This window comes from Mesobacillus maritimus (genome assembly GCF_044803185.1).
Lineage (GTDB): Bacteria > Bacillota > Bacilli > Bacillales > Cytobacillaceae > Mesobacillus_B > Mesobacillus_B maritimus_B.
The window spans coordinates 5016623-5247308 of the sequence record NZ_CP085225.1; the positions used below are offsets into that span (position 1 = coordinate 5016623).

The window sequence follows — 230686 nt, forward strand, 5'->3', positions numbered from 1 at the left end:
CGAATGATTTCCATTGCGATATGAAGCGGTCCTTTATGATAAAGCTTCGGAAAAAGGTTCGTATCCTGCCCAAGTGAAAGCGCATAATATTCTCGCTCACAATCCTCCGTATTCCCAAACACTTTCACGCAGATGTCATCGGTAACTTGAAAAACAGCTCCTTGACGCCCCTTACCAATCATCGACAACGGCGATTCATTCTCGACCTCGACATCTTCATTCACTAAATTCCGGACCTTAATCTTGGCGACACATTGTTCCAAATAATTAGTATCCATAATCAAACTCCCTTCACTAATTTTCACCTTTTACATATTTGGTCAAATAACTTTCTAGACCCCATTAATATAGTTAATTCAAAGAGGAACAAAAAGGTACGGACGAGTATCCTATATGGTGAAAAATATACTCTCCCTAGTCGTAAAACGGAAACCGTATGTTACCTTCGAAATCAGAACGCTAGGATTTTATAATAAAGATGGCTGTGCTTAAGTATATTGTCGATTTTCACACCGTTGATTGGAGCGGAAGGCACGAAGACTCCTCGAAAATGAACTACACATTTTCTCGTGCGTGGGCCTATTCAAGGATGTAATTCAGTGTCCTGCGGGAGTACGGGGCAGTGGAGACCTGGGTTGAAATGGTCCACGTGAGGGGCCAATTAACCCCACAGGCGCTAAGGCGCCGGGGAGATAGGAAAGCGGAAGGACCTTGGTCAGCCCCGACAAGCTCTGGAGGGCCGACAGATGAAGTCGTTCTTTGACTTCAACTGTCGGACCATGAAAAGCGGAGGCGACTGCCCAGGTTTTTTTTACCTTCTAACAGGGAGTGGCTTATGACTCGAGTCCCTAGGAGCCGGAGCTAGACAAGAAGCGACTCGAGGGGCTAGGCGTGGAAGCTCGCCGGCACGCCCGCGAACCGCTCGTGCCTGGAGCGGAAATCAACAGCCAACGTTATCACAACAAAAAAGAGAGAAGTGTTGGTAGCACTCCTCTCCATGCACCCTACTTAAAGTAGGGGTGTGATATGATTTTTTGTGAGATCACCCTTTTGCTTCCGACGGCGTGGGGTGGTTTTCTTTATTAGTGGGATTATAAAAACCTCTCACAAAGTTCATCCCTTTCTTCTTTGCAATTCAGCCAACACAGTTGGATACACCTTGTCGAGTTTGAACATGAGCATGATAACCAATTGTAATACCCCTAAAGCAATTGGAATGTAAATGTTTAGGGCCAAAATCATTTGCAGTGTTAAACCTGATTGTTCAGCTGCTCCACCAACATATCCCCCAAATCCTAGCAACCAACCGATTAACGCAAGGCCAAGACCTGTTCCAACTTTTATCCCAAAGCTCGCGCCACTGTTGACAAGTCCCTCTGTACGAATACCAGTCTTGTACTCACCATATTCCACAGTGTCATTAATCATCGCAAACAATAAGGCGATTGGAGGAATCGCACCAATTCCAGCCAAACCAGAGCTTCCCAAGAATAAGACAACATTGGTTGGGTCAATCAATTTTAACGATTGCGCAACAACGTAAATAATCGCACCCACAACAGCAATATTGCGCTTTCCATATCTTTTTACAAGCGGCGTTAAGAAGAACATCCCGAGTAGCATCGGCACGGAAACAGCTAGTCCATAGAATGGAAAGTAGCCTATATTCCCTAAAATATATTGAGCATAATACAACGCTGCCCCTTGTGTAAGCGCCGTTGTCGCGTAGAAAACCAAACAATAGGCTGTAATCATGATCCAGTATTTATTTTTTGTTAACGCTTTAAATCCGTCTTTCGTGGATACCTTCTCAGCATGATTCACATAGGAGGAACTTCTTTCTTTTACAACACGGAAGGTCACATAAAGCGAAGCAAACGTAACAACACCGTAAATGACAGCTAACATCGTCCAACCAATCGCACCCACCAAAGGCTGTGTTAACGTCATAACGACTAAAGTTCCTGTCATAATAAAAATACCAGCATAAACGTTTGCCGTTGAACGGCTGTTCTGATCCTGGGTCATAACACCTAATAAAGTTTTATAAGGAATCGAGACCGCGGTATAAAGCAAGATAAACAATAGATAAGTTGCATATGCATAGACAATCTTACCGGTATCACTAATGTTTGGAACTGAGAATAATAGGACCGTTGTGATAGCGAGTGGAAAAGACATCCAAAGCAACCAAGGCCGTGCTTTCCCGTGTTTAGATTTTGTGGCATCAACAATGGTGCCCATTCCAAAATCAGTCACTCCGTCGAAAAGCCTTGAAATCAGCATCAAGGTTCCTACTGTTGCTGCCCCAATCCCCGCTACGTCCGTGTAATAATAAGTTAAGAATGCCCCAATTAATGTCCAAACCGTAAAAATGCCAAAGCTTCCTAGCCCATACGTCCACATTTCCTTCTGGCCAGGCTTTTCTACTTGTGTTTTCACTTTAGTGCTCAATAAGTCATGTTTCAACTGTTTAGCTAGCATTTTCTTTGCTCCTTTTATTAAAAAATAGAAAGATTAATTCATAGAAAGTGAATAGAAAACACGGTTGATCGCTGTAAAAATTATTATTCAAAAACCAACACACAAGCTCATATTTTCACTAATTTCCCTACTAAATAACCGGTTAGTATCTTGGGATAATACTAGTAAAAATAGCTTTAGAGTTATCCCCTCCTACACCATCCTATCGCTTAAAACCCTCATTAGACGGGGTTTCGACACCTTTTTTAATTTCCAAATTTATGTACTCCTTAAATATATTGGATGACCATTTACTTGTCAAACATAATTTCAAAATTATTTAAATATTAACTCTTAACTATATTAATATAATGAATTTGTGTGAGTTACACCTGAACACTAATCCCCTATAAAGAAATCCTCCCTACACCGATATAAATAAAAACTAATATTATAGGAAGAAACAAGGATAACTCTTTGGACAGGTTGGATTTTTATATCACTCAATCCAATGAACAAAAGACAAAATCCACCACTCCATTTTCTTCACGACGTTTTTTCAAAATAATGTACTACCTCTTCCTCTTAAAACTCTATTGTTAAATTGAATAGTATTCCTACTGTGAATTCACTAGTTTCCCTAATGAAAATTGGCAGGTATAACACCCGATACTGGTTGATCCTGGCGACCAGCTGATTTCTGTTAAAAAGAAGAACTGTAACACAATAACATCTTTTTCACCATATTTCCCGTATTTGCCTCTGAATTGTTAAAAATTATTGAACATTCTAAAACTTTACGACAAATTTCGATAAGATTCACATGTTGACTAACGGGAAAAACCGCAAAAACTAAGGAATCCTAAAAAGGAAGTTCGATTTATTGGAGGATTATGTCGACAATCAAGCGTTTACAAATTTTCATTTTATTTCAATAATTGTGGATGAGTACTCCCTATATTTATCCAAATATAACAATTCTAATTCACTTTCTAGGAGGTTAATAGTATGGTCTATCGTTCGAAACCTTGGTTAAAATGGTATGAGTCAAAGATTGATGAACATGTAAGTGTCAAATATGAGTCTCTTTATGATTTCTTAGAGGATGCTGTTGGTAGATTCGGCAACAAGCCTGCATTTACTTTTTATGGAAAACAGTTTAGTTTTAATGAAACAAAAGCAATTGTTGATCGACTTTCCGTTCATTTACATAATCAAGGCTTTCAAAAGGGCGACCGCGTAGCTGTTATGCTTCCTAATACTCCACATTATATTTTCGCCCTATTCGCTATCTTCCGTTTGGGTGGAATTGCTGTCCAAGTAAATCCAATGTATGTTGAGAGAGAGATTGCTTTTGTATTAGAAGATTCTGGTGCGAAGTATATGTTTGCTTTCGATGCTTTTTACCCAAAAATCAAGAAGGTACAAGCTGACACATACTTAAAGCATATTGTAGCAATCGGGCTTGGCGAAAAAGCAGAGCTTGCTAGTGGCGATGTTTATTTCGAACAAGCTGTCCAAGCCGTTGGGGAAATCGATGAATGCTCCATTAACCCTTTTGAGGATGTAGCGATTTTACAATACACAGGTGGAACAACTGGTGTGCCTAAAGGCGTTATGCTAACACACAACAACCTCCTTGCAAACTTCAACCAAGTTTGTGATGCAATTTATAAGCCACTTGAAAATAAACCTGAGGACTTCAAAATGATTACGGTCCTTCCAATGTTCCATGTATATGGACTTTCAAGTGTTGCCCTTTGCGGAATTAGAGAAGGTGCGAACCAAATTGTGTTACCTAGATTTGATGTCCAAGAAGTAATCGAGACTGTAAAACGTGAAAAGCCATTCCTATTTGCGGCTGTTCCTACGATGTATTTCGGACTTAACAGCCAACCAGAATTATTAAAAGATGCTGGCTTTGATCAACTTCATTTTGTAGGAAGCGGCGGAGCTCCACTACCGGTTGAGCAAGCGAAGGCATTCAAAAAAATTACTGGTGCTCAAATAAATGATGGATACGGCCTATCCGAGGCAGCACCAACCGTTATTTTTACCCCTCCATTCCTTCCAGCTAAAGAAGGAAGTATCGGAATTCCAGTTCAAAGCACCATCGTGCGCATCGTTCGTGAGGAAAATGGCGAGTATGTTGATGTTCCTGTTGGTGAAGCAGGTGAACTGATTGTGAAAGGTCCACAAGTCATGAAAGGCTACTGGAACCGTCCGAAGGATACAGAACAAGCTCTTAAAGATGGTTGGTTGCATACAGGTGACATTGCAAAAATGGACGAGGATGGATACTTCTACATTCTTGACCGTAGCAAAGATATGATTATTGCAAGCGGCTACAATGTTTACCCACGTGAAGTCGAAGAAGTTCTTTACGGCCTAGAAGGGGTCGAAGAAGCAATTGTCATCGGCCTTCCAGATGAGTATCGTGGGGAAACTGTTAAAGCATTTGTAAAGTTAAAAGCAGGTTCTACCCTTACTGTAGAAGAGATTCTTGCGTTTGGGAAAGAGAATCTTGCTCCTTACAAAGCGCCAAAAGCAGTCGAAATCTTGGACGAGCTTCCAAAATCTGCAGTTGGTAAACTGCTAAGAAGAGAGCTTCGTGACCTGGAATTAAAGAAAGTTCAAGCTTAATATAGTTAGTCTTGACCACCCCTTCGGTTCGAATGGGTGGTTTTTTCTTTTACCGTTTTTTCCGAAAACAAATATCTCACCATAAAAAGCTGCCCATTTTCCATGGCAGCCTTTTATGGTTATCTTAATAGCTATAATGCTGTTCTGGTAAATTGTCGTACACTCCAGGGTCTACTGTCTTAATCGATCCGTCGGCAATTGCGTTCGCAGTTGCATCCATCGCTTGGAAGGCTTGTTTAATAATATAGCCATTTGATTTTTGACCAAGTACATAGGGTTCATATGAATGGTCCGCCATTCCACGCATTTCAAAGAGAATAACTGGAATGTCATATTGGAGCGCCATCGCATTTGAAGCGACTGCAGCATTGGTCGTTGGCTCATCAAATTTTAGAATAAACGCCCATCCAAAAGAATCGACTCCCTGATGTAATACCGAAGCAAGCTTTCGTGAATTCAGCTGCACTTCAGGGTCCACCCCCGGACTCTGGGGCGTTAATAGAGCTCCCGTTGTCAGCTTGCCGAAATAATCCTCCTGCGTTCCTTGATGATGGAAGTCAATCATATAGTCGATTTTATACTTTTGTAATACATTTTCGTGCAAGGCCTGTGTTTCTGGAGCTACTTTATTGACATGATCACGATTCAAATCGATTCTGTCCGCATTATAGCGCGTGAGATGACGTCCACTCGCCATATAATTATCCAGCGAGAAGTTTACATCTCCCATCGCCCCATCCACATTAAGCATCGGCACAATCAAGATGTTTACATTTTTGAGCATTTCCTGCGTCTTCTTGCTGTTTGCACCAAGGTGACGGATATAATCCAGTGCCCCTTCTGTTGTCATTGCCTCATTCCCATGCTGCTGGGTTAAAAATAAAATCGTTGGATTATCTGGATTTGTTATGTACTTGGCAAGAAAGAGGTCCCTTCCCTTTACGCTTTGGCCAATAACCTCTAGCTCCATATGCTCCTGGTTCGCTGCTTGCTTTTGCAGAAAATCCGCCATTTCTTCGTAAGTCGTTAGCATGGAAGTTTGTACATTCTGATTCCCATTAACATCCGGACCATTCCCCGCTGCTAGTACTGGTGTAAAAGCAAACCCTGAGGTCGCAATAGCAGCTGACAATGATAGTGTTAGCAATTTTTTCTTCATTCCATTCCCTCCCTAATTATCAGAAAAATGTAAAAAGTACCTCCATTATAATTTGGAAGTACTTAGCAGTTCCACTGAATACTAGAGTTCAAGATGATTTTGAAACAATATACCTACGAAATGAAGAATGATTGGGCCATAAGGCTTCTGATAAAAGACCCACAATTTATTGGAGAGTGCTAAATACTAGAAAAGTCTAGCCTCTTTAATTCACGTCCGCAGTCTCTGATTTATTTTTAATAGAAAGGTAGCACAGTATAATAAAAACAAATACCATTAGGGCTGTGATAAACAGCCACCCTGTAGCAAAACTTCCAGTTTGATCGACCAATAAGCCGTAAATAGGTGGAATCAACACCACGCCAATCGAGCCAAATGTCAGACTCACTCCGCTAGAGACTCCAGATTGTTCGCGCGGAACGATTTCAGTAGCAAGGTTCATCCAGATTCCGTTAAAGCCAGAGATTGAAAAACCAAATACGACAACAATCGGAACCATCACCCAGAACGACGCATTCGAGGTGAAGGCAACGGTCAAGCTCGAGATGGCTGTTAGGATCGAAATCATAATTAAAATAATGATTCGGTTACTATTAAACAAAAAGTCACTGACCATCCCCCACGCGATCCTCCCCAATGAACCACTTACTTCGGAGATAACTAGGAGAATTCCCGAAAGAAATAATGAGATTCCTAGCTTTTCATGTGCATATAAAACAATATAGGTATTCAAGCACATTTGTGAACCACTGAGACCAAACGCACTTAAGCTTACTAACATGAGGGATTTATTCTTCATCAGCTTAAACATTGATTTATAGAAGGAAGCAAGATTCTCCTGACTGGCTGCTAGTGTTTGTTCTGGTGGGTCGCGATATAGGAAATACGAAAGAACCCCGCTTAGGATTAAGAGCACACAGGCTCCTAGTAAAACTGGGCGCCACCCATATTCCGCTCCTAACGGCAGCAAGATTAAACCTGCCAGTGCTGCACCGGCCGTTACTCCGGTCTGCTTAATCCCCATGGCTGTCCCTCGCTGTTTCGTTGAAAACCAATAGAGAATCCCCTTATTCGTAATCGGATGCATGCTTCCATAACCGAGACCCCCTAAGGCTACAAAGAACAGCACTGCCCCGAAATGGGTAATAAAGGTCATAACTAGAAAACCGGCGCCAAGACAAAAGGCTGCTATCATCAACAATTTCCGTGAACCATATTTATCGGTTAACATCCCTGCCGGAACAGCTGCGACCATTTGCCCCAAAAATAGCGCTGCAGGCAGCATCCCAATTTGGGATTTTGTTAATGCTAAATCTTCACCAATCAGGACGCCAAGCGGCCCCACACTCCGGCCAACAAACGCCACCAATAGTTGAGCCAACAGTAAAAACAACAACATCCGCCAAGGCTCAGCAACAGAGCCAAACCGATGTTTTGTAATTGAATCACTCATTCTTATTCGCCTCTTTTTCGGCCATTATTGTTGATAACCTAAAATAGAAATACGATGATTTAATAATTTCCATCATATCACAAATTGGTTGAGGATATGGGGGAAGACCAGCTCCGCCCTATGGGAGGTTAAAGCTTTTTAATCAATCGTTTGATTAAATTTGTCTTGATAGATCAAGGGTGAGTGGGGTTTAGGTCGAAGTAAACGTTGATTTGGCAAGAGTGGGGTTCTATTTTACCGTTCTGCCACTTTTTAGCTTCGTTTGGGTAATTAGAGGGCTTCTATTTTACCGTTTTTCTACTTCCTAGCTTCGTTCGGGTAATTAGAGGGCTTCTATTTTACCGATTGACTACTTTTCAGCCCCGTTCGGGTAATTAGAAGGCTTCTATTTTACCGTTTGGCTACTTTTCAGCCCCGTTCGGGTAATTAGAAGGCTTCTATTTTACCGTTCTGCCACTTTTAGCTTCGTTTGGGTAATTAGAGGGCTTCTATTTTACCGATCAGTTCCCATACTGCCCCCTATCTCTTGAGTTTGGGCACTGAAACACCTCCTCCGTTCCCATACTGCCTCCTATCTCTTGAGTTTGGGCACTGAAACACCTCCTCCGTTCCCATACTGCCCCATGTCTCTTGAGTTTGGGCACTGAAACACTTCCTCCGTTCCCATACCTGCCCCCTATCTCTTGAGTTTGGGCACTGAAACACCTCCTCCGTTCCCATACTGCCCCCTATCTCTTGAGTTTGGGCATTGAGACGGCTTCTCGGTTCTCATACTGCCTCCTGTCTCTTCAGTTTTAGCACGAGACGGCTTCTGGTTCGTGTAATTTGGGAACTTCTTTTACCTTAGGCAGTTTCGGCTGAAATTGGGGTAAATAATACCCTAGCATGAACAAAAAAGAGAGATGTGCTGATTTGCACGTCTCCCTCACAACACTAGCCTTTAAACAAAAGCGATAAGCTCTACTTCTCTGCTAACACATTAATGAATTCCCTTAAGTAATCCGGCAAATCAGGTGGGCGGCGGCTTGATACTAGATGTCCATCCGTGACAACTGGCTCATCAAACCAAACAGCTCCCGCATTTTCCATATCATCTCGAATGCCCGGAGTGCTTGTCACCTTTTTCCCTTGAAGGATTTTCGCTGAAATCAGCACCCAGCCTGCATGACAAATCTCCCCAATAGGCTTCTTGTCTTGATCCATTTTTCGAAGTAAAGCTAGTACCTCTGGAAAACGACGAATTTTGTCTGGTGCCCATCCTCCTGGAACAAGAATGGCATCATAGTCCTCTGCTTTTACCTCGGAGTAAGCCATATCAGACTCAGCTGGAACACCATACTTTCCAATATATTTTACCCTCGCTTCTTCCCCAGCAAGGTCGACAATAGCTCCTTCTTCCCGGAGGCGTAAAATTGGATACCAAAGCTCCAAATCCTCAAAGTCATGATGAACAAGGCTAAGAACCTTTTTACCTGTTAAACGCAAAACCTTCACTTCCCTTCATTCGTTTAAATAAGTATACTGCCACGATTATAACCTGAAGGAATTGGTTTCCCAAATCATACGATTTACCGGCGGTGGATCTTAGATTTTTAAGAGTAGTCGCTGGCCTTTACAACCGTTTCTCTATCCATTCTGCAATATCCTGATAGACTTCCGCTTTGTTCGTCTCATTTAAAATCTCATGCCTGGCGCCTGGATAGAATTTGTAAGAAACATCTTCCAAGCCAACAGATTCGAGCTGACGGTAATTTTGTAGCACACCTTTTGTATTTTTCCCTACAGGGTCCTTGTCCCCCGAAAAAAATGTAACCGGTAAATCCTTAGGGATACGAGCATCCTCTTCATAAAGAGATAGCAACCCTTTTAAAAAGTCTTCAAAGAAGCCTGCAGTAAACACACCCCCACAGAGAGGATCTGTGATATAAGTATCCACTTCTTTCTCGTCTCTTGTAAGCCAATCAAACTCGGTTCTAGTCGGGCTAAATGCCTTATTATAGCTACCGAATGTTAAACTGTTCATCCGTGGGCTTGGCGCGCGCCTCCCGAGTTTCCGAGCTTCTCGTGCAGCTAAATAATGGCCAATTTTCCCTACAAGACCTGGATGGCTGCCCGTGCCGGTAAAAATCGTTCCATCAAGCTGCTCGCCATATTGTTGAATATATCCTCTCGCAAGGAAGGACCCCATACTATGCCCTAGCATAAAAACAGGTACTGCCGGGTAGTCATCCTTGATGACATCCGTCAGCAGCTTCATATCCGCTACGACTGTTTCATAGCCATTTTCATCAGCATAATATCCACGGTCTTCATCCAGCTCTTCCGTATGCCCGTGACCTCGATGGTCATTTCCATACACATAGATCCCTTGTTGAACTAGGAAATAAGCAAAGTCCTCATAGCGACCAATATGCTCTGCCATCCCATGTGCTATTTGCAGAATTGCCTTTGGCTCGCCATCCGCAAACCACTTTCTCGCAAAAATACGTTTCCCATCATGACTATGAAAATAAAAAGTATTAGTTTCCACTTTTTATTCCTCCCTTGGTTTGATTTTTATTTTATTCGTTGAACCTTTCAAGTAAGTCTACTTTTCTACAAGTCTAGAATCTATAAGTTCTACATCATTTCGACAGTCTCTTCTGCTTCGGTTATCGAGGGATGTCGCAATTTGTAATATAACCGTAATTTTTCTGTTACCTATCTGTAAACGCTTACAGAGTATACTAGATTTATCAAATTAGGAACTGGGGGCAACTACCTTGTTTAAGAGAATACTAGCCGTACTATTATTACTTCTATTAATAGCAACCGTTGTGCCATCAATCGATCAAGCATCTGCATCAGGTACCCCATATTATGTAAAAATTAATAACGGAACTTTAAATATGCGTAAAACAGCGTCTACCAAATCTGGCATCGTTACGAAGCTTGCAAATGGAACAACAGTGACTGTCCACAGCCAAGCAAACGGTTGGGCAAAGGTAACTGCAAATAAAAAACAAGGATTTGTCAGTTCAAACTATATCGCTCCTAAAAAAGCGGTAACTACTAAGCCAACTGCTACTAAAAATACAGCAACCGTCCAACCCACAGACTATCGTACAAAAGCCATTTCAGTTGCTAAAAGCAATAAAGGCGTAAAATATAAATGGGGCGGAACAACACCAGCAGGCTTTGACTGCTCTGGCTTGGTCTCCTACGCCTACAAACAAGCTGGCATCACACTTCCGCGAACAGCCGCGGAAATGTACAAAAAAGGCACCTCTGTTAAAGCGTTAGCACCTGGAGACTTAGTGTTCTATGCAACCAGTGGTGGCAATAAGGTCTCCCACGTGGCCATTTACATTGGCGATGGACAAGTCATCCACTCGACAACCTCCGTTGGTGTTAGCATTACTAGTATGAATAACTCTTATTGGAAAGCAAGATATGTTGGAGCAAAACGCATCTAAAAAGTGGCCGAATAGGCCGCTTTTTTTTATCTAAAAGCGGATAAATTCCCCTATTTGGCATCACCTTAAGGGACAAGGGGACAGGTTCATTGTCCCACCCTTAAGATAGAGGTGAAACGATGAAAAAATATACAGAAGTCGGAACAGATATTGAAAAGGTCAAACAGCAAAATGCTAATTCTGGGATGTCCTACAATGAAGTGAAGGAGTACTTAGCAAAGACGATGGCCCAATATCCCCCTTCCCCAGATAGTATGGAAAAACACAGAAAATAATGCTGATAGCTACTCGTAAAAGACGGTCAACCATTCAAAATGTGGTTGACCACTTTTCTTTATTGTGCCGCATTATCTTAATCCCCCCATGTTCTCTGTCTTTTTTTACAATCCTTGTCTACACTTTCTTCAAAAAAAGGTCGATTCCTCCTAGAGAAATGACCTTTTAGTTAGAGGTTTATAACCTTAAATGGAACGGCTGGTTCAACTAGAAAGAGCTCCTCTTACGGCAACTCATGATCAAGCCGGTCAAAGTCAGCTAATAAAGCGGAAACAGGAACAAGGTCTGCTTGTTTTTTATATTCTGGAATGTAGGTTTTAAGTGCATCAACCATCTTTTCACCCGTTATTCCCACATGCCCAATCGCAATCAGTTGGTCGCTGTCCTCTAACTGTTTTGCTAGTAAGGAGGCCTTTCGCTGAATATGACTTGCAGAATACACATGATCAAAAAACAAATTATTTTCTAAGTACGGAACCCCTAATTCCTTTGCTATCTTTGGAATCACACTGTTCCCGGTGGTTTTACTATCTAGATAAAAAAAGCCCTTCTCTCGACAAACCTCTAAAATAATTCTCATGACACGCTCATCTTCAGTCACCTTGGACCCCATGTGATGATTCATCCCGACTGCAAAAGGAACTTCAGCGATTGCCTGCTCCACCCTTTTTCTAATTTCCTCATCAGTTAAATCCGTTGTAATCGCTCCTGGTCCCAGCCAGCTTTTCTTTCCCCTTTTTGGTTCCATCGGCAAATGGACGATGACCTCATGGCCCTTTTCATGGGCATGCTTCGCATCCTTTGCTGTTGTCGACAAAAAGGGCATGACGGCTACCGTAAGGGGTACTGGGAGATTAAGCATTTCTTCAGTCCCCTTCATTCCGTTTCCAAAATCATCAATGACAATTGCCAATTCTTTAATAGGGGTAGGCTGTTCTTCAGCATGAACTCGTATGGTTGCTGACATACAGGTTAAGCTAAGCAGCATCGCAGCTAAAAACATTCTCATCGCCATCACTCCTTTTTTCTTTAAGATGCACAGAAATGGAGGATTCATCCAAGTATATTTGTGTTTTTAACAGAGAAAAGAGCCCGTCTAAATTGTCGGACTCGATTACTTCCTCACAATAGAAAACTTAAAACTAAAATAACAACCAACGGGCCTAGCACAATCAAATAGCCTTTTGGATTGGCAAAATTCAATGTCATGCCGACACCAAAGCGTTTTTCAACGAAGATTGATGGGTCATTTTTATTAAAATAAAACAAGCCACCCTTCCAGTATTGATCCTCATCTAAATCAGTCACTCCTACCACAGGGTCGGGACTGACATCCTCTCCGGCTCTTCCTACCCTGATGGCAAACACCATCGTTCCCCCTAATACAACTAACAGGAATAATAATGGAATCGCCAACATCATGCTTTCCCCAAACATCCCTTCATGAATTACGGATAGCTGCAAAAAGGCGAACAGCATCGTAATGAGGATACTCGTTAAAAACATAAACCAGCTTGTATACTTTCTTAAAGTTAACTGACGAATCCGTGAGGCAGCTGTACTTGTTATACTTAATTTAATACCAGAACGCTTAGTGCTTTCGTTGATTATCAGAAACATTCCTTGCATCACCAATAAAATGAGTGGTAACGAGATGACCGAAGCTGGGCTTTTTGTTGTAAAGGCATCCGGCTGACCACTTGGTCCCCAATGCGTTGGAATCTGTTCTGGCAGTGATGGATAATGAAGTACAGTATAAATGATCACACCTAGGGTCACGAGCATCGGAAAGAGGTACATATACCACGGAAGCATTTCATCCTGTGAACGCACCGACAAATCAGTGATTTTCACTTGTTTGACATCTTCTCCCCATTTTTCCGCTCTTTTTAACTGAATGGTTCTTGCATGAAAATAAACATAACTAGCTAAACTTATGAACATAATCGCAAATGGAATGGCCATTCCCACTAAAAAGAGTTGCTCTTCGGCAGGACTTCCTTGAGTTCCCCACACTAAAAAGCCAAATAGAACCACTAGTGAAAAACAGAAAACAATTATAGAATATCGTTTCTTAAAGCCAGATAACCTTGGGTCCTTCGTATATCCTTCGGGTATCGTGACACCAAAAACGACTGTACGTTTGATTAAATATGGAATGGCCGTTTCCATAATTGCCAAAAACAAACTCACAATAAAAAGGATCATCATCGCCATAAAAACCCCTCCAATCTTAAACTAACGACTTTATTTTGAATGCAACCATAAATGCGCATTTTACCTAAACTTAATTGCTCCCCGAACTTCCTTTTAAATCCTGAATGATGGAGGTTACAAGATCTTCTAGCTGTTCGGCCTCAATTCCTAATACAAGTGCTTCAGCAATGACTGTTTTCAGGTCCCCGCTAATATGCTCATATTGTGGACTATCTTTGGTTACTCGCACCGGTGATTGAATCACCGCCCCTGATTTAGGAATTATTCGAATGATGCCTCGTTTCTCTAGTTCATGGTAACTTTTATTAACGGTATGCATATTGACCCCAAGGTCTCCCGCTAATGCTCTCACCGAAGGGAGTGAATCCCCCGGACGCATGGCCCCTCGCGCGATTCCCTCAATGATTTGGTTGGTCAACTGTGTATAGATTGGCGTATCAGCTTGAGGCTCAATGTGAATAATCATTTTACCCCCTCCATTCTGTTATACTTTTATTATAACAAAATTGTTCTATAATGTGTATAACAATTAGAATATTTCCTAGTTATTTAGCCAATCAAACTTCTGTACTGACTCAGAACCATTTGTTTTCCTACTCAACAAACAGCCAATTTCCTCCTAAAAACATGCGAATACAAGCGTGACCAGGCACGGTTATAGTTGTCCAATTCATAATAATAATTAAAACTGAGGAGGTTTATCCAATATGCATTATAATCCCTATCATTATCACTATCAGAACCCCTACCCGCACCAATATTTCTATCCATCATTCCCGCAACCCTATGCCTATCGGCAATACCCAGAAGTAAATGACACGATGTTTCTCAAATCAGTTGAGGCCTTTCAGACGATTACTAAAGAAGCAAGTGTAATCCTTAATACATTATCCCACTCTGACTTTGCCCACAAATTAATGACGGCTGCCCAACAAGGGAATCAACAGGAAGTAGACAGATTAATGAAGTCAATTGGAATTAACACCCCTATTTCCACAAATTACACGCCTTCAGGATTAGAATTAAAAATCCACGCAGATGTCCAAGGATCCCAATGCTGTACGTTAACGATGTACCTTAAATGGGGAAATTAACGAGCAGTGGGCAAATAAAAAGCGGCTTGACCCAGTTAAGGTCAAACCGCTTTTTTATATTGAATCTATACAAACTGGGACATGGTGCCTGTCCCCTATGTCCCTATTCGACAAGTACCACCTTTATTTCCCAGGAAACGACTCCTTTGGTGTTATTTCAAATGCACACACCTTACATCCACCCGAAACCTTTTTCCACTTTATCCGTATTAGAAAGGGATAGTAGTTTGGCCACTAGAGCTTGAAGTTAGAAAGATTTATATTAAATCTATTAAAGGTGTGTGCGTATGAGAAAATTGAAGGCTTTGCTAGTAGTTTCGTTGTTCATGTTATTAAGTGGTTGTTCTTTTTTAGGGGAAATAAATGAGTCCATTGACTACGTCAATGAAGCTACCACCCATATCAATACGTTAAATACCTTTGCGGAGGATGCTCCACAATTAGTACAGGAAGCGATTAGTGATCCTGTGGCAAAGGAGAATCTAGAAGCACAACTTGTTTCACTTAAACAGGATATCGAAGAATTTATTAGCCTGAATGAGGTGCCTGCAATCGCGGAGAACATTCATCAAGAACTAGTCGATAAAAACGAGCTTCTCCTTACCGAGATTAATAAGGTATTGGAAGACGGGCAGGTAGCCGTGGAAAAACTGGAAAGCTCACAGCTATTTCAGACTGTAAATGAAATAACCGATTTAATGAATCAAATTGAGAACCTTGGCCAATAAGAGTCGCTTTGACAGGGCTCTTTTTTTTGGCATAAAATAAAGCCCGTAATGACGGGCTTTACATCTTTTATTTCATATTTTGAGTCTAAAACCACCTTAATTCGGACCAAAGTTCTTATATTTCACCTCAAACAAGTCCCTGCGGCGGTCATACAGTTGTCTCACCGTTCCAGACCTTCTCTGCCTTCTGAGAATTTCTAGGTCGACATCCCCAACCACAACGGTTTCAATATTTGGCGGACACTCGCCGACAATGCCATCACGGGCAAATTCAAAATCAGAAGGGGTAAATATACCTGATTGCGCATATTGAATATCCATGTTTTCCACTTGTGTTAAGTTGCCCACTGTCCCAGCAATTACAGTGTACACTTGGTTTTCAACCGCACGAGCCTGCGCACAGTAACGGACACGAAGATAACCTTGGCGGTCGTCTGTACAGAACGGAACAAAAATGATATTCGCGCCTTGGTCAACTGCATACCTCGATAGCTCTGGGAACTGAATATCATAGCAAATCTGAATGGCAATTTTCCCACAATCGGTATCAAATACTTTAACGGAGTCACCTGGTTGGATTCCCCACCACCTTTTTTCATTAGGGGTGACGTGAATTTTATATTGCTTTTCAATCGTCCCATCTCTGCGGAAGAGATAAGCAATATTGTAAATATGGTCATCTTCTTCAACGAAATGCGAGCCGCCAATGATATTGACATTGTAGCGGACGGCTAATTTTGTAAACAGTTCGATATATTCCTCGGTATACTCGGACAATTTTCTTATGGCTTTAGCTGGTACCTTTTCCTCTAAAAAGGACATCAATTGGGTAGTGAAAATCTCCGGAAATACGGCAAAATCACTTCCGAAATCATAAGCGACATCCACATAATACTCGACTTGCTTCGCAAATTCCTCAAAGGATTCAATGTTTTTCATCATATACTGAATGACCGTAATCCGTACAGGATACGCCGTTTTAAAGTGACGCTTCGTCTTCGGATGGTAATCAATATTATTCCATTCCATTAATGTCGCATATTTTAACGACTGCCGATCATCCGGTAAATAGCCAGGATTGATTCGCATCAGATTAAACCCATTCATAATCTGGAACGTTAACACAGGGTCATAAATGTTTTGACTGCTAACCTCCTCGACATATTCACGAGGTGAATATTGATCTTTATATTTATGGTAATTGGGGATTCGGCCGCCAATAATAATGCTCTTTAAATTAAGCTCTCTTGCCAGTTCCTTACGAGCCTCGTACAATCTTTTCCCAATTTTCATTCCTCGAAAGTTCGGGTCGACCATAACCTCAATGCCATAAAGGTTAAAACCTTCAGGGTTATGGTTGGTGATATAGCCACCATCGGTAATGTCATCCCAAGTATGCTTGTCATCGTACTCATCAAAATTGACAATCAAACTCGAGCAACTCCCAATAATCTCGCCATCGTACTCGACGCAAAACTGTCCTTCAGGGAAGATTTTTAAATGACTTTCCAACTGCTCCCGCTTCCATGGCACCATATTAGGGAAGCAAACCTTCTGCATTTCTAAAATTTGATCGATATCGTGCTTCGTTATATTTCGAACCTCAAGCTTTTTTTCAAAGTTTGATAAATCCAGCTTCTTCGACATACTGTGTTCCGTCCTTTCAATATTCATTCAAGTATAGATTAGTGTTACCAAAAACTGGTGATAGCTTGCAGCATCTAAGCGGCAAACTAATATTATCTTTGAACAAAAAGGGGTCCAATCGCCGGTACTTGGACCAGACCCCTCTCAGTGAGACGACCGTCCAGGATAAATACCTTTATCCTCATCTTAGAGAATTCAAACTTTTTTCACAAATAAAAACGTTTCTTACCTAAGTAAGAAACGAGAAATTATTTGTATTCATTATAATAAAGTGTGATTCCTTATTTCTTTTTATCAAACCGGTAAAAAGTACCGGATGTCCTGCATAGTAACTCGCCTTCTTCGTTTTTCACTTCTGCTTCCATGAAACAGATTTTGTAGCCTTCCTTGACGTAACGGGCGGTCGCGATTAGAGTTCCGGCTGTTGTCGCTTTGAAGAATGAGGTTTTTAGCTCGAGCGATACATACGGCGCATCCTTCAAGCGGAAATTTAAATGCCCCATCGCCGTGTCGGCAATAAAGGTGAAAATCCCACCATGCACAATGCCCGCTGGGTTATACATAATATCCGTAACCGGACAGGTAATTGTGCACGTCTTCGCTTCTTCATCATAATCAAAATTGAAGTCTAGCATTTTGAACATAAAAATACTTTCAGGTTTCATCTCAAACGTATCATAGGCCTCTTCCACCCTGGCCATAAACTCTTGCTTGTCCATGAAAAATCCCCCTACATATGTAATAATTCTCTCACTATCATAACATAGTATTTGGAATTTTAAGATAATAAAATATATGGAACAAGAGAAATCGCCCAATAATAGGCAAAATGGCTTTATGAAGGTTTTTTAGGATCTTTTATGTGGAGGTCAAGTCATAAGACCTTTTTATGGGGAAATCTAACAAAAAAGCGCTCCATGAAAGAAAGCATTCCTCCCTTTTTGATGAACTGAGCTATAGTTTGGGGGCGCGCTGGGATTTCCAACGTGCCCTTTCCCATTGACTATTTCATTTTCAGTCACAACAAAGCCTTCACTAAACTCCATTATATTATCTTCTTAACGGCCTGTTGCTTTTACCCTAATTCCCATTTGTATAGGTGTTTTAACTTTATGGAACTATCTGCAAAGAATTTAATTCCATTTGCTTGTTCAGTAGGAAAGATCCGGGCGCTCATGACCTTTTCTCCACCGTTTATGAACACCTCTACAGATGATTTGTCGATGAATATCTGTAGGTGAAGGTTGTCCATGCTTTTAAGTTCGGCTTGACGAGTTCCGCCTGGCCCTTGACCCGACTGGTTTCGATCAAGAGTTACGACGTTTGCTTGTTTAATAAAGTGCAAGACGGTCTCTTGATTAGTAGCTTCGTCTACTCTAAACTTCAAGCCAAATTGCGTGGCTTCTTGGCTATCGATGACCATCTCCAATTCGAGACAATCACCTGAAACATCTTTTATAGATATTTCACCGTCAATTGTGAAGTCCTTGTAATGAACTTCATTTTGACGAAGCTCCTTCAACTCTGGTACCGGTGTTGTGTATAGTCGGTCGTTCTTCATTGTCACAAGCCTCGGTATCGTCATCGCCCCTGCATAACCAAACTTCTGTGTTGGCATCTCACTTTCCCACATATCCATCCATGCGACTAATATTCGCCTACCTTGTTCGTCTTCCATCGTTTGCGGAGCATAAAAATCAAAGCCAAAATCTAATAAGTGTAAAGGACCATGCTTAAAATTACCCGTTTTATAATCTACCTCCCCCATCACATAGCCTGATTGATGGAGATTATGGTAGAGGATACCTTCAGGCTTGACTCCTTGAGGAGACATCACCAAGACATCCTTCCCACTTAGCTCAAACAAATCCGGACACTCCCACATGTAGCCGAGGTTTCCCTCCCCCTTCGCTATGACAGAAATAAACTGCCAGTCAAAAAGATCTTCTGAGGAATAAAGCAGCACCTGACCAACATTGTCCTTCGTCTTTGAGCCCAAAACCATATAATAGCTGTTCCCACGTTTCCAAACCTTTGGGTCACGAAAGTGAAAAGTATTAATATCCCCCCCGGGGATTTCACTAATAACAGGATTGCCTACTACCTTTTCAAAATGGATTCCATCTTCACTCACCGCGAGGGCTTGTACCTGTTTTAAGTCTTCATCCAGCGGACCATCAACCCAAACGTTACCTGTATAAACAAGATAGAGCTTTCCGTCTTTTTCAATCGCACTACCTGAAAAACAGCCATCTTTGTCAAAGTTTTCACTAGGCGCCAAAGCAATCGGCAGCTCCTCCCAGTGGACAAGGTCCTTACTTTTCACATGACCCCAGTACATCGGTCCCCACTCAGGGCTAAACGGATGATGCTGGTAAAACAAATGATACTCTCCATTAAAGAACGAAAAACCATTCGGGTCATTCATCCAACCCGCCGGCGGCATCACATGATACTTCAAACGCCATTGGTGGTGACTTATTTTATCCTTTAGTTGAGAAACAACTTGATTCGCTTTTTTGAGATTCTTTTTGTGGATTACCATATGGATTACACTCCTTTCATTAATAATAAAAAAACGGCTCCCTTGCGTTCCCAGTGGGAGTTAAGCAAAGAAACCGTCGAAATTACTTCACTCCAAAACGATACACTCTCGCCTCATAAGGACGTAATGTAATCGTCGTAATGTCTTCGTCCGATTGTAGTGGGTAGTTGCTGCTGCAAAGTTCTGCTTCTTCAGCTTTTAAACTTGTTGGGAATGTAAATTCTGCTTCTTCTGGGAACAAGTTTGTGATGATAAGGAATGTTTCATCCTGTAAAGTCCGAGTGTACGCATAAATCTGATCATGGTCTTTTAGAACAATGTCATAGTTTCCATAAACGAGTGTTTCATTTTCTTTTCGAAGTTCAATTAATTTTTTGTAAAAATGATAGATGGAATCAGGGTCTTTCAAAGCATTTTCGACATTGATTTCTTTATGGTTCGGGTTTACTTTTAACCAAGGGCTACCTGTCGTGAAACCTGCTTGAACCCCATCGTTCCACTGCATTGGCGTTCTTGAGTTATCACGGCCATTCTTCCAAATGATTTCCATGACTTCCTCATGAGACTTGCCTTCTTCTCGTTCAATTTTATAAAGATTTTTAATGGAGACATCGTTATAATCCTCGATGGAGTCAAATTGAACATTTGTCATCCCAATTTCCTGCCCTTGATAGATAAACGGAGTGCCTTGCATTAAAAAGTACATCGTCGCTAAGCACTTGGCGGATTTGTCTCGCAATTCTTCATCATTGCCCCAAGTCGAAACCGAGCGTGGTTGATCATGGTTTTCAAGGAATAGTGCATTCCAACCCATGCCTTCCAGCCCTTTTTGCCATTTGGTTAGAGTTTTCTTTAAAGCGTGGATGTCGAGGCCACCTTCCGTGCTTTTCCCCCAGAGATCCAAATGCTCAAACTGGAAAATCATATTGAACTTACCGTTTTCCTCGCCTACCCATTCATCTGCTTGTTCAATCGTCACACCATTGGCCTCTCCGACCGTCATGATATCGTATTTCGCGAAGGTTTCACGCTTTAACTCTTCAAGATACACTTGAATTCCATCGCGATTCATATGTCCTTTCATAGAAGGAACATATTTTTTCTTATCAGGATTCGGTAAATCAGGGAACCCTGGAACTTTTTTAATATGAGAAATCGCATCAACACGGAAGCCGTCGATTCCCTTGTCTAGCCACCAATTGACCATTTCATATAACTCCCCGCGAACCTTTGGGTTTTCCCAGTTCAAGTCCGGTTGCTTGCGTGAGAAAACATGCATGAAGTATTCCTTCGTGTTCTCATCATACTCCCAAGCAGAGCCTCCAAAAATAGATTCCCAGTTATTCGGCTCTTTGCCTTTCTTTCCAGAATGCCAAATATAATAATCTCGGTATGGGTTATTCTTAGAAGAACGTGATTCGATAAACCATGGATGCTCATCTGACGTATGATTGATCACCAAATCCATGATGAGCTTCATCCCACGCCCGTGGACTTCTGCTAACAGCTGATCAAAGTCCTCCATCGTTCCGAACTCATCCATAATTCCTTTATAATCACTGATATCATAGCCGTTATCATCATTTGGTGATGAGTAAATCGGACTCATCCAAATGACATCGATTCCGAGGTCCTTTAAGTAATCTAATTTAGAGATGACGCCTTGAATATCACCAATTCCGTCTCCGTTAGAATCCATAAAACTACGCGGGTAGACCTGATACGCTACCGCTTCTTTCCACCATATCTTATTCACAAAACTAACCTCCTAAATTTTAAAATGGCACCTGACATCTGCCAAAATTCTCCTACCTGTGTATGAAGAAATCTATTCCCTATGTATATAGAGATTCATGATGATTTATATTTCTTATTTTGTTACTTTTAATTAGGCTCTTTTCTCAAACTTTGTCACTTTAGGCTGATGAAGTTTGATTGGTTAAGCTATGTTTTCAGTTCTAAATACCGTAATTTGCGAGAAAAGAGCTTGTAAACTATATTTTAACGCACAAAATAACTTCACCTACGTTAAAATCGGCATTAGGTAGTAAAAATCGGTTTTAAGATTTTTACAATTTTAACAACAATCTTTACGAAAGCAGCCTTAAGTATAGTCGGTAAAAGGCCGAAAAGGACAAAAAGGCAATCAAGGATCCGGAGAAAAACAACAGAAGAAACAATGGTCCCTTGATGCTTGCATATAACAAGACTATTCCACTAAATAAAACAGCGAACAGAAGCACCGGACTCCCTACCGTGATAAAAAATGCATTCTTCAGCAATCCGCGTAGCTTCATATCATAATGGGCATTGACTGAGAAAAAGTTCATTGTAATGACGTATAAAATCAGTCCAAATACGATAAAAACAAAGGCTAGTATCATACTGAAATCTTTTAAAAAGATAAAATCCACGATTAAAATGACCCATAACCCAGTAATAATGAAGCCGCCGAGAAGGCTTTTTTTATAATTCTGTTTGTAGTAATTCACATATGAAACGAAAATGGAAGGTCCCTCGTATTCAATGATCCAGTCTCTTGCCGAAGCAAACATCGCCGCCGTTGCTGGGAAGAAGACAAACGGTGCGAACACAGCCGTCATGGTGGCGAATAAAATCATTTCACCTTGCCCTCCAGCTAACAGGAGATTCCCCGTAGAAAAGACGATTGGAAGATTAAACAATAGCCACAACAAATTGATGACCGCAAACCTCATAACCCACTCACTCACCGTATACAAGCCACCCATGATGTTGTTCATGACTTTACCTCCTAATCGTCTTATTCATCAAAAAAACTATTCAACGGGATTCTCAAAAGCTTATCACTATACGCTGCACCATGATGCGCTCTCAGTTCTACTAGTACAACTCTCTTTAACCACTCATTGTGCACCACGAGAGAAATCGTTTGCGCAATCCTCCAAAAAAAATTGCATTGGCCCTTAAACTGCCTTCGCAACGTTTTTTTATTTAGGCTCTTTTCTCAAACTTTGTTGCTTTTCAGCACAAAATAGGATGGATGAAGCTTTTTTTTACTGCAAAATAGCTTTTATTATGAGAAAAGTGCTTACAAACTTACTATAACGTACAAAATCTCTTACCTTACGTTAAAATCGGCTTTAGGTAGTAAAAATCGGTTTTATGATTTTTACAATTTTAACAACAATCTTTACGAAAACAGCCTTTATTTAACTAACAAGGATTTACAGGATTCTCGCTCAACAATAATCGTTGGGATGATGACACTCTTTTTAAACATGGAAGGATTCTTAATCTCCTCTATTAAGCATTTAGCCGACTCGTACCCCAACTGATAAATCTGTGTATCAATCGATGTTAACGGCGGCGTTGCTAGCTGGGCAATAAAGGTATTATTGAAACTGATGATACTTACATCGTCAGGAACTTTAATGTTTTTTTCACGCAAACATAACAATAAATTTAAACCGGTAATATCATCTGTGACCACAAATCCTGTTGGCGAATTAGGTAGGTCCATGACCTCGTCAACGGTTTCCTTCATCAGCACCGTTTTATCTAAACTCTTGGTATAAGCGGGCTCAATCTCAATATCATTCAGGCGAAGAGCCTCCATATACCCTGTTCTTCTCGCTGCTGCCACCTCAAACTGCGGTTGTTCACCGATAAAAGCAATTTTTTTATGACCTAGCTGAATTAAAAACTCTGTTGCCTCTCTTGCTGCGCGAACGTTATCATTATCCACACTCATGATTTCATTGGCTTTGCCAATTGGTTTCCCCACAACCACAAAGGGAATACCGCTTTTCACTAGGAAAGGAACGACTTTATCGTCCTTTTTTGAGTATGACACGATCAGCCCATCCACTCGTTTTCCCTGAACCATTTTTACGACATCTTGAAAAATAGCTTCCTCTGACTCACCAGTCGTGATGCTAATATTAAACTCTTGTTGATGGCAGAGTGCGCTAATTCCTCTTAGAACTTCCGGGAAAAAGGGATCATGTAACGAAGCACTTGTCGAGTTCTTCATGACGATGCCAATCGTTTGCGTGGTTTTCTGGACGAGAACACGAGCATTATGATTAAGATAATAGCCCATTTCTTCCATTACCTTGCGCACTTTTCGTTTCGTTTTCTCGCTGATTCTCGGACTGTCCGAAATGACACGTGAAACGGTAGAGGGTGCAACATTTGCCTCACGCGCAACATCTTTAATTGTGACTGCCATTTTTTCCACCTTCTTTCCCTTTCAGGAGTCATAGCCAGACTCTTTTCCTTCATTTTAAAATAAAACAGCCGAAAGCTCTATAGCTTTTTATGAACGTTATTTAACGGCCCCTTCAGAAACACCTTCAATAATTTGCTTTTGCGCAAAGAAGTACGCCACAATAACCGGGATAATCGCAATTGTTAATCCAGCAAGTGCTAAATGCCATTGCTTTGTGTATTGTCCAAAGAAGTAAAACATTTTCAACGGAATCGTTGCATTGTTTTCACTTAAAATTAACGATGGCAATAGATAGTCATTCCAAATCCAAATTACATTTAGTATCGCAACTGTCACGGAAATTGGTTTTAGCAATGGGAAAATGATACGCGTAAACGTCTGGAAGCGGTTCGCTCCGTCAATCGTTGCTGCCTCATCCAGTGATTGTGAAATTCCTGTCATCGCACCGTGATACAAGAAGATGGATAAACTGCTACCAAACCCTAAGTACATAAAAATCAAACCTGCTTGATTCAGCATATCCGCTTTTCCAAATAGGGAAACAAGTGGAATCATCACAGATTGGAAAGGAATCAACATCGCGGCAACAAACAGCAAGAGAATTCCACCACTTAATTTGCTTTTATTTCGTGATAGAGCGTAACCTGCCATTGAGGAAAACAGGATAATAACCACGACACTGACAACTGTGATCAAGACTGAATTCCAAAGAGAGTTAACAAAGTCTAAGTCAATAAACGCTTCGACAAAGTTGTCAAACGACCATGCTTCTGGAAGTCCGAGAACGCCCATAAAAATTTCTTTCTTTGATTTAAACGCGTTGACAATCATCAAATAAAACGGAGATAACCATAATAGCCCGAGCAAAATGCCAAAGCCTCCGATTAGATAATTTTTCAATTTGCTCTCCATTATAGGTCAACCTCCCGCTTCTTGTTGTAATAAACTTGTGTTAAGGCAATTGCCGCAACCATGATGAAGAACACAACGGCCTTTGCCTGTCCATAAGCCATTTCATTGGCGCTGAACGCCGTTTTAACAATTTCCATTGCGACCATTTGCGTCGATTCGTACGGTCCACCATTTGTTAATGATAAGTTTTGATCGTAAATTTTAAAGGAATTGGACAATGTTAAAAACATACTAACTGTAAACGCTGGTGCCACAAGTGGAAACGTAATATTTTTAAAACGTTGGAAGCTATTCGCTCCATCCATTTTCGCCGCTTCGACGAGCTCTCCGGGAATATTCTGTAGGTAGGCAATATAGATGATCATGATATAACCAGCCATCTGCCAGCAAGTCAGAATGACAAGACCCCAGAAACCGGTAGTAGTTGTCGATAACCAGCCTTGTAGTCCTGCAAAGCCCAGCGCTTCGCCAACATCACTAAACACATTGATAAAAATAAACTGCCAGATGAAACCTAAAATCAAGCCACCAATCATGTTTGGCATGAAGAAAACCGTTCTTAATAGATTGCTCGTTTTCAACTTTTGCGTAACAAGCAGGGCAAAACCTAACCCAATCACGTTGAGTAGGATAATCGTGACAAACGAGAACTTAATCGTAAACCAAATTGAATTTAAAAATGCTTTATCTTGGAATAGTTTTATATAATGCTCAAATCCTACAAACTGCGATGCAGTTAGTCCATTCCAATCAGTGAATGAATAGTAGGTACCGTAGATTAATGGAACAATGACGACGAGTCCTAAAGCGACTAAAACTGGTGTGAGAAAAAGCCAGAATGATAGACTTCGATTTCCCATGATGTGACCCCCTATATATCTTTGAAAAATAAAGCTAACAAATCAGCTTAGTAGCTGCTTTGTTAGCTTATTAGTTTTGTCAATTATTTACGCTTTTCTTCCCATTGCTTGATGGAGTCTGCCTCAACTTCATCCCAAGTCATTTTACCGTCAATGTATTGTTGCATATTCGGACCAGCTACGCCTGTTCCCCATGGGTTGCTAGGGTAACCAGCGAAGATCCAACCAATGGTCTTTCCTTCTGAAGCATAACGATAAACATCTTGTGAAAGTGGGTCAGAAATTTTATCTGTATCATAGCCATCATAAGCAGGAATAAATTTGAATTCAGTTAAAACGGCTTCTTTACCAGTTTCAGATGTGTACATCCAGTCTAAGAAGTCTTTAGCAGCTTGTACTTCTGCATCATCTGATTTCGAATTGACAGCCCAGTAACTTGATACACCAACAGGAATGCTACCTTCATAGCCTTCTACAGGAATCGGTAGAATTCCAATGTTTTCAGCTAATTCAGGATCCATTTGCTCAACAGAAGCATAAACCCAGTTCCCTTGTTGAATCATCGCGACTCTTCCTAATGAGAAGTACTCTTCAACTTGTTGGGAGTAATCAAGGCTTAGAACTGGTTGAATAGAGTAATCATTCTGTAAATCTAGGAATCTTTGCATTTCCTTCCCTTTTTCAAACTTTACTGTATCCGCATTAAATGATTCAGTAACAGAGTGGTTGAATTCATCTGCTAAATACGCATTCGCTAAGTGGTCACCAAGAACCCAAGCTTCTTTCCCTGGAAGAGCAAATACTGCTTCTAGTTCTAGCTCATCCTTCTTGCTATCTAGAGTTTTAACCGCATTTTCTAAATCCTCGTAAGAAAGGATTGTGCTTGGATCAATACCTGCTTTTTCAAAAACCGCTTTGTTGTAAACCAAACCGTAGCCTTCTTGGTTAACTGGTAATCCAAGAATTTCTTCGCCTTGTTGTACGGTAGCTAATGTACCGTCTAATGCCGCCTCAGCAGCTGCAGTATCCGAAAGGTCTGTTAAATAATCTTTATAGTCAAGAACGTCTTGTGGTCCAACAAGGTTGAAGATATCAATGTTTTCCCCTGATGAAAATGAAGACTTAAGGACTGGTGCATAATCCGTACCGCCACCAACTGTTTTCACATTAATTTTAACTTCTGGATGTTCTTCTTCATATTGAGCAACCAATTCTTCAAATTGGGTCTTAAACTCTACTTTATTTTGGAAAATATCGATAGTTACTTTATCTTTGGATGCTGTTTCTTGACTGCCTTCATCTGCTGATCCACAACCTGCTAGTAACAAACCTGATAACGCTAAAGCTGAAGCTGCTTTTACATAAAACTTCATCTAAATACACTCTCCCTATCCATCATTAATGATTTCTTGTGAATTCGTTTGCACAAAAGATTAAAATAAAAAAGTGTCCTTTTTACTCAATATAAGCGCTTCCAAACTTATCCATAAAAAAATTCACTTGAAGATGATTATGTAATCTAGCATCGTTTTCTGTAATGAAGGAAAACGTTTGCACTGATTAACTAAGTTGATAGTATCATAGACAAATCAGGAGAGCAAGTAAAAAAGTTTTATTTTTATATTCCAAGGGTCGGTCCTTACACTTTTCCTCCACCTAAAAATGTAACTGCTTTCATTTTTGTAGTATACTATAATCTAGCCAAGTAATCTAGGAGCAAGCTGTGGGGACAATTTTTAAAAAGATCGTCCACCTGCTTACTGAAAGGATGTTCTTAAATGACAAAAATAATGAATCCAGTCTTGCCAGGATACCACCCTGATCCATCTATTCTTAGGGTTGAGGATGATTATTATATTGCTGTCTCGACGTTTGAATGGTTTCCAGGCGTACAAATCTACCATTCGAGGGATATGGTGAATTGGCAACTTTTTACCTATCCATTAACGCGTTCATCGCAACTCGATATGATTGGAAACCCGAACTCTGGCGGTATTTGGGCGCCTTGCTTGAGCCATTCAGACGGTCTTTTTTATCTAATCTATACAGATGTAAAAAGTAGAATGGGTGCGTTTAAGGATACGCATAACTACTTGGTCACAGCCAAAAACATTGAAGGTCCTTGGTCGGAACCGATTTATTTAAATAGCAGCGGGTTTGACCCTTCCCTTTTCCATGATGATGATGGGAAGAAATGGTTAGTGAATATGATTTGGGATTTCCGTAAAGGAACCAACTCGTTTGCGGGGATTGCACTCCAGGAATATTCCGTGGAGGAAAAGAAACTTGTTGGTCCGATTCGCAATATTTTTAAGGGCTCTGAGCTTGGGCTAACTGAAGCACCGCATCTCTATAAATGGAATGGCTATTATTATTTGCTGACGGCTGAGGGTGGTACTTGGTACACACATGCCGCAACAATGGCTCGTTCTCAATCGCTTTTTGGACCATATGAGATCGACCCAACCAATCCTATCCTTACTTCCGACCAAACCGATCTAAGCCAACTACAAAAGGCCGGTCATGGAAGTTTGGTAGAAACACAAAGCGGGGAATGGTATATGGCGCACTTATGCGGACGTCCCGTGGTTGATAAAAAATGTATCCTCGGACGGGAAACTGCGATCCAAAAAGTTTACTGGACCGAAGACGGGTGGCTCCGTGTTGAGGGTGGAAATCATCCACAGTTAGAAGTCGATGCGCCAGAATTGCCAGCTTATCCTTTTGAACACGAAAGTAATTTTGATGATTTTAAGGAAACGAGCTATAAAAAATATTGGAACTCACTAAGAAGACCGTTTACGGAGGATTGGATTTCGCTCACTGAGCGACCAGGCTATCTCACCCTCAAGGGGGGAGAATCGATGAGCTCCCTACACCGTCAAAGTCTAGTAGCCAGAAGGCTGGAAAGCTTCCGTACGGAGGTTGAAACTGAAATAGAGTTCACTCCGGACACCTTCCAACAAATGGCGGGGTTGATAGTTTACTACGATACCGATGATCATGTATATTTACGCGTCACTCATCATGAGGAGCTAGGAACCTGCCTAGGAATCATTGAAACAAAGCATGGAAAATACGATGAATTATTAGCATGCGATGTTTCACTCCCAGAAGGTTCTAGTTGCAAATTGAAAGCAACCATTGAAAATCAATGGCTACAATTCGCCTATTCTCTTGATGGCGATACATGGTTTGAGATTGGTGATAGAATTGACTTTAGTCACCTTTCCGATGACGATGCTGATTATATTCGTTTCACAGGTACATTTGTTGGCTTATGTGCCCAAGATTTAAGCGGACAAGCAAAGCCAAGTTATTTTAAGTACTTTGATTACAAAGAGCTTTAATAAAGCTCGATGTAGTTTGTGCCAGACACAGTGTCTGGCACTTTTTTTTTGAATAAGGGGCGGTTCTTTTCCCCCTCCATACGTGTAGAAGCAGGAAAAACGTCCCCTTGTTTCAACCAACTAGGTAGTTAGAATCATATTCTGCAATAATATTAACATCCTGTTATATTCGTAAATGAATTAATATCTCCCTGTTCTTTTTCTGTAAGACTACTATGTTAAGCTAGTCCACAAGATAAAAGAGCCATGGGAGGCAAATGAGAATGAAAAAAAAATTCGTATCATTAGTGGCAACAGCGGCAATCATTACGTCAGCCGCAACGACTGTACAAGCAGAAGAAGTCACTGTTCAGAAGGGTGACACACTTTGGGGGTTTTCACAGGATTATGGTGTATCAGTGGAATCTATAAAAAAATGGAACAATCTTTCTAGTGATTTAATTCATCCCGAGGATGTGCTAACTGTTTCCCCTTATATTACAGTAACGGTAAAAAAGGGCGACACACTTTGGGAGATTGCGCAAGCAAATAAAGTTTCCGTCGAGAATCTAAAGAATTGGAACAACCTAACATCAGATCTTATTCATCCTGGTTTGAATGTCAAAGTTTATACAAATAAAGGACATGTGACAAAGGGTCAAACGAAAAAAACAAAGGTTCAAGGAACCGTAACAAATAAGGGACAAGCCATCCAGAACACCAAAACTGAGCCCGCAACCACTACACCACCAAAAGAAGAGGGTTCACAAGCTGTCTCAGTCAAAACAGAGGCTAAAACCGTTGAAGAACCAAAGCAGGTGGCCGAAGCTAGCAAAGCCCCTGAAGTAAAAGAAGAAGCAAGCAAGGTGATTACAGTAGAAGCAACGGCATACACAGCTAGTTGCGAAGGCTGTTCAGGTATTACCAGCACAGGGATCAACCTAAAAGAAAACCCAGATGCAAAAGTCATCTCCGTTGACCCATCCGTGATTCCGCTTGGTTCAAAGGTTCATGTAGAAGGATACGGCTACGCAACCGCAGGAGATACAGGCGGAGCGATCAAGGGCAACAAAATTGATGTATTCATTCCAGATTATGATGACGCAGTGCAGTATGGTAGACAGCAAGTGAAAGTGGAAATTATTGAGTAATGGAAGCGCAAGCGGCTCGTTCAGCGACTTATAGACTGGAGTCGTTCCAACTAAGATAAAAAAGGAACGCTTATCAGCTGATAGGCGTTCCTACGTATGCTCAAACTTTCATGACGCGCTTGTCATGGACACTTCTGCCGTTTCTGAACTGGTTTTTGTCCTTGAGAGCCCCTGTCATGGACACTTTTGCGGTTTCTGAACCGGTTTTTGTCCTTGAGAGTCCCTGTCATGGACACTTTTGCCGTTTCTGAACTGGTTTTTGTCCTTGAGAGCCCCTGTCATGGACACTTTTGCGGTTTCTGAACTGGTTTTTGTCCTTGAGAGCCCCTGTCATGGACACTTTTGCGGTTTCTGAACTGGTTTTTGTCCTTGAGAGCCCCTGTCATGGACACTTTTGCGGTTTCTGAACTGGTTTTTGTCCTTGAGAGCCCCTGTCATGGACACTTTTGCGGTTTCTGAAGTGGTTTTTGTCCTTTAGAGCGCTTGTCACGGACAAAAGTTCCCTTCACAAGGCTAAAACTGTCCTTGATCGCTGGTCATGACCAAAAATCTCCTGATTAAAACGTTTATTAAAAGAGGAACCCGTTATTATCGTAATAAGGGTTCCTTTTTTATTTTCTAAAAGCCTTTAAAAGTTCTTCCGCCGTCAATTCAAGTATAGACTGATATCATATATCCCGAAGAAAATGCCTTTCCTATTATTAGGAGTTAGAGCCTACTGTTGCAAAGTGGTATCCATTCCCATCAACAACTGCCTCAATTTCTTCGATAACAGTGTAATTGCGGAACCAAGAACTAGATACTTCAGGCAGTTGCTTATATTCGGTAAGAGCTTCCTCATACTCTTCTTCTGAAATCACGCGAATCCCGACTTGGAAAGTTGTCTTTAACCCTGCCTGATAAACAGCTTTTAGAGCCTCCTCAAATTGCTCACCTGTTACATTCGCATTTTCTTTCACAATCATATGGGCTGAGAAATAACCAGGTTTGTAGGTTGTAACATATTCTTCTAACGAAATGTCTGGGTTGGTCTCTGTAGAGCTATCTGCCTTCATCACGAATGTGGATGTTTCACTCTCAATCCCTACTGTTTGTAATTCCTTTTTTAAAATTTGATTGAAGGATTGGCTAATGAGTGTAGGAATATAACTATCCGAGACTAAGCTGCCATCCTTAGCCGTGATCGCTTTAAATACCAACTCCTCTTGATTTGCAGGATGAATAAATGTCGTAACGGTATCATTAGTGGCCGTTCCGTATCGACCGCCAATATGGGTAACCTTAAATTCCTGATTGTATTTTTTCTGCAATTCTTTTTCAACATCTGCTGTTTGCTTCTTATCAATAGCACTACAACCCAGTATGCTAAAAGTTGATATTAATATGAAGGTTATAATACTTTTAAATAATCTCATCACCATATAACCCCCTGTTTTCCTTGAACAGAAAATTACAGCCAACAACCAAGTTAACTGTATTTTCGATAATTTTTCGATCTGAGGTGATGAACACGAAAGCCTTGTACGAGTTCAGCTTGAAAGCCGCTTCAGTAAGCCTAATGAACCTTCGTACTATTCGTTAGCGCCTGCTTGTAAAATATGATAGCCCTTATCATCGATATATACCTTCATTTCATCTACCACGTTATAATTGGTAAACCACGAGTCCGAAACCTCGGCAAGCTGTTGAAATTCTGCCGACACCGTTTCATACTCCTCTACTGCAATCACATGAATATGCACTTGGAAGTTTGTATGTAAACCTGCTTGATACACGGATTGTAATGCTTGTTCAAACTGCTCTGCTGTGAAGTTCGGCGTTTCCTTCACAATCATATCAGCAGAAAAATATCCTGGTTTGTAGGTTTTCACATACTTCTCTAACGTAATATCTGGATTTTTCTCTGCAGAACTATCGGCTTTCATTATGACAGCCATCGTTTTACTCTCTATCCCCTCACTCTGTAATTCCTGCCTTAAGACCTGGTTCAATGAATCGCTAATGATACGAGGAATATAACTATCAGCCATAAGCTCACCATCCTTAGTCATCACTGCTTTAAACGATATGCCTTCATTTTCGGCAGGATGTACATAGGTTGTCACCGTATCATTACTAGCCGTTCCATAGCGACCACCAATGCTTCTGACTGTAAATTCTTGACCATACTTTTCTTCTAGTAATTGCTCAACTTCCACCGCTTGATTTTTATCGCTAATAGTACAACCTAGTAAACTAATCATTAGTATAACAATGAAGGTCCAGCTGATATTTTTAAGTATATTCCTAACCATATTAACCCCTACTTTCATCGAGACAAACTACACCAACCATCACTTTAGCGTACTTTTCTCCCATTTGTCGATATGAAATTTGGAGGAATTTAGTAATTCTCAATGGCTCTATTCTCAAACATTGGTACTTTTCTTGGTCTTAAATGAACTTTAATGAATTGTTTAAATAAGGGGAGTTTTTCCCTTTAAGGCAAAATAAAATGGTCCATTTTCATGTTTTTTGAGTAAATAGGGGGGATTTTTCCCTCTTTTTACTCTATTTTTCGTATTATTTCCTCGATAAGGGGAATTTCTCCCCTTATTTTAGTAGCTTATTTGCTGGCAATTCTTGTCGAATTGGAAATCACTAACCGGTGCTGATCTTGGAATAAAAAATGCTTGGAGCATATATATGACTCCAAGCATTTTTCTTTTCTGATTTACTTGCCAAATTGCTTATAAATATTGGTGCGAATTACTATACGAAAAGCAATGTTAATTCATATTTTGTACTTCAAAACAGAACCCGTTACCTGCTTAGGGAACTTTTCTTTACCTTTCAATTACAACTTCATCGCCTTCTACTTCTCTTTCGTAAGAAAGCTGGAATATCAAGAGAATCCTCTTGCAAACCTTGTTGTTGGACATATTCTCCTGTTTCAGGGTAGCCACTGGTTTCACGTTGGTATTGGTTTTGGTTTTGATTTACCTGTACTTGCTGACTCCGATTTTGCGCTACCCCTTCATTTAATGGGCTCTGTACTGTTTTTAACGATGGTTCTTCTCCATTATTGAATCCAGTCGCTATCACCGTAACCATAATTTCTTTGGTTAATTTTTCATTGATGACAGATCCAAAGATCATATTTAACTGATCGTCCGTCGCGGATGCAACAATATCTGCTGCCTCCTGTACCTCAAATAGACTTAGGTTCGTGCCACCCGTGATATTCATTAATACCCCTTGAGCTCCATCGATAGATGTTTCAAGTAACGGACTGGAAATCGCCATCTTTGCCGCTGCAACAGCGCGACCTTCACCTGAAGCAACTCCTATGCCCATTAACGCCGTTCCTTTATTAGACATAATGGTTTTCACGTCAGCAAAATCAAGGTTAATCAACCCTGGTACGGCAATTAAATCGGAAATACCCTGAACCCCCTGGCGAAGCACACTATCAGCCTCACGGAAAGCTTCGAGCATTGGTGTTCTCTTGTCCACGATTTGCAATAAACGCTCGTTAGGGATAATGATTAGCGTGTTAACAGCCTTTTTCATCTCCTCAATTCCCGAAGCAGCGTTGACCGCACGCTTCCGTCCTTCGAATGCGAATGGCCGCGTGACCACCCCAATGGTCAGAGCACCAAGTTCACGAGCGATATGAGCGATCGCAGGTGCAGCCCCCGTTCCCGTACCACCGCCCATTCCAGCGGTCACGAACACCATGTCTGCGCCTTGTAATAATTCTTGGAGCTGTGACCTGCTTTCCTCGACAGCCTTCCGACCAATCTCAGGATTTGCACCTGCTCCTAGTCCTCTTGTTAAGGTTTCACCAATCTGCATCGTCACATCTGCCTTTGATAGATTTAGCGCTTGGGCGTCTGTGTTGACCGCAATAAATTCGACCCCCTGAACCCCATCATCAATCATTCGGTTAACGGCATTGTTCCCACCGCCACCAACTCCAATTACCTTTATCTTTGCAAACTGATCTATGTTCGTTTCGAATTCTAGCATATTAGTTCCTCCCCCATTCATTTCTATCCCTGAAACTCTCTCATTTTATCTACGTGTCTATTATATAAACCAATTCGCCATAAAAAGGAGATTTTCTCTTATTCCAATTGATTTTTAATTTTTGTAATATTGTTGTAATAAAATGCTCTCTAATCAGAAGGGAGTTTTCCCTTTCCTCTGATTTTTCATAAAAGGGATGAAGTAATTTGTTTAAAAAGTACTTAAGATTTAAATGGATCCTATCACCATTATACATGTTTTTAGGGCTTGGTTTTATCATTGGGTTTATGCTAACTGCTGAAAAAGATGCTAGGCTTTCTTCTTTTAATGGACATATTACCTAAGTAAATGGGCATCTGGGCATAAAAAAAGCAAAGGAGCATCCCCTTGCTTTCTGAGCACTATTTATTTTCTGAATCAGAGGAACCATCCTTTTGGCTTTCTTCCGGTGCGTCTGGAGCAGACGGACTGTCCACATGCTTCACTTCTGGAAAATTGACATGGATGTTGTCGCCTCTGGTTTTGGTAGCATAAGACTTTAGCAGTTCTCCAATATCAATCCCCGTCATTTCTTTCAATGGTTCTTGCATATCGACCATCGTTTTGGTAATACTTCTTCCGTAAGAAGGGATCCCTTGGCCATTGCCAGAATCAATGATTTTGACAGAGTCGATATTATTAAGCGGCTGGGCAATCTTTTCAGCAAAGACAGGCAGCATTTCGATTAGCTTCTCGGTGATGATGACATCGCCATGTTTTTCCATCGCTTCTGCTAATAGTTTACGAGCTTCTGCTTCGGCTTTACCGCGCTCACGAATAACATCGGCTTCCGCAGAACCTTCCTCTCTGCGAATTTTCGCTTTTGCTTCCCCATCGATTTGCGCTTTCCGAGCTTCTGCCTCCGCTTTACGTGTCGTTTCATAATATTCGGCGTCCGCTTTGGTTTTACGAACCTTGCTTTCCTCTTCCTCTAACTTAACCGCACGTTCGCGTTCTAAGAATTTAAGACGTAATTCCTCTTCTTTTACTTCCTTTGCAAGCTTTGCTCTTTCTAGCTCATAAGACTGCTCTGATTTCGCGCGAGCACGTTCTGTTTCTTCCATAAAAGCAGCATCCTGTAGATCCTTTTCTTTTTTAGATTCGGCGACAGAAATTTGACGCTTATATTCTTCCTCTTTTGCTTCTTGCTCATTTTTAGCTCGGTGAATACGAGTTTCACGCTCACTATTGGCTTCAGCGATTTCCGCTTGCTTGCGAACTTCAGCAATCCTTGGACGACCAAGGTTCTCTAAGTAACCATTTTCTTCATCAGCATCACGAATATCCGTAAGACCTAAGGACGTAATTTTAAAGCCCATTAAATCTAATTGCTTTTGCGCAATTTCCGAGACATCATGATTAAATTTCTCACGATCACTATTTATATCCTCAACCGTCATCTTTGAAAGAATTGCACGAAGGTTACTTCCGAGGACTTCAATGATTTCATCTTCAATCTCATTTTGTTTTTTCCCTAAAAACTGTTCAGCGTAGTTAGCAATTCCATTTAATGTATCGGCAACCTTGACCATTGCCACCGCATCCGCGACAATCGGCACTCCACCGTTTGTATAAACTCTTGGCGTCGATAACTTCAATTGAAACGAGGTAAGATTAACAGGCGTTGAGGTTTGAAATCGTCTTAGAAGATATCCGCCACCTCGGATGATTTTCATTGAACGTCCCTCTGAATCTGTAAAGATATTAGTCTCTTTTTCAGGATCACCTAACTTAGGACCAGTGATAATCAACGCTTCATTTGACTTCGCAGTCCGATAACGAATACGCACCCAAAAGAAATACCCGATACCCGCAAGCGCAGCAACAATTAAAATCGGAATTAAAATAAAAATAACACTAAGAAATCCTGCCATTCTCTCTATTCCCCCTAAGTATTTTGGGACAGAGGGACAGGTTCATCGTCCCACTAGTGGCCGAGAAGCGACATGGTTTCCCGTCCCTCTGCCCCACTAAATATTTTCTTACTTTCGTTACTATATAACTAGTTATAATAGTTAATACGATTACAGTAACATAAAGTTCCATAAAATTCTAATTAGTGTAAATTTGTTAATCAATTGGGGCTGGCACCTTGTCCCAAATTACGTGTTGTGAAGGAAACCCACCACGAATGGCGAATAAATATTATAGGAGAAAATTTAATTTGATTCTTATTTGGAATTAGACAGAGAATTTCTAAGGGGTGATATAAAAATGGGCTCATCAACTAGTAGTTTTCTCTACCTTCCATATGCCGAAAAATTGGCAGACATCAAAAAAGCAGGCATAGACTTGGATGTTGTTGAAAGAATTGTGGTAAAAAAGAAAACTAATGAAGAAGTAGCGTTTAAACAAACAATGAATTTTATTGAAGATACTTCATGTCGCGGATGTGGGGGAAAAGTAGAATCTCTGGACGTAGTCGTCCTCGATTCAGTCTTCTATCTATGGCATAATCGCTGTTATCAAGAAACCGGGGAACACGCAAAAGAAGTCGGTACCTACAACGAGGTGTCCAGTAGGTTTGGAGTTTTCAGAAGAGGGACAGAGGGACAGGTACATTGTCTCACTGCAACCAAACGGGACATGGTGCCTGTCCCTCTGTCCCACTCACCTTAGATGGCTTTCAAGCAGCTCCTTAATAATGGCATTTAAATCCCGGGCTTTCTGGTTTTTTAGCCATTCTACTTGATTAATAGGGAGATTTAATTTCAATGTGACTTTTTCATTTGGCATTTCTACTTTTCTAATGTCTTCTAATGTAATACCTGTTTCAATATCGGGAAATTCGGAGTCGCTTTCGCTGACAATATCGAGACCCGAATACTCGTCTGGGTCTTCGATATCACAGAATAAATTGAGTTGGGGAAGCCCACCTGGCACTGTTTTTAGATGCATGATGGAGCTTATAATTCTACCATCTTCCAATTCCACCTCAATGATAAGTTGCTCCTCAGTTTTATACCGGTTGACCACCACTTCGCTCACGATGACATCCAGCTGCAAAGTGTAACACATACTAGATTCAAAGATATAAATCGCGCTATTAAAAATATAAATGCTCTCGCCGTCGACTTTTACTGATCTAACGCTAACCAAGTTCCTTCCCCCCTTCGCTGTCTCTTTTATAGGTAAGTTGCTCAGTTCCATTTCTCTTTCCGAAACTTATTCTTTCTATTTATTATAAAGATTTCCCCATTTTAGTAAAACATTTTTGAAACGATTGCCCTCCACACACTTTTTACTATTTAAACACATAAAAAAACATAGGGAAGCTCCAAGATACTAGAACTGCCCTATGTTCTTTTACTATTCTAAAGGGAGGCTAGTTTCCACTCCACTTTGAACGATGACGACGTTGTCCACTTCTTGGGATCCTGCTTTATCAAGTTCAAAGACAAATGTTCTTGGTGTTGCATCATCAGTGCATGCACCTTTTGGTTCCGACAAACGTACTGTTAAAGTCTTTTTATCGGCGCTTATGTCACTAGATTGTACCTCGTAGGGACAACTACCAGATTCTTGAACTCCTATGAACAAAACTTCCTTCTCATTCAAGTTTACTTTCGGCAATCGACTTGTAAATTCAAAAAGGCTCCAGGTTTCTTCAAATGCGGACTGACTGCTGGCCTTCTTCACCAAATACTGAAAGAAGGGAGCTGTTTCCCTCTCGAATGCAATTTCATGAAAATTAGCTGGTAAACTTTTTTCACTAGCGATCAATTTTGACTCAGTTTCATCTTTGTCATAATTGCAACCGAAAAGGAATAAGGACGAGAATATAAACAGTGGAAGGAATGAGTGAAGTATTTTCATTCCATATCCCTCCTTTCTATATAGATTAGTAGTACTCTTTTAAAATCTAACCTAGTTTTTTATCCCAGCTAGGAAGCGTTTGCCAACAATGGAAATAACCTAGTAAAACCGGACTAGCGATGATAAAATGAAGCTTTTAAGCCATTAACACCATTGGAGGAATCCATCATGACAACTGTCCAAAACTTACCCGAATACGCTATGGTTGATTCAAATCTGCTTAGCGGAGCAGACAAAGGAATGACCGCTGACCTTGAACATGCACTGAAAACCTTTGTTGAAAAAAGAGACATCGTTGTTCCATTTTTAACTCCTGAAAACATTTCAAAATTGAAAGCGCTTGATTTAAATATTCTCTTCGACTACACAGCCATACGCGCTGCGGGAAGAGAATCCAAGTACATTCATAAAGAATATAAAGTGTTTCTTATCCAGTTACCTATCAACTAGGTTTCTTATATAAAGAGCTTTTTCCAAATGAATTTATGGGAAATGTGATAATGAAGAAAATGAGCCAAATTAGAACAAAAGACCTTCAATTCGAAACGAAAGTATTAGATAGCTTTGTAAAAGAGGCCATTAAACAGGTCAAGATTCCTATAGTAAATACAGAAGAAAGCGACCGCGTTTATCCTTGGAATCCTGCCGTCATCGAGCTGTTCCTCCAAGACTTGGTCTATCTAGGTAACTTGTATTCTAAGACCTTCGATTAGTTAGCAAAATAAACTAGCGGGACGGTTCTTTTGCTTGCCTAAAAAGGAAGCGGAGAATCGTCCCTTTGTTTGTTCGAGCCTAGTCTCTTGCCTATGAACATTTTGGGCTTCATGGCGACTGGTTTTCCTTGATTCCCATCATTTTGGGCTTCATGAACTCTTCATGGTGACCGTTCTGACTTGTTACTCATCATTTTGGGCTTCATGAAGGCTTCATGGTGACCATTCTTCCTTGCTTTCCATCATTTTGGGCTTCATGAAAGTTTCATGGTGACCGTTCTTCCTTGCTTTCCATCATTTTGGGCTTCATGAACTCTTCATGGTGACCGTTCTTCCTTGCTTCCCATCATTTTGGGCTTCATGAAAGTTTCATGGTGACCGTTCTTCCTTGCTTTCCATCATTTTGGGCTTCATGAACTCTTCATGGTGACCGTTCTTCCTTGCTTCCCATCATTTTGGGCTTCATGAAGGCTTCATGGTGACCGTTCTTCCTTGCTTCCCATCATTTTGGGCTTCATGAAGGCTTCATGGTGACCGTTTTTCCTTACTTTCCATCATTTTGGGCTTCATGAAGGCTTCATGGTGACCGTTCTTCCTTGCTTCCCATCATTTTGGGCTTCATGAAGGCTTCATGGTGACCGTTCTTCCTTGCTTCCCATCATTTTGGGCTTCATGAAAGTTTCATAGCGATCGATTGTTTTTCCTGCCGCGTCTTCAGTCAGGTAACTTTGATTTTTACCAATGTTTGCTTTCGAAAGAAATCACTAGAATACATCCCTTAATTTCTATTCCACCGTAAACTCCTTTGTTGCCTTATACTTTTGCCCATCCATTGGTGTCAACCAGGCAGACAGCACATAGTCGCCCTTTTGCAATTCTAGGTCATGAAGGTCTATTTCGTAGGTTAATGATTCTCCTTGCTTAACGTTCTCCTCCCCAATAACCTGTAGGAATGACGCAACACTGGAAAATAGGAAAATCTCCTTGCCATCCTTAGTTTGGACAGAATAATCAAATCTCTGGGAGCTTGAGAACTCAAGCTTCATTTCCTCCTCGGTTTGATTTTTCACTTCATACTGAAACACAAACGGACTTTTCTCTGTTAAACTAGCTTCCATTTCTCCTGCCACAATCCCACTTCCTTCTGCTTCTACCTTAGTGTCTGGTTCATTGCTTAGTGACTCACCCTTAGTCCCACAGCCCGCAACCAAAATACCTAGGAGCAAAACCAACCAAAGTTTTCTCATTATTTAACCCCATTTCTGGTAATATTATTTTTTATTTATATCTTTCATTATATATGTCGTGATTGGCTCGTAAACGTTTCATCCAAAACATGGAGATTACTCAAAATCCTTCCCATGCCCTGCGGATTGCTGCCCAAATAAAAAAGAGGACCCATCCTAAAATATAACGGGTTCTCTTTGAGGTGCGAAAGGCCAAAAAGCAGGGCAACCATAATGGAATTTGCCCTGCTCTTATCGTTATTTCAGTTTTCCTTCTTTGACACTTAACAATAATAGCGGGAAAAATTACGCTTAATTAGCAAATAGCATGAAAAATAGCCTAAATAAGGGGAGAGATTCCCTTTACTAACCCGAAAAACGGGGGAATGAGGGCTTTTTACTTTGTATAACGGGAAAATCTCCCCTTATCGTGATATGTGTTAAAGAGAACCCGTTCATCCTAAAATAAAATGAATCCTCTAAGTTTTTATCCCAAGTGCTTGCGTTGATACTCCGCAATGCTTTCATACTCAGTTTGGAATAATCTTGAAAGCCTAATATAAATCGGTAACAACTCTTCATAAATTTTCGCATGGTCTTCATTTGGTTCATGCTTATGTGTTGCTCCGACCATCTCAGAAACAACCGTTAAATCGTCAATTTCTCCCAATGCATATAATCCGAGAATAACAGCACCGAGACAAGAGCTTTCATAGCTTTCAGGAACAATTACTTCTTGATTAAAAATATCCGCCATTAGCTGTCGCCATAATTCCGAACGCGCGAAGCCGCCTGTTGCTTGAATACGCTTCGGTTCGCCAGTTAATTCCTCTAGCGCCAATAAAACCGTATATAAATTATAAACGACACCCTCTAAAACGGACCGAATCATATGCTCTTTTTTATGATGCATCCCTAGACCAAAGAACGATCCACGAGCATTTGCATCCCAAAGCGGCGCGCGCTCCCCAGCCATATAAGGATGGAAAATCAGGCCGTCCGCACCAGGGTTCACTCCTGAAGCAATTCGCGTTAACACATCATAAGGATCAATTCCTAGACGTTTCGCTGTTTCGACTTCAGAGGCAGCAAACTCATCTCGTACCCAACGGAAAATCATTCCGCCATTATTGACCGGTCCCCCGACGACCCAATGATTTTCAGTTAAGGCATAGCAGAAAATCCGACCTTTAGGATCAGTGACCGGTTTATCCGTAACGGTTCTAATCGCACCACTTGTTCCAATCGTGACCGCGACAACACCTGGCTCAATAGCATTCACGCCAAGATTCGAAAGCACGCCATCACTAGCACCCACGACAAATGGAGTATTTTCATCAAGTCCTGTTAAACGATGGAACTCTTCTTTTAGACCTTTTAGCATAAAAGTAGTCGGTACTGGCTTTGAAAGTTTATCTTCTGTTATTCCCGCAAGCTCCAATGCTGGAGTGTCCCATGCTAAGTCATGTATGTTAAACATCCCGGTTGCTGAGGCAATCGAATGATCGATAACATACTCGCCAAATAACTTAAAGAAAACATACTCCTTAATAGAAATAAACTTTGCTGTTTGCTCAAACAAATCGCTTTGCTCATTTTTTAACCAAACCAATTTGGAAAGCGGGGACATTGGATGAATCGGCGTACCTGTACGCAAATAAATCTCATGACCATTCCACTCATGCTTAATTTTCTCTGCCCATTTCGCACTGCGGTTATCCGCCCAGGTGATGCTGTTTGTCAGTGGATTTCCCTCTGTATCCACCGCAATCACACTGTGCATCGCTGAGCTGAAAGAAACACATGCAATATCCGTGGATTGCAACCCACTCTTTTTCATACAACCATCAATACTGTTCAAAACCGCCTGAAAGATTTCCTCTGGATCTTGTTCGGCCGTCGAAGGGTTCGGGGTGTGTAAAGGATATCCAACCGAATGGTGGGCAACCACTTTCCCTTTTTTCGTAAACAGAACTGCTTTGGTACTTGTTGTACCAATATCGACACCAATTAAATGACTCATGATAATACCTCCTGAAACATGACGAGAGGAAGCGGCTATAACCTCGCCCCCTCCGTCTATCTGTAACTTTTTTTTTAAAATAAGTGTTAGCTAATAAAGAATCCGATTACAAAGACTACCGCGAATCCGACCAAGGCAATCAACGTCTCCATGACTGTCCAGGATTTTAACGTATCCTTCACATCTAAACCGAAGTAACGGTTCACTAACCAGAATCCGGAATCATTCACGTGAGAGAAGATGGTCGCACCGGCAGCAATCGAGATAACAATCAGTCCCAATACCGGACCTTCCATTCCTAGTGTTTCAATTAATGGCGTAATTAATCCAGCGGCTGTCACCATCGCAACCGTTGCCGAACCTTGAGCAACACGAACAACTGTTGAAATTAAGAAAGCTAAAAGGATTGGTGGCAGTGCAGAAGAGGCCATCATTTCTCCTAAAACTTCCCCAACACCAGAATCAATCAATACTTGCTTGAATACACCACCGGCACCTGTTACTAAAATAATAATCCCAGCAGGCTCTAAAGCTTTTGTTGCAATTTCTTGGACTTCCTGACGTGTATATCCTCGTCTTGTTCCAAGGAAATAGAACGTAAGCAAAGTAGCCAATGTTAATGCTACGAATGGATGTCCCATAAAGGTGAAAAACGAACGAATTCCATTTCCTTCTTCTAAAACCGCACCTGAAACCGTATTTAAAAGAATCAAGACAAGTGGAACGAAAATGATGCTCGCAATCATCGCAAAGCTTGGCAATTCTCGATCATACTCTTTTTCTTCAACGAGCATATAGTCTGGAGTCGTTACATGAATCTTTTTCGCAATATACTTACCAAAGATTGGTCCTGCGACAATCGCAGCTGGAATACCTGCCGCGAAACCGAATAAAATAACCCAACCTAGCTCCGCTCCAATTAATTCTGCTACAGCCATTGGTCCTGGAGTTGGCGGAATAAAGCTGTGCGTAACCGCTAGACCAGCCAATAACGGAATTCCGTAGTAAAGCAAAGACTTCCCTGTTTTCTTAGCCAAACCGTAAACAATCGGGACAAGTATAATAAAACCAACATCAAAGAATACTGGAATCGCAACAATAAAACCTGTAATCACAAGTGCCCACTGCGCACGTTCCTGACCAAATTTCTTCACTAATGTTTGCGCCAATCGCTCGGCTCCACCGGAAACCTCAAGCATGCGACCAAACATTGCCCCTAAACCAACAACAACCGCCACGAACCCGAGGGTTCCTCCCATTCCGTTTTGCATCGATGTAATAACGCCATTGAGCGGCATCCCCGCTGCAATTCCGACAAGCAAACTGACTAGCAACAAAGCTACAAAAGCATGAAGTTTTGTACGAATAACCAAGAATAATAATAAGAAGATACCCGCTAATGCTACTAAAATTAATGTCGAAGCTGACATGTTATTTCCCCCTTGTTTCTAAACGCTTTCATTTTTTTACTTTTATAGGGACCTAGACAGGTCCTTATAAAAGATCTATAAACTATTTCTTTTCAACAGCATGGCCGCCGAATTCATTTCTCAATGCGGCAACTACTTTTCCAGAGAACGTATCCTGTTCAAGTGAACGGTAGCGCATCATTAAGGACATCGTGATAACAGGTGCAGCCGCTTGAAGGTCAAGAGCTGTTTCAACTGTCCATTTCCCTTCTCCTGATGAATGCATAACACCTTTTAACTCATCAAGTTTTGCATCTTTAGAGAATGCACTCTCCGTTAGCTCCATTAACCATGAGCGAATAACAGAGCCATTGTTCCATACTCTCGCTACTTTTTCGTAATCAAAATCAAATGAGCTTTTCTCGAGGATATCAAATCCCTCTGCAATTGCTTGCATCATTCCGTATTCGACGCCGTTATGTACCATTTTCAAGAAATGGCCACTTCCACTTTTACCAGCATACAAATACCCATTATCAACGGTAATGTCTTTAAAGAGGGGCTCAATCACTTTAAATACTTCCTCGTCGCCACCAATCATGGTGCAGGCGCCATTGCGTGCCCCTTCCATTCCACCGCTTGTCCCGCAGTCAAAGAAATAAATTCCTTTTTCCGCTAACTGTTCTGCGCGGCGGACCGATTCTTTATAGTTGGAATTTCCCCCATCTATTAAAATATCGCCAGCTTCAAGTAGCCCTGCAGTTTCATTGATGACACCTTCAGTAATCTCTCCAGCTGGGACCATCAACCAGATAACTCGTGGTTTCGGTAGAGTCTGAACAAGTGCTTCAATCGAAGAAACACCGTTAATGCCTTCAGCCTGAATTTTTTCGACTGAGGTATTGTCCTTATCAAAAGCCGTAACTGTATGGTTATGTTCTTTGAGATTAAGAGCTAAATTGAAGCCCATTTTTCCCAAACCTATCATTCCAATATGCATGAATATCCTCCTTGGAGAAGAATTTTTTTTCTTAGCAAGTCTTATTATACAAAATATTTTTCTTTACGCAACCGTTTTCAAAAAAATTATTTTCATTTATACTATATTTATATAAAATTATTTTCATAGGGAGGGTTGAATCATGAGCCATGATAACCTTTATTGTTTAGCTCGTATTAAAACCCATTACGCCAAGTTTAGTGATAAAGAAAAAATGATTGCTGATTATATAGTAGAAAATCCTGATAAGATTGTTCATACCTCGATTAACCAGTTTGCTGAAGATCTAGGCATTGCTGATTCAACCGTTTTTCGTTTCTGCAAGCGAATAGGTTTTAAAGGCTATCAAGCAATGAAAATCGCTTTAGCTTCCGAAATTGTCACGCCAATCAAAGATATTCACGAAACTATTAATGAAGAAGACGATATTCGGACCGTTTCAGAAAAGGTTTTCCGGACCAATATCAAAACACTGGAAGATACCTTGCAACTCCTAGGTGGCGGCGGGTTTGAAAAAGCAGTCGATGCCCTTATTAAGGCAAACCGAGTGGAGTTTTTCGGAAGTGGTGGCTCTGGAATCATTGCCATGGATGCGTATCATAAATTTATTCGTACTGGGATTCCGGTTCTTTTTAATAGTGATTCCCATATCCAGCTCATGTCGGCTTCCCAACTTACTGAGAATGACGTCGCAGTCCTTATCTCTCATTCAGGCACGACAAAGGATATCATCCATGTGCTTAGAATTTTAAAAGAAAATGGTGTCAAAACAATCGGGATTACGAACTTTGCGAAATCACCATTAAGTGAAAAAGTCGACATCGCCCTTTATACCGTAGCCGAGGAAACCGACTATCGTTCCGAAGCCCTTTCCTCCCGGATTGCGCAACTAAGCATCATCGACTCTCTTTATGTCAATGTTATGATTGCCAGAAAAGAAGCAAGCAAGGAAAGCCTGCATAAAATGCGAAACGCTATTTCGGTCAAGAGGATTTAGGAGCAACAAAAGTCTTCTTAAAACAAAAAAAGGAAGCAGAGAACCGTCCGTCCTCTGCTTCCTTTTAATCACTAGCCTTTATGATACCCCTCAGGATTGTTCTCCTGCCATCTCCAAGAATCCTGACACATTTCTTGAATTCCTCTTTTCGCAGTCCAGCCTAGTTCAGACTTTGCTTTCGTTGGGTCTGCGTAACAAACCCCTATATCTCCTGGCCTTCTAGCTGCGATGCGATGTGGAACCTTTTTGCCGGAGGCTTGTTCGAACGCTGAGACTGTTTCTAAAACACTATACCCTGTTCCAGTTCCTAGGTTATAGGCATCTACGCCTTTTGAAGACATGACTTTTTCTAGTGCTTTTAAATGACCTTGAGCCAAGTCAACAACATGGATATAATCTCGAACCCCTGTCCCATCATTGGTTTCGTAGTCATTGCCAAACACCTGGAGCTCTTTCAGTTTTCCAACTGCAACCTGCGTGATATACGGCATTAGGTTATTTGGAATTCCATTTGGATCCTCTCCGATTCGGCCACTCTCATGTGCTCCGATTGGATTAAAATAACGCAATAGCGCGATGCTCCAGTTTTCATCTGAAACGTGAACATCTCTTAAAATTTCCTCAATCATCAATTTTGTCCGACCATAAGGATTTGTCGCACTTAGAGGGAAGTCCTCAGAAATCGGCACCCGATCTGGCATCCCATAAACCGTTGCAGATGAACTGAAAACAAGATTTTTCACACCATATTTTTGCATCACTTCACACAATACCAAGGTTCCAGTGATATTATTGTGATAATAATGAAGAGGGATCGATACAGATTCTCCGACCGCTTTTAAACCGGCAAAATGAATAACAGCCTCAATTTGATTCGATGCAAACACTTCATCCAATGCAGCACGGTCAAGCAGGTCCACCTCGTAAAACTTAAAATCCTTCCCTGTAATCTCTTTTACTCGCTTTAATGATTCAGGTTTACTATTCGATAAATTATCCACGATGATAATCTCATAACCAGCATTCAATAATTCAACACTTGTGTGGCTACCGATATAACCAGCACCACCTGTTACTAAGATTGACATATGTAAGAGACACCCCTACCTAGTTAAATTTCATATCATTTGTAACCATTGTCCATTATACCCTACTATTTTAACCCACTTTCTAACATTTTTAAATCCAACGATTCTGTGAAGACCAATTTCTTAAACACTCCCAAATTGTCGCGGCTACAGATACATGCTATCTTGAAGATGGAAGCAGAAGAAATCCCTCTGCTTCCGCTAGAGAGGAGATTAAACTAAATGGTGATTTCGAATGCTTATAGATTAAATCTTGATTCAGTTACAGGGAAGACAGCCATTATTACTGGTGCTAATAGTGGAATTGGATTGGAAGCAGCGAAAGTTCTTGCTCAAAAAGGGGCACGTGTGGTTATGGCCGTTCGCAACGAAGAGAAAGGCAAAGCTGCCCGCAATGAGATTTTAAAGGACCATAAGAATGCTGAAATTCAGGTAATGAAGCTTGATTTAGCAGACTTAGAAAGTGTCCGAGCGTTCGCTAACGACTTTTCAAGTCAGTATGCTTCACTCGACTTATTACTAAACAACGCTGGCGTAATGACGCCACCTTATTCTAAAACAAAAGATGGATTTGAGCTTCAGTTCGGAAGCAATCATCTTGGACATTTTGCCTTAACCGGGCTTCTATTGCCTCTATTAAAAGCAACCCCAAACTCGCGAGTGGTCACAGTCAGCAGTATAGCCCATAGAGGTGCTGCGATTTTATTCGATAATCTCGACGCTTCAAAAGGATACAGAGCTATGAAGTTTTATGGGCAAAGCAAGCTAGCCAATTTACTATTTGCGAAGGAATTGGATAAAAGGCTGAAGGAGCATGGCATCCAAACCATCAGCCTAGCCTGCCACCCTGGTGTTTCTGCGACCAACCTATTTAAATTTGGCAGAAGTGAAACCCCTAGATTACTCAAAGGAGTTATGAACCATTTTCTCCAACCTGCTGAAATGGGCGCTCTTCCTACCCTCTACGCGGCAACGGAACCATCCCTAACAGGTGGTGAATACATCGGCCCGAATAGTCCTGGGCGTTTTAGAGGCTACCCTGCCTTAGAAACACCCCATTTCGTCGCGAATGACGAAGCAACCATGAAAAAACTCTGGGAACTAAGCGAAAAACTTACAGGAGTGGAGTTTGATTTTACAAGATAGTAAAGCTAGGGGACAGTCCGATACCACTGAAAAACGTTCACTTTGAGACCTTCAAAGTGACCGTTTTTCTGATTTCGCTTGCAGTTTGGGCACTATGAGAGCCTCAATGTAACCGTTTTTCTGATTTCGCTTGCAGTTTGGGCACTATGAACTCTTCAATGTGACCATTTTTCTGATTTCGCTTGCAGTTTGGGCACTATGAGAGCCTCAATGTGACCGTTTTTCTGATTTCACTTGAAGTTTGGGCACTATGAACCCTTCAATGTGACCGTTTTTCTGATTTCACTTGCAGTTTGGGCACTATGAACTCTTCAATGTGACCGTTTTTCTGATTTCGCTTGCAGTTTGGGCACTATGAACCCTTCAATGTGACCGTTTTTCTGATTTTACTTGCAGTTGGTCACTTTGAGAGCTTCAATGTGACCGTTTTCTCTGAATTCGCTTATAGTTTGGGCACTTTGAAACAGGAAACGCCAGAACCCCGCTTCATAGGGGTGATGATACCAAAATTAAGCAGGGAATCACCCGAAAACCGCTACGCCAGACCGTTATTGTATTTTGGATAAGACCCTATTTTCACTGGAAGTCGAACTGTTCTTTCGCTTCCTTAACCATAGAAACGCAAATAAGGGGGCATTTAATATTTGCCCCCTCCAATCTTGGTTTACTAGAGTCCTACCCTCTCAACAATCAATTGAAATTTTACAAATATCATTAATCTACAAGTGCCACAACTGGTGGCTTATTTAAAAATTCCATAATATTTCTTAAATCACCCTGAACTGCTTGAAACTCAGGTGTTGCTAGTGACTTGGTTAAGATCTCGGGGGTTTCGAACTCAAGCTCCGCAATTAAATAAAGGGCTTGCTCGCTGTTCATTGTTTGCAAAACACGATGTACTCCAGCACTCTTCAAATTCGGAACCTTCTCCGCTAACGGAATATGTACTTCATGATAATACTTATCAAATCCCTCTTTATCTTTAGGATGGTCGTACATTACGATCATTTTCGCCATTTTTCTTCCCCCTTAATAAATTTTCAGAATTCTCCCTTCATTATAAAAGACAGGTTGTCATTAAAGTAGGAAAATCCTTCGACAAAAATCGTGGAGGAGTTTAGCTGTGGAGTTCATACTAGGGTTTTCCTCAAACATCTATCAGCTTACGTTTTATCCATTTTTACCATCACCGCTATCATGCCTTTTTGCAACCAAATGATTAGTGAAACTCACAGATAACAGATATACTATTGAGAGACTTAATCACTGGAGGGATACAAATGCACATTGAAATGTGGACCGACTTTGCTTGACCATTTTGCTATATTGGCAAGAGGCGTCTGGAGGACGCTCTTAAGAAAATAGATCATCCTATTGAAGTAACATATCGCTGTTTTGAACTGGATCCAAACAAACCTCGTGATGTGAACAAAAATATCTATGAATCCTTAGCTCAAAAGTATGGCATGAGCATCGAGCAAGCGAAAGCCAACACGCAAAATATGGTGAAGATGGCGGAGGAATCTGGCTTAGAGTACAACATGGATACCCTTATTCAAACCAACACCTTTGACGCTCACCGTTTGACGATGTTTGCGAAGAAGCACGGCTTAATGAAGGAAATGACTGAGCGAATTTTACACGCTTATTTTACCGAGTCAAAGCATATTGGCGACCACGAAACTTTGACGGAGTTGGCGGTTGAAGTTGGGTTGGACAGTGAAGCAGTTGCAAATATGCTCGCAAGCGATGAAATGAGTGACGAAGTTCGTGCCGATGAACAAACGGCAAAACAGTATAATATAACAGGAGTTCCCTTCTACCTGATCAATAAAAAATACGCCCTAACTGGAGCGCAACCTACAGAAACATTTGTCCAAGCATTGCAGAAGGTGATTGCGGAGGATGAAATCAAAGTTTTAAACGTGGAGCAAGATGGCGTGGTTTGTGATGACGATGGTTGTGAAATTCCGAAGAAATAAAACGAAATGGTCTAGTAAATAACACAGATGAAAAAGAACCTGTCTAGTCCCAGTTACGGGACATTGGACAGGTTTTTTTTCATAAATGCAATTTATTTTTAGTTGCAAATAACTTTTCGGAAGTTTGTTCAACCAATGTACAAAGTATTTTGCATCTGTTATACTAAGTGTGTTATTTTCACGAGAAAGCGTTACCATAACATACTACATTAAATGGAGAATCGATATGACAAATACACCAAAACAAAATGAACCAATTGTAAAGCATATTTACACGGCAGACCCGTCTGCTCATGTTTTTGAAGGAAAACTTTATATTTACCCGTCACATGATCTTGAACATGATGGCCCTGACAATGACAATGGCGATCAGTATGCTATGGAAGATTACCATGTTCTTTCAATGGATGATTTTAATTCACCAGTTGTGGACCATGGGGAAGCTCTTCACGTAAAAGATGTTCCTTGGGCTAGCAAGCAAATGTGGGCACCGGATGCGGCATATAAAAACGACACATACTATTTATTCTTCCCTGCTAGAGATCATGACGGTATTTTTAGAATTGGGGTTGCTACAAGCAAGAGGCCAGAAGGTCCGTTCACAGCAAAAGAAAGCTATATCCCTGGAAGCTTCAGTATTGACCCAGCTGTGTTAGTGGATGACGATAATAAAGCATATTGCTACTTTGGCGGCCTTTGGGGCGGACAATTGGAAAAGTGGCAAACAGGCACGTTTGTTGAGGATGCAGAAGGTCCTGCTGAAACAGCACCAGCTCTAGGTCCAGTCATAGCCGAACTAAGTGACGACATGCTTACTTTTAAGAGCGAACCACAGGATATTTCAATTGTTGATGAGAATGGGAATCCCCTTCTTGCTGGTGACGAGGAGCGCAGATTCTTCGAGGGTGCTTGGGTTCACAAATACAATGGTTTATACTACCTTTCCTATTCAACAGGAACAACCCATAGCCTAGTCTATGCGGTGAGCGAAAATCCTCAAGGACCGTTTGAATATAAAGGGAAAATTCTTACCCCTGTTCTTGGTTGGACAACCCATCATTCCATTGTTCAGTTCCAAGACAAATGGTATTTATTCTATCATGACGCATCTCTGTCTGGTGGCGTCAATCACAAGCGCAGCGTTAAATTCACTGAGTTAACATACAATGAAGATGGTACAATTCAGACAATTGAATATCAGGAATAGAAAAAAGGCTGACGCTCATCGTCAGCCTTTTCTCTATTATTCATTCAGTTGTGAAACCTTACCTAGCACATATCATCTTACAATAGGAAGCAAAGAACCTTCCCCTTGCCTCCCGAAATCCAGCCTGGAAGCAAAGGTTTGTTCCCTAGCTTACGAAAACAATTCCTTCAATCGTGCCCAGAATCCTTTTGATTCTTCTTCTGGCTTCTCAGGAGTTTCTTGTTCTTCTAGTAAGATGCTTTCTGTTTTGATGACGAATTGGACGGAGTTGATCTTTTCATTTTTATCCGAGACGAAGGATACGGCTTCGAAGTCAGATTTGTCGTATTCGGATATCATACGGTCTATTTCGTCTTTCATTTGGTCAGGTAAATTGTTCGTAGAATCATATAAGGTTTGAGTACCATTATTAAGCTGCCCCACTCCATCTTCTAGCTCATTCGTACCGCCAGACAAGTCAACGATTCCAGAATGTAGCTTATTGTAAGAGCTAGATAATTTGCCCACACCTTGTGTGTAGCCTACTAATCCTGAATGAAAGGCTTGGTAACTAGCTGAAAATTCATCCATTCCTTCTTGTAATTGAGTGATGGAATCCACCACATTTACATTCTCAAGCGCAGAAATGACTTGTTGAACGGTACCAAGCGTCTTTTCTATTTCTACAATCGCGCCATTCACTTCTGCTAATCTTCCATCTACAGCTTGAAAGGCTTCCTTGGCAGAGTCGAAGATGTCTTTTGCCTGATGGGCTGCCGAATAGGTCGCAAACAATTGGTCGACCACTTCCCGGTCTGCACCGCTCGCATACAATTGTTCGATATCAGCATTTGTAATTTCATATTCAGGGATATTCTTCATGGCCTCTTCGATTTTACCATAGGCATCAGAGTAGTTCTCACGCAAGTAGGCGAAACCCTCCGCCGCTTCATCGAGACCAGCTGCAATTTCCGGTAATCTTGCTTGTAACTTTTCGAGTTCGCCTAGATCAATTTGTTCAAAGTTTCCTTTAATACTAGAACTTACCGTAGCGAGGCCATTATTAATCGCACTAGAGCCTTCTACAAGTTGAGAGGATGCTTGATTTACATCGTTCATCCCTTTTTTGAATTGTGCGGAACCATCGCGTAGGCTTGCCACACCGTTGTTCAACTCAGAAACACCGTTCTTTAAGTCGCCAACACCATTGTTGATTTGGGCAATCGCATCCGTTAACGATTCCATGTCTCCAGTCATCCCATCGATATCTGGCGCATCAATGCTCATAGACGATGGGACTGCGGCAATTTCAATGCCTTGAAGCTCAAAATTAACGACATCGGCTTCGAGACTCAGTTCACCATCTTTCTCAGGCATGACGGTATACGTGATTTGCTTGTTTTTACCCGCATTTGCCACCATACCGTCCTCCGACGCCTTGATATTGCTATAAATATCAGGGTCAAGGGTAAGGGTAACCTGCAATAGATAGTTTTCATAAAAGGTAGGGTCAACCTTTTCGTTGGCAGACGTGTAAATATCTAATTGAAAATGACCCTCTTTTCCCGCAAGTTCCGCGGGAGAGATTCGCTTTCCGTCTAGTCGATACGCAATTCTAATATTCCAAGGTAACGCTTCGTCTTTCATATTCCCTTGATAATAAAATTTCCCTTTTGGTGCAGCGAACTCCACCTTTTTATTTTTAAATTGAATGTCCGATAGGTCGGTTAAGTTTTTCAAACTAGTATACGGACCATAATCAACAAGCTTTCCTTCTTTCAACACTTCGAAAATGTTCACCACATAGATTTCTTGCTGAACACCGGCAGGACTTAATGTCGCATACACGACCTCATCCTTTGAACGATATTGTCCGGGATTCTTTACTGTTTCTTCCTCTTTTGTGTTCTCATTGGAGGAAGCGTGCACTAGAAATGACGGCAAGATCAGGACAAAGGTCATCAGTAAAAGAAAAATTCGTTTTCTCATCATCATTTCTCCTTATAGAAATTTGCTTTCCAGCTTGTTTTATCAATGAATTTATCGAAGACAAGTAGCAATGCTGGAAGGAAACAAACGACCAAGATAAAGGCCAGCAAGGCTCCCCTTCCGAGTAGCAACCCGATAGATGAAACGATTGGGTTGGAGGATGTAATCCATAAAATAAACCCGACGCTTGATAAAATCGAAGCCGAAATCGCAATCGAAAAGATTTTTTCATCAATGGTTTTCTTAATAGCATTCAATGCTGACATTTCCTTACGATTCTCCTTATAATCTTCCGTGAAAAGAATCGCATAATCGACTGTCGCGGCAAGCTGGACGGTACTAATAATCAGGTATCCAACGTACACCAACGAGGAATCGGTAAAGTACGGAACCGATAAATTGATCCAAACCGCTGCCTGAATGGTCAGGAGCAGCACGACTGGAATCGAAATTGATTTAAAAGTGAACAGCAGAACAATTGCAATCGCGATAACCGTAAGCAGATTCACCATCACATTATCCTTTTCGACTGTTGTTTTAATATCATATAAGGTCACGCTTTCCCCAAGAACGTGGACGTCCTTCTCATAATAAGTGTGTGCCTTATTCTCGACAGTTTCCACTAAAGCAAACGCCTCATTGCCCTCGTTTCCAGTGTTGGTATGGAGAATAATCCGACTATAATGCTCCGAGTAAAATTGTTTTGTGACTGATTCCTCAAGATACTCTGGGGGAATCACCGGGCTGACAAGATTGGTATAAGCCAGAACACTTGTCACCGGAGCAAGCTTTTCTAATTCCTGAACCAACTTTTCTTCCTTAACAACATCCCCTCTTGGGACGAGTAACACCATCGGAGTATATCCACCGAAGGTCTCTTCAATTTTCGCCACATCCTGACCAGCACGTGTGGTCTCTGGATGCTCCCCAATTCCATAGGTAAAATCGGTTTTACCCTGACCTAGAAAAGCAGGGATAATCAATAGAAAGACAAGTAATAAGCTAGGGAATCTAATTTTAACCACTCTGCTGCCTATTTTCTTAAAGTTCCCGATTAGCGGTTTATGCTGAGTTTTATCAATCCATTTATAAAACAAAAGCGTTAACGCTGGTAAAAAGACGATTACACTGATAAAGCTTAATAAAATTCCTTTTACGAGATTAAGACCTAAATCGGAGCCAATCTCGAATTTCATAAAGGATAAGGCAATAAAACCAAAGAAAGTCGTTGCTGCGCTCGCTGCAATTGCCGGGAAAGATTTTTTAATCGCGAGTCGCATTGCCTCTTCGGGATCCTCGATCGTCTTGCGATAATCCGAAAAGCTGTGTAGGAGGAATATCGCGTAATCCAACGAAACTGCCAGCTGCAATATCGGTGCAACCGACTGCGTCACAAAGGATACTTCTCCAATAAATATGTTCGTGCCCAGGTTGATAAGGACCGAAACACCAATCGCTGTCAGGAAAAACACCGGCTCCATCCAGGAATTGGTCGAAAGAACTAAAATCAAAATGATCATTGGGACCAATAATGCCGCGGCATACATGGATTCCGTGCCCGCCATTTTTTGTGAGGTTGCGGTATCAAGCGCCTCTCCTGACATCGCATTTTCTTCGCCAATTAGTTCATAAATCTCATCTGTGATGGCAACCTCTTCCCCGTCGCGGATGGTAAAGGAAAACAAGGCTTTATTATCCTTGTAGTAAGATTCCACCGTGTCCTGATCCGCTATTTCCACAGGTGTTTTGATGTCAATAGCATCATCTAACCATGTTACATCTGAGACACCATCGATACTAGCAAGCTGTTCCTTGAAAATCAGTGCTTCCTGTATCGAAACATCATTGATCATGACTCGTGTATTTTGAACAGAGCCGTCAAACTCTTGCTCCATAATTTCCATTGCTTTGGTCGATTGTGCGTCCTCTGGCAGATAATCCACCATATTGTAATTAACAGACACAAAAAACTGTGCAATCGTACCGATGGCAGCGATGATGCCAAATATAATGACAATGGATTTCTTATGCTTTAAAATTCGTGCTGCGATGTCGATTGAAACCATCTCCTTCTTGCATCTGTTTCCCTGTAACATTATAATGGACATTGTGTTGGTTTATCAACAAACAGTTTATTATTTTATGTTAGATACACAACATATCACTTTTATGTGTTGGATATGTGCAAGAAAGGTGTGTTTTTTTTATGAGTTCTAAAATAGACAGACGAATCAAGTATACGAGATTGATGCTAAAAGAAAGCTTAATGAAATTGTTAAAGGAAAAGTCAATTTCTAGTATAACGGTCAAAGAACTTTGTGCGCTTGCTGATATCAATCGCTCCACCTTCTACTCCCACTATTCAGATCAATATGACCTTCTCACGCAAGTAGAAGAAGAAATCATTCAAGATATGAATGAAACCTTGATGAGTTACAATCTCGGACAAGATGACGAAGCCTTACAAATGATTGAGAAAATTGTGGAGTACGTGGCAGCAAACAGCGACATTTGCGAAACACTTTTCAGCGAGCATGGCGACCCAAGCTTTAAAAAGCGAGTCATGATGGTCGCACATGACTATACCGTAAAAAACTGGATGGACACTTACCCAGTCGATGATCCGAAAATCTCCGAGTATGTCAGCCTTTTTGCGATAAGCGGCAGCATCCATATCCTCGAAATCTGGCTCAAAAACGGAATGGACAAAACCCCAAAAGAAATGGCTGAAATCATCAACAATCTCACCAATAAAGGACTTTCTTCATTACGCTAGGAACTGTCCCCTTGCCTCAAAGGTGCCTGACCCCCAACGCTTTAAAGCGCTGGGGGTCAGGCACCTTTTTTTACTTTTTCCATTGTGAAAAAATTATTTTTGAAGTTTTCACAAAGTTGTCATTGACAAATGATACTGAAAATCATTATCATTTAGTTATCAAATAACATTCCTGAGGTGGAAAATAAATGAAGAAAAAATGGCAAGCAATTATCCTTATTTTAATAGTGGCACTCTTTGCCACTGCGTGTGGTACAGATTCAGCAAGCAATGCAAGTGAGACAGAAAAAGAAAAAGAAGCGGAAACAATGACCATAACCCATCAGCTAGGTGAAACGACGGTCGAGAAAAATCCACAATCTGTGGTTGTTTTTGATTATGGGGTTCTTGATTCCTTAGATAAGCTCGGAGTAGAAATTACTGGTACACCGAAACAAACTCTACCTGCTTATCTTGAAAAATACAATGACGAGAAATACCTTGATGCTGGTGGACTGAAAGAGCCTGATTTTGAAGCGATTAATGACATGGCTCCAGATTTAATTATCATTTCTGGAAGACAACAAGATTCATATGAAGAATTAAGTGAGATTGCTCCAACCATCTTTATGGGCCTTGATACCACAAAATACATGGATTCTTACAAAGAGAATGCTAAATTACTTGGAGAAATTTTCGGCAAGGAATCAGAAGTAGAAACAGAGATTGCGAAGGTAGAAGAAGCGATTTCTGCATTAAATGAAAAAGCATCAGCTAGCAGCGAAAATGGTTTAATCATCCTTGCAAATGAAGGAAACATCAGTGCTTATGGTTCGGGTTCTAGATTTGGTCTGCTTCATGATGTCTTTGGAGTAAAACCGGTAGACGAAAATATCGAAGTTTCGACTCATGGACAGAATATTTCATTTGAATATTTAGTCGAGAAAGATCCAGATTACCTATTTATCGTTGACCGCGGATCCGTTGTCGAAGGCGGAAAATCGTCAGCAACCTCCATTGTTGAAAACAAGCTTGTAGAAAATATTAAAGCAGTGAAAAACGACAATGTCGTTTACCTTAACGCAGATTTCTGGTATCTATCTGGCGGTGGACTTACATCCGTTGCGGAAATGGTCAAAGAAGTAGAAGCTGCCCTCAAATAATTAGAAGTAATGGCCGTGACTCCCCCCTGTCACGGTCATTTTTTATTTTGGAGGTAAGGGGACCAGTGAAAATAAGTGCTTATGAAAGATTTATAGAACCTTTTTTGGAGCAAAATTGTGTTGAATGTGCTCCATGAACTCTTCATAGAGCACTTTTTGGTGATATCCTGGCGAAAATGCGCTCCATTAAAGCTTCATTGCAAATTAATTCGGGACGGTCTCTCTGCCTCTTCCTCGGATGGTAGATACACACAGTCTCCTATTGCTGTAAAGTGCCACATTATTCATTTATCTTTCCATGAATAATGTGCCGCTTAGTACATTTCTCCTAAAATTTGTTAATTTTTACAATATCCCACTATACCTTTTAAAAAAGTAGTTTAATAGAGTAGAGAACCTTATAAAATTCTTCCTGAAGGTGGATACCATGAGACAAAAACAAGTTTACAAAAGCCCCATTGCAGCCATGCTGTGGTCCATTGCACTCCCAGGTCTAGGTCAACTCTATAATAGAGATTATATCACCGCTTTCCTTCTATTATCCTTAGAATTTCTTATCAATCTTTACTCAAATCTAAATCTCGCCATTATTTATTCTTTTAATGGCGACTATCGACTAGCCCATGAAATAATCAACTATGAATGGGGGCTATGGGCTATTCTATCCCGCTATTTATGGTTTTGCGGTTTGGCAAGCTTATAACCACGCTAAAATGGTAAATCACCGATCAGACGGGAATAGAGCACCTAAAAAGACCTACTTTACTGGCTGGTTCTTCGGCATGGTCATCGGAATGGACCTCGGTCTCTTTTGGCACAATCTGGAGGTTTTTGAGAAGGTACAATTTCTAGCCTATCTACACTTCCCTGTGCAAAACGGTCTAGTCTTCGGATTAGTAGGAGCCCTATTTGGAACTGTAATCGAAAATATATATAAAAGAAAACAGCCTAAAAAAGAAGTAAGAGGACGCTAATTCCATTTCAACAGCACTCCCGCTTGCTCCTCTCCATAAAAAAAGAAGCTGGCCAAATGGCCAGCTTTTCAATAGGAGGTTTTAAAAAATTCTTGTTCCAAAACTAAAATTCATCAGCTTACTTCTTGTGTTTCCGTTTTAGAAAATCGAGGTCCCTTAATTTTTCGACCTTCTAGAGTTAGGGTTTTCCGGCCCTGATTATATAAAACTAATAGTTTATTAGGTTACGAAGAGTGATGTTTGAGCTTGCAATACCTTTTGTTCTTCTTGAATACATCATACTAATTACATATGTAGTTCTTATGGAGAACTTATGTGAAAGTTGTGAGGGTTATAAGCGGAACCCTTTTCAAAGGATAGTTTTTCTCCTTCTCCCCCCCCCCTCCTAGCTAGAATTAGTTACCAACTATATCTAGATAACAATCATGTTACAATAACTAAGTTCCTACTATAATAATTAGGGGGATTCTATTCTATGAAAAAGGTCTTAATTATTTTTATAACCTTATGCTTGTTTTCGATGTTTTCCCCACCGTTGTAAGTATTAGAATACCTCAATAATCGGAAGCAAGAAAACCCTTTCTTTGCTGCTATGCCTTGCAGATCTTTTCTGCAAGGCTTTTTTGTTTTTTGCTCGTTTAAATATTTTCAAAAATTCCCAACATTTAGCTTTACAAGTAATCTAGTTAGAACGTATAATCAGGTTTATAGTTTTCGATTATTCTATTTAGGTATAATATTTAGAATTTAAAAAAACAAACATATTTAGGGGGAAACAGAATTGAAGCTTAAAAATTGGTTATTATTTTTAGCATTGAGTTTGGTGCTAAGTGTTGGCTTAGTGGCTTGCTCCGGCGATGAGCCTGCTAGTAATGAAGGCTCAGAGGATGAAGGAAAAACAGAAGAAACTGCAGGAGAAAAGGTTCTTAGCTTTACAAACCCTGAAGAGATTCCTAGCATGGATCCTTCATTAGCTACAGATGAATCTTCATTTGTCTATCTTGCTGCAACAACGGAAGGTCTATACCGTTTAGACGAAGATACACAACCAGCTGACGGAATTGCGACTGACCATGAAGTGAGTGAAGATGGTCTTACTTGGACTTTTACATTACGTGAAGATGCTGTTTGGTCCAATGGTGACCCAGTTACCGCTCATGACTTTGTCTATTCATGGCAACGTGCCGTGAATCCTGATACAGGATCAGAATATGGCCCGTACATGATGAATGGCGTAATCAAAAACGCAACAGCAGTAAGCTCTGGTGATGCGCCAGTTGAAGAACTTGGAGTAAAAGCAGACGGTGACTTCAAACTAGTAGTAGAATTAGAAAATCCAACACCATATTTTGAAACATTAACGACTTTCGGTACATTCCTTCCATTGAATCAAAAGTTTGTGGAAGAACAAGGCGATCAATTCGCACTTAGCGCAGACAGCCTTTTAGCGAATGGACCATATAAAATGGCAAATTGGGACAGCACAAGCAACTCTTGGGATCTTGTGAAGAACGAAGATTATTGGGATGCAGAAACTGTTCAAATGGACAAACTGAACTTCCAAGTTGTAAAAGACCCACAAACAGCTCTAGCATTATATGAAGAAGGTACCGTTCAACGAATTGATTTAACTTCTGACCTTGTCGATCAATATTCTACAGATGATGACTACCTAGTATCAGCAGATACATTCGTGTATTTCTTGAAATTTAACCAAGAATCTTCTGATGCTTTAGCAAATAAAAATGTTCGTGCTGCCCTCAGTCGCGCATTTGACAAAGAAGCTTTAGTAGGTGAAATCTTAAACAACGGATCCATCGCGGCAAACGGACTAGTACCAAAAGACTTTACACCAATGCCAGAAACTGGTGAAGATTTCCGTGAAGTGAGTGGTGACCTTTCCGCTTATGACCTTGAAGCGGCAAAAGAATTCTGGGCTAAAGGCCTTGAAGAGCTAGGTACAGATGCAGTTGAACTAGAGTTCCTTGCAGATGATGACGAAACAACAGCAACACTCGTTCAATATGTAGCAAACCAGCTTTCAACGAATCTAGAAGGTTTAACTGTAAACATCAAACAAGTACCGAAAAAGCAACGTCTTGATTTAGACGACAGCATGGAATATGAGCTTCAGCTTACAAGATGGGGCCCTGACTTCCTTGATCCATTCACTTATATGAACCTATTTACAACAGATAGTGGTAACAACTGGACTGGTTATTCTAGTGAAACATATGACAAATTAGTCTTTGACACAGCTTCCACTCTTGCATCAGACAATGTAGCTCGTTACAACAACTTCCTAGAGGCTGAAAAAGTACTATTTGAAGATGCAGTAATTGCTCCTGTTTACCAGGCTTCAAGAGCACAATTAGTTTCACCAACAGTCGAAGGAGTATTTGTAAACCCATTCGGTGCAACATACGAGTACAAATGGGCGAATGTAGCAGAATAAAGAAATCAAATATAGTAAAAAGAGAGGGAGAAACGCCAATAGGGCGTTCTCCCTCTCTTTTGTCATCTAATCCAAAAAATCTTCCCGTTTCGGGGTGAAAACGTCTAAAATGATGGAGTTATCTTCAAGTGCGATTGTTCCGTGGAGAGTATTGGGCGGGATGTAAATACTATCTCCCCTACTCACCCTTTTGATTTCACCATTCAAATTGAATTCAAAACTACCTTGGACGATATAACTAATCTGTTCATGGGGATGCGAATGGCTTTTTCCTGCTGCACCTTTCTCGAAGGTTACTTCTGCCATCATTAAGCTTCCACCAAATCCTAATAATTTTCGTTCCACACCTTTATCAGCTAATACCGGCTCTACTTGATTTCCAAAAGAAAACATTCTCTTCACTCCTTATTGTCATTATTTCGGAACTTCGATTAAATATAGATTACAGGTTCCCTCTCGGTCAGATGTAAATAAAACCATCTCGTTGCTCCAGCTGAAGGTTGGATGACAATGCGTTTGCTGGGTATTCCAGCTCGTATTATGTGTACAGAGGGTCTTCATTGTTGCTTTTTCACCACTTATATCTATTAATAGGAGGTCTTCCACTTCATCCCCAACCAATACGGTATTTTCTTTATTGCTATGATAGTGATTGCAGTAAAATGGAAGGTCAATCTTCCTAATCAATTCTCCATTTTCATCTGCTAAACCGACAAACGGGATTTGTCCTGATTCACTTGGCTGTTGGATTGTTGCTTGAGTTTTATCAACGGTAATCGTCCCGTCATGTCCTTTTCGGCGATTATCGAAAAAGACCTTGCCGTCATTTGTCCAGAACTCATGGCCGATGCAATCGTCTTCTCCTTGTCTAAATAACGGTTGAGGAGAACGTGAGCGAATATCAAGAAGCCACATGCGTTGATGAACTAAATTCCACGGGCCTTCATGACAGTAAGTGGCCAAGCTGCTGTTCGTTGGTGAAAACTGAAAATGCCCTAACCAATGGGTGTCTTCAACCACATCGAACACTTCTCGACCATCGAGACTAATTAGCGTAATCCAGCCTTTTTTCGTCGCATACATCGTTTCTTTAAATCCTCTATAATTGGCACCTCGTTCAATCGGAACATGTTCATTTCTCGCCATGCCGATATATTTTTTATCTGCTGAAATATGAGGGTGTCCAAGCTGAACCCCTGATTTTTCTTCATATAATACGGTCGTATCCAGTGTGGCGACATCTAATTTTTTCAGTTGATTTCCCGCTACATACACAACCACATCGCTCTCAGGTGTTTTCGTATGAAAGCTAGGCGCGATGCCTTCTCGTTCATCCGTCAATTGAACGAATCTCCCTGTTTCCAAATTCATCTTGAAGAGATTGTAAATAGTAGAGGCGTTAGAGGAACGATCAGATAAAAAGTAAATTTCTTTGTCATCAAGTGAAAATGAATTATCGGTAAAATAAAAATGGTAATTATTCGAGCCATCAGAGGTTAATTGTTTAACGACGTTACCCGTTTTTGAGTCTATATATTCCCTCATTTCTGAGGCAAACTCCCTTCCAATCATCCACATCCCCTGCCTTTTCCTAAAAATTAGATAGCCTGTCTAACCCGCCTCTTTGCCTACCGTAAAACAAACCTGCCATCATAAAATCTTATTCAGTGTTGTTTCGGTACATGCCTTTAAGTTTGGATTGTGGGGATAACAATGGACATAAAAGTGGATAGACGAGGGAATAGGAACAAAAAAAACGGTAGGCACTAACGCAGTGCCTACCGTTTTTACGATTATTCTATAAGGCTCTTTTCTCAAACTTTGTTGCTCTTGAATAAATAGGTTGGTTGAAGATTTGTTTCACTACGGAATAGCCTTTAAATTATGAGAAAAGAGCGTGCAAACTTCCTATAACGTACAAAATTGCTTATCTTGCGTTAAAATCGGATTTGAGATTTTAACAACAATCTTTATGAATACAGCCTTCTATAAAGTTACTCCTGTTTTAAAGATGGCAATTTCTCTAAAATCATTCTTCTCATTGTTCACCAATTCGCCGCTGGCAACCTTAATGATATACTCCGTGAAATCACCTAAAACCACTTCTGGCTCCTGCTCCAATAAAACGCCTGCATTGTAGTCAATCCAATGCGGTTTCGCTTCATAAAGAGGCGTATTGGTGGAGACTTTCATGGTTGGCACGAAGGCTCCAAACGGAGTTCCACGCCCCGTTGTAAACAACACCAATTGACAGCCTGCCGCCGCTAGTGCAGAGGAAGCGACTAAGTCATTTCCTGGCGAACTTAATAGATTTAACCCTTTATGTTCTAGTCGTTCGCCATATTTCAAGACATCAACAACCGTTGAGGTACCTGCTTTTTGTGTACAGCCAAGCGACTTATCTTCTAAAGTGGTAATTCCGCCATCTTTGTTTCCAGGAGACGGATTTTCATAGACTGGTTGTTTATTGTCAATAAAGTATTCTTTGAATTCATTGATCAAACTAACGGTTTTGCCGAATACTTCGCCATCGGCTGCGCGCTCCATCAGGATGGTTTCTGCGCCAAACATTTCTGGTACTTCTGTTAAAACAGTTGTTCCACCTTGAGCGACTAGGAAATCAGAGAATCTTCCTAATAATGGGTTGGCGGTAATTCCAGAGAATCCGTCAGAGCCTCCGCATTTTAAACCAATCTTTAACTCCGCAAGTGGCACGGTTTCACGCTTGTCATTTTTCGCATTTTCATAGATTTCTTTTAATAATTGTACGCCCGCCTCAATTTCATCTGTTACTTCTTGAGAGACAAGGAACTTGATGCGGTCTTCATCGTACTCGCCTAAGCTTTCCTTAAATTCATATAGATTGTTATTTTCACAGCCTAGCCCTAGAACCAGTACGCCACCTGCATTTGGGTGTAACGCTGCATCTTTTAATATTTTACGGGTGTTTTCATGGTCGTCACCAAGCTGTGAGCAGCCATAATTATGCTTAAGCACAAGAATATTTTCAAACGGGCTAATATCGCCTACTTCTTTTTCAAATAGCTTAATCATTCTTTCGGCAACGCCGTTGACACAGCCGACTGTTGGCACAATCCACAGCTCATTGCGGATGCCAACGTCGCCGTTTTTCCTGCGGTAGCCTTGGAAAGTTAGATCCTCTTGCTGATAGGGGTTGGACGTAAGCTTTTGATTAAATTGGTACTCTTGGATTCCATCCAAGTTCGTTTTCGTATTGTGGGTATGAACATGCTCGCCCATGGCCACTTCTTTGATGGCGTGCCCGATAGGATAGCCGTATTTTACGACATTTTCATTTTCACGAATATCTGTAATCGCCACTTTATGTCCTCTTTTAACTCCGTCTGTAAGCTGGATGTCTTTGCCTTGAACCGTAATCGTGTGTCCTGGTGGTAAATCTTTTAATGCAACGACGACATTATCATTTTCATTTAGTTGAATGGTATCTAACATGAAAATCCCCCTTAATTTGCTGCCTTTTGGCCTAAAATCGCTTCAACCGCTTGCTTCATTCCCTTTGTTTCGATTTCATAAAGATCGTTTGTAACAGCTTCTGTTAAGCCTGGAACTTCGTTTAAATTCATTTCCCAGTTCTTTTCGTAGCCTAATACGTTTGTAACGATCCCTCTTACACTTTCAACGCTGCCATCAAACTGGCTCCATTGCTGGTTGAACAGTTCAAGAATATCTTGATCGTCTGAAAGCTTGATTTCCTCTTCGCCACGCTTTCCTTTATAAAAAGCAATTAGAGCTGCTAGCGAGAAAACAAGTTTTCTTGGCAATTCTTGTTTACGGTTGTAGTACTCAAGTAAAGACGGCAAATCTCTCGTCTTAAATTTGGACATTGAATTCAACGAGATGCTTAGTAAGAAATGCTGAATAAATGGATTTTGGAATCGTTCTAGTACCGCATGTGCAAAAGATTGCAGTTCATCAAGCGGTAGATCAAGAGTTGGAATGATCTCATCGTAAATCAGTTCTTTTACAAACGGTCCCATAACGTCATGCTCCACCGTTTCAGCCACCGTATCTAAGCCATATAAGTAGGAAACAGGCGTTAGAGCTGTATGAGCACCGTTTAAGATTCGTACTTTTCTTGTTCTGTAAGGAGTCATATCCTCGACAAACAAAGTATTGAGTCCTGCCTTATGCGCTGGGAATTCCTCGCGGATCCATTGTGGGCCTTCAATCACCCATAGATGGAATTGCTCGCCAACGACCACTAAATTATCTTTATAGCCAAGCTCTTCCGTGATTTCGTCAATATTGTCGCGCGGATAGCCAGGAACAATTCGGTCAACAAGGCTACAACAGAACGTATTTGCTTCTTCCAGCCAATGAACAAACTCCTCTTCAAGCTTCCAAAGTGCCGCGTACTGAAGAACAATTTCCTTTAACTTTTCACCATTACGATCAATCAGTTCACAAGGGACAATGATGAACCCTTTATCTTTAGCACCATTAAACGCTTGAAAGCGATGATATAAGAATGCCGTTAACTTACCAGGGAAACTGCGCTGTGGACGGTCGGATAAGCGGTCATTTTCATCAAAGGCAATTCCTGCTTCGGTTGTATTCGAAAAGATAAAGCGCATCTCAGGATTTTCTGCTAGTTTCTTGTATTCGTCATATTGTGTGTAAAGATTGATGCCTCGGCTGACAGAATCAATAATGGTATGCTCTTTAACAGCTTTTCCTTCCTTCATCCCCTGCATATAGAGTGTGTACAACGCATCTTGCTCGTTTAACATATCAACCATTCCTTGCTCAAGTGGCTGAACTACAACAACACTGCCATTAAAATCAGTTGTTTTATTCATGACATCAATTTGCCAATCTACAAACGCTCGCATAAAATTTCCTTCGCCAAACTGCAGCACTTTCTCTGGGTATTGCTTCGCATCTTTCGCTACGTTTCTCGATAACTTTTCCATGAGGAATCCTCCTATATTTGGTTTGTGCACACGTTTACATTTTTACAAATTATATTGTTCGAGGAGTCTTCGTGCCTTCCGCTCCAATCAACGATGTGAGAATGAAAGTACCTTAACGACGCCAATAGTTAAATGACATAACCAACTTTTCACAAACCGCTGTTTAACGAACAGCTAGTTCGCTTTCTTGAAACTTGAAGTACTCTTTGGCGTTGGTATAGGAGATGCCTTGAACGATTTCGCCTAAGAACTCAAGGTCATTGGGCACTTCGCCATTTTCTACCCAATCAGCGACGAACGAACATACTAGTCTTCTAAAATACTCATGTCTTGTGTAGGAAAGGAAGCTCCGAGAGTCTGTTAGCATCCCAATAAAGCGAGTGAACAAGCCTAAATTGGCTAAGGATTGCATTTGCTCAAGCATGCCGCTTTTATTATCGTTAAACCACCAAGCTGTTCCAAACTGAATCTTCCCTGGTACTCCGCCACCCTGGAACGAACCGATCATGGTACCAATGACGTTGTTGTCGCTCGGGTTCAAGGAATAAATAATGGTTTTCGGTAGGCTGCTTTCTTGGTCAATACTATCTAGTAAACGAGCGAGTGGTTTTGCAATTTTGTCATCATTCATTGAATCATAACCAGTGTCTGGTCCAAGTGTGTTGAACATTCTCGTGTTATTATTTCGGAGCGCATTGATGTGGAACTGCATCGCCCAATTCAACTCCGAGTACAAGCTTCCTAAAAATCTCAGTGTATAGGTTTTGTATTTGGCCTCTTCTTCACGGGAAACCTTCTTTCCTGCTAACGCTTGTTGGAAAATCTCAGCCGCTTCCTCTTTCGTTGTGTCTGCATACATCATGGTATCGATTGCGTGGTCGGAAACTCTTCCGCCAACGGAATGGAAGAAGCGTACTCTTGCTTCAAGTGCGGTTAACAAGTGATCGTAGGCTGTAATTTCAGTACCGGAAACTTCTTGAAGCTTTTGAATCCAGTCCAGATAGCCATCACGATTGATTTCCAAGCCTTTATCAGGACGGAAGCTAGGTAGGACTTGAACATCAAAGTCGCCTTCTGCTTTTAACTTGATATGGTACTCAAGGGAATCCACCGGGTCATCGGTTGTACAAACCACTTGAACATTTGATTTCTTAATTAAATCTCTAGCGCCAAAACCTTCACTGTTAAGCTGGGCATTCACCTTTTCCCAAATTTCCGGAGCGGTTTTTTTATTTAAAATTTCATTGATGCCAAAGAAACGTTGTAGCTCAAGGTGTGTCCAGTTATATAACGGGTTCCCCATTGTCATTGGTACAGTTTGCGCCCAAGCAAGGAATTTATCATAATCACTCGCGTTCCCAGTAATCTTTTCCTCTTCTATTCCATTGCTTCTCATTGCGCGCCACTTGTAATGATCGCCATACAGCCAGATTTCCGTGATATTTTTAAACGATTTATTTTCATAAATTTCCTGCGGGCTCAAATGGCAATGATAATCGATAATTGGCATTTCCTTCGCATAATCGTGGTACAATTTGATGGCTGTTTCGCTTGTTAAAAGAAAATTTTCATCCATAAAATTTCGCACAGTAGCACCAGCTTTCTTTTAAGATTGGTTATGGTTGTTATCGCACGATGTTCACGTGAACATCCCAGTATAAAAAAAATCGATTGATTGTTATATCTATTACTATTTGTGATTATGCCTTTTCATACTTTTCCTGCAAGAAGGCAATGCTGTTGGTGATATGTGGCTCCTTGGTGCTCTCTAATAAAATATTTACAAACGGTTTTTGTTTTTTTATATAACTGAAAACCGCATCATAATTTAATAGACCGGTACCCACTGGCACCATCTTGATCCAGTTATCCTCAATTACGATGTCTTTCGCATGTAAAATGACGATGCGATCGCCGAACAATTCAAAAGCCTCGGCAAAAACCTGCTCTTGTTCTAGATAGTTATCAGGTGTTAGGTAGTTGGCTGGGTCAAAAATAACTTGAAGATTGTTGGAGTTAATGTCATCCAACAAGCGTTTCATGCGCTGCGGCGTGTGAATTGGGTGGTTAATGCCCCCTTCAATGCCAACAATGACACCATGCTTCTCCGCTTCCTCAACAAGTTCACGTACACTTTCAACCACTTCCTGATACGGTTTTTCAGTGAAGTTTTCTTCGGTGTACACAATATCCGCGTTTACATTTCCTGTTTCAGTTCCAACGATGCCGCAGCCAAAATCGCGGGCAAAGCGAATATGCTCTTTGAAACGATCTAATGACTTTCGGCGTTCTTTTTGATCAGGATGAATCATGTTGATATAACAGCCTAATAAGGCAATTTGAAGGTTTTCATTGCGGAATGCTCTTCCGATATGATGGGCCAATCCCGGACTTAAGCTACCCAAACCTGTTTGAAACTGGTCACCAAATGACTTTGCTAGCGCCAACTGAACCGACGATAACCCTTTACTTGAGATTTCTTTTACCAACTGCTCCAATGGAAGAGGTTCAATGTCATGTGCTCGAATCCCAATATTTGCTTTCATCGCTTTCCTCCGGTGATTTTAAGTTTTGTTGTGTTTATAGGAAAAAATAGCCGTATCACTTTCCCTTCATGATACGGCTAACCGAGACTACCTTATCTTGCTAACCATCCGCCATCAACTGCTAGGATATGGCCGTTCATGTAATCAGAAGCACGGCTTGATAAGAACACAACTGCTCCCATTAAATCGGCCGGGCTCGCCCAGCGTGCAGCTGGGATACGAGAAAGAATTTCTTTGTTGCGCTGTTCATCAGCACGAATTGGCGCCGTATTCGCAGTTGCAACATAGCCAGGTGCAATTGCATTGATTTGCAGGCCATACTCCGCTAATTCGTTCGCGAAAGATTTTGTCACTCCAGCTACGGCATGCTTACTTGCTGTGTACGGAGGTACGAACTTTCCACCTTGGTATGAAAGCATCGATGCAATGTTGATAATTTTTCCACTCTTTTGTTCAACCATTACTTTTGCTACCTCTTGGCTCAGGAAGTAAACAGCGTTTAAGTTAATTTCCATAACCGCATCCCAATCTTCTTGCTTATACTCAAGAAGTGGAGCACGGCGAATTGTACCGGCATTGTTCACGAGGATGTCAATATGCCCATAAGCCTCTTTACATACTGTAACGACATTTTTAATCGCTTCTCTATTTGTTAAGTCAGCCTGGAAGAATTCAACACGGCGTCCTTCTTGCTCAATTAGTTCACGAGTTTCATTCCAATTATCATCATGCGTTACAACGAAAAGATCCGCTCCCGCTTTCGCAAGTGCTACTGCATAGCCTTGACCTAATCCAGTGTTTCCACCTGTAACCATCGCTACTTTTCCTGCTAATGAAAAGAAATCTAATGAAAAGTCATTTAGTTGAGTTGTCATATTATTTACCCCCATAGGTATAATTTTTGTTTTATTTAGGCTCTTTTCTCAAACTTTGTTGCTTTGGATATAAAATAAGATAGATGCAGCTATGTTTCACTGCAAAATAGCTTTTTATTTATGAGAAAAGAGCTTGCAAACTTACTATAACGTACAAAATAGTTTACCTTGCGTTAAAATCGGCTTTAGGTAGTAAAAATCGGCTTTAAGATTTTTACAATTTTAACAACAACCTTTACGAAAAGAGCCTTAATTTAAGAGCAGGGAACCTTTATTTCTACAAGGTTCCCTGATAATTTTTTCTAGAATGGCCCCGAGAGCATATTCTTTTATTGCTATAAAAGTTTATTTTTAACGTAATTCTTCCATTTTCACATGATCCATGTCATGGTACGTAATGTTCTCTCCGCACATTCCCCAAATGAATGTGTAGTTGCTTGTTGCTGTTCCTGTGTGGATGGACCAGCTTGGGGAAATCGCTGCTTGTTCGTTTTTCATCACCAAATGTCTTGTTTCATCTGGTTTGCCCATGAAATGGAATACGCGTGTTTCCGGCTCCATATCAAAGTACAAGTACACTTCCATACGACGCTCATGCGTATGACAAGGCATTGTGTTCCAGACGCTTCCTGGTGACAGCATAGTTAAGCCCATTTGTAGCTGGCAGCTTTCACATACGTTTGGATGTACATATTGGTAGATTTTACGTTCATTTAACGTTCCAGGCTCACCAGCTTCAAGAGGTGTAATCTTGTTAATATCAATTTTCACCGTTGGGTACGTGTGGTGCGCTGGCGTAGAATTGATATAGAATTTCGCTGGATTGCTTGGATCAACCGAGCGGAAGTACACTTCCTTTGTGCCTTTTCCAACATATAGACCATCACGGCGCTGCATATCATATTCAACACCGTCTAAAATAACCGCACCGTCGCCACCGATATTGATGATACCAAGTTCACGACGCTCTAAGAAATATTCAACCCCAAGCTCTTTATCAAGCTTAATGGTTAACTGCTCTTCTGCTGGAGTCACTCCACCGAAAATCATCCGATCCACATGTGTATAAGTTAAATGAACCTTTCCTGTTTCAAAAAGAGTCTCAACGAGGAAATGCTCCCGTAATTCGTCCGTATTGTACCGTTTAATTTCTTCTGGGTGATTCGCATAACGAGTTTCCATGTTTTATAAATTCCTCCTTCAAATCTATGTGAATAGTTACCTAACAATCTTGCCAGGAGCACTGCTTGCAAATTGTTCGATCTCTTCTTCGGTGAAAACATTACAATCTCCGTAGACTGTATGTTTTAGCACCGATGCGGCTGTTGCAAAGGAAGCAATGTCGTCTGGATTCCATCCTTTTAGTATTCCGTGAAGGATACCAGCTGCAAAGGCATCACCGCCACCTACACGGTCAACGATTTGGTCAATGTTGTAGACTTTTGACTGGTACAACACGCCACCCTGATAAACGTTTCCTTGCAAGGTGTTTGTTGAAGCCGACACTACACCGCGGAACGTTGAGCTCATCCAACGAATATTTGGGTACATTTGCTGGATTTTATCGTAGTAGTATTGGAGCTTCTCACTAGGTTCTAAAGCATCATCAGCCTTCTGAATTCCTAATAAATAAAGCGCATCCAATTCTCCGCAAGAGCAAATATCAACATATGAAAGATACAATTTAATAGCTTCAGCCGCTTCCTGCTGACTCCACAGCTTTGCTCGATAGTTAAAATCAAAGCTTGTCGTCACTCCAAATTCCTTAGCCTTTTTTAAGGAAAGCAGAACCAGTTCTCTCATACTTGGAGCGAGAGCAGCGGTTATGCCTGAAACATGATAAAGGGAAGCACCTGCAAACACTTCCTCAAAATCCACCTCATCAAGTGCTAGCTGTGAAATACTAGAATACTTACGATCATAGGTGACTTGCGGACTTCTAGGTCCTACACCAGATTCAACATAATAGGTTCCTAGTCGTTCGCCGCCTTTTAGTAAAAAGTTCGTGTGAACTCCGTGTGATTTTAGATGTTTTTCTACTTCGTTCCCAAGTGGGTTATTCGGCACCTTGCTGACAAAATAGACATCATGTCCGAAGCGTGCTAGTGATACTGCCACATTGGCTTCGGCCCCGCCGAAATGTGTATGAATCTGTTGAGATTGGAATAGACGCTCTCCTGCATTGCTTGAAAATCTCAGTAAAATCTCGCCAAATGTAACGACTTTTTTCATTATCTTACGCCTCTCTTGCGGCTTGAACTTTTTCTACATAGGCTTGAGCAAGCTCAGTAATTTTATCAAACTCGCCCGTTTTCGCAGGGGCAACTAGATTTCCGCCGACACCTACTGCCACGCAACCATTTTTGATCCATTGATCGACATTTTCTAAACTCACACCGCCTGTTGGCATGATGTTAACCTGTGGAAGCGGCCCTTTCACTGCTTTGATAAAATCAGGTCCAAAGGCATTTCCAGGGAACAATTTAACAATATCGACACCTGCTTCTAGAGCGCGTGTCATTTCTGTAATCGTCATGCAACCAGGCAGGTAAGGAATTTGGTAGCGGTTACACAACTTAGCTGTTTCTTCATCAAAGCAAGGACTCACAACATACTGTGCACCAGCTAAGATGGCAATTCTAGCAGTAGTGGCATCCAGCACAGTTCCAGCACCAATAACGACTTCGTTACTATCCTTGTACTGCTGAGTCAATTCTTTAATGACCTCGTCGGCACCGTCCACGGTGAACGTCACTTCGATTCCATAGATTCCGCCTTTCACACATGCTTCTGAGATTTTAGCAGCTTCTTCTTTAGAATCAGCTCTCACAACGGCTACGACACCACATTGGGTTAGTTTATTGAGTGTTTGCAATTTCTTCATACGATCACTCCAAAAGCTATTATTGTATATAAATAGAGTTAATGATTGGTGGATACTTACAACTTGATTATATCGGTCCATTAAGGAGAGTTAAACCTTTGGTGGGAAACCCCTTAACAAATTAAACTTATATCTTAAAAAATTTAACATTTCCTCAATGTTTCTTACGATACTCAGCTGGAGTATAGCCTGTATATTTTTTAAAGCAAATACTAAAGTACTGAGGATTGCTATAGCCAACTTGTTCGGAAACCTCATATGTTTTTAAGTTTACATCTCCGAGAATCTCCATCGCCTTTTTCATTCGCAGCTCCAATAAGCAATCACCAAAGTTAAAGCCCTTTTCAACTTTGAATAGGTTGCTTAAATAAGGAGAGCTCACATGGATATGGTTGGCTACCTTTTGTAGAGTTAACCCAGTTTCGTGGAATGTATCTTTCATATACTCAATGGCTTGGTCGACAAGGGTATAGCGACTATTTTGCTTGCTTTTATTCATGAGCGAGGACCATTCTTGAACTAAGCGCTGCAGTATCTCAAACATTTCATTTAACGAGGTTAATTTCATAATATCTTCATAGTATTTTGATGAATTGAACCCTTTTACTTCCTCTTTCCTCCACTTTTCAATTTCATAAAAGAGCATCGAACTATATTTAACTGCCAGTGTTTTCATTTCCAATAATGTGCTTTTTCGGCTTTCAAAAATGGCTACATTTAATTGAGCTAGAGTTTCGCTCACTTTTTCCGGCAAGCCTAATTTGATTTGATTTTCTAACTTTCGATCAAGTTCCTTTACGTTTTCTTCACTTTGCTTACAGTTTGAGGAGATATCATCAAGCCGATAGATTTTTCCTGGTCCCATGATATGCCGCATGTCCATAGCTAAACGACAGTCAATGTACGAGTGACCTAGCTCAAATACATTGTCATATACCCGCCCATAAGTAATCGTTAGCTGCTGTTTGCCTTCATCTTGAAGCTGAAGCAGGTCCTTGGCCAAGATTTCAATTTTATTACTTTGATTGGTTTCTAACGATAGAAAGACAGCTATTTCATTTTCACCTGCATTCAAAACTGCACCTTCACAGGATGTCAGGAAGTCGGAAATCCTTTTTGTAGCATTATCTTTGAAACGCTCATTGTCCTCTTTATTGCTACTATCAAAATGGATGAGCAGTGAGGAAAAGAAGGGTCCATCTAAATGGATATCAAGGGCAAGGAGCTCTGCCTCAATATCCACCCGTTTTGCTTCTTGCCTCGTAAGATTTTGCAGGAAGTTTTGTTGCAATAACGGCATCGAGTCTAGGATTCTCTTTTCATTCACTCGATCATTTTCCCATTCGGTGGCAGCCTCTATCACCTTCTGGAGTAGCTGCTCAGAATCAACAGGCTTCAACAAGTAGTCATAAGCTCTTACCTTTATTGCTTGTTGTGCGTAGCTAAAATCTTCATATCCTGTTAGAAAGATAATCTTTGTTGCAGGACTTTTTTCTTTGACCAGCTTGGCCATTTCCAGTCCATTCATAAAAGGCATATTGATATCAGACACCACAACCTGTGGCTGTTCTTTCTCAATTAATTCAATCGCGACCTCCCCGTCGCCAGCCTCTCCTGCCACGTAAAAACCATTCTGTTCCCAAGGAATTGCCTGACACAATCCACGACGAATAATCCGATCATCTTCTACAATCATCACTTTATGCATTATCATTGCTCCCCTCTTATTTTGGGAATAGTAATTGTTATTCTCGTGCCGATTCCAAGCTCACTTTCAATCAAAATTCCGTATTGTCTTCCAAAATGGATTTTGATTCGCTCATTTACACTTTGCAAACCAACGCCGATAAACTGTTTCTTTTCACCGTATGCTGCATTAATTTCCTTTTTAATATCGTTTAACTTATCAGCATCGATCCCGTTTCCATTATCGAGTACTTCTAGATGAATGATGTCATCTTTTTCGTAGCCATTGATTTGAATCTTTCCTTGACCACGCTTCTGCTTCACGCCATGATAGATAGCATTTTCGAGCAGAGGCTGCAGGGATAGTTTAATAATGTTGTAGTCTAGAATCTCTTTTTCTACGTTAATTTCATAGGAAAAGTCGTCGCCGTAGCGCATTTCTTGGATAAATAAATAATGCTGGATATGTTCGACTTCCTCTTTGATTGAAATGATTTCTTTCCCTTTGCTAATTCCGATACGGAAAAAGCTCGAAAGTGCCGTAACCATTTTACTCGCATCCTTATTCAACCCCATATCACTCAAGCCTTTAATGGAGTAAAGCGTATTATAGAGAAAATGAGGGTTTATTTGCGCATGCATAACAGCAAATTCTAACTGTCGTTTCTCCTCTTGCTCTAGCCGAACCTGGTCCATTAAGCCATCTATGCGGATATTCAGCTCTTTGAAACCATGATGAAGAATTTTCATTTCTTCAGGACCAGACATTTCAAAATCAAGGTGAGGATGATTAGACTCTACCTTTTTCATTTGTTTCGCTAACTTTTCAAAAGGATTAGAGATAACCCGCCCGACAAAGTTTGATAGAAAGATCGCAATCACGCTCATAACTGCGATAATCGATAAGGTCACATACTTGATATAATTCACTCGGTTAAGGATTTCGCTTTGTGGAATAACAGAAACCAGTTTCCACTTATTGACGCCAATGGTATCGTATAAAGCAATCATTGTTTCGTTGTTAGCGTTTTCAAAAGACAGTCTCCCAACCTCCTGATCAACACTTTGCAAGTAAGTAATCATATTCTGGTCTAGCTGATATTCTTCTGGGACCTCTTTTGATGCAAAATGTCCATCCGGACTAATGAGCGTCAAATATCCATTCCCGTCAATAAGGGACTTATCTAAAATCTGTTTAAAGAAATCCTCGCGAAAATTAAAAAGAATAATTCCTTCTGTAGAAGTTTCTATATCTTCAATTAATTTAAAAACTGAAACGACGTTATTTCCTTCATTGAACACTGGATCAACATGAAGGTTTCGCCAGTAGTACGATTCCTTGTTTCCTTGATATACCTCAAAATATTCTTCATAATACATGGACGGAAAATTGTGGTCACTATTACGATAAAGCGTAAATTCTCCATGATTGATATCAATTAAAATCGATTCGAGCATGACATTGAAGTGACTATAAATCACTTGTAATTTATTATCAAACGCTACATATGTCTCTGGACTTACTTCGCCTTCCTCGCTCGTATTTAACGACAAAAGCTTTGGATCATTCGACAGTGCTACCAATTGTTGAAAGGCATCCGACAGCATGTATTCTAAGTAATTTTTCGTTTGATAAACCGTATCGTTCATACTATTGTAGGCATTTTCCTCAATTTGTTCGGTCGCAAGTAATGTCGAAACCCAACCAGTAATGAAAATAAAGACAATAATAATCGGAAGATAGAGCGTATTAATCGTTGATTTTATCGAAAAAAGAAAATATTTTTGAATGATTTTTTTAATCTTTTCATAAATCATCTCGGGTGCTCCTTGTAAAAATAAGGGTGTGTGCTCTTTCATATTACCAAACCAATAGACAAAGATAAATAGACCTATTTTAACAATCTACGACATTCTTCTGCCGTAATCGGGAATCTCTACAATAATTGAAGCCCTCTCTTTATCTTTTGAGCTTGTCTAGTCGCTGGTATGGACTGTTTTTCATTGATAAAACTAGAAGAAGATTGCCAAGGGAGAAATCATATGCTATCTCCCTTGGCAATCTATGAAACTGTAAAAATTTGTTCAATAAATCTAGTTAATTATTCTTAGATTTAGCTTGTTCACTAACTGATTTTCCAGGAATAAGATGAACTGTTTCGCTTGGCCCAAAGCCACTCCATCTGTACCCAGTCACTTTAACCAAACCATTCGGAACCACATCAGCGAGTCGTTCTCGTTTTGAATATTTGGTTCCCTCTCCTACTGCCTCTACCTTAAAGCTGTATTTCTTCCCAGGTTTAAGATCGGTTACGGTATAATTTGTCTCTGCTGTTGTCATCTCCGCATTAATTGGCGTGAAGGCAGTATCGCCTGCGTTAATTGGCTGTCCATTTACATAGACACGATAACCAATTACCTCTTGGTTTGTTGCACTTGCTTCGTTCCAAGAAAGCGCTACGCTTCTTCCATCCTGGCCGATGACCGTTGTGAGTCCTCCATCAAACATTGGGGCACCGATTGCATATGCAGGAGCCGTTTCGACTTCAAGGGAACTGCCGTATGCAGTTGTGTTTCCAGCAAGGTCAACTGCTTCTACTTCTACATCATAGGTGGTGCCTGGTTGGAGATTTGATAAGGTATATTTGTTTGACGAGGCAAATCCTTGTAATTCGCCATTTGCATACACATTGTAACCAGCAATTCTGGTATCATCATTTGCTGCATCCCATGTAACGGAAGCCCATGTAAAGCCAGGATACACCACTTCAACTGCTTTGCCGCTAAACGTATTGCTAGCCGGTATTTTCGTTGTCGGCTGTTTGATGCTTGTATTAGCAGGAAGCACAGGTGCTGTTTCATCGGCAGTACCTTCTGTTGTTACGGTTACTTCAGGACCATCTGATGTACGATTTCCGGTTGCATCAGCTGCTTCTACTTTAAAAGAGTACTCCTTCGCTGGAGTTAGTCCGGTTACAGTGAAGCTTGTTTTGTTTGTACTTGTATAGTTGTTGCCTAATTTTTCACCATTTTGATAGAGGGTGTACCCTGCAACACCGACATTATCTGTAGCTGCGTCCCAAGTTAGTGTTACACTCTTGCCATCAGCTGAAGATGTCGCTTGAACAGCTGCTGTTTCTAACCAATCTGGCTGTTGAACCGCATCCTCAGGTGCTATTGTGTTCTCAAATACAAGTTCAGATGAGTTTTTAATTCTCCAAGGATTTCCGCCATTATCTTTAATGTTTGTAAACTCAACATTGATAAACTTAAAGCCCTTTGCATAATTCATATTGGCAGAAAACACATTATCAAATTTTACATCTTTAAAGATAATGTTTTCATGATAAACTTCGCCAACATCGTTATTCCCGTTTACAAGGATAGATTGTTTATTGCTTCCACCTTGATTGCGTACGGTTGTATTCACAATCTCCATGTCTTTAAACTGCGAGATTTCTTGAGCCGGCTCATATACGATCGCTGCATTTGCATCAGTATAAGCGGATGTAAACACAAACGGACCATCGCCGTCGATGCCTTCTAACGCATTATCTCGAAATAAGATATTTCTAGCACCACCGCCCATTGGAGTGTTGGTTTTACTGCGTAACCCAACATCTGTTTTATACATGATATTATCTTCAACTAAAAAATCTTGAATCCAGCCGCCGGTATGACTTCCGGTTACGACGCCACCGTGGCCTTCACGAATATAGTTATTGAAAATCCATGCATTCCCAGTTGGTTCTTTTCCATCAGCCGCTTGTCCCATACCGGCTGCAAAGTTAATGGCGTCATCTCCGGTATCGATATAGTTGTTAAAAACCATGATGTTTTGCGAATCACCGAACTCATAACCATCCGCATTATTGCCATCGTAGGTTTTAGAGATGGTTCCATTTACAACAATATTCTTGCTGTGAAGGTTTACAATTCCGTGGAAGGCAGGATTCAATTGGGTAATGCCTTCATAATACATCCCGTCAACACCACGCACTGTAATCAAGCTGGAGCGAGTAGAGTAAGCGGATTTCACATCCATGCCCATTTCTTGAGCCGCGTACGACTGAGTTGCTCCTAAAATGCCAAGCGTGTCTGGGGAATCCAAATCTAACGGACTCATCTTTCCATTTTCGACTTTTACATTGCCTGTTACTTTTGAGTTATTTCCTGCAACTAAGCGCGGCAGCTCATTGCCCATTTCATCGATTGTCGGATGGCTTTTGTCATACTTCCAGCCATTGCCGTCGATGATGCCGTTTCCTACGATTCGAATGTTTTTAAGGCTGCCATAATCGTATGTATGAGCATTGATTAACGAGTAAGAACGCTCATCCGTCGAATAATCGTACAGCCAAAAGCCCATGCTGTAGTCTTCAGGATCGGCAGAACCAAGCAAATAACCGTCTACTTGTAACGTCATGTCGGATTTAAGCCATAGCTCCCCAGAGATAAATTCCCCCTCTGGAATGACGACTTTCGCCCCTGTAGTGGCTGCATCAATGGCTGCTTGAATCGCCTCTGTATCTTTTGAGTCATCATCTGGGGTCGCCCCAAAATCGACAACATTGAACACTTCAGGCACAGGAGTCGTTTTTCCAGTAATTTTATTAGAAGGATTAGATTCTACACCATCTGCATTGACAGATGTTACATAAAATTCATAAGACTTGTTTGGCTTTAGATTTTCAACGGTGAAATTATGAATGAGAATATCGGTATGAAAATCATCTTTATCGATATTTTCATAGAAGTTATCGATATAGGCCTTAGCAGGACCACCATTATCTTTTAAAGCGCTCCCAATTTTCTTGTTATTCATATAGACATTAAAATCAACGATTTCACTGTAATTCTCAGGCTTTTCCCACACAAGGGTAATGCTGTCCTCGTCAAAAGCAAGGCTTGGAATTTGTAAATTAACCGGAGATGCCGGTGCAGAAGCTTGGGTATTTGTTTGAGCTGCTACCCCAAAACTACTAAAAACTAGTAACAATACCATAAAGATTGAAATACGAACTTTAAGTCTCTTCAACTCTTTTACCACCTTTCACACGTCATTTTGAAGCTAATTGGCTCATAGATAATGAAACAAACCTCCTTCCCCCAAAAATATATAGAAACCTTTTCCTATGCCCACAAAATTGCAGCATAAGAAAAGGTTTATATCGTCGTTTCGTGTGGAAGCTTCCTCTAGGTGATAAGTGTAGTTGGTGCCTAGACCTTATTTGGCAAGGTCATAAACCGCCATACTAGCCAAAATAAATGCGCCCATTCCATGTAAATCATTTTCTGATGTTGGGCGTCCGACATAATAATCGTACGTACCAGCGGAGGTACCAATACAAATACCGCTAAGTGTTAGTGTTGACTCATCTTCTTCAACCATTTTTTCTACCAATCCCTTGAACCCTTTATCTACAATTGTGCGGTAGGATTCATCTACATAGCCATGTTTGACGGCTTTTGCAATAAAATACAAGAATAACGACGAGCAAGAAGACTCTAACCAGTTGTCTGGACGATCGCCTTTATCGACGATTTGGTACCAAAGGCCAGATTTTTCGTCCTGATGGGCAACAATCGCTGGAATAAAGCTTTGAAGCGATTCAATTAATTCCTCTTGTCCGCGTTTCTTGTCACCTAAAAGCTCTAGCAAATCAATCAGAGCCGTACCATACCAACCGACAGAACGTCCCCAGAATTCCGGTGAACAGCCCGTTTCAGGATCTGACCATGGTTGAACTTTCTTCTCATCCCACGCATGGTACAGTAAGCCTGATTTGCTGTCTGTCATATTTTTCCTCATTAGCTTTTCTTGACGAAGAACCGTTTGGATGAGCTCCTCTTCCTGGAAATGTTCGCTATACATCAACATGAACGGTCCAGCCATGAATAGTCCATCTAACCACATTTGGTATGGATATTTATCCTTGTGCCAGAAACCACCTTCTGAGGTGCGATTGATTGTATCTAAAAGACTTCGAAGCTTCTTCGCTGCGACCATATACTTTGGATGCTTTGTTTTTTCATATAAAGGGAATAATAGAATACCAGCCTGAACGGAGTCCAGCTCATCTCTCGCAAAATAAAGGTTTCCTTCTTCATCAATCAAGCTATCAATATATGCCTTCATATATTCGAAGTACTCTTCCTTGCCGGTTGCTTCCCAAACACGCAGCATTCCATATAAGAAGACTCCCTGATGATAGTGGAAGGAGTTTGCTGGTGGCAATTCCTCTGGTGTATAGGTGTTCATAATAGCCTGACATGCTTTTTCTGCTAAAACCAATGCTGTTTGATTGATTGTTACTTGTTCGCTACTCATGTTTGTCTTCCCCTTTCATTCCTAGCTATAAGTCAAACGGGGTGTCAAGAAACTCAACACCCCGTTCCTATTTAATTACTTCTTAAATGCCTTATCGTATTGAGCTTGTGAATCCTCAATTGCTTTTGCCCACTCATCTAAAAATTCCTGTGCAGTCATCTTTCCACTCATAACAGACTGAGTACCAGGGTCTACAATACCGTCAAGGATGGAGCGGTAATCAGGTAAGTAGAACGGTGGTTGGTAAAGAACTGTTTCTGGATTGTTGTAAACTTCAAACGCTGTTTTGATATGTTGGCTGTTTTGTACCCATTCATCATCTAAAACATCAGAGTTTGTAGGAATTTGTCCAACGATTTCGTTCCAATAACTTTGTGCTTCAGCTGAATTGATGAACTCAGCGAATTTCCAAGCGGCATCTGGGTTTTCAGAAGTCTTGAATACCGCCATATTGATTGCGTTTCCACCTTCAGCTACATATTTGCCATCTTCAGTTGTTGGTAGTGGAATCGCTTTGTATTGACCATCTTCTAATGATTTGCTGTGTTCACCGTATGAACCGATGTTATGGTGTACCATTGCTACAACACCTGTATCAAAACCTGCTACCATTTCTTTGTAGCCATTTGTGATATCACTCTTTGGCGTGAACTTTTCGTAGTTTGCTAGATATCTTTCCACGAATTCAACATGCTTAGGATCATTGATGGTTGGTTTACCATTTGCATCAAAGTAGCTATCAATTCCACTGTAGGCAAACATTGAACGTTGTAATTGGAAAGATCCGCCTGCGCCGCCACGAATCGTGTATCCGTAACGATTTTTATCTTTATCCGTCATTTTTTCAATGGCTGCAAAGAACTCATCCCAAGTTTCAGGATCTTTCACACCAGCTTCTTCAAACCAGTCTGCACGGATCCAAAGAATATCTAAGTTTTGTGTGTATGGAATACCATAAAGCTTGCCATCTTGAGTGATGTTCTTGTTAAATTCAACAGCACCTGCGTTAATTAAATCTTTTAGTTCGGACTCTTCAAAATATGAATCTAGTGGAAGTAGTGCTTCACGAATCGCAAATTCAGGTAACCAGCTTGTCTGGACGGATCCTACATCCGGCATATCATCTGCGGCAATTGCTGCATCGTATTTTGATTTTGCTGATTTATTTGGAATTCCGACATACTCTACATCGATATTCTTATTTTCAGCTTCAAATCTATTGATCAACTCTTCCCAAATTGGGGTACGCTCAGGACCAGCATTCTCATCCCAAAAAGTAATTTTGACCGGTTCATCTGATTTAGCTGGCGTTTTTTCGGTTGATGCTTCTTCTCCTCCACCACAACCTGCGAGTAATAAACCTGTTGTCATCGCTAGTGTTAGAAAGGATTTTGTCGCCTTCTTGTACATGTTTCAAACCCCCTATATATTTGTTTTTTTTTTTATATTAACCTTTCACAGCTCCACCCATGCCATTGACAAGGTGCTTTTGTGCGTAGGCAAATAACAGTACCGCTGGAATTAAAGCGATTACACTACCTGCTGCCAATGCTCCATAGTTGACGTTAAACTCGCCCAACATCGAACTTAAGCCGACCGGTAGGGTGAACATCGATTGTTGATTTGTCAGCATAAGTGCAATTAAGAACTCGTTCCATGTGTAGATAAAGGTAAATACGGCTGTTGCCACAATTCCTGGAAGCAATAATGGCAGTACTACGTAACGAATCGATTGAAGCTTACTACATCCATCGATTTGGGCCGCTTCTTCTAATTCTTTAGGTACATTCGAGATAAAGCCCGTCATCAAGATGGTGGTAAACGGAATCTCGATCGCTGTATAGGTAATAATTAGTGATAGCGGATTACTGATAAGGCCAAGGTTTTTAAAGATGATAAACAAAGGAATAATCATCATTGCTCTTGGAATAAACTGTGTACACAAAAGCATTAATAGAAAGCTCTTTTTCCCTTTAAAATTATATCTACTTAGCGCATATCCAGATAAAGTGGATAATACGATAACAACGATTACCGTGCTTATTCCAACAATCAAGCTATTCTTGAAGTATGTTGCAAAACCAATGTTCGTCCATGCTGTAACAAAGTTTTCAACCGTTGGTGCTAACGGGAGATATTCTAATGGACGCTTCATTATATCCCCTTCGGCTTTAAACGCTGTGTTAATGGTCCAGTAGATTGGAAATACCGTGAAACTCAACATCATGGTTAATGGAAGGTATAAAAAGAGAAATTTATCCATTAACTTTTTATTTGTTAACATAACTGAACTCACTCCCTTTCATAACGAGACAATTTAAGATAGACAACTGCGAAGATGAATAAAATTCCGAAAGATATAACGGTTAAGGCTGATCCATATCCGAAGTTACTTCCATGGACTGCAAGATCCGCAATATACATGGTAAGTGTTGTTGTGGAGTGTGCAGGTCCACCGCCTGTTAAGTTAAAGATTAGGTCAACGTTATTAAACTCCCAAACGACCCTTAGTAGCGTAGTTAAGATAATCGTATTTTTTAATTGTGGAAGAGTAACAAACGCAAATGATTTCCATCTGCCTGCTCCATCCACCTTTGCTGCTTCGTATAATTCGCTCGGGATACTTTGTAGCGCCGCTAACAGCGTAATCGCAAAGAATGGAATTCCTCTCCATAACTCTGCAATGACTACGGATGCAAAAGCAGTGGATGTACTTGCTAGGAATGCTTGTGGTTCACTAATGAGTCCAACCTTCATGAGCAAATCATTCAACACGCCCATATGCTCGTTGAACATCAACGACCACATAACAGAGGCGAGTACTCCTGAAATGGCCCAAGGGATAAAGGCAATCGCCCTCACAAATCCTCTTAGTTTAAACGTTTGGTTTAATAGTAAGGCTAGGATCATACCGAATGATAACTGTAGACCAACCTCGGTAACTACCCATTTCACACTGTTCCAAAGACTTGGTAAGAAATGTTTATCGTTTGTAAAAATATTTACAAAATTCTCAAGGCCAGCAAATCCATTGTAGTATGGGGCAGATACGTCATAATGCTGGACACTATAATAGAAAACTGTTGCAATTGGATAAAATAGAAAACCCATTATGACAAGGAAGGATGGCAATAAGAACAGATAAGGGACCATGGCCTCTTTCTTTATTTTCCTCTTCTTCACCATCTTTTTCTTTTTATAGGCGTTTTCAACTACTTCCTGTGGGACACTCATTCTTTCTCCTCCTTTCATGTTTTTATTATAAGTGAAACCGTTTTCAGTAATAATTAAAGATTTTTAGATGTTTGATTAAAATTTTAAGATATTTTAGTCTTTTTTTTGACAGTAGTAACTTTAGAGATTTTTCTGCCTTTCTTCTTATTTAATTGTTTTGGTAATCTGGGGTGTTGATTTCCGCTCCAATCATGGACACTTTTCTGGATTTCTTGCTGGTTTTTGTCCTTGAGCGGCGCTCTCATGGACACTTTTCTGGATTTTTGCTGGTTTTTGTCCTTGAGTGGGGCTCTCATGGACACTTTTCTGGATTTCTTACCGGATTTTGTCCTTGAGCGGCCTTCTCATGGACACTTTTCTGGCTTTCTTGCTGGTTTTTGTCCTTGAGCGGCCTTCAACGGTGTGAAAATTAATAATGTGCTTTACCAAAGCCAAAAAAACTTCAAGACTTTTCAAAAGCCTTGAAGGTGAGGTGAGTCTATGAACTATACATGTGTTTTCTGTTGTTTTAATAGAGTTTCAATATGAATGGACTTCTTTTCTTTTACAGATCGCCAGACGGCTTCGCCAACTGCGATTGAGTAGGCTCCCGCTTCTGCACCTGCTTGAATCTCGTATGGACGCAATGGATCTGGGCCGAGGAAGATGTCTTCTAATAAAATTGGGTCTCCTCCTCCGTGGCCTCCAGGATTTTTGACTAGTTCTATGGTTTCTTTTCCGCCGAATAAAGGATAATAATCGATTGTTTGTTCTGGATACGCAAACGGAATTCTTGATGGTTCATGATATTCAGTTGTTTCAATTCTTCCTTTTGTTCCGTTGATGGCCAAACGATATCCTTCATAAGGGGCCGAAAAATTAATCGAATAGCTCAACAAACTTCCACCGTCGTATCTGACGGTTGCCACATAGGTATCTTCAATGTCAATTTCTTCGTCAAAAATACAAGCATCTGGTCGATAATCAGTATACGGTATTTTTTCAAAGACTCCTGCCATCAGATGATCGTCACGAACAGTAGATGCGCCGCTTCGTGGATTCCAGCGTGTATAATAGGTGCAATCACTTTTAACTTCACATGTTCCACAATGACGATTGTTTTCTTTACGAGGATTCATTTCTCCGTCCGGTCCATAATAATTTAATTGACCAAAGGCAAACACCTCTTCAGGTTTTTGATCTAGCCACCAATTGACTAGGTCAAAATGGTGAGTAGATTTATGAACAGACAAACCGCCTGACAATTCACGATCACGATTCCATCTTCTAAAATAACTAGCTCCGTGGAAGGTATCAATATACCAATTTAAATCCACCGACGTGACTCGGCCAATTTTCCCTTCAAGAATCATTTCTTTTATTTTTCGATGAAAAGGACTGTAGCGATAGTTAAAGGTGACAATAACCTTTCCTTCACTCTTGGCCTCCGCTTGCATAACCTTATAGGCATCAGCAGCATTCGTTACCATTGGCTTTTCAGTAATCACATTGATGCCCTTATGTAATGACCGTAAAATATAATCAATATGAGTATCGTCTCGACCCGCGATAATGACATAATCCGGTTTTGTATCGTCAATCATCGCTTCGAATTGTTCTGGAGAAAAGGTTGGAACTAGTTCTAGTTGAGGAAATTGGTTTTTGCATACTGTGAAACGAAGTGGATCAGAGTCTAGTAACCCAACAATCTCATTTTCTTTTGAGAATTCATTTAATAGTGGACCAATAAACATTTGTAATGCCCGGTTACTAACTCCACAGATGACATATTTTTTCATCGTAATGCCTCCTTTTTATGTTAGGCTCTTTTCTCAAAGTTTGTTACTTTTGGATACAAAATAGGATCGATGAAGCTTTGTTTCACTGTAAAATAACTTTTTAATTATGAGAAAGGAGCTTGCAAACTAACTGTAACGTACAAAATAGCTTATCTTTCGTTAAAATCGGCTTTAGGTAGTAAAAATCGGTTTTATGATTTTTACAATTTTAACAACAATCCTTACGAAAATAGCATCATGTTAACGTTAACATGATGTTGTATGAATAAACTTGCCCTGCGTTCTCACGATGTTAACGCTGTCAATAAACCCTACTTCTACTACCATTCAATCTCTTCAGATTTAATGATTCCTTGTTCGTTATTTCTTACGGATGGTTTCCGTTTTGATCATGGATAAACCGCCTAACGTGAAGACGACGGTTTATCGATCCTTTGTATATCGTTTATGTGCTTCTTCTACTGCATTTGCCCATTCAGCTAATAAGTCTTCTACCGTCATTTCTCCACTTAAAACCTTCTGAATAGAAGAATCAACCATAGAGTTAAGAATCGAACGATATTCCGGCAAGTAAAACGCGGGCTCAATAAAAATCGTTTCAGGGTCATCATAAACCTTAGCCGCCATCTGAGCATGAGGCGCTTCCAATAGCCACTTTTCACTAAGCACGCTAGTATTAGTAGGGAGTTGACCAACCGTTTTATTCCAATAACTTTGCGCTTCCGCTGAATTTAAAAAGCGAACAAGCTTCCAGGCTTCATTTGGGTGGTCGGTTTCTTGAAAAATGCTAAGCCCAATCGTATTACCTCCCTCAGCTACATGCACACCCTCTATAGATTTCGGCAGTGGAATGGCCTGATATTGATGGGGTTTTAAAAAGTCTCGATGTTCACCATAGGAGCCGAGATTATGCTGGATCATTGCAATTTTCCCCGTATCAAATCCAGCTAACATCGTTCGATAATTATTGGCGACATCGCCCTTAGGAGTATAGTTTTGATACAAAGCAAAATACCTTTTTAAAAACTCAATATGCTTCGGGTCATTGATGGTACTTTTCCCATCCTTAATATAATCTTGTATGCCAGAATAGGCATACATCATCCGTTGTAATTGGAAAGAGCCACCCACTCCACCTCGAATTGAATACCCATAACGATCTTTCGATTCGTCCGTTAGTGTTTCAACAGCATGAAAAAAATCGTCCCAAGTTTCCGGAGCCTTTACCTCTTCTTCCTCAAACCAATCTTTTCGAATCCAAAGAACATCAAGATTTTGTGTATAAGGAATCCCATATAATTTTTGATCCTTTACGATCGTACGATTAAAATCAATCTCTTTTTCGAGGATCATATTCTTTTCTGACCAGAGATCAAAATAATAATCTAAAGGAAGCAACGCCTCACGCTCTGCAAATTCCGGAAGCCAGCTAGTGTAAATACTAGCAACATCAGGTGTATTATTGGCAGCAATCGCTGCGTCTAGCTTCGACTTTGCCGAATCTTTGTTCAATCCGACATACACAACATCAATCTGGGGATTTTGTTTCTCAAACCGTTCGATAAGCTCTTCCCATATAGGAGTTCGCTGGGGTCCTGCATTGTCATCCCAGAACGTAATTTGGACCTCTTCTTCATTTTCCATCGCATTTCCATTGAAAATGGAGTCGCCCCTACCACATCCTGTAAGCAGCAATCCCATTGCCATTGTCAAAGCTAGTATAGAGGTTGTTAGTTTCTTCGAAAACATGCGATTTCCTCCATAATGATTTTAACTAATGCTGAATCTTTTTATTGGCTCTCTTTCTCAAACTTTGTTGCTCTAGGATACAATTTGGTGAAATTTAGCTTTGTTTCACTACAAAGTAGCCTTTTAATAATGAGAAAAGAGCGCGCAAACTTCTTATCACGTACCAAATATCTTACCTTGCGTTAAAATCGGCTTTAGGTAGTAAAAATCGGCTTTAAGATTTTTACAATTTTAACAACAATCTTTACGAAAACACCTTTTTATATTAATGGGTCTGTTAAACATGGCTATTGATTTCCGCTCCAATCAACATGTGAAAAGTCAACAATATCCATGAACACATCCATTTCAATAGTAAAACTAATTCTGTATCCTCGATTTATTTAGAGTACGTCGTCTTTCCATAGTATCTGTTCATATTGTAAATGATAGCGTTTTATTAATTAATAAAAATTCTTTAGATTTTTGGGTAAATCCTTAACCACTTGGGACAAGGGACCTGTCCCTTAGTCCCGCTGTTTGATCCATTGTAGGATGGTGCCGAAAACGGTTTCTAGTTGTTTTCCGGCGGGGGTTAGTTCGTATTCTACTTTCTTTTGCGAAGGCACAAGGACTTTTTTTATGATTAACCCTTCTTTTTCTAATTCTCGTAGGCGCTCGGTTAATAAACGGTCAGAGATACCTGGAATGCTCTCGGCTAGTTCAGAAAACCGTTTGGGCCCTTTTAATAGATGATGAATGATGACACCCATCCATCGCTTACCAATAAATTCGATTGTGCTATGGAAATCATGACAGATTTTCTCGATATCTTGCTGGTTGTGGTTGCAGTTTTTTCTGTTCGATTCGTTCATCTCATTACTTCACCGCTTCTTCGTAAATACTGATATATTCAAGATTATATCACAGTTTTTTTTCTTGACTCTTTAACTTACTAATAGTAAGCTTAACTCCATACTTACTATTAGTAAGTTAAATAGATTTAGGAGGAAAACAGCATGTCAACGACAACAATCCCAACCTTAAATGATATCATCAGAGATCGTCACTCTGTTCGAAAATATGATCCTACTTTTAAAATTGCTCGAGAGGAAATAGAAGAAATCCTCACTGAGGCTACTCTAGCTCCTTCATCTAGCAATCTACAACCTTGGCGTTTTATCGTTATTGATGATCAAGAGACAAAGAAAGAACTCCGTCAGATTGCCTACAATCAAGAACCAGTTGAAACGTCTTCGAGCGTGATTGCTGTTCTCGGGGATAAAGAAATGCATAAAAACATCGAAAAGGTGTACCGAAGCAGTTTTGAAGCGGGCTTTATGGATGAAGCCAATATGAATCGGTTAATTGAGAGTGCAAACAACGCTTACCCGAATGCACCGGAAGAAATCCGGACGAACATCGCTTCCTTCGATGCTGGCTTAGTTTCCATGCAGCTGATGTTACTTGCAAAAGCGAAAGGCTATGACACAGTTACAATGGGCGGCTTCGATAAACAGAAATTCATCGAAAAATTCCAAGTATCCGACCGCTATATGCCAATCGTATTAATTGCACTAGGAAAAGCAGCAGCTCCCGCATTCAAAACAACGCGTATCCCCGTAAAGGATCTTGTTGAATTCGTATAGGGGACTAGGGAACGGGACAAGGGGACAAGGTCCCTTGTCCCAAAATTACTTGCTAAAACACCGAGAGACACGGGGAAATGGTGAGGCTGGCCCCTTGTGTCCTTCGGGACACGGTGCCTGTCCCTCTGTCCCACCCCTAAGAATTACCTCCTCCGATTTCTTCTAATTAAGTGTATAATAGAGTTTCTAAACTTTTATTCTTCTAAAGAAAAAATTTCATGTAACGTATAACTTTCCGCCAACCTAACAAAACGAGGGAGAAATGGGATGAAAGAATTTATTTTGCTCCTTGCTGAGATTATCAACACGCTGCACGATTTTATCTTTGCAGTCACTAGACAGGCTGGGTGGAATCTAACCGATAAGGATTTGCATCTTTGGGTGTTTGGAATTGTGGGGATCTTAGCCTTTTTAGCCGTGAATGTTGTGTTTAAATATTTGGCTCAATACAGCATCACAGCCATTTCATTTATTTATACTTTTACGGTACTGCTCGTGATTGTCTTCGCGATTGAGATACAACAAAAAATCACCGGCCGTGGAAACATGGAATTTCATGATGCTGTTATTAGTTTATGGGGCTTTATTTTGTTCTTTGCGGGCTACTTAGTGATTAAAGGAATCCTTTATTTTATTAAAAAGCTCTTCCGTAAAAATAGTAAAAGAGAGTAAATGGACTTGTATATCCATTTACTCTCTTTTTTAATGAGTATGTCTTCTTTAATCTATCTTATTTTTATCAACGGTTGCCAGGATATTGGTACTCGTTCCCCTAGAATCTTCCTATGATTATCTATATCCCTCATAGCATATAGACGCCAGATAACCCGCAATTAAAATCGTAATTGATGAGAATACGACGCTCTGAAGGCCCAGTGTCTGAAAACCTAGCAAAACGATGAACACATCCATTATGGCAATTAACAATCCTATATTTAAAGGGGTTGCTTTCGCTATGAAATAAGCGATTAAGTCGGTGCCCCCTGTGCTTGTCTTATATCGTAGCATTAAGCCAACCCCGATCCCGCAAAGGGCTCCTCCTAAAATAGCACTCAGCCAAATCGGCAGGGAAAACTGATATGGTGCTAGTAAATCAATAAATATCGCCGTCACAATCATCCCATAAATACTACCGTGAAACTGAGCGCGATCCTTTACCCAAGCATAAAGAATCAATGGAATACTCAATAAAGCCGACCATAGCCCCGCCTGAAAATCAAAATAATAATGTAGAAGCAATGCCAGTCCAATAATTCCCCCCTCAAGCAATTGATGAGGAACCAAAAACCCATTAATCCCAATTCCCAGCAGAATACTCCCAATAATTAAAGCCGCAACCCTAGCAAACATTCCACCACCCCATTTCCCCAACCATAATCGGCCTCTCTAATCCTTATGATGGTTGTCCTAGGAATATACGTGGGACATGGGGGTTGCGTGGGACGCAGGGACAGGTTCCTTGTCCCAGAGAGTTACTTAGCTGAGTCATATATTAATCTGGGACAAGGTGCCTGTCCCTCTGTCCCAACTCTGGGACAAGGCGCTGTTCCTATCCAAAAAATTTCCTCTTTACAAAACAGCTTGTCCTAGACTAGACTATAAATCGTAATGATTACGATTATATTCAACTACTAATCATTTACATATAAAAAACTAATAAAGATTGGAGTGCTTATAGATGAATTTTAAAAAATGGATGACCACCTCTCTTTTGTCCTCAAGCTTGCTGCTTTCGGCTTGTGGGACGACAGATAACACTACTACAGAGGAAGAGCACAAAGACACTGAAACGTTGAAGGTTGTTACAACGATTTATCCTCTTGAGGATTTTACGAAGAAAATTGGCGGTGACTTTGTTGAAGTAAGTAGTATTTACCCTCCAAACGCAGATGCTCATTCGTTTGAACCTTCTACAAAAGACATGGTTGCTCTTGCAGAATCTGATTTATTTATTTACTCCGGAGTTGGGGTCGAGGGTTTTGCTGAAAGAGCTGCAGAGGCGTTAAAAAACGAGGACTTGATCCTTTTAGCCGCAGGAAATGGACTCACCCTTTTAGAATTGGATGAAGACGAACATCAGCATGAGGATGAGACCCACCAGGAACACGAGGGTGATCATGCCCATGATGAAGAAAATCACCAAGAACATGAGGATGATCATGCCCATGATGAAGAGACTCACCAGGAACACCAGGATGACCAAGCTCATGATGAAGAAAGCCATGCCCACGATGAACATGCCGATGACGAAGGTTCCGATCAGCATGAACATCAGGAGGATTCCTCAAATCCAGATGAGGAGCACCAGCATGAACATGAAGAAGAAGAGGTAGATTCGGAAAATACCAATCAGGAGCATGAGGAACACAATCATAATCACGGCGATGTGGACCCCCATGTTTGGTTGGACCCTATTCTTTCAATCCAACTTGCTGAAAACATTAAAGACTCTTTAATTGAGTTAATGCCAGAACATGTAAAACAATTTGAAGAAAATTTCACTTCATTAAAAATAGACTTAGAGAAACTTGACGAAGAGTTTCGAACAACGATTCAACAGGCAAACACGAAACATTTATTAGTAGCACACTCAGCTTATGGATATTGGGAAGCACGATATGGAATCGAACAAATCGCCATTTCTGGCTTATCCCCTACACAGGAACCATCACAAAAAAGCTTGCAAAACATCATCGAAGAGTCAAACGAACACCAAATTTCATACGTGATTTTTGACCAAAACCTTACAGGAAAAGTCGCCGAAACCATTCAAAAAGAGATAGGAGCTGAATCTCTAACTCTTCACAATCTGGAATCGGTCACCGACGAAAACATTGAGAAGAATGAGGATTACTTCAGCATCATGCGGGCCAATCTAAAAACCATTGAGACTGCATTAAACTAAAGCAAGGGCAAGTTCTTCCGCTTTAATACTAGCTACTATGAAAGCAAGGGAATGGTTCCTCCGCTTCCATACAATTATGGAATCAGAGGAACCATCCCTTTATAATGGAGGTATTCATGAATCGCGTTTTTCGTTCAAATATTATTGATTTTACAGGCATTCTTCTTATCGCCTTTTTGTTATTTGTCTTATCGTTTAGTTCAGGATTTGGAGGTGCGTGGGAATTTCCCCCTTCCATTTTAAATTTAAATACAATTTTTATTAGTATTTTAATAGAGGCTTTGCCGTTTGTTTTAATCGGGGTCTTGATTGCGGGGATCATTCAAATCTTTGTTACGGAAGAACATATCCAAAGGTGGATTCCTAAAAATAAAGCAATGGCTGTTATCATGAGTTGTGTCGTGGGAGCCTTCTTCCCTGCTTGCGAATGCGGAATTGTCCCGATCATTCGCCGCCTCGTCTCCAAAGGGGTACCCATATACGCTGCGGTGGGATTTATGCTGACAGGGCCACTCATCAACCCTATCGTGATTGCCTCTACCTATATGGCTTTTGGGAATGATTTAAAAATTGCTGCACTACGAATGGGATTAGGTTTTTTGATTGCGGTTTTTGTGGCCTTCCTAGTTAGTTGGTTTTTCAAAGGCACGCAATTTAATCAAGCAAACGTCCATATTCAGCCTAATAATCCAGGGAAAAGTCAACCTTTCCTAAATAAGTTTTGGTCAATGCTCACACACTCGATTGATGAGTTTTTTGATATGGCCAAGTTTTTAATCCTTGGTGCTTTTCTTGCCGCCGTTGTTCAAACTTATATGCCAGCCAAAGCCTTACTGGAAGCAGGCAGTGGGCCTGTTTCTTCCTTATTCGTGATGATGGGACTAGCCTATGTCCTTTCCTTATGCTCTGAGGCAGATGCATTTATCGGTGCTTCCTTCAGCAGTATCTTTCCTACTTCTGCGATTCTTGGTTTCTTGATTTATGGACCAATGATTGATTTAAAAAACACGTTAATCATGCTGAGTGTGTTTAGGGTAAAGTTCGTGCTTGGCGTACTTGCACTGGTAACCGCAACCGTTTTTGTCACGCTGTTATCCTTGCAGAGTTTCCTATAAGGAGGAAAGAACATGAATTTCCATTTTCAACAGGCTCTTAGAGCATTGATATTGCTAGCTTTTATGGCATTAATTTTAAAATTACACCTATCAGATGAAATTACAAAATTCATTAATCCTAAATATATTCGTTTAAGCCAGGTAGCATCTGTTTTATTTTTAATCTTATTTCTCATCCAGATTACAAGGATATGGACGACTAAACAGGAACACCATCATACTTGCAACCATGAACCGGGCGAAGATAGTTGTCATCATCACCATGACCATGGCGATAGCCCTTTTACCATGCGGAAGTTCATTTCCTACTCAATTGTTGTATTTCCTTTATTAACAGGCTTCTTTCTCCCCGCGAAGGTGTTGGATGCCTCCATTGTTGATAAAAAAGGGGGAATGGCCGTTTTGGCTAATCAAAAACAAAAGGCTAACGGAGACGAAGATCGCACTTCAGTAGGTGATAGCGCTGTTTTACCAGAGGATTCTTCGCAAACTAGTGAAGAAGAGCCAATCGAGGACTATTCCTATATCGAGGAAAATGCAGTACTAGAACTTGAATATGAGAATCTGATGTCTAAGGAAGAGTATGATCAATTGATTCATGATTTAAAACAAAGCAATAAAATCGATATGGAAGATTCTGTGTTTGCAGCTTTTTATGATGAGATAGCGAGTGACCTTGACCATTATAAAGGGAAGGAAATAGAGTTGACCGGTATGGTTTATAAAGAGGACGGACTTGAACAGAATCAGCTTGTCCTTTCACGATTCTTGATTACCCATTGTGTAGCAGACGCAAGCATTATCGGCTTTCTTTCTGAGATACCCGAATCTACAAGCATTGACCAAGATACGTGGATTCAGGCAAAGGGGGTTCTAGATGTGACTACCTTTAATGGAGTCGAACTCCCGATTATCAAAGTAACCAATTGGAAAGAAGTCGAAGAACCAAAAGAACCTTATCTATACCCCATTTCGATAAAAATATTGTAAGACCGGACACGGGGCCCCTCGTCCCAAAGTTTTTCATTGACGGGACACGGGGACAGGTTCCTTGTCCCAAAACTACCCTCTGAAACATCTATTGTTCGGGCGGGACACGGGGACAGGTTCCTTGTCCCAAAGTTCTTCCCTGAAACACCTATTGTTCGGGGGATCGGTAAACTGGGACAAGGTGCCTGTCCCTCTGTCCCTATCCCCGTATTTCCGCTTTATCGTGAGGATCTGAGAGTTATATTAAGTAAATGTCTTCGGCAACCCTTCTCAACATGGTATGTTCGGCTAGAGCGTTAAATAAGCCGTTTTATCGCATATGCTTGCTTCGGCGTTTTTTGTTATAGTTAAAGTATTCCCCTAAAAACGCCTGTAAACAATCCATACATTAATACCTCTGCAGTATTCAATCTAATTATCCAAACCCAAACAGATTGACAATGGGATTTTTATGAGATTTAGAATGTCGTAGTTTAGAGTAAATGAATTAACGCAATTTTTAAGGGTTAAGTTTCATATTACTTCATTAAAAAATTTCTTTTATCATGTGGTTTTGCATTTTATATGTTCACCAATCGAAGTAAACCCTCTGCGAATAGATCAAAGATGGGAGTTAAAATTTAATATGAAAAATGCTTCAACCGTTTTTTATGTATCATTAGCAATCGTGACGGGTCTTGTTTTAATGGGAATCACGATGCCCGAAACGCTAGAACAAATCACGAGTAGCGCACAAGGGGTTATTACGGATTCATTCGGGTGGTATTACCTTGTGGTTGTTTCGTTGTTTGTGTTTGTGTGCTTCTATTTATTATTAAGTCCAGTTGGTCGGATTAAGCTCGGGAAACAGGAGGATAAGCCTGAGTTTTCACGTCCAACTTGGCTTGCGATGCTTTTTAGTGCAGGTGTGGGGATCGGGTTGATTTTTTACGGTACAGCTGAACCTATTAGCCATTACATGGTTAGTTCTCCTACAGGACAAGAGGGCACGGATCAAGGAATAAAGGATGCCATGAGGTTTACTTTCTTCCACTGGGGGATTCATGCTTGGGCCATCTACGGTTCGGTTGCGATGGTTCTGGCTTATTTTACCTTCAGAAAAGGGGAACTGAACTTAATTAGCCGAACTTTACGACCGCTAATTGGGAAACATGCCGATGGAGCTGTCGGGAAGGCGATTGATGTCATTGCGGTCATTTCGACCGTAATTGGGGTTGCTACCACTTTAGGATTCGGTGCGATGCAAATTAACGGTGGACTGTCCTACCTATTTGATGTACCTAGTACGATGACAAGTCAAACCGTTATCATTCTTGTTTTGACCGTGTTATTTATGATTTCGGCCTTAACGGGTCTAAGCAAGGGGATTAAAATCCTAAGTAACTTGAATATGGGGCTTACGGCTGTCCTCTTTTTAGTTGTCTTTATTTTCGGCCCGACTCTGTTTATTCTTAACTTATTTACTGATACGGTAGGGGCTTATTTGCAAAATTTCATTAACATGAGTTTTCGGATTGCTCCCCTGAACGAAGGCGGCCGCGAATGGATTAATGGATGGACAATTTTTTATTGGGCATGGTGGATTGCCTGGGCTCCATTTGTTGGGGTATTTATTGCGAGGATTTCAAAGGGACGAACGATTCGTGAGTTTGTTATCTGTGTTTTACTCGTTCCGTCGGTTATTGGCTTCCTTTGGTTTACAACATTTGGAAGTGCAGCCATCGTCACAGAAACTACAGGGCTGCTTTCGATTTCGTCCTTAGCTGCTGAGGAATCTCTTTTCGGCGTGTTAGAAGGGTTCCCACTTAGCATGGCGTTATCACTATTAGCCATTTTGATTATTGTGACGTTCTTTGTCACGTCAGCGGATTCTGGTACATTCGTTCTCGGAATGATGACAACGAATGGCTCGCAAAACCCAAGCTCAGCCATTAAAGTCACTTGGGGTGTCTATCTCTCAACGACTGCTTTAATTCTCCTATACTCTGGAGGCCTGCAAGCACTTGAGAACACCATGATTATTGCAGCTCTCCCATTTTCAGCCATTATGGTGTTAATGGTCATCAGCTTCCTGAAATCTTTAAAACAAGAAGCAAAAGAGCTTGGAATTGGTCAGTTTCCACTGGCTCAAAAGAAAGCAATGGCTGCCCAAAGCAAAAAGGATGTTAAGGAAGCAGGATAATAACAATAGCAAACTATTTAAAAAAACAACGTCCCAATTTCGGTTGGGGCGTTGTTTTTTTGGGACGAGGGGCCTGTCCTCTGTCTCGCTTTTTCTATTTGAAGATTTCCCACTTCTATTTCCAGAATTCCTCTGTCCATTTGCAGATTGGGTACTTTTATTTGCACTTTCCCAGGTTCTATTTGCACATCACTTTTCTATTTGAAGGTTCCTCACTTCTACTTCACTTTTCCAGGTTCCACGGGACTATATTTCACATAAGAACTCATCCCACTCAAGTGGTTTGATTTCTACATACGCAAAACAGGGACGATCCATTCTAGACCGACCCTGTTTATCTACATATCTGCTGGGACACGGGACCTGTCCCTCCTTTAGACAAACAACAATGCGATCTGCGGGAGGAAGGTTACGAGTAGGAGGATGATGATCATGGTTCCAATGTATGGGAGGGCCGCTTTTGATAACTGCCCCATTGGGACACCGGAAATACTTGATCCAACAAATAAGTTTACGCCTACTGGAGGCGTAAAATAGCCAATGGCTAAGTTAATAATCATCAACACGCCAAAATGTATGGGATCATAGCCTACTTGAGTCACGACTGGCAATAGAATCGGTGTTAATATAATGATCGCGGCGATTGGATCCATGACCATTCCGACAAATAAGAGCAACACCATAATAAGTAAGATAATGACAGTTGGATTACTCGAAATGGTCATTAACCAATTCGCGATTTTATTTGGAATCTGTTCGATGGTTAATAGCCGTCCAAAAGCATTGGCAGCACCGACGATAATCAAAACCGTGGCTGTTGTAAGGGCTGATTGATAGATCACTTTCGGTAGATCTTTGAACGATAGCTCGCGATATAAAACCATTGCTGCAAATAAACCGTACACCACGGCCACTACAGCGGCTTCGGTTGGAGTAAAGATCCCTCCATAAATACCACCTAAAATAATGATTGGAATCAATAAGGCCCACTTTGCATCCCAAATAGCCTGAACAATTTTCTTTAACGAAGTCTTCTCTGCTAAGCCTTTGTAGCCCATTTTCTTCGAATAATACCAAGCCCAAAACATCATTGCGAGTCCGATTAACACACCTGGAATAATCCCCGAAAGGAATAAGTCTCCAACAGATGCACTTGCGGTTACGCCAAACATGACCATTGGAATACTAGGTGGAATAATAATTCCAATCGAACCGGCAGCTGCCACCGTCGCGGTAGCAAATCCTCGATCATAGCCCTCTTGAACCATGAACGGAATCATCACCCCACCAATAGCGGCAACAGTCGCAGGACCAGAACCGGAAATAGCGGCAAAGAACATACAGGTAATGATCGTCGCAATTGCCAATCCGCCTGTTTTGTTCCCGACCATGGCACTCGCGACCCCGAACAATCTTTTGGAAATTCCGCCTTTGCCCATAATTTCTCCTGCAAGTATAAAGAACGGTACAGCCAATAATGGAAAGGAATCAACCGAAGTGACCAATTCTTTTGCTAAAAATTGCAGCGGCATCGTGCCGGAAAAGGCAATCGTAATAAGAGTGGCTAGCGCTAGGGCAATCCCAATTGGTACAGTTAACACTAATAACGCGGCAAAGCTGCCAAATAAGATTGCCGTTGTCATGAGGTGATCCTCCTCTCTTTATTTTCAGAAATAGTTTCTCTATTCGAATGAGTGACCTCACTCTTATCCATGAATGTACGAATTAATTTGATTTGATTCTGAACCAAGCGAATCAAGGTCAGCCCCATTCCAAATGGGGTAGCCATATAGACAAAGCCCATTGGAATCTGATTCGCAGGGGATTTTTGCCCAAATTGCAATAATTGATTGGCCAACTCATACCCAAATATCAACACATAGAGTGCAAATGCCATAAAGAAAAGATTCGCGATGAAATGAAGGAGAGCCTGACCCTTTTTATTTAAGAAAACCAGTAAAGCATCTATTTTTACATGCTTTTGTTCTTTAACACCAAAGCTGATTCCAATATAAATCAGCCAAATAAAACAATAACGGGCTAGTTCTTCCGACCAGGATAGCGAATGGTCCAACTGCCTCATGACGACCTGCAAAAAGATGACAGCTACCATGATGACGGAAAAGAACACTAAAAAGACTTTTTCAATATGTTCATCAAGCCAACAGATTATCTTCATCATAATTCTCCTTTACAAAATGAAGGATGAAAAAAGACTTTGAGAAAACATCCTCTCCCAAAGTCTTTCTTTACTTTTAACATGAAAGTTTGATGCTTACTCTACATTTTGAATTCGTTCAATGTAATCTCCATAACTGTCTGCATGCTTTTCATAAACAGATTCAACCGCTTGACGGAATCCATCGATATCTATTTCTTCAGCCGGGATAATCTCCACTCCATCAGCAACTAAGTTCTGTTTGTATTCTTCCATTAAATCTTGATTGATTTGGCGCTGCTTTGCTGCATACTCTTTACCAAGATCCACGATTACTTTTTGAACATCTTCAGGCATGGAGTCAAAAAGCTCTTGATTGATTACTAGAGTCGCAGATGCATAATAAAGTGGGACTTCTGAGAAGTGCTTCGACTGCTCGTACACCTTTGTTGTATAGTACACACCTGTTGAGAAGTCTGAACCGTCAATCACACCTTGCTGTAAACCGTTGTATACTTCAGGAAAAGCCATTGGCGTTGCATTGGTACCCAGCGCACTATACATGTCTAGCAATAGTTCACTTTCAATCGTTCTCATTTTTAACCCTTTTAAATCTTCCACGGCTTTGACTGGTCGCTGGCTGTTGGCGACATAACGCTCACCGTTTTCCCAAAAGGCAATTCCTTTTAGATTGGATTCAGACATTTTGTCTAGCAATTCTTGTCCGATTTCACCATCTAGTGTTTTATACGTATGGTCTAAATCTCTAAATAAAAACGGAAACTCAATCACAGCCACTTCCGGAACAAAGTTTGTCACCACACCAGTTGTAATCAAACTCATATCCAATGTTCCTAATTGTACACCTTCAAGCAATTCCCGCTCGCCACCTAAGGCACCATTTCCAAAAATCTCAAATTGAACCTTACCGTCTGTCGCTTCCTCCACCGCTTCCGCATACTCCTTAAACCCAATCGCGTATGCTTGATCATCCGGCGAGATATGACCTACTTTAATCTTAATAACATCGCTATCATTTTCACTTTCCCCTTGCTCCGTAGAGGCATTCTTTTCCCCTCCACCACAAGCACTCAGCACCAAAAGGCTTAATACTACAGCCATCATCATCAATAACTTAAGTCGTTTCAAAACAAATTACCCCTTTATATGATTATTTTAATATGTCGTACTTTAACGCTTAAAAGCGTATACGCACTAAAGTTATTGTTATTATAAACGAAAATTATTCAAATAGCATTAATAGTTTACTATTTTCCTAAAATTATTAATTATCAGGATGCACATTCGTGGTGGGACGCGGGGACAGGTCTCTTGTCTCACTCGATTCGCGCTTTTCTCCGATCTATTAGCATATCACCTTTCTAGTTGCAGATACCCTCTCTATTCGCACTCTTCCTCATTTTATTAGCACTTCCTAAACCTGAAACCAAAATAAAGAAACACAAGGGCGGTTATGGACCTCCCTTGTGTTCCTTTCATATTCTTTGGGACACGGAACCTGTCCCACTGTCCCTACCCCTACCGCATTTTCCTCTCATGCAATTCCTTAAGAATTTGCGGGTATTGCTTATCTAGCTTGTACATCCACATTAAGATGGCTTGGAAGACAGCTAAGCCTAATGGGAGGTAGATGTTCAAGGCAATAATCATTGTTGTCGCACTGGCGGTTTGTTCGGCCGCTGCTCCGACATAGCCTCCGAATGCCAGTAGCCAACCGATGAGTGCTCCTCCAAGTCCTGCCCCTACTTTCATTCCGAAGCTTGCCGCACTGTTGACCAAGCCTTGTGTTCTAAACCCAAATTTCCATTCGCCATATTCAGCGGTATCATTGATCATGGCATAAATGAACATGATCGTCGGCACTAAACCGAACCCTTGAATAACTGTTCCTGTTAGAAAGATTGGAAGACTAGTTGGATCGATAAGCTTAATGATTGGCCCGAAAATACCAATAACCGAAACAACCAAAGCAATGTTGCGTTTTCCAAAGTTATCGGTTAATTTTGCAGCGAAAAAGAATCCAATCATCGATGGAACAAACAGCAATAAGCTAGCAATGGAGAAATAGGCCGCATTTCCAAGGATATACGTTGTATAATATAAGCCAGCTCCTGTGACAAGAGCGTTTAACGTATAGGTAACGACACAGTATAAAGTCATAATGAGCCAATACTTATTCATGAACAACGCTTTTAAGCCCACTTTTAGTTCGACGTTGTCCTTTTTAGCTGCAGTGGATTGACCGACTCTCTCCTTCGTAGAGCGGAAAGCGAGATAACTCGTAAGAATGATGGTGGCCCCACTGACCCCGGCAACCACTGCCCACCCTGTTTTGCCGCCAATAGCACTTGCCACCGGTTGTGCTAAAATGGTAATCACAAGAGTCGCTAACATTGTGAAAATTCCTGTGTAAATGTTTAAAACTGACCGCCCCTGCGGTTCTTGCGTCATGTAACCAAGCAAGGTTTTATAAGGAATCGACATGGCTGTATACACTAAAATTAAAAGAATATAGGTGACGTAAGCATAAACAATCTTACCACCCTCCCCGATGTCTGGCACCGAGAATAATAATAAGGTAACAACACCAAGCGGAATCCCCATCCACAAAATCCAAGGTCGAGCCTTCCCGTGTTTGGACTTTGTGCGGTCGACTAGCGTACCCATCCCGATATCTGTTACCCCATCAAATAAACGAGCCACAAGCATCAAGGTTCCAACTACTCCTGCAGAAATCCCTGCTACATCTGTGTAATAAAAAGTCAGAAACGTTCCAACCAATGTCCAGGTAAGGATTACCCCAAAGAATCCTAACCCGTAATTCAACATCTCCTTATGCCCCGGTCTCTCTACCTGGACATGACTACTCTGAGTAACTTGCTGCTTTTCCGCTAACATCCTTCATCCCCCTAAACTAAATTCCCCTTGTTAAAAATTATTCCGGTAACATACCGACCGTTCAGTACAGTAAGTATAACCTATAATTTTAGATAATTCTATGTATTCTTTCAATTTTTGGAGAAAGCAAGGGTTTTACCTATGCTGCTTCCGGACGCGGGGACAGGTCCCTTGTCCCAAGGATACATGCTGAGAAGTTTATTTACGCAGAGAAATGGGCCACGCGAAACATTCATACTCTGGGACAAGGAACCTGTCCCTTTGTCCCATTGAGAAAAGCGATTAGTAGACATAGGTGATATTGATTATTTGAATTTATATTTCGAGTGCTCTGGTAGTTATTGTGCGTACATATGGGGCGACTTTAACAGGTCACTGCTCCTTCCAAAGTGTACCGGAAGAGGCAGTCAAGCATGGCTACGAGCTCGTCACTGTTCAGTAGCCCCGACTTTCATAGAAGCTAACGCTCCAATATGATTCGCATAGCTAGTATATTCCAACACCTGTTTAAAAGTAGGATTCTCATTTTCGTAAAACCTTCCAATCAGAGTGGCCATAAAGGCATCCCCTGCACCTGTCGTATCGACAGCTTGAACCTTTTCACCTGGTACATGAGCACTCTTGCCTTCAACCACTACATAGGCGCCCTCACTCCCTACCGTAATAAAAAGATAGCGTATCCCCAACTTTGCAAAAGCTTCAATCCCTTCTGCCACCGAATCAGTCTTCGTAAGGAATCTCAATTCGTCTTCCGCTAGTTTCACGACATCGGCTTTCCCAACAAACGACATGACCGTTTCCCGACATTGCTCCTCACTCTCCCAGCGCCTTTGACGCAAGTTTGCATCAAATGCGACCATACACTTGGATTTCTGAGCATAACCGAGAGCCACTTTTGTTGTCTCTAAAGCAGTAGGGTGAAACAAGGTTCCTGAACCAAAGTAAAACACTCGAGCCTTTTTAAATAAACTTTTTTCAAGCTGCTCGGCTGTCAATACCTCATCTGGGGTTTGATTGATGTAAGAGTGAAACTCCCTCTCACCTTTTTCCGTTATATGTACATACACTCCGCAAATCTGTTTAGTTGGTGTTCGTACGCAATAGTCTGTAGAAACCCCCACTCTATGCAATTCTTCTTCTACAAACCGACTCTTCTCATCCGTTCCTAATTTGCACAAATAATAGGAAGCGATCCCAAGCCGACTAACCCCCACCGCAACATTCACCGTAGCCCCACCTAAAAACGGTTGGTACTTCGTGTTCGTCCTGTCAGTTGCAATGTAATCGACAAACGCTTCTCCAAGCGAAATAATCCCCTGTTTTTCCAAACTCATGCCCCCCCAAAAGTCTGCCCATTTTTAGCGCAGAAGTTATTTCATTATTATATAGAAATAAAACACCGAGTAAAGTTCTTACAACTTCTTTGCTTCTTTTGGGCTTGCTTGCGTAGGGGGATAGGTTCATTTGTCCAGGCAACGGTTTGCGCCGGGACAATGAACCTGTCCCTCTGTCCCACCCGGAACAATGAACCTGTCCCCAATTTATTAAACGCTATCTTTTTGAATCAAAAGGGACGATTCTCCACTTCCCATATTTGTATGGAAGCAAGAGAATCGTCCTTTTGCTTTTTATTTCCACTTCCGCTTAAACCTAAACGTCTCCTGCACATACCCATAAACGGATATAGGCGACATAATCATTTGATAGCCGAGAATATAGAACAGAAGGCCGAATTTATTTTTACGAATGCGGAGATTTAATGGGTTAAAAACGTATTTCCGTTGATAGAAAAAGAGAATTGAATAACTTAAGATTGTAAGTGGTAGAACGAATAAGGTCATGGGTCCGACAATCCAGAAATAACCGAAGAATGCTAAAATCAGTCCAGGAATCCAGAAGAATGTATAGGTGAAATCTAGATAGGGCATCGCCAGGTTGACGCCAGTGAGGTATTTTACGTAAAGTTGTGGCTGTTTCCATGGCTTTACTTCATTTAACCCTTCAATCATGCCCCTTGCCCACCTTGCTCTTTGACGAATAAAATGTTTCAGAGTTGATGGAACTTCGGTAAACGACACAGCCAGTGGTTCAAAATAAACCTTCCAATTTTTCTGTAGCAAGCGCCAGGTTAAAACTATGTCCTCCCCTATTGCATCCGGCCAACCGCCAACCTCCTTTAAACAATCCGTTTTATAGAGGCTATACGCACCTTGCGCCACCAAGGTCCCTTGATACAAACCTTGGAGTCTTTTAATCGAAGCAATCCCTAAGAAATAGTCCCATTCCTGAAGCTTCGTCCATAAATTCTCTCTACTGTTTTTTACCAAAACTGAACCAGCCACAGCAGCTACCTCTTCAGGGCTAGACTTCATGCGCGCAACAAGATATCGTATCGACGACGGATGAAGCAAAGTATCGGCATCTAACGTAATCACATAAGGAGTTTTCACAGCTTGTAACCCTAAGTTCAAAGCATGAAACTTTCCTTGTTTATCCTCGTGCATTAATTCAATCGGAAATGAAAGTTCCTTCATGGCCCTTTCAACCTCAGCAACCGTACGATCCTTAGAACCATTATTGATTACAATTGCCTGCATCTTCCCCTGATAATCCTGTTTATCAAGATAACTCAAAGTTTCAAAAATCTGCTCCTCTTCATTATAAGCAGCGATTAGCACCGTCACCTGCTCAGTAGGAAACTCATTTTTAAAAGCAGGCTGTTTATCTAAAATCAAGCTTAGTAACAGAAACGCATTCATATAACCAGGCAAATAAGAAATCCCTCCGATTATGAGAATCGCAAGGGGAAGCGAAACAATTTCCGCTAACTGATGCAACCACGGAAGAGACAGATAAAAAGAAAAACACAACCATAGAAGAGCAAACAAATGGCTAAACCAAAACTTAGCTATGACTGGAACATACCGTTCCTTCCGTTTCACTTCGAACGGTGTAGGATTTGAATGAATTCCGGGTTTCATAGAAGCACCTACTCTCTACATTAAGCAATATACTACTCTAAGATAAAGTAGCATATCCTTTACAAAATTAATAGAACCACTTATTGCCGTTTTATAGAGCTAAAACAGGATGGATTAACCTTCCAGCTACAAATAGCATCATTAATCATTCGACAAAAATTTACAAAACCCTTCACCCTTGAAAAGTTTTTTCTTTGGAAGCAATTGGGACGGTTCTGCTTCTCTTTTTGAACGTCCTTCGGTTCTGTAGACGCAATCAGAAACCTATGACAAAGTCAACAAAAGGAAGGAGAATCAACTAAAAAGTGATTCTCCTTCCCTTACCAATTCTATTATTCTCATTGGACCATTCTAGATGGGCTTGCGGACTCAAATTTCTACTGGTCTACAGATGAGAAGAAAGTGTCACATTCGTAGAAGAAGCCGATAGTCCCCTGGATATCCGTCGTCCACGATTAAGATATACTAATCAAACGTTTGGTTAAACTCGCCTTGCCACATCAACGTTTATTGGCACTGGTTCGAAAGTAACTGGTCTAAAATCCCTTCTCATTCGCGAGTAAATTCCACTCGTTTTTACTTACCCATGAACCTTCTCCACGTTGTTACAAGCACCACGAAGCCCAAACCGAATACCATGGGTGATAAAGGAGGAATAACGATGACGGTCACCTTCCCCGCCCAAATGAGAACACTGAAAGTCAGCAATGGACCTGACCAACAGTTTTTTTACCCAAGAGTAATTGGAATAAGGAACACAAGATTGGAACAGTTGATCAATCGTTCCATTGTCGGTCAAACTCAACAACTCATCAATCTACAAGTCAATCAATCTCCTTCAACCGTTGTCGAAATGTTGGGCACGTACGAAGTGAAGAATAATCAACGAGATGTCCTAAGCTTTTCGTTTTCTAATTATACCTACCACCATCAAGCAGCCCATGGGATGACGTATATCAAATCTTTAACCTTTGATTTAAAACAAGGCAAACGGGTGCGGCTGAAAGACTTATTTAAACCAGATAGTGATTATATCAACAGAATTTCCAGCTTAATCCAATCGCAAATTACAGAACGGGAAATTCCGCTTCTGGAAGAGTTCACAACCATTAAACCTGACCAGGATTTTTACCTTGCTGACAAAACACTTGTCATCTATTTTCAGCTATACGACCTCACTCCATATGTTTTCGGATTTCCAATGTTCCCTCTTTCTGTCTATGATTTACAGGATATCATCGTTGAAGATGGTCCACTCGGGAGACTTGCACAGAACAACTAATGCTTGGGACACGGGGACAGGTCCCTTGTCCCAAGCATCAGGGATGCTCCCTGGGACAAGGTGCCTGTCCCTTTGTCCCACCTCATTTGCTCACATAAGGGATTTCATCCCTTGGCAATGATTCAGGTCCATTCTCAATGGTCTCTTTTGTTAGCCCAAGATATACAGCCCTCTCCATCCAACTAATATCTGTTATCCACTCTGGTGAAAAGAGGACGTGTTTTCCTGGCCAAAAGTTTTTGGTATCAACCTCAACGGAACGAACGGCCCATGTCCGATCACAAATGATAAAGTCTTCTGCATGACCAATCCTTCCATCTTTGGCATGGATGTGATATCCTGACACCTCTTCTAAACTTCGTAAATGGGATTCCTCATTGGTATCGACTTGGACTCTAACGTTTTCATGTGTATTTTGCACCAATTCACTTGGGCTTGAGTAAAGACCCCAAAGGCCATTCTCTGCAGTCCAGTAAGGTGCATAGCCATAGTAATTTCCAAAATCAAGTTCATACTGCCTAGATATCGGTTGATCTTCATCCAATCCAGGACTATTTTTAATCTCTGCTTGTGTTAAATTGAGCTCGATACATCCTTCTAAATCATTCACTGTCAGAATCGACATGGGCGAAATAAGCACTTTCTTTCCTGGTAACCACTTGCGTGTATCAACGACCAAATAACGTGTTGTCCATTGCTTTTCGTCTATTAAGAGATCATGTACCGTTCCAATATTCCCGTCCTTCGCACGGATATCATATTTCTTTATCTCTTTTCCTTTATAAAAAATAAATATCTTCCTCCTCTACAAGTTGAAAGTGGTAGTAAACTCTCCCTCCCAACGTTTAAATATGTTAGGGGGATTGATTGCTACAATTGCGTTAAAGCCTCAAATCACTCGACATGCCTTCAATACCAATCGTTTATGGAGGTAATGAACTCTTTTTCTATCTTAATTAAAACTTCTTCTAGTTTCCTCTTGTAATGCTTGTCCTAATTTGGGAGTCGTGAGTAACGCGGTTGCTCCACAAACAGGAACATCTACAAGATTCTTAAAAACTTCCATTACTATCAACTCTCCTTTCAATGTGTATACTAGACTCTAACCTTTTTTACTAGCAATTAAACTACCATTTCTATCCAAGTGGGACAAGGGGACAGGTTCATTGTCCCAGCTCCTTCAGAGATACATGATCATTATCCAGGGAGGAAGTATGCTCTCCGGGACACGGTGCCTGTCCCCTTGTCCCACAAAACACTAAGAAAATCTTAAGAATTGTGTTCAGTGTTTGTTAAGATTTGATTGATATGATTCCCTTAGAGCAAATACTAAAGGGGTGATAGAAGTGTTGAACACCACATTTAGGAGTGAATTTTCATGAATATATTGGTTTGTGATGATGACAAAGCCATTGTCGATGCGATAGGAATTTATTTAGAGAACGAAGGCTATGCCGTATTCAAGGCTTTCAATGGATTAGAGGCGATTGAAGGAATCAGAGTGCATGAGATCCATCTCATTATCATGGATATTATGATGCCGAAGATGGACGGGATTAGAGCGACCATGGAGATTAGAAAAGAGAATAATATCCCTTTAATCATGCTTTCGGCCAAATCCGAGGATTATGACAAAATATTAGGACTGAATATCGGTGCAGATGACTATATCATCAAGCCATTTAACCCCTTGGAATTGATTGCTAGGGTAAAATCCCAGCTGAGAAGGTATACAACCTTAGGCGGTCTTGAAACCAGGAGCAATGTCTATCAGACTGGGGGACTTATGATCGATGATGAAACTAGAACGATTACCATCGATGGCGAAGCTGTCCATCTTACACCTGTACAATATAAAATTTTAAGGCTATTAACGGCGAACGCCGGAAAAGTATTCACGATTGAGGAGATCTATGAAAAGGTATGGAACGAAACATCCTTTAATCCGGAGAATACCGTAACCGTTCATATTAGAAAAATTAGAGAAAAAATAGAAATCAATCCGAAAGAACCAAAATATTTAAAGGTGGTGTGGGGAGTTGGATATAAAGTGGAAAAGCTATAGCCATTCCATCATAACGAAAATCATTGTTTTTATAATGACAATCTTGTGTTTTACAGGCATGGTTCAAGCCTTTGTTGAGGTGGAGATTGTAAATGATGGTGAGTTTGGCAGCATAACAGAGGAAAGTTACTTAGAGAGCAGGGCCTATGTACAGGAAAGTGAGAATCTGATCAGTGACCTCACAAGACTTTTAGGGGAGTATAAAAATGAAGAACATATTAAAAGCGGCAAAACGATTACTGAGGATGAATGGAGAAGTGTCGAAGAAACCTTATTTTACTCAGAATTTCAACATTCTAGAAGTTATAATCCTGAGCTAGGCGAAGAAAAGAACTTAGAAAATTTTAAAGTAGAATATGCAGATGAACTCACTGAAACTAAGGAACAGATGATCAAGGATGATTTAAGAGAGTTTCACGTACTCGTACAAAATCTCGAAGATTATAAGCCAGTGTTTTATGCCAGTGATGGGACCAATGAGTTTGCAAATAGTTCAAAGAAATCAAAGGAACAGTTTGAATCCTACCCTGCTTATATGATGTTTGAGGAATATCAACGAGAGTTTTATCCAAAGGAAACGGATGAAAATGAACATTTACATGTGATAACCGGACAAATAGATGAAATAGACTTGGAAAACACCGTTGTTTACGTAGCATTCACGGAATCATTTTTAAATGAAAAAACGGAAGCGTGGCAAGAAGGAAAAGCGATTGCGACAACAAACCTTTATAGATTATTAGGATATTTGACAGGATTTATTCTTTCATTTCTTTATCTCGTTCTTGTAGTTGGAAGAAAGTCATTTAAGGATCAAAAGTTACATTTCCGTCCGGTAGATAAACTATATAATGACATCAATATCGGATTATGGTTTGTTCTGTTAGGGTTCTGGGTTGTATTAGTGGATGATGTATTTGAAAATATTGATAAGATGATTATAGCAATTACGGTTCCTATTGCCACCTTAGGATTAATACTTATTCTGTCACTTGTGAAGCATATTAAAAATAGAACGCTGATCAAGCATACATTGATTTTTACCTTGATCTACAAATTAGTAAAATTCATTGGCGATGTATATAAGAGCGGAAGCGTTGGCGTAAAGACAGTACTAATCGTAGTTGGCTACCCGATTTTAGTGGCGCTAACGTTTTTCATGTTCCCAATCACGATTGGTTTGGCAGCCTGGTTTGCCTATAAAAAGGTCAAGTCCTTTCAGACGATCAAAGAAGGAATCGAGGTCATTAAGGATGGCAACCTTTATCATCGGATTGAAGTAGATGGAAAAGGTGAATTCGCCGGACTTTCCGAGAATATAAACAGCATCACCGACGGGTTGAAAAAAGCAGTGGATAGTGAATTAAAAAGTGAGCGGTTAAAAACGGAGCTGATTACCAATGTATCCCATGATATTAGAAACCCGTTAACTTCGATTATCACCTATGTGGATCTATTGAAAAATGAAAAAGACCAAACAAAGGTCGCCGAATATATCGAAGTACTTGATCAAAAATCACAAAGGCTCAAACTTTTAACAGATGATTTATTTGAAGCATCAAAGGCATCCAGCGGAAATATTCCCGTTCATTTCGAGAAAATTGCCATCGTGTCGTTAATCACCCAGGGGCTTGGAGAATTGAATGACAAGATTGAAGCGCATGGCTTAGAAATGAAGCTGAATTATCCACAAGATAAGGTGTATGTTACAGCCGATGGTAAATTATTGTGGAGATCCATAGAGAACTTATTATCGAATATTTTTAACTATGCACTCGAACGTTCAAGGGTCTATATAGACATTGAAGATTTGGGTGAAGAAATACTACTCAGCTTTAAAAACATCTCTGCCTATGAGTTAAATATCTCTGCAGACGAATTAATGGAGCGTTTCAAAAGAGGCGATGAATCCAGAACCAGCCAAGGAAGTGGATTAGGACTATCAATTGCAAAAAACCTTATTGAAATTCAAAAAGGTACATTTACCATTCACGTCGATGGCGATTTATTTAAGGCCATGATTTACCTGCCGAAACATCAATCTAATAATGAGTAAAAGCGGAAGAATAGGATATCGAGGGATGTCCTATTCTTTTTTTGGGTGGGACAAGGGGACAGGTTCATTGTCCCAGAACAAGAGTGCCTTCTCCTTTTCACCCAAATCTTCCGTACCGCGGAACAAGGTGCTTATTCCAATTTTCCGACCTCACATAATCACCAACGCAACAATCGAGATAATCGGAATAGCAGACATCAATGCTCCCCCAAGAAAACACAAGGTATTGACGATATTTTTAAGTTCCGTTGATGTCTCGCCAAACCCTAACGTATTCCTACGAATGTTAACGACTTGGAATAGGGCAAAAATAAGGACGGCCAGGACCAAGAGCAAAGGTATGAAGATATGTTGGTCTTTTGAAGAATCCATTGAAATAAAGCCAAATACAATCAATATTAACGGGACTGACTCACTCAATGCGACCTTAACGAAGAACTGCCCCTGCTTCTTTTGAAGCGATTGCATACTGATTTCCTCGTTCGCCTCAATTTTTTGCTTTACATACGCCATTAGGTTTTTAAATGCAGCCAAAATCCCGAATACAGCGATGATGGCAGCTAGGACAAATAGCCATGCCGGATTTACCATTAGAACCCTCCTTCTGTTTTTTCTCTAAGAGTACCCGGTTTTATAAAGGTTATCAACTGTGGGACACGGGGACAGGTTCACTGTCCCAGAAAGGAGTTAGGTAGTTCACTCACTCAATTTACGCGAAACATCAGGGATACGTTGCCTCTCCTAGAAAATGAACTAGCTTCTCCTTTCCATCCATTTAAGCCAGCCCCCTGGGACAAGGAACCTGTCCCTTTGTCCCGAAAATATTCCACTTCTATTTCCTATGAGTGCTGTGATATGATTATTCATTGTTCATCAATTGATAAATTAATAGGAGATGTATTGATTTGAAATTAAAATCTTTATTTCAAGATAAATGGGGAGTTTTGGGGATTGCGGTTATTTGTACGTTATTATGGGGCAGTGCTTTCCCGGTCCTAAAAATAAGTAATGTGGAATTGCAGCTCCCTGCAAATGACCCGATTGCCCAAATTGTCTTTGCTGGTATGCGGTTTTTATTGGCTGGACTGCTTTTGCTAACCTTCCTCTTCATCACAAACCGCAGACAATTACTGGTCAAACGGTCACATCTATTCATTTTAATTTTGTTTGGCATCATTCAAACAGCTGTACAATATTATTTCTTTTATATCGGATTGTCTAATGTATCTGGCATGCAAGGGGCGATTTTATCATCGAGTGGAATCTTTCTTGCCGTCATCATCGCGCACTTTTTCTATAAAAATGACCGGATGAGTTGGAAAAAATCAATTGGAATATTAGCTGGTTTCGTTGGAATTATCATCGCCAATTGGGGCAAAGAGTTTCAGTTCGATTTTCAACTAATGGGAGAAGGGTTCATGATTTTGGCTGGCTTGACCAGTGCGGTGGCAACAATCATGACAAAAGAGTTGGCGACAGACATCTCACCTGTTACCTTAACCGGTTGGCAATTAACCATCGGCGCCATCTTGTTGCTCATTATAGGAGTTCCCCAACTTAGTGAAAATGCGATTACCTTTACAGGGTATGGCTGGGGACTGCTGATTTATGCGGCCTTCCTTTCTTCAGTCGCATTTGCTCTTTGGACAACCGTTTTAAAATACAATAAAGCAGGCGAAGTGAGCATCTATAACTTCCTCACCCCTGTCTTTGGGACAATCTTATCCGCATGGCTAGTTCCAGGTGAAAGTTTAAACCTCATGATCCTAGCCGCCATCGGATTTGTCGCCTTCGGAATCATCATCATGAACTACTCTAGAAAAGAGCGGGACAAGGGGACAGGTTCACTGTCCCAGAAAAAGATTAGTTAGTTTCCTTTTTCGCCCAATTTTACCGCATTATGGTGGGACAGGGTGCCTGTCCCTCTGTCCCGACCCAGTTGATCGGAATATTTTTTTCTCTTCGGTCTTCCCTTCCAATATAAAAACTAGCTCCTTACTCGTAACACGTAGGTTAACTTGGTAAATGTTTACTGAAAAACACAAACCAAATCAGAGCTATAATACGAGAAGAGCTAGTTACTAAAAGTATAGCCAAAAAAATTAATTTTCAAACGGTACATGGGGACAGGATCACTGTCCCAGGACTAACAGTCCCCCCGTTTTCCCCACCTTGTCCCTATCACCTGAGACAAGGTAGTACCTGTCCCTTTATCCCTTTCTATAGTAAAATATTAAGATATGTTTAAAACGGGACACGGGGACAGGTTCACTGTCCCGGGACTACCAGTTCCCTGTTTCACCTACCTTACCGTATCAACTGGGACAAGGTGCCTGTCCCCCTGTCCCACAGGAAGGAGTTCAATTTACATGTCATATAAAATGATTGTTTTAGATTTAGATGATACGTTGCTTCGGGATGATCATTCGATTTCTGGTCGGACGAAGGAAGCGTTGATGATGGCTCAGGAAAAAGGGGTTAAGGTGGTCCTTGCCTCTGGTCGTCCAACGTTTGGAATGATTCCAATTGCTGAAGAGCTATCTTTAGCGCAATACGGAAGCTTCATCCTTTCTTTTAACGGAGGAAAAATCATTAATTTTAAGACAAAAGAGGAATTGTTTAGTAGCACTTTGTCTTTAAGTGCCGTTAAAAGGCTTTATGAATTAAGCCAGCGTGAAGGTGTAGGGATCCATACGTATGTGGGGGATGAAATTATTACAGAAGTAGACAACCCCTATACAAGGAAAGAGTCCCAACTAACAAAATTACCAATTAAACTAGTAAATAGTTTTGTTGAGGGTGTAAAAGAAGAAGTCGTGAAAGCGTTAATGCTTGGCGCCCCTGAAAAATTAAAGGCTGTTGAGGCAAAGCTTCAAGTCGAATTAGCTGAAGACTTTAGTGTGATGCGTTCCAAACCTTACTTTCTAGAATTTACGGAAAAAGGCGTTACTAAAGGGACAAGCCTGAACCATCTAATTAAAGAACTAGGAATCAAACGGGAAGAGGTAATTGCGATTGGGGATAGCTATAACGACCAGGAAATGATAGAATTCGCAGGTCTTGGCGTTGCCATGGGAAATGCTCCTGACGATATTAAAGAAATAGCTGACCACGTAACAGATACCAATATGAATGACGGTGTAGCTAAAGTTGTTGAGGAATTTGTGTTGCGCGATTTGGTAACAATTTAATGTAGGAAACAGGGACAGTTCATTTCACTGTCCCTTTATTTATATTCCCAAGATGGGACAAGGGGACAGGTTCACTGTCCCACGATTTATGAGCTTCAAAAACCTCCGGGTCTAGGGGGGAGGCTGGGACAAGGTGCCTGTCCCCTTGTCCCACTTGAAAGGAGAAATTGTGATGATCAGTCAGTTAATGAAGTTGTTGGAAGAACGTGAGGATGAGATGGTTGCCATCCGGCGTTAAAGAGGTAGAAACGGCAGCCTATATCGCAGATTTTTATAGTGGAAAAGATGTTGAACTAGTAACGGATGTAGGAAATGGCCATGGCATTGTTGTAACAATCCAAGGGAAACAGCCAGGGAAAACCGTGGCACTTCGAGCTGATTTTGACGCTCTCCCTATAAAAGAAGAAACCGATGTTCCTTTTAAGTCAAAAAATGAAGGGGTTATGCATGCTTGTGGTCATGATGCGCATACTACGTACCTTCTAGTTTTGGCAGACTGCCTCATCCAATTAAAAGATCAGCTTCAGGGCACCGTTAAAATCATTCATCAACATGCAGAAGAAGTTCCTCCTGGTGGAGCAAAAAGCATTATCGAGGCAGGGTTTCTAGAAGATGTCGACGCCATCTTTGGCATTCATGTTTTACCGATGGCTCCTGCTGGAACCGTTGGTTACCATAGTGGTTATTCTTTTAATGGCCGCGCTTATTTTAAACTTAAGGTACAGGCGAGTGGTGGACACGGTTCTTCGCCACATAAGGCGAATGATGCGATTGTGGCAGGTGCGTATTTTGTAACAGCTGCCCAAACGATTGTTAGTCGCAGAGTGAATCCATTAAACGCGGGTGTCGTGACCATTGGTTCTTTTGACGGCAAAGGAAGTTTTAATGTTATCAAAGATAGCATTGAGATTGAAGGAGATATCCGCTATTCAAATGACGAAACCAAGGAAGTCATCAGCAAGGAACTTCATCGAATGGTGAACGGGCTCGAAGAATTATTTGCTGTAAGCTGTGAACTCACGTAGGAACCCGACTATCCACCTCTCTATAATGATCCCGAATTGACATCATTTGTAGGCAACATCTTAAAAGAAGTTGAGGATAAAAATATTACACAAGTAAAGGAATTTCCAAAACTATCACCATCAGATGACTTTGCGTATTATCTAGAAAAGGTCCCCGGCTGTTATTTTTATATCGGGTGCACGCCAAAGGGAGTAAAAGAACCTTACTTCAATCACCATCCTAAATTTGATCTTGATGAGGATGCCATGCTTGTCGCCGCCAAATCAGTGGGATATGTTGTTTGCCATTATTTAAGCGGGACATAACTGTCTGGGATGGGACATGGGGACAGGTTCACTGTCCCGGGGTAAAAGCCTCCTGATTCATCCAAATCTATCGTACAATCTGGGACAGGGTGCCTGTCCCCTTGTATCCACCGCTCTCCTTGTACCCAAAGAAAGGAAGCAAGAGGCCCGTCCCCTTGCTTCCTTCAGACTATTTGCGCCAGGCTTTTTCTATATGATCAAGTTCACTCCATAATGGTTGGAGGCCATGTTGGTTCATGTATTCATCAAAGCGAAGACAGGTTTCTTCTTTGATTTCATCCCCATCTAACCAAATTGTATCGCACTCATCGCAAATATAGATGGTACGAGCTAATTTTTTGACCTCTGCTTTGCAGATAATCCCTTGACCCTCACAATAAGGGCATTCTACCACTTAACTACACCGCCTTTTACTTATTCAACGGGAAAAGATGTGATTGATAATTTTGGATGTGTCTTTTTTACTAAAATTATTCGGATTGTCGTTACTCCTTGAGTACCAACTATTCTACCCACTGAAATATTATACACTTCATTTCCGTTTCTTTGTACAATTGGAGGTACTCCTGACCTTACATTCCACGCTTCATCTATTAAACATAAAAGTCTATTCTGTTGTGCCACATTAAAGACAGAATGTCTAGGGTTAGAGGGTCGTACTACATCATTTTTCTTTCCTAAAAACAATAAACCATCTGTTGCAGGAACATCCTAAAACCAATTAAAAAGGAAGCAAGAAAACCTCCCTTGCTTCCTTAAAAATAACGACTGGGATCAATTTGATCCATTGCTGAACGTTTTGGTATATCTTTGGATGAGTCGAATTCTGTTAACTCTCGTTCTGATGCGGTATGATCCATTGGCTTTGTTAAGGGCCTGTTGTTCTGTCTTTCCACTATAACAAGTATCTTCTCTTGTTGCATTTCCTGTTCATAACGATTGGCTTCTTCTTCGGGAATGCCTAATCCAATAAGGGCCCCCGTTATACCGCCAACCCCAATTCCCGCCGATCCACCAACGAATGCCGCGGCAATCGGTCCTGCTGCAAGAATAGGTCCAATTCCAGGAAACGTAAACGCCCCAAACCCGGCTAGGAGTCCAGCCAAGCCTCCTATTAGACTACCTGTTGCAGCACCGGTCTTTGCACCTTCATTCATCTTTGAACGAGTGGGTTCCTCAATTCCGAGTTTTTCTAGCATTTCCTTGTTATTTGTAATCATTGAAATATCTTCCTGAGCATATCCTTGTTTTTTTAATTCCTCCACCGCTTGGACTGCCTTAGCTTCGCTATCATATATCCCTACTATTTGAATAACATTTTCACTAGTCATGCTACTCCTCCTCTAAGAAGTCATTTATATGTAGATACCCTTAGGGGAGGGAAGTAAACAAACGGGACAGGGGGACAGGTTTACTGTCCCGGGAGTAAAGGCATCCTTCTTTACCCAAAACAGGCCTTTCAAACCGGGACAAGGGACCTGTCCCCGTTGTCCCTCTCAACTCGGGCAAGGAACCTTGGCCCTACCTCCGCTGGTCTAGTAGTCTCTTTTCTTTTCTGTTTAGGCTTCCGGGGGTTACTTTTTTTAGTACGGGGGTGACACGAATGATGTCTTGTACTTTTGTAACTAAGGTTGCGCTTAAGGGCTGGTTTGTTTCAACTGATATTTCAAGGATGTCTTGCTCGCGGTCCTTTGTAACAATCGCTTGAAAATGGGGGTATCCGACTTGCTCTAATACTTGGGCAAGCTGCTTTTCGCGGACAAACATTCCTTTTACCTTTACCCCGTCGCTTACTCGTCCAAGGACTCCTTTTATCCTTTTTCCTTCATGCCCTTCAACCCATGCGGATAAATCTCCTGTGCCAAAGCGGATTAAAGGATAGCTTCTATCAAAAAGGGTGACAACAATTTCCCCTTCACCGGAATCAACTTCCCTGCCAGTCAAAGGATCACAAATTTGTACGATCGCTGAACTTGTCAATTTTAACCCTGCCCCTTGTTTATCTTCGAATGCGAGGCACCCGCAATCAGCAGTACCATATCCTTCATATACAGCAATTCCATTTTCTTCGCATCGATTTCTCAACGCAGCAGGCAGCATTTCCGCGGTGAAAAATACTTTTTCAATGGAAAAGTCCCTATCCCCGACCAGCCTTTTTCTTCAATCGCGTCGAGTAAAATCGAAAAGAAGCTCGGGGTTCCGACATATCCGGTTACGCCCAGATCCTTCATCACTTGAATTTGTAACTCGCGATTTCCTGTTCCTGCCGGGATAACCGTGGCGCCGATTTCTCTCAGCGCCGAGTCAAACATAAAGCCCGCAGGGGAGAGATGATAGGAAAACGTGTTTTGCACAATATCGCGAGCGGTGAATCCTGCAGTACGAAGCGCCTCTGCGAATCTCCAAAAATCGTTTTCATGTGTTTGCGGGTCATAGATGGGACCTGGAGACATGAAGATTCGTGCCATTTCCTTCGAATCTACTGTAGTTAAGTTGGCAAATGGTTTATCATCCGACTGTAACTCAGGTAACCGATCTTTTTTCAGTACCGGTATCTTCGCAAGATCCTCCACTGTCGAAATATCAGCTGGCCGAACTCCTGCCTCATTCATGTGGTTTTTAAAGCCCATCGCATGATCGTATCCGTATTGAATGAGTTCACCTAGACGATCCATTATAACCACCGCTTTCTTCTTTTATAAGATTTAATATTTTTATAGCTTTTCCTGCCTTTTTCACCCATCCCTAGATAAAATTCGCGGACATCTTGATTGGATAGTAGTTTATCGACAGGTCCATCCATGACAATTCTGCCGTTCTCCATGATGTAGCCGTAGTCAGCAATCGATAAAGCAATATTGGCATTTTGCTCGACGACCAAAATGGTGGTCCCTTCTTCTTCATTAATTTTTTTAATAATAGCAAAGATCTCTTTGACTAAAAGCGGAGCTAGACCGAGCGATGGCTCATCTAAAAGTAGAACCTTCGGCTTCGCCATAATTCCGCGCCCAATCGCGAGCATTTGCTGTTCCCCTCCTGACAAATAACCCGCTTGTCGAGACTTAAGCATTTCTAGCTTCGGAAAGTAGTGATAAACCTTTTGGATATCCTGTTTAATCTGTTTCCGATCCTTCCTTGTATGAGCCCCCGCCAGTAAATTTTCCTCCACGGATAGATACTCAAACACCCTTCTCCCTTCCATACACTGAAAAATGCCCTTTTTCACAATCGCTTCCGCATCACGAACATCAATCCGCTCCCCGTCCATTTCAATATACCCGTCGGTCACCTCGCCATTCTCACTCTTTAATAACCCTGAGATGGCTTTCAAGGTCGTCGTTTTCCCAGCTCCGTTGCTCCCCAATAATGGCGACAATTTTCCCTTTTGGGACCTGCATTGACATTCCCTTTAATACTAAAATCACCCGGTCATACATGACTTCAACATTGTTAATGATTAGCAATCATAGCCCCTCCTCTTTTTACTTAAGGCTCTGTTAAAGGTGGCTTGTTGATTTTCGCTCCAGGCACGAGCGGTTCGCGGGCGTGCCGGGGAGCCTGGCTAGCTGCAGCGCCTAGCCCCTCGAGTCGCTTCGGTCCGTCAGTTGAAGTCAAAGAACGACTTCAGCTGCCTGACCTCCAGCGCTTGCCGGGGCTGTCCAAGGCGCTTCCGCTTTTCTAACTCCTCGGCGCTTAAGCACCTGTGAAGTCTCCACTAAGTCTCCACTGCCCCGTACTCCCGCAGGACACTGAATTTACATCCTTGAATTTGCCCACGCACGCGAAAATGTGCAGTTCATTTTCGAGGATCCTGCTAGGCTCCCTTATTTAAATTACAAAAAGGCCCGTCAGGTATTTTTCCTGACGGGCCTTTCACTTACATAGTTTTTCATTGGAATCCGACCAACAACCCTAACAACATTCTTGACTTGGCTACTCTATCTAGCACTCTCAAAAATTAATCCTCGGCAAACTTTGAATGATTGTACAGCACGTATCGACTATAGTCCGCATAAACTCTGATTCATAAATAGGCTGGGACACAGTGCCTGTGTCCCACAAAAAATATTACAAGTAGATAGTGACCTCTGCCTCTTTACGCAATCCCTCAACAATCGTTTGTGCGGCTTCTTGCTCTTTTTGCATTTTTAATTGTTCGGCCAACTCTGGTTTTAACTCCTCAAAAGATGGGAGCTCTCCTGCGTCTGCACCCATTTGCTCTTGCTGGGCTTTTGTTTGATCGTAAAACTCTTGTAACTCTTCTTCTGTTGGTTCCAAGTCTCCTGACTCTTCAACAATCAGCTGACTTACTTTTACTTCAGTTTCAACCTGAGACCTGACTTCTTCTTCTGACATGCCTTGCTCTTCAAAGGCTGCAAACAGAGCCTCTTTCGATTCAAGTGCATTTAGTTCGGCAATTTCATCCAATGTTGCCTCTATATCTGCTTCAGTTGCGGTTATATTCCGGCTTTCCGCCTCCTGGATTAGAAGTTTTGAACTGACCATGCTCTCAGCTATCTGTTCTTTTAATAAATCTTGGTCTAACTCTTGTCCAGACATCTGATATTGTATAGCAATTTGCTGGAATTGCCCTGAATAATTTTCTTCAAATTCTTCACTAGTAATTTCTTCCCCATTTACTTCAGCGACAACATCAGGAATCCCTTCCAAATCAGGCTGAGGCATTTCCGCTTGTTCTGTGCCTTCTTGTGTATTTTCTTGCTGGTCTGGCTCTTCTGCTCCATCATTACCATTTCCACTGCATGCAGCAATCACAAATAAAGATACGACAAGGATTAAAATTCCCAACCATTTTTTTCTCAATATCATTCTCCTCTATCATAAAAGTTGTGTGTAAGTGTAACATATGAAAATCGATTCTGTAAAATCATCTGGGATGGGACACAGGGACAGGTCCACTGTCCCTAGGTACCATATCCTCTACGAACAACTGGGACAAGGTGCCTGTCCCCTTGTCTTTCCATGGCTTATTTTAGTAAGTTTGGCAGCCACAGGACCATTTCGGGCCAGTAGGTGATGATGGCTAGGGCGATAAAGGCGGCTGCTAAGAACGGAAGGATGGCTCTAGATAATGATTCTAGTTTGACATTTCCTAGTGCGGAGGCGATATATAGGCCCGTTCCGACAGGAGGAGTCAACAATCCGATGGTTAGGTTAATACAGATAATAACCCCAAAATGGACTGGGTCGATCCCATAAGAGGCAATGATTGGGATGAAAATGGGAACGAGAATGATTAAAGCTGCAATTCCATCCATAAACATGCCGACGATCAGGAGAAAGATGTTTACGATCAATAGAAACACGATTGGATTATCTGATAACGAGGTCATCCAGGTCGCAATCGTATGCGGAACTTTTTCGAATGACAGCATCCAGCCAAATAGATTGGCCATCGCAATTAGCATCGTAATTGTTGCCGTTGAAATCGTCGTATTAATCATAACCCCTGGCAAGTCTTTAATCTTTAACTCTTTATAAAAGAAGAAACCTACAATCAGAGCAACAATACAGGCGAATGCAGCAGACTCTGTCGGTGTAAACGCGCCGCTTAAAATCCCAGCGATAATGATGATTGGAACAAGCAGGGCTGGGAGCACTTTTACAAAAGAAGTACTCATTTCTGTAAATGTTGCTTTCTTACTTGTTGGCCATTTTTGTTTCCACCCCATATAGCCAATCAAGATAATAAACGCTAAAGCGAGGATGATTCCTGCAAGGACTCCCGCGAGAAACATCGAACCTATCGAGGCACCGGAACCGACTCCATAAATAATAAATAACTTACTCGGTGAGATAATCGGTCCAAGCAAACCAGCCGTTGCTGTTGTTGCGGAACTGAACTCTTTTGGGTAGCCTTCTTTTTCCATCGAAGGCACCATAACTCGGCTCATCAGTGCAATTTGCGCAGTTGATGAGCCAATAATGGATGCCAGCAACATATTTCGCAAGAGTTTCCAGGCGATTTTCTACAATAGATGAATATTTCATAAAGTAGAATAGGGTATCAACAAGTGCTCTTTTCCTATCTAAGAACAATTGATTGGATCTATCGCGGGACAAGGTGCCTGTCCCTCTGTCCCACTATCTACTCGGTCAATTACACTTTTGGATATTCCTGTTATTCTAGCAATCTGCCTGACTGACACACCTTTTAATTCTTTTAGGCTAGCCAAGATAGCATCTCTCTCTTCTTTTTCCATTTGCTGGAGCTTATTCTTTTCCATATATCCTCTAGTTCGTAGGTAGTCTTGCACCTGGCTATCGGATATCTTCGGTCTTGCTCGGTCTTCTAAAAATCTCTCATCGTTTTCTTCCGCCATGTAGACCGTAAATTGCTTCAAGGCTATCTTTCTGTCTTCATGGAAGTGGCTCAGCCCGGTATCAATTGTAATAAAATGGGCTTTACCTAGATATTCCTGTATACTGGTCCATTTGGAATCAAACACCGTTTTAGCCAGCCCTGCCTTTAATGGGTTTTGATGAATGTACCTAAGAACTCTTAAAAAGGAAAACTTCGTTTCTATCTTTTCACTCTTGAATCGATCCTGAAACAAATGTCCACACCGTTCATATTTGGTATTGTACCAATAGACATAGCTCGAACTGATTCTTTTAATGGAAATCGAAATGCTCTCTTCCTTCTCCCTAATTAACAAATGGATATGATTGTCCATCAAACAATAAGCATACAAATCAAATTTACTAATCTCTTTATACTTTTTTAGCGTCTCTAAAAACTTCCTCTTGTCCTCATCCTCTTCAAAAATGGTCTGTTTATTAATTCCTCTCAACATAACATGATAAATACCCGTACAGCTTTTAGCCCTTGCTACTCGTGGCAAATAAAATCACCTCATTTATTTGTTAGTCGGGACAAGGGGACAGGTTCACTGTCCCAGTATTGGCCCAGTATAAATATGCTCAATCCTTAACCTGAGATTGAGCCCTGGGACACAGTGCCTGTCCCTCTGTCCCGCTTGGAAGAGTAAATAATGTACTAATTGAAGAAGGATAAGATGATTTGAAAATAACTTAACGTAGTGAATAGAAAACAGGGGTAAGACAACGCAAAATGAAAGATACCTAAAGGAGAGTAGAAAGAAAAAACGAAGAGATTCACAAGGCTATATTCAACAAAAACATTAAAATTCCTGCAACCGTACTCTAAATAATTTGGGATATAGGTTCACAGGTTCACTGTCCCAGTTCTGTTAATAATACTTAAGTCTAAAATGACCGCTATAAACAGAAGTGGGACACGGTGCCTGTCCCCTTGTCCCGCCTCTCACCCATCCAGCGCGCGTAGGGTTTTTTCGCGGATTTGGATGCGGTTGAGGTAGTCTTTGGCGACGAGTTCGGTGTAGATGAGGTCGAAGAATAGGAAGAGCGGCAAGGTTGGGGAGATGTTTTGGCCCATATGCATATTGGTTTTGCTCATCACATTCATGATTAAATCCGCTAACTGAGCGAGTTCGGACGTTTTTTCACTGGTAATGGCCAGAATGGTTGCACCTTGTTGCTTCGCAATTTTCACCGCATCGATGACTTCTCTCGTCTGCCCGGAAACTGATATGCCGATGATCAAACTATCTTCTGTTGCTAGCGCCGCATCCATTACCGCTTGGTGCGGGTCGGTAATCGACTCGACATTGACGCCTATCCGGAAAAACTTCCATTTAAACTCTTGCGCAGCGATGCCAGAGTTGCCAATCCCATAAACGTGGACCTTCTTTGCGGCGTTCAAAAGTGAAACTACCTCCTGCAAAACGGGATATGTGATATTCCGAAATGTCCCTTCAATTATCTCGAGATGATTCTGATACAACTTAGAGAAATAATCAATTTCCTTGATATCACTTGTCTTCGTCGGTCTATTTTTTAAATCAATGTACCGCTTTAATTCATGCTTAAATTCATTAAATCCCGAGAAAGAAAGCTTTTGACAGAAACGGGTGATGGTTGCTGGCGAAAGATGATTCTTTTTCGCGATTTGACTAATCGACAATTGACTGATTTCTTCGGGGTGGGCAATGATGTAGTTGGCCAATTCAGCCTCGGAGCTCGTGAATTTCTCCATACTACACTCTATTCCATGAAGCAGATTCTCACCAAGATACTCCATATATGTACTCCTCTTTTAAGTTAATCCATCTCTTCCATTATAAACGATTTAGTTCTATTCTTCGTTAAACGACTGAAAACTATCACACACTGCTAAGTCAAAAAAAAGGCTGTTTTCGTAAAGAATGTTGTTAAAATCCAAAAGCCGATTTTAACGCAGAAAAAGCTAATTAGTGCGTCTTAACTAAGTCTGCAGCTCTTTTCTCATACTCAAAAAGCGATCTTTCAATGAAAAACATAGCATTCAAGTACTATTTAGGCTCCGAAAGCCAGAATGTTTGAGAAAAGAGCCTAAAAAAATAACCCAAAGCCCAATTAAGGCCCAGGGTTACTTTTAGCAAACGACTTAGTTCTTTAACGCGTCGGCAAATTTCTTTGTAATTAGTTGCGGTCTTGTAATCGCACCACCAACGACGACCGCATGAACGCCAATATTTAAAACGGACTTCGCAATTTCTGGTGTCGACACATTTCCCTCTGCTAAAACCTTTGCGTTCTTGACTTGTTTGACAATCTCGCTAATCACCGCATATTCATGATCGTCGATTTTCAAGCCATTTGTTTCTTCTGTATAGCCATATAAAGTGGGTGCGACGATATCAAACCCTAACTCATCGGCAAACATCGCTTCTTCGACCGTAGAGACATCGGCCATCAATAAAAGGTGGGGGTACTTGGAACGAACTTCTTTATAAAATGTTTCCAAATTACTGCCGTCCGGACGAATGCGGTTTGTTGCATCGGTCGCAATAATCTCCGCACCACTTTCGGCCAATGCATCGATTTCCTTCATCGTTGGCGTGATAAACACCGGGTGGTCACCGTACACTTGTTTAATGATGCCAATCACAGGTAAGTCGACTTGTTTTTTAATTTCGACGATATCTTCAACGGAGTTAGCCCGTATCCCAACCGCTCCGCCTTCTTTAGCAGCTAAAGCCATTCGTCCCATAATGAACGAGCTATGCAAAGGCTCTCCTTCTAATGCTTGACAGGAAACAATTAATCCTTTTTTTATCTGTTCTAGCACCTGATGCAATGGAAACACTTCCTTATCTAGAGATTTAATTTCCTAAATACTCTTCGACTTCGTTTTTCACAATCGTAACTTGAGGTCCGTAGATGATTTGCACGCCAGTTCCCTTTTTCACGATTCCTTTTGAACCCGTTGTTTTAAGCACATCATCCTGAACCAAGTTTTCGTCCTTAATCGTGACACGTAGACGTGTAGCACAGCAATCAACAATCTCAATGTTCTCGCTTCCGCCTAAACCTTTCACGATTGTTTTGGCACGGTCTGTTGCAGCAACTTGTGCGGAATCAACAGTTTCTTCTTTGTCTTCACGGCCAATCACTTTGAAGTTCTTTTTACGAATTAAGAACTTAAAAGTGAAGTAGTAAAGGAAGAACCAAGGAATCCCGACAAGTAATACATACGGCCAGTTTGTTTTATCCACACCCTGAAGAACTCCAAAAAGAATAAAATCAATAAATCCACCAGAGAAAGTTTGTCCAACCGTAATATTAAAAATGTCTGCCATCATAAACGCAAATCCATCAAAAATCGCATGAACAAGATATAAAAGTGGCGCAACAAACAAGAAACTAAATTCTAATGGCTCGGTGATCCCTGTTAAGAAAGAAGTTAATGCTGCTGATAAAAGGATCCCCGCAACCACTTTACGATTTTCCTTTTTCGCACAGTGATAGATGGCTAAAGCTGCACCAGGTAAACCAAACATCATTGTAATAAAACGACCAGACATGAATCTTGATACGCCTTCGTAATACTGAGTCGTTGAAGGGTCTGCCAATTGGGCAAAGAAGATATTTTGCGTACCCGAGATCAATTTATCACTAATTTCCATCGTACCACCAAGGGCTGTTTGCCAGAATGGAAGATAGAAGATGTGGTGTAAGCCCATTGGTCCAAGCATACGTAAAATGAATCCATATAATAATGTTCCGATTTCGCCAGTACCTGTAACAAGTGTTCCTAACTGATTAATGAACAATTGGAAGTATGGCCAAATCACAAACAGCGCGGCACCGACAAAAATCGAAGCAAAAGAAACTACAATCGGAATAAAACGAGAACCACCAAAGAATCCTAACACTTGTGGCAACTGAATTTTATTGTATTTATTGTGCAAGGCAGCTGCGACAATCCCGACGACAATCCCGCCAAATACACCGGTTTCTAATGTTTGAATTCCAACGGCCATTCCCTGCCCTGCGCCGGCTAAATTATCTTCGGCAAGTTTTCCGGTTATGCCGAGCAACGCACCAATGGCACTGTTCATCACGAAATAACCAATCATTGCGGCCAAACCAGCCGTTCCTTTATCCGAACGAGCTAGACCAACAGCAACACCGACTGCAAAGATAATCGGTAAGTTTGCGAACACAATATTCCCTGCCGCACTCATGATGGTAAAGATCGCTTGAAGCCATGCAATATCTAAAAACGGATAAGCTGCAACCGTATTTGGGTTGGAGAGCGCTCCGCCAATACCTAATAACAAACCAGCAGCCGGCAATACGGCAATTGGAAGCATAAACGATTTTCCAAATTGCTGGGCTTTTTCAAAAGCCTTTTTCATTGATGACAACCTCCCTTGTGATTCAAATGTTTTTGGTTGGGAACTTACACTTGCATCATAACCCCCGAATAACCGGATTTCAATGGAGTTGCAATCGTTTTCAAGGTTTTTCATCCTTTTGCAGGTTTTCATGAAAATGTTTTCAAAGCTTGCACTGGTAGTTTTCCATTCTGTCAAATATGCCTGTGTTAAAGAACACTGTTAATTTTTCATCCCTTTGATTAGAGCGGAAATCAACATCCAGCTTAAACACTGCCTTAAAGATCTCCTCCCCATGGCCTCACGCACTTTCACTTCTTCTTGAATTGAATAGAATAACATTATAGTTGTATATACCAATTAGGTTTAAAGCCCTTTGTTTTACGATATATAGTAAGCTTTTCGAAGAAATATCCACAATAATTGGTATAGACAACTAGAAAACACCATGCTAAGATAAAGTCGTCAATGAAAGGGAGGATGAACAATGAGCCCTACAACGAAGACCATACTATTAAAAGGAATGCAACTCTATGCGGAAGGCGAAAAAGTCGAAAATGGCTACCTTCAAATCAAGGGGGAGAAAATCATCGCTTATGGATCCCTCGAGAACTTAGAATCAACAGAAGACTTTGAGGTCGTGGAGGTTCCGGCTACTTTTAAAGCCATTCCTGGTCTCATTGATATTCATATCCATGGTGTAAATGGTGCAGACGTGATGGATGCTACCCCAGAGGCACTAAAAACGATGTCCAACGCGCTCCCGAAAGAAGGAACAACCAGCTTTTTAGCGACTACGATGACGCAAAGCACTGAAGCGATTGAAACCGCACTGAAGAACGCGGGGAATGTAATCGCACAAGGACAGGAGCCAGGACAGGCGGAGATTCTCGGGGTTCATTTAGAAGGACCTTTTGTGAATCAAAAACGAGCCGGTGCCCAACCTGTTCAACATATTGTCAATTCCAACCTCGAGCTGTTTAAAAAGTGGAATGCAATCACGAACCAAACGATTCGAGTGGTTACGATCGCACCTGAACAACCAGGTGGATTGGAACTTGTGGCCTATTTGAAGGAAAACGGCATTATTGCTTCGATTGGTCATTCGGATGCGACGTATGAGGAAGTGGTTGAAGCGATTAACGCGGGTGCCAGCCAAGTCACCCATTTGTTCAATCAAATGCGCGGCTTACATCACCGGGAACCTGGTGTCGTCGGGGCAGCGTTTTTACATGACGAATTAACAGCGGAAATCATTGCGGATGGGATTCACGTTCGTCCGGAAATGGTTAAGCTTGCATATAAAAATAAAGGCAAAGACCGAATCCTTTTAATTACTGACTCAATGCGGGCGAAATGCTTAAAAAACGGCGTTTATGACTTGGGAGGACAAGCGGTCACGGTGGCAGATGGAAAAGCGCTTTTACATGACGGAACCCTTGCGGGAAGCATTTTAAAGCTCAGCCATGGGGTGAAAAACATGGTGAAATTCGCAGATTGCTCACTTGAAGATACCATTCAAATGGCCTCCACCAACGCTGCCAAACAATTAAACATCTACGACCGAAAAGGGAGCATTGCGGTGGGAAAAGACGCAGACATCGTCATTTTAGACAAAGACTTAAATGTGTTCATGACATTCTGCCGCGGGAAGCTTGCTTATCATCAGGAAGGAGAGGAAAAATGAACATAATAAAGGTGAAAAATTATGATGAGATGAGTCGCAAAGCCGCTGAGATGATCATTGAAAAAGTACGACGCACCCCTAGCATTAACCTTGGGCTGGCTACGGGCGGAACTCCAGTTGGGCTATATGGTCAGCTCGTCCAAGACCACCAAAAGAATGGGACATCTTATAAAAAAGTCCAAACGTTTAATTTGGATGAATACATTGGGCTTTCTTATGACAACCCAAATAGCTATCGTTATTTTATGAACGAACAGTTATTTAACTTTATCGATATCTGCCCAGGGAATACGCATGTTCCGCTCGGCAATACCAAAGACCCACAACAAGAGTGTGCAGATTATGAAGCCCTATTGAAAAAACATGGCGGTGTCGACCTGCAAATTCTCGGCATCGGCAGCAATGGCCACATTGGTTTTAATGAACCAGGTACGTCGTTTCAGTCGGAAACGCATATCATCGAATTAACGGAGTCGACGCGCGAAGCCAATGCACGCTTTTTCAACAGTATGGATGAAGTTCCCACCCATGCGATTACGATGGGGATTGCGAGCATCATGCGGAGCAAGGAAATCCTGTTACTGATTTCTGGTGAAAAGAAAAGCGATGCTCTAACGCAGCTGCTTCAGGGCGAAGTTAACGAAAACTTCCCTGCCTCTATTTTAAAAACACACCCTTGTGTTACAATTATTGCGGATGAAGCCGCTTTAGGGAAAGTGGCTGGTTAACTCTAGTTCTTAATGTGAGAAGGGTAAGAAGATGATCAATAAAAATTCACCGATTCCGATCTATTATCAATTGGCCGAATCGATTCAAAAACAAATCGACAGCGGTGACTTACAACCCGGAGAATCGCTCCCCTCAGAACGAGAATATGCGGAGAAGTTTGAAATTAGCCGGATGACGGCTAGACAAGCCTTAAACCAACTCGTCAACAATGGGTACTTATACCGAGTTCAAGGAAAAGGAACCTTTGTGGCCGATAAAAAAATTGAAAAACCGCTGGTTGGCATCACTAGTTTTACAGAGGACATGCTTGCTCGCGGGATGAAACCGAGCAGTGAGCTGCTCCATTTCGAACTCATACCTGCCACTGAGCATATAGCCAATCAGTTGCAAATAAAAGAACACCGCCCAGTTTATGAAATTAAACGGATTCGCTTAGCGGACGATGTACCGATGGCGATTGAAACGAATTATATTTCGGCAAACCTTGTAAAGGGCCTGACCGAACAAATTGTCAACCACTCGATTTACGCCTATATGGAAAACCAACTTGGCTTAAGGATTGAACAAGCCACGCAAACCATCGAGTCTTCTATTGCTGAGCCAATCGAAGCCCAATCCTTGCAAATCAAACCAGGCGTACCCGTCATGCGAATCCAACGTATCGCCTACCTCCATGACGGCACCCCCGCCGAATACGTCATCAGCTCCTACCGAGCCGATCGATATAAGTTTATGGTGCAGATGCACAGGAAATGAAAGCAGCGTCGAAAGCTCAGCTCAGCAACTGAGTTTTGGGACAGAGGGACAGGTCCACTGTCCCAGGTTTGTCGAAGATACAAGTCTAAACTTTCTGCTATAAAGCACTAAAAAGCCGGTTGGGGACCCCCCAACCGGCCTTGCTTCTATAAACCAACAATCAAATTCCTCCGGGGACAAGGGACCTGTTCACTGTCCCAATGTGCATGAGACCTTCAAGGCAGCAGAAGATGCATAGTTCCACAATACTTTCTACCCGGAAGGATAAGGGCATTATTTAATCACTACATAATCCAAGTCTACAAGTTTAGCATAAGAAACAATTTGGTCTGTTGTTAAGTTCAATGAAACGACTGTATGGTGGCCACCGCCATTTTCAATCCAAGCTCGAACTCCATCTTGGAAGTTTGGCTTCACTTCCCATATCACACGGGCCACTGGAAGATTTGGTGCTGGAACGGTTGGTTCAAATGCAGAAACTTCATTAATTAATAGTTTGTAGTGTGTACCAAAGTCTGCCATCGAAACAACGACGCCCTCTCCAGCTTTACCGTCGAATACTAAGCGCGCTGGATCTTCGCGATCACCAATCCCTAATGGAGAGACAACAATTTTTGGTTTGTTGCTTGCTAAAGTTGGGTCGACTTCAAGCATATGGGATTGAAGGATTGATTCTTGCCCGGCAGCTAACTCATAGGTGTAATCTTCCATAAAACCTGTTGATTGATTATGGCTCATCACTTTCAGTAAACGATCAAGTGCAGCAGTCTTCCAATCTCCTTCACCCGCGAAGCCATAACCTTGGGCCATCAAACGTTGGACCGCAAGACCTGGAAGCTGTTTCATTCCATGTAGATCTTCGAAGTTACTTGTAAAAGCCGTGTAGCCACCCTCATCTAGGAAACGCTTGATCGCAATTTCATAGCTTATTTGTACTTTTACGCTCTTCTCCCAATCTTCCTTACTGTACGTACCATAATCAAACTCATAAAGGTCGGCGTACTCCGTAAATAAATCATTCACTTCTTCATTCGTAACCGCATTTATGTATTGCACGAGATCTCCAACCCCAAAGTAATCCACGGTCCAGCCGAATTGAATTTGCGCTTCTACCTTGTCCCCTTCGGTCACGGCCACATTACGCATGTTGTCACCAAAACGAGCTACTTTAATGCTGAAGCTTTCGTTATACGCAACCGCCACATCCATCCAGTCTGCAATTTGCTGTTGCACTTGAGGGCGCTCCCAATAACCGACAACAATTTTATTTTGCTTTTTCAAACGAGCATTGATAAAACCATACTCACGGTCACCATGAGCCGCTTGGTTCAGGTTCATAAAGTCCATATCAATCGTTGCCCAAGGAATACTCTCATTGTATTGTGTCGCTAAGTGAAGCAATGGTTTTTGTAATATTTTTGTGCCGCGAATCCACATTTTTGCAGGGGAAAACGTATGCATCCAAGTAATCACACCCGCTACTTCATCACGATAGTTTACTTCTTTCATCACGTTTGTGATTTTATCTGCACTAACAGCTAAATCCTGCAATACAAGTGGATATGGTAAAACACCGCTTTCATTTAATGCATCCGTCATCTTTTGTGCATGTGCTTTCACTTCCGCTAACGCTTCTTCCCCATAAAGATGCTGCGAACCAACAACAAACCAAAACTCTTTACTTCCAGTTGTTAACATATTCATCCTCTTTTCCTTGGGACGAGGGACCTGTCCCCTTGTCCCAGATTGTTTTTATCGGGTTGATAGACTTGGCTTTACAATCTATCAATCTATAGACTCCAGCTTACCTTTGACCGTAATATGCATACTTACCATGTTTCCGGAAATAATGTTTATCTAAAATACCTTGTGGGAACTCTTTGGCAAAATGATTTAATTCTCGTGTATATAAATTCATTTTTGCAACCTCGTCCAACACCACACTGTTTAATACTGCTGATTTTGCGTCTTTGCCCCAAGTAAAGGGACCATGACCCTGAAGTAAGACACCCGGAACAGCTAAAACATCTAACCCCCGCTCTTCAAAGGTTTCGATGATGACCTTCCCTGTTTCCACTTCGTACCCACGATCGATTTCCTCTTGAGTTAAGTAGCGCGCACATGGGACGGAACCATAGAAGGTGTCAGCATGCGTCGTGCCCATGGCTGGCACGTCAAGGCCTGCTTGAGCCCAGATAGTTGCCCAAGTGGAGTGCGTATGTACAATACCGCCGATTTCTTGGTAATGCTTATAAAGGACAGCGTGAGTGGCTGTATCAGATGAAGGCCTCATCTCTCCTTCAACCACATTGCCATCTAAATCAACCACCACCATATCACTAGGCTTCATCGTTTCATAATCAACACCACTGGGCTTGATCACGAATAAACCAGTTTCACGGTCAATGGCACTTGCATTACCCCAGGTATATTTTACAAGGCCATATTTAGGCAAATCTAAATTTGCTTGATAGACTTCTTCTTTCAACTGTTCTAACACGTCAATCCCTCCCGTTTTCCAATCAGACAATCAAATGATCAACAGCCGCCTGCTCTATCACTAATCCTTTTTTATATCGATCGATAAATGATTCAAATCCTTTCACATCCATCGCATCCGGGTAAATTTCTTGCCCATCAACACCTGCAAAGACCTTGTTTTCGAGGAAGTCTTCTAGGCTTTCTAGTTGATCTTTGTTGATCATGTAAGATGCTAAAATGGCCATTCCCCACGCACCACCTTCTCCTGCTGTTGACATCACAGATACTGGAGTATTCATGGCAGCAGCAACCATTTTTTGTCCAACAAGAGGGGTTTTAAATAAACCACCGTGAGCTAAAATGCGATCAATGTCAACTTGTTCTTCCCTCGTCAGAATATCCATGCCCATTTTCAAAGCACCAAAAGCTGTGAAAAGATGTGCCCTCATGAAGTTTGCCAAATTGAAACGACTTTCAGGCGAGCGGACAAATAAGGGCCGACCGTATTCTAAACCTGTAATATTTTCACCTGAGTAATAGCCGTAACTAAGCAAACCACCACCATCTGGTTCCGCTTCCAAAGCTTTATTCAACAGCACTTCAAATAATTTATTGGTATCAACCTTTTCTCCCATCGCTTCATAAAATTCACGGAATAACCCCAACCAAGCATTGAGATCACTTGAACAGTTATTCGCATGAACCATAGCTACTGGACTACCGTTTGGCGTGGTGACCAAGTCAATTTCGGGATATACCTTGGAAAGTTCTTTCTCTAAAACGATCATCGCAAAAACGGAAGTTCCCACTGAGACGTTTCCCGTACGTTTCCTCACACTATTCGTCGCAACCATTCCCGTACCAGCATCGCCTTCAGGCGGACAAACTAGAATGCCAGATTGTAAGTTTTGCGACTGATCAAGAATTCTCGCGCCAACTTCGGTCAACCCACCTGCTTGCTCGCCTGAAGTGTAGACTTCAGGAAGTATCTCTTTTAGCTTCCATGGGAAGCCTTTGTCGGCAATTAAATCATCAAACTGCTTGATCATGGATTCGTTGTAATCTTGCGTGGATTCATCAACGGGGAACATTCCCGAAGCGTCACCAATGCCAATGGCTTTTTTACCTGTTAATAACCAATGGATAAATCCTGATAAAGTGGTGATAAAATCAACCCGTGGCAGATGCTTCTCTTCGTTCAAAATTGCTTGATACAGGTGGGCAATGCTCCACCGTTCTGGAATATTGAATTGGAATTGCTCCGTTAATTCTTTTGCTGCCACACTGGTTGTTGAGTTACGCCAGGTTCGAAACGGAACAAGAAGCTCCCCGGTATGGTCAAAAGCCAAATACCCATGCATCATGGCCGATATTCCAATCGAACCAATTGTTCGAATAGTGACTCCATATTGTCGTTCAACTTCATTTCTCAATTCACTGTAAGCAGATTGCAGCCCAGTGATAATATCCACTAAGTTGTACGTCCAATATCCATCAACTAGAAGGTTCTCCCACTCATAACTTCCAGATGCGATGGTTTGAAACTCCTTATTAATTAAAATTGCTTTAATGCGTGTGGATCCTAATTCAATTCCTAATGAGGTTTCTCCCTTGATAATTGCCTGTTTAATCCTTCCTGTATCCGTTTTCACTTTTAATCCCCTCTTAATTAGTGGTTTTTATATATTTCTGAGAATGATAAGGAGGTGCTTTTTAAATTTATTCACAACACTAGTATATTTACTTGTACGTACATTTGTCAACAATAAACCTATATATTCGGACAAGTTTAACAGGAATAAATCTATCCTTATACGTCATATAAAAATCACTATAAAAAGACACGTAATAGAAATACGGATATAATCAATTACCCCTTATTTCAAGAGTGATACCAACTACTGAACCCTAGTGTGTTTACAGGATAAATTAGTAAGGTGGAGATTTCTCACCCTACTAATAAGAGTTTTAAGTTGTACGTACACTAGGCACTTATCGTCACCTAAATTCTAAACCATACAAAAATAACCCACTCTACAAAACTCTCATTTAATGTAAAGTGGATTATTTATGTTTATCACATTATAAATTTTCATTTTTCTTTAGACGAATCATATTCCATGACAGTTTAGGCAATACCGCAGTTAAATTGCCATTTTCGATATAAGACTTATTACTAGTGTGTGGTTTTACTTGCTCTTTAGCAATGGTATTGATTGCTTTAGGATTTTCATTTTCGAGAACGACATGTTCGACTAACTCATATCCTTCAAATGATCGAATATCAACATCCACTAACAATTGATTCTCGAGATTTCGATTGACAGCAAAAATGACTAATTCATCGTTTTCTTCATTATAAACAACAGATTGATCCAAATATGGTACATCTGTAAAGTCTTTACTATCATACTTAGGAGAATCCACAATCGAATGTAGTGCAGTTCCGCGTCCATATACAGATGTATAGTAGTATGGATAGAAGATTGTTTGCTTCCAGATCCCACCACCTGTTTCGGTCATAATTGGGGCAATCACATTGACTAATTGTGCCATACAAGCCATTTTTACTCGATCTGAATGTTTTAGTAATGTATTTAGCATGCTACCTACAAGAAGGGCATCTTCAAATGTGTATATATCCTCTAATAACGGCGGTGCCACAGACCAAGGCTCAACCTGCTTGTCTTGGTCATTAGAGTGGAACCAGACATTCCATTCATCAAAACTTAAATTCATAGTTTTTTTACTGCGTTTCTTTGCTTTCATATAATCACACGTAGCAATGACCGTTTTAATAAAATTATCCATATCTAAGCTGTTAGCTAAGTAATTCGCTGTATCATTATCTCGATTCCCATAATATTGATGAAGAGAGATATAATCAGCATACTCGTACGTATGATCTAGTGTTTCCGCTTCCCATTCAGGGAATGTTGCCATGCCAGAACCTGAGCTTCCACAAGTAACCAATTCAATTGAAGGATCTACTAGCTTCATTGCCTTAGCCGTTTCAGCAGCAAGCCGGCCATATTCATAGGCCGTTTTCATCCCAATTTGCCAAGGACCGTCCATTTCATTCCCTAAACACCAAACTTTTATTTGATGAGGATCATGGAAGCCATGAGTTTTTCTCAAATCACTCCAGTATGTACCACCAGGATGATTACAATATTCAAGTAAATTTCGTGCAGCATCTATTCCACGAGTACCTAGATTCACGGCCATCATGACTTCAGCATTGACTTTCTTTGCCCAAGTTACAAACTCATTCGTGCCGACTTCATTCGTTTCAAGTGATCCCCACGCCAAATCTAACCGCTTAGGTCTCAACTCTTTTGGTCCAACTCCATCTTCCCAGTTATAGGCCGAAACCATATTGCCCCCAGGATAACGAATAATGGGCACGTTTAATTCTTTTACTAGTTTGATAACATCTTGACGGAAACCGTCCTCATCCGCAGTGGCGTGAGTAGGTTCATAAACTCCACCGTATACCGCACGACCCAATTGTTCGATAAAAGACCCGTATATCCGCGGATTAACTTCAGCTATTTTAAACGACTTATCTATAATCATCTTTGCTTTGTAAGTAGTATTCGAAGTCATTAAGTTCACCTTTCTAACAATCATTTTCATTTAGTCTATTAGTTTTATATTCGTCTTCTGAAATACATTCATAGAAATCCATATCCAACCATACGTACCTATACTTATTGTGAAAAAAGGGAGAATACCTGGAAACTTTAACGAAACATACAATACGATAAAAATATATACCATTATCGCAAGTGTATAGTGGAACCGACCAAAGCCCAATATGATAGCATTCTTAAAAAAATGTTTAACCTTCCCATTATAATGTGCTAATTGTGGGAAAGACCATATCACTAAATTCAAATAGAATAGAATCAATAGATAAAACGCAACAAGAAATACAATGTTCGTATCGCCCATACTTTTAATGACTAAGTAATTCAGATAAAGAATAACCCCTGCCATCGTAAGGATCCAGCCAACTACGTTCGATTTAATAAATTCTTTACGGTATTCTTGTTTAAAGGTACCCCAAATTGAAAATTCATCCTCTCCCATGATCCACTTTCGAAAAATTTTTAGAACCGACACTGTAGCCGGGAAAATCCCACCAACGATTAGTCCAATCAATGTATAAAGAATCCACAAGACATTTATGACGACCAAACGCGTGATCCATGTGAAGATTCTGTCTAGAGTATTAACAATTTGCTGGCTTTTCATCCTTTAAACACCTTTCTTGTAACTCCCTTAAATTATCCTTTTACACTACCTGAAGCTAAACCTGCAACAAAATATCGCTGGAAGAAAATAAAGAGAATAATGATTGGTATGACGGTCATTACTGCCCCAGCAATTAATGTATCATAGTTATTTCCATAAGGTGTTAATAAAGTGGCCAATCCAATTGGCAATGTAAATAAATCATTTGAACGGATAACAAGGAGCGGCCATAAGAAATTATTCCAACTGTGTAATCCTTGTAGGATGGCCATAGCTGAGAAAGAAGGCAACATCAATGGTGCCATGATTTTAAAATAAATCCCATATTCTGTACACCCATCAATTCTTGCAGCGTCCATCAATTCAGCAGGAAGCCCCAATGCATATTGTCTAAAGAAAAACACAGCAGTTGGTGCCACAATTAACGGCAACATCACACCGGTATAAGTATTGATTAAATTGATATTAATCATTAATTGATAAAGTGGCAGCATTAAGACTTCAAACGGAATCATAATGATGACTAGAACACATAAGAAAAGTAAATTTCTACCCTTAAAGTCATATAATGCCATTGCATAGCCAACCATAGAAGAGAAAAATAAGGATAATACAATGGTTAATGTGGAAATGATCAAACTATTCCCGTACCATTCCCAGTAGGAAGGAGATTGTGTAAATATATGAATGTAATTGTATAGAGAGAGCTCACTCCAATTGATTGAAAAGGTAATCCCGTTTCTCATTAGCTCTGATGATGGACGAAACGAGGAGACAATAAGGCTTAATAATGGAAACAACGCAATGAACGATACCACGATAAAAAATATATTTACAATCCACTTTGTTAAGGTTTTGTTTTTTTTCATACTACTCGTCACCTCTTTTAAATGCACCTGTCAGCAACAAATAAATAATACTTACTACAAATATAAGAAGTAGGAGCACTACCCCAATCGCAGCACCAAACCCCATATCATTTTGTTGAATACCCTGCTGATACAATAATCCAACAAGTGTCAAACCAATATTTCCTGGTGAGTTTCCTTCCCAAATAACATAACTTTCTTCAAACACTCGAAAACCACCAATAATGCTTATTGTCGTAACAAAAATAATAATTGGTTTTAGAAAGGGAAGAGTAACGTGTCTAAACTTATGAAACATATTCGCCCCATCCATTTCAGCTGATTCATATAATTCCTTAGGAATACTCTGTAAACCAGCCAAAAAGTATAAGACATTGACTCCCATCCATCTCCAAGCAGCCATAAAAACCATCAAAAGCATCCCTGACCATGCGTTGAATTGCCAGCTTATCGCTTCAAAACCAAAGAACCCGATGATTTGGTTCAAAATCGCAAACTCTGATTCCGATGAAACCAATCGAAAAATAACACCAGCTACTACGATTGAGGTTAATGCCGGAATAAACAATGCAGAACGAAAGAACGTTTTGAATCGAACTAACTTAGAATCTAACAGCATCGCTAAAATAATAGGTATCGTGACTAAAATCAAAACAGTAAGAAGCATATAGACGGTAGAATTCGTTAACGCCTTGTAAAAAGCCGGATTCAAGATCCTTTGATAGTTTTGCAAACCAATAAATTCAATTTGACCAGGTAAAATCCTCTGAAAGCTCATAATAATCGCTTGAATCGTAGGATATAAAGTAAGGATTGCAAAGGAAACAATAAATGGTAACACAAAAATGTATGGCACTACCTTTTTTGAATTTAAGAATTTCAGTACTCTATTTGGCTTTTTTTCTTTTCCCAAAGGCAAAGTGGTACTCCTGTTATTTGCTTTTAATTCGGCCATTTTATCCCTTCTTACATTTTAAATTAGATATTATGGACAGGATAAACCTGTCCATAATCATCTTTATTCTTTATTATTTACTCCCAGCTTTCTGCCTTACAGTATCTGCTGATTGTTTCAATGCTTCTTCTGGAGTAAGATTCTGTTCTCTAAGTACGCTGTGCATAATATTAGAATCTATCTCTGTTAAAACGTCAGGTGTAAACTCATTTAATTGAATAGGAGCTATATTTTCTCTTATATCTAGTAAGATATCAAAAATATCATCGTGGAAGTACTGATAATACTCGTTATCTTCTCTCATTTGCGGATCTTCCCAAACATCCCAACGTGGAGGGTCAAATCCCAATTCTTTCCACAACTGGATATTCCCTTCTTTAGACAATTTTGCAAAGTATAAAAATTCTTTCGCTAGCTCAACGTGTTCTGATTGATTCGTTACAGCAGTACCTGTCCCACCCATTGTTACGGATTGGAATTCAGAATCAGACCATTTTGGCATAGGACGGATTTGCATTTTGCCTTTAAGGTCAGGCATGTACGTTGTGAAATCCTTCATGTAATACATTGGAATAACTAATGATGCTTGGGTACCTTCATTCATGGCTCCGTAGAATTCCTCAGAATGATATTGGCCACCTGGGGCGATTTTTGCAATTTTATGTTCGTTAACTAGATCATCAATAAATTGTAATGTTTCAATATTTTTTTCGCTGTCTAATGTAATTTCTCCGTTTTCGTCAAAGAAGTCAGATCCTCTTTGTGCAACAAAAGGCCAAATTCCATACCAGTTTGTCGCGATTGTCGTCATCGGCTTTCCTGTTGCTTCAACTACTTTTTTCCCAGCTTCTACATAATCATCCCAAGTAATGATAGAGTCAATATCTACACCAGCTTGTTCCATGATTTCGGTATTATAGTAAACAACTGAAGCGCCTAAGTGCGTTGGAGCTCCATAATAGTTTCCATCTTTTGAATAGATACTGATTCTTTCAGTAAACTTATCTAATTCAGGCTCAATCAAATCATTAAGAGGTTCTAACTGGATATCCCCTTTTAAGAAGTTTGGAAATTTAGCTAACTCGATATCAACTAAATCGGGTGCGCCAGATCCTGATTGTAATGCCATCAGTAAATTATTATGCATTTGATCAAACGGATAATTTTCAACCTTTAATTTGATAGGTTTATCCTTATGTTGTTCATTCCATCTTTCAGCCGCATTTACATAAAAATCAGCGTGTGTTCCCGCAAAGGTCCAAAAACTTAATTCTGTTGCATTTTCAATATCTGAACCCGCAGTTTTTGTATCTTCAGAATTCGCAGGTTCCGAACTGTTCCCTCCACTACATGCTGTCATTACAAGCACCAAAGATATTAGCAGAGCACTAAAAATTGTACGAACTTTTCTACTCATTTAATTCCCACCTTTACATTATTCGTTCAGTGAACAAACTAACAATCTAGCAAATTATAACAGCTGTAAGAATCACTCCTTAATTTTTATGTATAAATGCATCCTATTGAAAACGCATTCACCTTTTATTGATATTTTAATTAACATATACGTACCTGTCAATAAGAAATAAGCAAATCAAACCAATGTTGTTAATTTTATAAAAAGTACACTCATATTGTGCGTACAAGATGTAAACGAATTCTAGTTTGTTTTTCTCAATGACTATTACTTTTTTGTTATTTTTTTATGTGTGCTATATAAAAGGAAAACCTCAGAATTGGTATCTGAGGTTTTCCTTTTATATAGTTTTCATTTGTCATTCAAACCTTAACCTATCTAGTTAGGGCAGGCAATATTCCTAACTCTGCCAAAGTTTAAAGACGACTAATTTGAAAAAGAAACCAACTTGTTGGTTATTTCTTTTGTCGAACTTCTATGAACAATTACTGGTTCAAACAGAAATGATTCGTAATTTTTGTCATTCGCATTTTGATTATTTTTATTTTTAATGAGCTCAATAATTTTTTTCGCTGCCACTTCACCTAATTCACTTTTTGGATGCCTTACAGTGGTTAATTTTACCTCTGAAATATCAGCAAAAAAGGAATCATCAAATCCTATAATAGAAATGTCATCAGGTACACGTAGATTATTTTGTCTAAGCACATCTATTAACTTCATGGCAAGTTGATCGTTATAACAAACAATACCAGTCGGGATCTCTGTTGATTCCTTTATTATATTTTCTAACACCTCAACAGGTTTACTTACTTTATCATCTGTTGTATAAGTGACAATACTTTTCGGATTGATGGGAACTCTATTTTCACGCTGAGCCTTTAAATACCCCTTCATCCTTTTTAATCCTTGTAAATCGTCAGTTTTAAAGAAACCTAGTATATTACGATGACCTAAACCAATTAAATGCTCGGTCTGAATATATCCTCCCTTTTCATCATCTAACACAACACTTATTGGTTCTAACTCATCATAAGCAGCATTAATCATCACATACGGAATGTTTAATGCTTCCAAATTTAAATAATAAATAATATTGGGATTAGAAATGGCACTTTTGGTAGGTTCAACAATAACACCATCAAATTTTTGTTCGATGATTGTTTCTAATATTTTTCTTTCATTGTCATGATCATTATTTGTACTAAATAGACTCACTTGGTACCCTTCTTGGCTTAATACACTCTCTGCTCCACGAATAATAGAAGGGAAGATATAATCAGAAATATAGGTTACAATAATTGCGATACTTTTTTTATTCGTCGTATTGGAAGTGGTGATATCATTGTCTGTTCGTTCAGAGACATATGTCCCGGCGCCTTGCTCCTTATAAAGCCAACCTTCACTCACCAATTCACCTAATGCTAGCCGAATTGTATGTCTGCTAAAACTAAACTGTTCCATTAACTCAGTTTCTGATGGAATCTTTTGTTTTGGCACAAAAGTACCATCCAAAATATTAGACTTTATCCAATTTTTCACCTTGCCGTATTTTGTTTCATTCACACAGTAACACTCCATCCGTCCAACAGAAATAAATTTGTTCGTACAAGTATAATACCATATATTGATTCTTAGTATAATAGGATTCCCTTTTCTAGGTCCAATTGTACATAATATTTTTTCATACGTAACTCAAACTTTAATAGTCCTTTCTCTTCAAAATACCTTTTTTTCGGAATGTACCTAGTAAATAACCATTATTATTTGTTGGTTTTAACAACTTCCAAACTTACTTTTAGAATATGTTTACGTAGAAAGAGGTTCTAACGCTGTTGAGGTTAACTAGTGCGTACAACTTGCCTTAGGAGGTTTTTGAGTCATTTTCAATCGTATACCATAAGTTTCACCTTTAACCGTTTCTGAGAAGGTTGATTTGGGTTAGTCTTAGTGAATGATTATTTGTCTTTAAACAAGCTGCTTCCGTTTGCCCACCTGGGACAGGCACCATGTCCCGCAGCCTGCTCTAGGAGTCTTTCACAAATCTACTATTTAATGTTTGCCTTTGAAAAGTCACGCCTATTGATACTACAGTAAGCAAACCGGTTGGGTTCCCCCAACCGGTCTTTCTATTCTTAGATTGAAGGCCTTCGTGATGCCCCAACCCAAACCTTAGAGAAGTTTTTATCCTACAAAATAAACTGGGACAAGGTGCCTGTCCCTCTGTCCCGCAGCCTTATTGTAAAAACCGTTCCTTCTCCTTCCTCACTCTCCACCTGAATGCTTCCGCCATGGGCTTCTACATAGCCTTTTGCGATGGAGAGACCGAGGCCCGTGCCGCCAGTGCTTGTTAGGTCATTGCGGGACCTTGATTGATCTCGCTTATAAAATCGGTCGAATATGAATGGGAGTGCGTCTGCTGGGATCCCTGGACCGTTGTCGGCCACCTTTAACAACACAGCGGCTTCGTCCGTTTCTACCGTTACTCTCACGCTCCCCTTTTCTGGTGTATGACGTAGCGCATTCCCCACTAAATTAACAATGACCTGCGTCATCCGGTCCTGATCGATTTCCAACTGTAAGTCATCTGGGACAGTGTCATACTGCAAGTGAATGTCCTTTTCATCCGCAAGCCATTGCAAATGGCCACAGACCCGATCAATGAGCGGCTTGATAAAAACCGGCTGGATGTTAAGCGGCAGCTTGCCCGCTTCCGCTAGGCATAGTTGTTGCAAATCATTGACCAAACGATTCAACCGGTAGACTTCATCTGTTAGCTCAAGGACAACTTCTTCGCTTGGTTGGATTGCCTCTTCTTGCATCGCCTCAAGCTTTCCTTGAAGAATAGCGAGAGGTGTCCGGAGTTCATGAGCGACATCGGCGACTAGAGCTTGCCTGACTTCCTCATTCCTTGCCAACTTCTCTGCCATCTCGTTAAACGCTTCCCCTAGCTGGTTAAACTCATCCTTTGTGTGAATGTAGACCTGCTCTCCCCTTTCCCCGCTAGCAATCTTTTTCGTTGCCCCAACCAGCTTCCGTAACGGGTTGGTAATTTTACGTGAAATCCATAGACTGACTAACACAGCCATTGCAGCCGCCGCCAAGCTACTAATTGTAATCGCTAGATTCGAAGACCGAATGAATTCCTCTTCAAGGCTTTGCAGTCCATTTTGAAAAAGAAGAAGTGTCCCTTGCTTCTCCCCATCCACAATCAGGTCTTCTGCTTTTCCTGTAAAATCAAGGCCACTCGTCCCGATTCTTGTTCCAGTACTATCCGCAATCACTACTCCATTCAAATCTAGTAAAAGCAGATCGACATTGGCCATCATCGCATTCATCCCCATGCCGCGCATCATCCCACTGCCCGGACCCATATCAGCATTATTTTTAAAATAAAGTTCTTGAACATGTTCCCAGGAACCAGTTTCTTCATAATAAAGTACAAGAGTATCCTTCATTCGCTCCATGAAGCCGAAATGGGTTTGCTCTAAATAAGTTTCAAAGGTTGATTGGATTCTTGATTGTAAAAAGAAAGACTGACTTATCGCCATCATCAGCACGATTGCCACAAACGCCACGAATAATTTCAGCTGCAGTTTCATTTTTTATCACCAAAGCGATAACCAATTCCGTATACCGTATGGATATACTCTGGGTTGGCTGGGTCCTTCTCGACCTTTTTCCTCAGATTGCTGACATGGGTGTCAATCGAACGCTCATAATGGAGGAACGCCTCGCCCATCACACTGTTTAAAAGCTGAAGTCTGCTATAAACACGGCCAGGCTTTTGCGCTAGCGTGATCAAAATTTTATATTCGGTCGGGGTTAGCTGGATGGGGGTATGATTTATTTTTACCTCATAGGTGGTTAAATTAATTTCTATATTCCCTTGCTTCAAAATTTCATCCATCTCTACCTGTTCTTCGTCCGGTGTACATCTTCGTAAAACTGTCTTGATTCTCGCAACAAGTTCGCGCATGCTAAACGGTTTCGTCAGATAATCATCAGCCCCCATTTCAAGGCCCAAAAGTTTATCGATTTCTTCTGACTTTGCCGTTAGCATGATGACAGGCATCTTTCTACTGAGTGAGCGGATTTCCCGCAATGCCGCCAATCCGTCCTTGTTCGGCATCATCACATCCAACAGCACAAGATCTACTGCTTGATTTTCGACCAAGCGTACTGCTCCATCCCCTTCCTCCGCCTCAACGGTGGCAAAACCTTCATTATGTAAATAGGAGGCAATCATCTCCCGAATCTTCTGTTCATCATCCACTACCGCGATTACCTTCGTCATCTTGCACTCCTCCTTATCGCTATTATACCAACGGTCTGAACCCCCATTCTCGTAAAATATGAAGGCTTGGTTAAGTTTTGGGACGACTTGTCCCGCTTGCGGTGGTGGTGGGACAGAGGGACAGGCACCTTGTCCCGCCCTCTGCAAGGGCCTGGGACACGGTGCCTGTCCCTAGTGTCCCGCAGAAAAAAAACTGAAGCTGTGTACTCCAGGGGTTAAGCTTATAATCTGACCATAATTTCGTGGGGACCAGCTTACAAGGATTGGTTGGTCGGACTCGCTTCATTATTTGTTTGACCTTGTCCCATACACTTGCCAGGGCCTCCCCCACGACCGTTCATCGGGCCAACCATGCCACGTTCAACGGCATTCTCCATCATCGCCTCCATATTCGCCAGCATCGTTTTCATTTGTGTTTGTGTAAGCGTGCCGTCCTTTACAAGTTGTTCTAGTTCTACCTTTCTAGCTTCAACCATTTTAGCAACGAGTTCCTCTACAGCGATGCCTTTTTCTCCGGCAAGATCGGCGACTGATTTGCCTTCGCTAGTAGCTGTTTGAAGTTCATCCATTGTTAGGCCAAGTGCATCCGCGATGAGCTCTGGCATGGTCATTAAAAATTGAGCTCCCACGGCGGCACCGTTCCCCATGCCTTGACCTCGCCCCATTTGCTCACCTGTATTCGGGCAGATGTACCCTTCTGTCTCTTGGTTTTGCGTTTCCGTCGAATTGTCTGCGGTTTGAACAACTTGATAGCTCAGTCCTGCACCTTGCGCATCCTCATTTGCAGCTGGTTCCCCAATTGGCGAAAACATCGCTCCTAATAAAAACACTCCCGCAAACGCACCACCTACCAAAAACTTCTTCCCAGTCATCTCAATCAGCTCCTTTTCTATCTCTCACAATGATCATACAAAATAACCATCAAGAACCTTTCAGGAGAATGTTAAGATTTTGTCAAGATGCAGGGACGGAAATGCTAGAGTATGGAAATTCGCGGTAAAAATCTTGATAACCCCTGCATTTTTCCCAACCTCATAAAAAAACATGGCCCTCCTGCCGCAAAGCAAATGGACGATTAATATAGTTAACACGATTCTTGTATTCTAAAAATCTTGACAAAATCCAGGTGGTGAACACAGGCACCGTTCTCTACGGGAGAGGGCCGGGACACGGTGCCTGTCCCCCTTGTCCCTCCCCCATCCGAAAAAAAGGGATATTTTTTCAGTAGTATGTCGCTACCTGTCCCCTTGTCCCTACCGCCTCTCCCCTCTATACTAAAGGAAGTAGAAAACCTATTAGGACCAGAATAAAAATGGAACCGCTCTCTTAAGTGAAGATTCATTCGTACAACATATTGTAAGAACCAATGAAGGAGATTTTTCTAATGAAGTCACGAAAGCGCTTTTTTAAAATGGGACAAGGAACCTGTCCCCTTGTCCCTCAAGGGACCCTTGTCCCGATATTTATCATTGTGTTGGTTGTTTCTGTGATTCTTACGTTTTATTTTTTTAAGGAGACGATTCATATTGAAACGCCTATGGGTAATAATCAGATTGCTGAGCGGAATGATAAGCATTTTGTTTTAATTATACAGGAGTTGGAAAACCCTTATTTGCAGGATCTTTATGCGGGGGCGAAGGCGGCTGCTGGGGAAAATGATGTGACGATTGAATACTGGGGTACGGCACAAACAAATGTGGATGATCTTATTAAGCTAATTGAAATGGCCATTGCTTCGAAGGTGGATGGGATCTTAACACAGGGCCTGACTCAGGAGTTTGAGCCTGTTATTAATAAAGCAGTGGAAAGAGGGATTCCTGTTATCTTTGTAGATTCTGATTTAGAAAATAATGATGAGTGGACATATGTTGGGACCGACAATTATCAGGCCGGTTATGAAATGGGGTTAACCGTGCTTGATGAAACCTCTGGTAAAACAAAAGTTGGGATTTTGAACGGAAATTTAATTAATATTAATTTAGAAGAAAGAGTACAAGGCTTCCTTGATGCGATAAGTACAGATAATAGAATGGAAGTTGTCGCGGTTGAAAGTTCCAATCTGAGCAAAATTCAAGGAGCTGAAAAAACCTATCAAATGTTGAAGAACCACCCGGACATTTCCATCTTGTATGGGACAAGTGCATTAGACAGCTTTGGCATTGTTGAGGGGATTAAAAAGGCGAAACCTTCCTCAAATATACGAGTTTACGCATTTGATGTATTTGAAGAAACGTTTGATTTATTAAAATCAGGTGAAATTCATACTGCACTAAAGCAGGAACCTTATCAAATGGGGTATACAGGTGTAAATTTATTAATTGACCTTGGTCAAGGGAAAGCGATCGAGAAGAATATCTATACGCCAATAACGCTTTTAACGAAAGAGGATGTTGAGAATGACAAGGACTAATTTATCCATTCCCATCAGAACGAAGTTCATCGTCTTTTTCATCATCTTATTTTTAACCATGATTAGCTTTTCCTTGTTTGTCGTTTACAATAATAATCAGACAATCCAGCAATATACCAATATTCAGGAACGGTTTTTTATGCTGAACGATGTTTCACAAAAGTCAGCAAAGACGTATGAAGCGTTGGAAACCTTTTTAATCAGGCAGCTACCAACCGATTTAGATGAATACCAGGCTAGTCGCCAAGAACTTATGGATGCAAAGAGATTATTAGAAACAAACTTTCAAAATGAAGCCAACTTTATCGACACGAAAAATTACCAGAATATCATTGATAGCTTTATTGAAGAAAGTGATTCTGCAGTGAATTCGTTATTAGCGGATGACATCGGGGCTTATTCTGCAAGCCAAAAAGAAGCCTTCATGCTGATTGGTTTCATTCAGGATCAAACCTTAACTCTATTAAATGATGACTTGTCTATGTTTCAGACCTATTATAATGCTATTAATAAAAGAAATGACTATGTGCAGTTAACCTTGGTGTTTATGACCATCGCCGCACTGTCTTTTGGTTTAATGATCACGTATTTGTTCAGTCAAAACATTACTCGTCCAATCTATCAATTAACACGAGCCGCCCGCGAAGTGGCTAGGGGAAAATTAGATGGGCCCCCCCTTCCTGAATCGAACGACGAGATTGGTTTTTTATCGAAAACCTTTAATAAAATGCGCACAGATTTAGATGATAATGTACGTCAATTAAAGGAAAAATCGGAACAAGAGAAACTTTTAAAAGAAATGGAATTGAAAAGTCTTCAAAGTCAAATCAACCCACATTTCCTATTTAATACACTGAATACGATTTCAAAGTATGCCCTGATTAATGGGTCAGAACAAATCTATAAGCTTATTAACTCAATCTCAAAATTACTAAGATATAATCTTGGGTCGATGGACAAACCTGTCACTCTGTCAGATGAAATCAGTGTGGTTCAAGAGTACTTTTACATTCAAAAAACAAGATTCCAGGACCGGGTCGATTTCACTGTAAACGTTTCCGAAGAATGCTTGTCTCTAAAGCTGCCGATTCTTACCCTACAGCCTTTGGTAGAAAATGCGTTTATTCACGGAATTGAACCTTATGAGCAAAGAGGAATGATTGAAATTGAAGGTTACGCCCAAGGGGAACTAATCGTTCTGAAAATACGAGATAATGGAATTGGGATGGATCAAGAGAAAATAAATATGCTTTTAGATAAGTCTACGAATACCACCAAGTCGACTGGACATTCCACAGGTTTAGGCGTGAAAAATGTATTTAGGAGACTGGAATTATTTTATCAATCAAAAGAACGTATTTCCATTGAATCGGAGATTGGACAAGGGACCACCATTAAGTTAGAATTCCCTAAAAAAATTACATCGGAGGCTGACTAACTATGTATAGAGTATTAATCGTCGATGATGAAGCAATCGAGCGAAAAGGACTGGAAATGATCTTAACGGAAAACTTCCCCTCCATTGTAATAGATGAAGCAGACAGCGGTCGTACCGCTATCTTAAAAGCGGAAGAATTTCGTCCAGATATTATCTTTTTAGATATAAAAATGCCTGGAATTGATGGAGTAGAAGCTGCAAAGGAAATTAAGAAGCTGAATCGTAACGTAAATATTTTTATGTTAACAGCGTTTGACAAATTCGAATACGCCCGTCAGTTGGTGAAGATTGGGGTGCAGGATTACATTCTTAAACCCTATAACAGAGAAGAAATTATTGAGCCCCTAAAGAAAGCCATACAGGAAATTGAGCAGGAAAAAGCAAAACGAACAGAAGAACTCACGTTAAGGGATAATTATCGCCGTGCGTTATCCATCGTCCAGTCGCGAGTCATCACATCGATGTTAATGCAAGCTTCGAACAAACAAAATGTCATCCATCTAGATTTAGATGAAACCTTCCAGAAAGAAAGCTTTGTGATAGTCTTTGAATGGATGAAAATGAATGAGACACCCCATCACCAGGAGCCAGGAGAATTTATTTCTTTTATCCAAACAGGATTGAACCACTATTTTCCCAACCATTTTGTCGGGGAGGAAACGCTGGGGCGAATCCCTGTCCTGATTCAGGTAGATGAAAAATACAGCAATCAGAAACCAAAAGTGAAGGAGTTGGCGATGACATGTGGAAGGGAAATGATCTTTAAGCTGAGACAGGCCTTCCCTGACTTCACGTTCTCGATTGGGATTGGACGTTTATACGACGAGGTAGAAAAGTTTGTCCAGTCTTACCATGAAGCACTCTATGCACTTTCTTCTATCAAGCGCCCTTACCAGGTTCAATTTTATAGTCAACTGCTAACGGAAAAAGAGGATTCTCAAGGGATCACCTATTCGTACGATTTGGAGAAGAAATTATTGGAGGCGGTTACTTCGGGGCTCGTCGATGGCGTACCCGTTCATTATAAGAAGTATATCGATTCCCTTGTTGCCTATAGTAAAAATACAAAGGAAATGGAAGAGAAAGTCTCTGAGTTTTTAGTCCTATTAAGCCGCCAAATTATTGACTCAGGCATCTCGATTACCGTTAACAAAAATCTAGCAGAAAGTAACAGCGTATTTAAACTTCAGGAAGAACTCATGAGTATCGCCAATTACATCCATTCGATGTATTACTCACAATCCAAAGATATCATGGCCATTGCAAAGGAATACATTGCGGATCATTTCGATAAGGCCATCACACTAGAAGAAGTAGCCGAGGTCGTGAATTTAAGTCCCCAATATTTCAGTAAAACGTTTAAAGAGCGTGCCGGAAGTTCGTTCATTGATTATTTAACGGAATTAAGGGTAAAACGAGCAAAAGAACTCATTCGTTCAAGGCAGAAAAGTGTTAAAGAAGTCTGCTTTCATGTTGGCTATAAAGATCCTAATTACTTTAGTCGTGTATTTAAAAAATACACGGGCACCTCACCAAGTGATTATCGGCAATCGATTCAATAAAATAGTATTTTTTTATTTTTAATTAAAAAGTTCTAGCATTAGGCTAGAACTTTTTTGCTTTTAGTTCCAAAGTTACATTAAAAAAATGCTATTTAGTTAAAATAATCCTAAATGGGTCGAAGATTAGGACAATTTTTATTTTCATAATCTAATATTTTCAAGAAAGACATATTAATTTGCTATAGTTTAAGATTTTATTCATGCCCCTCGTAAAATACAATATTACTTGTAAGCGCATTCAAAGCAAATAATAGAGGGGGAAAATAAACATGAAGAAATTAGGTCTATTATTCATCGCAGTTTTAATAGCTGCTGTCTTAACAGCATGTGGTGGAGGCGATAAGGCTTCTACAGATGGTGGTAGTGGTGAAGCAGGATTCATTGGTGTATCAATGCCTTCTAAGTCTCTTGAAAGATGGGTTCACGATGGAGCCAATATGGAAAAAGAATTAGAAAAAATGGATTATAAAGTAGATTTACAATATGCAGAAGATGTTGTTGAAACTCAAGTGTCTCAAATCGAAAACATGATTACTAAAGGCGTTGACGTTCTCGTCGTTGCGGCCATCGATGGGGATGCATTAACAAACGTCCTTCAAATGGCAGCTGATTCTGAAATTCCTGTAATCGCTTACGACCGTTTAATCAAAGGTTCTGAGCACGTTTCTTACTATGCAACATTTGATAACTTCAAAGTAGGTGTAACACAAGGGAACTACCTTGTTGAAGCGTTAGACTTAGAAAACCAAGCAGGTCCATTTAACATCGAATTATTCGGTGGATCTCCTGACGATAACAATGCATACTTCTTCTACGATGGTGCGATGTCTGTATTACAGCCGTATATCGACGAAGGTAAATTAGTTGTGAAGAGTGGCCAAGTTGGCATGGACAAAGTGTCTACAATGACTTGGAGCGCTGCAAATGCACAAGCCAGAATGGATAACCTATTAAGCACATACTACACAGATGAAGAAGTACACGCTGTATTATCTCCAAATGACGGACTTGCAATTGGGATTATCTCTGCACTTAAAAACATTGGGTACACGGATCTGCCATATATTACTGGACAAGATGCTGAACTTCAATCATTGAAAGCAATCATCGCTGGTGATCAGTCTATGACTGTATTTAAAGACACTCGTAAATTAGCAGAAAAAGTTGTAGAAATGGTTCAAGCGATTGTTTCTGGTGAAGAGGCTGAAGTAAATGACACTGAAACTTACGATAATGGTAAAAAAGTGGTCCCTTCTTTCCTATTAGAGCCGGTATACGTAGATGCTGAAAACTATAAAGAAGTCATCCTTGACAGCGGATATTATACAGAAGATCAGCTTCAATAATTGTTAGTGAACAAAAGGATATGATGGAGTAATTAACCAGGTGGTGATTACTCCTTTTTTAGATAAGAACTACTAAAGAAATGCTAGTAAGTTTTAAAAATACTCATTCGAAAAGAATCGTAAAAACTAATAAGTTGGCTGTGTTAGACATGTATGTTGATTTCCGCTCCAATCAACATGAGAAAAATCAATAACCTACTTTAACACAGCCAACAAATTATCATTCTCTATTTTTATAAATCACTCAAATGCAAGCGGATTCAATGAACTAGGACTTTCACTGGTAATAATTATCTTACTAGTTGCGATAAATAGGACTCAAGGGTAGTAGACTACTATTTCTCATAAACAAGAGGGTGTGATGAAATGAAATCGGAATCAATCATTTTAGAAATGAAAAGCATCACAAAAGAATTCCCAGGGGTAAAAGCATTGGATAACGTGAATTTAAAAGTTGTCGAAGCTGAAATCCATGCAATTTGCGGGGAAAATGGTGCTGGTAAATCCACATTAATGAAGGTACTAAGTGGGGTCTATCCTTATGGAACGTATGATGGGGATATTCTCTTTAATGAACAACTTTGTGAATTTAAGGATATTAAACAAAGTGAAGATTTAGGAATTGTTATTATTCACCAAGAATTGGCGCTTATTCCTGAGCTTTCGATTGCTGAAAATATCTTTCTAGGGAATGAACAGGCGAAAAAAGGCGTAATTAACTGGAATGAAACCATTAGCAAGGCAAGAGATTTATTAACCAAAGTTGGCTTGCAGGAATCACCCAATACCTTAATTAAGGATATCGGTGTTGGGAAGCAGCAGTTGGTTGAAATCGCGAAAGCTTTATCAAAAAATGTAAAGCTTCTCATTTTAGATGAGCCTACCGCAGCGCTAAACGAAAATGATAGTGAGAATCTATTAGATCTATTGATGGAATTACGAAACCAGGGTATGACATCAATTATTATTTCTCATAAATTAAATGAAATTAAAAAAGTAGCGAATTCCGTTACCATCATCCGCGATGGTCAATCGATTGAAACAATCGCGACGGAGGATATCACGGAGGATCGAATTATCAGTGGGATGGTTGGTCGTAGCTTAACGAACCGTTATCCTGACAGACAACCAAACATAGGAGAAACCTTCTTTGAAGTCAAACATTGGAGTACCTTCCACCCGATCCAAAGTGAACGACAAATCGTAAAAGATGTAAATCTCCATATTAAAAAGGGAGAAATTGTTGGGATTGCTGGATTAATGGGTTCAGGAAGAACGGAACTTGCGATGAGTATCTTTGGTAAATCCTATGGCAAAAAGACAACCGGGGAAGTCTATAAAGATGGCAAACAATTAGATCTATCAAATGTGACGAAAGCGATTAATGAAGGAATTGCCTATGTGAGCGAGGATCGAAAAGAATACGGGTTAATTTTAATGAATGATATAAAAGAAAATATCTCTCTCGCAAGCTTAAAGAAGATTGCGAATAACAATGTCATCAATGACAACAAAGAGTACGTTGTTGCCGAAGACTACCGCAAGAAAATGAATATTAAAACGCCTAGCGTTACGCAAACGGTTGGGAATTTAAGTGGCGGAAATCAACAAAAGGTTGTGTTAAGTAAATGGATGTTCTCTGAACCTGACCTTCTTATTTTAGATGAACCGACGAGAGGGATTGACGTTGGAGCAAAATATGAAATTTATTCGATTATGAATGAGTTAGCGAGTCAAGGAAAAGGCATTCTCGTGATTTCATCCGAACTTCCAGAAATTATCGGCATGTGTGACCGAATATACGTCATGAGTGAAGGTCAAATCACTGGTGAAGTGGAGAAAGCCGACGCAACACAAGAAGTTCTAATGAAGTATATGACAAATAGTAGGGGGTAACTCATAATGAATTCAATAACTACTTTATTAAAAAAGAATCTAAAGCAATCTAGTATGGTTATTGCTTTAGTGTTAATCACTTTATTGTTTCAAGTTTTAACGGACGGTACTCTATTAAAGCCATTAAACATTACAAACCTTATTCTACAAAACAGTTACATTTTAATTCTAGCAGTTGGAATGGTGCTAGTGATTATCACCGGACATATTGACTTATCCGTTGGTTCGGTTGCTGCCTTTGTTGGGGCGATTTCAGCGATCTTAATGATTAATATGCAGATGAACCCAGTTCTTGCGGTCATCATCTGTCTTGCTGTTGGTGCCTTAATCGGTGCATGGCAAGGTTTCTGGGTTGCTTATGTTGGTATACCAGCCTTTATCGTAACCCTTGCTGGGATGTTACTATTCAGAGGTTTAACGTTAGTCGTATTGCAGGGGCAATCAATTGCTCCATATCCGGAGTCATTCCAAAAAATCAGTAATGGTTTCCTACCTGACTTTTTCGGTGGGACTGACATTCATATCCTTTCAATCGTCATTGGTGTTGCCGTATCCCTCATCTTGATTGGTCTAGAGATCAAAGGTCGAAACAACCAATTGAGATATAACTTTGAAGTAGGTTCTAAAGGGTTATTTTATGCAAAGCTAGTGGCCATTTTTGCTGTAGTCAATACGTTCACATACGTTTTAGCAACATATCGAGGACTTCCTAACATTCTAGTCATCTTATTTATCATCATTGTTGCGTATACGTTTGTGATGAAAAAGACGATTATTGGTCGTCATGTTTACGCTGTTGGTGGAAACTTAAAAGCTGCCTCCCTATCTGGCGTTCAAACGAAAAAAGTAACATTTGGCGTTTTCGTCAACATGGGTGTGTTAGCCGCTTTATCCGGTTTAATCTTCGCTGCTCGTCTAAATGCAGCAACTCCAAGAGCTGGTAACCTATTCGAGCTAGATGCAATCGCAGCCGTATTCATCGGTGGAGCTTCCGCTTACGGTGGTGTAGGTACAGTAGTCGGCGCCGTTATCGGTGGTCTAGTAATGGGTGTCATGAACAACGGGATGTCCATCCTAGGTCTAGGAATCGACTGGCAACAAGCAATCAAAGGCCTAGTATTACTAGCAGCCGTAGCATTTGACATTATCAATAAGAAGAAATCCTAAGGGGGCATATGTTCCTTGGGTGGGATGGGACAGAGGGACAGGCACCGTGTCCCACCCCCTGTTCTTACAAAATTCTTTCATCAAATCTACTATAAAGCTTATCATTGAGTAGACGAGCTTATTGGTACTTTACTTTAAAGCAAAAAACAAACCGGTTGGGTTCCCCCAACCGGTTTTGGTTTTTTATGATTGAAAGCTTCGCGGTGATTTAAGCCTATTTCCAGGTTAGGATTGGTGCTTAACTGAGGTGGATAGATAATATGAATCAGCAAAAATGGGTTGAAATTTTACATTTTCCATCGATTAGATTCCTTTTGGGACAAGGTGCCTGTCCCCTTGTCCCACCACCTTGAATCCGACAACGCTCGGGAAATTTTAATATTTTTTTAAGAAATTATGAAGAATGACAAGAAAATAGGCCTATTTTGTCATATGCCATTGGTATAGGAATGAGGCTATTTTTTAAACGAAGTGTTGAAATTGATTCTTTCACTACTAAAGTACTAATCCTATTTTCTCTTCTTCCTCTTAGAATCTCGCATTCTACTTTACATATATTTACATTTCATTAACAATTCCCCTCTATAATGTTTAGCAGTTAGAGATTTTAGGAGGGATACCAAATGACCAATGATCGAACTTTAGAAGAAATGATGAAGAAATTGAATGAAGGAACGTTAAACAAAAATATGGACCGCCGCAGCTTTTTTGAAACGACGGGGAAAATTGCTGGGCTTTCCCTTGGTCTAACGATTGCCCAGTCGTTAGGTGGGTTTTCCGTTGATGCTGCGCCTGAGTTCAGCAAATACCCGTTTACCTTAGGGGTGGCCTCCGGGGACCCGCTTTCAGACAGCGTCGTATTATGGACAAGATTGGCTCCAGATCCACTTAATGGTGGCGGGATGCCTGCCCATGTGGTGCCTGTTCAATGGGAGCTTGCAACGGATGAAAACTTCCGCAATGTAATCAAGCGTGGGACCGAACAGGCCTCTCCAGCTCTTGCCCATTCCGTTCACGTCGAAGTAACCGGCTTGAAGCCGAAAACCGTTTATTTTTATCGATTTAAAAGTGGGAATGAAATCAGCCCGGTTGGTAAAACAAAAACTCTTCCAGCCAAAGGCGACGCTGTTTCCAGCCTGACCTTTGCTTTTGCATCCTGCCAGCAATATGAACATGGCTATTTTACGGCCTATAAGCATATGGCCAATGAAGAGTTAGACCTCGTTTTCCATCTTGGAGATTATATCTATGAATATGGGGCAAATGAATATGTAGCATCCGGTGGCAATGTCCGCACCCATAAAGGCGAGGAAATCATCACGATTGAAGATTACCGCAACCGTTATGCACAGTATCGCTCTGATGCAGACTTGAGAGCGGCACATGCGGCATTTCCATGGATCGTGACGTGGGATGACCATGAAGTTGAAAACAACTATGCCAACGTGACACCTGAAAAAGGTCAGTCTGTGGAGGAATTCGTCAAACGCCGGGCCGCTGCCTATCAGGCATACTACGAGCATATGCCGCTTCGCAAGTCCTCCCTTCCACATGAAGGCCGCATGCAATTATATCGAGATTTCAACTATGGGGATTTAGCTTCCTTTTATGTGTTGGATACGCGCCAATACCGCGATGATCAAGCAAATGGTGATGGTAGCAAGCCACATTCTCCGGAATCATTAGATCCTAAGCGGACACTCCTTGGTACAGAACAAGAGAAGTGGCTGCTCAATCATCTTGGAAGCTCTTCCGCCCAATGGAATGTGCTCGCACAGCAAATTTTCTTTGCTCAGCGGAACTTTGGGACAAGCGATGCTCCTAGATTCAGTATGGATTCTTGGGATGGCTACCCAGCTGCTCGTGAACGAATCACCAATTTCGTCACCGAGAAAAACATAAACAACCTGATTGTGTTGACGGGAGATGTTCATGCAAGCTGGGCATCCAATCTCATGACCGATTATAATAACCCGGATGCGCCAATCTTCGGAGCGGAATTTGTGGGTACCTCAATCTCTTCTGGGGCAGACGGGTCCGACTGGCGCGCCGATACGCAGAAGACGTTAGATCAAAACCCAAATATTAGGTTCTTTAACAATTTCCGCGGCTATGTTCGCTGTCAGGTCACTCCACAACAATGGCGTGCCGACTACCGCGTGCTACCTTACGTCCAACAGCCAGGAGCGGATATTTCCACTAGAGCTTCCTTTATTTATGAAAAGAACCAAGAAGGAATACAAGAAATCGCTACTTCCACAGTCCCAATGGGGATCCAAATGTCCAGTGAGGTCGAAGAAGACCGCCATCGCGCTCACCAGCGTGCACATGAAAAACAGATGGAGAAAAAGCGACAGAAGGTAAAAAATTAATGGGACACGGGGACCCTGTCCCGCCCCTAGGCTATTTCTCAAATCAGCTATTTTAGGCTTGTCTTTGATAAGAATCTTAGACCTTCGATCATTTACCTTATAGAATTAACAAAACCGGTTGGGGAACCCAACCGGTTTTGATTTTCTATGATTCTATGATTAAAATGCTTCGTGATGCTACAACTCTATCTTCAGGTATGACTTGTAGCTTATCCGAAAAGGATTCATCATCAAAAACAGGATAAAGGCCACCGCTCCCTGCCCGGTTTAAAAGAGTTCCCCACAATTTATATGCATGTTTCATAGCCCCATAGCCCCCAGGAATAATCAATTAGGTCCTTTCCGGCGGGACAAGGTGCATGTCCCCTTGTCCCATTCAGCTCAGCGGGCGTCTGATTCCATCTCTGGTAGCTTTACTGTTATGGTTGTTCCTTTATGAAGGACACTGCTTATATCCAGTGTGCCATTCATAGTCTGAATTGTCCGGACGATGACCATTGAGCCTAATCCAGTCCCCTTTTCCTTACTGCTGTAATAAGGTTCACCAAAGCGGTTAAGCTGTTCTTTTGTCATTCCAACGCCGGAATCCTCTATTTTGATCGTTATATGTTTATTACTTACAGAAGTAATGACACGAAGCTCCCCACCTTCAGGCATCGCTTCTATCCCATTTTTAATTAAGTTTATAAAGCATTGTTTAAAATGCTGAGTATTCCCGTGGATCACCCCTGGAGTCAACTCTTCTGAAATGTGCACCGAATTCATATTGGCCCATGGTTTAATCATTTGAAGAATACTACTTATTTCACGATCGACAAAAATAGGATTGATTTGTTCAGTAGCAGGCTTCGCAAATGCTAAGTAATCACTAATAATTGATTCAGCACTTTGGAGTTCGCGATTGATATGTTCAATATACTCGTCCCTCTTATCTTGAGACAGATTTGGATCCTTTAATAAATCAATGAATCCCTTTACTACTGTTAATGGGTTTCTGACTTCATGGGATATACTTGCAGCAAGCTGGCTGACGACTTCCATTTTTTCTAGCTTCACCATTTTGGGCTTAATATTAATGGCATCTTGCAAGGTTTCAGCCAAATAGACGAACGAAAACATAATGATTGGAGGCATTATAACAAAATAAAATACATAAGCCTCCGTTACTTGGAAGAAATCAGAGAATGAAACTGCAATAAGAGTGGTCATGACTCCAACCACGAAAGAAAGCAAGGATGAGCTAAGCACTTTCCCCTTACGTTTGAACCCATTAAACTTATTGGCAAAGAGGGCTGTTGAGAAAAAAATCACGAGATAAACAATGAGCGTAAGAAAATTGAATCCAAATAGATAAAACCTTCCTAGTAATGTGATGACTAACAAAACGGCACCCACTGGCCATCCACCATAAAGGGTTCCTATGAAGAGAGGAATTTGCCTAAAATCATGAACACAATACTCATCAATATAAATAGGGAATCTCATACATAGAATGATTGGTACACTCATACAAGCAATTAAAAGTGTCTTTTTATACTGTTTCATTCTTTTCGAGTGATCGATTAAGATAAAATAAACAAAAACACTCACTAAAATATAAAACAGATTATCTAAAAAATGGTGATTAATATAAACAAACCCCATAAACGTATGTCTCCTAATCTTTTAAGTTCCGACATGATCACAAAGAACAAGGCAATAGGCAACTCCTATATTTTACATTCCGAATTATAGGGCGTAAATATTAATGTAACTTTAACACCATTTTTATATGAATAATGCGAAGTGACGGATCCTTCTTATTTTAATAATCAGTGTTAGTCAATCTATTAAAAGAACGAAGCACGGGCACATGCCCCTACCCCCTCACAACCTTCAACCTCGACAATTCTGATAAGTCCGCCATTCCCGATAAGGCAAGGGTGACTTCTGTTTCCTGCATGAATCGCTCTAGTACTTTTTCGACCCCTTGTTGCCCGCCTACAGCTAGGCCATACAAGAATGGTCGACCGATTAACACACCATTGGCTCCTAACGCCAAGGCTTTCACTGCGTCGATTCCCCGGCGTACCCCACTGTCTAGTAAAATAGGAATCTTCCCTTTTACACGCTCGGCAATGGCTGGCAGGGCATCAATGGAAGCAATCACGCCATCAAGCTGACGGCCTCCATGATTGGAGACAATAATCCCGTCAACTCCGTACTCCAAAGCCATTTCCGCGTCTTCCGGATGGAGAATCCCTTTTACTAAAACAGGCAGGCTCGTCCGCTTTTTCACCTCAGCGATCTCTTTCCAGGTTAGGGAAGGATGCTGGATATTTTCCAAGATTCCCGTAACAATCGAGTCATGGTCGTGGCTTGGCAAAGACTCCATAAACACAGGATCTTGGATATAGTTCCCTTTCCCATATCCTTGTGACAGCGGGGAGAACTGACTTCGCATATCCGTTTCCCGCCATCCTGCCATCACGGTATCAACGGTAATGATGATTGCTTCATAGCCCGCTTTTTCCGCCCTTTCCACCATGCTAAAAGAAACCTCAGGATTTACGCTAGAATAATAAAGCTGAAACCACTTCGAGCCTGTCGGAATAGCCGCAGCAATTTCCTCCAAAGAATAAGTAGACACCGTACTGACAAGAAAGGGAACCCCCATGGACGCCGCCGCTTTTGCCGTAGCCAGTTCACCTTCCTCATGGGCAAGCACCTGCATTCCAATCGGCGAAAGCAAGAATGGACTAGGGTAACGGCGTCCAAATAAGGAAATACCCATATCGACCTTGGAAACGTCATTGAGCATCCGCGGCACGATTGCCCACTTTGAAAATGCCTCCTGGTTTCTTTTCGCCGTTTCTTCCCTGCCTGCACCGCTGCTTGCATACCCGAATCCGCCCGGCATCATTTTCTCCGCCGCTTTTTGCTCCCATTCTTCAAAAGAAAGCGGAAAATCCGTTTCCTTACTTATGTTTTTCATTAAAATGTCTCGATTTGCAACCGTCATGTCAAACACCTTCTTTCTTGAAAAATAAAGCAAGGGACAGATCTGCCGCTTCCAGCCGGAAGCAGAAGAACCATCCCCTTGCCATAATCAAAAGGCTACTTAATTGTGAAAAAAGCTTATTCCAACCTATTTTGTATACAAGAGCAACAAAGTTTGAGAAAAGAGCCCTTTTAAAACACAAATAAATGAGCAATTAAAACAATAATTGGTAATGTGATAATCGTTCTTTCGATGAAAATAATAAATAGCTCGAATATGCTTAATGGAATATTGGAGCGTAGAATTAAGATTCCGATTTCCGACATATACACTAACTGCGTTAACGAAAGTCCCGCCACGATAAATCGTGTCAATTCACTCTCAATCCCACTTCCGATGACGGCCGGTAAAAACATATCGGCAAAGCCAACCAACATTGTTTTCGCTGCAGCATCTGCTTCAGGCACTTGCATCCATTCCAACACCGGAACAAACGGGTAAGAAATGGTCTGGAAAACAGGGGTGAATTCCGCAATCATCAATGCCGCGGCTCCCAAACTCATCACAAGCGGAATCAGTCCCAACCAAATATCTAAAACTGTTTTAACCCCATTGGTAAACAATTTACTTGGACTTGGCGCATTTGTAGCCTTTTCCAACGCCTGCTGCCATCCCCACTGCAAGTTGCTAACCCCTTCTGGAATGGTTTCATCAATCTGTTGACCAACCGGCTCATAATAGGTGTCCGGTTTTCTGGAAAGCGGAGGAATCCTTGGCATAATAATCGCTGCCACCACACACGCAAACGCCACCGTTAAGTAAAATGGAACAAACAAATGGCCGAGGCCAACGACATTAGCAACCACTAAACTAAAAGCAATCGAGGCAATTGAAAACGTTGTGGCAATTACCGCAGCTTCCCTTTTCGTATAGTAGCCTTCATCATATTGTTTCGTTGTGACCAACACGCCTACCGTTCCCGCTCCCATCCAGGAAGCCAACGAGTCAATCGAGGAACGCCCCGGCAACGTAAATAACGGTCTCATCACCTTCTGAAAAAGGGCTCCGATAAACTCCATCAAGCCAAACTCCACTAAAAGCGGCAGTAAAATTCCTGCAAATAAAAACCAAGCTAACAACACAGGAGCCAAGTCATAGAGAACGACTCCTCCTGTATTACGAGACCAAATCACTTCTGGACCCACTTCGAAAATCGTCAAGATTCCGATCAAGAACCCGAACACTCTCGCAGCCAATCCAAGCTTCCCAACATCAAATAACCCTTTTAAAAATGCGTCCTCCATAATAAAACTTGGCTTTAATGCCTTCGTCAAAATCGACACTCCCGCCGATAAGCCTAAAAGAAACACAATAAAAGCAGGCATATAGGCACTAAACGAACTTTTCACCTGTGAAGCCAAAATCCCTACACCAATAGTGATTTCCCCATTAAATTTGACCGGTACGAGAAATAGAAGCACCCCGATCAAAGAAGGAATAATAAACTTTAAATACCCCGTCGCAACCTTTTGTTGCGGCTCTACTCTAGCTTGAGCCTTCATCCTTTTTCCCCCTAAATGGTTTCGTTCTTTTTACGAATTACTTTATTAAGACTCTGCTTGAGCCTTCATCCCCTTACTCCCTAATTCGTTTCAATCCTTTTACAAATTACTTCACCAAGACCTTCTGCCCGATGCCTAATTCCGCTTCATATTCCGTAATGGCTTCATCAAGTAAAGAAATCCCCATATCCAAATGTTCTCTATCTACATTTAACGGAGGCATCATGCGAATAACCTCCCCTTTATTTCCGCTTAAGTAGTAAATCACGCCTTTATGAAGGCATTTTTCTAAAATGTCCATGAGGCCATCGCCATTTGGTTCCCCGGACTCAGGCTGAACAATTTCGATTCCTAACATCATGCCAATGCCACGAACATTCCCGATCACAGGATGTTTTTCCTTCAGGTCCATGAGTTTGCTTAAGGCATACTCCCCTAAGATTCTAGCATTTTCCACCATGCCTTCTTCCTTCAGGACATCAATGGTCGCACATGCCGCCGCACAAGCAATCGGATTTCCGCCAAAGGTGGTGCTATGGCTGCCAATCGCCCATTGCTCCATCAGCTCTTTGGAAGCGACCGTTGCACTTAGCGGCAATCCGCTCGCAATCCCTTTAGCAATCGCCATAATATCTGGGGTCACCCCAAAGCGATTCGCCGCGAACCAATCTCCCGTCCGGCCAAAACCGGTCTGTACCTCATCAAAGATCAACAAGATGCCGTGCTCATTACAGATTTCACGAATTTTCTCCAGCCACGCTTTGGGCGGAACGACATAACCGCCTTCCCCAAGCACCGGCTCTAAAATTACCGCAGCCACTTCATCTGGTGCTGCTTGATGATTGAATAATCGTTCAAAGTCTTTTTCAACATGCTGGGACCAATACACTTCCGGGTCTAGCCCTTCTGGTGTTTCACTCACCTGGGCATAAGGGAGCTGATACGTCATCCCTGCTCCAACAGGCAAACTTTTACGATACTTACTTTTAGAAGTCGTCAGACTCAGCGCCCCCATCGTTCTTCCATGAAACCCGCCAAGGAAAGAAACAACATATGGCCTTTTCGTCACATGCCTTGCCAGTTTCACGGCCCCTTCAATCGCCTCGGCGCCGCTATTCCCAAAGAAGAAGCAATTTAATGGATCTGGTAAAATCGTCTGCAGTTTCTTAGCTAATAGCATAATAGATTCGTAATTAATAATTCCGATAGGACCATGAACCAAATGGTCCACTTGGTCCTTAATCGCTGCAATCACCTTTGGATGGCGATGTCCGGTATTTTCCGTCGCAATCCCTGATGTAAAATCTAAATATTTTTTCCCATCTACTCCAATGTAAAAAAGTCCTTCCGATTTGACGACTGGTAGATTTGGAAAATCTTTTGCCATCGTCGGTGCAAGCAAACCTTCTTCATTAATCGTGTTCCAATCTATCATAAATACATCTCCTATTATCGCAATGAATATTTATGAATTTCTCACAGTATGCATTATCAGTCAACTGCAAACCATAAGAATTCTATATAGTAAAATAAACCAAACAGGATGTGTTATCTACGTAGGAACCTATTGAAATGTGGATTTATAGGAGAATTATTTTAAAAATCAACCACAAATCTCAGTAAGAAACGAGCATAACTATTAAAAAAATTTATGAATCATTATGTTAGTTGGTGAATATTTATGAATTTTAATCCCCTACCCTTCCATAATCTAGCATTAGTGAGGCACCAATAGTCCTATGCTATAATAGGATTGCATTATTTTTATTATGAAAATCCAATAACTCGAATAGATATACTCTCCTATATAGAATAAAAAAGGAAATGGGGTGTTCCATTGGAACTGCGGAATTTAAAAACCTTTCAAGTAGTGGCCGAGGAATTGAATCTCACAAAAGCGGCCAAAAGATTGGGATATACTCAACCGACGCTTACCTTGCAAATTCAATCTCTAGAAAAAGAGCTGAATCATACGCTTTTGACGAGAATTGGCAAAAAGACCTTATTAACGGTCGCCGGAAAAAAGCTGAAAGGCCATGTTGATCAAATATTTGGTCTTATCGAAGAAATGGAAAAAGAGATGGAGGAGTTGCATGGGCCTTCTGGTATTCTGACGATTGCTGCATCGGAATACTACTGCAGGCACCATCTGTTGCCGTTAATCAACACCTATATGGAAATGTATCCTCACGTGCGAGTATGTCTACTGCCGCTCAATAGTGTACATGCAATCCAAAGTGTAAAGGATCATGTAGCAGACATTGCGGTCATTGCCAGTGATTGTAATGAAATGGATATCAAACAAACGTTTTTAGAGGAAGAACAAACCCTATTAGTCGTATCATCGGATATTTACAAAGAACAAAGCCCTGAAGAAATCTTTAGCCAATATCCGTTTATCTCCTATGACAAAGATTGTAGCTTTAGTACGATCATTGACCAATATTTTAGAAAAAGAGAACAACAACCCCAATCCATGATCGTGGTTGGCGGAAGTGATGAGACCATCAAAAGAGCGGTCCTAAACGGCAACGGCTATGCCATATTGGGCGAAAATGTCATCAAAAAAGAATTAACCGACGGTTCCATCACCATCCTGCAACAAGTACCAGAACCCATCACCACCTCCGCCATCAATCTAAAAGTACGCACAGAAGAACCCAACATCCAAACATTCAACACATTCCTACAGAAAGCTTGGGGAGGGACAGAGGGACAGGTTCACTGTCCCTAGGGAGACAGGTCCCTTGTCTCCCCAAAAAACTGGGAAAGCCAGGGGGACCCTTGTCCCTAAAAAACCGGGAAAGTCAGTGGGACCCTTGTCCCTAAAAAACTGGAGTCACCCCCTTGTTCCTCCACTCTCTTAGAATACCTTTCCCCAACTCGACTGATCAAAAGTTTGATCAAAACCGACTTGATTTAACAAGCTTCCAGGACTTCACCCATAAGCTATACTAATCATTGATGAGGTCATCCCGTCGGTTTTGCTATTTTATTATAAGAAACTAATCCTCTACGTTGCTTTTTCTCTATCCTACCGGGACATTGGGCCTGTCCCACCTCCTACTCTTTCAACCCTATTTTCAGGTAAGACTTGGCGCTTAACTGAGGTGGATAGATAAACATTAGTCAGCAACTTTACATCTTTCTCTATTCCTCAAGAAAAACCAATCTCTCATTCTATAAATCCCGGCAAAACTTGGGTGATGACAGGCATCATTCCCTTGAGAGTTCTGGGACACAGTGCCTGTCCCCTTGTATCAACCGCCACCGGGAGAGACTGGGACAAGGTGCCTGTCCCCTTGTCCCAAAAACTATTTAGTTGTTGAATAAATTATAAAAGTATGCCACTATAGTTATAGGGTCATCTGATGACCTGATTATCTTATTCTATTTGTAAACGCTTAAAAACCATTAAACTATTAGAAAACTAGGGGGAAGGTTTTTGATGTTATTGCTGGTTGCATTGAGTGCGATTATTGCTCCGTTTCTCTTTCTTGTCCTGTTAAGGATGCCGGCTGCTAAGGGAATGGCGTTGAGTTCAGCCATTGTTATTTTGTTAGCGCTTACGGTTTGGGGGATGGAAGGACAAGTTGTACTCTCATCTGTTTTTCAAGGAATACATAAAACACTGACGATTCTATGGATTTTATTTGGAGCATTGGTTCTTTTGAATACACTCCGTAATACTGGAGCGGTGGTTCGGATCAACCAAGGTTTCCAAAGCATTTCAGGAGACATGCGGGTACAAGTGATTGTGGTGGCGTTTCTATTTGGAGCGCTGATTGAAGGGGCCGCAGGATTTGGAACACCTGCGATGGTTACAGGGCCATTATTGGTGGCATTAGGGTTCCACCCCATCGCCGCGGCAACGATTGCGTTGGTTGCGGATAGTACTTCGGTAATGTTTGGGGCGGTTGGAACGCCAGTTGCGGTTGGGTTGAGCAATATTCCTGGTGCTGACACCCCTTTTTACCAAGACATTGCGGTTGCGGTGACAAGTGTTGATTTACTAGCGGGTACGTTTATCCCATTCATTTTAATGGTGATATTAACGGTGTTTTTTGGGAACGGTCTCAAAGATGCGTGGCCAATGCTTCCATGGACCATGCTGATTGGAATTGTTTATACAGGAAGTGCATTTGTGGCGGCAAGTTTATTTGGACATGAGTTCGTTTCGATTCTTGCAGCGCTGTTTACGCTTATTATTGCCACTCTCACAGCCAAGAAAGGCTTCTTGCTTCCGAAAACAGAGTGGAAACAAGCGATGCGAAAGGATTTTACGATTGCAACCGAAAAGTCAAACATGGGTATTGTGACAGCATGGTCACCCTATATCATGGTCGTTCTCTTGTTGCTGCTTACGCGAATCGTACCTCCGCTAAAAGAGTTCACGACGAAGGCCATCGATTTGACTTGGCGCAATATTTTAGGTGTCGAAGGAGTTACATCTTCTTGGGAATTCCTTTATTCACCAGGAACGATATTAACGCTTGCAGCGATTTTAGCGTTTTTATTCCAACGGAAGTCCCATCAAACCTTTGTAAAAGCTTCAAAAGAATCGTTATCAACGATGAAAATGACAGCGATTTCCCTGATTGCCACGCTTTCAATGGTGCAGGTTTTCGTAAACTCGGGGCTAAACCTTAATGACTTATTAAGTATGCCGCAGTTTATTGCTGAATCATTTGCGAGTTCGCTCGGGTCTGTGTGGATCTTCGTTGCGCCGTTCCTTGGGGAATTAGGTTCGTTTATTACCGGAAGTGCAACCGTTTCAACGTTAACGTTCTCGCCCATTCAGTACAATGTCGCGAACTCGGTTGGATTAGAGGCCAATATTGTCTTAGCCGTTCAACTCATTGGTGCTGCGGCGGGGAACATGATTTGTGTTCATAATGTCGTTGCGGCCAGCGCCGTTGTTGGCTTGTCCGGTAAGGAAGGCGAAATTATCCGCAAAACATTAGGACCTGCTATTCTTTACGGACTGCTTGCAGGTATTGCAGGGTTTATCTTTTTAAATCTTCTTTAATTTTTTTAAAATAGCGAACATCTTTTGAGTAAAAAAAATCTCTGTATAATAGAGAAGATAGATGGGAGCTGAAACGTTATGCCATATAAACGTGTTCGTGTGAAAAAGGTTTATGAACAAGTTGCAGACTCATTAATTGAGTTAATTAAAACTGGTGAATTAAAGCCAGGTGATAAATTAGATTCGGTCGAAAAGTTAGCGAAAAGCTTTGAAGTTGGGAGCTCGACGATCCGTGAGGCATTAAGCGGGCTCCGAACGATGGGGCTGGTGGAAATGAGGCATGGTGAAGGAACCTATGTGAATTCCTTTGATCCGACCAAATTCCAGTTGCCCGTAACGAGTGCTTTTTTAATGAAGCTAGAGGATGTCAAGGAGCTATACGAGGTCCGTAAAATTTTAGAAATGGGCACGGCCGCGCAAGCAGCTTGTGTTCGCGAAGAAGAAGATTTGCTTGCGATTGAAAAAGCGCTGATTGTGATGGAGCATGCAGATGGAAATGAGGAATTAGCATCGACTGCGGATCTCGATTTTCACGTTGCGATTGCGAATGCGACTCATAATAAGCTACTGATGAATTTGATGAGCAGTGTCTCTGCATTAACCTCCGAAACGATTCAAGAAACGCGAAAAGTGCTGTTGTATTCGGAGAATCAAGTTGAGGATTTGCAAATTGAGCATAGGCGAATTTTTGAAGCCATTAAAATGAAACAGCCAGAACAAGCGCGTCAAGCGATGTTGGAGCATTTACAAAATGTCCAAGAACGGCTATTTAAATACGTTGAGTAATGTCGTTATTTTTTAAAAGATAATTTGAGTAGATTGCTAGGTCGTTATATTTAAAAAGAGGTGAAAAAACATGAAAGTTTCCTTATTTAGTACTTGTTTGAGCGATATTCTCTTTGCCAATGTGGCAAAAGATACGCTTGAAATTTTAGAAAGAGTTGGTTGTGAAGTCGATTATCCGATGGAACAAACTTGTTGTGGACAACCTGCCTATAATAGTGGGTATTTGCAAGAAGCGAAGCAATCGATGAAGCAGATGATGAAGGCGTTCAAGCATTCCGAATATGTGGTCGGCCCATCTGGGTCTTGCGTGGGGATGTTAAAGGAATATCCGAAGATTTTTGCTGGCGACCCTGAGTGGGAAGAAGAAGCAAAGGCTTTTGGTGCCAAATGTTACGAGATTACCCAATTTCTTGTGGATGTAATGGGGATTACGGATGTGGGCTCTACTTTTAAAGGGAAAGTGACGTTCCATTCCTCTTGTCATATGAAGCGAATTCTTGGGGTGAAAGAGCAGCCTAAGACGTTGTTGCGCAATGTGAAAGGCGTTGAGTTGGTGGACCTGCCAATGGAAGAAGATTGCTGCGGGTTCGGAGGGACGTTCTCGGTGAAAAACCCTGTGATTTCACAAGAAATGGTCAGTGAAAAGTCACGGCATGTGGCAGAAACGGAAGCGGAATATTTAGTGGGCGCGGATATGGGTTGTTTGATGAATATCGGTGGCAGAATGCGTCGTGAAGGGAAAAACGTAAAGATTATTCATATTACCGAAATCTTAAACACTATCTAAGACTGGAGGGGATCAAATGAGCATTAAAATTGGTGAAAAGCCCTATAAAGACAGGGTTCAAAGTGGAATTGAAGATGATTTTATGCGACAGGCCGTTTCTTCCGCACAAGGAAGATTCCGAAATGGCCGTCTATCGCAGGCAGCAGAGCTTGGGAACTGGGAGGATTGGCGCGAGTTAGGGGCTGAAATCCGCAACCATACCATGGAAAACTTGGATTATTATTTACAGCAATTGAGTGAAAACGTAGCGCGCCGTGGCGGCAAGGTGTTCTTTGCTGAAACAGCAGAAGAAGCGAATCAATATGTGAAAAGCGTAATTCAAAGGAAAAAAGCGAAAAAAGTCGTGAAAGCGAAATCGATGGTCACCGAGGAAATTGGCTTAAACAAAGCCCTCGAAGAAGTGGGCGCTGAAGTCGTGGAATCGGACCTTGGTGAGTGGATTTTGCAATTGGATGAAGATCCCCCATCCCATATCGTGACACCGGCTTTGCATAAAAATAAAGAGCAAATCCGCGAAACGTTTGCGAAGAAAAAAGGCTATACCGGTTCTGACACGCCAGAAGAATTGGCCGCTTTCGCTCGTGAGCAATTGCGTCAGGACTTTTTAGCGGCAGATGTTGGGGTTACTGGCTGTAACTTTGCGATTGCTGAGTCTGGTGCGGTGACTCTCGTTACGAATGAAGGAAATGCTGAAATGGTGACGAGCCTTCCAGATACCGTGATTTCCGTAATGGGAATGGAGCGGATTGTGCCAACTTGGGAAGAAATGGAGGTTCTGGTTGGACTGTTAACGCGTGCTGCGGTTGGGCAAAAGTTAACGAGTTATATTACGGCGATTACAGGTGCCCGTTTAGAAGGCGAAATTGATGGCCCTGAAGAATTCCACCTTGTTGTCGTTGATAATGGGCGCTCGAAGATTCTTGGAACTGAGTTTCAGTCTGCGCTTCACTGTATTCGTTGTGCTGCTTGTATCAACGTTTGTCCCGTGTATCGCCATATTGGTGGCCATGCGTATAACTCGATTTATCCAGGTCCGATTGGCGCGGTAATCACGCCGTTGTTGGAAGGTTACGATGATCATAAAGAGCTTCCGTATGCATCGACGTTATGCGCGGCGTGTACAGAAGCTTGCCCGGTCAAAATTCCGTTGCATGAGCATTTGATTCGTCATCGTCAAATTATTGTTGAAAAAGAACAAATGGCTCCGACGTCTGAAAAATTGATGATGAAAGGATTTGCCAAGTGGTCTTCAAGTCCTGCCATTTATAATATGAGTGCGAAAATGGCCAAGCCTGCACTTGGGCTATGGACAAAAGACGGCATGATTGAAAATGGACCAGGACCATTAAAGGATTGGACCGATGCTCGTGATTTTTATGCACCTCAAGGTCAATCGTTCCGTTCTTGGTTTAAGCAAAGACAGAAAGATGGTGAAAAGTCATGACAATCGAAAATCGCGAAGCATTTTTAGATAAACTGGCATCTAGACTTGGACGAGAGCGCCGAACAGAAGGCGTAGAACGCCCGAAGTGGAGCGTGACTCCGCAAGAGGAAGTGTTCAAAGGCATGAGTCAGGACGAATTGGCGGATGTGCTGGAAAAACATTGTCAGGTGATTCACACCGATTTTAAACGGACGGACCGAGACGGGTTAACGAAGGTGTTGCAGGAAACGATTGACGGATACGAAGGCAAGCTAGTGGTTACATCCAATGACAAGCGTCACCAGGAATATGGCGTAACGAAGTTCTTTGAGGAAGCTCGCGGCCAGATGGATGTCCATGTTTGGGACCCTGCGGCTGGGAAAGAAAATCAGCGGGTTGCCGAGCGCGCCGATGTGGGGCTTGTTTTCAGCGACATCACGTTGGCTGAGTCTGGTACAGTGACTTTGTTTAATGATAAAAACAATGGCCGCTCGATTAGTTTGCTGCCGCGCACGTTTATTGCAATCATTCCAAAAAGCACGTTGGTGCCACGAATGACCCAAGCAGCCCAGAGGATTCACGAAGCCCAAGCCAAAGGCGAAGACTGCGCCTCCTACGTCAGCTTCATCTCCGGCCCAAGCAACAGCGCCGACATCGAAATGAACCTCATCGTCGGAGTTCATGGACCGATTAAGGCTACTTATATTTTGGTGGATTAGGGCTGGGACATAGGGGACAGGTCCCTTGTCCCACCCTTGACCTTATTCTTAAATCTACTAAATAAGGTTTATCTTTGATAAGAACAGTTAATTGATACTTCACCGTAATTAATAGCAAACCGGTTGGGGAACCAACCGGTTTTGTTTCTCTTGGATTGAAAAGCTTCATGATGCTTCCAACCTGTCTTCATGCGAGACTTGAGGCGAGGAACCGCGAAAGATTAATCATCAAAAACAGGATAAAAGCCATAGCTTCCCCTCTATTCCTCCCTGGCGGTTTAAAGGAGTTCACTCCCATTAAATAGATGGTTGTTGCATAGGGACTCACCGGCCTCCCTGTCCCTCTAGAAACAATCGATTCGATCCCTTTCGGACAAGGTGCCTGTCCCGTTCCCCTCATGGATTAATATATTTCATTTTTTACTTTAATAATAAAAAGGTAACGTTTTAGTTAAGAATCGTATTTTCGTTTTAAATCGACAGTTTTATCTAATAAGCTTGTTTATACTAACCAAAGTAAAGGGAAAGGAATTGCATGTAGGAGAAAAATCCAGAGCTATTAAACTAACTTCTACATAATAGATTCTCATAAATATTTTAAAAAGAGGTGTCTTAATATGAACAATACACTACGATATGCGGTTCAGGTAAAAAGGGAAAAGTTGATTAATAAGATGATTCAATCGGGGATTTATAAAAAGAATAACAAACATTTATACGAATTAACTTTAACCGATTTAGAAGAAGAGTATAAAAACATGGAAAGGGACACAGGGACAGGCACCATGTCCCGCCCCGCCCCTGACCTTAATCACAACTCTACTATTTAAAGTTTGCTTTTGATAATAAGAACAGCTAATTGATACTCACCCTAAAGTATTAGCAAACCGGTTGGGGAACCAACCGGTTTAGTTTCTAGGATTGAAAAGCTTCGTGATGCTTCAACCCTATCTTCAGGTAAGACTTGGAGCTAAACCGAGAAGGTTAATCCTCAAAAACAGGATAAAAGCCATAGTTCCCCCTCTATTCCTCCCTGACGGTTTAAAGGAGTTTACTCAAAATTAATATGGATTGTTTCCTAGAGAATCACCGGTCCCTATCCCTCTAGGAATAATCGATTAGATCCCTTTTGAGACAAGGTGCCTGTCCCTCTGTCCCACTAAATAGAAGCATTACTTAATATATAAACAAAATACCAACCTATCATAATTATAGTTACAAGAACCAAACAGAAGGCTCTAAGCAATACATTTCTAACCCCAAAAGAAAAGCCAAACATTAGATAAAAGACGAATAAATTAATGATGAAATAGTATAGCGTCGTTCTAGGGGATGAAGTCCAAAATAATGGCGAAAATAACGGGCTTAATAGCATTTCGAAAGTATTAATAGTACTCTTTAAACCAATATCAAATCCATATGTACTTATCTTTAATAATAGATTAGCTAGGAAACCCAATGTGGCTAGAACAACTACCCATAAAAGGACGTTAGTTGTTTGTAAAATAGATTTTACAAACCCATTTTCTTGTTCCTTAATCATTTTTCCTAAAAATAAACTTTTCATTTGGCTAATCTCCCTTTGTTAGAAGGAGGAGATCTCTCCGACTTCTACCTTCTCCCTCCAACCTACGTTCGTTTTATGTCTGCAAACATCCAAAAAAACCAGCAACTCCCCTCTCCCGGCAATTGTTTTTCTTGCCGGGCCTTCCATCTTATCTACTTTTATATAAAATAATTCTCATCCAAACCTCTCAATATAATTAAAATATAGCCTACTACTTATGCCTTCAATCCTATTCCATGAAGTATCCTCTCATGAGCAACACGTTCTGGCTATCTTTAACTGGGTCACTGTCCCTTTGTCCCTGGACTCTCATAAATCTCAATTGGCAACCCATCTGGGTCCGCAAAAAAGGTAAACTGTTTATCCGTAAAAGGGTCGACACGGATGTCCTCTACTTCGACGCCTTGCTCCAATAAAGAACGCACCGCCTCCTCTATGTTCTCAACCGCAAAGGCCAAATGCCTTAAGCCCGCTGCCTCAGGATAACTTGGCCGCACTGGTGGACTTGGGAAGGAAAACAACTCAATCTGGTACTGACCATTAACTTCTAAGTCAAGCTTGTAAGAATCCCTCTCCTCCCGATAAACCTCCCTAATCGGGGTCAGCCCGAGGATTCGCACATAAAAATCTTTTGATTTCTCGTAATCTGAACAAATAATTGCTATGTGGTGGATGTTCAATAATTTCATTAGATTTTCATTCCTTTTTAAATTATTAAAAAAACGACCTGATTATATAAGGTAAATCTTAACATAAAACCTTAATTAGGTTGATAGTGGAAGGAGGTCATAAGGGAATGCCTCTCCGCTCAAAACGTAAAGAATCCCTATCAATCTCTTATCCTGTTGTGTACTCTTTCGGGGTAGTGTATAACCTAGGCACCCTTCCCAAAAAAGAGTTATGAATACTCGGGTGGTGACAATCATAGTTCCATAAGACCGAGAATTTTCCTAGATTACGGGATTACTCTCAAGAGCAACACACCCAAGCTATCTTTAACTGGGACAGGAACCCCTGGGACAAGGTACCTGTCCCCCTGTCCCGACTGGGACGGGGCCTATGGTGCCGCCGCCGCCCCTGTCCCGTTCTAATAGACCTGCAAAATACATATCCTTTTTGTAAAACCAGTATGAAGGGGTGTTATGGGGTTTGGTAAAAGTTAAGGTTGGTTTGCGACCTGTTGTGAGCATGATCAATTTACCCACGGTTATTAAAACGGCTGTCCTTCCGGGGGATTCGGTGGAAAGCCTATTTGTTGCCACCCAGGTGGGGGAAATTTTCTACATACGAAACGGTGGGACAAGGGGACAGGCACCTTGTCCCACCTAACTTTCAGGGATAACCTAACCTTCCAATGGGGGGATTAGAACACTGCCTGCACCTCTGGCCCTCGGCCAAACCTCAACCCGAAAAGTCATGTGCCCCGCCAGTTATGTCAAAGAAGACCACGGCACACAGCTGTGGTCTTTTCTTGTAGGGGGAAAAAGAGAAAAGGGCGCTAGCCCCTTGTGCTCTTCCGGGACAAGGTGCCTGTCCCTCTGTCCCACCCGGGACATGGTGCCCCCCTACTACTTCCCTTCTACTTCCCTTCTACTACTTCCCTTCTAATACTTCTACGACTTCTTTTAGTGTGTCTTTTGTTCCGACGTTGCCTGGGAAGACGACATAGGATGTGTGTGGGAATTTGCTTTCATCGCCTGTTTTCCAAACTGGTATACCTGGTGCGACTTGACCGGATACTTCTGCGCGCTTAACGGACAACCCGACTGTACCGATGCTAGAAGAGGTAATTCCACCTTTAGCAATAATGTATTTTGGCTTTACTTTTAAATCATGGACGATGCTTGTGACGGCGTCCGAAATTTTAACGGAAAGCTTCAACTCTTCTTCCGCACGTCCTTCACCTAAGTCTAAGCGCTCACGACGTGTGTAATAGACAACAGATTTTCCTGCTGTGATGAGCTCTTCACAAGTGGTGCGAACACGGGCCACTTCCTCTTGGAACTTCTCATCATCTAACACTAAGTGAACATCGAACTCAACTGGAGTGACGAGTCCGCTATCTAAAAGCGCATATAGTTGTTCTGTTGTCTTTTGCACGTGTGATCCAACTGCTACAAGACCGCCGTTTGTCGTTTCTTCCGTAATCAATTCATCTCTTGTTAACAACGGTTTGTCGGCAATACCACCGATGACCTTTGTTAGCGCAGCGGCACTACGGCAGATAAATGTCTTGCCTTCCTTCATTGCTTGAATGAACGCTGTCACAAACACTTCGACATCGACATAGTCAACGGCATTGACAACCACTTTATTAAAGTTTGTAACACCCATCAACTGTTCTTTAATCCCTGAAACATTCAAGGAGCGAAGATCTTCTAAGCGAATGTAAGTAGTACCTTCTTTTGTATATTCCCCATTTGTTTTCTCTTCCACCCATTCGCCTAAATGAGAGGATTTATAACCGAAAGTACGGTCTTTTGCGAATTCCGTTTCGCCCGCTGGAACCAGCTCTTCTCCGTATTGAACATAATGAACATTGTTAATGGTTATACGGCCGCCCTCTTTAAAAAACGGAATGATGATTTCGCCATCAAAAGAAACATCAGAAATGCTTTCAATTGTATTTTTCATTGTTACCGTTTCAAGCGGGTAATGCCCACGCAATGTGGAATCCCCACGGCTAATGATGACATACGGAATTCCTTCTTGCTGAGAAACCTCGTGAACACGACGTGCGATATCCTGGTGGACTTCAGTCGTTTCTTTAGCGGTAAAACTACGCGAATTCGTTAATAGGAAGAAAATGCTTTTGTCTTCGCGGAAGCCTTGCTCGATGCTTTCTTTTGTCCAATCGGTGTATACGGACACGCCGTGAACGGTTTGAACACCGGTTGGGTCATCATCAAGGACAACAATTTTATAGGTAAAATTCTTTCGCTCTTCTGCTAGGTTTGCTTGGACTTCTTGGCGATTGATGTCTTGAAGGTTTGCTAAAAGATCAGTTGCTTTTGCCATTTTATTGCTCCTTTCCACCGACTACTACATTTGCTAGTTTCTCATAATGTTGCACAATACTTGCATGATCCAACGCTTCTTTTCCATCCGCTTTTAAACTATGGAAGATTTCAAGCAATTGCGCGGATAATGGCAGTGGAACAGCTAGTTCATGCGCTGTGTTCATCACATTCGTCAAATCTTTCATATTGATATCAACGCGGCCACCGGCCTTGAAGTTGCGGTCAATGATCATTGGAATTTTCGCATCCATGACCGTGCTTCCTGCCAATCCACCACGGATCGCTTGGTACATTTTCCCGACATCAATTCCTGCTTTTTCAGCAAGCACAAGCGCTTCGGAAACAGCGGCAATATTTAAGTTTACGATGATTTGATTAGCTAGCTTCGCTGTTGTTCCACAGCCAGACTCCCCAACAAGCACAATGTCACTGCCCATATCAGCTAAGACGCCTTTTACATCTTCAAACACTTCTGCATTTCCACCAACCATAATCGCAAGCGTTCCATCGATTGCTTTTGGTTCTCCTCCACTTACTGGGGCATCAAGGAAATGAACGCCTTTTTCAGCAGCAAGGCTAGCCATTTCTTTTGATTCAACTGGGGAAACCGAACTCATGTCGATGACAACCAACCCTTCGCGCGCACCTTCCATCACTCCATTTTTACCGAAAACGGCTTGGTGCACATGCACGCCTTTAGGTAACATCGTGATGACGACATCACTTGCTAGTGCGACTTCTTTCCCGGACGATGCAGGATTCGCTCCCTCGCTTGCTAACGTATCAACAGCTGCTTGGTTTAAATCGAATACCGTAACTTCATTCCCATTTTTTAATAGGTTGCGTACCATCGGTGATCCCATAATTCCAAGTCCAATAAATCCAACACGTTTTTTCATACAATCTCCATCTCCATTCTAGTAGTCTCTAAGTTTGATAAAATTCTCGCAAATGACCATCCGTAATCCTTTGTTCGGATCTAGCAATTAAAAAGGAACACGAGTGGCATACTCTCCACTCGCCCCTATGATTCTAACAATCTTCCTTTTTACAATCCTGGTAAAATACCTGTAAACATGCTCAAAATATACACAGCTACGAGCGCTGTCACACCGGAGGCGAATCCACCGATCGACCATACTTTTAACGTTTCCGTCATGGATAAACGACCAAACTTACTTACTACCCAGAAACCAGAGTCGTTTGGTAAAGATAATCCAATTCCACCGGCACAGATCGCTAGTCCTAATAACACTGGTGATACGCCAAGTTCAACCGCCATCGGCCCCATGATCGCAGAAGTTGTGACAAGCGCAACCGTCGCTGAACCTAGGGATGCACGAAGGATTTGTGCGAACAAGAATGCTAAAAGTAAAGCTGGCATGCTTAAACCTTGCATTAAGTTAATGATTAAATCACCAATTCCTGTTTCTTGAACCACTTTCCCGAACGCTCCACCAGCACCTGTAATTAAAATAACCATTCCACTTTGATTGAATGCATCCGCAAAGATGGTTTTACTATCTTCTTGAATGTATGGCTTTAAAACAAACATCGCAACGATGACACTGATTAAGAGCGCAACGTTTTTATCTCCGATTGTAGAGAAAAACGTGTTAACGATATGGTCTGGATTTTCCTTGAATAGTAAGCCAACAACCGTGTTTGATAAAATCAATACAATCGGTAGCGCTAACATTCCAAATGAAAGGCCAGTTGAAATTTCTTTTCTGTTTGGATCTTTTACTTCTTCTAGGTCAACGACTTCGGAAGCATCAAGTCGACCTTCGTTTGTAATCTTCTTCCCGATAAACTTCCCATAGATTACCCCACCAACAAGTACAGCAGGAATGGCCACAAGTAAGCCGTAAAGGAAGAAAATTCCGATGTCTGAACCTGTTTGGTCTGCAACAACCAATGGTCCTGGGGTCGGGATGATTAAACTATGCGCAGTAATCAATCCAATGGCTAAAATCGTCACGAAAGTAGATAAAGAGATTTTTGTTTTTATGGATAAGTTTTGAATTAGTTTGTGTAAAATAATGAACGCTGCGTCAAAGAATACCGGAATCGAAACGGTGATTGACGTAGCAGCCATTGCGTAGGGTGACTTTTTTACCCCAAAGGCATGGAGCATACCGCTCGCGATTTTACTAATCGCACCGGATGAAGCTAGGAATTGACCAAAGATAATTCCAAGTCCAATCAAAATCCCAACACCGGTTAATGTACTACCAAAACCACCGGCCATAATGCCTGGGACTTCTTTAGCCGGAATACTTGTAACCAAGCCAAGTCCAAGGGCAATAATTAATAATGATATAAATGCATCCCACTTGAATTTAATAATAAGAACAAAAAGCAGGATTAAACTGACGACGAAGCCTACAATAAGGGCATTTCCTGTTAACATGTGGTGTTCCTCCTCGAAGTGTACGTTTTATAACGTTTTCATTTTTTATGTGTTTTCTCTAAGCTCTTTTCTCAAACTTTGTTGCTCTTGAATATAAATTAGGTTGGTTGAAGCTTTGTTTCACTACAGAATAGCCTTTAAATTATGAGAAAAGAGCGTGCAAACTTCCTATAACGTACAAAATAGCTTATCTTGCGTTAAAATCGGCTTTAGGTAGTAAAAATCGGCTTTAAGATTTTTACAATTTTAACAACAATCCTTACAAAAAGCCTTTCTCTATAGCGCTTCCATTTTATTGAAAGTTTTTATTTTTTCATGCGTGTAACCGCTAGTCGTGACTGATTAACCGCTTTCTTTATGTCGCTTCCACCGGCAATTTCTACGCGTGTATAAAGTGTATCAATTAGAGCTAGTTGTACTAAACGACTGATCATCGCATCTGAGCGATTTTCTGTTTCTTGTGCTTGCGTCAGCAATAAGATATCTGCCATTTTAGCGAGCGTTGTATTGGCATTTGAAGTAATAATGATGCATGTTGCCCCACTCTTTTTACTCATATCTACGACCTCAATAATGTTAACGGTTTCTCCTGAGTGCGAAATCGCAATCACAACATCTTCTTCAGTCATATGACTTGCATAAATCGCTTGATAGTGAGGATCTTTCACTGCAAGGGTTGTCCCGCCAATTCTCATGAATTTATGAGCACCATCTTCAGCAATCGTTCCTGAAAGTCCTTGCCCAAAGAAGAAGAGCCTAGCCGCTTTCGCAATTTTTTCCACAGCCTCTTCCATTTGATCGACATTCAACTTGTCTTTTGTCATCACCATCGCGCTTGAAAGTTGGTCAGCGATTTTTTCAAATACGACATCTGCTTTGTCTGCCTCTTTTATCTCATTCCCGTCGGAAGAGAAAGAAGGAACATTTCCAGCATGTTCTTGTGCGAGCGCTACCTTTAGTTCTTGGTAACTCGCATAGCCTAACTTTCGATACAAGCGGACGACACTGGGCTCACTAACATTGCTTAAATTTGAAAGTTCATTCATTGATAGTAAAAACGGTTTTTCGTGTTTCTCTAATTGCTCAATGATTTTTTTCTCAGAAGCTGTTAACGTTTCACTTTTATCATTCACACGTTCAAGAAAACTTGGCATGTGGTTCAACACCTCCTCGCTTCTGTAGTAATATTACTACATGAGTAGCGCTTTCACAAGTGTTTTTTCACATAAACTACATATTTTCGACAAGGAATCGACAAAAACCAGTTGTTTTCTTGTAGTTTTACCCATAATATTGAAAATAAAGTGTAGTTTACTTACACAAAACAAAGGAGAATTTTGTATGATTACTACAACGAAAGAATTGCTACAATCAGCAGAAGAAACCAATAGCGCGATTGCCGCTTTTAATTGTTACAATGCAGAGACTGTCCAGGCAGCGATTGCTGCAGGCGAAAAAGCAAATAAAGGCGTCATCATTGCTTACGGAGAGCGTTACCAAGATTATATGAACATTGAAGCATTTGCGGCGTTTACTTTAGAAGCGGCTCGTCAGGCCACTGTCCCTGTAGCGCTTCATCTTGATCACAGCTATCAATTGGAAACGGTTAAACGCGCGATTGCTTGTGGATTTTCATCTGTTATGTATGATGGCTCAGCTTTACCAATGGAAGAAAACGTAAAGACGACGAAGCATGTTGTTGAACTTGCTCACGCTGCGGGTGTATTTGTAGAAGCCGAAATCGGCTCGATGGCAAAAGGCGACTTTTCAGACGAAGAAGAAGGCGATGGCCGCCTAACCGACCCAGAGGAAGCAGCATGGTTCGTGCGCGAGACAAACGTGGACTTTTTAGCGGCTTCGATTGGAACCGTTCACGGAATGTACAAAGGGGAACCCAATCTGCAGTTGGAGTTGCTAGAGAAGATTGCCGACGCCATTCAAATTCCGCTTGTGCTCCATGGCGGCTCAGGCACACCAGAAGATCAAGTATTAAAAGCGATTGATCGCGGGATTCGTAAAATCAACGTTAATACCGAAATCTCTCTGGCAGCAGTAGAGGAAATCGCGAAACAAGTAAATGCGAACCCTCAAATTCACCTTAGTAATTTAATGACAGCAGCACAGGAAGTCATGACTGAGCGAATGGTTAAGATAATTGAGGTTTATAAAAATAATTGATTTCGGGACAAGGGGACAGGTCCCTTGTCCCACCCTGGCCATAACCCAACCCGAATAGCCCAAATGATGACAAAGAAGACCACGGCACAGCCGTGGTCTTTTCTTGTAGGGACAAAGGAAAAGTCCACTTATCCCTTTTGTGCTCTTCCCCTCTTCTGGGACAGGGTGCCTGTCCCCCTGTCCCGCCGCCCCTGTCCCGTTCTAATAGACCTGCAAAAAACATATCCTTTTTGTAAAACCTGTATGAAGGGGTGTTATGGGGATTGATGAAGGTTAAGGTTGGTTTGCGACCTGTTGTGAGTATGATTAATTTACCCACTGTTATTAAAACGGCTTTCCTTCCGGGTGATTCGATGGAAAGCTTATTTGTTGCCACCCAGGTGGGGGAAATTTTCTACATACGAAACGGAAGTGTAAGGACTTTTTTAGATATTCGTTCGCGGGTGATAGAGCTTGGTGCTTCTGGTGGCTATGATGAACGAGGGTTGCTGGGGCTCGCATTTCATCCTGAATTTTATGGTAACAGTCTGTTTTACCTTCATTATTCCGTAGCCGGAACACAAGGTCCAGGTGCACTTCCTGAGGATTTCACGCCGAACCCGTGTGATCCTGATACGTTAAACCTAAAGTGGAGAAACCGAGAAAGTGATTATGATCATATTGATACAGTAGAAGAATGGATGGTCCAAGCGAATGGTCAACCCCAAAAGCGCCGGACGCTCCTTAACTTAAGGCGCCCCTTTTTCAATCATAACGGGGTCAATAGTCTAAACTTTTCACCTGAGACGGGAAAACTGGTCGTGACCACCGGGGATGGTGGGTCTGGCTTTGATCCATTTAACTTAGCTCAGAACGATTTAGAAATCGCTGGTAAAATCATTGAAATCGATGTCAGTAAAAATACAGCCATCCCTCAGCCACCGATTGTGACCCGTTTTAATGAACTTCCGAGAGCCATTCAGGAAACGCTCACGGTCATGGCCAAAGGCGTTCGCAACATCCCGGGAATTTCATTTCAAAAGTTTTATCACCAGTATTTAAAATATACCGGAAATGTCGGTCAGGCATTGGTCGAATCGATTTACTCATTTGGGTTTTATAACCCACTACCTGTTACTCAGCTTGTTCAAGCTGCTTCATTGAATTCCAATCTTGTTCAACATGGATTAATTAACCTTGGCTGGCGAGGATGGGAGGGTGATTTTCCAACCCCGGTAGTCAATAGCTGCAATGAAAATTCAAATTTGGATGAAAAAACTGTGGTATTTTACAACGAAGCAGTTACACTATCAGGTAGCCGTCTTCACCCATTAACTAATTATTTTCATAGCGACCCCAGACCTGATAAGTTTACCGGAACTGCTCTGACTGGCGTGCAAGCCTATAGCGGGAATAGAATCCCCGGTCTAAACGGAAGCGTTCTGTTTACCGATCTTGCCAGGAAAGGTTCTGAACCTCAGCGAGGGGCTTTAGCTTATACCACGGTAAGACCTAATGGCATACCAAATGATTTTAATGTAATCGAAACCGATTATGATTTTGGAACGCAATCCGCCTATTATGTTAGTTTGGGAGCGAATCTCAATCAAACAAAGTTATTTTTAGGGGTTTATGGGTCGATGAGAGTAACGGATTTCAACAAAGGTACGGTGTTTGAAGTGGTTCCATGAAGGGATTGATTGATTTCAGTGAACAGTTTCAGGTACACCGTAGTAAAAACGAACGATTCCTTACGTGATAATGGGCTTCAATTTTTTAAAAAAGAATAAAGCAATCTCAATCCATACCAAACTATAAAAAAAAGAAAATGCAAAAATACCTGCTGCAGCTAGGAACGAAAAAGGCCCAGATACTGCTGGACCAAGTACTGGAAAGTGGAATAGATATAGGAGACTTAGGATTCCGACAGTTAAAAGGCTGGCGCCCATTATCATAATGCTTAACTTCTTTTTAAGAAAAGAAAAACCAGCCCCGATTCCTACCCCTAACAGCCCTGTTGTAAATGGAAAGATGAATAGTTCACTTGGAACCAGAATGAAAAGCAATAGGATGGTGAGAAAGTAAGAAAGCACTCCCATCCTAGGGGAAAACATTGCACTAATTAAAATCGGTAATGTGGCAAAGGGGCTGATAAAATAGCCAATACCAGGTAAATAACCACCGGCCGCTTGAAGAACAGCAGCCATACAAGCAAGAAAAGATCCCAAAACAAGCCTCTTCCCTTTTGTCTGCTTACTAAACTCAACTTGTGCCAATCGAATATCATCTGAAACACGCTTAAAAAAGAACACCAGACCACCTCAACGGGACACAGGGACAGGTTCACTGTCCCAGTTGCGCCAAAAATTTGAAATAGAGCCCTCTGTGCCCCTTCAATCCGGGGCAAGCGATTTTCTTCCCAAGCCTTTCATCTTTCAACTTATGCATAACAGAACATCCTATTCCAAATCTATCAGAAATAGAACGATATTTTGTTTTGAGAGACCGTGCACGCAGTCCAATCCCTTTTTGTATCGATACGGATTATCTTGCAAGGCACACATTTAAGCTATCCTTAACTGGGACAAGGAACCTGTCCCTCCATTCTTCTAGAATACTTTTCCCAAACTCTACTAATCAAACGTTTGATCAAAAACGACTTCGTATAACAAGCCTTCCAGGACTTCACCCCGAAGTTAATAAAATAACCGGTGAGGCTGTCTCACCGGTTTTGCTATTCTATAATAAGAAACTGAACCTGTCCGGTACTTTCTCCCTATACACCTGGGACAAGGAACCTGTCCCCTTGTCCCACACCTCTTTCTAAGTTATAGTAATACCGATACGTATATAAGAAAAATATAACCTTTGTATAAGGTGGTGTGGGATTGTACAACATTAAGGCTGTTTCTAAAATGGTGGATATGCCAACGGTGACGATTCGTTCTTGGGAACAGCGTTATAGGGCTGTTGTTCCGGAGCGAACGGAGTCGGGTCACCGGGTCTATACTGAAGCTCAAGTAAAGGACTTAAAATGGTTAAAAAAACAAGTTCAGGAAAATGGGATTGCCGTTAGTCAGGCTGTGAAAATGCTACAGTCGAAGAAGAGCGAAGAATCTTTGCCTGGTAAACAGGCTGGACTTGAACAGGACCAACAATTCGAAACCCAAATTAACGAGTTGTTTCGAGCAGTAAGGATGATGGACGGCAATCAATGCAATTTTTTATTAGATCTCTATTTTTCACAATTTCATTATAAGACAGTGTTTTTCTCGATTATTGTCCCGCTCATGTACAGAGTTGGCGATGCTTGGGAAAAAGGCGAGCTGCACGTTGCCAAAGAACATATGATTAGCAATCTGATTTTACAGCGAGCGATGACGTTTTTTCATTTGTTCCGCACATCCGACAACTTGCCAAACGTGATGGCAATCTGCCCTGAAGGAGAACACCATCAACTTGGTTTAATCCTTTTCACCTTGTCATTACGTGAGCAAAATTATCCGGTCTGTTATATCGGCGCAGATACACCGCTCGACGGACTCAGTGACTTGATTAATGAAAAAGAGATCGAGATTGTTGCCATCTCAACCTCCCGTGAGAGCGATGAAAAGATCATTTCTCAATATATAGAAACATTAACAGCTGAAAATCCAAACCTGAAATTTATCGTGGGCGGATTGGCCTTAAATGAAAGCAAAGCCACCCCACCAAGGTGGGACATCTCCCCTACCGATCAAAATTGGCTACAAACATTGTCTCCTGTTTTAAGCAGAACCTAGTTGGATGAACTAGGTTCTTTTGTTTGCCTCAAATCCACAAAAGTTATATATTAATTATACAATAATTATACAAATAACTAAGGAAGTGAATCCATGTTTCTGGCTTGGAATGAAATTAAAAACAATAAACTCCGGTTTATGTTGATTATCGGAGTATTAACCTTAGTTTCGTACCTAGTATTCTTTTTATCAGGATTGGCAAATGGGTTAGAAAACTTGAATAAAGAAGCTGTTGTGAAATGGGATGCAGACGGGATTATTTTAACAGAGGAATCGGATGTCAATCTCCCGCAATCGAGCTTGAAACTGGAAGATTATGACGGTCAAGGCGCCGACGAATATGCTGTCTTAGGGCAAATGAATGCCATTGCCACCTCTGGAGAACTGAAGTCCAATGTTTCTATTTTCGGGATCAAAGAAGAGGAATTTATTATGCCCGACGTCACCGAAGGCACAGCTTTTACAGCTACTGGGGAAGTGATTGCCGATGATTCATTAAAAGAGGAAGGGTTCCAAATTGGCGATGAATTACAGCTATCAGCAACAGACGAAACGTTGACGATTACCGGTTTTACCGAGGATGCTAAGTTCAACGCCGCACCTGTATTATACGGAAGTCTTGAAACGTTAAAACAGTTACGTATGAATGATACAGTGAATGGCTTTGTCATCCGCACTGATAACATCCAGGACGTGACCGTTAATGAGGAACTGCAAGTCATTCCGACGCAAAGCTTTATTGAAAACATGCCTGGGTACTCCGAACAGAGCTTGACTTTAACGTTTATGATTTATTTCTTGTTTATCATTTCCGCTGTCATTCTAGCCATCTTCCTATATGTTTTAACCATCCAGAAGATTAGTATTTTCGGAGTGATGAAGGCGCAGGGAATTTCAAGCGGCTATCTGGCCAAATCGGTCGTCGCACAGACCTTTTTATTAGCTTTAGCTGGGGTCATCATTGGCCTTGTGCTGACCATTACAACTGGTTTCTTTTTACCAGCTGCTGTTCCTGTCGCGTTTAACTATCTTGATCTATTCGTTTATGGAATGGTGCTCGTCGCCGTTTCCGTGCTAGGGGCATTATTCTCGGTCCAAACGATTGTAAAAATTGATCCTTTAAAAGCGATAGGAGGTTAAACCATGGCATTGATTCAACTTAAGAACATCAATAAGGTTTTCCCTTCAGGAAAGACCGAAATCGAAGCATTAAAACCAACGAATTTTACCGGAGAAGCTGGAGAGCTGATTGCGATTATCGGTCCCTCCGGTTCAGGGAAAAGTACCTTTTTAACGATTGCCGGTGGTCTTCAAGCACCTAGTAACGGAGAAGTCATCATTAACGGAAAAGACATTACTCGCTTAAAAGAGAAACAGCGTGCCAAAATCCGCCTAGAGGAAATCGGCTTTGTGCTTCAATCTTCTAATCTCGTTCCGTTTTTATCCGTTAAGCAACAAATGCACTTACTGGATCAAGTTAAAAAGAACAATCTCTCACCTGAAAAGCGGGAACAAGTCTATCATTCTTTGGGCATCCAAGATTTGATGACTAGCTTCCCATCCGAGTTGTCTGGTGGACAGCGCCAGCGCGTTGCTATTGCCAAAGCTTTGTATACCGATCCAAGCATTATTTTAGCAGATGAACCGACCGCTTCGCTCGATTCTGACCGTGCCTTTGAAGTGATGGAAATGCTGCGAAAAGTAACCACGGATAACAATAAAACAACCATTGTCGTCACCCACGATACCCGCCTGATTGATTATTGCGACAAGGTGTACCGCATTACTGATGGAAGATTACAAGAAGAAATGGCAAGCTTACCATCATAAAAACAACGTTTGGCTTGTATATACAAAGGGAATAGAGGAATAGAAAGATGCTAGATTTGCAGAGGGCACCTTAGAAATTTGCAGGCATTTAGGGAATTTTTTTAACAGAGGGGATGGCTAAAAAATTTAGGAGGGAATGGATGTTACTTCTAAAAGACCATGAATTGCTCAACGCCTACAAGAAAGCAGTAGAGATGAACTTAGAAGAGGACTTCCTCAAGTTATTAGCCACTGAGTTAAAACGGAGAAGAATTGAATTTTCACTGGAGCGTCGTGAACTTACATTTGTGTCGAAATAAGAAGGAAGCACAGCGATTGTGCTTCCTTTTTTTGTTAGTTTCACTACGACATGACAAGCGGGGGTTTCCCCCACGTTTACGCCAGCACCCGCTACTATATAACGGTGGTGGGCCAATGTTCAACTAGGACCCCTCCCCTGCTTGGTCTTGGGACACGGTGCCTGTCCCTCTGTCCCACCCCGATTACGCCAGCACCCACTAATATATAGCGGTGGTGAGCCAGAGGCTCAACCAGGATCCACCCCTTTGCTTGGGCCTGGGACACAGTGCCTGTTCCCGCCTCCTAGGAATAATTGATTTGGCCCTTTTTGGGACTAGGTGCCTGTCCCTCTGTCCCTACTCTGTCGAAACTTCCATGTTTCTCTTGAACGAGGAGAAGGGCTAGTCCGCCGATCATGCTGGGAATGGCGAATGCCATGAATGCCTGTTGTGGCGCGAGTTTGGTTGCCAGTAGGAGGCCGATGATGAGAGGAGCCATGATCGCTCCGATTCGACCGATGCCGACTGTTACACTAAGGCCTGTTGTGCGGATTTCCCGCGGGTAAAATTCCGAAATATATGGATTCACGAGGTTTTGCGTACCGCCGGTGCAGGCACCGCCGATGGCGATTAATACGTACAACAACAGCGCATTGGTCGTTACACTTAAAGACACAAAGCAGAAAGCTCCGATTAGAAACATGTACATAAGCACTTTTCGATGCCCCAATCGTTCCACCAAGTACCCCCCTAGCAATGAACCGCCAATTTGGCCAACCCCCAGTACTAAACTAAAAGATAAACTGGAAGAGATCCCATATCCTGAGCCCTGCATGATTTTAGGAAGCCATGTATTGAGGCCATAGATCATTAAAAGACAGCTGAACACGACTGCCCAAAATGCCAGCGTACTGACGGCACGATTGTCGGAAAACAGTTTTTTGGCAGGAAAGCCTTTTGTGTTCTCCTTCACACTAGCATATTCAAAATCGTCTGTTGCCTGATAATTCCCTTTAGGATTGATTTTGTTCAGGATCCCAGCAATCTTTTCACCTTGATTCCGGAGAATGTGAAAAGACAGCGATTCTGGGAAGTATTTTAGGAAAAACGGCAGAGTAAAGAGCGGGATAATCCCGATCCAATATAAAAATCTCCATCCCAGGCTTTCCATTAGGTACATTCCTATGAGTGAAGCCAGGATTGCCCCGATGGAGTAGCCGGTATACATGGCCGCGACAATCAGCGCCCGGTTTTTTTTAGGCGAATATTCGGTCATTACCGCAATGACAGCTGGCATTAAGCCACCCATTCCCAGAGCGGCAATAAAACGCATAATCGTAAAAGTGAGCGCATTTGGTGCGAGCCCAGCTAAAAGGGAAAAGACACTGAATATCCCCATGCAAATGGCTAAGATTCTTTTGCGACCAATAACATCGGCAAGCGAACCAAGCAGAAAGGAACCAAGCATCATCCCAATCAGCGTATAACTGCCAATAGCACCCGCTTCTACAACAGTTAAATGAAAATCCTCCATCATCATCGGCAACCCGATGCCGTACAGGGCAATATCATACCCATCAAAAGCAATGGCGTAAAAGCACCATAGAAAAACTACTAGATGGAATCTATTAAACTTACTATCCGCGATCACCTGAGAGGTTTGAACAACACGCATTGGCTTCCTCCTTACCTTGCTTGTATTCTTAAAGTTTTTATTTCCAGACATCCTTAGAGATTTCTACAACATGCTGAAGCTTCGCCCATTGCTGTTCCTCTGTTAGCAAGTTTCCTTCTTCGGTAGAGGCAAACCCGCATTGAGGACTGAGAGCCAGCTGGTTCAAATCAACATATTGTGATGCTTCTTCAATTCTCTTTTTAATTACATCTTTATTTTCCAGTTCGCCGAATTTTGAAGTAACAAGGCCTAAAACAATGCTTAAATCAGGTCTGTTTACAAAGCGAAGCGGTTCAAAGCCGCCTGCGCGATCATTGTCATATTCGAGGAAGAAGCCGTCGATATTTAAGTGCCCGAATAATTGTTCCGCAACCGGTTCGTAACCACCAGAAGAAATCCAAGTGGAGCGGAAATTCCCGCGGCAGATATGCATCGTAATCTTTAAATCATCTGGACGGTCCGCTACCGCTTTGTTCAGTGTATCCAGGTACATTTTAATTAAATAATCAGGATTCAATCCTTTGGCGCGAAGTTGTTGTTTTTGTTCTTCAGAACATAAATAAGCCCAGGCTGTATCATCAAGCTGCAGGTAACGGCAACCAGCATCGTAAAAAGCTTGAATACCTTTTTTATAGGTCTGTGCTAAATCATTGAAGAATTCTTCTTCATCTTGATAGACGGACTGATCAATCTCTCCGCGAAAATGGAGCATGCTCGGACTTGGAATCGTGAATTTAGCTGTATGATCACCGGCTGCTTGCTGTAGAAACTTAAAATCTTCCAGCATCGGATGATTTTCAAAATCTAGTTTGCTAGTGACTTTAATCGCGCGAGATTTTGTTTGTTTTTGCTGGAATTGAATTCCGTTCCCTGTCCAATAGCCCTCCACACCGACCAAGTTTTCAAGGAAGTCAAAATGCCACCAGGCTCTGCGGAATTCGCCATCCGTCACCGCTTGGAGACCCACTTCTTTCTGTTTCTCCACAATTCTTGAAATTTCAGCATCTTCAACCTGACGAAGCTGAGCTGCAGAGATTTTCCCTTCCACCCTTTGCAAGCGTGCATCCTTAATTGCATCTGATCGTAATAGACTTCCAACCTGATCGGCACGGAAAATTGATTGACTTACTGTTTTCATAAAAATCCCTCTTTCCTTTATGTAAATGCTATTGTTGTATCCTACCATGAATAAAGAGTTATAGCGTAACTGATAAAAGCAATAAGTCGTTATAGTTAAAAACTATAACGGTGGGACAAGGTGCCTGTCCCAGATACCAGAGTTCTCTATAGGTCTGAGACAAGGGACCTGCCCCCCCCTGTCCCTTTTGAATTAAAAAAGGTTGGAGAAACTCTCGCTGGTCAATATCCAATAGTTGCGGGAATCGATACATAAACAGAAAATACACTACCTTTATGAATCATACGGAAGGGTGATTATAGAGGGGGGTAAAGAGGAGCTCAAAGCCGGTGACATTCACCGAGGTATCGAAATCAAGTTTTGAAAAATGCTATAATTAGTTTTCTATAATAAAATAGAAGAAAATACGATAAAAAGGGAATGAGAGCTTCAAACAATGAAATCGAATGAAAAAAGCAAATTGAGAGATCAAATTCACCAACTTGTCGTTGATAAGAGGTTCCAGCAGATTTTGATTGGGATTATTCTATTAAATGGAATCATTATCGTCGCGGAAACCTATTTCATTGGAAATCGTCTATTACTCACGCTAGATTTAGTGATTGTTTGGATTTTTGTCGCGGAGCTGATTCTTAAAATCACCGGTTTAGGCTTCAAAGGCTACTTTTCTGATCGATGGAATATTTTTGATTTCTTAATTGTTGGCGCAAGCCTACTCTTTTATACCACGCCTTTTGTGAGTGTATTGCGATTAATACGGGTATTGCGGTTATTAAGAATGATTCCCGCCATACCGGCCTTACGGAAAATAATCGACTCCTTAATGAAATCCATTCCTGCTTTAACAGGAATTCTCGGTTTATCGATGTTGATTTTCTCCATTTACGCGATTATCGGAACTACATTCTTTAGTGAAGTCCTTCCAGCTGAATTTTTTGGAAGCTTCCATACCTCCCTGTTCACTTTATTACAAGTCGTCACCTTTGAATCGTGGGCTAGTCAGGTTGCACGACCCGTAATGGATGCAATCCCCTGGTCATGGGCTTATTTCGTTTCCTTTATCATCATTGGCTCCCTCGTCATCCTAAACCTTGTTGTAGCCGTAATCTTAAGCTATTTGGGCCAAGAAGACGAAGACAATCGGGACGAACAAATGCAGCAACTATTCAAAGAAAATCAAGAACTAAAGAAGGACATTCAAGACATTAAAGAATTACTACTTAAAATGAAATAAAGAAGGGACACAGGGACAGGTTCTACTGTCCCGCCCCTGCTCTTATTAAATTCTTTCATAAGGTTTGCTTATCTTTAATGAGACATGATTATAGCTATATCGCACAAAACCGGTTGGGGCAACCCAACCGGTTTTGGTTTCTCTGCGAGGGAAAGAGAGACAGGTTCATCACTGACCCAAGTTTCCAGTCCACCTTTGGGACAAGGTGCCTGTCCCTGTGTCCCACTATCGGAGGAGTTGGGTTAGGTGGGTTCGCTGGTGGTCTGGGATGATGAAGTGGATGCCGTACTGGAATTGGTCATTTGGTAATTCATCATTCCATAGGACTACACCGGCAACTTGGACGTCTTCCTTTAATTTTTCTGGCTTAAAAGAATAAATCATCTCTTGACCAACGATTAATTTTAGATTGGATTGAATCCTCAAACCTCCGGGGCCAATGTTTTCGATAAGTACGTTTGTTTCTTCGTCCTTTTCTTTTCTGTCAAGATAGTCGATTAAGATTATTTCCGCTTGGAATGGGGTATTTACCGGAATACGATAGGTATTTTTCTCATCATTTATCATTTCCTTTTGAATGGGGCTAATCTGTCCCTTTTTCAAGACTAGCTCAAAATCTTGAACCGAACATGGCCTGCCAAATAGATAGCCTTGCAATTGATTGCAATTTAGTTCTTGTAAATACTGCAGCTCTTCCACAGTCTCTATTCCTTCTGCAATCACATTAATATGTAGATTATGACCGATTTCAATCAAAGCAGAAGTAATGACGGCATTTTCAGGCTTCCACGAGATATCATGAATAAAGGAACGATCAATTTTTATTCCATCTAATCGAAAGGAATTCAAATAAGAAAGCGAAGAATGTCCATTTCCAAAATGATCAATATAGACTTTAATTCCTAACTCTTTTAATTCTTCTAAGGACTCAATAATAAAATGTTCGTTTTTCATTAAAGAGGTTTCAGAAATCTCAAAGGCTAGCAAGCTTCCATCCAATTGATAATAATCCAACAACTCCCTCACCTCATGGGTAAAATCTTGTTGTGAAAGTTGCTGTGCACCGATATTAATACTAATCGGAATGAGCGGAATCCCCTTTTCTCTCCATAAAACAAACTGTCCACAGATTTGTCTTATTACCCATTTACCAATTGGAATGATAAGACCTGTTTCTTCTGCTAGTTTGATAAAATGAGAAGGAGTCACGATTCCCAACTCAGGGTGATCCCATCTGATGAGTGCCTCGGCACTGACAACCTTATACGTTTTTGCATCCACTACAGGCTGATAATAAATCATAAATTGTTCCCCTAATAACGCTCGACGTAGGTTTAGCGTTTGCCTAGCTCCATTCTCCTTAGCAGTGATAAAATCATTAGAAATCACTATTCTCTCCCCCAGCAATCAAAGTTGTTTTCAATTGTAATGATTTCTAGGTTAGTCAAAATGAACGACAATCATTACTTAACTTTTAAAACCACACTCTCTATACCTATTTATTAACGGCAATTTCCCAAAGAACTTTCACTTTTTACCCGAATTTTAAATAGTATGACCATTTAAAAGCATGCTCCTTCTTTTCTCGCAAAGACACGACTTTTCACTAAACTTTTTTAAAAATAAACCGATGAAATAAATAAAGACTAGTTTAAAATTTTTATGGCAACATAGAGGTGTAGAAGTGAACAATCTACTTAAATATAGTGTTAGTATAATCATTCTACTTGCTGGAATTTTGATAGATATCCGGGGCCTGCCAGTAGAGGAAAAAGCAGTTGCTACACCGTATCAGAAGGAGAAAATCGCGGAAGAAATCCAATTAGATGTACCATTAATCAACCAGATGGATGCACCGAGATTATATAATGGCTGCGAAGTAACGAGCTTAGCCATGATGCTTCAATTTTGGAAGATTGAAGTGACTAAGAATGAACTGGCAGAACAAATCCCTCGAGTGCCCTTACAATACAAGGATGGCAAATATGGAAATCCGAATAAAGGCTTTGTCGGCAATATGGAAGATGGACCAGGATTAGGCGTTTACCATGGCCCGATTTTTCAATTGGCACAATCCTATCTGAACAAAGACCTCAAGATAATCGATTTAACAAATCACCCTTTTGAAACTCTTATCGAAAAAGTGAGTCAAGGGTTGCCTGTTTGGGTCATTACTACGACGAACTCAACTCCTGTCTCGACCATTCAATCATGGTTAACACCACAAGGACCCGTTGACATTACCTACAATATGCATAGCGTTGTGATTACTGGCTATGATCAAGGAAACATTTATATAAATGATCCCTATGGCACTAAAAATAAAAAAATAAATAAAACAAGTTTTATCAACGCTTGGCAGCAAATGGGTTCCCAGGCAATTGTGATTGAGCCTGCCAAACGATGAAAACGAGCAAAACTCCTTCTAAAATAAACCCCAAAAAACAGAGTGAGATGAGAAACTCACTCTGTTTTTGATTCCGTCAATCCCCCGTCCTATGCGTACGGAGACAGGCTTTTCATAATCTTTTGCACATAGTTTTGGGTCTCTTTAAAGGGTGGAATCCCATTATGCTTATCGACATTTCCAGGCCCGGCATTATAGGCCGCCAAGGCTAAGGGAACCTTTTCGTACCGGTCCAGCATTTGCTTAAGATAACGAACCCCGCCATCAATATTCTGCTTGATATCAAAGGAATTGCTAACACCCAATGATTTAGCTGTCGCTGGCATGAGCTGCATTAACCCCTGCGCTCCAGCATGAGACTCAGCCCGCGGATTAAAGCCGCTTTCCGCATCGATAATCGAACGAATCAATGCAACCGGAACCCCGTACTGTTCGGAAGCCTCCCGAATCGTAGCATGAATCTCCATCATGCTTGATTGATTTCCACTGGTCAGGTTCAAATTGAGTGGTAGTGTTCGGGCTATGGACGCTGCTTGTGGTGCAGGTGAACTGGGTGTCAATGAGGGGTCTCCTCCCGAAGTTTTTGGGTTTTCTAAAAGACTCCGAAAGATTTCAAAAAAAACCGGCTCATTCGCTATATTAGGAATAAGTTGCTCAATCAGTCGAGGATTTTTTTGGATGGCATCCGCCAAGAAAGAGGTTCCAGCCCCAATTGGAGGTAGATTCAAAGTTTCACACCTTCTTCAAATGATTTCTTTTTTTATTTTACTAAAAACCTAGTAACGAAAAATTCTTGTTTCACTCTCCTTGAACTAAGTACCGTATTAGCAAATTAGCCTCACTAACACGGCATATCTATTATATATATATCGGTAAGATCTCCCTTTTATTTAGTCCTTTATCATGATAACCCGTAAATCCGTTTAACCCATTTTTCGCCTCAATAAAAGTAACCGTTGATGAGGGCACCAACGGTTATTTTAAAATCCGAGTATTTATTTAACTGTAACAGTGGTACTAGCAATAACCATTTGTCCATTAACCATCCCGCGGAACTCTACGAAAACTTCCCCTTTGTTCCAGTCAAAATCTTCACGGTTAAATTTAAACATTCCTTGAGCTGCTTGCTGCACTGAACCTTTTCCTTTATCAACAGCTGCCACTCCATTTAAAGTCGCACTTGAAAGGTCCAAGTCAGCTTCTAAACCATCAGGTAAAGTTACCCTTGCAGTAAACACACCTTTATTTATTTTAATGATGCCTGGAGTGATTTCCAAGTCTCCTAGAATGTAGACAGCAAATGTCTTTTCTACTGTTGTTTCCCATCCAGCGTTGTCTGTTACGGTTACTTGGATGTTGTACTCGCCAGGTTGGTCGACCGGAATCGTATCCCCTTTTGTAACAACTTCCCCATTAACCGTTACTTTTTCAACAGCAACCCCTGAAAGTGTATCGTTTGCTTCGTAAGCAATCGTTAGGTTTGTTCCTAGAGCATATTGTTCTTCAAGATCCCAAGACAATTGAGGAGCCGTTTTATCGATTTTTACTTCAGCTGTTTTGGCCTCTTCGACGTTTCCAGCGTGATCAATGCTGTAGAAGGATACATTGTGGATTCCTTCTTCACTTACCTCAAAGCTCGTCCCTTCAACGAATTCAGAACCATTTACAGAGTAATACGTTTTCGCCACGCCACTGAGGTCATCCGTTGCGGTTAATTCAACGGTAAACGCCTCTGTTAGCCAGCCTTCCTTCACGTTGGATTCCGTTTCTGGAGCGGCTTTATCAATCTTTACTTCTACTATTTTAGCTTCTTCTTCGTTGCCCGCGTTATCGACACTGTAAAACTTCACTTCGTGCACGCCTACTTCTGCTAACTCGAAGCTTGTTCCTTCAACATATTCTCCATTGTTGATAGAGTAGTAGGTTTTCGCTACGCCACTGAGGTCATCCGTTGCTGTTAATTCTACGGTGAAGGCTTGGTTTAACCAGGCATCCGTTACATTTGAAGTCGTTTCTGGTACTGTTTTATCAATTTTCACTTCAACCGTTTTTACTTCTTCTACATTTCCCGATTTATCGATGCTGTAGAAGTAAACCTTGTGAATACCTTCATCTGTGATGGTAAATTCAGTACCTTCTACAGAACCCTTGCCATTAATAGAATAGAACGTTTTGTCTACTCCACTTTTATCATCAGTTGCTGTCAACTGAACAGTGAAATCGTCATTAATCCACTCATCACTAACATTAGAGGTTGTAACTGGAGGGGTTGTATCAAGGTCTTCCACTGTAACGGTTACAGTTGTGGATTCTGTTCCCTCTAATCCTGACTCGCTAACAGGTACAATTTCATACTCGTGATTGCCTGTTTCAAGATCTTCTAATGTAAAAGCTGTATCGACTGTATTTCCAACCGGTATGCGTTCACCATCAACAATTTCATAGACATTATAGGAGTCTGCTCCTTGAACAGGTTCCCAAGAGAGCTTGATAGAGTCTCCTTCAATTACCGCAACTGGAGCTACTGGCGCTTCCAGATCTGGTTCAATAGTAGCTGTTACCTCATTCGAATACGATGAATCCCCATATTTACTAATCGCTTGGACCACGTATACATATTTGCCTTCGGCCATGTCTCTAAACTGTGTACGTGTATTAGGCGTATTGACGATAAATTCATATTCTCCATTCACTATTCGATACACATTATAAGAAGTTGCGTATTCTACTTCATCCCACCATAATGCAATTGACTTATAATCTTGGTTAACGGCTGCTTGAAGATTTTGTGGTGCTTTTATTTCAGGAAAAACAACTTCTGCTTCAACATGGGAAGCAAGCGCAGATTCACCAAAGCGATCACTATAGGAGGTAATTTCATACTCATATGGACCCTCAGACAAATTAGCAATCGATAGGAAGGTGTTGACCGTATCCCCAACTAATATTCGCTCCCCATCAACCACTTGATAAACCTTATATCCAACTGCATAATCAGATTTATTCCATTTCAAATAAATGTTGTTAACATTTAAAACATAGCTTTCAACACCTGAAGGCGGCTGCATTTCTGGATGAACTAGCTCATACTCTATTCGTGCTGTAGGAGACTCACCAAAACGGCTGCTATACACACTTACTTCATAGACATAATTTCCCTCAGGCAAGTTATCAAACGAAATTTGGCGGTTCGGCGTGTGTTTTAGTAAAACCTTTTCACCATTGATAACCTGATAAACCTTATAAGTATCAACAAAATCAGCCTTATCCCAAGTTAATGTTCCATCATTTCCATTTAAAATAGAAAGAGTAAGATTAGTTGGTGCGTTCATTTTAGGATAAGAGATAGGAAAGGTAACTTGTGCGGCCGTTTTGGATTCTTTTTTATATGCAAGACTATAGGATGTTACTTCAAATACCTGGTCACCTTCTGGCACATTACTAAAAACAATATTCAAATTGCTTGTGGAGGCAACGACCTCTCGATTTCCATTTACTACTTTATAAATATTATATTTATTTGCATATTTTGCACTTTGCCATGTAAGTGCTACATCACTACCATTCTGAATGGTGTAAGTTAAATTAGTCGGTGGTAGCATTTCTGGATAAACGATTGTTGCCTCAATTTGCGAAGCCTCTTTCGATTCACCAAACCGAGTACTATAGGAGGTCACTTCATACAAAAAATCCCCTTCCGGTAATGATGTAAGGGTAAAATTTGTGTTCGGTGTTGTTGTAACTAACTCTCTTTTTCCATTCACTACCTTATAGATTTTATAGTAGCTCACATACTCAGAAGCATTCCAGCTTAAGGTTAAATCATAGAACCTTTCGACAGAGGCCTTTAAATTACTAGGTGGAAGCATTTCTGGGAATTTAATCTCCAATGTGAATGGGGATGAAAGTTGAGATTCTGTTCCATTCGCGATGGCAGAAACCGCAAAAGTATAGGTTCCTTCTTGGACGTTTATAAACGCTTTGTTACTTGTCACCTGGGTTAAAAAAGTTTTTGTTTCCCCATCTAATTTATAAACCTTATAACTTGCCACAGATGGAACAGCATCCCACTCTAATGCGACATTTCCAGGATAGCGCTCATATCCTCGTACATTGGTGGGTGCTTGCAATTCAGCAGCAAAGGCACCAATAATCGGGAATAAGAGCTGTACCACTAATAAAATACTCAGAAACAATGAAAACTTGCTAGTTCTTTTCAAAGAAACAGCCTCCCTTTACATAACTTTGTTTAAACTAAAAGGGATCTAAGAATCCTAGATTCCGATCCCTCTCTTTTTATTCTATTGATTAACGAAGTAACTGAAGGACAGCTTGAGGCTGTTGGTTTGCTTGTGCAAGCATTGATTGAGCTGCTTGAGATAGAATGTTATTCTTTGTAAAGGCCATCATTTCTTTTGCCATATCTACGTCACGAATACGAGACTCTGCAGCTGTTAAGTTCTCGGCTGTTGTGCTTAAGCTGTTCGTAGTGAATTGTAAACGGTTTTGGACTGCCCCCATTTTAGAACGCTCAGCAGAAACCGTTTCAATCGCAGAATTAATCTTAGAAATTGCTTTATTGGCACTATCTTGTGATGAGATATCAATTCCACCAACTTTAAGAGTATCACCATCTGTTAGTCCAACTGTAGCAGCAAATACTTTAGTACCGTCTGCACCTTTGAAAGTGACTCCATCTGTATCTAAGCGAGCTACTACATCTCCATTTACATCTTCTAGAACTCCATCCGTACCATTAAATGTGTAAGTTCCTGCTTCAAGTCCAGTATTTGTAAATTCAGCAGTAGCTTTGACAGCAGTTGTATTAGCCGTACCTGTTGTACCATCATAAGTTACCGTTCCAGATGTAACAGCTTGACTAAAAGTAAATGAGTCATCCCCTGTTCCACCATCAAACGCTTTAGTAGTATAAGTTAAACCACCGTCCGTACTTGTTGCAACAACTTTTCCGTTATCATCTTTCATATCATGATTACCAGCAGCATTTTCGGAAACGCTGTAGGCGCCCGCAACTAGAGAATCACCTGTTGTACCTGTTCCAGCCGTATAAGCAGAAGTAACCTCTAACTTGACCCCTCCTGTTACACCTAAGCTAAATGATTGGGCATCCCCAAGCTTGACACTAATATTTTGGTTTTCATTTGCACCAATTTGGAATGTGGCATCTAAAGAACCATTTAACAGTTTTTTTCCGTTAAACTCAGTAGAAGATCCAATACGTGCAACCTCTTCTGCAAGAGCATCAATTTCACCTTGAAGCTTTTCACGATCAGAAGTGGTGTTCGTATCATTTGCAGACTGAACAGACAGTTCACGCATACGCTGTAGAATTGAATGTGTCTCATTTAATGCACCTTCAGCTGTTTGAAGCATAGAAACACCATCTTGTGCGTTTTTCTGTGCCATTTCAAGACCGCGGATTTGCCCACGCATTTTTTCAGAGATGGCTAGACCTGCTGCATCATCTGCTGCCTTGTTAATCCGTTGACCTGAAGACAACTTCTCCATTGATGATGAAGTACCATTTGCTGCTGTATTCATCATTCGGTACGTATTGAGTGCTGGGATATTGTTGTTGATAATCATGTAAATCTACCTCCGTGTAATAAGAATTTTGTATTTTGAAAGAGAACCAAATCCGTTTGGAACTACCTTTCACTATTAATATCGGAGCTGTGTCCGAAAAGTTTAATAGATTCTAAAACTTTTTTTAGGCTCTGTTAAACGTCGCTGTTGAGTTCAGCTCCAATCAATGTGTGAAAAATCAACAATGTATAGGAACACAGCCTATAAATAGCTCAATTTGGGTTCTTTCCTGCATGAAGTCATTAAAAATCTTCTTTATCTCACCTCACATTCAGTAAGGAGGCTTGATCCTAATTAGCCTGCTAGCAAAAGTAAAAATAAGCGGAATTTCCCCCTCTATTGTTGTTAAGTGTCAAAGAAGATAGGAAGGAATAACAAAAAGAGCAGGGCAATTCCAATCTGATTGCCCTGCTTTTTCACCTAAAAAAAGAGACCATAGCCACAGGTCCCCTCAAATTTCATCACTTCTTTATCTTCAAAAGCTCACTCAAATCCAATTCACTAGTCGTCGCCAATTTATTCTCTTCCTGGATTTCTAAATAAATTTCCTTCCGATGAATCGCAATATGCCTTGGCGCAGTGATTCCCAATTTGACCGTGTCGCCTTCAATCGCTGTAATCGTAATCTCGATGTGATCATCGATCACGATTGATTCGCCTTTTTTCCTACCAAGCACTAGCATTTGTTACACCTGCCCTACTGTAGCCTTTTGATTATTATTGAACAAAGGCTGCTTAATCATGTAGTCACGGTTGTCCAGAACGATTTGCATCCCAACCTGCTTCGGATAGTTGATGACTAGCGGTGCTTTTAAATTGGTTGTCGCCTGCTTCAGCTCTCCCTGAACCGTCACCGTGGTTAGCACAATCACATCATCAGGACTTCCAATCTCCAGCTTCTCAACAACGGAATCATCTAAATTCACATCATACTTAGCAAAAAAAGCAAACGCATCAAGCAGCAAGAAACTAACTTCAGCTGTTTCAACGGATTGCAGAAAGAAGAATGGGGATTCACCTGTTTCATCTGCAGGCAGCAAAATGTATTGTTTATCTTCATCAAATCCTGGAATCCCCTTAAGAAAGGTAATCAAGCGGCTTTCATCCACTTCGATTTCCCTAAAACGAACCGTTTGAATCTTCATAAAATGCCCCTCTTTTCATCTCTACTAAAAAACACACGGCGATAGCATTCCCCATCTAAACGTGTGTTTTACTTTTAACCTTAATGATCTCCTTTTCGTCGCTGACGAATTTGATAAAAATTCAATTGTTGAAATAAGGTAGAAGCCGTTTCCTGGTCGATTTCAAACTCCACACCGTACTCGGTATAATTCAGCTTAATCGACTTACGAACTATCACCCCTTTAATGAGAAAAGAGCGTTCTAAAATCGTAAATCGGCACTCTACCTTTTCATGCATGAAAAATTGGGCTTCTGAAACAAAACTCATGCCCCCAACACTGATATTATCAATCTTAATCCGCGTAAACGCTCCTCCTTCAATGGAAATTTCTCCATTGATCAAATGGTCAAATGCGACCCGAAAAAATTCACGACGATTGTCACTCATTCCGCTTTCCCCCACTACATGTATAAATTAATGAGTAAGCCCTTGATTTCTCCAATTAAGCCAAGAACTTCCAGTCCATGTTTTTCATTATTCATGACTTCATCTTGGAGTTCAAGCAATTTTTGGTCGACGATTTCAACAAGTTGATGAGTTTTCATATGGCCATTCGGGTGTTGGCTTTGTTTCTCGGATAATTGCAAACCACCATTCATCACTTCGCCAATAAACTCTTGAACAATTTTCTTATAATCTCGTAGATTTTCGATTGTTCGATGTTGAACGAGTAGTTGGCCTTGTTTTTCCAGACGGCCTAGGGTTTGTTCAAGCTGCAGCTTAGTCTGGGATTGGCTCATCATTCTGAAAAAGGAGCTAGCTGGTTTGCTTTCCACTGGCCCTTTTTGGAGCTGACCGACCGGAAAGCTCGTCTGCCTTTCAATTCGCACGAGAAGCACCTCATTTTATCTAGGGAGTATCTGTCGTTTTTTCAACAAATTGATGATCAGCTCAACTTCGCCATCTTCCATTTGCAAGACCTTGGCGATTTGTCGGGGTGAAAAACCTTGTTTAAATAACTGCTGGACGCTTTCTTCATCCTGAATCTGATTGCTTGGTAAACTAGCATGTGGCGGAAGTTCGCCCTTTTGATCATCAGAAGGCCCTTCAAATTCCAGCTTTTCTTCCAATAAACGAATTTTCTCTTCCAATATTGGAATTCTTCCATCTGCACCATGTTGGTTTGTTTTTACATAGTGAACGATCTTTTGATAAAGGTTATCATTTTCGGTTTCTATTTTTAATATAAAATGTTCTACACTTTGCTGAATGGTTTGTACATCTTTCTCCGTATCGGAATCATTTCTCTTTTTGCTCTGGATCAGCATCAGGAGTGAAAGAATATTTAATAAAATGCTCAATCCGATACTTACCGAAATCCAATCCATGCTGTTCACCTACACCTTTTTCAAATCTTCCTAAGTTAATAGTTTTCCTGAATCGATAAAATCGCCGAATTTAACCGGAGAATCGCTTTTGAATGCAGCTGCGAGATGCGGGAAACACTCAAACCTAGAACTTCGGCAATTTCCGTTAATTTTAATTCTTCAAAATAACAAAGGGTCACAATCAACTTTTCCTTTTCTGGCAAACGGTCAATCGCTTTTGCCAAGGCCTCTTTCAATAGTTGTTCGTATAAATGAGCTTCTGGCGATTCTGCCTGCTCATTTTTAATCGCATTGGATCTTCTTACTAGGTCATTTTCACCGTCCTGAACCGTCTCATCCGTGGAAATCATCGTCGACAAAGCCGCTTCGGATACCGTTTTGTTCAATTCCGCTTTCGTGATTCCTAAATGTTGACACACATCTTCATCGGTAACAGACCTTCCATTCTGTTGTGCTAAAACCGCATAGGCCTTTTCAACCTTTTTCACTTTTTCTCTCACAGACCTAGGAAGCCAGTCACTTTGCCTGAGACCATCAATGATGGCCCCTTTCACTCTCCAGTTTGCATAGGTTTCAAATTTGAAATCCCCATCCAAATGGAACTTATCAATCGCATCCAGTAAGCCTTCATAAGCATAACTTCGGATGTCATCCTTATGGACCGTTTTCGGCAGGCTAATCATAAAGCGCTGGATGACATAGTCCAACACATGATGGTATTTCTTGACTAAATAATCCCCCGCCTCTGGATTGCGCTCGGCCTTCCACATTTTCCATTGTCTGAGGTCTTCTTTTGACAGGTTATTTTTCAAAAGGGCTTCACCACCTCTGATAAAATATGGCTGCAACACGCTTGTTTAAGCAGGTTGATGAAAGACGGAGCCACCGCCGCTAAAACCGATTATATAGATAGCATTTTTAATAAGAACCCTTTTACCCCAAGCTTAAAAGGAACAGGTAGCTGCAGATATTCATAGGTTACTTGTTCAACAGCTTTTGAGGCAGGGCAGTTCGGAAAGGCGAGGAAGAACGGCATTTGTTTTTTAACCGAACTTGTGACATGGGCATCACTCGGGATAAAGCCAAGGTGTTCAATCCGTTTATTTAAAAACTGCTCCGTTACTCTTTTAAAATTATCAGCTGTTTGAATGCCTTCCTTTTCACTGGTGCATTGATTCACCATCAGTTTTATATGAATATTTCGGTCTCTCGCGTAAACCATTTTGACAACCGCATAAGCATCCGTAATCGCGGTTGGTTCCGGCGTAGTCACCAAAATGACATCATCTGCAGCCATGATAAACCGCAAATTTTCAACAGAGAGTCCTGCGCCAGTATCAAGAATAATATAGTCGACATGACCTTGAAGCGAGCTCAATTGTGTAAAAAAGGTATTCAGTTTTGCTTCATCTAAACGAAACATGTCATGAAACCCGGTACCCCCTGAAATGAACCATAAGCCGTTCGGCCCCTCCTCGATAATGTCCCAAACAGACAGCTCCTTCTCAAGCATCGTCGCAATGCTTTCCTTTGCTGACCGACCTAATAAGACATCAACATTGGCAAAGCCTAAGTCCACATCAAAGAGCAGGACCTTCTTGTTTTGCTTCACCAGACTTAACGCGAAATTTAACGCAAAGTTGGATTTTCCGACGCCACCTTTTCCACTTGTAACAGCAATAATCCTTGTCTTTCTTTGCTCCTTTACCGGTTTCGATTGGCGGACCCTTTCTCTCAACCGTTTTGCTTGATCCATCATTCTAAACCGTCTCCCAATAAGAAGTTTGTAAGTAGCGCAGGTGTAACCTCAACAATATCATCGGGGACATTTTGACCAGTGGTGATATAACGCAAGGGAATCGAGTATTCGTACATTACATTGACAATCGCTCCAAAGGAACTTGTCTCATCCCTTTTCGTTAAAATCAGCTGGTCAATTTTGACCGATTGAAAACTTTCAATGATTTTCTTCATGTCACCGTATTTAGAAGTCAGGCTTAGTACTAAATTGGTTTGGATTTTCCCTTGATCAGAAAGAAGCAATTCCAGTTCGTTCATATACTGTTGTTGCTGATAATTCCGCCCGGCCGTATCCATTAAAATCACATCGCAGGAATTCAGGGCAGACATCGCTTGCTTCATATCAGCAGGAGTCTGGACCACTTGAATCGGGATATTTAATATCCCAGCATATGTTTTTAATTGTTCTACCGCAGCAATGCGATAGGTGTCCGACGTAATGAGACCGACCTTTTTGTTCTCGTTTAAAAGATAATCCGCGGCAATTTTAGCGATGGTCGTGGTTTTACCGACCCCAGTCGGCCCGACGAAACAAATGATTTCGCTTCTTTTTGTTTCAGGCATCTTTTGATGAGCATAAATAAACTTGACGACTTCATTCCTTGCCAAATGATTCACTTGTTGTCGGGTATATTCGGGATTCTGACTCACCATTACCATCAACTTGCCCAACAACTCCGAACGGATTTCTGGAGTGAGTTCCTGACGGACGAATTGCGTATGAATGGTTTGGACAGCTTCTGGCAGCCTGTCTTCCTCTATTACCTGGACCATCATTTTCTTCAGATCTTTTAGCTCATTCATGAGTTCACTCGTCAAATGCTTATCCTCTTTAGTTTGAGGATGATGGACCTTGGCGCTCATCACCATTTCTCTGTCTTCTGATAATTGATCTTTCAGACTCACCTGCTCACGAACAAGCGAAGAACGTACGCCCTCTCCCTGTACTTTCTGTTCTGGCTGTCGTTCGCGAACCATTGGCTTCGTTTCAATCGCCGCAATAATTTCGAGTTTTTCTTTCCTAAAAAACCCTAAAAAGCCGCGTGTTTTCACTTTTTTTGTATTTAAAATCAGCGCGTCCTCTCCTAGGTCTTTTTTGATTTGCAGCATCCCTTCAGGCAGGGTGTTAACCGTATATGTTTTTAACCTCATTTTATAGATTCACCACTCCGACACTTTGAATTTCAATATCTGGTTCTAATTCATTGTAAGAAAGGATGGTAAGGTCCGGCAGATAGCGCTCTAAGAATTGACGGACATACATGCGAATCGCAGGGGATGTCAGCAATACTGGCTGAACACCAGAGGCTTGGAGCTGGCCAGCCTGTTCGGCAATTTTTTGATAGATGATCTGTGAGGTTTCAGGATCAAAAGATAAATAGGTTCCCTGCTCCGAGCGGTGTACAGATTCCGCCACTTTCTTTTCGAAGCTAGCACCGGCTGTCATCACCTGTAATGCCTGATTTTGATTGGCATATTGCAAGGTAATCTGTCTTGAAAGAGCCTGTCTCACGTATTCAGTCAATACATCAATATCTTTCGTTTGCGGGGCATAATCCGCCAACGTTTCTAAAATCACAACCAAGTTGCGAATCGATACCTTTTCTCTCAGAAGCTTCATTAATACTTTTTGGACTTCGCCGATGGTCATCATTTGTGGAATTAACTCTTCAACAACCGCTGGTGAGTGTTCCCGGACATGTTCGATCAATGCTTTCACTTCTTGTCTGCCAATTAATTCCTGAGCATGGCGCTTAATGACCTCCGTTAAATGCGTGGACACGACAGAAGGCGGGTCGACAATGGCATAGCCGGATAGCTCCGCTTCTTCTTTCATTTCTTCGTTTACCCACAGTGCTGGCATCCCAAATGCTGGTTCAACGGTCTCGATTCCAATAATCGCCTCGTCATCAATGCCAGGGCTAATGGCTAAATAATGATCAAGCATGATCTCCCCGGATGCCACTTTGTTTCCTTTTATTTTAATGGTGTATTCATTTGGTTGAAGCTGAATATTGTCACGGATGCGAATGACTGGAACAACAATCCCCAATTCAAGCGCCATTTGTCTTCGAATCATAATCACGCGGTCTAATAAATCTCCGCCTTGATTTTTATCGGCAATCGGAATTAACCCATAGCCAAATTCGAATTCAATATAATCCACTTGTAGAAGGTCCATCACGCTTTCAGGACTTTTTAGTTTTTCAAGCTCTTGGGTTTCGTTGACGGTTTCAGTCTTTTCCGTTTCCTCTGAGCTAAGCGACTGCTGCATTTTATACCCGCCGAAAGCGACTAGACCCGCAATCGGTAAGATCAAAAATAGATTGATTGGGGTAAAGACCGCTAGTAAAACAAGGGTTCCAGCAACGATATACAAAAGCTTTGGGTAGGCAAAAAGCTGGTTGGTGATGTCCGTCCCTAAATTGCCATCAGAAGCTGCTCTGGTGACAACAATTCCTGTCGCCGTGGAAATTAACAAGGCTGGAATCTGGCTGACCAAACCATCTCCTATCGATAGAAGCGTAAACAGGTTTGCCGCTTCACCAAATGACATTTGATGAACGACTATCCCAATCAATAATCCTCCGAGAATATTAATTAGCGTAATGATAATCGACGCAATGGCATCTCCCTTAACAAACTTACTGGCACCATCCATCGCTCCATAAAAATCAGCTTCCCGACTAACCTTCTCTCTTCGTTTTCTCGCTTCGACTTCAGAAATCATTCCTGCACCAAGGTCTGCATCAATACTCATTTGCTTTCCTGGCATCGAATCGAGGGTAAAGCGCGCGGCGACCTCAGCGACACGTTCCGATCCTTTGGTGATGACTAGAAACTGAATAATCACCAGAATCAAGAAAACCATCAACCCAATAATCGGACTGCCCCCAACTACAAAACTCCCAAAGGTTGCAACCACCTCGCCTGCTGTTTGATTGGTCAAGATGGACCGGGTGGTTGAAACATTAAGTCCCAGTCGAAACAAGGTCGTTAACAGCAACAACGACGGAAAGATGGAAAACTGCAGCGCCTCTTTTGTATTCATGGCCACAAGAATAATCGTTAACGAAAGGCTGATATTAATCAAAATTAAGAGATCCAATAAAAGTGGTGGAAGAGGAATGACCATCATAACGACAATCATAATGACCGCCAGTAAGACGGACAGATCTTTCATTTTCAAAGCAACTTACTCCTCCCTAACGAATTTTTCCTTTTAGTCGATACACATATGCTAAAACCTCTGCGACCGCCTGGAACAATTCCTCTGGAACAGAATCCCCAATATCGACTTGATGATATAGTGCACGGGCAAGTGGTTTATTTTCCATCATCACAATATTTAATTCTTTCGCTTTTTCTTTTATTTTTAAGGCTAGATGATCCTTCCCCATTGCAATCACCATCGGAGCCTCCATCGTTTCGGCATCATATTGAATCGCAATCGCATAATGGGTCGGGTTGGTAATCAGAACATCTGCTTTTGGTAAGTCCTGAATCATTCGATTCATACTCATTTGGCGTTGTTTTTCTTTTATCTTTGATTTAATAAGAGGATCTCCCTCCGACTTTTTCATTTCATCTTTAATATCCTGTTTGGACATACGAATGCTTTTTTCGAATTCAAATTTTTGATACAAATAATCCAGTATCGATAAGAATAATAGAATCATAGCAACAGCTAGCCCCATCTGAACCGTAAGACCAGCCAAATAGGCTAGTGAGTGACCAATACTTTTTTGCGAAAGCAAGAACAACTCATCTAATCCCCGCCACAAGACTACAAAAGTGGCTGAAGCAACAATAACAACCTTTAATAACGATTTAAGTAATTCGACTAAACTGCGAAGCGAGAAAATTCGCTTGGCACCTGAAATTGGATTAATCTTTTCGAGCTTCATTTTTAACGGCTCTGCCGTAAACAGCGAACCAATTTGAACATAATTCCCCAGAACACCAAACACGAGGGCAACCACCGCAATCGGCAGCATCAGCTTAAAGCTCTCAAAGGTGACCAGTTCAAACAAATTTTGAATGCTTTGCGGCGTCAGCTCCAAGCCGATGGACTGTTGGAAATGATGCCGAAACATCGCTAGAACTCTTTCAAGCATTCCTTCCCCCATAAAAGAGAGCAATAAAAATCCCCCAAGCATAATCAGCGCTGATGGTACTTCCGCGCTTTTTGCCACTTGACCTTTTTTCTTTGAATCTTGCCGCCTCTGGGGGGTTGCTTTTTCTGATTTTTCACCTGCCATGTTTTACGCCCCTAATAACTTGATTAACTCTGCCATACTGACAATGATCTTTTCAAATAAGCTTTGCAATATAAAGAAGAAAAACGGCATAACCAGTAGTAACATAATAAACCCGGCAAAAATTTTGACTGGAAAACCAACCGCAAAGATATTTAATTGTGGAACCGTTTTGGCTAAAATCCCAAGCGCAACATCGATTAAAAAAACCGCTCCGACCACCGGCAAGGCGATTTGTACCGCAATCAAGAACATTTGTAAAAATAAAGTGCTCATAAAGCGAGCCATTTCACCGCTTTCGAGTGAGAACGAGACCGTTTCTATCGGGACAAATTGAAAGCTCCTCATCACACCATCCAACATGAGATGATGTCCGTCGACAATGAGTAAAAATAACAAAGCTAGCGTGTATTTAAAATGACCAATCATCGGAACCTGTGCACCTGTTTGCGGGTCCATCACATTGGCAAGGGCAAAGCCCATTTGGAAATCAATAAATGCCCCCGCAACCTGAACGGCATATAAGAGCAAGGCTGCCGTAAACCCCAGCGCAACCCCAATGAATACCTCTTTTGCAATCAAAAACAGATAATATCCATCAATTAAAATAACCGCTTCACTCGTACTGGCTGAAATAGCAAACAAAGTCAGAAAGAAAGCAAGACCGATTTTAAACTGAGTTGGAACGCCCCTCATCGAAAACACCGGAGCAATTAGGAAAAACGAAGTCACCCGAACGAGCATTAGGAGAAAATATGGCAGCATCTCAAGAATGATAGTCATGCCGACTTCACTACCCAATTAAATGTGGAAGGCTTTGGAACAAGTCCCTCGTGTAGTCCAATAAAATCGTTAACATCCACGGGCCAAAGACAACAATGGAAATAAAGACGGCTAAGATTTTCGGTATAAAGGCAAGGGTTTGTTCCTGGATTTGGGTCATCGCTTGAAACACACTGACAAGCAGTCCTACTGCCAGTGCAATCAAAAGCATAGGAGCAGCGATGATGATAATGGTATAAATCGATTGTTCGGCGAGGTGAATGACCAAATCTGGCGTCATACGGGTTCCATCCCTTCATTTAAAAGCTGACAAGCAGCGATTCTACAATTAGGTACCATCCGTCCACAAGGACAAATAATAAAATTTTAAACGGCAGCGAAATCATGACCGGAGGAAGCATCATCATCCCCATGGCCATCAATGTACTAGCCACTACCATATCAATGACTAAAAACGGAATAAAAATGACAAAGCCAATTTGGAAAGCCGTTTTCAACTCACTAATGGCGAATGCCGGAATCAAGGCTGTCAACGGAATATCATCGATACTGTCAGGCTTTTCTAACTCGCCATATTTAAAGAACAAAGCCAAATCCTTTTCCCTTGTATGCTTTGCCATAAATCCCTTAATGGGCATAATCGCTGTATCAAGTGCATCATCCTGGGCCATCTCCCCAGCTAAATAAGGCTGCAAGGCCGTTTCATTGACTTCCGAAAAAACGGGAGCCATCACAAAAAAGGTTAAAAACAGCGCGAGCCCAATCAGCACCTGATTTGGCGGCATCGACTGCGTTCCTAACGCTGTCCGCACGAACGACAAGACAATGACAATCCGTGTGAAACACGTGAGCATAATTAAAATTCCCGGAGCGAGCGACAAAATCGTTAACAAGAACAATAACTGTAGCGTCACACCAACACCTTCAGGAGCATCTGTCCCAAGATTGATTCCAGGAATCATAAGGGAAAGCAGAAGTTCGTCCATCATCTATCCCTGCCCTCCCGATCGTTTTCAAACAGATCATGCTCTACTTGATGTTGTTTTTCCTTTTGTTTCTTCAAGCTTGTTTGAAACAACTGCTCGAATCCCTGACCGGGGCTCTGGTTTGCTGGTTGTTTCGCCGAGCCAAATATGGAACTGGAGAAAAACACTGGTTTTTTCTGCTCGGCATCGAAGGAGCCAAGTTCCTCCTCATTTGAAAACTCTTTAATTAACGTGATTTGATCGGCAACTCCAAGCAAATACACGTTTCCACCCACTTTTACCAGCTGCAACGACTTATTGTTTCCTAAGGCCGTTCCGCCAATCAACTGGATGGCTTGATTAGGTTGCAGTTTCTTTTGTCTTGATGCCAAAAATTTAATTAGCGCATAAATCATGACAACAATGAGGAGGGTATAAAAGAGGAGCTGTCCGATTAACAAGATTGGACTCTTTGCTTTCCCATCGTTCCGTTCTGAATTACTTATAGGATCTGTTTCGACTGGTTGTCCATCAAGCTGCTCCTCATTAAGCCAGTCCAATACATTCGGCTCTTCAGCTTCCACTGAAATGGAGCTGCCGACAAATAGGAACCAGCAAATCGCGAAACCAACTATAACTGCTTTTCGAATCAAACTTGATGCACTCCTTAGCAAGTCCATTACCGAAGCTTGGAGATTCGATCCATAGGGCTTAAAATATCCGTTACCCTTACCCCGAAATTGTCATCAATGACCACGACTTCTCCAACCGCAATTAACTTATTGTTTATTAAAATATCCACGGGTTCACCCGATAGTTTATCAAGCTCAATAATCGATCCTGGAGAAACCTCCAAAATCTCTTTCACCATTTTCTTTGTACGTCCTAGTTCGACCGTTACCTGAAGAGGAATATCTAGCAAAAGATCGATATTATTCGGTTCTGTCTGTTGGGATGGACTCTCATCAAATGATGAAAATTGGACAGATTGTATATTTAGGTTTGGTGTTTGGTTTTGGCTCATTGTTGGTAACTCCACCTCCTTATTCGTCTCATTCATCGAACCGGTTACAACTTCTACGATTTCTTCGGCTGTTTCAACTGGAAGACAAATCGTAAAGCCTAGATTTTCTTGGCTGCTGGTTAGGATTGAAAAGGATGCATGAACAAATGCTTCCGCTTCGGAAAACTTTCCAACTGAAAGTTCATCCTCGCTGCCTTCAATTAAATCTACTCTAGATAAGGTATGGGCAAGATCCAATTCCAATATGGACGACATCGAATCACTGATTGCCGCGAATACTTTCCCAAACACTTCTTGAACAACCTGAAAAAGAGACTGGTTTTCTTCTTCAGCTAAAGGGACATTCATCTTTCGAGCAATGTTCACAACTGTTTCTTTATGAATAAAAAGAAACTGACGTCCATTCACTTCTCCTGAATAGTTCCCTACTCCTATAAAAGACGGATATCTAATCTCTGCTTTCTGTTTAACGGAAAGCTCTGGCCCCGAAATCGATACTTGTTCATCAAAAAGGCTTGTCAGCACACCTGATGCACTTCCAAATGAAACACTGAAGATTTCCGCTAAAACTTCCGTTTCATACGAAGACAAGGTTGGAACCGAAACATTCTCGCCTTCGCGCTTTTGTGGACCTAATAAGCCACTTATTTCATCCGGAGATAGTCCTTTAATGGTCATTCGAAATCATCTCCCTCGTCCATAACATCGGTAACTTGTACAGCCACTCTACCTTTTGAAATCCCAGGCTGAGCGAAAAACTTTCTTTTCTGATCAACGAACACCGTAATCGGCGCTTGGAAGGTTTCATTCAAACGGATGACATCATCTTTTTTAAGTTGAAGAAACTCACTAATATCAATCGATGACTGGCCGAGAATCGCTTTCACTTCCAGCTTTGTTCGTTGTAATTTTCGTTCTAATACTTCTACTTCATGGCTTTCGGCCGCCTTTTTCTGTGTTGCCAACCAATGACGGGCCGATAACTTGGGAAGAACCTGTTCCAACACGACATGCGGCAAGCAAATATGCATGGTTCCGGCCTCTTCCCCAATAATGGTATGGAGCGAAACGGATATGACGGTCTCATTAGGCGGTACCATTGTTAGAAACTGGGGATTGACTTCAATCTCTGTCAACTCAGGAATTACCTTCTCCACCGAATCCCAAGCTTCCTGAAAGCTATTTAAGGCTCTCATAAAAACTCTGCGAATCACCCCGATTTCAATTTCCGTTAAATCAGGGTGATGTGCCGCAACCTTGCCTTGACCACCAAGCAATCGATCAAGCATGGTATAGGATATAGTGGGCGGAACGACCATGACCATGTTCCCTTCAAGCGGCGGTGCTTTAAAAATACCTAAAATCGATTTTTTTTCGACATTCTGAATGAATTCCTCATAAGTACACTGGACCACTTCAGAAACAGAAATTTGGACAAATGTCCGAAGCTGAGTTGAAAAATAGGATGTTAACAGCCTGGCACAGTTTTCATGAATTCTAGTTAACGTCCGAATCTGATCTTGCGAAAAGCGCATCGCATTTTTAAAGTCATACGTTGTGACTTTTTTTCCTGTTCGAACTCCATCCTGTTTGATTGCAACAGGTGAGCGAAGGAGTTCCCCATTCGATGTGGAATGAAAGTTATTCAAGACTTACCTACCCCCTCATTCATTCCGATTTGGTTCTTGCAGACTAGATAGAAGGTTTATTTTTTGATAAAAATCCGTCACTTTACGAGTCACTTCAGCAGAAGTTTCCAGGACATGCACCTTCTTGCCTGATAGTAAAGTGATCACTGTATCTGGGGTTGATTCAATTCTTTCAATATAAATGGCATTTAAGGTCAAGGTTGATTGATTTAATCTTGTTAATTGGATCATGTTATGAAGAGACGAGCGGGAAGAATCCCACTCCGTCTTCCCCTCCTATTTTTATCGTTTCAAGTTCACAACTTCTTGCAGGATTTCATCGGATGTCGTAATAATTCGGGAATTGGCCTGGAAGCCACGTTGAGCCACAATTAGTTCTGTGAATTCTTCGGTGAGGTCCACATTGGACATTTCTAACTGACCAGAAACAACTTCTGTATTGGCCGTTTTCGCCGTCATAAGATCGGTGTTGTCAATGACCCCATTTTCATCCGCACTCATCGTCATCTCATATAAAGACCCACCCACTTTACTAAGGCCGGCTGGATTTTCTGGTTTGACAATGGCTAGTGTCGCAATGAGTTCCTCTTGCCAGGTTGTTGAATTTTTCCCGTAAATCTCACCTGCACGGTTAATGGTGTAAGAATCGAATTGTTCTGGATCAATCGTGATTGGTCCGAATGTATTATCATTTGCTCTTAGACCCACCACATTGTAGCCCTGCGTGGTGAGCAGCTGACCACCTTTATCCACCACAAGGTTACCTGCACGCGTTAAATACGATTCAGGAGCTCCATCGTCTTGTCCTTTTTGAACAACAAAGAATCCATCGCCCATGATTGAGACATCGCTATTGACTCCTGTTGTCATCAGGGAGCCTGGGGTATGGAGAACATCAATGGAAGAAGTCGTGTTCCCTAGCCCAACCTGCATCGGGTTTACGCTGCTATTCGATAAATTTTGACTTAACAAATCTTGAAAGTTGATGCGGCTTTTCTTATATCCGACCGTATTCACATTGGCAATATTGTTCCCGATCACATCTAGTTTCGTTTGAAACCCTTTCATCCCTGACACACCTGAATACATGGAACGAAGCATATTTATTTCCCCTTTCGTTTTTACTAATCCGTTATGGGGATTAGATTACGTCATTTTCTTTCCTGTCTTGTTCAATCCGCTGAATATGAGCGATAGGAACACCAGTGTCATGATTCTCAAGCTCCACCGTCAGCTCCCCATTTTTAAGGGCCAACGCTTTTACAATGCCCTCGCCTGACTGAACCTGCCCATTGATTATTTGCTCCCAATAGACGGTTGTCCCGAGTAAATCCGCATGGTCGGTTAATTTCTGATTTCCTTGTAGTCCAATCAACTGATTCATCGATTGATTTAAATTCGTTAATTGTTCCAAACTGGTAAACTGGGCCATTTGCCCAATAAATTCGGTATCTTTTAATGGTTCCATCGGATCTTGATTTTTTAATTGAGTAACTAAAATTTTAAGGAAGGCATCTTTGCCAAGGCCGTTTTGTGACTCTGTTTGCTTGGAAGCCGCAACATTTTGACTTGTTCCTGCGCTTACACCACTTACGTTCATAAGGCCATCTCCTTTCAAGCTAGATTGTATAATTCACTTGCACAGACCCATCCGCAAAAGGCTGACGATCTGTAGCGGCTTCTTCCTCCGTCAAAAGATAGGCATTTCCATTCCGTGGTGAAATACCCTGCCTATGCTGTTGTTGAGAGAACCGCTGTTCAGGATGGGCATGCTGCTGTCCAAAGGATTGTTGTGATGGTTGGTGCGCAATTTCAATTTTCTCAACGGGAACCCCCTGCTGGATAAGCGAATTCCGCAGCTGTTGAACTTGAAGGTCCAAAGCCTCCTTTGCCGTGAGGCTAGCTGTGAAAATTTGCGCTGTGATCTTCCCATCAATGGAGGTCAACCGAATATCTAGGTGTCCTAGATGCTCCGGAAAGATATTTACCCTTAACTGAGTACCCTCAAGTGTGGAATGCAAACGATACGTTCCTCCAAAGATTTCGCTTAAATCCTCAATGAAATGGCTGAACCGGACAAAGGATGATTGGGGACTCGATTCTACCCTTTGCGCCACTTGACTGCCTTGAGCACCCTGTACAGCACTTACGGTGATTCCTTGACTATTCGGTTGGTCTGGATTTTGCTCGAGCGTGAGCAAGCTATTTCCGCGCTGAAGTTGCCCATGGGCTTCTCCTAACGGCAGAGAAAATTCTATTTTTAAGGGTTGTCCAGTCATTTGTTCTTGTTCGATTCCTTGAGCCATGTCCTCCATCAGAAAGGTTAACCGCTGAAAAAGCGTTACGATGGATTCACCTTGCTTAAAAGGAACCGTCTGCTGAACTCTTTCAAGCTGTGTCTTTACTAGATTGATTGCCTGTTCAAAATCACGATTAAATTTATTTAAAAAGTTTTTTTCATCTACCCCCATAAAAGGAAGAGGCTCTGCGAATTCTTTAGTTGAAAAAGCGATTAATGCGTTACGTTCACTCTCAAGCTGTTGGGTGTTTGTCTCAGAAGACTGGTTTTCTAGCTGCTGAACAAGGAGATCTGATATTTTTTGAGATAGTAGTTGTAGCACCGATGAGAGCATTCCCATCTCTTCGGCTGACAAAGAATCTTTTGGCTGTTCTTGTAAAACGTTCAAGGCTTCTTCGGTCGCTTTCAGGACTTCCTCTAACTCGTCTCTATTGACCTTTTCCTGGTCAGAAGAGGTAGAGTGAAAAACCTTAGAAAAAGCAGACTCCTCATTTGTTTGCTGGACAACGTTTTTAGATTGGAACGAATTCTTCGCTTGGCGAACTGGCGCTTGGAAAGAGATGCTTACTGTGTCTATGGATTTCACCCTCTTTCGGTCGATAATGCCCGGTAAAATCGATTGGCGGCCATCTCGTCAAATAAGGCCTGTTCTGATTGTTTCATTTCCTGGTCAAACTGCTTTCGCCGTTGATTCTTTAAATTAAGCCAGGTTTTTTCTTCTTGGACTTTGACGCACAAATGGCTCTGTGTCTGAACCACATGGGTATCTAGTCGTTCAAGATCACGTTCCGCAGATAAGAGCTGGTTTTTCAACTGATCGATGTAATTTTCTAGCATTCTTAATTCAAAGATATTGACACCATCTAGTTGTTTTTGATTTTTTTCATTCTCGACTTCGATGATTTTTTGATAGATTTCTTGGTTTTTGCGGAGACTTTCCTCCTGCTTTTTAATGGCCTCAGCCATTTGGATTTGTGCAAAATCTTTTTCATTCTCTTTTAAATCTAGGATTCTTTGAAATGGATAATGAAAAGTGGCCACGTTTATCCTCCAAACTGCTGGATTAATAGGTTGATATTTTCGTCAAACTTCGTATGTTCATACATATCTTGTTGTAAGTACTTTTTGATGAGCGGATAAAAACGAATCGCATCATCGATTTCCTTGTTTGTTCCGCTTTTATACGCGCCAATATGAATCAGGTCCTCAGAGGTTTCATAGGAAGCGAGCAGTTTTTTAAACTGAACGGCAGCCTTTTGGTGATCTTCCGGAATCAGATCATGCATGACACGACTGACACTTGAAAGCAGATTAATCGCTGGAAACTGTCCTTTTTGAGCAATTTTCCGATCTAGGACAACATGACCGTCGAGGATGCCCCGAACAGCATCGGCAATCGGTTCATTCATGTCATCGCCATCAACCAAGACAGTATAAAAAGCGGTAATCGAACCATGGGTAGATGTCCCAGAGCGTTCCAACAGCTTAGGCAGCAAGGCAAAAACACTTGGGGTATAGCCTTTGCTTGTAGGAGGCTCACCGACTGCGAGACCGACTTCGCGCTGGGCCATGGCAAATCGGGTGACAGAGTCCATCATCAGCATGACGTTTTTTCCTTGATCTCGAAAATATTCAGCAATCGATGTGGCAGTCAAAGCAGCTTTTATTCGTTGCAGCGGCGGTTGGTCGGAAGTAGCGACCACTAGCACGGATTTTTTTAAGCCTTCCGGGCCTAAATCCCGTTCGATAAAATCACGGACTTCCCGTCCCCGTTCGCCAACCAGAGCGATGACGTTCACATCTGCTTCTGTATTACGGGCAATCATGCCCATCAATGTACTTTTGCCAACACCACTGCCAGCAAACACGCCAATGCGCTGACCTTGTCCGACCGTCAGCAACCCGTCAATGGCTCGGATGCCAACCTCTAAAGGCTTTGTGATTCTAGGTCTTTTCAAAGGATTTGGCGGTTGATTATTGGTTGAGTAGTTCTTTAAACCCTTTGGAAGTTGACTTTCATCTAATGGGTTTCCTGTTCCATCAAGAACCTTCCCTAAGATGGACGGCCCTACTTTGATTTGCAGGGGAACTCCTGTTGCGACCACTAGGCACCCTGGTCCAACTTGTGCTAAATCCCTTAACGGCATCAGCAAAATTTTATTATCCCGGAAGCCGACCACTTCCGCTTCAATTGGCCTGCCAGTTTCGGTTGGATAGAGCAAGCAAAGTTCGCCGATTTTCGCTTTCGGCCCCTTTGATTCAATGGTCAACCCAATCACTTGCGTCACTTTTCCATGTTTTTTAATTGGTTGGATCTCCTCTAATAACGGGAGATACTCATCTTTCTCCAGGATCATGAGTTTGTCTTCTCCTCACAATAAGCCAGTAAGTGCTGTTTGATTTCTTCAAGCTGGCTTGTTACCGTGACATCATAGGACCCGCTCTCTGTGTGAATCATGCAGCCGCCTTTTGTGAAATGGGGAACCGGAATCACTTTTAACTCGGAATCAGGACCAACATATGGTTTTAATTCATCCATAAACGGAAGCAGAACCGGATAATCTTCAGGAGCCATCTGAATCACAACATCTTCTTTCTCTTCGACTTGCTTTAACGCTTGTTTGACCAGGTTCAGCAATTGTTCGTTATGCTGTTTTAATTCTCCCTTGATGACCTTCTCAGCAATTTTTACGCTTAGCGACAAGAGAAACAATTCGGATTGTTGGATAATTTGATTTCTTTCTTCATAGGCTGTTTCAAGCAATTGCTGCATTTCCTGCCGTTTTTGTTGGAATTCCGCTTCCGCTTGAAGCATTCCCTGTTGAAACCCTTCTTGGTACCCTTGCTCTGAAGCCTCGTCTCCTAGTCTCTTTGCCTCAAGCTGTGCTTCTTCTTGTTTCGTCAGCCACCAATGTTCAATTTCAGCTTTGGCCTGGGCTCGCTCTGTTTCTAATTGAGTCTGCAATTGTTGAGATTGTTCTTGTAAAGCCACAATCTCCTGTTGTAAAAACTGTTTCTGTTGAATGGGACTCAGTTCATTCGGTGAATCTGTTGTGATCTTCACTTCAATCTTCTTTGTCCCAATTATTCTTTTTTCAACCTGCTCTCGGTGAGGAATGCGAAAGATATTAGACAATCACATCATCTCCCCCGCCTCGGGATACAACAATTTCTCCTTTTTCTTCTAGACTGCGAATCATCGTAACAATACGTGCCTGCGCATCTTCAACGTCTTTTAATTTCACAGGACCCATAAAGGCAATTTCCTCGCGGAGTGTTTCTGCTCGTCTTGTTGACATATTGCGGTAGAGGACATTTTGGACTTCCTCGCTAGCAACTTTCAACGCATAGGTCAAATCGGAATCCTCGATTTCTCGAAGAACACGCTGTATCGAGCGAGTATCAAGAGAAACAATATCCTCAAAGACAAACATGCGTTTCTTAATTTCTTCCACCAACTCGGGATCTTCTGATTCAAGCTCTGTAAGAATCGCCTTTTCCGTGCCGCGATCCACTTTGCTTAATACTTGAACAACTGCCTCAACCCCACCAGTGGAGGTGTAGTCGCGGCTACCTGTCGCAGTAAGCTTGCGTTCAAGGATTTGTTCAACCTGGTTAATGATTTCCGGCGATGTACTTTCCATTAACGCGATTCTTCGTGCCACTTCCGCCTGCTTTTCGGGGGGGAGCTGGGAAAGAATTTGCGATGATTGCCCTGCATCCAAGTACGATAAAACAAGCGCAATCGTTTGGGCATTTTCATGCTGTAAGATGTTTAAAAGTTGGTTTGGATCCGATCTTCTTGCTAAATTGAACGGTTTCACTTGTAAACGGGAGGTTAATCGTCCAATTGCCTCGATTGCTTTGTCTTTCCCTAACGCTTTTTCTAAAATGTCTTTGGCATAATCCAGCCCGCCTTCACTTATGAAGTCTTGTGCCAGAATCATTTCATAAAACTCATTCAATACTTGTTCGGTTTGGCTGCTGCTTAACTTTCGCACATTGGCAATTTCCATTGTTAAATGATCAATTTCTTGTTCAGATAATTGTTTAAAGACTTCGACCGAAACTTCTGGACCTAACGAAACTAACAGCACGGCTACTTTTTGAATGCCATTTAACTCTCTAATCCTTTTAGCCATGAGCAACACTCCTAATCTTGAGCCATCCAAGATCGCAACAATTTAGCAAAATCTTCAGGTCGTTCTTTTGCCAGCTTTTCAATGGTTTTTCGTTTTGGATTTGTTTTTGACGATAACTCAGATAAATCAATTTCCTCTTCTTCGGCCTGGTTCACTTGTGCCATTGGCTCTTCATACAAATCGAGCAGGAATTCCTCCTCCTCTTTCTTTCGTTTTCTTCTACGAAGGAAACCAGCAATCATCAAAATAATGAGCAATACAGCAATCCCTGCCCCAATCATCATTGGAACGTTCGAAAGCTGATCAAATAACGGTGGTTCCGTTTCTTCCACCACAACTTGCTTCCCTTGGAATTCTGTGGCAAAGACGGAAATGCGATTTTGAAGATCCTCATCTGTCATCAATGCACCATTCATGCTCAACGAATTACTCACAACATTGGTCAATAGATTTCGAATATCATCCATATTTTGCTGGGTTAAGCTTGCTGGGGTATTTGGGATCGGTGGTTCAACGCCGACATTAATGGTCAGGTCATCAATGACATAAGGGCTTAATTCAATTTGTCGATGGATTCGATTGACTTCACGGTTAATCCGCTCTTCTGTTCTTTCCGATTCGCTGTTTCCTACTCCATCCACACCCGGATAGTTTGCGATATCCGTGTTCCCTGTACTTGTTGCATCATTAACGACTCCACCTTCACTTGAGTAGGACTCGATAATTCGTTCCACACTTATATCAATGCCTTGATTGTTTTCATCGATAACCGGCTCAACTAGTTGTTCTTCCCGTTTTTCTTTTGTAAAGTCAACGCTAGCCATAACCGATACGACGACTTTATCACGGCCAAGAAGCAAGCCGAGCATTTGCTGCAATTCACGCTGAATATCTTGTTCGATATCCTTGCGAATTTCGCGCTGTTCTTGATATACCGAAAACGTTGTATCCGCTGGACCTTCATCTTGCATCGCATAGATTTGACCGTTTTGACCCATAATTACAATCTCATCCGTTGGTAAGTTGGGCACACTTTTACTGATTAAATGGTAAAGCCCATTGACTTGCTTTTGCTCCAATTGAAAAGATGGCTCTCCTTTGATGACAACCGAAGCGGTTGCCACTTGGGCTTCATCTGTAATCCAAATATTTTCCTTTGGCAGCGTAATCATTACATTGGCTTCACTGACACCAGCAATTTGTTTAATTAAGGTTGCAAGTTCATTTTGCATCGCATCCCGTTCGACCACATCAAATTGGCGATCGGTCATGCCCAATCCCATATTTTCGCTGAAAATGCTGTAATTGACATTTCCGCTCTTTGGAATTCCTTCAGCCGCTAAGGCTACCTTTAAATTGGACACTTGTTCATTCGGAACACTAATCGATTTTCCGTCTGGTGAAACTTCCACCATAATTCCCCGTTCTTCAATGGCTGCTTTGATTTCACCCGCCTCAGAAGGAGATAAACCCGAATAGAGCGGGGTAAGATTTGGTTTCGAAGCCATATAAACAAAGACACTTAAAATCACAAGGGTCACAACAAATGTCCCTACCAGTGACCATTTTGTTTTTCCTGAGAAACTGCTCCACGTCTCTACTGCTTTACTTTTAAATCTAAGTAATTTTTCTTTCATCTTTTCATCATCCTAATCAAGAGAATCAAACTTGCATTCTCATAATTTCTTGATAGGCTTCCACCACTTTATTCCGCGTTTGCACGGTCAGCTGCAACGACAGATTGGACTTTTGCCCAGCAATCATCACTTCATGAATATCTGTGCCTTCCCCCATGACCAACTGCTGGGTTTTCATTTGTGATTCCTTCTGAGCGGTATCCACCTCTTGCAGCGCTTTTTTAAATAAATCACCGAAACCGTCTACCTTCCTATCAGCCGCTGCTTTGGGAATCGCTTGACTTTGAATAAACGGGGTTTGAATGCTGCTTACATGATTCATCTCTTAACCTCCTGATGGCCCTCCTACTGGTGGAGCCGGTCTTTTCTAATTTTTCACCCAATAAATAAACTATCTCCCAATCTCTAAGGCTTTCATAAACATATTCTTTGAAGAATTTAAAGCCGTAACATTTGCTTCATACGAGCGGGTTGCCGACATGAGGTCAACCATTTCTTTTATTGGGTCGACGTTAGGTAGGCGGACATACCCATTTTCATCCGCATCAGGATGGGTTGGATCATATGTAAGCGGAAAGGGGGTTGGGTCTTTTTTAATCTGCGAAACCGCTACACCATTCCCTTTATTCATCGCCGTTTGTAGCTTTTGTTCAAATGGAGAAACACCTGTTTGTGTTAGCTCAACCGACTTTCTTCGGTAAGGTACCCATTCTCCATTTACAAGCTGAGCACGTGTTGTATTCGCATTGGCAATATTGGAAGAAACAACATCCATCCTCAAGCGATTGGCTGTCAAACCTGAAGCGCTAATATGAAAGCTATTGAATATACTCATCCCTTTTACCTCCCTTCATTGATCACTGTTCGTAAACTATTAAAATGGCCGTTCACCCGGTCGGTTACTGCGTTATACCATAATTGGTTCTTGGCCAACTGGGCCATTTCGTAATCCATATCCACATTATTTCCGTTCGGTTTAAACTTCGTTTCGTTGTTTGTGTTTATTTTGGGGTTAAATGCGGAATGTTCACTGCTAAACGGCAAATGCTTTTCGTTTGTTTTATAGCTCGTTACGGATTGATTCTCTAGGGCTTGTTGAAGTGTAGCTTGAAAGTCAACCGATTTACTCTTGTAATTAGGGGTGTCAACATTAGCGATATTCGAAGCGATTACTTTCTGTTTTAAAGTCGCGGCGGATAAAGCTTGCTCCAATTGCTGAAAAGATTGAGGAAAAATATTCATCTATGAACCTCCTTATTTGAAATGCGTAAGCGGCTCGTCCAACTCCGACAGGCATAAAACGCACCTGAAAAGAAGGCGCTCTTTGCCTTCCTTTCAGGGGTGGCTTATGACCCGAGGAGTTAGCCGCTGGAGCTGGACAATTGAAATGCGTAAGCGCCCTGCTCAGCGGCGTATGGCCTGGAGCTCTCCAACTGAGATAAAGGAAACACGAAGAGCCGGAGGCGCATTCGTGCTTGACTTATCGTAGAGCGAAGGGCGCTGGAGCTGGACAATTCTCTGAGTTCAAAGTTTTGTAGGTTTTAAGCACATAAAAAAGTCCACCCCGAAAAAGGGTGGACTGACAGAAAAATCCTACCATCTTTTCGGCAACCCGGCTACCATGTTCAAGTGAATGTAGGCCCGTGGCTTTGCGTCCTTCCCTTTCGAAGAAGTTTGCTATTATCGTGACGATCATATATAGTTTTTTCAAAATCTGCTAAATTTCGCTATTATTCGACAACTTTCTTATCAAGATTACCATCGCTGTAGAAAATTGTAAACTTTTTTTAATGAGATTGTAACATGCCTTTTGTACTAGTAATGAAGTCTTTTTTGTGACAGAAGCTAAAGTTTCTGAATCTCTTACCGATATATAAAGATAGAACCGTTATTTCGAAGGGAAGAAAACGAAATGTTTCGAGGTCTATATACGGCAACATCAGGAATGATGGCCCATAACAGAAAACAACAAGTTTTGACAAATAATCTGGCAAACGCCAATACACCCGGATTTAAACAGGATCAAACGGCTTTGCGTGCCTTTCCTGCTCAATTGATTCGGGCTATACAAACGGGCTCCTCTGACCACAATGGTCCCAAGAGCCCTTACATCGGAACCCTCCATACTGGTGTATATACCCAGGAAGGAATCCCTGCTTTTATGTCAGGTCCATTAAAAGAAACTGGAAATTCTACGGACTTGGCTCTGCTTGATGAAGCATTGCCAATGAATCCGGAAAAGGGAACACTGGTCTTTGCGGTGAATGCTTCAGACAACCAAATCCGTTATACCAAAAATGGACAGTTTACCGTTAATCAGGACGGAATCCTGACAACAAGTGAAGGGAATCCTGTCCTCAATCAAAACTTGCAACCCATTCAAGTCAATACTAAGGAATTTAAGGTAGTGGATGACGGTCAAATTCTCCTGCCCGACGGGACTAGGAACGGTCGAATTTGGATTGGATATACCGAAGAAACCAGACAATTCGTCAAAGAAGGGCATGGATTGTTACGGTGGGAAGGAAACCCGGAAGCTGGACCTCAAGCTGTTGACGAGATAGAAGGTTTAAACAACATCCGTACGCTTGTCAAACAAGGATTTATTGAACAATCGAATGTCGATGTAACCCAAACGATGTCTGAAATGATCACGACGTATCGCGGCTTCGAGTCAAACCAAAAAGTCATCCAGGCTTATGACCGCAGCATGGAAAAAACGGTAAATGATATTGGCCGGATTTAATAAGGGGGCCCATTAAATGAGCATTCAAATGAACACGGCAGCCAATACGATGCGTGAGCTGCAAAAAAAGATTGATGTTATTGCCAATAATATCTCGAATGTCAATACAACAGGCTATAAGCGCCAAGAGGCCAACTTTTCGGATACTCTTGTGCAATCCATGGAAAGACAAGCTCTTCTTAGGCACGAAGTCGGACGATCGACACCATACGGACTTCGTATTGGCACCGGGGCAAAACTCGCTCAAACAAGTCTCCACTCAGAACAAGGATCACTCAAGCAAACGGATCGGCCTCTTGATTTCATGATTCAAGGCAGCTCGGGCTTCTTTCGAGTGGCTTCAGAAGGAACGACGCTGTACACCAGAGATGGCTCCTTTCAATTGCAGCCTGTCTTAAATTCTGAGCAAGTGCGGCTTGTTACATCCTCGGGAGCTTCCGTACTCGATAGTAATCATCAGCCAATCGTGTTCGATGGAGACTATGACAGTATCAAGGTAAATAAAAATGGTGCGATGGACATTACCTTTACAAATCCAGCAAAACAACCTGCAGCCTTTCAGTTAAGCATCGTAAAAGTGGACCGGCCCAATCTGCTTGAGAAGGTTGGCGACAATCTCTATCAGCTTCCCGGAAATGAAGCCGAACAGATGGCGAATGGAACGTTACAAATCCTCAATTTAGCGGAGCAGACGGATGAATCTATTCAAGTTCGACAAGGTGCTTTGGAAATGTCTAATGTAGATATGGCAGAAGAAATGACCGAATTGATTGCAACCCAACGGTTAATTCAGTCTCAAGGAAGAGCGATATCTTTTGCAGATGATATGATGGGGCAGGTGAATACTCTGAGGGGGTAATAGCCTTCTGAAAGGAGCAGATCCTAAACAACGGGACCTGCTCCTCTCCTTTTATCTTATAAAATCTATTAAACTTGTCTGAATGATTTTCGCAGTGACGGATAGACTTGCCTGGTAGACACTTTCTTCACTTTTTAACTTGGTGATAGCCTCAGCATAATCCAAATCTTCGATTTTTGATAACATCGATTTCAATTGTATGTTGCTGTCTTTTAAGCGATTTCCAACGGCTTCTATACGCTCTGTGACAGCACCGACTTCAGCCCAAGTCGTTAAGATTCGATTCAAGCCTTTATCCAGGCCTTCAAGCGGCACGGGCTCCCCTGTACGGAGTGAAGCGGCCAAATTCTCCATTATTTTAAATAGATTCGAGTCATCTTCTACCGTTCCAAACAGCTTATCGGCCGTCACATTGACTTGAAAGGTGCTACCCTCCGCAATTGCAAAGGTCACAGGACCGGTATCAAACGAATTCGTCTGGTAAGAACCCTGCTCCGGATAAGGAGGTTGATCTGTTTTTTGACCGTTAAACAAATACTTCCCATTCACCTGTGAGTTTGCGAATTGACGAATCTGCTCTGATAGCTGTTCAACTTCCTTTGCCATAATGCTCTGGTCTTGTTCAGACAAAGTCTCACTGTTTCCTCGGACCGCTAATTCCCGTGCCCGATGGAGGATGTTTACCGTTTGATTGATCACTCGGTCCGTCTCATCGAGCCACATGGCAGCGTTGGTGGCATTCCGCTCATATTGCTCATTCGCTGCCATTGCACTTTTCAGATTCATAGACTTTGAGACAGCTACCGGGTCATCAGATGGGCGCAGAAGCTGTTTCCCGGTCGATACTTGCTGACTGATTTTATCAAAACGATTCAAATTCTGGTTCATCTGGCGAACGGAGCTTTGATGGAGCATCTGCTGTGTAATTCTCATTCAGTTTCCCTCCTATTCCCTACTGGTTAACGTGCTGCCATTCGATTAATGATGGTATCGAGCAGTTCGTCTGTGGTCGTTACAACCCTTGCAGCTGCATTATACGCATGTTGATACTTGATTAAGTTGACCATTTCCTCATCAAGGGAAACCCCAGTTGTCGATTGACGACGGTTATCGATGGCCATCAAAGCCGCTTCCTGATTCGCCATCGAACGGTTTGCTGCTTGGCTTTGGGAACCAAGCTCGCTCACCATCGATTCGAAAAACCGCTGAATGTTATGGGAATCCCCGGCGATTGTCACCTCTTGACCACGCAGTTTTCCAATCAGCTGGGCCAAATCGCCATTCCCACTGATGACCTTTTGTTGACCATTGATGGATTCACTGTTAAGCGAAGAAGCAATAAGAAGAACATCCTCTTTTACGGCCGGATTAACGGAAATCGAAGCGATTGAGAAATGATCTTCATCCCCTAAGAACAACGCAGCTCCGGGCTGTGCATGACCGCTTTCATCCTCCTTTAACGACCAACCTAATTGGTGCAGACCATTGATGCCCTTTACGGTTACTTGACTAGTCTGCCCAGCAGGTACGATCGTTCCATCTGCCAAAACACTGCCTGCTGGAACATCGACGGTCATTTCCCCAAAGACAAATCCCTCTACCAACTCAGTCAATTTCTGCTGGTAAGAGTCGACTGTCTTAAGCGATTCAATTGTCCCCAAAAGGCGACCTCCACTATTATTGCTGTGGACATCAAGCATTGAACCGATGTTTCCTCCCTCAACGAGAGCTGTACCATCAGAAGGTAATTTGATGTTGTACATTCCGTTTGCTTGCTCTTCAACCTCAATCGAAACCAGTTTCGAAAGCTCCTCCACGTATAAATCGCGTTGATCGAGCAAGTCATTCGCCTGGACACCTATTCGTTGAATACGTTGATTGATGTCAGCAATTTGCTTTAAATAATCGTTTGCTTCCTTTATATTTGCTGTTAATTGATCGCTTAAGTCGGTTTTTAACTGGGTCATTGATCGGTCGATGGACTGAGCTGTGTCGACAAAAGCTTGTGCCCTTTCTTTGACGACAGCACGTGCGGACAGACTATCTGGCTCACTCGCTAAGTCTTGCCATGCTCCCCAAAACTGATCCATCGCAGACCGAAGCCCGGTTTCGCTCGGTTCTTGGATAATGGTTTCAAGCTTTGCGAATGTATCCTGTTTAACCGACCATTCTCCATGTGTTGCCGATTGTTCGCGATATTGCCGGTCCAAAAAGCGGTCCCGAACGCGCGAAATCGACTCGACCGATACCCCTGAACCAAGCTGGCCAGGATTCACTTCACCGCTTGTCCAAACATTAAGAGAAGGTGAATTGGTTAATTGGACCTGTTGGCGTGAATAGCCTTTTGTATTCGCATTGGCCATATTATTCCCTGCTGTCGTTACCCCTGTTTGCCCGGCAAATAACCCGCGCTTCCCAAGTTCTAAACTATGAAAAGTTGAAACCATAAATTTCCCTTCCTTTTTAGCTCAAAGCTCAGCTTTTTCTATAAGGCTCTTTTCTCAAACTTGTTGCTTTTGAATATAAATTATTTGGAATACCTTCTATAACAATCGAAATAAAATTTCTAAAAAACACAACTGTTTTTTCTATCAAGCTTTTGTATCAAAAAAGCCGTGGCCTGTTGTGTGTGTATTCTGAGGACTTAGTGGGGATTGATAATTGAAATGACGTTGCTTTGAATGTGTCAAATGGTCAATCATATATTGGGCAAAGTTCAGGGAGTCCTTCAGAAGCTGCTCATTTCCTCTGTTTTTTGCTTGCAACTCCACTGAAAGCTTGCGCAGAGTATCGAGTTGGGAGGAAAGTTTTCTGCTTCTTTCATCGTCTTGAAGGGTCTCAATAAACTGGCTAAAGCTTAGAGATGGGTGCTCTTGTAAGGCCATCTCGACCTGTTGTTTTCGCTCATGTTCAACTAGTCCGAGCTGCTTCACCAACTTTGCTTCTTCTTGAATGATCGGGTTTAACTCAGCCACTTTCCTCTCGATTAAGACCGTTTTCTTTTGTTCGCTGTAGTTGATTAGCTGTTTTTGAATGTTGATCATTTCTTCAAGCGTATGGCCGATTAAATCAAGCAACAGAAATCCTCCTTTATAAAAAACAGAAAACTATTTTTTAAACCAAAAATCGTGAACCTTATTCGCTACTTGCTCCGCACTTACTGAATAGTCTCCAGCTTCAATCTGAGCTTTTAACTGCTTGATTTTTTCTTGTCTGGCTGGATCCATCGCCTTCTTTTCAAACATCTCTTTTGCCTGAAGAGATATTTGCAGCTGATCTTCATTTTGTACTGGTTTAGTCTTGGCGACCTTCGCAACTTGAGTTTGTTTTTGGTACGATTGAATAAAGAATGGGCCTGTCGATTTATCAATATTCATCTTTTCACCACCATCTCCACATCGTTATTTTCCTTGTTTTAACCGCCAATAGTGTGACTCCTTCAAAGAGGATCGCTGATTCTTAAGAATTTGATTCACATACTCTTCTTTTTCTAGCGAATGACTGATATCAAAAGATAAATGGTCAAAGCAGCTGTTACAAAGAATTTGCTTTTTAATTAATTTCCCACAGTATGCACAGGGATAACCTAGGTTCGGAAAATCCTCCGCATAAATCCGACCTTCGCGGATAAAATGGGCAATTCGTTTAGCTGAAACCGTTGTACACATACTTACCTTTTCGACCGTTGCATCACGATTTTGCTCACTTTTTAAAAATAGCTTTACCCGATCAAAATCAAGTTCCATTTCTTTATAGCATTCCAAACAATAATCCGTATGTTGTTTTAGGAATAATCTGCCACAAATTCTGCAATTATCTAGCTGGGCCGATTGCATAAAATCACCTAGTTTCTTACTTATTATATCGGCATTTTGGACCAAAGGTTTAGTAAAATGTCTTCATTATTGTACTTTAAACTCTGTCACTAAAACTCGCTCGAGCTGTCCTGATTCCAGGATGACATCTAGTTTTGAAAATAGCTCCTCTTCCAAGTTGGCAATGCCTTCTCTCCCCGTTAGCTGGTTTTTCGTAAAACCAGCTAGAATGGATATCACTGCCGCTCTAACTTCTGGCTTTCGCTTTTCCAATTCAATCTTCGCTTCCTTGCTATCTAATAAAATATTAAATTGGACAACAGCAAAGTGATTGGAAGCTAGATTGGTCGTGATTACATCGGTATCAATACTTAACTCAATAATGTCTTCGACCGTCAGTCCTTTTTCTTTTTCATTCCCAAAGCCAAATGCATCCTTTTCAAAAAAGAGAAGCGCTCCAGAACCAAGAACGACCACTAGAACAACGACGAGAAAAAGATTTAATTTCCCCATAAGTCACCTCAAATTATTCATTCGTCTGTTGTGAATAAGGCATGATTAACACCTCAACACGGCGATTTTCCGCTCTACCTTCTGCTGTGTCATTGGTCTCAATCGGCTGATATTCACCATAGCCTGTTGCACTAAATTTCGTAGGATCTAATTTCTCATTTTCAAGTAAAATTTTCATAAAGTTAATCGCTCTAGAAGAACTGAGTTCCCAGTTCGAAGGGTATTCCAATGTCTGAATCGGCTGATTATCGGTATGTCCTTCAATCATGATTTGCCTTGCCGGGTCGGATATAAGCATATTCGCCATTTCAGCAACAAATTGTCTGGATTCTCCAACCACTTCTGCACTCCCTGAGGAAAATAAAACCCCTTCCGTAATCGTAAGAAGTAAACCTTGTGTGGTTAGTTCTGTTTGCAACCTGGATGAGAGTCCTTTTTCCTGAATATATCCTTCTATGGCATACTGTAGGTCCTCAAGTTCCTTTTGATCTCGCTCTGGCGTCATTTCGCCTGTGTCTTGTTCGGATGTCCTTTCGTTTGGATCACCTATTGATGGAATGGACTCCTCCCGGTTCGTGGTTTGGCTCGTTTCATCGATGGGTTCAATGGATGACTCAAATTCTAGAACAGCTTTTCCCCCTACCATCGCACTGTTAAACGACTCTGCAATGGCTTCAAACTTTTTGGCATCCACTTCACTGGAAGCAAACAGCACAATAAAAAGGGCGAGCAAAAGGGTTAAAATATCCGCATAAGGGATTAACCATGACTCATCCACATGGTCATCCTGTTTTCTAGAACGCCTCAACCCGGGCACCTTCCTCTCTTTCTACCTCTAGAATGCGCTCATTCGCTGGAAGATACGTCAACAATTTCTCTTCTACTAAACGGGATGACACTCCTTCTTGAACGGCCAACAATCCTTCGACCATAATCTGTTTGATTTTAGCTTCTTCTTGCGATTTCCGTTTTAATTTATTGGCAAATGGATGCCATAGCACATAGCCGGTGAAAATCCCAAATAATGTGGCAATGAACGCTGCGGCAATCGATTTTCCAAGCAAAGCAACATCTTCCAAATGACCAAGGGCAGCAACCAGTCCTATGACGGCACCGAGGACCCCCAATGTCGGTGCATATGTACCTGCTTGTGAGAAAATTTTCGCACCAACCTCATGGCGATCCTCCATTGCCGCAATTTCCTCTTCCAGCATGTCGCGAACCATTTCTGGCGACTGGCCATCGACGATCATTTGCAACCCTCTTTGTAAAAAAGGATCCTCCACTTCTTCTGCTTTTGCTTCTAATGCCAGAAGACCCTCTCTTCTCGCAACACTCGCCCATTCCGTAAAAATTGGAATCAGTTCTTTTATACTGATGAGTTTTTGCGAGGTAAACAGAACCTTAAACAAAGCAGGGATTTTTTTGATTTCATAAAACGGAAATGCATTTAAAAGTGCAGCAACGGTCCCACCTAGAATGATCAAAAGCGCAGCTGGATTCACCAATGCTGCAGGTTCTGAACCTTTTAAAACCATTCCGCCGACTAACACGACGATACCAAGGATAATCCCTACTAATGATGTTTTATCCACACCATTCCCTCTTTTCAATTTAAAATGATAAGCTAGATAAGATTATGTCCCGAGCCCTTAAAGCTTTAGTAGACAATTCTTAAAAGTTCGCACAGCTACACTTCCAAAAAGTGTTTGGTTTGTTCGTATAAAATATGAATGATAAAGAATGCTTGTCCAAGTGATTTACCTTTTCACAAGCTCCATTGCCTGCTTCCATGTATCTCGAAATTCCACCACAAATCCCTCTACTTCTACTAATGTTTCAAGATCATTTTTAAGATTCGCTTCAATCAATCGATTGTACATATACTCATATAGCTGCCCTATGCTTTTTGACAGTTCAATGTCAGGATTTAAGGTGATTTGAAGCTCTTGAACAATCTTTTGAGCCTTAATGATATGGGTGTTTTTCTCTTCGAATTTCTTTTCGACCATCGCTTTTTTTGCTAGTCTAATAAACTTCAAACACCCATTATAAAGCATCAGTGTGAGCTCCTGTGGGGAAGCGGCCATGACTGAATTTTGTTGATACGTTTGATAAGGATTATTACTAGACATGGAAATCCTCCTAAAATTACTTCCTTTTATCGAAAAATGCTCCATCTGTTGCTGTTTGTTGGGAAACAGCTAGATATTTGTACGAAACATTTTTCGTTTGCTGAATTCGGTCCATTTGTTTTGAAAAAGACTGATGCAAAAGGTTCATCCGTTGTTGAAGGGGTTGCTCTACCGTTTTCAAATTCCGGATGATTTCCTGGTCTTCTTTTGTCCATCGAGCATTCTGTACGCTTAAAATGGCAGCTAACGATTGAATAACTGCCTCTCGTTTCCTAAAAAGAGATTGGATGTTTTCCAGATACTCAGGTTCATTCTCCTTCATATTTAGCTGAATAGTGCTTGCTTGTTCCATGATTTCTTCCGTTCTTAGAAGCAGCTCGGCTAATAAACTTTGTTGATCGTTCATTACTTGCCACCAAATAGACTTTGCTGCATCCACAAACTTTGCTGATTCATCTGGTTCATCGCTTTTTCCATCGCGGTAAATTGCGTCCAATATCGATTTTCCACCCTACCTAACCGATCTTGCCAGGTGCGAATCTCGTCATTCATCTCTCTGATTCGTTTTGATAGTGCACTATTATCAACTAATGTTCCTGGAGTACCGGCACGATCGCCAAGACGCTTAATGGAAGTTTGTAGTTCCTTGTATAGGCGGTCGCCTACTCCACTTCCACTTACAGTATTTTTTGTAAATAAATTCATGACCTCATCCGGCTTATCCTGAAGGGCCTGTTTTAGCTTTGTTTCATCAATGAATAATTTACCGCCTTGTCTGTAGTCGCCAGTGTTGATCCCAATTTGGGATAACAATTGAATCTCCCCATTGGCAATCCCCTGAACAGGATCCATCAATGCCTGTCTTAAGCTGTTCAGCGTGTTTTGCAACATTTGGTCGCCGCGAAGCAAACCGCTCATCGCCTTTTCTTCCCATAACTCAATTTCCTTCTCCGACATCGCTTCTTTTTGCTCGTCTGTCAACGGAGGAAAGTCCCGATATTGCGGCTCTGTTATTTTGGTTTGGATTTTTTCAATCACCTCGTTATATTTTTCAACAAACCCTTTAATGGCCGTAAACGTTGACTCTGTGTCACTTTGGATAGTGAAGTTCACCGTGGTACCCGGCTCTGCCTTCATTAGGTTTATATTCATTCCATTTATCGGGACAACATTCGAAGCGAAGCCCATGATTGGAATATTGTTTCCATCACTGCCCTTTAAGTCTAGCTGAGCATCCTTTCCCTGAGCGGAATAGCTTCCTGCTGTACCGCCCATCAGGTGATCCGCTAAACCTCCTGAGATGTCAATCTTTGTATTGGGCCCTATTTCCTTCGTAGAAAGAAAAAAGCGGCTAGTCGTCTGATCAAAATTGGCCCGAAGCCCTAATGACTCCCCGTTGCTATTCACAGCACCAGCGATTTTTTTAGCCAAATCTGCATAGGTTTCTTTGCCATCTGTCGTAATCGTTGCGGTTCCTTTTTCCGTTGTAATCGTTAATGACCCAGCCTGAACTAGATCCGTTGACTGTTTTCCAAGGCTGCTGACAGAATTCAACTTTGCCGAATCCGCTAGCTGCTTTACCGTGATCGAATAATTCCCCGGTGTTGCATTTGCCGTCGCCGTTCCCGTCGCAATTTCCGGATTCGAGGAAGTAATGCTATACGGATTATAAGACGATTGAAACCGTAAATTTGAGGCACTTGTCCGTAATTCAGACAACAGTAAATTGAGATCACGATAACTATCCTTCTGCCACTCCGTCCACTGCTTTTTTTGTGTCAATTTATCTAAAGGCATTCTCTCAGCCTTCATCAAATTCGACACCAAGCTATCAATATCCATCCCAGAAGCTAATCCACCAATCCTCAACCATCATCACTCCGATCTATTACTCATACATCTAATATCGGCATATTCTTTCAGAACTTTAGAGAAAAATTGTGGGACAGAGGGACAGGCACCTTGTCCCACTTTGTCGAAAGTATTTTGTCATTAGTGACACCCTTCAACTTTTTCTCCACTTCATTTCTGCTATTATTTTAAACAACCATGCTAAATGAATATAAATCGTTCAAGGAAAACTTCAATCATTGTTACAGAGGGGTGTTTACATGGAGAATCATGATAATTTCTTTATAGGTTTTCTATGGGGAACATCCTTAAGTATCCCACTTTGGATCGCATGTTTCGGATGGCTTAAAATCATAATAGGCTGGTTATCCTAACGTACTGGTTCCCTCCTAAAAGAAAAAAAGCACCTAATGATTAGGCGCTTAACTTTGATTGGTGATAATGAATTTTTCGGGTTATCTTCCCTTTAAGTTCCTCGGACAAACAATCCTCAATAATAGTCGAATAGTACGCAACAAAAAATTTGTGAATGAATTTCATTTTATCTCCTCCAGGTAAACGTTTATTTCGCACGGAGGCCGTTATTCGGCAACTGGCTGGCATAATCTTATAGACCTTAGCCCCTATAGCTTTGCGTCATCGTTTTTCAACGACTTTGCCATTTCGTACGATTTTGATGTATCTACATTATGTTCAAACCCTAAAGGATATGCAAGTAAGATTTACCAATTTGTCAGATAACTTTATGGAGAAGGGACAGGGGGACAGGCACCTTGTCCCAGAATGGAAGAGTCTTTAGCAAGTTCAAAACTTCAGTGATTTATGAGGTCAGACCCCTCATCCAATCTATCATAGACGCACCTTTCCTAAGGTCGTGTCTAGGCTATGTCTTGTCCCCCTCTCTCCCTCAAACCTCGTAAAATAGCATTTCCCAAAATTCTCCTAATCAAACGTACGATTAAAATTGCCTTGACTTAACAGGCGTCCCTGGTCTTCATCCCATAGTAAACTAAAAACCGGTGAGAATGTCCAACCGGTTTTTGCCATTCTAGGATAAGAAACACAATCCAAATTTGATGCTCTAATCAAGTGCTCTGGGACACGGTGCCTGTCCCTCTGTCCCATCTCCCTCCGTCTTCGCACCGAATCCACGTCCCTCTTCTCATCAAATTCTCATGCTTCTCACCATACCCCCTCATTGTCAACAGGTAATATAAGGATGTGGATGTAAAGAAAAGAGAAAGAGTGGGAGGAACAACGAGATGGCTTTAGAAGTGTTTAGTCGCCGAGAACAAAAGTATTTGATTACACGCCAGCAATATGATTTGTTGGTCGAGATGATGGGTCCGTATATGCGCTACGATAAGTTTGGGAATCAAGGAAGGTATACGGTGACAAGTCTGTATGTCGAGAATCCGGAGCATAAAATTTATTATGAAGTTAAAAATAAATTAAAGTTTCGCCAAAAGCTAAGGCTACGAATCTATAATGATACCGATCTAAGTGGAACTGCTTTTTTTGAAGTCAAGCAAAAGCATAATAATGTCGTCAATAAAAGAAGAACGGCCATTCCATTAATCCAGGCCTATCACTACCTGGACTCGTCATATGAACAGGCATCACCGATTTATTATGATGTCTCCAATCCGCAAATCATGAAGGAGATTGACTATTTTCGAGAATACTATGATTTAAGTCCAGAAATGGTCGTTAGCTATGATCGCCATGCGTTTCATTGCATCACGGACCCCGATTTACGTGTGACCTTTGACTTGAATTTGCGGTGCCGGAACGAGGACCTTAGGATTGAAAATGGGGCGTACGGTCAGAACTTTATTGACCCAGATCTCGTCGTCCTTGAGGTAAAAGTAACACACAGTGTTCCACTATGGTTGGCGCGAATTTTGCAATCACTAGAATGCGAGCAACGTAGTGCCTCGAAGTTCTGCACAAGCTTGGAGCTATTAAAAGGGGAAATCCTCCCTGTTCAAAATGATGGAATAAAAGAAGCCGTATTAGTAGGAGGAAGATAACAATGAATGAATTACTAACTTTTGGTTCTGCTGGGGAACAAACTTTATGGATGAGTTTTTTGGCGATGATTGCAGCCACTGGATTAAGTTTGATTATTACGAAGGTGTACCAAATCACCTTTACAGGGGAACATTATTCCCAGTCCTTTGTTCACACGATTGTAATGATGAGTGTTGTCGTTTCTGTCGTTATGAACGTTGTAAGTGGAAACGCAGGAGTCGCGTTCGGTTTATTTGCCGTCTTTTCACTGATTCGCTTTCGTAGTGCCGTGACCGACGCGAAGGACATTGCCTATATATTCTTTGGTTTATGTGTCGGGATGACTTGCGGTTTGTTTCAAATCGACCTGGCCATCATGTTAACTGTTATGGCAAGTTTGGTTTTTTACCTGCTCTATAAATTCGATTATGGCAAAGGCAGAGATACTCAAGTTTTAAAAGTAACAGTCCCCGAGAATTTGAACCACGAAAATTTGTTTGATGACATTCTTGTGGCCCATACGAATAGCTATGTTCTTCGCCAAGTAGAAACAACCAACCTTGGCACAATGATTCGTTATACATTCGATATTCGATGTAAAAATGAAACAAAGGATAAAGATTTGCTAGATTTCATCCGGGAACGCAATGCAAATCTGCAAGTTTCACTTTCATACTTGCAGAAGAAGTATTAAGTTTGGAACGGGATCTTGTTCCTGTCGGATGTAGTCAGTCCCTCAAAAGCTAATAGGGTGTCACAAAAGTATAACTTTTAGGGACACCCCTTTTTGGGCGCGGATAGTACCTAGGCACTGGTTCCCCTTTATATTTTTGAGAATCAGCCTATGCTTTGCGAAGCCGTTTGGTGGTTTTCTTGTTTTCAGAACACTTTTTCGTAAGAAATAGGCTGTGAACTCAAGTAAAATTCCTTTCAAAACCTCACGAAAAAGATTAGAAGACAAATAATCTATCATTCCACGATAACATTAGGGTCGTCATGTGGTGGCAAGCACTGTTCCCTAAACTCTATTCGGCTAGTGAGAGTGGCGCCAACCCCCACTACGCCCAAGAAAACTAAAAAAAGAGAAGGAACTCAACCACCGCTCTCCTCCCTTTCTTGGACACTCAGTGAAACAAAGATTTTCCAGGACCTGACAGCACCCCAAACAGGCTATTTTCAACTGGGACAAGGTGCCTGTCCCTAGTGCCCCATGGTTTCGCTTCCGTCGTCGAGGCCGTCTTTTGTGACTTTCAAGATGGCGACTGCGCCTTTTGTTGCGTGGTTGAACTGGTGAGTGACAAATGCGTAGCTGCCTTCCTTGGTGACGGTGAATTCAACGACTGCGCCACCGCTTGCTGGAAGCATGACTGTTTGCAAACCTTTCATAAGGTTAAACGGATTTCCGTCGATATAGACGTTATCAAAGATGGTGCCGACCACATGGAAGCTGCTCACTTCATTCGGCCCCATATTGTTTAAATAGAGTCTGACTTTATCGCCGACTTTAGCGAGGAGTGGGGTTTCGACAAGGGCACCGACTGTACCGTTTGTATTTACATCGCCCTCTGTTAAAGCTTTAGCTGAAAAGACAACATTGCTCGGTACTCCATTGGTGAAATCATTTAAGTCGTTGTACTTATACCATTCATTTTGAATGATGACAAATTCACGGTCGATTTCAGAATCAGTTGGATAGCCGTCTTTCGGTTTGACAATAATGGTGCCGTGCATGCCATTGGCAATATGCGAGAGAACGGGCTTTGTTCCACAATGGTACATGAATACGCCTGGATTGTTGGCTGGATAGGTGAAGGTACCGGTTTCGTTAGGCATTACATCTGCAAAATCGCTAGATGGAGATGCATGAACGGCGTGGAAGTCCATGCTGTGTGGGATGGCTGGGTCGATGTTTTTTAAGGTAAAATTGATCAGGTCTCCTTCATTGACGACAATCACCGGTC

Annotated in this window: 200 protein-coding genes, 3 pseudogenes and 2 riboswitches (2 of these 205 cut by a window edge); of the genes and pseudogenes, 61 read left to right on the top strand and 142 right to left on the bottom strand. The window is 41.4% G+C overall.

The features are described 5' to 3' along the window. Both LG336_RS24270 and LG336_RS24275 read right to left on the bottom strand, forming a co-directional pair. Positions 1-278, bottom strand: the beginning of a protein-coding gene (locus tag LG336_RS24270) for a hypothetical protein (RefSeq protein ID WP_404330041.1). Its footprint begins 832 nt before the window's first position; the window shows 278 of its 1110 coding nt (coding positions 1-278); the start codon lies at positions 276-278; its stop codon lies off the left edge, out of view. Positions 279-1113: 835 nt separating this feature from the next. After that, the gene (locus tag LG336_RS24275) at positions 1114-2484 is read right to left on the bottom strand and encodes an MFS transporter (RefSeq protein WP_404330042.1); all 1371 of its coding nucleotides are present in this window, start codon (positions 2482-2484) and stop codon (positions 1114-1116) included. A 987-nt stretch (positions 2485-3471) separates the two neighbouring features. Between LG336_RS24275 and LG336_RS24280 the strand changes: the two genes are divergently transcribed. Then, a complete protein-coding gene (locus LG336_RS24280; protein ID WP_404330043.1) occupies positions 3472-5106 on the top strand; it encodes a long-chain fatty acid--CoA ligase in 1635 nt (544 codons plus the stop codon). Positions 5107-5230: 124 nt separating this feature from the next. Here LG336_RS24280 and LG336_RS24285 read toward each other — a convergent pair whose 3' ends face one another. The 4 genes from LG336_RS24285 to LG336_RS24300 form a co-directional block, all read right to left on the bottom strand. Further along, on the bottom strand, positions 5231-6265 hold the full coding sequence (locus LG336_RS24285; protein ID WP_404330044.1) for a M14 family zinc carboxypeptidase: 1035 nt from the start codon (positions 6263-6265) through the stop codon (positions 5231-5233). Between the two features lie 205 nt (positions 6266-6470). Further along, positions 6471-7718 carry an MFS transporter gene (locus tag LG336_RS24290; protein ID WP_404330045.1) on the bottom strand — a complete coding sequence of 416 codons (1248 nt, stop codon included), beginning with the start codon at positions 7716-7718 and terminating at the stop codon, positions 6471-6473. A 960-nt stretch (positions 7719-8678) separates the two neighbouring features. Continuing rightward, positions 8679-9203 carry a type 1 glutamine amidotransferase domain-containing protein gene (locus tag LG336_RS24295; protein WP_404330046.1) on the bottom strand — a complete coding sequence of 175 codons (525 nt, stop codon included), beginning with the start codon at positions 9201-9203 and terminating at the stop codon, positions 8679-8681. A gap of 127 nt (positions 9204-9330) precedes the next feature. Beyond that, positions 9331-10248 carry a lysophospholipase gene (locus LG336_RS24300; protein WP_404330047.1) on the bottom strand — a complete coding sequence of 306 codons (918 nt, stop codon included), beginning with the start codon at positions 10246-10248 and terminating at the stop codon, positions 9331-9333. 232 nt (positions 10249-10480) lie between these two features. On the opposite strand from LG336_RS24300, the gene LG336_RS24305 reads away from it, so the two are divergent. Together LG336_RS24305 and LG336_RS24310 are read left to right on the top strand one after the other, a co-directional pair. After that, on the top strand, positions 10481-11173 hold the full coding sequence (locus LG336_RS24305) for a C40 family peptidase (protein ID WP_404330048.1): 693 nt from the start codon (positions 10481-10483) through the stop codon (positions 11171-11173). A gap of 119 nt (positions 11174-11292) precedes the next feature. Then, positions 11293-11448 carry a hypothetical protein gene (locus tag LG336_RS24310; RefSeq protein ID WP_404330049.1) on the top strand — a complete coding sequence of 52 codons (156 nt, stop codon included), beginning with the start codon at positions 11293-11295 and terminating at the stop codon, positions 11446-11448. Between the two features lie 224 nt (positions 11449-11672). Here the strand turns inward: LG336_RS24310 and LG336_RS24315 are convergent, their stop codons facing one another. The 3 genes from LG336_RS24315 to LG336_RS24325 all read right to left on the bottom strand — a co-directional run bounded on the left by LG336_RS24315 (position 11673) and on the right by LG336_RS24325 (position 14132). Continuing rightward, positions 11673-12416: a divergent polysaccharide deacetylase family protein gene (locus tag LG336_RS24315; RefSeq protein WP_404333275.1), complete on the bottom strand. Its 744-nt coding sequence runs from the start codon at positions 12414-12416 to the stop codon at positions 11673-11675. Between the two features lie 155 nt (positions 12417-12571). After that, the gene (locus LG336_RS24320; protein ID WP_404330050.1) at positions 12572-13666 is read right to left on the bottom strand and encodes a DUF1648 domain-containing protein; all 1095 of its coding nucleotides are present in this window, start codon (positions 13664-13666) and stop codon (positions 12572-12574) included. A 70-nt stretch (positions 13667-13736) separates the two neighbouring features. After that, on the bottom strand, positions 13737-14132 hold the full coding sequence (locus LG336_RS24325) for a GntR family transcriptional regulator (protein ID WP_404330051.1): 396 nt from the start codon (positions 14130-14132) through the stop codon (positions 13737-13739). Positions 14133-14373: 241 nt separating this feature from the next. On the opposite strand from LG336_RS24325, the gene LG336_RS24330 reads away from it, so the two are divergent. Both LG336_RS24330 and LG336_RS24335 read left to right on the top strand, forming a co-directional pair. Further along, positions 14374-14760 (top strand): hypothetical protein, encoded by a 387-nt coding sequence (locus LG336_RS24330; RefSeq protein WP_404330052.1) that lies wholly within the window; start codon positions 14374-14376, stop codon positions 14758-14760. A gap of 287 nt (positions 14761-15047) precedes the next feature. Further along, a complete protein-coding gene (locus tag LG336_RS24335) occupies positions 15048-15488 on the top strand; it encodes a DUF6376 family protein (RefSeq protein WP_404330053.1) in 441 nt (146 codons plus the stop codon). 96 nt (positions 15489-15584) lie between these two features. Here the strand turns inward: LG336_RS24335 and LG336_RS24340 are convergent, their stop codons facing one another. From LG336_RS24340 to LG336_RS24380, 9 genes are all read right to left on the bottom strand, one after another. Then, on the bottom strand, positions 15585-17135 hold the full coding sequence (locus LG336_RS24340; protein ID WP_404330054.1) for a GNAT family N-acetyltransferase: 1551 nt from the start codon (positions 17133-17135) through the stop codon (positions 15585-15587). A gap of 281 nt (positions 17136-17416) precedes the next feature. Next, positions 17417-17854: a PaaI family thioesterase gene (locus LG336_RS24345; RefSeq protein WP_404330055.1), complete on the bottom strand. Its 438-nt coding sequence runs from the start codon at positions 17852-17854 to the stop codon at positions 17417-17419. 356 nt (positions 17855-18210) lie between these two features. Further along, positions 18211-19680 carry a glycoside hydrolase family 32 protein gene (locus tag LG336_RS24350; protein ID WP_404330056.1) on the bottom strand — a complete coding sequence of 490 codons (1470 nt, stop codon included), beginning with the start codon at positions 19678-19680 and terminating at the stop codon, positions 18211-18213. Positions 19681-19762: 82 nt separating this feature from the next. Next, the gene (locus LG336_RS24355; RefSeq protein WP_404330057.1) at positions 19763-21436 is read right to left on the bottom strand and encodes an alpha-glucosidase; all 1674 of its coding nucleotides are present in this window, start codon (positions 21434-21436) and stop codon (positions 19763-19765) included. Positions 21437-21770: 334 nt separating this feature from the next. Further along, positions 21771-22442: a YesL family protein gene (locus LG336_RS24360; protein ID WP_404330058.1), complete on the bottom strand. Its 672-nt coding sequence runs from the start codon at positions 22440-22442 to the stop codon at positions 21771-21773. A gap of 425 nt (positions 22443-22867) precedes the next feature. Continuing rightward, positions 22868-23893: a LacI family DNA-binding transcriptional regulator gene (locus LG336_RS24365; RefSeq protein ID WP_404330059.1), complete on the bottom strand. Its 1026-nt coding sequence runs from the start codon at positions 23891-23893 to the stop codon at positions 22868-22870. Positions 23894-23989: 96 nt separating this feature from the next. Further along, on the bottom strand, positions 23990-24805 hold the full coding sequence (locus LG336_RS24370) for a carbohydrate ABC transporter permease (RefSeq protein ID WP_404330060.1): 816 nt from the start codon (positions 24803-24805) through the stop codon (positions 23990-23992). Beyond that, complete coding sequence (locus LG336_RS24375; RefSeq protein ID WP_404330061.1) at positions 24805-25665, bottom strand: carbohydrate ABC transporter permease; 861 nt, start codon at positions 25663-25665, stop codon at positions 24805-24807. The genes LG336_RS24370 and LG336_RS24375 overlap by 1 nt, the downstream gene beginning before the upstream one ends. Before the next feature lie 83 nt (positions 25666-25748). Then, on the bottom strand, positions 25749-27038 hold the full coding sequence (locus tag LG336_RS24380; RefSeq protein ID WP_404330062.1) for an ABC transporter substrate-binding protein: 1290 nt from the start codon (positions 27036-27038) through the stop codon (positions 25749-25751). 405 nt (positions 27039-27443) lie between these two features. Here LG336_RS24380 and LG336_RS24385 point away from each other — a divergent pair, with 405 nt between their 5' ends. Continuing rightward, positions 27444-29015, top strand: coding sequence for a glycoside hydrolase family 43 protein (locus LG336_RS24385; protein ID WP_404330063.1), 1572 nt, complete (start codon positions 27444-27446; stop codon positions 29013-29015). 263 nt (positions 29016-29278) lie between these two features. Next, positions 29279-30145 (top strand): LysM peptidoglycan-binding domain-containing protein, encoded by an 867-nt coding sequence (locus LG336_RS24390; RefSeq protein ID WP_404330064.1) that lies wholly within the window; start codon positions 29279-29281, stop codon positions 30143-30145. A 701-nt stretch (positions 30146-30846) separates the two neighbouring features. On the opposite strand, the gene LG336_RS24395 is transcribed toward LG336_RS24390, so the two are convergent. The 3 genes from LG336_RS24395 to ftsZ form a co-directional block, all read right to left on the bottom strand. After that, a complete protein-coding gene (locus LG336_RS24395) occupies positions 30847-31560 on the bottom strand; it encodes a hypothetical protein (RefSeq protein WP_404330065.1) in 714 nt (237 codons plus the stop codon). A 156-nt stretch (positions 31561-31716) separates the two neighbouring features. Further along, entirely contained in the window at positions 31717-32439 is a 723-nt protein-coding gene (locus LG336_RS24400; protein ID WP_404330067.1) for a hypothetical protein, read from the bottom strand. Between the two features lie 550 nt (positions 32440-32989). Continuing rightward, positions 32990-34156, bottom strand: a complete 1167-nt coding sequence (ftsZ, locus tag LG336_RS24405) for a cell division protein FtsZ (RefSeq protein ID WP_404330068.1) — start codon at positions 34154-34156, stop codon at positions 32990-32992. A gap of 206 nt (positions 34157-34362) precedes the next feature. On the opposite strand from ftsZ, the gene LG336_RS24410 reads away from it, so the two are divergent. Further along, the gene (locus LG336_RS24410) at positions 34363-34500 is read left to right on the top strand and encodes a hypothetical protein (protein ID WP_404330069.1); all 138 of its coding nucleotides are present in this window, start codon (positions 34363-34365) and stop codon (positions 34498-34500) included. A gap of 57 nt (positions 34501-34557) precedes the next feature. On the opposite strand, the gene LG336_RS24415 is transcribed toward LG336_RS24410, so the two are convergent. Then, positions 34558-36069, bottom strand: a complete 1512-nt coding sequence (locus tag LG336_RS24415; protein WP_404330070.1) for a flotillin family protein — start codon at positions 36067-36069, stop codon at positions 34558-34560. Between the two features lie 340 nt (positions 36070-36409). On the opposite strand from LG336_RS24415, the gene LG336_RS24420 reads away from it, so the two are divergent. Beyond that, positions 36410-36814, top strand: a complete 405-nt coding sequence (locus tag LG336_RS24420; protein ID WP_404330071.1) for a hypothetical protein — start codon at positions 36410-36412, stop codon at positions 36812-36814. Here the strand turns inward: LG336_RS24420 and LG336_RS24425 are convergent. Then, complete coding sequence (locus tag LG336_RS24425; RefSeq protein ID WP_404330072.1) at positions 36806-37294, bottom strand: hypothetical protein; 489 nt, start codon at positions 37292-37294, stop codon at positions 36806-36808. The genes LG336_RS24420 and LG336_RS24425 overlap by 9 nt on opposite strands. A 210-nt stretch (positions 37295-37504) precedes the next feature. Further along, entirely contained in the window at positions 37505-38011 is a 507-nt protein-coding gene (locus LG336_RS24430) for a hypothetical protein (protein ID WP_404330073.1), read from the bottom strand. A 168-nt stretch (positions 38012-38179) separates the two neighbouring features. Here LG336_RS24430 and LG336_RS24435 point away from each other — a divergent pair, with 168 nt between their 5' ends. Further along, positions 38180-38461 carry a hypothetical protein gene (locus tag LG336_RS24435; protein ID WP_404330074.1) on the top strand — a complete coding sequence of 94 codons (282 nt, stop codon included), beginning with the start codon at positions 38180-38182 and terminating at the stop codon, positions 38459-38461. Between the two features lie 50 nt (positions 38462-38511). Then, the gene (locus LG336_RS24440) at positions 38512-38724 is read left to right on the top strand and encodes a hypothetical protein (protein WP_404330075.1); all 213 of its coding nucleotides are present in this window, start codon (positions 38512-38514) and stop codon (positions 38722-38724) included. Between the two features lie 785 nt (positions 38725-39509). Here the strand turns inward: LG336_RS24440 and LG336_RS24445 are convergent. The 4 genes from LG336_RS24445 to gnd form a co-directional block, all read right to left on the bottom strand. After that, complete coding sequence (locus LG336_RS24445; RefSeq protein WP_404330076.1) at positions 39510-39971, bottom strand: BsuPI-related putative proteinase inhibitor; 462 nt, start codon at positions 39969-39971, stop codon at positions 39510-39512. A gap of 466 nt (positions 39972-40437) precedes the next feature. Continuing rightward, positions 40438-41973, bottom strand: coding sequence for a gluconokinase (gene gntK / locus LG336_RS24450; RefSeq protein ID WP_404330077.1), 1536 nt, complete (start codon positions 41971-41973; stop codon positions 40438-40440). 86 nt (positions 41974-42059) lie between these two features. Continuing rightward, entirely contained in the window at positions 42060-43403 is a 1344-nt protein-coding gene (locus LG336_RS24455; RefSeq protein WP_404330078.1) for a gluconate:H+ symporter, read from the bottom strand. An 82-nt stretch (positions 43404-43485) separates the two neighbouring features. Continuing rightward, complete coding sequence (gene gnd, locus LG336_RS24460; protein WP_404330079.1) at positions 43486-44382, bottom strand: phosphogluconate dehydrogenase (NAD(+)-dependent, decarboxylating); 897 nt, start codon at positions 44380-44382, stop codon at positions 43486-43488. Between the two features lie 142 nt (positions 44383-44524). On the opposite strand from gnd, the gene LG336_RS24465 reads away from it, so the two are divergent. Beyond that, positions 44525-45379 carry a MurR/RpiR family transcriptional regulator gene (locus LG336_RS24465; protein ID WP_404330080.1) on the top strand — a complete coding sequence of 285 codons (855 nt, stop codon included), beginning with the start codon at positions 44525-44527 and terminating at the stop codon, positions 45377-45379. A gap of 71 nt (positions 45380-45450) precedes the next feature. Here the strand turns inward: LG336_RS24465 and galE are convergent, their stop codons facing one another. After that, positions 45451-46467, bottom strand: a complete 1017-nt coding sequence (gene galE, locus LG336_RS24470; protein WP_404330081.1) for a UDP-glucose 4-epimerase GalE — start codon at positions 46465-46467, stop codon at positions 45451-45453. Between the two features lie 222 nt (positions 46468-46689). On the opposite strand from galE, the gene LG336_RS24475 reads away from it, so the two are divergent. After that, on the top strand, positions 46690-47613 hold the full coding sequence (locus tag LG336_RS24475) for an oxidoreductase (RefSeq protein WP_404330082.1): 924 nt from the start codon (positions 46690-46692) through the stop codon (positions 47611-47613). Between the two features lie 714 nt (positions 47614-48327). Here the strand turns inward: LG336_RS24475 and LG336_RS24480 are convergent. Continuing rightward, positions 48328-48630 carry an EthD family reductase gene (locus LG336_RS24480; protein ID WP_404330083.1) on the bottom strand — a complete coding sequence of 101 codons (303 nt, stop codon included), beginning with the start codon at positions 48628-48630 and terminating at the stop codon, positions 48328-48330. A gap of 308 nt (positions 48631-48938) precedes the next feature. Between LG336_RS24480 and LG336_RS24485 the strand changes: the two genes are divergently transcribed. Both LG336_RS24485 and LG336_RS24490 read left to right on the top strand, forming a co-directional pair. Then, positions 48939-49595: a DsbA family protein gene (locus tag LG336_RS24485; RefSeq protein ID WP_404333276.1), complete on the top strand. Its 657-nt coding sequence runs from the start codon at positions 48939-48941 to the stop codon at positions 49593-49595. A gap of 226 nt (positions 49596-49821) precedes the next feature. After that, positions 49822-50802, top strand: coding sequence for a glycoside hydrolase family 43 protein (locus LG336_RS24490; RefSeq protein ID WP_404330084.1), 981 nt, complete (start codon positions 49822-49824; stop codon positions 50800-50802). Between the two features lie 150 nt (positions 50803-50952). On the opposite strand, the gene LG336_RS24495 is transcribed toward LG336_RS24490, so the two are convergent. Together LG336_RS24495 and LG336_RS24500 are read right to left on the bottom strand one after the other, a co-directional pair. Next, complete coding sequence (locus tag LG336_RS24495) at positions 50953-52770, bottom strand: YhgE/Pip domain-containing protein (protein ID WP_404330085.1); 1818 nt, start codon at positions 52768-52770, stop codon at positions 50953-50955. Positions 52771-52772: 2 nt separating this feature from the next. Beyond that, complete coding sequence (locus LG336_RS24500; RefSeq protein WP_404330086.1) at positions 52773-54836, bottom strand: RND family transporter; 2064 nt, start codon at positions 54834-54836, stop codon at positions 52773-52775. 140 nt (positions 54837-54976) lie between these two features. Between LG336_RS24500 and LG336_RS24505 the strand changes: the two genes are divergently transcribed. The 4 genes from LG336_RS24505 to LG336_RS24520 all read left to right on the top strand — a co-directional run bounded on the left by LG336_RS24505 (position 54977) and on the right by LG336_RS24520 (position 60117). Further along, positions 54977-55546: a TetR/AcrR family transcriptional regulator gene (locus LG336_RS24505; protein WP_404330087.1), complete on the top strand. Its 570-nt coding sequence runs from the start codon at positions 54977-54979 to the stop codon at positions 55544-55546. Between the two features lie 188 nt (positions 55547-55734). After that, a complete protein-coding gene (locus LG336_RS24510) occupies positions 55735-56688 on the top strand; it encodes a siderophore ABC transporter substrate-binding protein (RefSeq protein WP_404330088.1) in 954 nt (317 codons plus the stop codon). A 427-nt stretch (positions 56689-57115) separates the two neighbouring features. Continuing rightward, positions 57116-57391 carry a hypothetical protein gene (locus LG336_RS24515; protein WP_404330089.1) on the top strand — a complete coding sequence of 92 codons (276 nt, stop codon included), beginning with the start codon at positions 57116-57118 and terminating at the stop codon, positions 57389-57391. A gap of 1052 nt (positions 57392-58443) precedes the next feature. Continuing rightward, entirely contained in the window at positions 58444-60117 is a 1674-nt protein-coding gene (locus LG336_RS24520) for a peptide ABC transporter substrate-binding protein (RefSeq protein ID WP_404330090.1), read from the top strand. A 66-nt stretch (positions 60118-60183) separates the two neighbouring features. Here LG336_RS24520 and LG336_RS24525 read toward each other — a convergent pair whose 3' ends face one another. The 20 genes from LG336_RS24525 to LG336_RS24620 all read right to left on the bottom strand — a co-directional run bounded on the left by LG336_RS24525 (position 60184) and on the right by LG336_RS24620 (position 87009). Next, positions 60184-60510 (bottom strand): cupin domain-containing protein, encoded by a 327-nt coding sequence (locus tag LG336_RS24525; RefSeq protein ID WP_404330091.1) that lies wholly within the window; start codon positions 60508-60510, stop codon positions 60184-60186. A gap of 21 nt (positions 60511-60531) precedes the next feature. Then, positions 60532-61689 carry an oligogalacturonate lyase family protein gene (locus LG336_RS24530; RefSeq protein ID WP_404330092.1) on the bottom strand — a complete coding sequence of 386 codons (1158 nt, stop codon included), beginning with the start codon at positions 61687-61689 and terminating at the stop codon, positions 60532-60534. Positions 61690-62103: 414 nt separating this feature from the next. Next, on the bottom strand, positions 62104-63591 hold the full coding sequence (locus LG336_RS24535; RefSeq protein ID WP_404330093.1) for a UxaA family hydrolase: 1488 nt from the start codon (positions 63589-63591) through the stop codon (positions 62104-62106). A gap of 11 nt (positions 63592-63602) precedes the next feature. Beyond that, a complete protein-coding gene (locus LG336_RS24540; RefSeq protein ID WP_404330094.1) occupies positions 63603-65072 on the bottom strand; it encodes a tagaturonate reductase in 1470 nt (489 codons plus the stop codon). Between the two features lie 163 nt (positions 65073-65235). Beyond that, positions 65236-66648 carry a glucuronate isomerase gene (gene uxaC / locus LG336_RS24545; protein WP_404333277.1) on the bottom strand — a complete coding sequence of 471 codons (1413 nt, stop codon included), beginning with the start codon at positions 66646-66648 and terminating at the stop codon, positions 65236-65238. 124 nt (positions 66649-66772) lie between these two features. Further along, positions 66773-67618: a sugar phosphate isomerase/epimerase family protein gene (locus tag LG336_RS24550; RefSeq protein WP_404330095.1), complete on the bottom strand. Its 846-nt coding sequence runs from the start codon at positions 67616-67618 to the stop codon at positions 66773-66775. A 92-nt stretch (positions 67619-67710) separates the two neighbouring features. Continuing rightward, positions 67711-68493, bottom strand: coding sequence for a 2-dehydro-3-deoxy-D-gluconate 5-dehydrogenase KduD (gene kduD / locus LG336_RS24555; RefSeq protein WP_404330096.1), 783 nt, complete (start codon positions 68491-68493; stop codon positions 67711-67713). 351 nt (positions 68494-68844) lie between these two features. Beyond that, entirely contained in the window at positions 68845-69675 is an 831-nt protein-coding gene (gene kduI, locus LG336_RS24560; protein WP_404330097.1) for a 5-dehydro-4-deoxy-D-glucuronate isomerase, read from the bottom strand. Positions 69676-69711: 36 nt separating this feature from the next. Continuing rightward, positions 69712-70725 (bottom strand): PfkB family carbohydrate kinase, encoded by a 1014-nt coding sequence (locus LG336_RS24565; RefSeq protein ID WP_404330098.1) that lies wholly within the window; start codon positions 70723-70725, stop codon positions 69712-69714. A gap of 4 nt (positions 70726-70729) precedes the next feature. Beyond that, on the bottom strand, positions 70730-71377 hold the full coding sequence (locus LG336_RS24570; RefSeq protein WP_404330099.1) for a bifunctional 4-hydroxy-2-oxoglutarate aldolase/2-dehydro-3-deoxy-phosphogluconate aldolase: 648 nt from the start codon (positions 71375-71377) through the stop codon (positions 70730-70732). A 154-nt stretch (positions 71378-71531) separates the two neighbouring features. Further along, complete coding sequence (locus tag LG336_RS24575; protein ID WP_404330100.1) at positions 71532-73091, bottom strand: response regulator; 1560 nt, start codon at positions 73089-73091, stop codon at positions 71532-71534. Beyond that, on the bottom strand, positions 73088-74881 hold the full coding sequence (locus tag LG336_RS24580; RefSeq protein ID WP_404330101.1) for a sensor histidine kinase: 1794 nt from the start codon (positions 74879-74881) through the stop codon (positions 73088-73090). The genes LG336_RS24575 and LG336_RS24580 overlap by 4 nt, the downstream gene beginning before the upstream one ends. A 280-nt stretch (positions 74882-75161) precedes the next feature. Then, entirely contained in the window at positions 75162-78101 is a 2940-nt protein-coding gene (locus LG336_RS24585) for a fibronectin type III domain-containing protein (RefSeq protein ID WP_404330102.1), read from the bottom strand. A gap of 189 nt (positions 78102-78290) precedes the next feature. Continuing rightward, entirely contained in the window at positions 78291-79394 is a 1104-nt protein-coding gene (locus LG336_RS24590; protein ID WP_404330103.1) for a glycoside hydrolase family 105 protein, read from the bottom strand. A gap of 75 nt (positions 79395-79469) precedes the next feature. Beyond that, complete coding sequence (locus LG336_RS24595) at positions 79470-80804, bottom strand: ABC transporter substrate-binding protein (RefSeq protein WP_404330104.1); 1335 nt, start codon at positions 80802-80804, stop codon at positions 79470-79472. Positions 80805-80841: 37 nt separating this feature from the next. Further along, entirely contained in the window at positions 80842-81678 is an 837-nt protein-coding gene (locus LG336_RS24600; RefSeq protein ID WP_404330105.1) for a carbohydrate ABC transporter permease, read from the bottom strand. An 8-nt stretch (positions 81679-81686) separates the two neighbouring features. Further along, complete coding sequence (locus tag LG336_RS24605; RefSeq protein ID WP_404330106.1) at positions 81687-82628, bottom strand: carbohydrate ABC transporter permease; 942 nt, start codon at positions 82626-82628, stop codon at positions 81687-81689. 485 nt (positions 82629-83113) lie between these two features. Next, the gene (locus tag LG336_RS24610) at positions 83114-84406 is read right to left on the bottom strand and encodes a Gfo/Idh/MocA family protein (protein ID WP_404330107.1); all 1293 of its coding nucleotides are present in this window, start codon (positions 84404-84406) and stop codon (positions 83114-83116) included. Positions 84407-84829: 423 nt separating this feature from the next. Beyond that, entirely contained in the window at positions 84830-86155 is a 1326-nt protein-coding gene (locus LG336_RS24615; RefSeq protein WP_404330108.1) for an ABC transporter substrate-binding protein, read from the bottom strand. A gap of 506 nt (positions 86156-86661) precedes the next feature. Then, positions 86662-87009, bottom strand: a complete 348-nt coding sequence (locus LG336_RS24620) for a winged helix-turn-helix transcriptional regulator (protein WP_404330109.1) — start codon at positions 87007-87009, stop codon at positions 86662-86664. Between the two features lie 144 nt (positions 87010-87153). Between LG336_RS24620 and LG336_RS24625 the strand changes: the two genes are divergently transcribed. Both LG336_RS24625 and LG336_RS24630 read left to right on the top strand, forming a co-directional pair. Next, positions 87154-87783: a nitroreductase family protein gene (locus LG336_RS24625; RefSeq protein WP_404330110.1), complete on the top strand. Its 630-nt coding sequence runs from the start codon at positions 87154-87156 to the stop codon at positions 87781-87783. A 267-nt stretch (positions 87784-88050) separates the two neighbouring features. After that, entirely contained in the window at positions 88051-88455 is a 405-nt protein-coding gene (locus tag LG336_RS24630) for a hypothetical protein (protein WP_404330111.1), read from the top strand. A gap of 117 nt (positions 88456-88572) precedes the next feature. On the opposite strand, the gene LG336_RS24635 is transcribed toward LG336_RS24630, so the two are convergent. Then, the gene (locus tag LG336_RS24635; RefSeq protein ID WP_404330112.1) at positions 88573-89133 is read right to left on the bottom strand and encodes a YitT family protein; all 561 of its coding nucleotides are present in this window, start codon (positions 89131-89133) and stop codon (positions 88573-88575) included. A 328-nt stretch (positions 89134-89461) separates the two neighbouring features. On the opposite strand from LG336_RS24635, the gene LG336_RS24640 reads away from it, so the two are divergent. From LG336_RS24640 to LG336_RS24655, 4 genes are all read left to right on the top strand, one after another. Further along, a complete protein-coding gene (locus LG336_RS24640; protein ID WP_404330113.1) occupies positions 89462-90688 on the top strand; it encodes a metal ABC transporter solute-binding protein, Zn/Mn family in 1227 nt (408 codons plus the stop codon). 116 nt (positions 90689-90804) lie between these two features. After that, a complete protein-coding gene (locus LG336_RS24645) occupies positions 90805-91803 on the top strand; it encodes a permease (protein ID WP_404330114.1) in 999 nt (332 codons plus the stop codon). Between the two features lie 12 nt (positions 91804-91815). After that, positions 91816-92793 (top strand): TIGR03943 family putative permease subunit, encoded by a 978-nt coding sequence (locus LG336_RS24650; RefSeq protein WP_404330115.1) that lies wholly within the window; start codon positions 91816-91818, stop codon positions 92791-92793. Positions 92794-93418: 625 nt separating this feature from the next. Then, positions 93419-94975 carry a BCCT family transporter gene (locus LG336_RS24655; RefSeq protein WP_404330116.1) on the top strand — a complete coding sequence of 519 codons (1557 nt, stop codon included), beginning with the start codon at positions 93419-93421 and terminating at the stop codon, positions 94973-94975. A gap of 374 nt (positions 94976-95349) precedes the next feature. On the opposite strand, the gene LG336_RS24660 is transcribed toward LG336_RS24655, so the two are convergent. The 6 genes from LG336_RS24660 to LG336_RS24685 form a co-directional block, all read right to left on the bottom strand. Continuing rightward, positions 95350-96618 carry a TRAP transporter large permease gene (locus tag LG336_RS24660; protein ID WP_404330117.1) on the bottom strand — a complete coding sequence of 423 codons (1269 nt, stop codon included), beginning with the start codon at positions 96616-96618 and terminating at the stop codon, positions 95350-95352. Continuing rightward, positions 96615-97157 (bottom strand): TRAP transporter small permease, encoded by a 543-nt coding sequence (locus LG336_RS24665; protein WP_404330118.1) that lies wholly within the window; start codon positions 97155-97157, stop codon positions 96615-96617. Before LG336_RS24665 ends, LG336_RS24660 begins: the two co-directional genes overlap by 4 nt. A 93-nt stretch (positions 97158-97250) precedes the next feature. Further along, the gene (gene dctP, locus LG336_RS24670) at positions 97251-98282 is read right to left on the bottom strand and encodes a TRAP transporter substrate-binding protein DctP (RefSeq protein WP_404330119.1); all 1032 of its coding nucleotides are present in this window, start codon (positions 98280-98282) and stop codon (positions 97251-97253) included. A 390-nt stretch (positions 98283-98672) separates the two neighbouring features. Continuing rightward, the gene (locus LG336_RS24675; protein WP_404330120.1) at positions 98673-100052 is read right to left on the bottom strand and encodes an MFS transporter; all 1380 of its coding nucleotides are present in this window, start codon (positions 100050-100052) and stop codon (positions 98673-98675) included. 428 nt (positions 100053-100480) lie between these two features. Further along, positions 100481-101380 carry a carbohydrate kinase family protein gene (locus LG336_RS24680; protein WP_404330121.1) on the bottom strand — a complete coding sequence of 300 codons (900 nt, stop codon included), beginning with the start codon at positions 101378-101380 and terminating at the stop codon, positions 100481-100483. Positions 101381-101680: 300 nt separating this feature from the next. Beyond that, complete coding sequence (locus LG336_RS24685; protein WP_404330122.1) at positions 101681-103033, bottom strand: glycosyltransferase; 1353 nt, start codon at positions 103031-103033, stop codon at positions 101681-101683. Between the two features lie 661 nt (positions 103034-103694). Here LG336_RS24685 and LG336_RS24690 point away from each other — a divergent pair. Next, positions 103695-104315 (top strand): DUF3298 domain-containing protein, encoded by a 621-nt coding sequence (locus tag LG336_RS24690; RefSeq protein ID WP_404330123.1) that lies wholly within the window; start codon positions 103695-103697, stop codon positions 104313-104315. 82 nt (positions 104316-104397) lie between these two features. Here the strand turns inward: LG336_RS24690 and LG336_RS24695 are convergent, their stop codons facing one another. After that, positions 104398-105111, bottom strand: coding sequence for a PRC-barrel domain-containing protein (locus tag LG336_RS24695; RefSeq protein WP_404333278.1), 714 nt, complete (start codon positions 105109-105111; stop codon positions 104398-104400). 582 nt (positions 105112-105693) lie between these two features. On the opposite strand from LG336_RS24695, the gene LG336_RS24700 reads away from it, so the two are divergent. Together LG336_RS24700 and LG336_RS24705 are read left to right on the top strand one after the other, a co-directional pair. Then, the gene (locus LG336_RS24700) at positions 105694-106380 is read left to right on the top strand and encodes a response regulator transcription factor (RefSeq protein WP_404330124.1); all 687 of its coding nucleotides are present in this window, start codon (positions 105694-105696) and stop codon (positions 106378-106380) included. Continuing rightward, positions 106355-108436, top strand: a complete 2082-nt coding sequence (locus tag LG336_RS24705; protein ID WP_404330125.1) for a histidine kinase dimerization/phospho-acceptor domain-containing protein — start codon at positions 106355-106357, stop codon at positions 108434-108436. The genes LG336_RS24700 and LG336_RS24705 overlap by 26 nt, the downstream gene beginning before the upstream one ends. A 150-nt stretch (positions 108437-108586) precedes the next feature. Here LG336_RS24705 and LG336_RS24710 read toward each other — a convergent pair whose 3' ends face one another. Continuing rightward, positions 108587-109027, bottom strand: coding sequence for a hypothetical protein (locus tag LG336_RS24710; protein ID WP_404330126.1), 441 nt, complete (start codon positions 109025-109027; stop codon positions 108587-108589). Between the two features lie 314 nt (positions 109028-109341). Here LG336_RS24710 and LG336_RS24715 point away from each other — a divergent pair, with 314 nt between their 5' ends. The 3 genes and pseudogenes from LG336_RS24715 (at position 109342) to LG336_RS24725 (ending at position 112958) form a co-directional block, all read left to right on the top strand. Continuing rightward, on the top strand, positions 109342-110307 hold the full coding sequence (locus LG336_RS24715; RefSeq protein ID WP_404330127.1) for a DMT family transporter: 966 nt from the start codon (positions 109342-109344) through the stop codon (positions 110305-110307). A 498-nt stretch (positions 110308-110805) separates the two neighbouring features. Further along, the gene (locus LG336_RS24720) at positions 110806-111627 is read left to right on the top strand and encodes a Cof-type HAD-IIB family hydrolase (protein WP_404330128.1); all 822 of its coding nucleotides are present in this window, start codon (positions 110806-110808) and stop codon (positions 111625-111627) included. 172 nt (positions 111628-111799) lie between these two features. Continuing rightward, positions 111800-112958: pseudogene (locus tag LG336_RS24725) on the top strand (amidohydrolase). Between the two features lie 169 nt (positions 112959-113127). Here the strand turns inward: LG336_RS24725 and LG336_RS24730 are convergent. The 11 genes and pseudogenes from LG336_RS24730 to LG336_RS24780 all read right to left on the bottom strand — a co-directional run bounded on the left by LG336_RS24730 (position 113128) and on the right by LG336_RS24780 (position 123706). Continuing rightward, positions 113128-113352, bottom strand: coding sequence for a hypothetical protein (locus LG336_RS24730; RefSeq protein WP_404330129.1), 225 nt, complete (start codon positions 113350-113352; stop codon positions 113128-113130). 361 nt (positions 113353-113713) lie between these two features. Beyond that, positions 113714-114289: a general stress protein gene (locus LG336_RS24735; RefSeq protein WP_404330130.1), complete on the bottom strand. Its 576-nt coding sequence runs from the start codon at positions 114287-114289 to the stop codon at positions 113714-113716. 190 nt (positions 114290-114479) lie between these two features. Next, positions 114480-115043, bottom strand: coding sequence for a phenylacetate--CoA ligase family protein (locus LG336_RS24740; protein ID WP_404330131.1), 564 nt, complete (start codon positions 115041-115043; stop codon positions 114480-114482). Next, positions 115040-115633: a phenylacetate--CoA ligase family protein gene (locus tag LG336_RS24745; RefSeq protein WP_404330132.1), complete on the bottom strand. Its 594-nt coding sequence runs from the start codon at positions 115631-115633 to the stop codon at positions 115040-115042. The genes LG336_RS24740 and LG336_RS24745 overlap by 4 nt, the downstream gene beginning before the upstream one ends. After that, positions 115633-116422, bottom strand: a pseudogene (locus LG336_RS24750) (ABC transporter ATP-binding protein). Before LG336_RS24750 ends, LG336_RS24745 begins: the two are co-directional and overlap by 1 nt. A 604-nt stretch (positions 116423-117026) precedes the next feature. Then, positions 117027-117788 carry a SurA N-terminal domain-containing protein gene (locus LG336_RS24755; RefSeq protein WP_404330133.1) on the bottom strand — a complete coding sequence of 254 codons (762 nt, stop codon included), beginning with the start codon at positions 117786-117788 and terminating at the stop codon, positions 117027-117029. 158 nt (positions 117789-117946) lie between these two features. Then, positions 117947-118921: a TRAP transporter large permease gene (locus LG336_RS24760; protein ID WP_404333279.1), complete on the bottom strand. Its 975-nt coding sequence runs from the start codon at positions 118919-118921 to the stop codon at positions 117947-117949. A gap of 87 nt (positions 118922-119008) precedes the next feature. Beyond that, entirely contained in the window at positions 119009-119824 is an 816-nt protein-coding gene (locus tag LG336_RS24765) for a transposase (RefSeq protein ID WP_404330134.1), read from the bottom strand. Between the two features lie 443 nt (positions 119825-120267). Next, on the bottom strand, positions 120268-121104 hold the full coding sequence (locus LG336_RS24770) for a MurR/RpiR family transcriptional regulator (protein WP_404330135.1): 837 nt from the start codon (positions 121102-121104) through the stop codon (positions 120268-120270). 345 nt (positions 121105-121449) lie between these two features. Next, positions 121450-122142: an N-acetylmannosamine-6-phosphate 2-epimerase gene (locus tag LG336_RS24775; protein WP_404330136.1), complete on the bottom strand. Its 693-nt coding sequence runs from the start codon at positions 122140-122142 to the stop codon at positions 121450-121452. A 25-nt stretch (positions 122143-122167) separates the two neighbouring features. Then, positions 122168-123706, bottom strand: coding sequence for a maltose/glucose-specific PTS transporter subunit IIC (locus LG336_RS24780; RefSeq protein WP_404330137.1), 1539 nt, complete (start codon positions 123704-123706; stop codon positions 122168-122170). A gap of 466 nt (positions 123707-124172) precedes the next feature. Between LG336_RS24780 and nagA the strand changes: the two genes are divergently transcribed. Genes nagA through phnF form a run of 3 tightly spaced genes read left to right on the top strand, consistent with a single transcriptional unit; the run spans position 124173 to position 126857 of the window. Then, a complete protein-coding gene (nagA, locus tag LG336_RS24785) occupies positions 124173-125372 on the top strand; it encodes an N-acetylglucosamine-6-phosphate deacetylase (RefSeq protein ID WP_404330138.1) in 1200 nt (399 codons plus the stop codon). Beyond that, positions 125369-126100, top strand: a complete 732-nt coding sequence (gene nagB / locus LG336_RS24790) for a glucosamine-6-phosphate deaminase (RefSeq protein ID WP_404330139.1) — start codon at positions 125369-125371, stop codon at positions 126098-126100. The genes nagA and nagB overlap by 4 nt, the downstream gene beginning before the upstream one ends. 31 nt (positions 126101-126131) lie before the next feature. Next, a complete protein-coding gene (phnF, locus tag LG336_RS24795; protein ID WP_404330140.1) occupies positions 126132-126857 on the top strand; it encodes a phosphonate metabolism transcriptional regulator PhnF in 726 nt (241 codons plus the stop codon). A 273-nt stretch (positions 126858-127130) separates the two neighbouring features. Here phnF and araA read toward each other — a convergent pair whose 3' ends face one another. The 12 genes from araA to LG336_RS24855 all read right to left on the bottom strand — a co-directional run bounded on the left by araA (position 127131) and on the right by LG336_RS24855 (position 142008). Beyond that, a complete protein-coding gene (araA, locus tag LG336_RS24800; protein ID WP_404330141.1) occupies positions 127131-128555 on the bottom strand; it encodes an L-arabinose isomerase in 1425 nt (474 codons plus the stop codon). A gap of 106 nt (positions 128556-128661) precedes the next feature. Further along, positions 128662-129357 carry an L-ribulose-5-phosphate 4-epimerase gene (locus LG336_RS24805; protein ID WP_404330142.1) on the bottom strand — a complete coding sequence of 232 codons (696 nt, stop codon included), beginning with the start codon at positions 129355-129357 and terminating at the stop codon, positions 128662-128664. 22 nt (positions 129358-129379) lie between these two features. Beyond that, on the bottom strand, positions 129380-130990 hold the full coding sequence (locus tag LG336_RS24810; protein ID WP_404330143.1) for a xylulokinase: 1611 nt from the start codon (positions 130988-130990) through the stop codon (positions 129380-129382). Positions 130991-131420: 430 nt separating this feature from the next. After that, complete coding sequence (locus LG336_RS24815) at positions 131421-132947, bottom strand: alpha-N-arabinofuranosidase (protein ID WP_404330144.1); 1527 nt, start codon at positions 132945-132947, stop codon at positions 131421-131423. A 30-nt stretch (positions 132948-132977) separates the two neighbouring features. Beyond that, complete coding sequence (locus LG336_RS24820; RefSeq protein ID WP_404330145.1) at positions 132978-133598, bottom strand: YesL family protein; 621 nt, start codon at positions 133596-133598, stop codon at positions 132978-132980. 32 nt (positions 133599-133630) lie between these two features. Continuing rightward, the gene (locus tag LG336_RS24825; RefSeq protein WP_404330146.1) at positions 133631-134467 is read right to left on the bottom strand and encodes a carbohydrate ABC transporter permease; all 837 of its coding nucleotides are present in this window, start codon (positions 134465-134467) and stop codon (positions 133631-133633) included. 1 nt (position 134468) lies between these two features. Then, positions 134469-135422 (bottom strand): carbohydrate ABC transporter permease, encoded by a 954-nt coding sequence (locus LG336_RS24830; protein WP_404330147.1) that lies wholly within the window; start codon positions 135420-135422, stop codon positions 134469-134471. A 73-nt stretch (positions 135423-135495) separates the two neighbouring features. Further along, on the bottom strand, positions 135496-136839 hold the full coding sequence (locus LG336_RS24835; protein ID WP_404330148.1) for an ABC transporter substrate-binding protein: 1344 nt from the start codon (positions 136837-136839) through the stop codon (positions 135496-135498). Positions 136840-137265: 426 nt separating this feature from the next. Continuing rightward, positions 137266-138405 (bottom strand): GntR family transcriptional regulator, encoded by a 1140-nt coding sequence (locus LG336_RS24840; protein WP_404330149.1) that lies wholly within the window; start codon positions 138403-138405, stop codon positions 137266-137268. Positions 138406-139028: 623 nt separating this feature from the next. Continuing rightward, on the bottom strand, positions 139029-140441 hold the full coding sequence (locus LG336_RS24845; RefSeq protein ID WP_404330150.1) for an ATP-binding protein: 1413 nt from the start codon (positions 140439-140441) through the stop codon (positions 139029-139031). Continuing rightward, positions 140438-141136 (bottom strand): response regulator transcription factor, encoded by a 699-nt coding sequence (locus tag LG336_RS24850; RefSeq protein ID WP_404330151.1) that lies wholly within the window; start codon positions 141134-141136, stop codon positions 140438-140440. Before LG336_RS24850 ends, LG336_RS24845 begins: the two co-directional genes overlap by 4 nt. A gap of 254 nt (positions 141137-141390) precedes the next feature. Next, positions 141391-142008, bottom strand: coding sequence for a hypothetical protein (locus LG336_RS24855; RefSeq protein ID WP_404330152.1), 618 nt, complete (start codon positions 142006-142008; stop codon positions 141391-141393). Between the two features lie 512 nt (positions 142009-142520). Here LG336_RS24855 and LG336_RS24860 point away from each other — a divergent pair. The 7 genes from LG336_RS24860 (at position 142521) to LG336_RS24890 (ending at position 153327) form a co-directional block, all read left to right on the top strand. After that, positions 142521-143546 carry a sugar-binding protein gene (locus LG336_RS24860; protein ID WP_404330153.1) on the top strand — a complete coding sequence of 342 codons (1026 nt, stop codon included), beginning with the start codon at positions 142521-142523 and terminating at the stop codon, positions 143544-143546. Next, positions 143533-144984 carry a sensor histidine kinase gene (locus LG336_RS24865; RefSeq protein ID WP_404330154.1) on the top strand — a complete coding sequence of 484 codons (1452 nt, stop codon included), beginning with the start codon at positions 143533-143535 and terminating at the stop codon, positions 144982-144984. Before LG336_RS24860 ends, LG336_RS24865 begins: the two co-directional genes overlap by 14 nt. A 2-nt stretch (positions 144985-144986) precedes the next feature. Continuing rightward, positions 144987-146546, top strand: coding sequence for a response regulator (locus tag LG336_RS24870; protein WP_404330155.1), 1560 nt, complete (start codon positions 144987-144989; stop codon positions 146544-146546). 269 nt (positions 146547-146815) lie between these two features. Beyond that, positions 146816-147892, top strand: coding sequence for a multiple monosaccharide ABC transporter substrate-binding protein (gene chvE / locus LG336_RS24875; protein ID WP_404330156.1), 1077 nt, complete (start codon positions 146816-146818; stop codon positions 147890-147892). A gap of 366 nt (positions 147893-148258) precedes the next feature. Further along, positions 148259-149788, top strand: coding sequence for a multiple monosaccharide ABC transporter ATP-binding protein (gene mmsA, locus LG336_RS24880; RefSeq protein ID WP_404330157.1), 1530 nt, complete (start codon positions 148259-148261; stop codon positions 149786-149788). Between the two features lie 6 nt (positions 149789-149794). Continuing rightward, entirely contained in the window at positions 149795-150955 is a 1161-nt protein-coding gene (gene mmsB, locus LG336_RS24885; protein ID WP_404330158.1) for a multiple monosaccharide ABC transporter permease, read from the top strand. 623 nt (positions 150956-151578) lie between these two features. Next, complete coding sequence (locus LG336_RS24890) at positions 151579-153327, top strand: alkaline phosphatase D family protein (RefSeq protein ID WP_404330159.1); 1749 nt, start codon at positions 151579-151581, stop codon at positions 153325-153327. Positions 153328-153472: 145 nt separating this feature from the next. On the opposite strand, the gene LG336_RS24895 is transcribed toward LG336_RS24890, so the two are convergent. From LG336_RS24895 to LG336_RS24915, 5 genes are all read right to left on the bottom strand, one after another. Further along, positions 153473-153631: a hypothetical protein gene (locus LG336_RS24895; protein ID WP_404330160.1), complete on the bottom strand. Its 159-nt coding sequence runs from the start codon at positions 153629-153631 to the stop codon at positions 153473-153475. 77 nt (positions 153632-153708) lie between these two features. Continuing rightward, a complete protein-coding gene (locus LG336_RS24900) occupies positions 153709-154971 on the bottom strand; it encodes an ATP-binding protein (protein ID WP_404330161.1) in 1263 nt (420 codons plus the stop codon). A 214-nt stretch (positions 154972-155185) separates the two neighbouring features. Beyond that, a complete protein-coding gene (locus LG336_RS24905) occupies positions 155186-156328 on the bottom strand; it encodes an alpha-hydroxy-acid oxidizing protein (RefSeq protein WP_404330162.1) in 1143 nt (380 codons plus the stop codon). Positions 156329-156498: 170 nt separating this feature from the next. Next, positions 156499-157869 (bottom strand): YjiH family protein, encoded by a 1371-nt coding sequence (locus LG336_RS24910; protein WP_404330163.1) that lies wholly within the window; start codon positions 157867-157869, stop codon positions 156499-156501. Between the two features lie 106 nt (positions 157870-157975). After that, on the bottom strand, positions 157976-159304 hold the full coding sequence (locus tag LG336_RS24915) for an aspartate aminotransferase family protein (RefSeq protein WP_404330164.1): 1329 nt from the start codon (positions 159302-159304) through the stop codon (positions 157976-157978). 402 nt (positions 159305-159706) lie between these two features. Between LG336_RS24915 and LG336_RS24920 the strand changes: the two genes are divergently transcribed. From LG336_RS24920 to LG336_RS24950, 7 genes are all read left to right on the top strand, one after another. Beyond that, positions 159707-160603 carry a LysR family transcriptional regulator gene (locus LG336_RS24920; protein WP_404330165.1) on the top strand — a complete coding sequence of 299 codons (897 nt, stop codon included), beginning with the start codon at positions 159707-159709 and terminating at the stop codon, positions 160601-160603. A gap of 714 nt (positions 160604-161317) precedes the next feature. Then, positions 161318-162898, top strand: coding sequence for an L-lactate permease (locus tag LG336_RS24925; RefSeq protein ID WP_404333280.1), 1581 nt, complete (start codon positions 161318-161320; stop codon positions 162896-162898). Between the two features lie 78 nt (positions 162899-162976). Beyond that, positions 162977-163684: a FadR/GntR family transcriptional regulator gene (locus tag LG336_RS24930; RefSeq protein ID WP_404330166.1), complete on the top strand. Its 708-nt coding sequence runs from the start codon at positions 162977-162979 to the stop codon at positions 163682-163684. Between the two features lie 70 nt (positions 163685-163754). Then, positions 163755-164471 (top strand): (Fe-S)-binding protein, encoded by a 717-nt coding sequence (locus LG336_RS24935; RefSeq protein ID WP_404330167.1) that lies wholly within the window; start codon positions 163755-163757, stop codon positions 164469-164471. Positions 164472-164487: 16 nt separating this feature from the next. Continuing rightward, complete coding sequence (locus tag LG336_RS24940; RefSeq protein WP_404330168.1) at positions 164488-165915, top strand: LutB/LldF family L-lactate oxidation iron-sulfur protein; 1428 nt, start codon at positions 164488-164490, stop codon at positions 165913-165915. Then, positions 165912-166613, top strand: coding sequence for a lactate utilization protein C (locus LG336_RS24945; protein WP_404330169.1), 702 nt, complete (start codon positions 165912-165914; stop codon positions 166611-166613). The genes LG336_RS24940 and LG336_RS24945 overlap by 4 nt, the downstream gene beginning before the upstream one ends. Positions 166614-167230: 617 nt before the next feature. Next, entirely contained in the window at positions 167231-167443 is a 213-nt protein-coding gene (locus LG336_RS24950; protein WP_404330170.1) for a Fur-regulated basic protein FbpA, read from the top strand. 329 nt (positions 167444-167772) lie between these two features. Here LG336_RS24950 and LG336_RS24955 read toward each other — a convergent pair whose 3' ends face one another. Both LG336_RS24955 and LG336_RS24960 read right to left on the bottom strand, forming a co-directional pair. Next, positions 167773-168180 carry a hypothetical protein gene (locus tag LG336_RS24955; RefSeq protein WP_404330171.1) on the bottom strand — a complete coding sequence of 136 codons (408 nt, stop codon included), beginning with the start codon at positions 168178-168180 and terminating at the stop codon, positions 167773-167775. Between the two features lie 284 nt (positions 168181-168464). Continuing rightward, positions 168465-168869, bottom strand: coding sequence for a VOC family protein (locus tag LG336_RS24960; RefSeq protein ID WP_404330172.1), 405 nt, complete (start codon positions 168867-168869; stop codon positions 168465-168467). A 460-nt stretch (positions 168870-169329) separates the two neighbouring features. Here LG336_RS24960 and LG336_RS24965 point away from each other — a divergent pair. After that, positions 169330-169485: pseudogene (locus LG336_RS24965) on the top strand (glucose dehydrogenase); the annotation flags it as partial. Positions 169486-169773: 288 nt separating this feature from the next. On the opposite strand, the gene LG336_RS24970 reads toward LG336_RS24965, so the two are convergent. From LG336_RS24970 to LG336_RS24985, 4 genes are all read right to left on the bottom strand, one after another. Next, positions 169774-171198, bottom strand: a complete 1425-nt coding sequence (locus LG336_RS24970) for a four-carbon acid sugar kinase family protein (protein ID WP_404330173.1) — start codon at positions 171196-171198, stop codon at positions 169774-169776. Position 171199: 1 nt separating this feature from the next. After that, on the bottom strand, positions 171200-172099 hold the full coding sequence (gene garR, locus LG336_RS24975; RefSeq protein WP_404330174.1) for a 2-hydroxy-3-oxopropionate reductase: 900 nt from the start codon (positions 172097-172099) through the stop codon (positions 171200-171202). A gap of 149 nt (positions 172100-172248) precedes the next feature. Continuing rightward, complete coding sequence (locus tag LG336_RS24980; protein WP_404330175.1) at positions 172249-173613, bottom strand: GntP family permease; 1365 nt, start codon at positions 173611-173613, stop codon at positions 172249-172251. A 305-nt stretch (positions 173614-173918) separates the two neighbouring features. Further along, positions 173919-174767 carry a MurR/RpiR family transcriptional regulator gene (locus LG336_RS24985; RefSeq protein ID WP_404330176.1) on the bottom strand — a complete coding sequence of 283 codons (849 nt, stop codon included), beginning with the start codon at positions 174765-174767 and terminating at the stop codon, positions 173919-173921. A 187-nt stretch (positions 174768-174954) separates the two neighbouring features. Between LG336_RS24985 and LG336_RS24990 the strand changes: the two genes are divergently transcribed. Beyond that, positions 174955-175791 (top strand): ketose-bisphosphate aldolase, encoded by an 837-nt coding sequence (locus tag LG336_RS24990; RefSeq protein ID WP_404330177.1) that lies wholly within the window; start codon positions 174955-174957, stop codon positions 175789-175791. Between the two features lie 263 nt (positions 175792-176054). Further along, positions 176055-177461, top strand: coding sequence for a PQQ-dependent sugar dehydrogenase (locus LG336_RS24995; protein ID WP_404330178.1), 1407 nt, complete (start codon positions 176055-176057; stop codon positions 177459-177461). Between the two features lie 60 nt (positions 177462-177521). On the opposite strand, the gene LG336_RS25000 is transcribed toward LG336_RS24995, so the two are convergent. After that, positions 177522-178082: a hypothetical protein gene (locus tag LG336_RS25000; RefSeq protein ID WP_404330179.1), complete on the bottom strand. Its 561-nt coding sequence runs from the start codon at positions 178080-178082 to the stop codon at positions 177522-177524. Positions 178083-178658: 576 nt separating this feature from the next. On the opposite strand from LG336_RS25000, the gene LG336_RS25005 reads away from it, so the two are divergent. The 4 genes from LG336_RS25005 (at position 178659) to sda (ending at position 181681) form a co-directional block, all read left to right on the top strand. After that, complete coding sequence (locus LG336_RS25005; RefSeq protein ID WP_404330180.1) at positions 178659-179552, top strand: MerR family transcriptional regulator; 894 nt, start codon at positions 178659-178661, stop codon at positions 179550-179552. Positions 179553-179645: 93 nt separating this feature from the next. Beyond that, a complete protein-coding gene (locus tag LG336_RS25010; RefSeq protein ID WP_404330181.1) occupies positions 179646-180692 on the top strand; it encodes an ABC transporter permease in 1047 nt (348 codons plus the stop codon). Between the two features lie 3 nt (positions 180693-180695). Continuing rightward, a complete protein-coding gene (locus LG336_RS25015) occupies positions 180696-181382 on the top strand; it encodes an ABC transporter ATP-binding protein (protein WP_404330182.1) in 687 nt (228 codons plus the stop codon). 140 nt (positions 181383-181522) lie between these two features. After that, the gene (gene sda / locus LG336_RS25020; protein WP_404330183.1) at positions 181523-181681 is read left to right on the top strand and encodes a sporulation histidine kinase inhibitor Sda; all 159 of its coding nucleotides are present in this window, start codon (positions 181523-181525) and stop codon (positions 181679-181681) included. A 283-nt stretch (positions 181682-181964) separates the two neighbouring features. Here the strand turns inward: sda and LG336_RS25025 are convergent, their stop codons facing one another. Together LG336_RS25025 and LG336_RS25030 are read right to left on the bottom strand one after the other, a co-directional pair. Further along, the gene (locus tag LG336_RS25025) at positions 181965-183335 is read right to left on the bottom strand and encodes an MFS transporter (protein WP_404330184.1); all 1371 of its coding nucleotides are present in this window, start codon (positions 183333-183335) and stop codon (positions 181965-181967) included. A 37-nt stretch (positions 183336-183372) separates the two neighbouring features. Next, positions 183373-184473 carry a 5-methyltetrahydropteroyltriglutamate--homocysteine S-methyltransferase gene (locus LG336_RS25030; protein WP_404330185.1) on the bottom strand — a complete coding sequence of 367 codons (1101 nt, stop codon included), beginning with the start codon at positions 184471-184473 and terminating at the stop codon, positions 183373-183375. Between the two features lie 436 nt (positions 184474-184909). Here LG336_RS25030 and LG336_RS25035 point away from each other — a divergent pair, with 436 nt between their 5' ends. Then, positions 184910-185707 carry an ion transporter gene (locus LG336_RS25035; RefSeq protein WP_404330186.1) on the top strand — a complete coding sequence of 266 codons (798 nt, stop codon included), beginning with the start codon at positions 184910-184912 and terminating at the stop codon, positions 185705-185707. Between the two features lie 225 nt (positions 185708-185932). On the opposite strand, the gene LG336_RS25040 is transcribed toward LG336_RS25035, so the two are convergent. Beyond that, a complete protein-coding gene (locus tag LG336_RS25040) occupies positions 185933-187096 on the bottom strand; it encodes an EAL domain-containing protein (protein ID WP_404330187.1) in 1164 nt (387 codons plus the stop codon). Between the two features lie 295 nt (positions 187097-187391). Here LG336_RS25040 and LG336_RS25045 point away from each other — a divergent pair, with 295 nt between their 5' ends. Beyond that, positions 187392-188114 (top strand): C39 family peptidase, encoded by a 723-nt coding sequence (locus tag LG336_RS25045; RefSeq protein ID WP_404330188.1) that lies wholly within the window; start codon positions 187392-187394, stop codon positions 188112-188114. Between the two features lie 89 nt (positions 188115-188203). Here the strand turns inward: LG336_RS25045 and LG336_RS25050 are convergent, their stop codons facing one another. From LG336_RS25050 to flgB, 31 genes are all read right to left on the bottom strand, one after another. Beyond that, entirely contained in the window at positions 188204-188674 is a 471-nt protein-coding gene (locus LG336_RS25050) for a lytic transglycosylase domain-containing protein (RefSeq protein WP_404330189.1), read from the bottom strand. Between the two features lie 435 nt (positions 188675-189109). Next, positions 189110-192334 (bottom strand): OmpL47-type beta-barrel domain-containing protein, encoded by a 3225-nt coding sequence (locus LG336_RS25055; protein ID WP_404330190.1) that lies wholly within the window; start codon positions 192332-192334, stop codon positions 189110-189112. 88 nt (positions 192335-192422) lie between these two features. Beyond that, entirely contained in the window at positions 192423-193721 is a 1299-nt protein-coding gene (locus tag LG336_RS25060) for a flagellin (protein ID WP_404330191.1), read from the bottom strand. Between the two features lie 461 nt (positions 193722-194182). Further along, positions 194183-194404 (bottom strand): carbon storage regulator CsrA, encoded by a 222-nt coding sequence (gene csrA, locus LG336_RS25065; protein WP_404330192.1) that lies wholly within the window; start codon positions 194402-194404, stop codon positions 194183-194185. Between the two features lie 3 nt (positions 194405-194407). After that, positions 194408-194866, bottom strand: a complete 459-nt coding sequence (gene fliW, locus LG336_RS25070) for a flagellar assembly protein FliW (protein ID WP_404330193.1) — start codon at positions 194864-194866, stop codon at positions 194408-194410. Between the two features lie 80 nt (positions 194867-194946). Further along, a complete protein-coding gene (locus LG336_RS25075; RefSeq protein ID WP_404330194.1) occupies positions 194947-195294 on the bottom strand; it encodes a PilZ domain-containing protein in 348 nt (115 codons plus the stop codon). 14 nt (positions 195295-195308) lie between these two features. Continuing rightward, positions 195309-195737, bottom strand: coding sequence for a YaaR family protein (locus LG336_RS25080; RefSeq protein WP_404330195.1), 429 nt, complete (start codon positions 195735-195737; stop codon positions 195309-195311). Positions 195738-195752: 15 nt separating this feature from the next. After that, positions 195753-196235: a DUF6115 domain-containing protein gene (locus LG336_RS25085; RefSeq protein WP_404330196.1), complete on the bottom strand. Its 483-nt coding sequence runs from the start codon at positions 196233-196235 to the stop codon at positions 195753-195755. Positions 196236-196270: 35 nt separating this feature from the next. Continuing rightward, positions 196271-197047 (bottom strand): FliA/WhiG family RNA polymerase sigma factor, encoded by a 777-nt coding sequence (locus LG336_RS25090; RefSeq protein ID WP_404330197.1) that lies wholly within the window; start codon positions 197045-197047, stop codon positions 196271-196273. A gap of 89 nt (positions 197048-197136) precedes the next feature. Continuing rightward, the gene (locus LG336_RS25095; RefSeq protein WP_404330198.1) at positions 197137-197994 is read right to left on the bottom strand and encodes a MinD/ParA family protein; all 858 of its coding nucleotides are present in this window, start codon (positions 197992-197994) and stop codon (positions 197137-197139) included. After that, positions 197991-199187 carry a flagellar biosynthesis protein FlhF gene (gene flhF / locus LG336_RS25100; protein WP_404330199.1) on the bottom strand — a complete coding sequence of 399 codons (1197 nt, stop codon included), beginning with the start codon at positions 199185-199187 and terminating at the stop codon, positions 197991-197993. The genes LG336_RS25095 and flhF overlap by 4 nt, the downstream gene beginning before the upstream one ends. 1 nt (position 199188) lies before the next feature. Further along, on the bottom strand, positions 199189-201219 hold the full coding sequence (gene flhA, locus LG336_RS25105; protein WP_404333281.1) for a flagellar biosynthesis protein FlhA: 2031 nt from the start codon (positions 201217-201219) through the stop codon (positions 199189-199191). Positions 201220-201241: 22 nt separating this feature from the next. After that, a complete protein-coding gene (gene flhB / locus LG336_RS25110) occupies positions 201242-202297 on the bottom strand; it encodes a flagellar biosynthesis protein FlhB (protein WP_404330200.1) in 1056 nt (351 codons plus the stop codon). 3 nt (positions 202298-202300) lie between these two features. Continuing rightward, entirely contained in the window at positions 202301-203077 is a 777-nt protein-coding gene (gene fliR, locus LG336_RS25115) for a flagellar biosynthetic protein FliR (RefSeq protein ID WP_404330201.1), read from the bottom strand. Positions 203078-203087: 10 nt separating this feature from the next. Next, positions 203088-203357, bottom strand: a complete 270-nt coding sequence (fliQ, locus tag LG336_RS25120) for a flagellar biosynthesis protein FliQ (RefSeq protein WP_404330202.1) — start codon at positions 203355-203357, stop codon at positions 203088-203090. 19 nt (positions 203358-203376) lie between these two features. Next, entirely contained in the window at positions 203377-204066 is a 690-nt protein-coding gene (gene fliP / locus LG336_RS25125) for a flagellar type III secretion system pore protein FliP (protein WP_404330203.1), read from the bottom strand. After that, complete coding sequence (locus tag LG336_RS25130) at positions 204063-204695, bottom strand: flagellar biosynthetic protein FliO (protein WP_404330204.1); 633 nt, start codon at positions 204693-204695, stop codon at positions 204063-204065. Before LG336_RS25130 ends, fliP begins: the two co-directional genes overlap by 4 nt. Positions 204696-204721: 26 nt before the next feature. Then, complete coding sequence (gene fliN / locus LG336_RS25135) at positions 204722-205744, bottom strand: flagellar motor switch protein FliN (RefSeq protein WP_404330205.1); 1023 nt, start codon at positions 205742-205744, stop codon at positions 204722-204724. After that, the gene (gene fliM, locus LG336_RS25140; protein WP_404330206.1) at positions 205741-206715 is read right to left on the bottom strand and encodes a flagellar motor switch protein FliM; all 975 of its coding nucleotides are present in this window, start codon (positions 206713-206715) and stop codon (positions 205741-205743) included. Before fliM ends, fliN begins: the two co-directional genes overlap by 4 nt. A 15-nt stretch (positions 206716-206730) precedes the next feature. Next, positions 206731-206946, bottom strand: coding sequence for a flagellar FlbD family protein (locus LG336_RS25145; protein ID WP_404330207.1), 216 nt, complete (start codon positions 206944-206946; stop codon positions 206731-206733). 51 nt (positions 206947-206997) lie between these two features. Then, complete coding sequence (locus tag LG336_RS25150; protein WP_404330208.1) at positions 206998-207816, bottom strand: flagellar hook-basal body complex protein; 819 nt, start codon at positions 207814-207816, stop codon at positions 206998-207000. Between the two features lie 40 nt (positions 207817-207856). Further along, entirely contained in the window at positions 207857-208315 is a 459-nt protein-coding gene (locus LG336_RS25155) for a flagellar hook capping FlgD N-terminal domain-containing protein (protein ID WP_404330209.1), read from the bottom strand. Positions 208316-208334: 19 nt separating this feature from the next. Beyond that, positions 208335-209600 (bottom strand): flagellar hook-length control protein FliK, encoded by a 1266-nt coding sequence (locus LG336_RS25160; protein ID WP_404330210.1) that lies wholly within the window; start codon positions 209598-209600, stop codon positions 208335-208337. Further along, positions 209597-210055 (bottom strand): flagellar export protein FliJ, encoded by a 459-nt coding sequence (gene fliJ / locus LG336_RS25165; RefSeq protein ID WP_404330211.1) that lies wholly within the window; start codon positions 210053-210055, stop codon positions 209597-209599. Before fliJ ends, LG336_RS25160 begins: the two co-directional genes overlap by 4 nt. Before the next feature lie 2 nt (positions 210056-210057). After that, on the bottom strand, positions 210058-211371 hold the full coding sequence (gene fliI, locus LG336_RS25170) for a flagellar protein export ATPase FliI (RefSeq protein WP_404330212.1): 1314 nt from the start codon (positions 211369-211371) through the stop codon (positions 210058-210060). Next, positions 211368-212150, bottom strand: a complete 783-nt coding sequence (locus LG336_RS25175; RefSeq protein ID WP_404330213.1) for a FliH/SctL family protein — start codon at positions 212148-212150, stop codon at positions 211368-211370. Before LG336_RS25175 ends, fliI begins: the two co-directional genes overlap by 4 nt. Continuing rightward, complete coding sequence (gene fliG / locus LG336_RS25180; RefSeq protein WP_404330214.1) at positions 212143-213156, bottom strand: flagellar motor switch protein FliG; 1014 nt, start codon at positions 213154-213156, stop codon at positions 212143-212145. The genes LG336_RS25175 and fliG overlap by 8 nt, the downstream gene beginning before the upstream one ends. A gap of 11 nt (positions 213157-213167) precedes the next feature. Beyond that, positions 213168-214793, bottom strand: a complete 1626-nt coding sequence (gene fliF / locus LG336_RS25185; RefSeq protein ID WP_404330215.1) for a flagellar basal-body MS-ring/collar protein FliF — start codon at positions 214791-214793, stop codon at positions 213168-213170. A 25-nt stretch (positions 214794-214818) separates the two neighbouring features. Beyond that, entirely contained in the window at positions 214819-215115 is a 297-nt protein-coding gene (gene fliE, locus LG336_RS25190; RefSeq protein ID WP_404330216.1) for a flagellar hook-basal body complex protein FliE, read from the bottom strand. A gap of 69 nt (positions 215116-215184) precedes the next feature. Beyond that, positions 215185-215628 carry a flagellar basal body rod protein FlgC gene (flgC, locus tag LG336_RS25195; RefSeq protein WP_404330217.1) on the bottom strand — a complete coding sequence of 148 codons (444 nt, stop codon included), beginning with the start codon at positions 215626-215628 and terminating at the stop codon, positions 215185-215187. A 5-nt stretch (positions 215629-215633) separates the two neighbouring features. Next, positions 215634-216035 (bottom strand): flagellar basal body rod protein FlgB, encoded by a 402-nt coding sequence (gene flgB / locus LG336_RS25200; RefSeq protein ID WP_404330218.1) that lies wholly within the window; start codon positions 216033-216035, stop codon positions 215634-215636. A gap of 361 nt (positions 216036-216396) precedes the next feature. After that, positions 216397-216482, bottom strand: a riboswitch (cyclic di-GMP riboswitch). A 223-nt stretch (positions 216483-216705) separates the two neighbouring features. On the opposite strand from flgB, the gene LG336_RS25205 reads away from it, so the two are divergent. Together LG336_RS25205 and LG336_RS25210 are read left to right on the top strand one after the other, a co-directional pair. Continuing rightward, entirely contained in the window at positions 216706-217539 is an 834-nt protein-coding gene (locus LG336_RS25205; protein ID WP_404330219.1) for a flagellar hook-basal body protein, read from the top strand. A gap of 16 nt (positions 217540-217555) precedes the next feature. Then, positions 217556-218398, top strand: a complete 843-nt coding sequence (locus LG336_RS25210) for a flagellar hook-basal body protein (protein WP_404330220.1) — start codon at positions 217556-217558, stop codon at positions 218396-218398. A 51-nt stretch (positions 218399-218449) separates the two neighbouring features. Here LG336_RS25210 and flgL read toward each other — a convergent pair whose 3' ends face one another. From flgL to fliD, 11 genes are all read right to left on the bottom strand, one after another. After that, positions 218450-219331, bottom strand: a complete 882-nt coding sequence (gene flgL / locus LG336_RS25215) for a flagellar hook-associated protein FlgL (RefSeq protein WP_404330221.1) — start codon at positions 219329-219331, stop codon at positions 218450-218452. 26 nt (positions 219332-219357) lie between these two features. Beyond that, positions 219358-220845, bottom strand: a complete 1488-nt coding sequence (flgK, locus tag LG336_RS25220) for a flagellar hook-associated protein FlgK (RefSeq protein WP_404330222.1) — start codon at positions 220843-220845, stop codon at positions 219358-219360. A 144-nt stretch (positions 220846-220989) separates the two neighbouring features. Continuing rightward, positions 220990-221475: a flagellar protein FlgN gene (locus tag LG336_RS25225; RefSeq protein WP_404330223.1), complete on the bottom strand. Its 486-nt coding sequence runs from the start codon at positions 221473-221475 to the stop codon at positions 220990-220992. 30 nt (positions 221476-221505) lie between these two features. Further along, the gene (flgM, locus tag LG336_RS25230) at positions 221506-221775 is read right to left on the bottom strand and encodes a flagellar biosynthesis anti-sigma factor FlgM (protein ID WP_404330224.1); all 270 of its coding nucleotides are present in this window, start codon (positions 221773-221775) and stop codon (positions 221506-221508) included. 24 nt (positions 221776-221799) lie between these two features. Continuing rightward, a complete protein-coding gene (locus tag LG336_RS25235) occupies positions 221800-222234 on the bottom strand; it encodes a flagellar protein (RefSeq protein WP_404330225.1) in 435 nt (144 codons plus the stop codon). A 66-nt stretch (positions 222235-222300) separates the two neighbouring features. After that, the gene (locus LG336_RS25240) at positions 222301-222726 is read right to left on the bottom strand and encodes a flagellar basal body-associated FliL family protein (protein ID WP_404330226.1); all 426 of its coding nucleotides are present in this window, start codon (positions 222724-222726) and stop codon (positions 222301-222303) included. Between the two features lie 13 nt (positions 222727-222739). Further along, the gene (motB, locus tag LG336_RS25245; protein ID WP_404330227.1) at positions 222740-223534 is read right to left on the bottom strand and encodes a flagellar motor protein MotB; all 795 of its coding nucleotides are present in this window, start codon (positions 223532-223534) and stop codon (positions 222740-222742) included. Then, positions 223521-224321: a flagellar motor stator protein MotA gene (gene motA / locus LG336_RS25250; protein ID WP_404330228.1), complete on the bottom strand. Its 801-nt coding sequence runs from the start codon at positions 224319-224321 to the stop codon at positions 223521-223523. The genes motB and motA overlap by 14 nt, the downstream gene beginning before the upstream one ends. Positions 224322-224486: 165 nt before the next feature. After that, positions 224487-224861 carry a flagellar export chaperone FliS gene (gene fliS / locus LG336_RS25255; RefSeq protein WP_404330229.1) on the bottom strand — a complete coding sequence of 125 codons (375 nt, stop codon included), beginning with the start codon at positions 224859-224861 and terminating at the stop codon, positions 224487-224489. 16 nt (positions 224862-224877) lie between these two features. After that, entirely contained in the window at positions 224878-225267 is a 390-nt protein-coding gene (locus tag LG336_RS25260; protein ID WP_404330230.1) for a flagellar protein FliT, read from the bottom strand. Further along, positions 225267-226730 carry a flagellar filament capping protein FliD gene (gene fliD, locus LG336_RS25265; RefSeq protein ID WP_404330231.1) on the bottom strand — a complete coding sequence of 488 codons (1464 nt, stop codon included), beginning with the start codon at positions 226728-226730 and terminating at the stop codon, positions 225267-225269. Before fliD ends, LG336_RS25260 begins: the two co-directional genes overlap by 1 nt. Positions 226731-227296: 566 nt before the next feature. After that, positions 227297-227382, bottom strand: a riboswitch (cyclic di-GMP riboswitch). Between the two features lie 592 nt (positions 227383-227974). Here fliD and LG336_RS25270 point away from each other — a divergent pair. After that, positions 227975-228745 (top strand): polyphosphate polymerase domain-containing protein, encoded by a 771-nt coding sequence (locus tag LG336_RS25270; protein WP_404330232.1) that lies wholly within the window; start codon positions 227975-227977, stop codon positions 228743-228745. 2 nt (positions 228746-228747) lie between these two features. After that, entirely contained in the window at positions 228748-229419 is a 672-nt protein-coding gene (locus tag LG336_RS25275; RefSeq protein ID WP_404330233.1) for a DUF4956 domain-containing protein, read from the top strand. Positions 229420-229925: 506 nt separating this feature from the next. Here the strand turns inward: LG336_RS25275 and LG336_RS25280 are convergent. Further along, positions 229926-230686, bottom strand: partial view of a multicopper oxidase domain-containing protein gene (locus tag LG336_RS25280; protein WP_404330234.1) — the 3' portion only. 292 nt of this gene lie beyond the right edge of the window; only the last 761 of its 1053 coding nucleotides appear in the window; its start codon lies off the right edge, out of view; the stop codon is at positions 229926-229928.

Bases quoted from the DNA above. Each gene is read 5' to 3' on its own strand.
- gntK (WP_404330077.1), bottom strand. From the start codon at position 41,973: ATGAGTCATTTAATTGGTGTCGATATTGGTACAACAAGTACCAAAGCA.
- LG336_RS24890 (WP_404330159.1), top strand. From the start codon at position 151,579: ATGACCAATGATCGAACTTTAGAAGAAATGATGAAGAAATTGAATGAA.
- LG336_RS24925 (WP_404333280.1), top strand. From the start codon at position 161,318: ATGTTATTGCTGGTTGCATTGAGTGCGATTATTGCTCCGTTTCTCTTT.
- LG336_RS24570 (WP_404330099.1), bottom strand. From the start codon at position 71,377: ATGAAGAAATTGCAAACACTCAATAAACTAACCCAATGTGGTGTCGTA.
- LG336_RS25085 (WP_404330196.1), bottom strand. From the start codon at position 196,235: ATGGATTGGATTTCGGTAAGTATCGGATTGAGCATTTTATTAAATATT.
- LG336_RS24755 (WP_404330133.1), bottom strand. From the start codon at position 117,788: ATGATATTGAGAAAAAAATGGTTGGGAATTTTAATCCTTGTCGTATCT.
- LG336_RS24415 (WP_404330070.1), bottom strand. From the start codon at position 36,069: ATGGCAGGATTTCTTAGTGTTATTTTTATTTTAATTCCGATTTTAATT.
- fliW (WP_404330193.1), bottom strand. From the start codon at position 194,866: ATGAAGATTCAAACGGTTCGTTTTAGGGAAATCGAAGTGGATGAAAGC.
- LG336_RS24400 (WP_404330067.1), bottom strand. From the start codon at position 32,439: ATGGTTAGGAATATACTTAAAAATATCAGCTGGACCTTCATTGTTATA.
- LG336_RS24370 (WP_404330060.1), bottom strand. From the start codon at position 24,805: ATGGAGAGCAAATTGAAAAATTATCTAATCGGAGGCTTTGGCATTTTG.
- LG336_RS24440 (WP_404330075.1), top strand. From the start codon at position 38,512: ATGAAGAAAATGAGCCAAATTAGAACAAAAGACCTTCAATTCGAAACG.
- LG336_RS24620 (WP_404330109.1), bottom strand. From the start codon at position 87,009: ATGAACGAATCGAACAGAAAAAACTGCAACCACAACCAGCAAGATATC.
- LG336_RS24580 (WP_404330101.1), bottom strand. From the start codon at position 74,881: ATGATTTATGAAAAGATTAAAAAAATCATTCAAAAATATTTTCTTTTT.
- fliF (WP_404330215.1), bottom strand. From the start codon at position 214,793: ATGAAAGAAAAATTACTTAGATTTAAAAGTAAAGCAGTAGAGACGTGG.
- LG336_RS24285 (WP_404330044.1), bottom strand. From the start codon at position 6,265: ATGAAGAAAAAATTGCTAACACTATCATTGTCAGCTGCTATTGCGACC.
- LG336_RS24630 (WP_404330111.1), top strand. From the start codon at position 88,051: ATGAAAGAATTTATTTTGCTCCTTGCTGAGATTATCAACACGCTGCAC.
- LG336_RS24575 (WP_404330100.1), bottom strand. From the start codon at position 73,091: ATGATAATGCATAAAGTGATGATTGTAGAAGATGATCGGATTATTCGT.
- LG336_RS24655 (WP_404330116.1), top strand. From the start codon at position 93,419: ATGAAAAATGCTTCAACCGTTTTTTATGTATCATTAGCAATCGTGACG.
- LG336_RS24550 (WP_404330095.1), bottom strand. From the start codon at position 67,618: ATGAAAGCAAATATTGGGATTCGAGCACATGACATTGAACCTCTTCCA.
- LG336_RS25210 (WP_404330220.1), top strand. From the start codon at position 217,556: ATGAGCATTCAAATGAACACGGCAGCCAATACGATGCGTGAGCTGCAA.
- LG336_RS24615 (WP_404330108.1), bottom strand. From the start codon at position 86,155: ATGTTTTCGAAGAAACTAACAACCTCTATACTAGCTTTGACAATGGCA.
- flgM (WP_404330224.1), bottom strand. From the start codon at position 221,775: ATGAATATTGATAAATCGACAGGCCCATTCTTTATTCAATCGTACCAA.
- LG336_RS24720 (WP_404330128.1), top strand. From the start codon at position 110,806: ATGTCATATAAAATGATTGTTTTAGATTTAGATGATACGTTGCTTCGG.
- flgC (WP_404330217.1), bottom strand. From the start codon at position 215,628: ATGAGTATATTCAATAGCTTTCATATTAGCGCTTCAGGTTTGACAGCC.
- LG336_RS25260 (WP_404330230.1), bottom strand. From the start codon at position 225,267: ATGAACGATCAACAAAGTTTATTAGCCGAGCTGCTTCTAAGAACGGAA.
- LG336_RS24735 (WP_404330130.1), bottom strand. From the start codon at position 114,289: ATGACTAGTGAAAATGTTATTCAAATAGTAGGGATATATGATAGCGAA.
- LG336_RS25015 (WP_404330182.1), top strand. From the start codon at position 180,696: ATGGCATTGATTCAACTTAAGAACATCAATAAGGTTTTCCCTTCAGGA.
- fliE (WP_404330216.1), bottom strand. From the start codon at position 215,115: ATGAATCATGTAAGCAGCATTCAAACCCCGTTTATTCAAAGTCAAGCG.
- LG336_RS24490 (WP_404330084.1), top strand. From the start codon at position 49,822: ATGACAAATACACCAAAACAAAATGAACCAATTGTAAAGCATATTTAC.
- LG336_RS24940 (WP_404330168.1), top strand. From the start codon at position 164,488: ATGAGCATTAAAATTGGTGAAAAGCCCTATAAAGACAGGGTTCAAAGT.
- LG336_RS24815 (WP_404330144.1), bottom strand. From the start codon at position 132,947: ATGACTTCGAATACTACTTACAAAGCAAAGATGATTATAGATAAGTCG.
- fliP (WP_404330203.1), bottom strand. From the start codon at position 204,066: ATGATGGACGAACTTCTGCTTTCCCTTATGATTCCTGGAATCAATCTT.
- LG336_RS24525 (WP_404330091.1), bottom strand. From the start codon at position 60,510: ATGTTTTCTTTTGGAAATCAAGTAGAGCCGGTATTAGCTGATAAAGGT.
- LG336_RS24915 (WP_404330164.1), bottom strand. From the start codon at position 159,304: ATGATAGATTGGAACACGATTAATGAAGAAGGTTTGCTTGCACCGACG.
- flhB (WP_404330200.1), bottom strand. From the start codon at position 202,297: ATGGCAGGTGAAAAATCAGAAAAAGCAACCCCCCAGAGGCGGCAAGAT.
- LG336_RS24625 (WP_404330110.1), top strand. From the start codon at position 87,154: ATGTCAACGACAACAATCCCAACCTTAAATGATATCATCAGAGATCGT.
- LG336_RS24495 (WP_404330085.1), bottom strand. From the start codon at position 52,770: ATGAGAAAACGAATTTTTCTTTTACTGATGACCTTTGTCCTGATCTTG.
- LG336_RS24365 (WP_404330059.1), bottom strand. From the start codon at position 23,893: ATGGCAGTCACAATTAAAGATGTTGCGCGTGAGGCAAATGTTGCACCC.
- LG336_RS25095 (WP_404330198.1), bottom strand. From the start codon at position 197,994: ATGATGGATCAAGCAAAACGGTTGAGAGAAAGGGTCCGCCAATCGAAA.
- flgK (WP_404330222.1), bottom strand. From the start codon at position 220,845: ATGGTTTCAACTTTTCATAGTTTAGAACTTGGGAAGCGCGGGTTATTT.
- LG336_RS24475 (WP_404330082.1), top strand. From the start codon at position 46,690: ATGGTGATTTCGAATGCTTATAGATTAAATCTTGATTCAGTTACAGGG.
- LG336_RS24690 (WP_404330123.1), top strand. From the start codon at position 103,695: ATGACGGTCACCTTCCCCGCCCAAATGAGAACACTGAAAGTCAGCAAT.
- LG336_RS24675 (WP_404330120.1), bottom strand. From the start codon at position 100,052: ATGTTAGCGGAAAAGCAGCAAGTTACTCAGAGTAGTCATGTCCAGGTA.
- fliI (WP_404330212.1), bottom strand. From the start codon at position 211,371: ATGATCCTGGAGAAAGATGAGTATCTCCCGTTATTAGAGGAGATCCAA.
- LG336_RS24395 (WP_404330065.1), bottom strand. From the start codon at position 31,560: ATGAGATTATTTAAAAGTATTATAACCTTCATATTAATATCAACTTTT.
- LG336_RS25030 (WP_404330185.1), bottom strand. From the start codon at position 184,473: ATGAAAACAGTAAGTCAATCAATTTTCCGTGCCGATCAGGTTGGAAGT.
- LG336_RS24360 (WP_404330058.1), bottom strand. From the start codon at position 22,442: ATGAACAACATCATGGGTGGCTTGTATACGGTGAGTGAGTGGGTTATG.
- LG336_RS24310 (WP_404330049.1), top strand. From the start codon at position 11,293: ATGAAAAAATATACAGAAGTCGGAACAGATATTGAAAAGGTCAAACAG.
- gnd (WP_404330079.1), bottom strand. From the start codon at position 44,382: ATGCATATTGGAATGATAGGTTTGGGAAAAATGGGCTTCAATTTAGCT.
- kduI (WP_404330097.1), bottom strand. From the start codon at position 69,675: ATGGAAACTCGTTATGCGAATCACCCAGAAGAAATTAAACGGTACAAT.
- LG336_RS24640 (WP_404330113.1), top strand. From the start codon at position 89,462: ATGAATTTTAAAAAATGGATGACCACCTCTCTTTTGTCCTCAAGCTTG.
- nagB (WP_404330139.1), top strand. From the start codon at position 125,369: ATGAACATAATAAAGGTGAAAAATTATGATGAGATGAGTCGCAAAGCC.
- LG336_RS24445 (WP_404330076.1), bottom strand. From the start codon at position 39,971: ATGAGAAAACTTTGGTTGGTTTTGCTCCTAGGTATTTTGGTTGCGGGC.
- LG336_RS24350 (WP_404330056.1), bottom strand. From the start codon at position 19,680: ATGGTAATCCACAAAAAGAATCTCAAAAAAGCGAATCAAGTTGTTTCT.
- flgL (WP_404330221.1), bottom strand. From the start codon at position 219,331: ATGAGAATTACACAGCAGATGCTCCATCAAAGCTCCGTTCGCCAGATG.
- LG336_RS25035 (WP_404330186.1), top strand. From the start codon at position 184,910: ATGAAATCGAATGAAAAAAGCAAATTGAGAGATCAAATTCACCAACTT.
- LG336_RS24320 (WP_404330050.1), bottom strand. From the start codon at position 13,666: ATGGCGATGATGATCCTTTTTATTGTGAGTTTGTTTTTGGCAATTATG.
- LG336_RS24635 (WP_404330112.1), bottom strand. From the start codon at position 89,133: ATGTTTGCTAGGGTTGCGGCTTTAATTATTGGGAGTATTCTGCTGGGA.
- LG336_RS24465 (WP_404330080.1), top strand. From the start codon at position 44,525: ATGAGCCATGATAACCTTTATTGTTTAGCTCGTATTAAAACCCATTAC.
- LG336_RS24970 (WP_404330173.1), bottom strand. From the start codon at position 171,198: ATGGCAAAAGCAACTGATCTTTTAGCAAACCTTCAAGACATCAATCGC.
- LG336_RS24455 (WP_404330078.1), bottom strand. From the start codon at position 43,403: ATGTCAGCTTCGACATTAATTTTAGTAGCATTAGCGGGTATCTTCTTA.
- LG336_RS25025 (WP_404330184.1), bottom strand. From the start codon at position 183,335: ATGCGTGTTGTTCAAACCTCTCAGGTGATCGCGGATAGTAAGTTTAAT.
- LG336_RS24590 (WP_404330103.1), bottom strand. From the start codon at position 79,394: ATGAGTAGCGAACAAGTAACAATCAATCAAACAGCATTGGTTTTAGCA.
- mmsB (WP_404330158.1), top strand. From the start codon at position 149,795: ATGAATTCAATAACTACTTTATTAAAAAAGAATCTAAAGCAATCTAGT.
- LG336_RS24325 (WP_404330051.1), bottom strand. From the start codon at position 14,132: ATGATTATTCACATTGAGCCTCAAGCTGATACGCCAATCTATACACAG.
- LG336_RS25150 (WP_404330208.1), bottom strand. From the start codon at position 207,816: ATGCTTCGTTCCATGTATTCAGGTGTGTCAGGGATGAAAGGGTTTCAA.
- LG336_RS24645 (WP_404330114.1), top strand. From the start codon at position 90,805: ATGAATCGCGTTTTTCGTTCAAATATTATTGATTTTACAGGCATTCTT.
- LG336_RS24935 (WP_404330167.1), top strand. From the start codon at position 163,755: ATGAAAGTTTCCTTATTTAGTACTTGTTTGAGCGATATTCTCTTTGCC.
- LG336_RS24290 (WP_404330045.1), bottom strand. From the start codon at position 7,718: ATGAGTGATTCAATTACAAAACATCGGTTTGGCTCTGTTGCTGAGCCT.
- LG336_RS24535 (WP_404330093.1), bottom strand. From the start codon at position 63,591: ATGTTAGATACCATTCAACTAAATGAAAATGATAATGTCGTCGTTGCA.
- fliS (WP_404330229.1), bottom strand. From the start codon at position 224,861: ATGTCTAGTAATAATCCTTATCAAACGTATCAACAAAATTCAGTCATG.
- nagA (WP_404330138.1), top strand. From the start codon at position 124,173: ATGAGCCCTACAACGAAGACCATACTATTAAAAGGAATGCAACTCTAT.
- LG336_RS24515 (WP_404330089.1), top strand. From the start codon at position 57,116: ATGAGACAAAAACAAGTTTACAAAAGCCCCATTGCAGCCATGCTGTGG.
- uxaC (WP_404333277.1), bottom strand. From the start codon at position 66,648: ATGGATGAAAATTTTCTTTTAACAAGCGAAACAGCCATCAAATTGTAC.
- LG336_RS25235 (WP_404330225.1), bottom strand. From the start codon at position 222,234: ATGCAATCGGCCCAGCTAGATAATTGCAGAATTTGTGGCAGATTATTC.
- LG336_RS24865 (WP_404330154.1), top strand. From the start codon at position 143,533: ATGACAAGGACTAATTTATCCATTCCCATCAGAACGAAGTTCATCGTC.
- LG336_RS24870 (WP_404330155.1), top strand. From the start codon at position 144,987: ATGTATAGAGTATTAATCGTCGATGATGAAGCAATCGAGCGAAAAGGA.
- LG336_RS24480 (WP_404330083.1), bottom strand. From the start codon at position 48,630: ATGGCGAAAATGATCGTAATGTACGACCATCCTAAAGATAAAGAGGGA.
- fliG (WP_404330214.1), bottom strand. From the start codon at position 213,156: ATGGCTAAAAGGATTAGAGAGTTAAATGGCATTCAAAAAGTAGCCGTG.
- LG336_RS24540 (WP_404330094.1), bottom strand. From the start codon at position 65,072: ATGGAAAAGTTATCGAGAAACGTAGCGAAAGATGCGAAGCAATACCCA.
- LG336_RS24605 (WP_404330106.1), bottom strand. From the start codon at position 82,628: ATGAGTGTCCCACAGGAAGTAGTTGAAAACGCCTATAAAAAGAAAAAG.
- LG336_RS25270 (WP_404330232.1), top strand. From the start codon at position 227,975: ATGGCTTTAGAAGTGTTTAGTCGCCGAGAACAAAAGTATTTGATTACA.
- LG336_RS24500 (WP_404330086.1), bottom strand. From the start codon at position 54,836: ATGGTTTCAATCGACATCGCAGCACGAATTTTAAAGCATAAGAAATCC.
- LG336_RS24860 (WP_404330153.1), top strand. From the start codon at position 142,521: ATGAAGTCACGAAAGCGCTTTTTTAAAATGGGACAAGGAACCTGTCCC.
- LG336_RS25060 (WP_404330191.1), bottom strand. From the start codon at position 193,721: ATGATTATCAACAACAATATCCCAGCACTCAATACGTACCGAATGATG.
- LG336_RS24855 (WP_404330152.1), bottom strand. From the start codon at position 142,008: ATGACTGGGAAGAAGTTTTTGGTAGGTGGTGCGTTTGCGGGAGTGTTT.
- LG336_RS24835 (WP_404330148.1), bottom strand. From the start codon at position 136,839: ATGAGTAGAAAAGTTCGTACAATTTTTAGTGCTCTGCTAATATCTTTG.
- LG336_RS24820 (WP_404330145.1), bottom strand. From the start codon at position 133,598: ATGAAAAGCCAGCAAATTGTTAATACTCTAGACAGAATCTTCACATGG.
- LG336_RS24375 (WP_404330061.1), bottom strand. From the start codon at position 25,665: ATGGGAAATCGAAGTCTATCATTCTGGCTTTTTCTCACACCAGTTTTA.
- LG336_RS24435 (WP_404330074.1), top strand. From the start codon at position 38,180: ATGACAACTGTCCAAAACTTACCCGAATACGCTATGGTTGATTCAAAT.
- LG336_RS24430 (WP_404330073.1), bottom strand. From the start codon at position 38,011: ATGAAAATACTTCACTCATTCCTTCCACTGTTTATATTCTCGTCCTTA.
- LG336_RS24910 (WP_404330163.1), bottom strand. From the start codon at position 157,869: ATGAAGGCTCAAGCTAGAGTAGAGCCGCAACAAAAGGTTGCGACGGGG.
- LG336_RS24710 (WP_404330126.1), bottom strand. From the start codon at position 109,027: ATGGTAAATCCGGCATGGCTATTTGTCCTAGCTGCCATCATCGCTGTA.
- LG336_RS25155 (WP_404330209.1), bottom strand. From the start codon at position 208,315: ATGAACGTAAGTGGTGTAAGCGCAGGAACAAGTCAAAATGTTGCGGCT.
- LG336_RS24770 (WP_404330135.1), bottom strand. From the start codon at position 121,104: ATGGAGTATCTTGGTGAGAATCTGCTTCATGGAATAGAGTGTAGTATG.
- LG336_RS24980 (WP_404330175.1), bottom strand. From the start codon at position 173,613: ATGTTAACAGGAAATGCCCTTATTGTAGGCTTCGTCGTCAGTTTAATC.
- LG336_RS25240 (WP_404330226.1), bottom strand. From the start codon at position 222,726: ATGGGGAAATTAAATCTTTTTCTCGTCGTTGTTCTAGTGGTCGTTCTT.
- LG336_RS25205 (WP_404330219.1), top strand. From the start codon at position 216,706: ATGTTTCGAGGTCTATATACGGCAACATCAGGAATGATGGCCCATAAC.
- LG336_RS24335 (WP_404330053.1), top strand. From the start codon at position 15,048: ATGAGAAAATTGAAGGCTTTGCTAGTAGTTTCGTTGTTCATGTTATTA.
- LG336_RS24610 (WP_404330107.1), bottom strand. From the start codon at position 84,406: ATGAAAAAATATGTCATCTGTGGAGTTAGTAACCGGGCATTACAAATG.
- flhA (WP_404333281.1), bottom strand. From the start codon at position 201,219: ATGAAAGATCTGTCCGTCTTACTGGCGGTCATTATGATTGTCGTTATG.
- flhF (WP_404330199.1), bottom strand. From the start codon at position 199,187: ATGAGGTTAAAAACATATACGGTTAACACCCTGCCTGAAGGGATGCTG.
- LG336_RS24380 (WP_404330062.1), bottom strand. From the start codon at position 27,038: ATGAAGTTTTATGTAAAAGCAGCTTCAGCTTTAGCGTTATCAGGTTTG.
- LG336_RS24945 (WP_404330169.1), top strand. From the start codon at position 165,912: ATGACAATCGAAAATCGCGAAGCATTTTTAGATAAACTGGCATCTAGA.
- LG336_RS25010 (WP_404330181.1), top strand. From the start codon at position 179,646: ATGTTTCTGGCTTGGAATGAAATTAAAAACAATAAACTCCGGTTTATG.
- phnF (WP_404330140.1), top strand. From the start codon at position 126,132: ATGATCAATAAAAATTCACCGATTCCGATCTATTATCAATTGGCCGAA.
- LG336_RS24895 (WP_404330160.1), bottom strand. From the start codon at position 153,631: ATGAAACATGCATATAAATTGTGGGGAACTCTTTTAAACCGGGCAGGG.
- mmsA (WP_404330157.1), top strand. From the start codon at position 148,259: ATGAAATCGGAATCAATCATTTTAGAAATGAAAAGCATCACAAAAGAA.
- fliR (WP_404330201.1), bottom strand. From the start codon at position 203,077: ATGACTATCATTCTTGAGATGCTGCCATATTTTCTCCTAATGCTCGTT.
- LG336_RS24510 (WP_404330088.1), top strand. From the start codon at position 55,735: ATGAAGAAAAAATGGCAAGCAATTATCCTTATTTTAATAGTGGCACTC.
- LG336_RS25145 (WP_404330207.1), bottom strand. From the start codon at position 206,946: ATGATCCAATTAACAAGATTAAATCAATCAACCTTGACCTTAAATGCC.
- garR (WP_404330174.1), bottom strand. From the start codon at position 172,099: ATGAAAAAACGTGTTGGATTTATTGGACTTGGAATTATGGGATCACCG.
- LG336_RS24745 (WP_404330132.1), bottom strand. From the start codon at position 115,633: ATGGATCGTCTAGGTGAACTCATTCAATACGGATACGATCATGCGATG.
- LG336_RS24600 (WP_404330105.1), bottom strand. From the start codon at position 81,678: ATGTTAACAAATAAAAAGTTAATGGATAAATTTCTCTTTTTATACCTT.
- LG336_RS24420 (WP_404330071.1), top strand. From the start codon at position 36,410: ATGGGCTCATCAACTAGTAGTTTTCTCTACCTTCCATATGCCGAAAAA.
- kduD (WP_404330096.1), bottom strand. From the start codon at position 68,493: ATGACAACTCAACTAAATGACTTTTCATTAGATTTCTTTTCATTAGCA.
- galE (WP_404330081.1), bottom strand. From the start codon at position 46,467: ATGTCAATCTTAGTAACAGGTGGTGCTGGTTATATCGGTAGCCACACA.
- LG336_RS24595 (WP_404330104.1), bottom strand. From the start codon at position 80,804: ATGTACAAGAAGGCGACAAAATCCTTTCTAACACTAGCGATGACAACA.
- LG336_RS24650 (WP_404330115.1), top strand. From the start codon at position 91,816: ATGAATTTCCATTTTCAACAGGCTCTTAGAGCATTGATATTGCTAGCT.
- LG336_RS24780 (WP_404330137.1), bottom strand. From the start codon at position 123,706: ATGAAAAAGGCTTTTGAAAAAGCCCAGCAATTTGGAAAATCGTTTATG.
- chvE (WP_404330156.1), top strand. From the start codon at position 146,816: ATGAAGAAATTAGGTCTATTATTCATCGCAGTTTTAATAGCTGCTGTC.
- LG336_RS24700 (WP_404330124.1), top strand. From the start codon at position 105,694: ATGAATATATTGGTTTGTGATGATGACAAAGCCATTGTCGATGCGATA.
- LG336_RS24315 (WP_404333275.1), bottom strand. From the start codon at position 12,416: ATGTCAGCAACCATACGAGTTCATGCTGAAGAACAGCCTACCCCTATT.
- LG336_RS24330 (WP_404330052.1), top strand. From the start codon at position 14,374: ATGCATTATAATCCCTATCATTATCACTATCAGAACCCCTACCCGCAC.
- csrA (WP_404330192.1), bottom strand. From the start codon at position 194,404: ATGCTAGTGCTTGGTAGGAAAAAAGGCGAATCAATCGTGATCGATGAT.
- LG336_RS24505 (WP_404330087.1), top strand. From the start codon at position 54,977: ATGAGTTCTAAAATAGACAGACGAATCAAGTATACGAGATTGATGCTA.
- LG336_RS24280 (WP_404330043.1), top strand. From the start codon at position 3,472: ATGGTCTATCGTTCGAAACCTTGGTTAAAATGGTATGAGTCAAAGATT.
- flgB (WP_404330218.1), bottom strand. From the start codon at position 216,035: ATGAATATTTTTCCTCAATCTTTTCAGCAATTGGAGCAAGCTTTATCC.
- fliQ (WP_404330202.1), bottom strand. From the start codon at position 203,357: ATGACGCCAGATTTGGTCATTCACCTCGCCGAACAATCGATTTATACC.
- LG336_RS25275 (WP_404330233.1), top strand. From the start codon at position 228,748: ATGAATGAATTACTAACTTTTGGTTCTGCTGGGGAACAAACTTTATGG.
- fliN (WP_404330205.1), bottom strand. From the start codon at position 205,744: ATGACCATTAAAGGACTATCTCCGGATGAAATAAGTGGCTTATTAGGT.
- LG336_RS24760 (WP_404333279.1), bottom strand. From the start codon at position 118,921: ATGTTGCTGGCATCCATTATTGGCTCATCAACTGCGCAAATTGCACTG.
- LG336_RS24950 (WP_404330170.1), top strand. From the start codon at position 167,231: ATGAACAATACACTACGATATGCGGTTCAGGTAAAAAGGGAAAAGTTG.
- LG336_RS24955 (WP_404330171.1), bottom strand. From the start codon at position 168,180: ATGAAAAGTTTATTTTTAGGAAAAATGATTAAGGAACAAGAAAATGGG.
- LG336_RS24385 (WP_404330063.1), top strand. From the start codon at position 27,444: ATGACAAAAATAATGAATCCAGTCTTGCCAGGATACCACCCTGATCCA.
- LG336_RS24825 (WP_404330146.1), bottom strand. From the start codon at position 134,467: ATGAAAAAAAACAAAACCTTAACAAAGTGGATTGTAAATATATTTTTT.
- LG336_RS24900 (WP_404330161.1), bottom strand. From the start codon at position 154,971: ATGGGGTTTGTTTATATTAATCACCATTTTTTAGATAATCTGTTTTAT.
- LG336_RS24660 (WP_404330117.1), bottom strand. From the start codon at position 96,618: ATGACAACGGCAATCTTATTTGGCAGCTTTGCCGCGTTATTAGTGTTA.
- LG336_RS24930 (WP_404330166.1), top strand. From the start codon at position 162,977: ATGCCATATAAACGTGTTCGTGTGAAAAAGGTTTATGAACAAGTTGCA.
- LG336_RS24340 (WP_404330054.1), bottom strand. From the start codon at position 17,135: ATGTCGAAGAAGCTGGATTTATCAAACTTTGAAAAAAAGCTTGAGGTT.
- LG336_RS24530 (WP_404330092.1), bottom strand. From the start codon at position 61,689: ATGATTGGAAGGGAGTTTGCCTCAGAAATGAGGGAATATATAGACTCA.
- LG336_RS24275 (WP_404330042.1), bottom strand. From the start codon at position 2,484: ATGCTAGCTAAACAGTTGAAACATGACTTATTGAGCACTAAAGTGAAA.
- LG336_RS24345 (WP_404330055.1), bottom strand. From the start codon at position 17,854: ATGGACAAGCAAGAGTTTATGGCCAGGGTGGAAGAGGCCTATGATACG.
- LG336_RS24845 (WP_404330150.1), bottom strand. From the start codon at position 140,441: ATGAAACTGCAGCTGAAATTATTCGTGGCGTTTGTGGCAATCGTGCTG.
- LG336_RS25075 (WP_404330194.1), bottom strand. From the start codon at position 195,294: ATGAGTGACAATCGTCGTGAATTTTTTCGGGTCGCATTTGACCATTTG.
- araA (WP_404330141.1), bottom strand. From the start codon at position 128,555: ATGTTAACAACTGGAAGTAAAGAGTTTTGGTTTGTTGTTGGTTCGCAG.
- LG336_RS24565 (WP_404330098.1), bottom strand. From the start codon at position 70,725: ATGAAAAAAGTCGTTACATTTGGCGAGATTTTACTGAGATTTTCAAGC.
- LG336_RS24830 (WP_404330147.1), bottom strand. From the start codon at position 135,422: ATGGCCGAATTAAAAGCAAATAACAGGAGTACCACTTTGCCTTTGGGA.
- LG336_RS24985 (WP_404330176.1), bottom strand. From the start codon at position 174,767: ATGCCAAGTTTTCTTGAACGTGTGAATGATAAAAGTGAAACGTTAACA.
- sda (WP_404330183.1), top strand. From the start codon at position 181,523: ATGTTACTTCTAAAAGACCATGAATTGCTCAACGCCTACAAGAAAGCA.
- LG336_RS24960 (WP_404330172.1), bottom strand. From the start codon at position 168,869: ATGAAATTATTGAACATCCACCACATAGCAATTATTTGTTCAGATTAC.
- ftsZ (WP_404330068.1), bottom strand. From the start codon at position 34,156: ATGCTAGAATTCGAAACGAACATAGATCAGTTTGCAAAGATAAAGGTA.
- LG336_RS24905 (WP_404330162.1), bottom strand. From the start codon at position 156,328: ATGACGGTTGCAAATCGAGACATTTTAATGAAAAACATAAGTAAGGAA.
- LG336_RS24990 (WP_404330177.1), top strand. From the start codon at position 174,955: ATGATTACTACAACGAAAGAATTGCTACAATCAGCAGAAGAAACCAAT.
- LG336_RS24665 (WP_404330118.1), bottom strand. From the start codon at position 97,157: ATGATGAAGATAATCTGTTGGCTTGATGAACATATTGAAAAAGTCTTT.
- LG336_RS24685 (WP_404330122.1), bottom strand. From the start codon at position 103,033: ATGAAACCCGGAATTCATTCAAATCCTACACCGTTCGAAGTGAAACGG.
- LG336_RS24850 (WP_404330151.1), bottom strand. From the start codon at position 141,136: ATGACGAAGGTAATCGCGGTAGTGGATGATGAACAGAAGATTCGGGAG.
- LG336_RS24390 (WP_404330064.1), top strand. From the start codon at position 29,279: ATGAAAAAAAAATTCGTATCATTAGTGGCAACAGCGGCAATCATTACG.